The 228386-nt window shown below is 72.4% G+C and carries 211 protein-coding genes, 6 tRNA genes and 2 pseudogenes (2 of these 219 running past the window's edge); 77 read left to right on the forward strand and 142 right to left on the reverse strand.

What is annotated here, in order from left to right; all coding sequences use genetic code 11:
- Together HGK68_RS10055 and HGK68_RS10060 are read left to right on the forward strand one after the other, a co-directional pair.
- Positions 1-403, forward strand: partial view of an amino acid ABC transporter permease gene (locus tag HGK68_RS10055; protein ID WP_169165843.1) — the 3' portion only. Its footprint begins 299 nt before the window's first position; only the last 403 of its 702 coding nucleotides appear in the window; the start codon falls outside the window, past its left edge; its stop codon occupies positions 401-403.
- A complete protein-coding gene (locus HGK68_RS10060; protein ID WP_169165844.1) occupies positions 400-1263 on the forward strand; it encodes an amino acid ABC transporter permease in 864 nt (287 codons plus the stop codon). Before HGK68_RS10055 ends, HGK68_RS10060 begins: the two co-directional genes overlap by 4 nt.
- A gap of 60 nt (positions 1264-1323) precedes the next feature.
- Here HGK68_RS10060 and rny read toward each other — a convergent pair whose 3' ends face one another.
- From rny to HGK68_RS10095, 7 genes are all read right to left on the reverse strand, one after another.
- Positions 1324-2904, reverse strand: a complete 1581-nt coding sequence (rny, locus tag HGK68_RS10065; protein ID WP_169165845.1) for a ribonuclease Y — start codon at positions 2902-2904, stop codon at positions 1324-1326.
- Positions 2905-3012: 108 nt separating this feature from the next.
- Entirely contained in the window at positions 3013-3795 is a 783-nt protein-coding gene (locus HGK68_RS16335; RefSeq protein ID WP_343036866.1) for a regulatory protein RecX, read from the reverse strand.
- A gap of 521 nt (positions 3796-4316) precedes the next feature.
- On the reverse strand, positions 4317-5357 hold the full coding sequence (gene recA, locus HGK68_RS10075; protein WP_169165847.1) for a recombinase RecA: 1041 nt from the start codon (positions 5355-5357) through the stop codon (positions 4317-4319).
- A 217-nt stretch (positions 5358-5574) separates the two neighbouring features.
- A complete protein-coding gene (locus HGK68_RS10080) occupies positions 5575-6378 on the reverse strand; it encodes an MBL fold metallo-hydrolase (protein WP_169165848.1) in 804 nt (267 codons plus the stop codon).
- A 23-nt stretch (positions 6379-6401) separates the two neighbouring features.
- Positions 6402-8597 (reverse strand): alkaline phosphatase family protein, encoded by a 2196-nt coding sequence (locus tag HGK68_RS10085; RefSeq protein ID WP_169165849.1) that lies wholly within the window; start codon positions 8595-8597, stop codon positions 6402-6404.
- A 27-nt stretch (positions 8598-8624) separates the two neighbouring features.
- A complete protein-coding gene (locus HGK68_RS10090; protein ID WP_169167055.1) occupies positions 8625-8858 on the reverse strand; it encodes a DUF3046 domain-containing protein in 234 nt (77 codons plus the stop codon).
- Between the two features lie 63 nt (positions 8859-8921).
- Positions 8922-9566 carry a maleylpyruvate isomerase family mycothiol-dependent enzyme gene (locus HGK68_RS10095; protein ID WP_169165850.1) on the reverse strand — a complete coding sequence of 215 codons (645 nt, stop codon included), beginning with the start codon at positions 9564-9566 and terminating at the stop codon, positions 8922-8924.
- On the opposite strand from HGK68_RS10095, the gene HGK68_RS10100 reads away from it, so the two are divergent.
- Positions 9565-14679 carry an ATP-dependent helicase gene (locus tag HGK68_RS10100; RefSeq protein ID WP_169165851.1) on the forward strand — a complete coding sequence of 1705 codons (5115 nt, stop codon included), beginning with the start codon at positions 9565-9567 and terminating at the stop codon, positions 14677-14679. The genes HGK68_RS10095 and HGK68_RS10100 overlap by 2 nt on opposite strands.
- A gap of 96 nt (positions 14680-14775) precedes the next feature.
- Entirely contained in the window at positions 14776-15609 is an 834-nt protein-coding gene (locus HGK68_RS10105) for a DNA-formamidopyrimidine glycosylase family protein (protein ID WP_169165852.1), read from the forward strand.
- Between the two features lie 250 nt (positions 15610-15859).
- Here the strand turns inward: HGK68_RS10105 and HGK68_RS10110 are convergent, their stop codons facing one another.
- The 4 genes from HGK68_RS10110 to HGK68_RS10125 all read right to left on the reverse strand — a co-directional run bounded on the left by HGK68_RS10110 (position 15860) and on the right by HGK68_RS10125 (position 20593).
- On the reverse strand, positions 15860-16195 hold the full coding sequence (locus HGK68_RS10110) for a helix-turn-helix domain-containing protein (RefSeq protein WP_169165853.1): 336 nt from the start codon (positions 16193-16195) through the stop codon (positions 15860-15862).
- A 428-nt stretch (positions 16196-16623) separates the two neighbouring features.
- Entirely contained in the window at positions 16624-17127 is a 504-nt protein-coding gene (locus HGK68_RS10115; protein WP_169165854.1) for a CinA family protein, read from the reverse strand.
- Between the two features lie 93 nt (positions 17128-17220).
- Positions 17221-17895 (reverse strand): CDP-diacylglycerol--glycerol-3-phosphate 3-phosphatidyltransferase, encoded by a 675-nt coding sequence (pgsA, locus tag HGK68_RS10120; protein WP_246260272.1) that lies wholly within the window; start codon positions 17893-17895, stop codon positions 17221-17223.
- Positions 17896-17905: 10 nt separating this feature from the next.
- The gene (locus HGK68_RS10125) at positions 17906-20593 is read right to left on the reverse strand and encodes an FtsK/SpoIIIE family DNA translocase (protein ID WP_246260274.1); all 2688 of its coding nucleotides are present in this window, start codon (positions 20591-20593) and stop codon (positions 17906-17908) included.
- An 84-nt stretch (positions 20594-20677) separates the two neighbouring features.
- On the opposite strand from HGK68_RS10125, the gene HGK68_RS10130 reads away from it, so the two are divergent.
- A complete protein-coding gene (locus tag HGK68_RS10130; RefSeq protein ID WP_169165855.1) occupies positions 20678-21940 on the forward strand; it encodes a DNA glycosylase AlkZ-like family protein in 1263 nt (420 codons plus the stop codon).
- Positions 21941-21989: 49 nt separating this feature from the next.
- Here the strand turns inward: HGK68_RS10130 and HGK68_RS10135 are convergent, their stop codons facing one another.
- From HGK68_RS10135 to HGK68_RS10160, 6 genes are all read right to left on the reverse strand, one after another.
- Positions 21990-23675, reverse strand: coding sequence for a ribonuclease J (locus HGK68_RS10135; protein ID WP_169165856.1), 1686 nt, complete (start codon positions 23673-23675; stop codon positions 21990-21992).
- A gap of 25 nt (positions 23676-23700) precedes the next feature.
- Positions 23701-24612, reverse strand: a complete 912-nt coding sequence (dapA, locus tag HGK68_RS10140; protein WP_169165857.1) for a 4-hydroxy-tetrahydrodipicolinate synthase — start codon at positions 24610-24612, stop codon at positions 23701-23703.
- A 104-nt stretch (positions 24613-24716) separates the two neighbouring features.
- The gene (locus HGK68_RS10145; RefSeq protein WP_169165858.1) at positions 24717-25457 is read right to left on the reverse strand and encodes a glycerophosphodiester phosphodiesterase; all 741 of its coding nucleotides are present in this window, start codon (positions 25455-25457) and stop codon (positions 24717-24719) included.
- Entirely contained in the window at positions 25454-26836 is a 1383-nt protein-coding gene (locus HGK68_RS10150; RefSeq protein WP_206155733.1) for an ABC transporter substrate-binding protein, read from the reverse strand. The genes HGK68_RS10145 and HGK68_RS10150 overlap by 4 nt, the downstream gene beginning before the upstream one ends.
- Positions 26837-26961: 125 nt before the next feature.
- Positions 26962-27879, reverse strand: a complete 918-nt coding sequence (locus tag HGK68_RS10155) for a carbohydrate ABC transporter permease (protein ID WP_246260276.1) — start codon at positions 27877-27879, stop codon at positions 26962-26964.
- The gene (locus HGK68_RS10160; RefSeq protein ID WP_169165859.1) at positions 27876-28847 is read right to left on the reverse strand and encodes a carbohydrate ABC transporter permease; all 972 of its coding nucleotides are present in this window, start codon (positions 28845-28847) and stop codon (positions 27876-27878) included. Before HGK68_RS10160 ends, HGK68_RS10155 begins: the two co-directional genes overlap by 4 nt.
- 208 nt (positions 28848-29055) lie before the next feature.
- Here HGK68_RS10160 and HGK68_RS10165 point away from each other — a divergent pair, with 208 nt between their 5' ends.
- Together HGK68_RS10165 and HGK68_RS10170 are read left to right on the forward strand one after the other, a co-directional pair.
- A complete protein-coding gene (locus HGK68_RS10165; protein ID WP_169164113.1) occupies positions 29056-29817 on the forward strand; it encodes an AzlC family ABC transporter permease in 762 nt (253 codons plus the stop codon).
- Positions 29814-30146, forward strand: a complete 333-nt coding sequence (locus tag HGK68_RS10170) for an AzlD domain-containing protein (protein ID WP_169165860.1) — start codon at positions 29814-29816, stop codon at positions 30144-30146. Before HGK68_RS10165 ends, HGK68_RS10170 begins: the two co-directional genes overlap by 4 nt.
- A 12-nt stretch (positions 30147-30158) precedes the next feature.
- On the opposite strand, the gene HGK68_RS10175 is transcribed toward HGK68_RS10170, so the two are convergent.
- On the reverse strand, positions 30159-30986 hold the full coding sequence (locus tag HGK68_RS10175; protein WP_425483647.1) for a thymidylate synthase: 828 nt from the start codon (positions 30984-30986) through the stop codon (positions 30159-30161).
- 107 nt (positions 30987-31093) lie between these two features.
- Here HGK68_RS10175 and HGK68_RS10180 point away from each other — a divergent pair, with 107 nt between their 5' ends.
- The 4 genes from HGK68_RS10180 to HGK68_RS10195 all read left to right on the forward strand — a co-directional run bounded on the left by HGK68_RS10180 (position 31094) and on the right by HGK68_RS10195 (position 35779).
- Positions 31094-31558 (forward strand): hypothetical protein, encoded by a 465-nt coding sequence (locus HGK68_RS10180; protein ID WP_169165862.1) that lies wholly within the window; start codon positions 31094-31096, stop codon positions 31556-31558.
- 173 nt (positions 31559-31731) lie between these two features.
- Positions 31732-33204 (forward strand): NAD-dependent succinate-semialdehyde dehydrogenase, encoded by a 1473-nt coding sequence (locus HGK68_RS10185; protein WP_169165863.1) that lies wholly within the window; start codon positions 31732-31734, stop codon positions 33202-33204.
- Between the two features lie 4 nt (positions 33205-33208).
- Positions 33209-33778, forward strand: a complete 570-nt coding sequence (locus HGK68_RS10190; RefSeq protein WP_169165864.1) for a GNAT family N-acetyltransferase — start codon at positions 33209-33211, stop codon at positions 33776-33778.
- Positions 33779-34006: 228 nt separating this feature from the next.
- Positions 34007-35779 (forward strand): putative bifunctional diguanylate cyclase/phosphodiesterase, encoded by a 1773-nt coding sequence (locus HGK68_RS10195; RefSeq protein ID WP_169165865.1) that lies wholly within the window; start codon positions 34007-34009, stop codon positions 35777-35779.
- Positions 35780-35784: 5 nt separating this feature from the next.
- Here HGK68_RS10195 and HGK68_RS10200 read toward each other — a convergent pair whose 3' ends face one another.
- From HGK68_RS10200 to HGK68_RS10260, 13 genes are all read right to left on the reverse strand, one after another.
- Entirely contained in the window at positions 35785-36255 is a 471-nt protein-coding gene (locus HGK68_RS10200) for a tetratricopeptide repeat protein (protein ID WP_169165866.1), read from the reverse strand.
- Positions 36255-36965, reverse strand: coding sequence for a 4-hydroxy-tetrahydrodipicolinate reductase (gene dapB / locus HGK68_RS10205; protein WP_246260733.1), 711 nt, complete (start codon positions 36963-36965; stop codon positions 36255-36257). The genes HGK68_RS10200 and dapB overlap by 1 nt, the downstream gene beginning before the upstream one ends.
- A 48-nt stretch (positions 36966-37013) precedes the next feature.
- Positions 37014-37901, reverse strand: a complete 888-nt coding sequence (locus HGK68_RS10210) for a hypothetical protein (protein ID WP_169165868.1) — start codon at positions 37899-37901, stop codon at positions 37014-37016.
- A gap of 95 nt (positions 37902-37996) precedes the next feature.
- Entirely contained in the window at positions 37997-39331 is a 1335-nt protein-coding gene (locus tag HGK68_RS10215) for a M16 family metallopeptidase (RefSeq protein ID WP_169165869.1), read from the reverse strand.
- 1 nt (position 39332) lies between these two features.
- Entirely contained in the window at positions 39333-41552 is a 2220-nt protein-coding gene (locus tag HGK68_RS10220; RefSeq protein WP_169165870.1) for a polyribonucleotide nucleotidyltransferase, read from the reverse strand.
- A 204-nt stretch (positions 41553-41756) separates the two neighbouring features.
- Positions 41757-42026 (reverse strand): 30S ribosomal protein S15, encoded by a 270-nt coding sequence (rpsO, locus tag HGK68_RS10225; RefSeq protein ID WP_169165871.1) that lies wholly within the window; start codon positions 42024-42026, stop codon positions 41757-41759.
- 91 nt (positions 42027-42117) lie between these two features.
- Complete coding sequence (locus HGK68_RS10230) at positions 42118-43134, reverse strand: bifunctional riboflavin kinase/FAD synthetase (RefSeq protein ID WP_169167060.1); 1017 nt, start codon at positions 43132-43134, stop codon at positions 42118-42120.
- Positions 43135-43312: 178 nt separating this feature from the next.
- Positions 43313-44308, reverse strand: coding sequence for a tRNA pseudouridine(55) synthase TruB (gene truB / locus HGK68_RS10235; protein ID WP_169165872.1), 996 nt, complete (start codon positions 44306-44308; stop codon positions 43313-43315).
- Positions 44298-44750 (reverse strand): 30S ribosome-binding factor RbfA, encoded by a 453-nt coding sequence (gene rbfA / locus HGK68_RS10240; RefSeq protein WP_169165873.1) that lies wholly within the window; start codon positions 44748-44750, stop codon positions 44298-44300. The genes truB and rbfA overlap by 11 nt, the downstream gene beginning before the upstream one ends.
- A 110-nt stretch (positions 44751-44860) precedes the next feature.
- The gene (gene infB / locus HGK68_RS10245; RefSeq protein ID WP_169165874.1) at positions 44861-47707 is read right to left on the reverse strand and encodes a translation initiation factor IF-2; all 2847 of its coding nucleotides are present in this window, start codon (positions 47705-47707) and stop codon (positions 44861-44863) included.
- A gap of 168 nt (positions 47708-47875) precedes the next feature.
- Positions 47876-48172, reverse strand: coding sequence for a YlxR family protein (locus HGK68_RS10250; RefSeq protein ID WP_169167061.1), 297 nt, complete (start codon positions 48170-48172; stop codon positions 47876-47878).
- Positions 48173-48207: 35 nt separating this feature from the next.
- Positions 48208-49302, reverse strand: a complete 1095-nt coding sequence (gene nusA, locus HGK68_RS10255; RefSeq protein ID WP_169165875.1) for a transcription termination factor NusA — start codon at positions 49300-49302, stop codon at positions 48208-48210.
- Between the two features lies 1 nt (position 49303).
- Positions 49304-49834 (reverse strand): ribosome maturation factor RimP, encoded by a 531-nt coding sequence (locus HGK68_RS10260; RefSeq protein WP_169165876.1) that lies wholly within the window; start codon positions 49832-49834, stop codon positions 49304-49306.
- Positions 49835-50004: 170 nt separating this feature from the next.
- Between HGK68_RS10260 and HGK68_RS10265 the strand changes: the two genes are divergently transcribed.
- On the forward strand, positions 50005-51072 hold the full coding sequence (locus HGK68_RS10265) for a DUF4439 domain-containing protein (protein WP_169165877.1): 1068 nt from the start codon (positions 50005-50007) through the stop codon (positions 51070-51072).
- A 144-nt stretch (positions 51073-51216) separates the two neighbouring features.
- Here the strand turns inward: HGK68_RS10265 and HGK68_RS10270 are convergent, their stop codons facing one another.
- Positions 51217-53025 carry a proline--tRNA ligase gene (locus HGK68_RS10270; protein ID WP_169165878.1) on the reverse strand — a complete coding sequence of 603 codons (1809 nt, stop codon included), beginning with the start codon at positions 53023-53025 and terminating at the stop codon, positions 51217-51219.
- A gap of 512 nt (positions 53026-53537) precedes the next feature.
- Here HGK68_RS10270 and HGK68_RS10275 point away from each other — a divergent pair.
- Positions 53538-54416, forward strand: a complete 879-nt coding sequence (locus tag HGK68_RS10275) for an Fpg/Nei family DNA glycosylase (RefSeq protein WP_169165879.1) — start codon at positions 53538-53540, stop codon at positions 54414-54416.
- Positions 54417-54443: 27 nt separating this feature from the next.
- Here the strand turns inward: HGK68_RS10275 and HGK68_RS10280 are convergent, their stop codons facing one another.
- The 4 genes from HGK68_RS10280 to HGK68_RS10295 form a co-directional block, all read right to left on the reverse strand.
- Positions 54444-55355 carry a GNAT family N-acetyltransferase gene (locus HGK68_RS10280; RefSeq protein WP_169165880.1) on the reverse strand — a complete coding sequence of 304 codons (912 nt, stop codon included), beginning with the start codon at positions 55353-55355 and terminating at the stop codon, positions 54444-54446.
- On the reverse strand, positions 55352-56500 hold the full coding sequence (ispG, locus tag HGK68_RS10285) for a flavodoxin-dependent (E)-4-hydroxy-3-methylbut-2-enyl-diphosphate synthase (RefSeq protein WP_169167062.1): 1149 nt from the start codon (positions 56498-56500) through the stop codon (positions 55352-55354). The genes HGK68_RS10280 and ispG overlap by 4 nt, the downstream gene beginning before the upstream one ends.
- Before the next feature lie 48 nt (positions 56501-56548).
- Positions 56549-57856, reverse strand: coding sequence for a M50 family metallopeptidase (locus HGK68_RS10290; protein WP_169165881.1), 1308 nt, complete (start codon positions 57854-57856; stop codon positions 56549-56551).
- 65 nt (positions 57857-57921) lie between these two features.
- Positions 57922-59046: a GGDEF domain-containing protein gene (locus HGK68_RS10295; protein ID WP_169165882.1), complete on the reverse strand. Its 1125-nt coding sequence runs from the start codon at positions 59044-59046 to the stop codon at positions 57922-57924.
- Positions 59047-59228: 182 nt separating this feature from the next.
- Here HGK68_RS10295 and HGK68_RS10300 point away from each other — a divergent pair, with 182 nt between their 5' ends.
- Positions 59229-60479, forward strand: a complete 1251-nt coding sequence (locus HGK68_RS10300) for an NAD(P)/FAD-dependent oxidoreductase (RefSeq protein ID WP_169165883.1) — start codon at positions 59229-59231, stop codon at positions 60477-60479.
- Positions 60480-60512: 33 nt separating this feature from the next.
- Here HGK68_RS10300 and dxr read toward each other — a convergent pair whose 3' ends face one another.
- The 8 genes from dxr to rpsB all read right to left on the reverse strand — a co-directional run bounded on the left by dxr (position 60513) and on the right by rpsB (position 67557).
- Positions 60513-61700 carry a 1-deoxy-D-xylulose-5-phosphate reductoisomerase gene (dxr, locus tag HGK68_RS10305; RefSeq protein WP_169165884.1) on the reverse strand — a complete coding sequence of 396 codons (1188 nt, stop codon included), beginning with the start codon at positions 61698-61700 and terminating at the stop codon, positions 60513-60515.
- Positions 61701-61710: 10 nt separating this feature from the next.
- A complete protein-coding gene (locus HGK68_RS10310; protein ID WP_169165885.1) occupies positions 61711-62268 on the reverse strand; it encodes a DivIVA domain-containing protein in 558 nt (185 codons plus the stop codon).
- A 2-nt stretch (positions 62269-62270) separates the two neighbouring features.
- The gene (gene rlmN / locus HGK68_RS10315) at positions 62271-63395 is read right to left on the reverse strand and encodes a dual-specificity RNA methyltransferase RlmN (RefSeq protein ID WP_169165886.1); all 1125 of its coding nucleotides are present in this window, start codon (positions 63393-63395) and stop codon (positions 62271-62273) included.
- Between the two features lie 39 nt (positions 63396-63434).
- Positions 63435-64280 carry a phosphatidate cytidylyltransferase gene (locus tag HGK68_RS10320; protein ID WP_169165887.1) on the reverse strand — a complete coding sequence of 282 codons (846 nt, stop codon included), beginning with the start codon at positions 64278-64280 and terminating at the stop codon, positions 63435-63437.
- Positions 64281-64287: 7 nt separating this feature from the next.
- Positions 64288-64845 carry a ribosome recycling factor gene (gene frr / locus HGK68_RS10325; RefSeq protein WP_169165888.1) on the reverse strand — a complete coding sequence of 186 codons (558 nt, stop codon included), beginning with the start codon at positions 64843-64845 and terminating at the stop codon, positions 64288-64290.
- A 43-nt stretch (positions 64846-64888) separates the two neighbouring features.
- Positions 64889-65635, reverse strand: coding sequence for a UMP kinase (gene pyrH / locus HGK68_RS10330; protein WP_216859258.1), 747 nt, complete (start codon positions 65633-65635; stop codon positions 64889-64891).
- Positions 65636-65737: 102 nt separating this feature from the next.
- The gene (tsf, locus tag HGK68_RS10335) at positions 65738-66583 is read right to left on the reverse strand and encodes a translation elongation factor Ts (RefSeq protein ID WP_169165890.1); all 846 of its coding nucleotides are present in this window, start codon (positions 66581-66583) and stop codon (positions 65738-65740) included.
- Positions 66584-66612: 29 nt separating this feature from the next.
- The gene (rpsB, locus tag HGK68_RS10340) at positions 66613-67557 is read right to left on the reverse strand and encodes a 30S ribosomal protein S2 (protein ID WP_169165891.1); all 945 of its coding nucleotides are present in this window, start codon (positions 67555-67557) and stop codon (positions 66613-66615) included.
- Between the two features lie 382 nt (positions 67558-67939).
- Here rpsB and HGK68_RS10345 point away from each other — a divergent pair.
- Positions 67940-68431 (forward strand): annotated as a pseudogene (locus HGK68_RS10345) (M23 family metallopeptidase); the annotation flags it as partial.
- Positions 68432-68626: 195 nt separating this feature from the next.
- Here the strand turns inward: HGK68_RS10345 and whiG are convergent.
- Positions 68627-69703, reverse strand: a complete 1077-nt coding sequence (whiG, locus tag HGK68_RS10350; RefSeq protein ID WP_206155736.1) for an RNA polymerase sigma factor WhiG — start codon at positions 69701-69703, stop codon at positions 68627-68629.
- A gap of 20 nt (positions 69704-69723) precedes the next feature.
- Positions 69724-70656: a tyrosine recombinase XerC gene (locus HGK68_RS10355; RefSeq protein ID WP_246260277.1), complete on the reverse strand. Its 933-nt coding sequence runs from the start codon at positions 70654-70656 to the stop codon at positions 69724-69726.
- A gap of 307 nt (positions 70657-70963) precedes the next feature.
- Here HGK68_RS10355 and HGK68_RS10360 point away from each other — a divergent pair, with 307 nt between their 5' ends.
- Positions 70964-71470, forward strand: coding sequence for a hypothetical protein (locus tag HGK68_RS10360; RefSeq protein WP_169165893.1), 507 nt, complete (start codon positions 70964-70966; stop codon positions 71468-71470).
- Positions 71471-71479: 9 nt separating this feature from the next.
- Here HGK68_RS10360 and HGK68_RS10365 read toward each other — a convergent pair whose 3' ends face one another.
- The 19 genes from HGK68_RS10365 to smc form a co-directional block, all read right to left on the reverse strand.
- Positions 71480-73012: a DNA-processing protein DprA gene (locus tag HGK68_RS10365; protein WP_246260278.1), complete on the reverse strand. Its 1533-nt coding sequence runs from the start codon at positions 73010-73012 to the stop codon at positions 71480-71482.
- Positions 73009-74499, reverse strand: coding sequence for a YifB family Mg chelatase-like AAA ATPase (locus tag HGK68_RS10370; protein WP_169167064.1), 1491 nt, complete (start codon positions 74497-74499; stop codon positions 73009-73011). The genes HGK68_RS10365 and HGK68_RS10370 overlap by 4 nt, the downstream gene beginning before the upstream one ends.
- 38 nt (positions 74500-74537) lie before the next feature.
- The gene (locus HGK68_RS10375) at positions 74538-74888 is read right to left on the reverse strand and encodes a YraN family protein (RefSeq protein ID WP_169165894.1); all 351 of its coding nucleotides are present in this window, start codon (positions 74886-74888) and stop codon (positions 74538-74540) included.
- A 95-nt stretch (positions 74889-74983) separates the two neighbouring features.
- Positions 74984-75307: a DUF2469 domain-containing protein gene (locus HGK68_RS10380; protein WP_169165895.1), complete on the reverse strand. Its 324-nt coding sequence runs from the start codon at positions 75305-75307 to the stop codon at positions 74984-74986.
- A 38-nt stretch (positions 75308-75345) separates the two neighbouring features.
- Entirely contained in the window at positions 75346-76113 is a 768-nt protein-coding gene (locus HGK68_RS10385) for a ribonuclease HII (protein WP_169165896.1), read from the reverse strand.
- Complete coding sequence (gene lepB, locus HGK68_RS10390; RefSeq protein ID WP_246260280.1) at positions 76110-76835, reverse strand: signal peptidase I; 726 nt, start codon at positions 76833-76835, stop codon at positions 76110-76112. Before lepB ends, HGK68_RS10385 begins: the two co-directional genes overlap by 4 nt.
- Positions 76836-76979: 144 nt before the next feature.
- Positions 76980-77342 carry a 50S ribosomal protein L19 gene (gene rplS, locus HGK68_RS10395; RefSeq protein ID WP_169165897.1) on the reverse strand — a complete coding sequence of 121 codons (363 nt, stop codon included), beginning with the start codon at positions 77340-77342 and terminating at the stop codon, positions 76980-76982.
- A gap of 159 nt (positions 77343-77501) precedes the next feature.
- Entirely contained in the window at positions 77502-78299 is a 798-nt protein-coding gene (gene trmD, locus HGK68_RS10400) for a tRNA (guanosine(37)-N1)-methyltransferase TrmD (RefSeq protein WP_169165898.1), read from the reverse strand.
- Positions 78296-78838, reverse strand: a complete 543-nt coding sequence (gene rimM / locus HGK68_RS10405) for a ribosome maturation factor RimM (protein ID WP_169165899.1) — start codon at positions 78836-78838, stop codon at positions 78296-78298. The genes trmD and rimM overlap by 4 nt, the downstream gene beginning before the upstream one ends.
- A gap of 75 nt (positions 78839-78913) precedes the next feature.
- Positions 78914-79153 (reverse strand): RNA-binding protein, encoded by a 240-nt coding sequence (locus HGK68_RS10410; protein ID WP_169165900.1) that lies wholly within the window; start codon positions 79151-79153, stop codon positions 78914-78916.
- Positions 79153-79599 carry a 30S ribosomal protein S16 gene (rpsP, locus tag HGK68_RS10415; protein ID WP_169165901.1) on the reverse strand — a complete coding sequence of 149 codons (447 nt, stop codon included), beginning with the start codon at positions 79597-79599 and terminating at the stop codon, positions 79153-79155. The genes HGK68_RS10410 and rpsP overlap by 1 nt, the downstream gene beginning before the upstream one ends.
- Before the next feature lie 167 nt (positions 79600-79766).
- Positions 79767-80849, reverse strand: coding sequence for an amidohydrolase family protein (locus tag HGK68_RS10420; protein ID WP_169165902.1), 1083 nt, complete (start codon positions 80847-80849; stop codon positions 79767-79769).
- Positions 80849-82450 (reverse strand): signal recognition particle protein, encoded by a 1602-nt coding sequence (gene ffh, locus HGK68_RS10425; RefSeq protein WP_169165903.1) that lies wholly within the window; start codon positions 82448-82450, stop codon positions 80849-80851. The genes HGK68_RS10420 and ffh overlap by 1 nt, the downstream gene beginning before the upstream one ends.
- 25 nt (positions 82451-82475) lie before the next feature.
- Positions 82476-84212, reverse strand: coding sequence for a [protein-PII] uridylyltransferase (locus tag HGK68_RS10430; protein WP_246260282.1), 1737 nt, complete (start codon positions 84210-84212; stop codon positions 82476-82478).
- Between the two features lie 10 nt (positions 84213-84222).
- A complete protein-coding gene (locus HGK68_RS10435) occupies positions 84223-84564 on the reverse strand; it encodes a P-II family nitrogen regulator (protein WP_169165905.1) in 342 nt (113 codons plus the stop codon).
- The gene (locus HGK68_RS10440; protein ID WP_169165906.1) at positions 84564-85868 is read right to left on the reverse strand and encodes an ammonium transporter; all 1305 of its coding nucleotides are present in this window, start codon (positions 85866-85868) and stop codon (positions 84564-84566) included. The genes HGK68_RS10435 and HGK68_RS10440 overlap by 1 nt, the downstream gene beginning before the upstream one ends.
- A gap of 140 nt (positions 85869-86008) precedes the next feature.
- Positions 86009-87166: a signal recognition particle-docking protein FtsY gene (gene ftsY / locus HGK68_RS10445; protein WP_169165907.1), complete on the reverse strand. Its 1158-nt coding sequence runs from the start codon at positions 87164-87166 to the stop codon at positions 86009-86011.
- 26 nt (positions 87167-87192) lie between these two features.
- Positions 87193-87657 (reverse strand): hypothetical protein, encoded by a 465-nt coding sequence (locus HGK68_RS10450; RefSeq protein ID WP_169165908.1) that lies wholly within the window; start codon positions 87655-87657, stop codon positions 87193-87195.
- Positions 87658-87746: 89 nt separating this feature from the next.
- Positions 87747-91304, reverse strand: a complete 3558-nt coding sequence (gene smc, locus HGK68_RS10455) for a chromosome segregation protein SMC (protein ID WP_169165909.1) — start codon at positions 91302-91304, stop codon at positions 87747-87749.
- A 54-nt stretch (positions 91305-91358) separates the two neighbouring features.
- Here smc and HGK68_RS10460 point away from each other — a divergent pair, with 54 nt between their 5' ends.
- Positions 91359-94361, forward strand: coding sequence for a DEAD/DEAH box helicase (locus tag HGK68_RS10460; protein ID WP_169165910.1), 3003 nt, complete (start codon positions 91359-91361; stop codon positions 94359-94361).
- Between the two features lie 53 nt (positions 94362-94414).
- On the opposite strand, the gene ndk is transcribed toward HGK68_RS10460, so the two are convergent.
- The 10 genes from ndk to HGK68_RS10510 all read right to left on the reverse strand — a co-directional run bounded on the left by ndk (position 94415) and on the right by HGK68_RS10510 (position 105895).
- The gene (ndk, locus tag HGK68_RS10465; protein WP_169165911.1) at positions 94415-94840 is read right to left on the reverse strand and encodes a nucleoside-diphosphate kinase; all 426 of its coding nucleotides are present in this window, start codon (positions 94838-94840) and stop codon (positions 94415-94417) included.
- Between the two features lie 21 nt (positions 94841-94861).
- The gene (locus HGK68_RS10470) at positions 94862-95278 is read right to left on the reverse strand and encodes a DUF4233 domain-containing protein (protein ID WP_246260284.1); all 417 of its coding nucleotides are present in this window, start codon (positions 95276-95278) and stop codon (positions 94862-94864) included.
- Between the two features lie 9 nt (positions 95279-95287).
- Positions 95288-96979: an MDR family MFS transporter gene (locus HGK68_RS10475; protein WP_169165912.1), complete on the reverse strand. Its 1692-nt coding sequence runs from the start codon at positions 96977-96979 to the stop codon at positions 95288-95290.
- A 14-nt stretch (positions 96980-96993) separates the two neighbouring features.
- Entirely contained in the window at positions 96994-97620 is a 627-nt protein-coding gene (locus HGK68_RS10480; protein WP_206155737.1) for a TetR/AcrR family transcriptional regulator, read from the reverse strand.
- Between the two features lie 77 nt (positions 97621-97697).
- Positions 97698-98387, reverse strand: coding sequence for a dihydroxyacetone kinase phosphoryl donor subunit DhaM (gene dhaM / locus HGK68_RS10485; RefSeq protein ID WP_169165914.1), 690 nt, complete (start codon positions 98385-98387; stop codon positions 97698-97700).
- A complete protein-coding gene (gene dhaL / locus HGK68_RS10490; protein WP_169165915.1) occupies positions 98384-99022 on the reverse strand; it encodes a dihydroxyacetone kinase subunit DhaL in 639 nt (212 codons plus the stop codon). Before dhaL ends, dhaM begins: the two co-directional genes overlap by 4 nt.
- Before the next feature lie 53 nt (positions 99023-99075).
- Positions 99076-100071 carry a dihydroxyacetone kinase subunit DhaK gene (gene dhaK, locus HGK68_RS10495; protein ID WP_169165916.1) on the reverse strand — a complete coding sequence of 332 codons (996 nt, stop codon included), beginning with the start codon at positions 100069-100071 and terminating at the stop codon, positions 99076-99078.
- 129 nt (positions 100072-100200) lie between these two features.
- Complete coding sequence (locus tag HGK68_RS10500) at positions 100201-101571, reverse strand: bifunctional folylpolyglutamate synthase/dihydrofolate synthase (RefSeq protein WP_169165917.1); 1371 nt, start codon at positions 101569-101571, stop codon at positions 100201-100203.
- Positions 101568-104813, reverse strand: a complete 3246-nt coding sequence (ileS, locus tag HGK68_RS10505; protein ID WP_169167067.1) for an isoleucine--tRNA ligase — start codon at positions 104811-104813, stop codon at positions 101568-101570. Before ileS ends, HGK68_RS10500 begins: the two co-directional genes overlap by 4 nt.
- Before the next feature lie 575 nt (positions 104814-105388).
- Positions 105389-105895, reverse strand: coding sequence for a phosphoribosyltransferase (locus HGK68_RS10510; RefSeq protein WP_169165918.1), 507 nt, complete (start codon positions 105893-105895; stop codon positions 105389-105391).
- 174 nt (positions 105896-106069) lie between these two features.
- On the opposite strand from HGK68_RS10510, the gene HGK68_RS10515 reads away from it, so the two are divergent.
- The gene (locus HGK68_RS10515; protein ID WP_169165919.1) at positions 106070-106717 is read left to right on the forward strand and encodes an HAD hydrolase-like protein; all 648 of its coding nucleotides are present in this window, start codon (positions 106070-106072) and stop codon (positions 106715-106717) included.
- 155 nt (positions 106718-106872) lie between these two features.
- Complete coding sequence (locus HGK68_RS10520; RefSeq protein WP_169165920.1) at positions 106873-107403, forward strand: dihydrofolate reductase family protein; 531 nt, start codon at positions 106873-106875, stop codon at positions 107401-107403.
- Here HGK68_RS10520 and HGK68_RS10525 read toward each other — a convergent pair.
- The 9 genes from HGK68_RS10525 to HGK68_RS10565 all read right to left on the reverse strand — a co-directional run bounded on the left by HGK68_RS10525 (position 107400) and on the right by HGK68_RS10565 (position 116570).
- Positions 107400-108152, reverse strand: a complete 753-nt coding sequence (locus tag HGK68_RS10525) for an SDR family oxidoreductase (RefSeq protein ID WP_169165921.1) — start codon at positions 108150-108152, stop codon at positions 107400-107402. The genes HGK68_RS10520 and HGK68_RS10525 overlap by 4 nt on opposite strands.
- A 42-nt stretch (positions 108153-108194) precedes the next feature.
- On the reverse strand, positions 108195-109490 hold the full coding sequence (locus HGK68_RS10530) for an aspartate aminotransferase family protein (RefSeq protein ID WP_169165922.1): 1296 nt from the start codon (positions 109488-109490) through the stop codon (positions 108195-108197).
- Positions 109491-109558: 68 nt separating this feature from the next.
- Positions 109559-110710, reverse strand: coding sequence for an ABC transporter substrate-binding protein (locus tag HGK68_RS10535; RefSeq protein ID WP_169165923.1), 1152 nt, complete (start codon positions 110708-110710; stop codon positions 109559-109561).
- Positions 110711-110760: 50 nt separating this feature from the next.
- Entirely contained in the window at positions 110761-111576 is an 816-nt protein-coding gene (locus HGK68_RS10540) for an ABC transporter permease (protein WP_246260286.1), read from the reverse strand.
- Positions 111573-112379, reverse strand: coding sequence for an ABC transporter ATP-binding protein (locus HGK68_RS10545; protein ID WP_169165924.1), 807 nt, complete (start codon positions 112377-112379; stop codon positions 111573-111575). The genes HGK68_RS10540 and HGK68_RS10545 overlap by 4 nt, the downstream gene beginning before the upstream one ends.
- Positions 112376-113251, reverse strand: a complete 876-nt coding sequence (locus tag HGK68_RS10550) for an ABC transporter permease (protein WP_169165925.1) — start codon at positions 113249-113251, stop codon at positions 112376-112378. The genes HGK68_RS10545 and HGK68_RS10550 overlap by 4 nt, the downstream gene beginning before the upstream one ends.
- Positions 113248-114279: a TIGR03842 family LLM class F420-dependent oxidoreductase gene (locus tag HGK68_RS10555; RefSeq protein WP_169165926.1), complete on the reverse strand. Its 1032-nt coding sequence runs from the start codon at positions 114277-114279 to the stop codon at positions 113248-113250. The genes HGK68_RS10550 and HGK68_RS10555 overlap by 4 nt, the downstream gene beginning before the upstream one ends.
- 12 nt (positions 114280-114291) lie before the next feature.
- Positions 114292-115710, reverse strand: a complete 1419-nt coding sequence (gene hydA, locus HGK68_RS10560; RefSeq protein ID WP_169167069.1) for a dihydropyrimidinase — start codon at positions 115708-115710, stop codon at positions 114292-114294.
- Between the two features lie 14 nt (positions 115711-115724).
- Positions 115725-116570: a nitrilase-related carbon-nitrogen hydrolase gene (locus HGK68_RS10565; protein WP_169165927.1), complete on the reverse strand. Its 846-nt coding sequence runs from the start codon at positions 116568-116570 to the stop codon at positions 115725-115727.
- A gap of 183 nt (positions 116571-116753) precedes the next feature.
- Here HGK68_RS10565 and HGK68_RS10570 point away from each other — a divergent pair, with 183 nt between their 5' ends.
- The 5 genes from HGK68_RS10570 (at position 116754) to cofD (ending at position 122160) form a co-directional block, all read left to right on the forward strand.
- A complete protein-coding gene (locus tag HGK68_RS10570) occupies positions 116754-118130 on the forward strand; it encodes an aminotransferase class I/II-fold pyridoxal phosphate-dependent enzyme (RefSeq protein WP_169165928.1) in 1377 nt (458 codons plus the stop codon).
- A gap of 125 nt (positions 118131-118255) precedes the next feature.
- Positions 118256-119254: a putative F420-0 ABC transporter substrate-binding protein gene (locus tag HGK68_RS10575; protein WP_246260288.1), complete on the forward strand. Its 999-nt coding sequence runs from the start codon at positions 118256-118258 to the stop codon at positions 119252-119254.
- A gap of 1 nt (position 119255) precedes the next feature.
- Positions 119256-120311 carry a putative F420-0 ABC transporter permease subunit gene (locus HGK68_RS10580; protein ID WP_206155738.1) on the forward strand — a complete coding sequence of 352 codons (1056 nt, stop codon included), beginning with the start codon at positions 119256-119258 and terminating at the stop codon, positions 120309-120311.
- Positions 120302-121090, forward strand: a complete 789-nt coding sequence (locus HGK68_RS10585; protein ID WP_169165930.1) for a putative F420-0 ABC transporter ATP-binding protein — start codon at positions 120302-120304, stop codon at positions 121088-121090. Before HGK68_RS10580 ends, HGK68_RS10585 begins: the two co-directional genes overlap by 10 nt.
- A complete protein-coding gene (cofD, locus tag HGK68_RS10590; RefSeq protein WP_169165931.1) occupies positions 121087-122160 on the forward strand; it encodes a 2-phospho-L-lactate transferase in 1074 nt (357 codons plus the stop codon). Before HGK68_RS10585 ends, cofD begins: the two co-directional genes overlap by 4 nt.
- 25 nt (positions 122161-122185) lie before the next feature.
- Here cofD and HGK68_RS10595 read toward each other — a convergent pair whose 3' ends face one another.
- Complete coding sequence (locus HGK68_RS10595) at positions 122186-123178, reverse strand: serine hydrolase domain-containing protein (RefSeq protein WP_169165932.1); 993 nt, start codon at positions 123176-123178, stop codon at positions 122186-122188.
- 9 nt (positions 123179-123187) lie between these two features.
- Positions 123188-123895 (reverse strand): 2-phospho-L-lactate guanylyltransferase, encoded by a 708-nt coding sequence (cofC, locus tag HGK68_RS10600; protein WP_169165933.1) that lies wholly within the window; start codon positions 123893-123895, stop codon positions 123188-123190.
- Positions 123896-123963: 68 nt separating this feature from the next.
- On the opposite strand from cofC, the gene HGK68_RS10605 reads away from it, so the two are divergent.
- Together HGK68_RS10605 and HGK68_RS10610 are read left to right on the forward strand one after the other, a co-directional pair.
- Positions 123964-124536, forward strand: a complete 573-nt coding sequence (locus HGK68_RS10605) for an HhH-GPD-type base excision DNA repair protein (RefSeq protein ID WP_169165934.1) — start codon at positions 123964-123966, stop codon at positions 124534-124536.
- On the forward strand, positions 124533-124904 hold the full coding sequence (locus HGK68_RS10610) for a YbjQ family protein (protein WP_169165935.1): 372 nt from the start codon (positions 124533-124535) through the stop codon (positions 124902-124904). Before HGK68_RS10605 ends, HGK68_RS10610 begins: the two co-directional genes overlap by 4 nt.
- A gap of 78 nt (positions 124905-124982) precedes the next feature.
- Here HGK68_RS10610 and HGK68_RS10615 read toward each other — a convergent pair whose 3' ends face one another.
- The 4 genes from HGK68_RS10615 to HGK68_RS10630 form a co-directional block, all read right to left on the reverse strand.
- Positions 124983-125414 (reverse strand): SRPBCC family protein, encoded by a 432-nt coding sequence (locus HGK68_RS10615; protein WP_246260289.1) that lies wholly within the window; start codon positions 125412-125414, stop codon positions 124983-124985.
- A gap of 30 nt (positions 125415-125444) precedes the next feature.
- Complete coding sequence (gene cofE, locus HGK68_RS10620) at positions 125445-126224, reverse strand: coenzyme F420-0:L-glutamate ligase (RefSeq protein ID WP_246260291.1); 780 nt, start codon at positions 126222-126224, stop codon at positions 125445-125447.
- Positions 126221-127192, reverse strand: coding sequence for a TIGR03557 family F420-dependent LLM class oxidoreductase (locus HGK68_RS10625; RefSeq protein ID WP_169167073.1), 972 nt, complete (start codon positions 127190-127192; stop codon positions 126221-126223). The genes cofE and HGK68_RS10625 overlap by 4 nt, the downstream gene beginning before the upstream one ends.
- A 69-nt stretch (positions 127193-127261) precedes the next feature.
- Entirely contained in the window at positions 127262-127639 is a 378-nt protein-coding gene (locus HGK68_RS10630; protein ID WP_169165936.1) for a hypothetical protein, read from the reverse strand.
- Between the two features lie 166 nt (positions 127640-127805).
- Between HGK68_RS10630 and HGK68_RS10635 the strand changes: the two genes are divergently transcribed.
- The 10 genes from HGK68_RS10635 to efeB all read left to right on the forward strand — a co-directional run bounded on the left by HGK68_RS10635 (position 127806) and on the right by efeB (position 140983).
- Complete coding sequence (locus tag HGK68_RS10635; RefSeq protein WP_169165937.1) at positions 127806-129224, forward strand: MFS transporter; 1419 nt, start codon at positions 127806-127808, stop codon at positions 129222-129224.
- A gap of 38 nt (positions 129225-129262) precedes the next feature.
- Positions 129263-131959 (forward strand): valine--tRNA ligase, encoded by a 2697-nt coding sequence (gene valS, locus HGK68_RS10640; RefSeq protein WP_169165938.1) that lies wholly within the window; start codon positions 129263-129265, stop codon positions 131957-131959.
- Between the two features lie 148 nt (positions 131960-132107).
- Positions 132108-133022 (forward strand): DUF3800 domain-containing protein, encoded by a 915-nt coding sequence (locus tag HGK68_RS10645; RefSeq protein WP_169165939.1) that lies wholly within the window; start codon positions 132108-132110, stop codon positions 133020-133022.
- A 141-nt stretch (positions 133023-133163) separates the two neighbouring features.
- Positions 133164-133982, forward strand: a complete 819-nt coding sequence (locus HGK68_RS10650; protein ID WP_169165940.1) for a transporter substrate-binding domain-containing protein — start codon at positions 133164-133166, stop codon at positions 133980-133982.
- Between the two features lie 2 nt (positions 133983-133984).
- Complete coding sequence (locus HGK68_RS10655; protein WP_169165941.1) at positions 133985-134809, forward strand: amino acid ABC transporter permease; 825 nt, start codon at positions 133985-133987, stop codon at positions 134807-134809.
- Complete coding sequence (locus HGK68_RS10660; protein WP_169165942.1) at positions 134809-135561, forward strand: amino acid ABC transporter ATP-binding protein; 753 nt, start codon at positions 134809-134811, stop codon at positions 135559-135561. The genes HGK68_RS10655 and HGK68_RS10660 overlap by 1 nt, the downstream gene beginning before the upstream one ends.
- A 50-nt stretch (positions 135562-135611) precedes the next feature.
- Complete coding sequence (locus tag HGK68_RS10665; protein ID WP_169165943.1) at positions 135612-137450, forward strand: AMP-dependent synthetase/ligase; 1839 nt, start codon at positions 135612-135614, stop codon at positions 137448-137450.
- Positions 137451-137537: 87 nt separating this feature from the next.
- Positions 137538-138389: an iron uptake transporter permease EfeU gene (gene efeU, locus HGK68_RS10670; RefSeq protein WP_169165944.1), complete on the forward strand. Its 852-nt coding sequence runs from the start codon at positions 137538-137540 to the stop codon at positions 138387-138389.
- A 40-nt stretch (positions 138390-138429) separates the two neighbouring features.
- Entirely contained in the window at positions 138430-139626 is a 1197-nt protein-coding gene (efeO, locus tag HGK68_RS10675) for an iron uptake system protein EfeO (RefSeq protein WP_169165945.1), read from the forward strand.
- A complete protein-coding gene (efeB, locus tag HGK68_RS10680; RefSeq protein WP_169165946.1) occupies positions 139616-140983 on the forward strand; it encodes an iron uptake transporter deferrochelatase/peroxidase subunit in 1368 nt (455 codons plus the stop codon). Before efeO ends, efeB begins: the two co-directional genes overlap by 11 nt.
- Before the next feature lie 74 nt (positions 140984-141057).
- On the opposite strand, the gene HGK68_RS10685 is transcribed toward efeB, so the two are convergent.
- The 8 genes from HGK68_RS10685 to HGK68_RS10720 all read right to left on the reverse strand — a co-directional run bounded on the left by HGK68_RS10685 (position 141058) and on the right by HGK68_RS10720 (position 147945).
- Positions 141058-142257 carry a baeRF2 domain-containing protein gene (locus HGK68_RS10685; RefSeq protein ID WP_169165947.1) on the reverse strand — a complete coding sequence of 400 codons (1200 nt, stop codon included), beginning with the start codon at positions 142255-142257 and terminating at the stop codon, positions 141058-141060.
- Between the two features lie 120 nt (positions 142258-142377).
- On the reverse strand, positions 142378-142695 hold the full coding sequence (locus HGK68_RS10690) for a chorismate mutase (RefSeq protein WP_169167074.1): 318 nt from the start codon (positions 142693-142695) through the stop codon (positions 142378-142380).
- 43 nt (positions 142696-142738) lie between these two features.
- Entirely contained in the window at positions 142739-144031 is a 1293-nt protein-coding gene (gene clpX / locus HGK68_RS10695; RefSeq protein WP_169165948.1) for an ATP-dependent Clp protease ATP-binding subunit ClpX, read from the reverse strand.
- 197 nt (positions 144032-144228) lie between these two features.
- On the reverse strand, positions 144229-144930 hold the full coding sequence (locus tag HGK68_RS10700; protein ID WP_281358346.1) for an ATP-dependent Clp protease proteolytic subunit: 702 nt from the start codon (positions 144928-144930) through the stop codon (positions 144229-144231).
- 33 nt (positions 144931-144963) lie between these two features.
- The gene (locus HGK68_RS10705) at positions 144964-145584 is read right to left on the reverse strand and encodes an ATP-dependent Clp protease proteolytic subunit (RefSeq protein ID WP_169165949.1); all 621 of its coding nucleotides are present in this window, start codon (positions 145582-145584) and stop codon (positions 144964-144966) included.
- Positions 145585-145770: 186 nt separating this feature from the next.
- Positions 145771-147102 (reverse strand): trigger factor, encoded by a 1332-nt coding sequence (gene tig, locus HGK68_RS10710; protein WP_169167076.1) that lies wholly within the window; start codon positions 147100-147102, stop codon positions 145771-145773.
- A gap of 193 nt (positions 147103-147295) precedes the next feature.
- Complete coding sequence (locus HGK68_RS10715; RefSeq protein ID WP_169165950.1) at positions 147296-147844, reverse strand: hypothetical protein; 549 nt, start codon at positions 147842-147844, stop codon at positions 147296-147298.
- A gap of 27 nt (positions 147845-147871) precedes the next feature.
- Positions 147872-147945, reverse strand: a tRNA-Pro gene (locus HGK68_RS10720).
- An 83-nt stretch (positions 147946-148028) separates the two neighbouring features.
- Here HGK68_RS10720 and HGK68_RS10725 point away from each other — a divergent pair.
- Positions 148029-148099 (forward strand) — tRNA-Gly (locus tag HGK68_RS10725).
- A 47-nt stretch (positions 148100-148146) separates the two neighbouring features.
- Positions 148147-148752 (forward strand): sugar O-acetyltransferase, encoded by a 606-nt coding sequence (locus HGK68_RS10730; protein ID WP_169165951.1) that lies wholly within the window; start codon positions 148147-148149, stop codon positions 148750-148752.
- A gap of 39 nt (positions 148753-148791) precedes the next feature.
- On the opposite strand, the gene HGK68_RS10735 is transcribed toward HGK68_RS10730, so the two are convergent.
- Positions 148792-149724, reverse strand: coding sequence for an alpha/beta hydrolase (locus tag HGK68_RS10735; protein ID WP_169165952.1), 933 nt, complete (start codon positions 149722-149724; stop codon positions 148792-148794).
- Between the two features lie 327 nt (positions 149725-150051).
- On the opposite strand from HGK68_RS10735, the gene cysK reads away from it, so the two are divergent.
- Together cysK and epsC are read left to right on the forward strand one after the other, a co-directional pair.
- Complete coding sequence (gene cysK, locus HGK68_RS10740) at positions 150052-150987, forward strand: cysteine synthase A (RefSeq protein WP_169165953.1); 936 nt, start codon at positions 150052-150054, stop codon at positions 150985-150987.
- 5 nt (positions 150988-150992) lie between these two features.
- Complete coding sequence (gene epsC, locus HGK68_RS10745) at positions 150993-151595, forward strand: serine O-acetyltransferase EpsC (RefSeq protein ID WP_169165954.1); 603 nt, start codon at positions 150993-150995, stop codon at positions 151593-151595.
- Position 151596: 1 nt separating this feature from the next.
- Here epsC and HGK68_RS10750 read toward each other — a convergent pair whose 3' ends face one another.
- Positions 151597-152049 carry a methylglyoxal synthase gene (locus HGK68_RS10750; protein ID WP_169165955.1) on the reverse strand — a complete coding sequence of 151 codons (453 nt, stop codon included), beginning with the start codon at positions 152047-152049 and terminating at the stop codon, positions 151597-151599.
- 62 nt (positions 152050-152111) lie between these two features.
- On the opposite strand from HGK68_RS10750, the gene HGK68_RS10755 reads away from it, so the two are divergent.
- From HGK68_RS10755 to HGK68_RS10795, 9 genes are all read left to right on the forward strand, one after another.
- Positions 152112-152480: a GntR family transcriptional regulator gene (locus tag HGK68_RS10755; RefSeq protein ID WP_169165956.1), complete on the forward strand. Its 369-nt coding sequence runs from the start codon at positions 152112-152114 to the stop codon at positions 152478-152480.
- Positions 152477-153451, forward strand: a complete 975-nt coding sequence (locus HGK68_RS10760; RefSeq protein WP_169165957.1) for a DUF1648 domain-containing protein — start codon at positions 152477-152479, stop codon at positions 153449-153451. Before HGK68_RS10755 ends, HGK68_RS10760 begins: the two co-directional genes overlap by 4 nt.
- An 81-nt stretch (positions 153452-153532) precedes the next feature.
- Positions 153533-154576: an LLM class F420-dependent oxidoreductase gene (locus HGK68_RS10765; protein ID WP_169165958.1), complete on the forward strand. Its 1044-nt coding sequence runs from the start codon at positions 153533-153535 to the stop codon at positions 154574-154576.
- Between the two features lie 313 nt (positions 154577-154889).
- Positions 154890-155696 (forward strand): ABC transporter ATP-binding protein, encoded by an 807-nt coding sequence (locus HGK68_RS10770; protein ID WP_169165959.1) that lies wholly within the window; start codon positions 154890-154892, stop codon positions 155694-155696.
- 32 nt (positions 155697-155728) lie between these two features.
- Positions 155729-156781, forward strand: a complete 1053-nt coding sequence (locus HGK68_RS10775; protein WP_169165960.1) for an aliphatic sulfonate ABC transporter substrate-binding protein — start codon at positions 155729-155731, stop codon at positions 156779-156781.
- Between the two features lie 2 nt (positions 156782-156783).
- Positions 156784-157641, forward strand: coding sequence for an ABC transporter permease (locus tag HGK68_RS10780; RefSeq protein WP_169165961.1), 858 nt, complete (start codon positions 156784-156786; stop codon positions 157639-157641).
- Positions 157638-159668 (forward strand): acetate--CoA ligase, encoded by a 2031-nt coding sequence (gene acs / locus HGK68_RS10785; RefSeq protein WP_169165962.1) that lies wholly within the window; start codon positions 157638-157640, stop codon positions 159666-159668. Before HGK68_RS10780 ends, acs begins: the two co-directional genes overlap by 4 nt.
- Entirely contained in the window at positions 159665-160978 is a 1314-nt protein-coding gene (locus tag HGK68_RS10790; RefSeq protein WP_169165963.1) for an O-acetylhomoserine aminocarboxypropyltransferase/cysteine synthase family protein, read from the forward strand. Before acs ends, HGK68_RS10790 begins: the two co-directional genes overlap by 4 nt.
- Positions 160975-161460 carry a CoA-binding protein gene (locus HGK68_RS10795; protein ID WP_169165964.1) on the forward strand — a complete coding sequence of 162 codons (486 nt, stop codon included), beginning with the start codon at positions 160975-160977 and terminating at the stop codon, positions 161458-161460. Before HGK68_RS10790 ends, HGK68_RS10795 begins: the two co-directional genes overlap by 4 nt.
- Here HGK68_RS10795 and HGK68_RS10800 read toward each other — a convergent pair.
- The gene (locus HGK68_RS10800; RefSeq protein WP_169165965.1) at positions 161435-162079 is read right to left on the reverse strand and encodes a TetR/AcrR family transcriptional regulator; all 645 of its coding nucleotides are present in this window, start codon (positions 162077-162079) and stop codon (positions 161435-161437) included. The two genes, HGK68_RS10795 and HGK68_RS10800, sit on opposite strands and share 26 nt — an antisense overlap.
- 88 nt (positions 162080-162167) lie before the next feature.
- Here HGK68_RS10800 and HGK68_RS10805 point away from each other — a divergent pair, with 88 nt between their 5' ends.
- A complete protein-coding gene (locus tag HGK68_RS10805) occupies positions 162168-163637 on the forward strand; it encodes an MFS transporter (RefSeq protein ID WP_169165966.1) in 1470 nt (489 codons plus the stop codon).
- 81 nt (positions 163638-163718) lie between these two features.
- Here the strand turns inward: HGK68_RS10805 and HGK68_RS10810 are convergent, their stop codons facing one another.
- Positions 163719-164075: an MGMT family protein gene (locus HGK68_RS10810; RefSeq protein WP_169165967.1), complete on the reverse strand. Its 357-nt coding sequence runs from the start codon at positions 164073-164075 to the stop codon at positions 163719-163721.
- A gap of 94 nt (positions 164076-164169) precedes the next feature.
- On the reverse strand, positions 164170-165255 hold the full coding sequence (locus tag HGK68_RS10815) for a PP2C family protein-serine/threonine phosphatase (protein ID WP_169165968.1): 1086 nt from the start codon (positions 165253-165255) through the stop codon (positions 164170-164172).
- A gap of 77 nt (positions 165256-165332) precedes the next feature.
- On the opposite strand from HGK68_RS10815, the gene HGK68_RS10820 reads away from it, so the two are divergent.
- The gene (locus HGK68_RS10820) at positions 165333-166571 is read left to right on the forward strand and encodes a GNAT family N-acetyltransferase (protein ID WP_169165969.1); all 1239 of its coding nucleotides are present in this window, start codon (positions 165333-165335) and stop codon (positions 166569-166571) included.
- Between the two features lie 29 nt (positions 166572-166600).
- On the opposite strand, the gene HGK68_RS10825 is transcribed toward HGK68_RS10820, so the two are convergent.
- A complete protein-coding gene (locus HGK68_RS10825) occupies positions 166601-167050 on the reverse strand; it encodes a ribose-5-phosphate isomerase (protein ID WP_169165970.1) in 450 nt (149 codons plus the stop codon).
- Positions 167051-167108: 58 nt separating this feature from the next.
- Between HGK68_RS10825 and HGK68_RS10830 the strand changes: the two genes are divergently transcribed.
- The 5 genes from HGK68_RS10830 to HGK68_RS10850 all read left to right on the forward strand — a co-directional run bounded on the left by HGK68_RS10830 (position 167109) and on the right by HGK68_RS10850 (position 172372).
- The gene (locus HGK68_RS10830; protein ID WP_169165971.1) at positions 167109-169061 is read left to right on the forward strand and encodes a M13 family metallopeptidase; all 1953 of its coding nucleotides are present in this window, start codon (positions 167109-167111) and stop codon (positions 169059-169061) included.
- 219 nt (positions 169062-169280) lie between these two features.
- Complete coding sequence (locus HGK68_RS10835) at positions 169281-169790, forward strand: hypothetical protein (protein ID WP_169165972.1); 510 nt, start codon at positions 169281-169283, stop codon at positions 169788-169790.
- On the forward strand, positions 169783-170085 hold the full coding sequence (locus HGK68_RS10840; RefSeq protein WP_169165973.1) for a hypothetical protein: 303 nt from the start codon (positions 169783-169785) through the stop codon (positions 170083-170085). The genes HGK68_RS10835 and HGK68_RS10840 overlap by 8 nt, the downstream gene beginning before the upstream one ends.
- Complete coding sequence (locus HGK68_RS10845; protein ID WP_169165974.1) at positions 170082-171869, forward strand: alpha/beta hydrolase; 1788 nt, start codon at positions 170082-170084, stop codon at positions 171867-171869. Before HGK68_RS10840 ends, HGK68_RS10845 begins: the two co-directional genes overlap by 4 nt.
- Positions 171866-172372, forward strand: a complete 507-nt coding sequence (locus HGK68_RS10850) for an outer membrane protein assembly factor BamD (RefSeq protein WP_169165975.1) — start codon at positions 171866-171868, stop codon at positions 172370-172372. The genes HGK68_RS10845 and HGK68_RS10850 overlap by 4 nt, the downstream gene beginning before the upstream one ends.
- 175 nt (positions 172373-172547) lie before the next feature.
- Here the strand turns inward: HGK68_RS10850 and HGK68_RS10855 are convergent, their stop codons facing one another.
- Positions 172548-173096: a hypothetical protein gene (locus tag HGK68_RS10855; RefSeq protein WP_169165976.1), complete on the reverse strand. Its 549-nt coding sequence runs from the start codon at positions 173094-173096 to the stop codon at positions 172548-172550.
- An 11-nt stretch (positions 173097-173107) separates the two neighbouring features.
- The gene (locus tag HGK68_RS10860; protein WP_169165977.1) at positions 173108-173722 is read right to left on the reverse strand and encodes a mycothiol-dependent nitroreductase Rv2466c family protein; all 615 of its coding nucleotides are present in this window, start codon (positions 173720-173722) and stop codon (positions 173108-173110) included.
- A gap of 134 nt (positions 173723-173856) precedes the next feature.
- Between HGK68_RS10860 and pepN the strand changes: the two genes are divergently transcribed.
- Positions 173857-176460: an aminopeptidase N gene (gene pepN / locus HGK68_RS10865; RefSeq protein WP_169165978.1), complete on the forward strand. Its 2604-nt coding sequence runs from the start codon at positions 173857-173859 to the stop codon at positions 176458-176460.
- Between the two features lie 43 nt (positions 176461-176503).
- Here the strand turns inward: pepN and HGK68_RS10870 are convergent, their stop codons facing one another.
- Together HGK68_RS10870 and malQ are read right to left on the reverse strand one after the other, a co-directional pair.
- Complete coding sequence (locus HGK68_RS10870) at positions 176504-177058, reverse strand: P-loop NTPase family protein (protein ID WP_169165979.1); 555 nt, start codon at positions 177056-177058, stop codon at positions 176504-176506.
- The gene (gene malQ / locus HGK68_RS10875; RefSeq protein ID WP_246260293.1) at positions 177055-179187 is read right to left on the reverse strand and encodes a 4-alpha-glucanotransferase; all 2133 of its coding nucleotides are present in this window, start codon (positions 179185-179187) and stop codon (positions 177055-177057) included. Before malQ ends, HGK68_RS10870 begins: the two co-directional genes overlap by 4 nt.
- A gap of 41 nt (positions 179188-179228) precedes the next feature.
- On the opposite strand from malQ, the gene HGK68_RS10880 reads away from it, so the two are divergent.
- Together HGK68_RS10880 and HGK68_RS10885 are read left to right on the forward strand one after the other, a co-directional pair.
- Positions 179229-181334 (forward strand): prolyl oligopeptidase family serine peptidase, encoded by a 2106-nt coding sequence (locus HGK68_RS10880; protein WP_169165980.1) that lies wholly within the window; start codon positions 179229-179231, stop codon positions 181332-181334.
- Positions 181335-181343: 9 nt separating this feature from the next.
- The gene (locus HGK68_RS10885) at positions 181344-182354 is read left to right on the forward strand and encodes a mechanosensitive ion channel family protein (RefSeq protein WP_246260294.1); all 1011 of its coding nucleotides are present in this window, start codon (positions 181344-181346) and stop codon (positions 182352-182354) included.
- 61 nt (positions 182355-182415) lie between these two features.
- On the opposite strand, the gene HGK68_RS10890 is transcribed toward HGK68_RS10885, so the two are convergent.
- Entirely contained in the window at positions 182416-182646 is a 231-nt protein-coding gene (locus HGK68_RS10890; protein ID WP_169165981.1) for a PTS sugar transporter subunit IIB, read from the reverse strand.
- Between the two features lie 97 nt (positions 182647-182743).
- On the opposite strand from HGK68_RS10890, the gene HGK68_RS10895 reads away from it, so the two are divergent.
- Together HGK68_RS10895 and HGK68_RS10900 are read left to right on the forward strand one after the other, a co-directional pair.
- On the forward strand, positions 182744-183142 hold the full coding sequence (locus HGK68_RS10895; protein ID WP_169165982.1) for a globin: 399 nt from the start codon (positions 182744-182746) through the stop codon (positions 183140-183142).
- A gap of 5 nt (positions 183143-183147) precedes the next feature.
- Positions 183148-184023 carry an acyl-CoA thioesterase gene (locus HGK68_RS10900; protein ID WP_169165983.1) on the forward strand — a complete coding sequence of 292 codons (876 nt, stop codon included), beginning with the start codon at positions 183148-183150 and terminating at the stop codon, positions 184021-184023.
- Positions 184024-184117: 94 nt separating this feature from the next.
- Here HGK68_RS10900 and HGK68_RS10905 read toward each other — a convergent pair whose 3' ends face one another.
- A complete protein-coding gene (locus HGK68_RS10905) occupies positions 184118-184945 on the reverse strand; it encodes a phosphoenolpyruvate hydrolase family protein (protein WP_169165984.1) in 828 nt (275 codons plus the stop codon).
- Between the two features lie 27 nt (positions 184946-184972).
- Positions 184973-186193, reverse strand: coding sequence for a Tm-1-like ATP-binding domain-containing protein (locus tag HGK68_RS10910; protein ID WP_169165985.1), 1221 nt, complete (start codon positions 186191-186193; stop codon positions 184973-184975).
- Between the two features lie 116 nt (positions 186194-186309).
- Between HGK68_RS10910 and HGK68_RS10915 the strand changes: the two genes are divergently transcribed.
- The 3 genes from HGK68_RS10915 (at position 186310) to HGK68_RS10925 (ending at position 190556) form a co-directional block, all read left to right on the forward strand.
- On the forward strand, positions 186310-187689 hold the full coding sequence (locus HGK68_RS10915; protein ID WP_169165986.1) for an aminotransferase-like domain-containing protein: 1380 nt from the start codon (positions 186310-186312) through the stop codon (positions 187687-187689).
- Positions 187690-187738: 49 nt separating this feature from the next.
- Positions 187739-188716, forward strand: coding sequence for a DNA topoisomerase IB (locus HGK68_RS10920; RefSeq protein WP_169165987.1), 978 nt, complete (start codon positions 187739-187741; stop codon positions 188714-188716).
- Positions 188717-188948: 232 nt separating this feature from the next.
- Positions 188949-190556, forward strand: a complete 1608-nt coding sequence (locus HGK68_RS10925) for an SDR family oxidoreductase (protein ID WP_169165988.1) — start codon at positions 188949-188951, stop codon at positions 190554-190556.
- A 300-nt stretch (positions 190557-190856) separates the two neighbouring features.
- On the opposite strand, the pseudogene HGK68_RS16360 reads toward HGK68_RS10925, so the two are convergent.
- The 7 genes and pseudogenes from HGK68_RS16360 to HGK68_RS10960 form a co-directional block, all read right to left on the reverse strand.
- Positions 190857-190937: pseudogene (locus HGK68_RS16360) on the reverse strand (hypothetical protein); the annotation flags it as partial.
- Between the two features lie 13 nt (positions 190938-190950).
- Positions 190951-191430 carry an acyl-CoA thioesterase gene (locus HGK68_RS10935; RefSeq protein ID WP_169165990.1) on the reverse strand — a complete coding sequence of 160 codons (480 nt, stop codon included), beginning with the start codon at positions 191428-191430 and terminating at the stop codon, positions 190951-190953.
- 437 nt (positions 191431-191867) lie between these two features.
- Entirely contained in the window at positions 191868-193550 is a 1683-nt protein-coding gene (gene ettA / locus HGK68_RS10940; protein WP_169165991.1) for an energy-dependent translational throttle protein EttA, read from the reverse strand.
- A gap of 272 nt (positions 193551-193822) precedes the next feature.
- Complete coding sequence (locus tag HGK68_RS10945; protein WP_169165992.1) at positions 193823-194329, reverse strand: single-stranded DNA-binding protein; 507 nt, start codon at positions 194327-194329, stop codon at positions 193823-193825.
- A 143-nt stretch (positions 194330-194472) separates the two neighbouring features.
- The gene (locus HGK68_RS10950) at positions 194473-195951 is read right to left on the reverse strand and encodes a GTPase (RefSeq protein WP_169165993.1); all 1479 of its coding nucleotides are present in this window, start codon (positions 195949-195951) and stop codon (positions 194473-194475) included.
- Complete coding sequence (locus tag HGK68_RS10955; protein WP_246260296.1) at positions 195948-197624, reverse strand: dynamin family protein; 1677 nt, start codon at positions 197622-197624, stop codon at positions 195948-195950. Before HGK68_RS10955 ends, HGK68_RS10950 begins: the two co-directional genes overlap by 4 nt.
- Positions 197625-197669: 45 nt before the next feature.
- Positions 197670-197742, reverse strand: a tRNA-Arg gene (locus HGK68_RS10960).
- A gap of 192 nt (positions 197743-197934) precedes the next feature.
- Between HGK68_RS10960 and HGK68_RS10965 the strand changes: the two genes are divergently transcribed.
- A complete protein-coding gene (locus HGK68_RS10965) occupies positions 197935-199158 on the forward strand; it encodes an amidohydrolase (protein ID WP_169165994.1) in 1224 nt (407 codons plus the stop codon).
- Positions 199155-200645, forward strand: coding sequence for an MFS transporter (locus tag HGK68_RS10970; protein WP_169165995.1), 1491 nt, complete (start codon positions 199155-199157; stop codon positions 200643-200645). Before HGK68_RS10965 ends, HGK68_RS10970 begins: the two co-directional genes overlap by 4 nt.
- An 80-nt stretch (positions 200646-200725) precedes the next feature.
- On the opposite strand, the gene HGK68_RS10975 is transcribed toward HGK68_RS10970, so the two are convergent.
- Entirely contained in the window at positions 200726-201235 is a 510-nt protein-coding gene (locus tag HGK68_RS10975) for a MarR family winged helix-turn-helix transcriptional regulator (protein WP_169165996.1), read from the reverse strand.
- Positions 201236-201385: 150 nt separating this feature from the next.
- Here HGK68_RS10975 and HGK68_RS10980 point away from each other — a divergent pair, with 150 nt between their 5' ends.
- The 3 genes from HGK68_RS10980 (at position 201386) to HGK68_RS10990 (ending at position 202446) form a co-directional block, all read left to right on the forward strand.
- Complete coding sequence (locus HGK68_RS10980; RefSeq protein WP_169165997.1) at positions 201386-201565, forward strand: hypothetical protein; 180 nt, start codon at positions 201386-201388, stop codon at positions 201563-201565.
- Positions 201566-201718: 153 nt separating this feature from the next.
- The gene (orn, locus tag HGK68_RS10985) at positions 201719-202309 is read left to right on the forward strand and encodes an oligoribonuclease (RefSeq protein WP_246260737.1); all 591 of its coding nucleotides are present in this window, start codon (positions 201719-201721) and stop codon (positions 202307-202309) included.
- 61 nt (positions 202310-202370) lie between these two features.
- A tRNA-His gene (locus tag HGK68_RS10990) sits at positions 202371-202446 on the forward strand.
- 51 nt (positions 202447-202497) lie between these two features.
- Here the strand turns inward: HGK68_RS10990 and HGK68_RS10995 are convergent.
- Entirely contained in the window at positions 202498-203415 is a 918-nt protein-coding gene (locus HGK68_RS10995) for an ATP-grasp domain-containing protein (protein WP_169165999.1), read from the reverse strand.
- Positions 203416-203465: 50 nt separating this feature from the next.
- Positions 203466-204464, reverse strand: coding sequence for an ABC transporter ATP-binding protein (locus tag HGK68_RS11000; RefSeq protein WP_169166000.1), 999 nt, complete (start codon positions 204462-204464; stop codon positions 203466-203468).
- 106 nt (positions 204465-204570) lie between these two features.
- Between HGK68_RS11000 and HGK68_RS11005 the strand changes: the two genes are divergently transcribed.
- From HGK68_RS11005 to HGK68_RS11015, 3 genes are all read left to right on the forward strand, one after another.
- Positions 204571-205281 (forward strand): ABC transporter permease, encoded by a 711-nt coding sequence (locus HGK68_RS11005; protein WP_169167080.1) that lies wholly within the window; start codon positions 204571-204573, stop codon positions 205279-205281.
- A gap of 1 nt (position 205282) precedes the next feature.
- Positions 205283-205999, forward strand: a complete 717-nt coding sequence (locus HGK68_RS11010; protein WP_169166001.1) for an ABC transporter permease — start codon at positions 205283-205285, stop codon at positions 205997-205999.
- Between the two features lie 82 nt (positions 206000-206081).
- Positions 206082-207086 carry a glycine betaine ABC transporter substrate-binding protein gene (locus HGK68_RS11015; RefSeq protein WP_169166002.1) on the forward strand — a complete coding sequence of 335 codons (1005 nt, stop codon included), beginning with the start codon at positions 206082-206084 and terminating at the stop codon, positions 207084-207086.
- Between the two features lie 64 nt (positions 207087-207150).
- Here HGK68_RS11015 and HGK68_RS11020 read toward each other — a convergent pair whose 3' ends face one another.
- The 6 genes from HGK68_RS11020 to HGK68_RS11045 form a co-directional block, all read right to left on the reverse strand.
- Positions 207151-208587 (reverse strand): dihydrolipoyl dehydrogenase family protein, encoded by a 1437-nt coding sequence (locus HGK68_RS11020; RefSeq protein WP_169166003.1) that lies wholly within the window; start codon positions 208585-208587, stop codon positions 207151-207153.
- 115 nt (positions 208588-208702) lie between these two features.
- The gene (locus HGK68_RS11025) at positions 208703-210313 is read right to left on the reverse strand and encodes a methyl-accepting chemotaxis protein (RefSeq protein ID WP_169166004.1); all 1611 of its coding nucleotides are present in this window, start codon (positions 210311-210313) and stop codon (positions 208703-208705) included.
- A 219-nt stretch (positions 210314-210532) separates the two neighbouring features.
- Positions 210533-211174, reverse strand: coding sequence for a class I SAM-dependent methyltransferase (locus HGK68_RS11030; protein WP_169166005.1), 642 nt, complete (start codon positions 211172-211174; stop codon positions 210533-210535).
- 73 nt (positions 211175-211247) lie between these two features.
- Positions 211248-211320 (reverse strand) — tRNA-Lys (locus HGK68_RS11035).
- Between the two features lie 76 nt (positions 211321-211396).
- Positions 211397-211603, reverse strand: a complete 207-nt coding sequence (locus tag HGK68_RS11040; RefSeq protein WP_169166006.1) for a hypothetical protein — start codon at positions 211601-211603, stop codon at positions 211397-211399.
- Between the two features lie 55 nt (positions 211604-211658).
- Entirely contained in the window at positions 211659-211955 is a 297-nt protein-coding gene (locus tag HGK68_RS11045) for a GroES family chaperonin (RefSeq protein ID WP_169167081.1), read from the reverse strand.
- A gap of 145 nt (positions 211956-212100) precedes the next feature.
- Between HGK68_RS11045 and bcp the strand changes: the two genes are divergently transcribed.
- Positions 212101-212574: a thioredoxin-dependent thiol peroxidase gene (bcp, locus tag HGK68_RS11050; RefSeq protein ID WP_169166007.1), complete on the forward strand. Its 474-nt coding sequence runs from the start codon at positions 212101-212103 to the stop codon at positions 212572-212574.
- A gap of 29 nt (positions 212575-212603) precedes the next feature.
- Positions 212604-212685 (forward strand) — tRNA-Leu (locus HGK68_RS11055).
- Between the two features lie 48 nt (positions 212686-212733).
- Here the strand turns inward: HGK68_RS11055 and trxA are convergent.
- Positions 212734-213105: a thioredoxin gene (gene trxA / locus HGK68_RS11060; protein ID WP_169166008.1), complete on the reverse strand. Its 372-nt coding sequence runs from the start codon at positions 213103-213105 to the stop codon at positions 212734-212736.
- Positions 213106-213218: 113 nt separating this feature from the next.
- Between trxA and HGK68_RS11065 the strand changes: the two genes are divergently transcribed.
- Positions 213219-213782 (forward strand): NUDIX hydrolase family protein, encoded by a 564-nt coding sequence (locus HGK68_RS11065; protein ID WP_169166009.1) that lies wholly within the window; start codon positions 213219-213221, stop codon positions 213780-213782.
- Positions 213779-214444, forward strand: a complete 666-nt coding sequence (locus HGK68_RS11070; protein ID WP_169166010.1) for a Pr6Pr family membrane protein — start codon at positions 213779-213781, stop codon at positions 214442-214444. The genes HGK68_RS11065 and HGK68_RS11070 overlap by 4 nt, the downstream gene beginning before the upstream one ends.
- On the opposite strand, the gene HGK68_RS11075 is transcribed toward HGK68_RS11070, so the two are convergent.
- The 7 genes from HGK68_RS11075 to clpS form a co-directional block, all read right to left on the reverse strand.
- Positions 214386-216011 (reverse strand): ABC-F family ATP-binding cassette domain-containing protein, encoded by a 1626-nt coding sequence (locus tag HGK68_RS11075; RefSeq protein ID WP_169167082.1) that lies wholly within the window; start codon positions 216009-216011, stop codon positions 214386-214388. The two genes, HGK68_RS11070 and HGK68_RS11075, sit on opposite strands and share 59 nt — an antisense overlap.
- 1 nt (position 216012) lies before the next feature.
- Positions 216013-216630, reverse strand: a complete 618-nt coding sequence (gene rdgB / locus HGK68_RS11080; protein WP_169166011.1) for an RdgB/HAM1 family non-canonical purine NTP pyrophosphatase — start codon at positions 216628-216630, stop codon at positions 216013-216015.
- On the reverse strand, positions 216627-217394 hold the full coding sequence (rph, locus tag HGK68_RS11085) for a ribonuclease PH (RefSeq protein ID WP_169166012.1): 768 nt from the start codon (positions 217392-217394) through the stop codon (positions 216627-216629). The genes rdgB and rph overlap by 4 nt, the downstream gene beginning before the upstream one ends.
- Before the next feature lie 26 nt (positions 217395-217420).
- Positions 217421-218215, reverse strand: a complete 795-nt coding sequence (locus HGK68_RS11090; RefSeq protein ID WP_169166013.1) for an MBL fold metallo-hydrolase — start codon at positions 218213-218215, stop codon at positions 217421-217423.
- 144 nt (positions 218216-218359) lie between these two features.
- On the reverse strand, positions 218360-219181 hold the full coding sequence (murI, locus tag HGK68_RS11095; RefSeq protein WP_169166014.1) for a glutamate racemase: 822 nt from the start codon (positions 219179-219181) through the stop codon (positions 218360-218362).
- Between the two features lie 5 nt (positions 219182-219186).
- Positions 219187-219759 carry a DUF2017 family protein gene (locus HGK68_RS11100; RefSeq protein ID WP_169166015.1) on the reverse strand — a complete coding sequence of 191 codons (573 nt, stop codon included), beginning with the start codon at positions 219757-219759 and terminating at the stop codon, positions 219187-219189.
- Positions 219759-220064 carry an ATP-dependent Clp protease adapter ClpS gene (clpS, locus tag HGK68_RS11105; protein WP_169166016.1) on the reverse strand — a complete coding sequence of 102 codons (306 nt, stop codon included), beginning with the start codon at positions 220062-220064 and terminating at the stop codon, positions 219759-219761. Before clpS ends, HGK68_RS11100 begins: the two co-directional genes overlap by 1 nt.
- 24 nt (positions 220065-220088) lie before the next feature.
- Here clpS and HGK68_RS11110 point away from each other — a divergent pair, with 24 nt between their 5' ends.
- Positions 220089-221411, forward strand: a complete 1323-nt coding sequence (locus HGK68_RS11110) for a nicotinate phosphoribosyltransferase (RefSeq protein WP_169166017.1) — start codon at positions 220089-220091, stop codon at positions 221409-221411.
- Positions 221412-221713: 302 nt separating this feature from the next.
- On the opposite strand, the gene HGK68_RS11115 is transcribed toward HGK68_RS11110, so the two are convergent.
- The 7 genes from HGK68_RS11115 to HGK68_RS11145 all read right to left on the reverse strand — a co-directional run.
- Entirely contained in the window at positions 221714-221869 is a 156-nt protein-coding gene (locus HGK68_RS11115; protein WP_169166018.1) for a hypothetical protein, read from the reverse strand.
- A 108-nt stretch (positions 221870-221977) separates the two neighbouring features.
- Positions 221978-223777 carry a DEAD/DEAH box helicase gene (locus HGK68_RS11120; protein ID WP_169166019.1) on the reverse strand — a complete coding sequence of 600 codons (1800 nt, stop codon included), beginning with the start codon at positions 223775-223777 and terminating at the stop codon, positions 221978-221980.
- The gene (locus tag HGK68_RS11125; RefSeq protein ID WP_169166020.1) at positions 223774-224160 is read right to left on the reverse strand and encodes a DUF3039 domain-containing protein; all 387 of its coding nucleotides are present in this window, start codon (positions 224158-224160) and stop codon (positions 223774-223776) included. Before HGK68_RS11125 ends, HGK68_RS11120 begins: the two co-directional genes overlap by 4 nt.
- A gap of 131 nt (positions 224161-224291) precedes the next feature.
- Positions 224292-225224, reverse strand: coding sequence for a hypothetical protein (locus HGK68_RS11130; protein ID WP_169166021.1), 933 nt, complete (start codon positions 225222-225224; stop codon positions 224292-224294).
- Between the two features lie 499 nt (positions 225225-225723).
- Positions 225724-226503, reverse strand: coding sequence for a glucosamine-6-phosphate deaminase (gene nagB / locus HGK68_RS11135; RefSeq protein ID WP_169166022.1), 780 nt, complete (start codon positions 226501-226503; stop codon positions 225724-225726).
- A complete protein-coding gene (locus HGK68_RS11140; protein WP_343036867.1) occupies positions 226503-227468 on the reverse strand; it encodes an ROK family protein in 966 nt (321 codons plus the stop codon). The genes nagB and HGK68_RS11140 overlap by 1 nt, the downstream gene beginning before the upstream one ends.
- A gap of 2 nt (positions 227469-227470) precedes the next feature.
- Positions 227471-228386, reverse strand: partial view of a carbohydrate ABC transporter permease gene (locus HGK68_RS11145; RefSeq protein ID WP_169166023.1) — the 3' portion only. Its footprint extends 20 nt past the window's final position; only the last 916 of its 936 coding nucleotides appear in the window; its start codon lies beyond the right edge, outside the window — the gene reads right to left on this strand; it ends in the stop codon at positions 227471-227473.

Genomic DNA, 228386 nt, shown 5'->3' on the forward strand with positions numbered 1-228386 from the left:
CAACCTGCGGCTCGCGGTGCTCGGGCTGTCGGTGTACCACGCGGCCTTCGTCGCCGAGGCGCTGCGCTCCGGGGTGAACACGGTGCCCACCGGGCAGGCCGAGGCGGCACGATCGATCGGTCTCGGCTTCGGCCAGGCGATGCGGATCGTGATCCTGCCGCAGGCGTTCCGGGGGGCGATCGCCCCGCTCGGCAACGCCCTGATCGCCCTGATCAAGAACACCACCGTGGCCTCGGCGATCGGGGTGGCGGAGGCGTCCGCCCTGATGAAGACCATGATCGAGTTCCGGCCGGACGTGATCTTCGCGGTGTTCCTGCTGTTCGCGCTCGGCTTCGTGATCATCGTGCTGCCCACCGGCGTGCTGATCACCTGGGCGTCCCGACGACTGGCGGTGCAACGATGAGCGACCTGCTGTTCGACGCCCCCGGGCCGCGCGCCCGGCGGCGGATGCTGATCGCCAACATCGTCGCGGGCCTGGTCCTGCTGGTGATCGCGGGCTTCTTCGTCAAGGCGCTCGCCGACAAGGACCAGCTCACCGCCGCCAAGTGGTCGCCGTTCGCCACCGCCGACGTCTGGCAGTACTACTTGCTGCCCGGACTGCGCGGCACCCTGGTGGCGGCCGGCATCTCCATCGTCACCTCGCTGGTGTTCGGCCTCGTGTTCGGCCTGGGCCGGGTGTCCACGCTGCGTCCGGTGCGCTGGTTCTGCGGGGTGGTGGTCGAGTTCTTCCGCGCGGTCCCGGTGCTGCTGATGATGATCTTCGGCTGGCTGTTCCTGGGTCAGCTGCAGATCCTGCCGGTGCAACAGCTGCCACTGGTCGCGGTCGTGATCGGCCTGACGCTCTACAACGGGTCCGTGGTCGCCGAGCTGATCCGCTCCGGTGTCTACGGTCTGCCCCGCGGTCAGCGCGAGGCGGGGCTGGCGGTGGGGCTGACCGAGGGGTCGACCCTGTGGTCGGTGCTGCTCCCCCAGGCCCTGGTCGCGATGCTGCCCGCGCTGGTCAGCCAGCTGGTCGTCATCCTCAAGGACTCGGCGCTCGGGTACCTGATCACCTACGTCGAGCTCCTGCGCCAGGGTCGGCAGATCGGCACCACCTACCAGAATCTGATCCCGGCGCTGATCGTGGTGGCGATCATCTTCATCCTGGTGAACGTGCTGCTCGGGGCGTTGGCGAACCGGCTCGCGCGTCGCCTGCGCGGCCGCACGGCCGGGACGGTGCGGGCGGCGGCACCTGCCGTGGCGGGCGTCCGCACCACGGTGTGACGCAGGACTCCGGTCGGGTCGCGCTCTCGGAAGCGCCGCCCGGCCGGAGGCGTGCTGCGCTCAGCCCGCGGTGGCCGACGCCCGCACCTCGCGCACCACCGTCACCTTGATCTCCCCCGGGTAGGACAGGTCCTTCTCGATGTGCCGCGCGATCTCGACCGCGAGCCGGCCCATCGCCTCGTCCGGCACCTCGTTCGGCTCCACCACGACCCGCAGCTCGCGTCCGGCCGCCATCGCCAATGCCCGCCGCACGCCGTCGTGCCCGACCACCAGCTTCTCCAGCTCGTCCAGCCGCTCGATGTGCTGGTCGATGTCCTCGCGCCGGGCACCCGGTCGGGCCGCCGACACCGCGTCGGCCGCCTGCACCAGCACCGCCTCCACCGTCTCCGGCGGCACCTCCTCGTGGTGGGCGGCCACGCCGTTGACCACCACGGACGACTCCCCGTGCCGTTGCACCAGGGCCGCACCCACCTGCGCGTGCGTGCCCGGCTGCTGCCCGGTGAGCGCCTTGCCGATGTCGTGCAGGAACGCCGCTCGGCGGGTGACCTGCTCGTCCGCACCGACCTCGGTCGCCAGCTGGGCCGCCACCAGCGCGGTCTCGACCAGGTGCTCCAGCACGTTCTGGCCGTAGGAGGTCCGGGTGCGCAGCCGGCCCAGGGTGCGGATCAGCGCCGGATCCAGACCGCTGACCCCGGCGCGTTCGGCCGCGTCGTGACCGGCCTCCTCGTCCCGCTGCTCGGCACCCGCCACCGCGTCGGCGTAGGCGGCCTCGATCCGCTGCGGATTGATCCGGCCGTCGGCCATCAACGACTCCAGGGCCACCTGGGCGACCTCGCGGCGCTCGGCGTCGAAGCAGCTCAGCACCACCGAACCCGGGGTCTCGTCAACCAGCACGTTCACGCCGGTCAGCGCCTCGAAGGTGCGGATGTTGCGCCCCTCCTTGCCGATGATCCGGCCCTTCATGTCGTCCGAGGGCAGCGGCAGGACGGTCACCGTGCTCTGCGCGCTGGTCGGCGCCGCGGTCCGGAACAGCGCGGTCGCGATGATCCGCCGCGCCCGCGCCTCGGCCTGCCGCTTGGCCTGCGCCTCCACCCGGCGGACCGACGCGGCCGCCGACTGGGTCGCCTCCGCCGTCACCCGCCGGATCAACTCCGAGCGGGCCTCCGACGCGGTCAACCCGGAGGCGGCCTCCAGTCGCTCGACCGCTTCCTGCTCGGCGAGCGTCACCCGTTGCTCGGCCGCGCGCTCGGCAGCCGCCGCGCGGGACCGCGCCTCGTCCTCCACCGCTGCCTGCCGGGCGGCCAGTTCGCGCTCCACCCGTGCGGTGCGGTCCGCCAACGCCCGCTCGGTCTCCGCGGTGGCCCGCTGTGCCGCGGCCGCCTGCTCGGCCTCCATCCGGACCGCTCGCTCGCGCTCGGCGAGGGCGCGCTCGGCGGCCGTCATCGACTGTTCCCGCTCGGTCAGACGCTCCTCGCGGCGCTGGACATCGGCCAGGCTGGTGCGGGCCTCGTCCTTGATCGACTGCACGTCCTGCTGGGCCTGCTGCCGGACGGCCGTCGCCTCGCGTCGCGCGATCAGGATCAGCAGCAGGGCGACCAGACACGCCGCCAACATGCCGACGACGATGGCCATGTCACCCATTGCTGCTCCTGACGTGCGGGGGTCGGATCTGACCTCATTGTCCCCTATGGGCTGCGGCGACATCGCCCGTGGCGGACGGACGGCTCCCCACGGCGTCCAGGTGGACGGCTACTCGGCCTCGTCCTCCGCCGCCAGTTCCTCCCGCACCACCCGGGACACCAGGCTGCCGCCGTATCCCTTGCGGCCCAGGGCGCCGAACGCGCGGCGAAGCCGGACCTCCCGGTCCAGGCCGCGGGTGGCGCGGAGCTTCTTGCGCGCCAGCGCCCGGGCGGCGGCCTCCTCGTCCTCGTCGTCCACCTGGTCCAGCGCCGCCGCGGAGTCCTCCGGCGAGACACCCTTGCGACGCAGCTCCATGCTCAGTGCCCGGCGGGACAGGCCCCGCTCGGTGTGGCGCGAGCGGACCAGCATCTCGGCGTAGGCGGCGTCGTCGATCAGCCCCACCTCGGTGAACCGGTCGAGCACCCGGTCGGCCACCCGCTCCGGGATCTCCCGGCGGGCCAGCGCCTCGGCCAGCTGATGGCGGCTTCGGGGGGCGGCGGTCAGCTGGCGCAGCACGATGGCGCGGGCGGCGGACTCGTGTTCCGCGTCGGTGGTCGGCGGGCCGTCCGGCGCGTCCGGGTCGTCGGAGGTCGCGGGGCCGCGGCCGGTGCGGGCTCCCCCGCGCCGGGTCCTCCCGCTGCGTCCCGTGCTGGTACCCGGACCTCCGCCACGGGCGGGCCGTCGGGATGCGGTCGAGGGGCGGTCGTCGGCCTCCGGGTCGGGGAGGTCATCAGCGCGGCCCGCGTCCCCCGGGGCGCCGATGGTCGCGCCGGTGGTCGCGCCGGTGGTCGCGGGGTCGGTCTGCGGCGGGTCGACCGCCGCCGACGCACGGGTGGCGAGCAGCCGCGCCACGCGTTCCTGCTGTGCTGTGCGTCCCTCGGCGGCGTCGAGCGCGGATGCGGGGGTGAGCAGCGCCGCGAGTGCGGTCAGCGAGACGGGTGCGTCGGCACGCGGATCGCCCGCCGCCGTCGACCTCGTGGGCCGCCGCCGGGGGGAGGTCGAGCGCTGGCTCGGGTCCGGCCCGGCGGGTTCGGGAGCAGCTCCGGCACCAGGGTCGGCGGGTCGTCGTGACCGGCCCTGGCGCCCGGGAGTGTCCCCCGCACCCGATTCCCCGGAGTCCCGTGGGGCGCGCCGGGCCGACGTCCGTCGCGCTGGGGCCTGCGGGGACGAGGACCACGCATCACCGTCCGTCGGCTCCACGGACCAGGCGTCCGACGCGTCAGCGTCGGCGGACCATGCCGGCTCGGCGTCGTCCGATGTCCCCCACGCCTCATCCGCACCGGCCGCGGGCTGCCACGGGTCGTCGTGCACGGACACCGGCGCCCAGGGGTCGTCCCCCGAGGCGCCGGTGTCGTGTGGCCGTGCTGTCGACATCAGAAGTCGACCTTGACCTCCTCGGCGGACTCCGCGTCAGCGGAGACCCCGATGCCGAGCTTGGCCTTGATCTTGCTCTCGATCTCCGCCGCGAGCTCCGGGTTGTCCCGCAGGAAGCCGCGGGCGTTCTCCTTGCCCTGGCCCAGCTGGTCGCTCTCGTAGGTGAACCAGGAGCCGGACTTGCGCACGATGCCGTGCTCGACACCGAGGTCGATCAGGCTGCCCTCACGGGAGATGCCGACGCCGTAGAGGATGTCGAACTCGGCCTGCTTGAACGGCGGGGCCATCTTGTTCTTGACCACCTTGACCCGGGTGCGGTTACCGACGGCGTCCGAACCCTCCTTCAGGGTCTCGATGCGTCGGATGTCCATCCGGACCGAGGCGTAGAACTTCAGCGCCTTACCACCGGTGGTCGTCTCCGGGGAGCCGAAGAACACACCGATCTTCTCGCGCAGCTGGTTGATGAAGATCGCGGTGGTGCCGGAGGCGTTCAGCGCACCGGTGACCTTCCGCAGGGCCTGGGACATCAGGCGGGCCTGCAGACCCACGTGGCTGTCACCCATCTCGCCCTCGATCTCGGCCTTGGGCACCAGGGCCGCGACCGAGTCGATGACGATGATGTCGATCGCGCCGGAGCGGATCAGCATGTCCATGATCTCGAGCGCCTGCTCACCGGTGTCCGGCTGGGAGACCAGCAGCGCGTCGGTGTCGACGCCGAGCTTCTTGGCGTAGTCCGGGTCCAGAGCGTGCTCGGCGTCGATGAACGCGGCGATGCCGCCCTGGCGCTGCGCGTTGGCGACGGCGTGCAGTGCGACGGTCGTCTTACCGGAGGACTCCGGGCCGTAGACCTCGACGATCCGGCCCTTGGGCAGTCCACCGATGCCCAGCGCGACGTCCAGCGCGATGGAGCCGGTCGGGATGACCTCGACCGGGACCCGCCCCTCCTCGCCGAGGCGCATGATCGAACCCTTGCCGAACTGACGGTCGATCTGGCTGAGAGCGGCCTCGAGGGCCTTCTCGCGGTCCTGGGGAGCGGGCATGTGTCCACCTCGTCGATATCGAGCAGCGTCTCTCGCTGCGCCTACTGGGGCTGGTCTTGGATGCTGCGACGACGGTATGCCCGACCACCGACATGCCCCGCGAGACCGTCCACAGCAGGCGACACCACCCCCGGTTGGGGACGGGACGTGCCTGCGGTGATCGCACCTCGCGGTGTCATCACGGACGACTGTAGCCGAACATCTGTTCGATTGACCCTCAGCCGTCGGTCGGAGTGTCGGAGTCGTCCAGCGGCAGTCGCAGCCGCTCCCCCGGCATCAGCACGCTGCCCCGCAGCCCCTCCCGCGCGAGGGCCGCACCGAAGGCCGGGCCACCCCGGTCCATCCAGCCCGGCGGCAGCCGACGCGAGGCGGGCGCGTGCAGCGTCCCCCAGTGGATCGGCACCGCGTGCCGGGCGCCCACCAGCGCACACACCCGGGCCGCCTGCACCGGGTCGAGGTGCCCACCGGACAGCCGCGGACCCCACCCGCCCACCGGCACCAGGGCGAGGTCGATCGGCCCCTCGGCGATCTCCGGCAGCTCACGCATCTCCGGGAACGGGGCGGTGTCCCCGGCGAACCACACCCGCAGACCGGGGGTGGTGATCAGGAAGCCGTTCGCCGCGTTCGGCCGGTGCGGCATCGGACGATGACCGTGCACGGCGGTGACGGGGCGCACCCGGGCCGCCCCGTCCCCCACCGGGGACCACTCCCCGGCGGTGATGCCGCGAGCGCCGGTGATTCCGTGGCCGGTCAGCCAGTGTGCGTTGGCCGGGGCGGTGAGCACCGGGGTGCCGCCGAGCAACCGCAAGGAGCCGAGCTCGGCGTGGTCGTGGTGCAGGTGCGAGAGCAGCACCGCGTCGGTGCCCGCCCAATCGCCGGGACGGGGCGGTGCCGCACGGCGCCGGAGCAGCCCCGCGTGCGGTCGCAGCAGCGGGTCGGTGAGCAGGCGGGTGCCACCGATGTCCAGCACGACGGTGGCGTGGCCGAGCCAGCGCACCGTGATCCGGTCCGGTGCGGCCACGTGGGTCCCCTCCGGCGCCCCGGTCACGGTCGGCGCCCCGGCTGCTGGGTTCGGGCCGTCACCCCGTCGCGCAGGCCGAGCTGCCCCGCCCAGCGCACGAGCTGCCGGTGGACGGCGTCCGCGCCGACCAGGATGCCGAACTCGGGGTCCACCAGATCCGGGTCGAGGGCCAGTTCGGTCGGGTGCAGCAGCACGGCGGCGTTCTGCGCGCCGCCGATCCCGCCGTGGGATCCGACCTGCCCCTCGAAGGCGTGCACCCACCCCTCGGGGGTCAGCTCGGACACCAGCACCAGATCGCCGACGTTGCCGAGCCGACCGAGGCGGCGCAGATCGGCTGCCGCGTGCGGCCCGAACGGGGCGAGCGGGTCGATGCCCTCGACGACGGTCGCGTCGGTCTCCGTCGCCGCCTCGCCCGATGCGCGGTCCGGGTGGTCGCTCGGCACCCCACGCATGCCCCGCTCCAGCCAGGCGATCCCGGCCGGACCGACCGCCGCCAGCCCGTGCGCCACCGTGTCGACCAGCACCACCGCGATCCCCGGACTCGCGGCGAGCCCGCCGACCAGCCCCGGCCAGCGTGCGTCGATCTGCTCCAGCGTCAGACGGGACTCGGCCCGGGGGAACCACACCATGCCGAGATTGCCCGACCCGGTGACCGCCACGTCCGGCGGCGGGGAGCCGGTGCGCACCCCGGCGGGTCGGCTGCTGTCGGCGTGCAGATCGCCCGAGCGGTCCTTGCCCTGCGGCCCCAGCACCACCGAGCGGTCCTCGCCATGCGCCTGCACCGTGGCGAGGAAGGCGTTCAGCGGTCCCCACTCCTCGTCGCCCGACGCCTGGACGGCGTCCAGACCCGGCTCCGCCATCAGGCGGTGCACCACGGCGGGCAGCGTCTCCCCCGTGACCTGCTCGAAGGTGGGGCCGAGCGTCTGGCCGTGATCCGACAGCACCACCACCCGGTAGTCCCGCGGCGCCACCTCGCGCACCCGGTCCAGGGTGCCGAGCACCCGGTCCAGACCTTCCAGCGATCGCAGCGACTCCGGGCGGGTCGGTCCGGCGTGGTGCGCGATCTCGTCGTAGTCGACCAGGGAGAGATAGACCACCGGCACGCCGCGGACCAGCTGCTCGGCGGTGAGGGCGGTGGCGAGGTCGCGCAGCAGCACATTGGTGATCCCGCGCAGCAGCACGTACCAGCCGCGCCGCGGCACCCGGGGGCGCACGTCGCGCAGGCGTTGCCGGCGGCCCTGGTACAGCTCCTTGACCACCTCGCCGATGGTGAGGGTGACGGCGCGGGCCAGGACGAACGGGCTGGCGAAGAAGCGCAGGTACGGAGCACCCGGTCCGATCCCCCGTCGGGCCTGGCTCATCACCAGGAACTGGCGTTCCGCGTCCCCGGAGAACATCGTCGCGACCGCGGCACCGCCACCCGCCAGCAGCCCCGCGCCGTCGGTCAGTCGCCGTTCCACCATCGCGGCGTCGTCGGGATGGTTCGTCACCACCAGCCGCCCGGCGGCCCGGTCCCACCACCGGAAGGAACACACCTGGTCGGCCGCCCCGTGCAGGATGCCCGCCTGGCTGGCCGGGGTGGTGGCGGGGATGCGCGCCCACCAGTGGTCGGGTCGGTGGCTGCCGGCGGTGACCCAGCTCGCCATGGTGGGCACCAGCCCGGCGTCCACGGCCTGCGCCAGCACCGGGGCGGCCACCCCGTCGAGCTGCACCACCAGCAGGCCCGGGGGACGTTCCCGCCAACCCTCGACCGCCCCGCCCTCGCCGGATCGGCGCGCCCGGGAGCGTGCCCGCCGGAGCACGTCGCCGACCACGTAGTCCGAATCGCCCGCACCCCACACCCAGCGCCCGATCGCCATCGCCACCGCGGTGACCACCAGGACGCCGACCGCCGCCCACGCGTTGCGCACGTGCACCCCGGGCACCGCCCAGAGCGCGAACCACGCGACGAGCACCTGCGCGCCCAGTCCGGCCGCCAGCGCGCCCATCGCACCGCCGACCCGGGCCAGCACGCGCAGCGAGGGACGCAGCACCAGGTCGCCCAGTCCGACGAGCAGGGCGACCAGCAGCACCGAACCCGGGTTGCTGGCGCTCACCCCGTCGACCAGTGCGATGCCGACACCCAGGCCGAGCGCCGTCACCGCCAGGCCGAGCAGCACGTCGGCGAGGTCGCTCAGCGTGATGGCCCACCAGCGCCGCAACGGAAGACGACCGGTCATGTCCTCAGGGTGCCACGGGCCGACCGGTCAGCGACGGGGCGGTGCCTGACGGTGCTGATCGGTGCCCCAGCGCTGGGCGTCCGGCACGTCCAGCTCGTCGCACAGCGCGTGCCAGATGTCCCGAGGTTCGACGCCCTGCTCCATCGCGCGCTCGGCCGTGACGCCGCCGAGCGCGGGCAGCACGTACTCGCGCACCAGCGAGCGGCCGTGGGCGCTGCCGAACACCTCGTCGACCAACTGCCAGAACTCCCGATACCGCACCGACGTCTCCCGCTCCGCGTCACCCCGGGCTCGGTCCACCGCCCGCCGGGTCGACCGCCGAGGTTAGTCCGCGCTCGCGCGGGCCGCGAGCAGGGCCGCCCCGTCCCCTGTCAGCCGTGCCACCGCGGTCGGGCGACCCGCCATCGCCTGCACCAGGTCGAGGGTCGTCCCGCGGACCGTCGGCCCGTCACCGGCGGCGAAGGCGCTGTCGGTGGCGACCCATCGCAGACCCCGGGCAGCGGTGCGCGAGGGCACCGCAAAGTCCTTCCGGACATATCCCGCCGCCACCGCGGCGACCCGCTCGGGGTCCGGGCGGGTGGCGATGCCCACTGGTTCGCGGATGTCCGCCTGGTGCACGATCACCTCGCCGAGCCAGGCCCAGAGGTCCCCGGTGGGCGCGATCCGGCTCTGGGTCGCGGCCTCGAAGCGGGCCAGGGTCTCCGCCGGGCCGGCGCCACGGTGCTCGGCCAGGCGACGGTCGTTGTGCAGAGCCGGGTCGAACCGCGCCCCGACGATGCTCCGCAGCCAGGCCCAGCGTCCGGTGGTCGCCGCGGCGGTCAGGTGGGCGACCACGTCCTGCACCGACCACCGGTCGCACAGGGATGGGGCGGCCCATTGCTCGGGGGCCAGGGCGCGCAGGTCCGCGGCCAGCGACACCCGCTCGTCGACGATCATGTCCCAGGAGATGGCGGCGCCGCGTGTCGTCATGGCCACCACCCTGACGTACCGCGGTCCGCAGCACCAGACGCAGGACGGCGAGCCGCGAGCAGCGCCGCCCCCTCCCCACGGCGCGGATGTCGGACCCCCGGGCCAGAATGAGCCGGTGACCAGCAGCGAGCGCCCCGCACCCGATGACGTGCTCGGACGGTTCTCCCCGGCCACCCAGGACTGGTTCCGCGGGGCCTTCGCGGAACCGACCGCCGCACAGGCGGGGGCCTGGGACGCGGTCTCGACCGGGCGGCACGCGCTGGTGGTCGCGCCGACCGGGTCGGGCAAGACCCTGGCGGCCTTCCTGTGGGCGCTGGACGGGATCCTCAGCGGCCGGGTGGCACGGGGGGCGTCGGGGGCGTCGGAGGCCCCGCAGCAGGACGAGCCGATGCAGCGCTGCCACGTGCTCTATATCTCGCCGCTGAAGGCCCTGGCGACCGACGTCGAGCGCAACCTGCGCTCCCCGCTGGTCGGCATCCGGCAGGCCGCCACCCGCCGCGGCCTGGACCTGCCGGACGTCACGGTCGGGGTGCGGACCGGGGACACCCCACCGGCCGAGCGGCGCGCGTTCGCGACCAAGCCGCCGGACATCCTGATCACCACGCCGGAGTCGCTGTTCCTGGTGCTGACCTCCGCCGCCCGCTCGGGGCTCTCCGGCGTGCGCACGGTCATCATCGACGAGATCCACGCCGTGGCCGGGACCAAGCGCGGCGCGCACCTGGCCGCCTCGTTGGAGCGTCTGGACGCCCTGCTGGACCGCCCCGGTGGCCCCGGGCCCGCGCAGCGTGTCGGGCTCTCCGCGACCGTGACGCCGGTGGATCGGGTGGCCGGGTTCCTGTCCGGCGCGCGCCTGCCGGCGGACGGTGGCCGTGAGGTCGTGGTGGTGCAGCCGGCGTCCAGCAAGGTGATCGACGTCGACGTGGTCGTCCCGGTGCCGGACCTGTCCGACCTGGCCTCGGCGCCGGACCTCGGTGCCGGTGGGCCGTCCACCGACCGCCTCGACCCTCTGCCCGAGGGCGAACGCGACCTGACCGGGCAGGCAGCCGGGCCCGGCGGGGCGGTCAGCCGACCGTCCATCTGGCCGCACGTCGAGGAACGGGTGGTCGATCTGGTCGCCGCGCACCGTTCCACCCTGGTCTTCACCAACTCCCGGCGGGGCGCCGAACGGCTGACCGCCCGGATGAACGAGATCTGGGCCCAGCGCCAGGGCGAGGACCTGCCGGACCACGGGGAGGTGCATCCCGCGCAGGCGATCGGCCAGTCCGGCGCGGCGGTGGGCGTGGACACCCGCGAGGCCGACGGGATCATCGCCCGGGCGCACCACGGGTCGATGAGCCGCGCCGAGCGCACTCGCACCGAGTCCGAGCTCAAGGCGGGTCGGCTGCCCGCGGTGGTGGCGACCAGCTCGCTGGAGCTCGGCATCGACATGGGCGCGGTGGACCTGGTGGTGCAGGTCGGCGCTCCCCCGTCGGCGGCCAGTGGCCTGCAACGGATCGGCCGGGCCGGGCACCAGGTGGGTGCGGTCTCGCACGGGGTGGTGTTCCCGGCCTTCCGCGGCGACCTGGTCCCGGCGGCGGTGACCGCCGAACGGATGCGGGCCGGGCTGATCGAGCCGGTGTCGGTGCCGGCCAACCCGCTGGACGTGCTGGCGCAGCAGATCGTCGCGATGGTGGCGACCGAGGACTGGTCGGTGGCGGAGCTGGCGACGGTGCTGCGCCGGTCGGCCCCGTTCGCCACCCTCGGCGAGGGAACCCTGCGCGCGGTGCTGGACATGCTGGCCGGGCGCTACCCGTCGGAGGAGTTCGCCGAGCTGCGGCCCCGGATCGTCTGGGACCGGGCGGCGGACGTGCTGACCGCCCGGCCGGGGGCGTTGCGGCTCGCGGTGACCAGCGGGGGCACCATCCCCGACCGCGGGCTGTACGGCGTGTTCCTGGCCACCGGCTCCGAGACCGCCGACGTGCCGGTGGACGCCGAGCGGTCGGGCGGTCAGCTGCGCGGCGGCAAGCGGGTCGGCGAGCTGGACGAGGAGATGGTCTACGAGTCCCGGGTGGGCGACACCTTCACCCTCGGGTCGAGCACCTGGCGGATCGAGGACATCACCCCGGACCGGGTGCTGGTGACCCCCGCGCCCGGGCTGCCTGGCCGGTTGCCGTTCTGGAAGGGCGACTCCCAGGGCCGTCCGGCCACCCTCGGCCGGGCGATGGGTGCCTGGTCCCGGGAGGTCGCGGCCCTGCCGGACGACCAGGCACGGGAGCGAGTGACCGCCGCCGGGCTGGACGAGTGGGCGGGCGACAATCTGCTGGCCTACCTGCGGGAGCAGCGGGAGGCGACCGGGGCGCTGCCCAGCGACGACACGATCGTGGTGGAACGCTTCCGGGACGAGCTCGGCGACTGGCGGGTGGTGGTGCACTCCCCCTACGGGGCCCGGGTGCACGCCCCGTGGGCGCTGGTGGTCGGCGCGCGGCTCCGGGAACGCTTCGGGGTGGACGCGGCCGCGATGCACGCCGACGACGGGATCGTGCTCCGGCTGCCGGACATGATCGCCTCGGGCGACTTCCTCGCCGACCTGCTCGGCACCGGACCCGCCGAGGGCGCCGGCGACGACTCCCCGGTCAGCACCGAGGACCTGCTGATCGAACCCGAGGAAGTGCCGAACGCCGTCCGCACCGAACTGGGTGGCTCGGCGATGTTCGGCGCGCGCTTCCGCGAGGCGGCAGCACGGGCGCTGCTGCTGCCGCGCCGACGTCCCGACCGCCGACAGCCGCTGTGGCAGCAGCGGCAGCGGTCGGCCCAGCTGCTGTCGGTCGCCTCGCGCTACCCGGACTTCCCGATCCTGTTGGAGGCGGTCCGCGAGTGCCTGCAGGACGACTTCGACGTGGACGCGCTGGTCGAGATCATGCGCGACGTCCAGGCGGGTCGGATCCGGGTCGTCGAGGTGACCACCACCCGGCCCTCGCCGTTCGCCCAGTCCCTGTTGTTCGGCTACACCGCCCAGTTCCTCTACGACGGTGACGCCCCGCTGGCCGAACGCCGCGCCGCCGCCCTCACCCTGGACCCCGCCCTGCTGGAGGAACTGCTCGGTGGCGGGGGCGACGCCGCGATCGCCGACCTGCTGGACCCGGACGCCGTGGAACGGACCGAGGCCGAGGTCAGTGCGCTGCATCCCGACCGGCAGGCCCGGGACCTGGAGGGGCTCGCCGACGTGGTGCGGCGACACGGACCGCTGCCGCTGGCGGACGTCCTGGCCCGCACCCGGGAGGACGTGCGCGCGCAGGTGCCGGACTGGTTGACCGAGCTGGAGCAGCGCCGCCGGGTGATCCGGGTCCGGATGTCCGGGGTCGCCGACGCCGACCAGTGGGCCGCGATCGAGGATGCCGGACGCCTCCGGGACGCCCTCGGGGTCGCCTTGCCGGTCGGGGTGCCCGAGGCGTTCACCGAGGTGCTGCCCGATCCGCTGGGCGACCTGCTGCGTCGGCACGCCCGCACCCACGGGCCGTTCACCGCCGCGCAGGCCGGGGCGCGGTTCGGGTTGGGCACCGCGGTGGTGCAGGCGGGCCTGCGCGGACTCGAACGGGCCGGTGTGATCGTGCAGGGCCGGTTGCGGCCGGACGCGCTGGGCGGGACCGGCGACGAGTACTGCGACGCCGACGTCCTGCGCACCCTGCGTCGCCGGTCGTTGGCGGCGCTGCGCTCCGAGGTGGAACCGGTGCCGCAGCAGGCGCTCGCCCGGTTCCTGCCCGCCTGGCAGCACGCGGGCGGCCTGGCGGCCGGGCCGTCGTCCACCGGGCTGCGTGGGGTGGACGGTGTGGCACGGGCGGTCGAACAGCTCGCCGGGACCGTACTGCCCGCCTCCGCGCTGGAACAGCTGGTGCTCCCCGCCCGGGTCCGCGACTACCAGCCGGCGATGTTGGACGAGCTGACCGCCTCGGGCGAGGTGCTCTGGGCCGGGCACGGCACGCTGCCGGGCAAGGACGGTCTGGTGAGCCTGCACCTGGCCGCCACCGCGGACCTGACCCTGCCGCTGCCGCCCGACGAGCTGCCGAGCACCGTCGACACCGACCTGCATCGCGCCGTCCTCGGTGCCCTGGCCGGTGGCGGCGCGTACTTCCTCGGCGCGCTGGCCGACCGGGTGGCGGACCTGCTCGCCGACGACGCCGCCCCGCCCAGCCAGGCGGCGCTCACCGATGCGGTCTGGGACCTGGTGTGGGCGGGTCTGGCCACCAACGACGGCCTCGCGCCGTTGCGGGCACGGCTCGGCGCCGGACGGACCGCGCACCGCACACCGGCGGCCCCGCCCCGTGCCCGGTCGCTGTCCGGTGGCCGGTTCGGCGGCGCCCTGGGACTGCGCGGCGGGATGCGTCCGCCGCGCCCCGTGGTGACCGGCCCGGACGGCGGTGGCCGCTGGTCGGTGCTGCCCCGGCCCGAGCTCGACCCGACCCGGCGCGCGCACGCCCTGGCGGCGCAGCTGCTGGACCGGCACGGGGTGCTCACCCGGGCGGTGGCCCCCGCCGAGGGCGTGACCCGGCAGTTCGCCGGGGTGTACCGCGTGCTGTCGGCATGGGAGCAGTCGGGCCATGTGCGCCGCGGGTACTTCACCGAACACCTCGGCGGCTCGCAGTTCGCCCTGCCCGGCGCGGTGGACGAGCTGCGCGGCGAGGCCCGCCGGATCGAGCAGATCGCCGAGGCGAGCGAACCGGCCGACGCCGACCGGGCCGTCGTCCTGCTGGCCGCCACCGACCCGGCGAACGCCTACGGGGCGGCCCTGGCCTGGCCGCCCACCCCGGCCTGGGCACAGGACGCCACCGGTCACCGACCGGGCCGCAAGTCCGGCGCCGTGGTCGTCCTGGTCGACGGCGCCCTGGTGCTCTACCTGGAGAAGGGCGGGCGCACCGTACTGACCTTCTCCGACCGGCCGGACGAGCTGCGTCTGGCGAGTGCCCGGCTGGCGGACGCGGTGCGCGAGGACCGGCTGGGCCGGATCACGCTGGTCCGCGCGGACGGGGTGGACCTGTTGGTCGCCGGTGGCGGTGACCCGACCCGGCTGGCCCGCGCCCTGGCGGATGCGGGCTTCGTGCCGACGCCACGCGGACTGCGGCTGCGGGGGGCGCGGTGAGGCGGGTAGCCGCTGCCCCGGCGGTCACGCCGGTCGGGACGCGTGCTCGCCCATCTCGCCCGACGCATGGAGCGGAGATCGGCGGGAGGCCGCACGATGCCCGAAGGTGACATCCTGCGGCGCACCGCGACCCGGATGGACGAGGCGCTGGCCGGACGCGTCCTGGTCCGCGCCGACCTGCGGTGGCCGACCGCCGCCACCGTGGACCTGGTCGGGCGCACCGTGCTCGGCACCGTGCCGTACGGCAAACACCTGCTCACCCGCTTCGACGACGGCCGCACCCTGCACACCCACCTGCGGATGGACGGTTCCTGGCGGATCGCCCGCACCGGTTCCCCCGGCGCGGTCGCCGGGTCACCGGTGGTCCGTGCCGTGCTGGCGAACAGCACCTGGACCGCGGTCGGCGAGCTGCTCGGCATGCTCGACGTGCTGCCCACCCGGCAGGAACACACCCTGATCGGTCATCTGGGGCCGGACATCCTGGCCGACGACTTCGAGACCGACGGCATCCCCGAGGTGCTGCGCCGGTGGGCCGACCAAGGCAGCACGCCGGTGTGCGAGGTGTTGCTGGACCAGACGGTGCTCGCCGGGATCGGCACCATCTACATGGCCGAGTCCCAGTTCTTGGAGCACCTGTGGCCGTGGACACCCGCGGACCAGGTGCCCGACCCGGTGCGTCTGCTCCGGGTGGCCCGCGCCCTGATGCAGCGGTCGGTCACCACCGACCTGCCCACCTCCACCGGCGACGTCACCCGGGGTCGGGGCAGCTGGGTGCACTCCCGCCGGGGCGAACCGTGTCGCCGCTGCGGCACCCCGATCCGGCGCGGCACCGCACGTCGGCCGCCCCAGGAGCGGCCGGTGTTCTGGTGCCCGCGCTGCCAACCGGCGGCCGTCGGCGGCGGGCGGACCCCTCGCGAGCCGAGCGACTGACGCCCCCGCGGACCGCCGCCCGGGGACACGGACTACCCGCACCTCCCGGCCCGGGACGCGAAACGACTCCGATGCGGAACGGCCCGGACGCAGAATGTCCTGGACCCAGAACGCCCCGGGCGCGGATCGACCCGCACCCGATCGACCCGGACCCCGAACGGCCCGGACGCGAAACAGCCCGGACGCAGAACGACCCCGGAACGCCGTGTGACGTTCCGGGGTCGTCCCGTCTGGTCTTCCGGTGGGCCGGTCAGCCGATCGGGGCCAACTCGGGGCGTCGCCGTCCCCAGGTGCCTTCGGGGCCGTCCCAGGTGTTGAGGTCGGCCGGCACGGTGTCGGGGATCAGCAGACCCTCGGCCACGGCGATCCGGTCGCTGACCTCACGCAGGACGAGCGACATCGGGGTGTCCAGTGCGTCGCAGATGCTGGCCAGCAGCTCCGACGACGCTTCCTTCTGGCCACGCTCGACCTCGCTGAGGTAACCCAGCGACACCCGCGCGGCGGAGGACACCTCTCGCAGGGTGCGACCCTGCCGCTGGCGGGCATCCCGCAGCACGTCACCGATCTCACGGCGCAACACGATCATCTGGTGTCCCCCTCTCGTTCCTCGTTCGTCCTGCCGACCCGTGGGGACCGGTCGACCCGGCTGGGTCGGGCGGTTCCGGAGTGCGGCTCCCTGGTGGCCCCGCTGGGGCAGGCTCCCACCGTACAGGTCACCGCCGACAGCGGCAGTGTCACGACGGGTGGTGGGCCGGGTGTTCATCACGGTGGTCACAACGCGCCGGGGCCGCCCGGTGTTCCCCACCCGGTCCCGCGCCCGGTGTCGGCACGCCATGTTCACCCGGTGCGCACATCCCGCCCGGAGCCGGACCCGGTACGGCTCTGGGCCAGCCGTCGTCCCCGCTCGTGCGCCAGCCCGGTCAACCCCGCTAGCCGTACCCGTCGTGCCAGCCGTCCCGTCGTGCCAGCAGTGCCGCACGAGCCCGGCGACGGACGGCGCCGCTCGCCGCCTGCTCAGTCCGTGGCCCCCACGTCGCCGCGGGCGACCACCAGAGCCAATGCCAGCGCCGCGTCCCGACTGACGGCGCGCACCTCGGCCCGACCACCGTCCACCGCCAGCTCCCGCACCCGTTCGCCCTCGGCGGTCGAGACCGCGACGAAGACCGTCCCCGGGGCGTGGCCGTCCTGTGGGTCGGGCCCGGCGACCCCGGTGGTGGCCAGCCCGATGTCGGCCCGCAGCCGCAGCCGCACACCACGGGCCATCTGACGGGCGACCTCCGGGTGGACGGCACCGTGCTCGGCCAGCAGGTCGGCGTCCACGTCGAGCACGAGGTGCTTCACCTCGGTGGCGTAGGCGACCACGCCGCCGCGCAGCACCCGGGACGCGCCGGGCACGTCGACCAGGGTCGCGGCGACCAGTCCGCCGGTGAGCGATTCGGCCACCGCCAGTGTGCGCTGCTGGGCGGCCAACGCCTCCAGCAGCTCGGCGGCGAGCGCGCCGTCCTCCAGTTCCGTCATGCCATCCCCCTTATCCCCCTGATGTCGCGTCGGTCCGCGCCAGCCTGACCAGCGGCAGCCGGGTCGGCAACCGGTCTGGGTCCTAGCACCCGGTCAGTCGACGGCGGGGTCGGGCGGCGTGGTGCCGGTGGCGGCGGCGTGCCGGGTCAGGTCGTCGGAACCGGGGCGTCCGCGACGGTGCTCGGCGGCCACCCGCAGCGCGGTGCGCACGTAGTCGGCGCCGCTGATCACGGTGACGACCACGGCGGCGACCATCAGCACCCAGGCGATCACCGCGACGAAGCCCGGCAGATGGTCCAGCGGCAGCAGGAACAGCGTCAACGCGCCGATCTGCAGCACCGTCTTGATCTTGCCGCCGCGGGATGCGGGCAGCACCAGGTACTTCAGCAGGAAGAACCGCATCACGGTGATGCCCAGTTCGCGGACCAGGATCACCGCCGGGATCCACCAGGGCAGCTCGCCGAGCACCGCCAGCAGCACCAGCGCGGCACCGACCAGCAGCTTGTCGGCGATCGGGTCGAGCAGCTTGCCCAGATCGGTGACCAGGTTCATCCGCCGTGCCAGGTGGCCGTCCACCTGATCGGTCACCGCGGCGAGCGCGAACAGGCCGGTGGCGACCAGTCGCCAGGCGATCGACTCACCGCCGTCGACCAGCAGGGCCCACGCGAAGAACGGGACGACGACGATGCGCAACACCGTCAGGACGTTCGCGACATTGAGGACGGGGGGTCGGTGATCCACCACCGCACCAGGGTACGTGCCAGTCACGGGTCCTCGTTCAGCGCAGGTCGTCGGCGTCGTCGTAGTAGTCGACGGCCTCCGGCGGCTCGTTCGGCATCCTGCCCTCGGGTGCCGCGTAGCGGTCGTCGGCGGGCGCGTCCTCGCCGCGCAGCATCGCCAACGTGCCGGGCAGGTCGTCGGGCTGGACCAGCACGTCGCGCGCCTTCGACCCCTCGGACGGCCCGACGATCTCCCGCGACTCCAGCAGGTCCATCAGGCGACCGGCCTTGGCGAAGCCGACCCGCAGCTTGCGCTGGAGCATGGAGGTCGACCCGAACTGGCTGGTGACCACCAGCTCGGCCGCCTGCAGCAGCAGGTCGAGGTCGTCGCCGATGTCCTCGTCCACCTGCTTCTTGGCCGCGACGACCGCGACGTCCTCGCGGTAGGTGGGCTTGAGCTGCTTCTTGACGTGCTCGACCACCGCGTGGATCTCGGACTCGGCGACCCACGCGCCCTGGGTGCGCATCGGCTTGGCGGCACCCATCGGCAGGAAGAGGGCGTCGCCCTGGCCGATCAGCTTCTCGGCGCCGGGCTGGTCGAGGACCACCCGGGAGTCGGTGAGCGAGGAGGTGGCGAAGGCGAGCCGGGAGGGCACGTTCGCCTTGATCAGTCCGGTCACCACGTCGACCGAGGGGCGCTGGGTGGCGAGCACCAGGTGGATGCCGGCCGCACGCGCCAGCTGGGTGATCCGCTGGATGGACGCTTCGACGTCCCGGGGGGCGACCATCATCAGGTCGGCCAGCTCGTCGACGATCACCAGCAGGTACGGGTAGGTGGCGATCTTGCGCTCCGACCCCGGCAGTGGCTTGACCTTCCCGGCGCGGACCGCGGCGTTGAAGTCGTCGATGTGCTTGAAGCCGAACATGGCCAGGTCGTCGTAGCGCGCCTCCATCTCCCTGACCACCCATTCCAGCGCCTCGGCCGCCTTCTTGGGGTTGGTGATGATCGGCGTGATCAGGTGCGGGATGCCCTCGTAGATCGTCAGCTCGACCCGCTTCGGGTCGACCAGCACCATGCGCACCTGGTCCGGGGTGGACCGCATCAGGATCGAGACGATCATCGAGTTCACGAAGCTCGACTTACCGGCACCGGTGGCACCGGCGACCAGCATGTGCGGCATCTTGGCCAAGTTCGCCGTGACGTAGCCGCCCTCGACGTCCTTGCCGACGCCGATGATCATCGGGTGGTCGCTGCGCCGGGCCACCGAGGAGCGCAGCACGTCGCCCAGGGACACGGTCTCGCGGTCGGTGTTCGGGATCTCGATGCCGATCGCCGACTTGCCCGGGATCGGGGACAGGATGCGCACGTCGGCGCTGGCCACCGCGTAGGCGATGTTCTTGCTCAGCGCGGTGACCCGCTCGACCTTGACGCCCATGCCGAGTTCGACCTCGTAGCGGGTGACCGTCGGGCCGCGGGTGAAGCCGGTGACCTTCGCGTCGATGCCGAACTGGTCCAGCACCCCGGTCAGCGCCTCGACCACCCGGTCGTTGGCGGCGGAGCGCACCTTGTGCGGAGCGCCCTTGGCCAGCATGTCCTCGGTGGGCAGCAGGTAGACCACATCGCCCTCGAGCATCGGCTGCTCGCCCCGCGGCACCTCACTGGTCGGCGGTGCGATGAGTTCCTTGCCCGCGGACGGGGCGACGGCGGTGACCGCCTGGGTCGGCGCCGTGTGCGGGGACTCGTACTCGTCTGCGCCGTCGGCATCATGGGCGCCGTCGAGGTCGAGCGGATCCTCGTCGGCCGGGGCGACCAGGGCGGCGCGGGTGAAGGCCTCGTCCGCCTCGTACTCGTCCAGGACCCGGGTGTCGTCGTCGTCCGGATCGTGCTTGCGTCGCCGACCGAACAGCCCGCGCTTGGCCTTGACCGGCGCTTCCTCCTCGTCGAAGGCGGTGTGCCCGGCGTTGATCACCAACGGGGCGTCCTCGTCCTCGGGCTCCGGCTGCTCGCGGTGGTTGCCGGTCAGCCGGTCGTAGACGGCGTGCAGCCGCGGCACGATCTGGTTCACCGGCGTCGCGGTGACCACCAGCAGCCCGAAGAACGCCAGCAGCACCAGCACCGGCACCGCCGCCCAGGGCGTGATCAGGGCGACCAGCGGGGCACCCACCAGGTAACCGATGATGCCGCCCGCGTCCCGCAGCAGCTCGAAGCCGTCGGCGGGGGCGGGCTGCCCGGCGGAGATGTGGGTCAGCCCGCACGCGGCCAGGGTGATCGCGGTCAGGCCGATGGCGATCCGGCTGTTCGCCTGGTTCTGCTCCGGATGCCGCATCAACCGCACGGCGACCCCGACCAGCACCACCGGGACCGCGACCGCGACCCGGCCGAAGGTGCCCGCGGCGAGCACGTGCACCGCGTCGGCGGCCATCCCGTCCAGCCCCCACCACTCGCGGACCGCGACCACGACGGCCAGCGCGAGCAGGAACAGCGCCGCGCCGTCCCGGCGCAGCGCCGGGTCGAGCTCACGGGCCCCGGTGCCGACCTTGCGAGCGCCGCCGCCGACCAGGTGGGCGATCCCCATCCAGGTGCCACGGATCATCCGGATCGGCAGGGCCGGACGGTGTTCGGCGGGGGTGGCGGCGGAACGGCCACCGCCCCGGCCCCGGTTGGTGGAGTTCTTCGCCGTGCTGCTCGTGGCGCCCGCGGCACGCCCGGTCGATCGGGTGGCGGGGGTCGAGGCACGCGGGGACATGCGATCAAAGGTAACCGTCAGCCCGCTCATGGCCGGGGATCTGGTGGATCGCGGGGGCGTGTCGAGACATGCCACAGTGTGCCGATGACGACGGTGACCAGGGCACAGGCGCTCAGGTTCCGGTCGCGGGCGCAGCAGCTCGACCGACCGGTCGATCCCGAGCGTGCGCCGACCGACGCGGCGGTGCTGGACCTCGGGGTGCAGGTCACGGGGCAGGCGGCCCACACCTGGGCGCTGGCGAACCGCGGGGTCCCGGCACCCGCCGATCCCGGCGACTGGGAGTCGGCACTCGGCCTGGCCTGGACGGTGCGGGGCGCCCCGCACGCCTACCGCCGGGCCGATCTGCCGGCGGTGCAACGGGCGCTGCGGCCGTTCTCCGAGGCCGATGCCGGCAAACGGATCGCCGATGCGAACCGTCCGCTCCGAGCCGCGGGCATCTCCGCGGTGGCCGCCCTGACCCGGGTGGCGACCGTGATGCGGGAGATCGTCGACCAGCCCCTGGCCAAGGGCGAGGTCTCCGGTCGATTGGCGGCGGAGCTGCCCGCGCCGTACCTGCGACAGTGCCGACCGTGCCGGGCCGTCCATCTGTACGAGCAGCCGTTCAGGTTGGCGGCGTTGCCTGCCGGGCTGGAGCTGACCCCCGGCACCTCGCCGCCGGTGCTGCGCCGGATCGACGGCTGGCCGGACGGTGCGGTGGACCTGTCCGCCCCGGCAGTGCCGACTGTGCCGACTGTGCCGTCAGTGCCGACAGTGCCGACTGTGCCGTTAGTGCCCACAGTGCCCACAGTGCCCACAGTGCCCACAGTGCCCACAGTGACGTCGCCCGAGGAGACGGCGGCTCGGCTCGACCTGGTGCGGGCAGCACTCCACCTGCTCGGGCCGACCACCCCCGAGCACGTCGCCGGGTACCTGGACGCCCCGGTGCGCGACGTGCGGGACCGCTGGCCGGCGGATGCGGAGCAGGTGGTCGTGGTGGACGAGGACGCCGAGGCCTCCCCCGCCTGGGTGCTGGCGGGCGATCGTGGGCTGCTCGACGCCGCGGCGACGCCCGACGGCTCCCCGGTGGTGCGGCTGCTGGGGCCCTTCGACCTGCTGCTGCAGGTCCGCGACCGCGAGCTGCTGGTCCCCGACCCGGACCGGCGCGCGGAGCTGTGGCCGGTGCTGGGCAGGCCCGGCGCGGTGGTGGTCGACGGGGTGCCGGTGGGCAGCTGGCGACCACAGGCGAGCGGGCGGCGGCTGCGGGTCCTGGTCGAGCAGTGGGGACCGTGGGGCAGGTCGGTGTCGGCTCGGGTTCGGGCGGAGGCGAAGGCCCTCGCCGCGCATCGTGGGCTGACCTGGGCCCAATGACGACGACCCCCGCCGACCGGTGTGGTCGACGGGGGTCGCTACGGGTGGCTCAGGCCTCGACGACCACCGGCAGGATCATCGGGCGCCGCTTGAGCCGGTTGGACACCCACCGTCCGACCACCCGGCGCATGATCTGCTGCAGCTGGTGGGTGTCGACCGCGCCGCCGCGCAGGGCCTCCTCCAGCGCCGCCGTGACCTCGGGCAGGATCGTCTGGAACACCGCGTCGTTCTCGGCGAAGCCGCGCGCCTGGATCTGCGGCGGGGCGAGCACGCTGCCGTCGGCGGAGGACACCACGGCGAAGATCGAGATGAAGCCCTCGTCACCCAGGATCCGGCGGTCCTTGAGCTCGGCCTCGGTGATCGACCCGACGCTGGAGCCGTCGACGTAGACGTAGCCGCAGGGCACCGCCCCGACCACCGACGCCTTGCCGTCCACCAGGTCGACGACCACACCGTCCTCGGCCAGCACCACCCGATCCGCCGGGACGCCCGACTTGACCGCGAGCGCCCCGTTGGCCACCAGGTGCCGGACCTCGCCGTGCACGGGCATGACGTTCTTCGGCTGCAGGATGTTGTAGCAATAGAGCAGCTCACCGGCGGAGGCGTGCCCGGAGACGTGCACCTTCGCGTTGCCGGAGTGGACCACGCGGGCGCCGAGGCGGGTCAGGCCGTTGATCACCCGGAAGACGGCGTTCTCGTTGCCCGGGATCAGCGAGCTGGCCAGGATCACGGTGTCGCCGGGGCCGACCGAGATCTTGTGGTCGTTGTTCGCGATCCGGCTGAGGGCGGCCATCGGCTCACCCTGCGATCCGGTGCACATCAGGACCAGCTCGTCGTCGCGCACGTCGTCGATCCGCTTGGCGTCGACCAGGATCCCGGCGGGCACCTTGAGGTAGCCGAGCTCGGCCGCGATCGTCATGTTGCGCACCATCGACCGGCCGACCAGGGCGACCTTGCGGCCGTGGGCGTGCGCGGCGTCCAGGACCTGCTGCACCCGGTGCACGTGCGAGCTGAACGAGGCGACCACGATCCGGCGCGCGGACTCGGCGAACACCGCGTCCAGCACCGGGCCGATCTCCCGCTCCGGGGTGACGAAGCCGGGCACCTCGGCGTTGGTGGAGTCGACCATGAACAGGTCGACGCCCTTCTCCCCCAGCCGGGCGAAGGCCCGCAGGTCGGTGATCCGGCCGTCCAGGGGCAGCTGGTCCATCTTGAAGTCACCGGTGTGCAGCACGGTGCCCGCCCCGGTGGTCACCGCGACGGCCAGCGCGTCCGGGATCGAGTGGTTCACCGCGACGAACTCGCAGGAGAACGCGCCGATCTGCTCGGTCTGGCCCTCCTTCACCGCGAGGGTCATCGGGGTGATCCGGTGCTCCTTGAGCTTCGCCTCGACGAAGGCCAGGGTCAGCTGGGAGCCGATCAGCGGGATGTCCGAGCGCAGCCGCAGCAGGTAGGGAACGGCGCCGATGTGGTCCTCGTGACCGTGGGTGAGCACGATCCCGTCGACCAGGTGCATCCGGTCCTTGATGTACTCGAAGTCCGGCAGGATCAGGTCGACGCCGGGCTGGTGGTCCTCGGGGAACAGGACGCCGCAGTCGATGATGAGCAGGCGGCCGTCGTACTCCAGGACGGCCATGTTGCGGCCGACCTCACCGAGACCGCCGAGCGCCACGATCCGCAGCGCCCCCTTCGGCAGTGCGGGCGGGAGCGTCAGTTCGGGGTGCGGGTGGGACATGCTTCTCCTGGTCAGTGCTGCGTGCTCATGCCGCCACGTCCGCGGCGATGCCGGCGGCACGCAGTCCCCCGCGCACCTCCTCGACCTCGGCGTCGGACGCGGCGACCAACGGCAACCGCAGGTGTCGGGACGGGATCAGACCGAGCGCCTGGACGGCCGCCTTCGCGGCGACCGCCTGGAACCCCCGGCCGTTGAGCGCGTCGATCGCCGGTGCGATCGACAGGAAGATCTGCAGGGCGCGGGCGTGGTCACCCGCGTCGTGGGCCGCGATGATCGCGGCGAACTGCTGGCCGACCACGTGGCCGGCCACGCTGACGATGCCCGCCGCGCCGTGCGCGAGGAAGGGCAGCAGCAGGCTGTCGTCGCCGGAGTACCAGGCCAGGCCGGTGCGCGCGGCGGCCAGGGCGGCGGAGTAGACGTCGCCGGTGGCGTCCTTGACCGCCACCACACGGTCGTGACCGGCGAGGGCGTCCAGGGTGGACGGGGCCAGGCGGACCCCGGTGCGACCCGGCACGTCGTAGAGCATCACCGGCAGGTCGGTGGCGTCGGCGACGGCGCTGATGTGCCGGACGATGCCCTCCTGGCTGGGACGCGAGTAGTACGGCGAGACGACCAACAGGCCGTCGGCACCGGCGTCGGCTGCCTGCTCGGCCATCCGCACCGCGTGCAGGGTGTCGTTCGAACCGGCACCGGCGACGATGCTGGCCCGGTCGCCCACAGCGGCGACCACGGCGCGGATCAGGTCGGCCTTCTCCGGCGCGTGCGTGGTCGGCGACTCGCCGGTGGTGCCGTTGAGCACCAGCCCGTCGTGACCGTGGTCCACCAGGTGCGTGGCGAGGCGGGCGGCGGCGTCCAGGTCGAGCTTCCCGTCGTCGGTCATCGGGGTGACCATCGCGGTGAGCACCGCGCCGAACGGACGGGAAGGCGTGGAGGACATGGGGCTCACGCTACCGCGCCGGAGTCCGCCCCGATGCACCGAGCGCGGACACGGGCACCCCTCCCGGGCCGGGAAGAGCGCTCGCGTCCGCACTCGGCGATGGATCAGGCGGCGAGGTACCCCAGCAGCCGGTCCGGTCGGTCGGTGATGATCGCGTCGACGCCCAGGGCGATCGCCGCCGCCCAGTGCTCCGGCTCGTCCAAGGTCCACACCATCGTCCGCAGGCCCGCCGCGTGCAGGCGGGTCACCAGGTCCGGGTGCTCCACCAGCAGCGGACCGGCCGGGTTGCAGGTGACGACCCCGAGCTCGGCGCACTGGCTCAGCAGCGCGTCGACCGACTCGATGCCGAACACGAGCAGCCCACGGCGCAGCGTCGGAGCCACCTCGGCCAGCGCCGCCACCGTCTCCGGCCAGAAGCTCTGCCCGATGATCCGGTCGAACAGGCCGGCTGCCTGCAACGGGTCGGTGACCCGGCGCACCTGCTCCGCCGTCCACGAGCCCTTGATCTCCAGCAGCAGGTCGATGCCGGGGCGCCGGTTCAGGAAGTCCACCACCTCCGCCAGGGTCGGGATCCGCTGCCCGGCGTAGGCCGGGGAGAACCAGGATCCGGCGTCCAGCGTCCGCACCGTGCTCAGGTCCATCGCGCTGATCGCGCCGGTGCCGTCAGTGGTGGCGTCGGCGGTGTCGTCGTGGATGATCACGACCTCACCGTCGGCGGTCAGCTGCACGTCCAGCTCGATGCTGCCGGCCCCCGACCGCCACGCCGCCTCGAAGGCCGCGAGGGTGTTCTGGGGCGCCACGGAGGAGTTCCCGCGGTGGGCGATGACGGTCGGGGTGTGGCTCACAGGTAGGGCTCCACGTTCTCGCGGTAGGCGGTCTCGAGCTGCGGGGTGATCGACTCGAAGGCGGACGCCGGGTCCGTGCCCTCCAGGACGATCTGCTCGATCGCCGTGTTCAGCAGGGCGTCGGCACCCGGCACGAACACCCGAATGTAGTCCTGCGAGCGCGCCTTCTCACCGAGCTGGTCCACCGCGGTGCGGAACTGCGGGAACTGGTCGTACACCGCCTTCATCGTGTCCGACTCCACGGCCGAGGTGCGCACCGGCATGTAGCCGGTGGCCTGGGAGAAGGTCGCGGTGTTCTCCGTGTTGGTGAGGAAGTTCAGGAACATCGCGGCGGCGAGCTGCTTCTCCGGGGTGGAGCTGGACGAGATCGCGACGCCGGTGCCGCCGGTGGGCGAACCGCCACCGTCCGGGCCGTCCGGCAGGAACGCGGTGCCGACCTCGAAGGAAGCCGAGTCCAGCGCGCCCTTCAGCGAGCCGGTGGAACCGATGGTCGAGGCGATCAGGCCGCTGGAGAAGTCCGCCATCGAGTCGGTGGCCGAGACGGTGGCGACCGGCGCCCCGTTGTTCACGCCGTCGACGCCGTGGAACAGGTCGGAGAGGAACTGCCCACCGGCGACCGCCTCATCGGTGTCCAGGGTGACGTCGAAGCCGTCGGAGTACTCCCCGCCCTGGCCCCAGATCATGTTCTCGAACCACCAAGCACCCCAGGACGGGCCGGTGGACAGACCGAAGGGGCTGCCGCCGTCCGGCACCTGCGCGGTGAGCTGGGTGCTCCAGTCCTGCAGTTCCGCCCAGGTCTCCGGGCCACGGTCCGGCAGACCGGCGGCGGTCCACATGTCCTTGTTGTAGTAGAACAGCGGCGTCGACCGGGCGTAGGGCACCGCCCAGTGCTGGTCGTCGTACTCGTAGTCGCCGTAGAGCGCGGGCTGGAAGTCGTCCGCGTCGGCGTCCAGGTACTCCAGCACGTCGTCCAGCGGCATGATCTGGTCGTTCAGGTGGTAGCGGAACCACCACACGTCCGAGGCGATCACCGCGTCCGGCATCTCGTCGGACTGGGACGCGGCCTGGAAGCGCTGGGCGACCTCGTCGTAGTTCGCACCGGCGGTGACCAGGTTGACCGTGATGCCCGACTCGGCGGTGAAGGCGTCGATCAGCTGCTGCTCGGTGTCCTGGGACTGGCCCGGGTGGTTGGACCAGAAGGTGATCTCGTCCGCGGGCTCGACCTGCGACCAGTCGGTCGCCTCGGCCGAGGCGCTGGAGTCGGAGCTGCTGCCGCCGACCGTCGGGCCGCCACAGGCGGTCAGGGCCAGTGCGGTGGCGGCGGAGAGGGCTCCGGCGAGGACGAGGCCGCGACGGCGACGTCCGATGACGTGGGACACGGATGTGCTCCTTCGGGTCGTGCGCCCGGGAATCGAGCGCGCGGGGGTGACCCGCGCCGTGCAGGGGACGGTGCGGGAGTCTCGGGGTGACGGGGCGGACCGCTCGCTGCCCCGTGGGGTGCCGCTCAGCCGGTGACGGCGCCCGCGGTGAGGCCGTCGACCAGGCGACGTTGCAGCACCAGGAAGACGACCAGGATCGGCAGGGTGACCACGACGGTGGCCGCGAGCAGCACGCCCCAGTTGGTCATGCCGTCGATGTTCTGCAGCAGGGTCAGACCGACCGGCAGCGTCATCTTGTCCGGGCGGTCGATCACCAGGAACGGCCACAGGTAGTCGTTCCACTCGGTGACCACGGACACCAGGGTCACGGCGGCGATCGTCGGGGTGCTCATCGGGACCACGAACCGCCAGAGCTTGCGCCAGTGGCCCGCCCCGTCCAGCTCCGCCGCCTCCAGGATCGACCCGGGCAGGGTCAGGAAGTGCTGGCGGAACAGGAAGGTGCCGAAGGCCGAGGCCAGACCCGGCACCAGGATCCCCTGGTAGGTGTTCAACCAGCCCAGGCTCGCCACCAGGGTGTAGTTCGGGATGATCGTGATCTGCGCCGGGATCATCAGCGTCGCGATCACGAGGCCGAAGATCGCCTTCTTGAACGGGAAGTCCAGGAACACCAACCCGTAGGCGCAGCCCAGGCCGAGGATCACCTTCAGTCCGGCCCCGACGACGGTCAGGCCCACGCTGTTCGCGAGCAGTCGGCCCAGCGGGACGGTGTCGGCCGCCTGCTGGTAGTTCGCCGGGTCCAGCGAGCCGGGCAGCCACTGCAACGGGAGGCTGTACAGCTCCCCCGGCGTCTTGAAGGACGCCAGCGCCAGCCAGATCAACGGCGCGCCGAGCACGACGGTCGCCAGGATCATCGTCGCGTAACCGACCACCGGCGGGCGACGGCGGGCACCGGAGCGGCCAGGGGGCGTCGGACGGGTCGGGGACACGGGGCGCATGGTGTTCTCCGGCGCAGCGGTCTGGCGCCGCGGGGTCAGGACGCTCACGAGTAGTGCACCTTCCGCTGGATGAAGCGCATCTGCACCGCGGTGACGGCCAGCAGCACCAGGAAGAGGATCGTGGCGACCGCCGAGGCGTACCCGGCCCGGCCGTTCACGAAGCTCTCCTCGTAGATCGAGTACATGAGCGTCGTGGTGGAGCCGAGCGGGCCACCGCTGGTCATCGCCTTGATCAGGTCGAAGGACTGCAGCGAGGCCAGCATCATCGTCACCAGCAGGAAGAACGTGGTGGGGGTCAGCAGGGGCAGCACGATCGAGCGCAGGGTCCGGGCGGGCGAGGCCCCGTCCAGGGCCGCCGCGTCCTTGAGGTCCTGCGGCACCGACTGCAGACCGGCCAAGTAGATGAGCGCGACGTAGCCGACGTTCTTCCACAGGTAGACGACCACGATCATCACCAGCGGCCAGGGCCGCTGGGTGTACCACTGCGGCGAGTCCAGGTTCACCAGCTGCAGCAGCTCGGCCATCAGCCCGTACCGCGGGTCGAAGATGAACAGCCACAGGATGCCGACCGCGAAGCCGGACAGCACGTACGGCGCGAAGGCCACGGTGCGGGCGAAGCCGCGGCCGACCAGCTTGCGGTTGAGCAGCAGCGCGAGGCCGAGGCCGAGCAGCATCGACCCGCCGACCGTCACGAGGGTGAAGACCACGGTGGTCCCGACCACCCGGCCGGTGCTCGCGGCGGTGAACCACTCGATGTAGTTGCCGAGCCCGACCTGGCGGGCCACCGGCGACCCGAGGTTCCACTGCAAGGTCGACAGGTAGAAGCTCTGGATCAGCGGGCGGTACACGAACACCAGCAGCAGGGCGATGTTCGGACCGGCCAGCAGGAGGAACCAGCCGAAGGCGGTCCGGCGGCGGCGGGCGCTCAGGCTGCCGCGGCGGGCGGGACGCTGGTGCGTCGTCCCACCGGTCACGGCGCCGCCGACAGGGGGCGGCGCGAGGACGTCAGAGGTCACGGGGAAACTTCCGCTCGGGGCTTGCGAGGACGGCCGGATCAGCGGCCCGAGCCACTGTAGGAACGCGTTCTGCCTGATCCGGGCGGTGTCGAGAAGGCTTCCGAGCCGGTTCGCCAGGAGTTCACCGGAGCCACCCACCGGCCAACATGTGGACGGTTGCGGGTCGCGGAGTGGTCAGACGGCGGTCGCCTCGGGCTACCCTCGCCCGGTGTCCGACTCCCCCGAGCCGCGGCAGGCGCTCCCGCACGACCCGGCCGTCCGATCCGCCGTCCGCACCGCGCTGTCCGTGTCCGTCGCGACCGGGCTCTACGGCATCTCCTTCGGCGCGCTGGCCGTGGCGGCGGGTCTGGACCTGCCGCAGACGATGGTGCTCAGCCTGGTGATGTTCTCCGGTGGGTCCCAGTTCGCCGCGGTCGGGGTGCTGGGTGCCGGTGGCGCGGCCGGAGCGGTGGTCGCGACGGCTGGGCTGCTGGGTGCGCGCAACGGGCTGTACGGCGTGCAGGTCTCCGCGCTGCTCGGCGACCGGGGCTGGCGCCGGGTGCTGGCGGCGCACCTGACCATTGACGAGTCCACCGCCGTGGCCACCGCGCAACCGGGTCAGCGGGCAGCGCGGGTCGGCTTCTGGTGGACCGGAGTCGGGGTGTTCGTGCTCTGGAACGCGTTCAGCCTGGCCGGTGCGCTGCTCGGCGACGCGCTGGGCGACCCGCGCCGGTACGGGTTGGACGCCGCGGCGGCCGCGGCCTTCCTGGCGTTGCTCTGGCCGCGGGTCGGGTGGTCCCGGGGTGGGTCGCGAGACGGGGCGGGCGACGACCTGCGCACCGGACGCTGGGTGGCGCTCGCCGCGGCGGTGGTCGCGCTGGCCCTGACCCCGGTGGTGCCGGCCGGGGTGCCGGTGCTCGCCGCGGCCCTCCTGGCCGTGGTGGTGGGCGTGCTCGCACCCGGCGACGGGACCTCGGAGGCGACCCGATGAGCCCGCTCGACCGCACCACCGCGTGGATCGCCGTGCTGGCGTCCTCGGCGCTGGTCTACGCCACCAAACTCGCCGGGCACCTGATCCCGCGCCGGGCACTGGACAACCCCCGGGTCACCCGCACCGCCGGGCTGGTGACCATCGCCCTGCTGGCGGCGCTGGTCGCGGTCCAGACGGCGACCGGCGGGGGCGCGGTGCAGGTGGATGCCCGCCTGGTGGCCGTGGCGGTGGCGGCGGTGGCCCTGGTCCTGCGCGCCCCGTTCATCGTGGTGGTGGTGCTGGCCGCCGGGTCTGCCGCCCTGCTGCGGGCACTGGGCTGGATGGCCTGAACGGCCGTCCGCTCAGACCGCGATCGGTGCCTTGATCGTCGGGTGGTGCTGGTAGCCGACCACCTCGACGTCCTCCAGGATGTAGTCGAACAGCGACGCGGCCCGGCGCAGGTGCAGGGTCGGGAACGGGTACGGCTCCCGGGTGAGCTGCTCGCGCACCTGGTCCAGGTGGTTGTCGTAGATGTGGCAGTCGCCGCCGGTCCACACGAAGTCGCCGACCTCGAGCCCGACCTGCTGCGCCACCATGTGGGTCAGCAGGGCGTAGGACGCCAGGTTGAACGGCACCCCGAGGAACAGGTCCGCCGACCGCTGGTAGAGCTGGCAGGACAGCTTGCCGTCGGCCACGTAGAACTGGAACAGCGCGTGGCACGGGGCGAGCGCCATGCTCGGGATGTCCGCCACGTTCCACGCCGACACGATGTGCCGCCGCGAGTCGGGGTCCCGACGCAGGTTCGTCAGCAGCTCGCTGAGCTGGTCGATGTGACCGCCGTCCGGCATGGGCCACGACCGCCACTGCACGCCGTACACCGGCCCCAGCTCGCCGTCCTGATCGGCCCACTCGTCCCAGATGGTCACGTTCCGCTCCTGCAGCCAGCGGACGTTCGAGTCGCCGCGCAGGAACCACAGCAGCTCCTGCACGATCGACCGCAGGTGCACCCGCTTGGTGGTGACCAGTGGGAAGCCCTGCGCCAGGTCGAAGCGCATCTGGTGACCGAAGACGCTGCGGGTCCCGGTGCCGGTGCGGTCGGACTTCGCGGTGCCGGTCTCCAGCACCAGCCGGAGCAGGTCCTCGTACGGCGTGGTCTGGCTGGCGTACGGCAGGTCGGTCATGGGCCCCATGCTAGGCGTCCGACGGGGCCGGACGGGTGACACGCCCCGTCCCCGCTCGCCGGCACCCCTACAGTGCAGGTCGGCAGGTCTGTCACCAGCAGTTCAGGAGCGCGCGGATGCCCGTCGGAACCGGCGAGTTCGAACTGACGCTCGGCGACACCCTCGACCGGTCGGCGGTGTGCCGGCTGTTCGCCCCGCACGCACCGATCCTGGACGACGACCGGTTCTGGGATCTCACGGCGCTGGACCGCCTGCCGGTGATCTGCGCGGAGGTGTCCCCCGCCCCGGGTGGCACCGTGGTGTCGGGCCTGGTGCGGCCGGGGCTGGACGGAGCCGAGTTGCTGGCCCTGGCGCACGCGGTGGCAGCCGATGCCCGGCACGACGTGCTGATCGAGGACGTCACCTTCCTCGGTGACTGCCCGGGTCACGTGCTGGTGGTGCACCCGGACGGCGGGATCGGGCATGCGGTGGCGACCGAGGCCGGGCTCACGACGGTGGACCTGGACACCCGGTTGGTGCGGCTGCCCGAGGCGGACGCGATCCAGGTGCGGCTGCGTCGGGACTGCGGCTTCGCGCACTGAGCCGCTCGGCGCACCCGGTGACCGGTCGGCCGCAAGCCGGTGCGGGTGTCGGGTGGCGTGGCCGGGTGCCGTGGCCGGGCGCGGTGGTCGGGTGCGGTGGTCGGGCGCGGTGGTCGGGCGCGGTGGTCGGGTGCCGCCGCGCGCCCGCGGCCGGTGCGCGTGACACTGGCGCCATGCCCACCGCCGTGCTGCCACCCAACCTCGCCGCCCACCTGCCCACCGGGCTGCTGATCGACGGTCGCTGGCGACCCGCCACCGGCGGCGGCAGCTTCGCGGTCGAGGACCCGGGCACCGGCGAGACGCTGTTCGACGTCGCCGACGCCACCGCGGAGGACGCGCTCGCCGCCCTGGACGCCGCGGACCGCGCGTTCCCGCTCTGGCGCGAGGTCGCTCCCCGGACCCGGTCGGACCTGCTGCGCGGCGTCTTCGACGCGATGATCGCCCGGACCGACGATCTGGCGGCCCTGGTCACCGCGGAGGGCGGCAAACCACTGGCCGAGGCGCGCGCGGAGGTGCAGTACGCCGCCGAGTACGTGCGCTGGTACTCCGAGCAGGCGGTGCGCCTGGACGGGCTGGCCCGACGTGCACCGGCCGGGACCCACCACCAGCTGGTGATGCGCCGCCCGGTCGGACCGGCGCTCGCGATCACGCCGTGGAACTTCCCGATCGCGATGATCGCCCGCAAGGTCGCCCCGGCGCTGGCCGCCGGGTGCCCGATCGTGGTGAAGCCGGCCCGGCTGACCCCGCTGACCACCGCCTACTTCGCCGAGCTGATCCGCGAGGAACTGGACGCCCGTGACCTGCCGACCGGGGTGGTGAACGTCATCCCGACCGCGTCCTCCGGTGCCGTGACCGGGCCGGTGATCGCCGACCGCCGGTTGCGCAAGCTCTCGTTCACCGGCAGCACCGAGGTCGGCCGCACCCTGCTCGGCCAGGCGGCGCAGAACATCCTGCGCACGTCGATGGAGCTGGGCGGCAACGCCCCGTTCCTGGTGTTCGCCGACGCCGATCTGGACGAGGCGGTGGCGGGTGCGGTGGCGGCGAAGATGCGCAACTCGGGCCAGACCTGCGTCGCCGCGAACCGGTTCCTGGTCCAGGAGCCGGTGGCGGCCGAGTTCGCCGACCGGTTGACCGCCGCCTTCCAGGACCTGCGGGTGGGCCACGGGGCGGAGCCGGGGGTCACCGTCGGGCCGCTGATCGAGGCGTCCGCCGTCGACCACGTCGCCGAGCTGGTGGCCCGGGCCGCCGACGACGGGGCACGGGTCCGGACCGGTGGCGAGCGGATCGGGGGCCGGGGCCACTTCTACCCGCCCACCGTGCTGGACCGGGTGCCCGCGGACACCCCGGCGGTGACCGAGGAGATCTTCGGCCCGGTCGCACCGGTGACCAGCTTCGGCACCGAGGAGGAGGGGCTCGCGCTGGCGAACGGCACCGACTTCGGCCTGGTCGCCTACGCGTACACCCGCGACCTGTCCCGGGCGCTCCGGCTGACCGAGGCGGTGGAGGCCGGGATGATCGGCATCAACCGGGGCATGGTCTCCGACGCCAGCGCCCCGTTCGGTGGCGTGAAGCTGTCCGGGATCGGGCGCGAGGGTGGCGAGGCGGGGATCGAGGAGTACCTGGAGCCGGTGTACGTGGCATGGTGAGCGCATGCCCGGCCCCCTGAACCCGCTCACCCCCACCTCCGACGTGTCGGTCCGCCCCGCGGTCCCCGGCGACGAGCAGGACGTGGCCCGCGTCCAGCTCACCGCCTGGCGGGAGTCCCTGACCGAGACCCTGGGCGAGGCGGTGCTGGACGGGATCGACCCGACCCAGCTGGCGGCGCAGTGGCAGCGGGCGATCAGCGCGCCGCCCGGGCGCGGCTACCGGGTGCTGGTCGCGATGCACGGGCCGCGGCTGGTCGGCTTCGCCTCGGTGGCTCCGGTCACCGCCCCGGCCGACTCCGACGACGACACGCCCGGCGGCGAGATCCTGGCGCTGGAAGTCCTGCCCGAGGCCCGTCGGGTGGGCCACGGGTCGCGGCTGCTGGCCGCCGTGGTGGACCTGCTGCGGGACGAGGACGGGGCCGGCAGCGTGCAGACCTGGGTGCTGGTCGGGGACGTGGTCCGCGAGCAGTTCCTCGGCTCGGCCGGGCTGGACGACATGGGTGCCGAACGGCGCCTGGGCAGCGAGGGCGACCCGCGCGAGGTGACCGAGCGTCTGTGGGCGGCCGCGATCTGACTCCGGCCACCGCGGCCCAGCCGTACAGAGCCGGACGCCGGCACGGCGGCACGGCGGCACGGCGGCACGGCGGCACGGCGGCACGGCGGCACGGCGGCACGGCGGCACGGCTGCACGGTGAACGGTGGCCGAACAACCGGGCCGACCGCTTCACTCGGGCGCTGAACCGCCGATGTTCCCTCCGTGTCACCTGCATCGCGTGCGCCCTGGCGTGGGGCCGTCCACGGCGTGACCCTCGCTGACCTGGTCTCCGACCCCGTGGTGGTGGCGGCGGACGCCCCCTGCGAGGCGGTCGACCACGGCTTCCGCACCGAGTGGACGGTCAGCTCCGTGCTGGTCGAGCCACGGGAGCCGGGTGGGCGCTACGGGATGGTCGCCCGCAAGGACTTCCTGACCACCATGACCGGGCGGTTCGGCTTCGGACGCTCGCTCTGGTCACGCCGCCCGGTGTCCGAGATCGCCCGGTGGGACGCCCAGCGGGTCAGGATCACCGACTCGCTCACCGAGGCCGCCGACCGCCTGACGTCCGGTGACGGGTATGCGGACATGGTGGTGATCGGCCCGGACGACACACCGGTCGGCGTCCTCGATCCGACCAGCCTGATGGCCGCTCTGGCGACCGAGCTCGCGCACCAGGCGTCGCATGACCCGTTGACCGGGGTGCAGTCCCGGGCCGGATTCCTGGCCGACCTGGAGCAACTCTGTGCCACCGCCCGGGCCTCCGGGGGCGCCGTCGCGCTGGCCTACCTGGATCTGGACCGCCTGAAGGAGGTCAACGACAGCCTGGGGCACCCCTCCGGCGACGCCCTCATCGCCTCGGTCGCCCGTCGACTGGCCACGGCCGCTGGTCCACAGGACGCGCTGGGCCGCCTCGGTGGCGACGAGTTCGCCCTCGCCCACCTGCTCGGGCCGCAGAACCCGGACCACGACTGGCGACGACGAGCCCTCGACCTCGGTGAACGCCTGCGATCGGTGGTCGCGGACCTCGACCCGGCTCTGCCGGTGCGGGCGCACTCGCGGGCCAGTGTCGGGATCGCCGTGGGTGCCGGGGCGCTCCTGGGTCACGAGCACCTGCTGCACGAGGCGGACCTGGCGATGTACGGCGCGAAGAAGGCGGGCGGCGACCGGGTCCGGCTCGCCGACGCCGACGCACCCGTGCCGATCGCCCGGGGCACCCTGCCCGGCAGCCCGGTCGCCCGACTGCCCGAGCATCTGGCGCAGGGACTCCAGCTGTACTACCAGCCGATCGTCACCGTGGCCGACGGGCGGACCCGCGAGGTGGAGGCGCTGCTGCGGGTGCGCACCGCGGAGGGCGTTGACGGACCGGCGGGGCCGCTGGCACGCGCGCTGGCACTGGACCGGGCGCTCGACCTGGACCTGTGGGTGCTGGACCGCGCCTGCGCCGACCTGCGGGCCTGGGACGAGCGGTGGGGGCCGAGCGCACCCACCGTGATGAACGTCAACCTCTCCCCCAGCGCCCTGGACGCCGACGACCTGGCGGACCGGGTGCTCGCGGTGGTCGATGCCCATCGCCTCGATCCGGCCCGGGTGCGGCTCGAGCTGTCCGAACTGGCGTCCGACGCCCAGCTCGCGCGCGCCCTGCCGCAGCTGACCCGGATCCGCGCGGGTGGGCTGCGGATCGGGCTGGACGACCTGGGCGGCGCACTGTCCGGGCTGCGCTCGGTGACGCGGCTGCCGGTGGACGTGCTGAAGATCGACCGGTCGGTGATCGCCGGCATGCTGACCGACCCGGTGGACCGCCTGCTGGTCGCGCTGGTCGGTGCCGTCGCCCAGGAGCGCGGTCTGACGGTCGTGGCGGAGGGGGTGGAGGACGGTGCGCAGTACCGGGCGCTCCGGGAGGCCGGCGTCCCGATGGCGCAGGGATTCTGGATGGCACGGCCGATGCCCGCCGACCAGATCGGCACCCACCTCGGTGCCCGACCCGGTGCCCGACCCGCTGCTCAGTCAGCCGCGCACCGAGGCGACATGTCGCCTCGGTGACCGCGTCACCGCGCCGGTCGGCCCCGATGGATCCGGGAGGCGGTGCGCAGGGTGGCCCGGGCCCGCCGTCGGTCACCGGCCGCCTCGTAGGCGAAGGCCAACCGGTACCAGGCACCCCAGTCGTCCGGCGCCGCCTGCTCCGCGTCCGCGCGCGCTGCGTCGAAGGCGGTCACCGCCGCCGCCCGGTCGATCCGGCCGCCGGGCGACCGCGGCAGCTCGTCCACCGGTAGCTCGTCCCGGTCGGCCAGGGTGTCGGCCATCCGCTGCACGTCGATGGCCAGCATCCACTCCCGCGCGATCAGCGCCAGCACCAGCAGCGGCAGCACCCCGAAGGCGATCCCCAGGGCGATGCCGACCGGCTCACCGGTGCGGATCAGGGCCACCGCCCGCCCCGCGACCACCCACAGGTACAGACCGAGCAGTGCCGTCAGCACCACCGCCGCGATCAGCGGGACCCGGCGACGACCGCCGCCCATCAGCCCAGGTCCAACAACTGGTCGAGGCCGACGGTCAGGCCGGGCCGCGCCCCGATGGCCCGCACCGCGTGCAGCACCCCGGGCATGAAGCTCACCCGGTCGAAGGAGTCGTGTCGGATGGTCAGCTGCTCCCCCGGGTTGCCGAGCAGGATCTCCTCGTGGGCGGTCAGACCGCGCAGCCGCACCGCGTGCACCCGGACTCCGTCGACATCGGCACCGCGCGCGCCGTCGATCCCAGTGTCGGTGGCGTCGGGCATCGGACCCAGACCTGCCTCGGCCCGCGCCCGGGCGATCGCCGCCGCGGTGTGCCGGGCGGTGCCGGAGGGCGCGTCCACCTTGTCCGGATGATGCAGCTCGACCACCTCGGCCGACTCGAACCACCGGGCCGCCATCGCGGCGAAGCGCATGGCCAGCACCGCCCCGAGCGCGAAGTTCGGTGCGATCAGCACCCCGACGTCCGGCCGGGCCGCCAGCTCACCGCGCACCCGACCCAGGGACTCCTCGGTCCAGCCGGTGGTGCCGACCACCGCGTGGATGCCCTGTCGGACCAGCGCGGTGACATTCGCCTCGGTGGCGGAGGGCACGGTGAAGTCGACGGCGACCTGCGCCCCGGTGCCCGCCAGCCCCGCCACATCGCCGTCCCGGTCGAGCGCGGCCACCAGCTCCAGATCGGGCGCACCGTTCACCGCCTCGACCACGGATCGGCCCATTCGTCCCGCCGCGCCCAGCACGGCCACCCGCAGAGTCGTCACGGTCGGTCACCCTAACCCGAGCAGCCCCGCCGCCGTCCGCAGGACCACCGCCAGGGCACCCGGGTCGGTGCCGAGCCGTTCCAGCTCCGCCCGGGGCAGGTCGGCCAGGTCGCGCAGCGCCGACAGCACCCGCGCCGGGGAGGCATCGGCGGGCACCGCGTCCCGCACCGCGCACCGCCACCGCTGAGCGGCCGCGAGCTGCTCCGGTCCGGTGCCCAGCGCCGCGTCGACGATCCGGAACAGCTCGAACGGTGGGAGTTGGGCCGCCCGGGCCACCTCCACCGTCGTCACCCAGCCGCGCTCGGCGAGGATCATGCCCACCGCCGCGGCGAGTCGGCTGCGCAGCAGACGGGTGTCCGGCGTGCTGGGACCGGCGAGTCCGACCAGCGCGGCATCGATCGCGGCGCCCTGCGCGACCCAGGCGGTCCCGTCCGCGGGTATCCGGCTGCCCGCGCCGACCTCGCCACCCCGCGCGGTCCGTCCGGGGAGCTCGGCGCTCTCGGGCGCCTCGGAGACGACCACCGGCAACAGGTCGAGCAGCGAGGCCAGCCCCACCTCGTCCAGCGGCACCATGCCGTCCACGAGCGGTCGGCGGTCGGCCACGCCGAGCCGGTCCAGTGCCTCCGGCCGCAATCGCAGCACCAGGACCGGCAGACCGTCCCGCACCGCCCAGGGCCGGGTGCTCGGTCCGCACAGCACCGACGCCATCGGACGGCGGTCGCCGGACAGCAGATCGACCCGCTCCGCCGACCCGCCGCGCAGGACCAGGGTCGGCAGCGCCTGGGGCAGGACCAGGCGGAAGCCCTCGTCCGGCCCGGCGAGCAGCGTGAGGTCGTGCACGAGTTCGCCGCGCACCAGCACGCGGCGCCGGACCGGGACGGCGGTGGCGCTCATCGCCCCATTCTCGCCGATCGACACCCGCGGCGTCAGGACCTGTGGACCCCGCCCGGTACGCGCGGGACCGGACAGCAGCGGACAGGTCGGCCCGGTCAGTCGCCGAACGGCCCGACCCGGACCACCGACCGCGGGCGGGAGGCCAGCTCGGCCGCCAGCTCCCGGACCTGTTCGGCGGTGACGGCGCGCAGCCGGTCGAGCGCCTCCTCGGTGGACAGCAGCTCGCCGTGCACCAGCTCGGACTTGCCGAGCCGGCTCATCCGCGACCCGGAGTCTTCCAGGTTCAGCACCAGCCCGCCGGACAGCTGACCGATCGAGCGCCGCAGCTCGGCGTCGGTGATGCCTCCGTCGGCCAGGCGCTCCCACTCGGCGATCAGCAGCTCGGTGACCTGGTCCACCTTGGCGGGGGTGCACCCGGCGTAGAGGCCGAAGACCCCGGTGTCGGCGTGCCCGGAGGCGAAGGAGTAGGTCGAGTACGCCAGACCGCGCTTCTCCCGGATCTCCTGGAACAGCCGGGAGGACATCCCGCCGCCGAGGACCGCGTTCAGCACCGACAGCGTGAACCGGCGCGGGTCGGTGGCGGTGATCCCCACCCCGCCGACCAGGACGTTCGCCTGCTCGGTGCTGCGGGTGACGGTGACCCGGGTGCCACCGGCCGGGATCACCGCGGAGGTCGGCCCGGGGGCGGTCCGGCGACCGGCGGGGGCGAGACCGGACGGCAGCTCCCAGCCGCCGTCGGTCAGTGCCCGCACCACCTGGTCGGCCAGTGCGTCGTGATCCACCCCGCCCGCGGCGGTGACCACCAGGGTGTCGGGGCGGTAGTGCTGACGGTAGTGCTCCCACACCGCGTCGCGGGGCACCGCACGGATCGTGTCCGGCGTGCCACCGATCGGGCGACCCAGCTCGTGGTCGCCCAGGACTACCGAGGCGAAGCGCTCGTGCGCCACGTCGCTCGGGTCGTCGTCGTTCATCGCGAGCTCTTCGAGGATGACCCCGCGCTCGGTCTCCAGCTCGTCGGCGTCCAGCCGGGCGGAGGTGACCATGTCGGCGATCACGTCGGTCGCCATCGTCAGGTCCTCGTCGAGCACCCGTGCGTAGTAGCAGGTGTGCTCCTTGCCGGTGGCGGCGTTCGCCTCGCCACCGACCTCGTCGAACGCCTCGGCGATGTCCATCGCCGACCGCCGGGCGGTGCCCTTGAACAGCAGGTGCTCCAGGAAGTGCGTCGAGCCGTGGTGGCCGTCGCTCTCGTCCCGGGACCCGACACCGACCCAGGCGCCCACACTCACCGAGCGCATGCCGGGCACGCGCTCGGTGAGCAGGCGGACCCCGCCGGGCAGGACGGAACGACGGATGTCGTCACCGTCCTGCCCGGAATGGGTCAGCTCGGCCCCGGACTCACCCGGGGCGACGAGCGGAAGGTGCAGTGGCACGTCAGGCGTCGGCCTTCTCGTCCGAGGACTCGTCCGCTGCCTCTTCGACCACGGCGTGCAGCGAGAGCTTGCCGCGCGGGTCGATCTCGCCGATCTCGACCTGGACCTTCTGGCCGATCTTCAGCACGTCCTCGACGTTCTCCACCCGCTTGCCGCCGACCAGGCGACGGATCTGCGAGATGTGCAGCAGACCGTCCTTGCCCGGGGACAGGGAGACGAAGGCGCCGAAGGTCGTGGTCTTGACCACGGTGCCCACGAAGCGCTCGCCCACCTCGGGCATGTGCGGGTTGGCGATCGCGTTGATCGCCGCCCGCGCGGCCTCCGCCGACGGACCGTCGGTGGCGCCGATGTAGACCGTGCCGTCGTCCTCGATGGAGATGTCGGCGCCGGTCTCCTCCTGGATCTGGTTGATCATCTTGCCCTTCGGGCCGATGACCTCGCCGATCTTGTCGACCGGCACCTTCACCGAGATCACGCGCGGCGCGAACGGCGACATCTCGTCCGGGACGTCGATCGCCTCGTTCAGGACGTCGAGGATCGCCAGGCGAGCCTCCTTCGCCTGGGTCAGGGCGTCGGCGAGCACGGAGGCCGGGATGCCGTCCAGCTTGGTGTCGAGCTGGATCGCGGTGACGAAGTCGCGGGTACCCGCGACCTTGAAGTCCATGTCACCGAAGGCGTCCTCGGCACCGAGGATGTCGGTCAGCGCGGCGTAGCGCGTCTGGCCGTCGACGGTGTCGGACACCAGGCCCATCGCGATACCGGCGACCGGGGCGCGCAGCGGCACACCGGCGTTCAGCAGCGACAGGGTGCTGGCGCAGACCGAGCCCATCGAGGTGGACCCGTTGGAGCCGAGGGCCTCGGAGACCTGACGGATCGCGTAGGGGAACTCCTCGCGGCTGGGCAGCACGGGCATGATCGCCCGCTCGGCCAGCGCGCCGTGACCGATCTCGCGGCGCTTCGGCGAACCCACCCGACCGGTCTCACCGGTGGAGTAGGGCGGGAAGTTGTAGTTGTGCATGTACCGCTTGCGGGTCTCCGGGGACAGCGTGTCCAGCTGCTGCTCCATCCGGAGCATGTTCAGCGTGGTGACACCCATGATCTGGGTCTCGCCGCGCTCGAACAGCGCCGAGCCGTGCACGCGGGGCAGGACCTCGACCTCGGCGGACAGGGTGCGGATGTCCCGCAGGCCACGCCCGTCGATCCGGAAGCCGTCGGTCAGGATCCGCTGGCGGATGACCTTCTTGGTCACGGCGCGGACCGCGGCGGACAGCTCCTTCTCGCGACCCTCGAACTGGGCTGCCAGCTCGTCCAGGACCTCGGCCTTGACCTCGTCCTGACGGGACTCGCGGGACTGCTTGTCGGCGATGGACATCGCCTCGTGCAGCTTGGCCTCGGCGGCCTTCTCCACGGCGGCGTACGCGTCCGGCTGGTAGTCCGGGAAGGTCGGGAACTCCCGCACCTCCTTGGCGGCCTGGGCGGCCAGCTGCTGCTGCGCCTCGACCAGGGCCTTGATGAAGGGCTTGGAGGCCTCGAGGCCCTGGGCCACGATCTCCTCGGTCGGCGCGACGCCGCCCTCGTCCTTGATCAGGTTCCAGGACTTCTCCGGCGCCTCGGCCTCGATCATGGCGATCGCCACGTCGTCACCGACGACACGACCGGCCACGACGATCTCGAAGGTGGCGCGCTCCCGCTCGGTGTACCGGGGGAAGGCGACCCACTGGCCGTCGATCAGCGCGATCCGCACCGCACCGACCGGGCCGGAGAACGGCAGGCCGGAGATCTGGGTGGAGATCGACGCGGCGTTGATCGCCAGGACGTCGTAGGCGTCGTCCGGGTGGATCGCCAGCACGGTGATGACGACCTGGACCTCGTTGCGCAGGCCCTTGACGAACAGCGGGCGCAGCGGGCGGTCGATCAGGCGGCAGGCCAGGATCGCGTCGGTGGACGGGCGACCCTCGCGGCGGAAGAACGAGCCGGGGATCTTGCCGGCGGCGTACTGCCGCTCCTCGACGTCCACCGTCAGCGGGAAGAAGTCGAACTGGTCCTTGGGGTGCTTGCCCGCCGTGGTGGCCGACAGCAGGGCGGTCTCGCCGTCGAGGTAGGCCATCGCGGAACCGGCGGCCTGCTTGGCCAGCCGACCGGTCTCGAAGCGGACGGTACGGGTGCCGAACGTGCCGTTGTCAATGACGGCCTCGGCGAACTGGATCTCGGGACCCTCCACGGGTGCCCTCCTTCGGGTTCGTGAGCGCCCTGGCCACGGCGGTCTTCGATCGAGGTCCACGGAGACGTGCTCCGTGGCCCACTACCGAGGACCGGACGAGACCGAACGGGGCGCTCGGGGTGTTTCGAGTGAAGCGCCCGGGGTATCCGACCCCTGACGCAGGACCAGCCCGGACCCCGTGTGGGGTCCGGGCTGGTCAGGCGATCATCGCCGCAGGCCGAGGCGCTCGATCAGCGCGCGGTAGCGGGTGATGTCGGTCTTCTGCAGGTACGCCTGGAGCCGACGACGCTGGCCGACCAGCAGCAGCAGGCCGCGCCGGCTGTGGTGGTCGTGCTTGTGCTCCTTGAGGTGCTCGTTCAGGTCGTTGATCCGCCGGGTCAGCAGCGCGATCTGGACCTCCGGGGAGCCGGTGTCACCCTCGTGGGTGGCGTACTCGGCGATGATGGACTTCTTGGTGTCGATGTCGAGGGGCACGACTCTCCTTGAAATTCGTTGCGCGGTGCTCCGGGGCAGGTCCACCCGGGCGCTCTCGGTCCGCGGCCGTTCTGACGGCGATGCAACCTTATCAGTTGGGCGCGTCGGAGGCGCCGAGCACCTCGCGCACCCCGTCGACGTCGACGTGCATCTGCTCGATCAACGCGTCGATGTCGGTGAACCGCAGCGTCGGCCGCATCCGGGCGACGAACTCCAGCACCACCTGGGCGCCGTAGAGGTCGAGGTCGGTGCGATCGAGCACATAGGCCTCCACCCGCCGCTGCGCCCCGTCGAAGGTCGGGTTGGTGCCGACCGAGATCGCGGCCGGCAACGGCGCGCAGGCGGCGGACGGAGCCGTCGCGTCCTGCGCCGCACCGTCCGGCCGCACCACCCGCAGCCACCCGGCGTAGACGCCGTCGGCGGGGACCATGCCCTCGGCCTCCGGCTCCAGGTTCGCGGTCGGGAAGCCGAGCTCACGTCCCCGGGCGTCGCCGTGCACGATCACGCCGCGCATCCGGTGCGGATGGCCCAGCACCCTCTGCGCCGCCCGCACGTCGCCCGCGGCCAACAGTTCGCGCACCCAGGTGGAGGACCAGCGCCGGTCACCCTCCTCGGCTGCCGTGGCATCCGGGGCGCCGGTCACGTCCTCGATCACCCGGACGGTGAAGCCGAACCGCTCCCCCAGTGCCCGCATCGTGTCCAGGTCACCGGCATTGTCCCGACCGAAGCGCACGTCCCGGCCGACCACGACGGTGCGCGCCCGCAGCCCGTCGACCAGGTAGCCCCGCACGAACTCCTCCGGGGTCTGCCGGGCGAAGTCCAGGGTGTAGTCCACCAGGAGCACCGCGTCCAAGCCGGTCTCCGCCAGCAGTTCCAGCCGGTCGGCGTCGCCGGTCAGCAGCGGCGGAGCGGTCTCCGGCCGGTGCACCCGCTGCGGGTGCGGGGTGAAGGTGATCGCCACGGTGGCCAGGCCCGCGGTCCGGGCGTCGTCGATCATCCGCGCCAGCACGCTGCGGTGCCCCCGGTGCACGCCGTCGAAGTTCCCGATGGTCACCACCGACGGTCCGAAGTCCTCGGGCACCTGCCCGAGTCCGGTCCAGCACTGCACGCGCTGCTCCACTCTCTGTCCGTCTGCCTGTCCGTCTGCGGGAACGTCCACCGCCGGTCCGTCCGCCGCGACCGTCCGGGCCGCCACGCTCACGCGATCGGCCCCGGTGGACACGGCGTGGCCCGACCCGGCGACCGTTCCAGCCCGGGTAAGCCTGCCACGCCGATCCGGATGCGTGTCACGACCCGGCGAAGACCAGCACCGGCCGCGCCTGCGGACCGCGGTCCTCGATCAGCGCCACCAGCGTCCCGTCGGGTGCGATCGCCGCCACGGTGCGCTCGGCGCCGTCCACCCCGCTGGGCGCGATCCGCTGGCCGTGCCCCAGCGCGCGGGCCTCGTCCGCCGTCAGGTCACGGGTCGGGAAGGTGGCCCGCGCCGCCTCGGCCAGCGGCAGGGTGTCGACCGGAGTGTCCATCGGCCACTCCTCCAGCTCCGCCAGCGACCGGGCGGCGGTGATCGGATAGCCGCCCACCCGGGTCCGGCGCAGCATGGTCAGGTGTCCGCCGACCCCGAGCGCGGCACCGAGGTCGCGGGCCAGCGCGCGGATGTAGGTGCCGGAGGAGCAGACCACGCGCACGTCGACGTCCACCGCGTCGCCGCCGACCCGGATGTCGCCGACCTCGAACTCGTGCACCGTCACCGGCCGAGCGGCCAGCTGCACGTCCTCGCCGGCGCGCACCCGGGCGTAGGCGCGCTGACCGTCCACCTTGATCGCGCTGACCGCGCTGGGCACCTGCTGGATCGCCCCGGTCAGCTCCGCCACCGCCGCCGTCAGCCCCGCCGGGACCGCCGTGACCGGCACCCGGGACACCGATTCGCCCTCGGCGTCGTCCGTGGTGGTCGACTCGCCCAGCCGGATCGTCGCCCGGTACTCCTTGTCCGCCCCGGTCACCCAGGTGAGCAGCCGGGTGGCCCGACCGACCCCAAGCACCAGCACGCCGGTGGCCATCGGGTCCAGGGTCCCCGCGTGCCCCACCTTGCGGGTCCCCGCCAGCCACCGGGCCTTGGCGACCACGTCGTGACTGGTCCAGCCGGCCGGCTTGTCGACGATCAGCAGACCGTCGGCCGCGGTCGGGCGACGGGGCCGATCCGGCCGACGGTCGCGCTGGTCACGCTGGTCGCGCTGGTCGCGCTGGTCGCGCTGGTCGCGCTGGTCGCGCTGGTCAGCGGGCATCGTCGTCGAGGTCGTCCTCGTCGTCGGCGGGCTTCTTGTACGGGTCCGCGTCGCCGGCGTAGGTCGCCTGGGCGGCCAGCGCCTCCAGCTCCTTGTCCCGGCGCGCTGCCTCCAGGAGGGCGGCGTCCAGGTGGGCGGCGGTCTCCGGCACGGCGTCCAGGACGAACTCCAGCGTCGGGGTCAGGCGCACGCCCAGCTGCTTGCCGACCTCGGAGCGGATCAGACCGGTGGCGCTCTTGAGGGCCGCCGCGCTGCCCTGCCGTGCCTCCTCGTCGCCGAACACCGTGTAGAACACGCTGGCGTGCTGCAGGTCGCCGGTCACCCGGACGTCGGTGACGGTGACGAAGCCGAGGCGCGGGTCCTTGATCCGGGTGTCGATCATCTGCGCGACGACCTGCTGGATCCGGTCGGCGACCTTGCGTGCCCGGGGGTGGTCCACCATGACTGCTCTCTCTTTCCTACGTCAGTGCTGTTCGGAGGATCTTCCCCCGGACGACGGCGGGCCCGCACCTCACGCCGAGCGGCGCGGGTACGGGCCCACCGGTGAGCCGGTCAGACGCGCGGCTTCTCGCGCATCTCCCAGGTCTCGATGACGTCACCCTCGCGGATGTCGTTGTACGACCCGAGGCCGATACCGCACTCGTAGCCCTCGCGGACCTCGACGGCGTCGTCCTTGAAGCGCTTCAGCGAGTCGATGGTCAGGTTGTCCCCGATCACCTTGCCGTCGCGGAGCACCCGGGCCTTGCTGTTCCGGCGGATCTCCCCGGAGCGGACCAGCGAACCGGCGATGTTCCCGGCCTTGGAGGAGCGGAAGACCTCGCGCACCTCGGCGGTACCGAGCTGCACCTCCTCGTACTCCGGCTTGAGCATGCCCTTGAGGGCCGCCTCGACGTCGTCGATCGCCGCGTAGATGACCGAGTAGAACTTGACCTCGACACCCTCGCGGTCCGCCAGCTCCTCGACCCGCTCACCGAACTTGACGTTGAAGCCGATGATCACGGCGTTGTCCACCGTGGCCAGGTTCACGTCGTTCTGGGTGATCGCGCCGACGCCGCGGTGGATCACGCGCAGGTCGACCTCCTCGCCCACGTCGATCTTGAGCAGCGCATCCTCCAGGGCCTCGACGGCACCGGAGACGTCACCCTTGATGACCAGGTTGAGGGTCTCGACCTTGCCCAGCTCGAGCGCCTTGGTGAAGTCCTCGAGGCTGATCCGCTTGCGGCGCTTGGCCAGCAGGGCGGCACGCTCGGCGGCCTCACGCTTCTCGGCGATCTGACGGGCGGTGCGCTCGTCCGGAGCCACCAGGAAGGTGTCACCGGCACTCGGCACGGACGCCAGACCCAGGACCTGCACCGGACGGGCCGGGCCCGCCTCGGTCAGCGCGTTGCCGTGCTCGTCGAACATCGCACGGACACGACCGTGGGCGGTGCCGGCGACGATCGCGTCACCGACGTGCAGCGTGCCGGACTGGACCAGGACGGTGGCCACGGAACCGCGACCCTTGTCCAGGTTGGCCTCGATCGCCACACCACGCGCGTCCTTGTCGGGGTTCGCCCGCAGGTCGAGCGCCGCGTCGGCGGTCAGCAGGACGGCCTCCAGCAGCTGGTCGATGCCCATCCGCTGGCGGGCCGACACGTCGACGAACATGGTGTCGCCGCCGTACTCCTCGGCCACCAGGTTGTACTCGGTGAGCTGCTGACGGATCTTCGCCGGGTTGGCGTCCTCCTTGTCGACCTTGTTCACCGCGACCACGATCGGCACACCGGCCGCCTGGGCGTGGTTCAGAGCCTCGACGGTCTGCGGCATCACGCCGTCGTCCGCCGCGACCACCAGGATCGCGATGTCGGTCACCTGGGCACCACGGGCACGCATGGCGGTGAACGCCTCGTGACCCGGGGTGTCGATGAAGGTGATCGGACGCTCGACGCCCTCGTGCTCGGCACGCACCTGGTAGGCACCGATGTGCTGGGTGATCCCACCCGCCTCACCGGCCACCACGTCGGTGGACCGGATGGCGTCCAGCAGCTTCGTCTTACCGTGGTCGACGTGACCCATGACGGTCACGACCGGCGGACGGGCCTGCAGCTGCGAGTCGTCCTCGTCGGCCAGCTCCTGGTCCAGGTCGATGTCGAAGGAACCGAGCAGCTCCCGGTCCTCCTCCTCCGCCGAGACCATCTCGACCCGGTAGCCGAGCTCGGCCGCCAGGGTCCCGAAGGTGTCCTCGTCCAGGGACTGGGTGGCCGTGGCCATCTCGCCCAGGTGGAACAGGACGGTGACCAGCGACGCCGGGTTCGCGTCGATCTTGTCCGCGAAGTCGTTCAGCGAGGCGCCGTGACGCAGGCGGATGACCGTGGAGCCGTTGCCCCGGGGCACCTGCACGCCGCCGAGCGACGGCGCCTGCATCTGCTCGAATTCCTGACGCTTCGCGCGCTTCGACTTCCGGCCTCGGACCGGACGGCCCCCGGCGCGCCCGAAGGCACCCTGGGTGCTGCCACGACCACCGGCACCGCGGGGACCGCCGCCACCGCCACCGGGACGACCGGCGAAACCGCCACCGCCACCGGGACGACCGGCGCCACCGCCGCCGTAACCACCACCGCCACCCGGACGGCCACCGCCGCCGGGACGGGCCGGACGCTCACCCGGACGACCCACCCCACTGGTGGACCGACCCGGCATCATGCCCGGGTTCGGACGGGCGCCGCCGCCGGGGCGCGGAGCCGCCGGACGCGGGCCACCCGGACGGGGACCGCCCGGACGCGGGCCACCGGAACGCTCGCCACCACCGGCAGCGCCGGCCTGAGCCGCGGGGGCCTCGGAACGACGCTCACCCGGGCGGGGCATGCCCTGCGAGGAGGCGAACGGGTTGTTGCCCGGACGCGGTGCACGCTCGCCACCGGAGCGCGATCCGCCGGAGCGGGGCATGCCCTGGGACGGCGCGAACGGGTTGTTGCCCGGACGGGGGCCGCTGGGACGCGGCGCGCCCGGACGGGGTGCACGGCCCTCACCGGAGTCCGCGGCCGGGGCCGGGGTCTCCGCGGGGGCGGCGGGTGCCGGCTTGGGGGCCGGTGCGGGCTTGCTCGGGGCCGGGGTGGCGGCCGGTGCCGAAGCGGCAGCCGGAGCTGCCTCGGCGGCCGGTGCCTCGGCCGGGGTGGCGGGTGCCGGTGCCGCGGCAGCGGGCTTCGCAGCCGGCTTGGGCGCAGGCTTCGGCTTGGACTCCGCCTTGCTGTCGCCGCCTCCGGCGGCCGGGTAGGTGTCCCGCAGCTTGCGGACCACCGGCGGCTCGATCGTCGAGGACGCCGAGCGCACGAACTCACCGAGTTCGTTCAGCTTGGTCATGAGGGTCTTGCTATCAACGCCGAGCTCCTTGGCGAGCTCGTAGACGCGGACCTTGGCCACATCTCTCCCTGTCTCGGTCCGCCCGGACAGGGTCGGACCGTCGTTAGTGCTGGGTACTCATCGCTGGGTACTCATCGGTAGGTGCTCATCGGGCAGCCATCGGCTCTCGACCCGCTTCCCATGTCGACGGTGCTCCCGGCCACCGGAGGTCCCGGTGACCGATGCTCCTCATGCCCCGAGGTGCCGGTGCACCGCTGTGAGATCCACCGGCCCTGCGATCCGCAGGGCTCGGGGAAACGCACGACGGCGCTCGGCGAGCTCGAGGCAATGAGGTTCGGGGTGTAGCCACGCCCCCCGGCCCGGCAGCGACCGCGTCACGTCCACCACCAGCACCCGGGGCTCGGCCTCGGTGGTGGTGGGCGTGGCGACGACCCGCGTCAGGGCCGACCTCGGGCCGATCTGGCGGCATCCCACGCAGGTGCGGACAGGATTCGACCTGCCGCGCTCACGGGGAATGCCGGACATGACCTGCCCAGCCACGTCGAGTCTAGCGCGCGAGGTCAACGGTTGAGACCGTCGGACCCCGCGACCGGCTCGGCGAGGGCCCCGGTCGCCTCCGCGGCGTCGGACCGGATGTCGATCCGCCAGCCGGTCAGCTTCGCGGCCAGACGGGCGTTCTGGCCCTCCTTGCCGATCGCCAGAGACAGCTGGTAGTCCGGCACGACGACCCGCGCCGCCCGGGTGTCGGGGTCCACCACCGTGACCGAGACCACGCGCGCCGGGGACAGGGCGTGTCGCACCATCTCCGCCGGGTCGTCCGAGTGGTCGACGATGTCGATCTTCTCGCCCTGCAGCTCGGCCATCACCGCGCGCACCCGGGCGCCCATCGGGCCGATGCAGGCGCCCTTGGCACCCAGGCCCTGCACGTGCGAGCGCACCGCCATCTTGGTGCGGTGACCCGACTCGCGGGCGAGCGCGGTGATCTCCACGCTGCCCTCGGCGATCTCCGGCACCTCCAGCTCGAAGAGCTTGCGCACCAGGTTCGGGTGGGTGCGGGACAGCGTGATCTGCGGCCCCTTCGGTCCCCGGGCCACATCCAGCACGTAGGCGCGGATCCGGGCGCCGTGCGGGTACTCCTCGCCGGGCACCTGCTCGTGCTGCGGCAGCACCGCCTCGGTGCCGCCGACGTCCACCAGCACCACCCGCGGGTCGCGACCCTGCTGGATCACCCCGGACAGCACCTCGCCCTGCTTGTCGCGGAACTGGCCGAGCACCTGGTCGTCCTCGGCGTCGCGCAGCCGCTGCACGATCACCTGGCGGGCGGTGGCGGTCGCGATCCGGCCGAAGCCGGTCGGCGTGTGGTCGAACTCCGGGCCCAGCTCGGTGCGCGGCGGGGCGGCGACCATCGCCGACTCCCCTGCCTCGCCGTCGCCCTCGGCCGGCTCCGGCTCAGCGGGGGCGACGGTGATCCGCTCGCGCGCCCAGACGGTCACGTGCCCGGACCGCCGGTCGAGCTCCACCCGGGCGTCCGGGTAGGCGTCCGGGGTGCGGTGGTACGCGGAGAGCAACGCCTGCTCGATCGCGGAGACCAGCACGTCCAGGCTGATCTCACGCTCGCGCTCGATCAACCGCAGTGCCTGCATGTCGATGTCCATGTCAGTCCTCCTCGTCCTTGCCGCCGCGCAGCTCCACCTCGACCACACCCGCACGCACCGCCGACAGCGGCGTGCGCACCGGGTCACCCACCTTCGCCGGTCGGCCCTTCACCCCGGGGGTCTCCGGCGTGACGATCAGGGTCGCCTCGTCGGCGCCCTCCGGCTCGACCTCGACCAGACGGCCGCGCAGAGCGGCACCGTCCGCCAGCTCCAGCGCCACCAGGCGACCGATCGCCCGGGTGAAGTGACGGCGTGCCGTCATCGGGGCGGTCGCGCCCCGGGTGGACACCTCGAGGGTGTACCGCTCGGGCAGACGGTGGTCGATGGTCTCCAACGCGTCGGCGACCGCGCGGGTCACCGAGGCGACCGCGTCCAGGTCGACCGAGTCGTCGGCCTCCTCCGGAGCATCCACCACGACCCGCAGGACGTGGCGGCCGCTCTCGCGCACCAGCTCCACATCCTCCAACCACAGACCGGCGGTGGACACCAGGGGTTCCACGAGCTCGCGGATCTCGCTGCTCGGCGCGGACATGAGTCCTCCTGAAGTCGGCTTCCTCGGACGCCCGCCAGCGACGAGGCGAGAGAGCTGACGGTGTGTGGTTGTCATTCCTGGCGCGCTGCGTCGGTTCGGCGGACCGTCCCTTGCTGACCCCAGCCTACTGACTCCGAGGGCCGACGCGGTTCATGGCAGGATCGCGCGTGATGAGCACCACGTCCGCGCCCCGTCGCCGCAACCGTCTCGCCGCCCTGGTCACGGTCGCCGTCCTGGCCCTGTCCGGCTGCGGGCTGCGGCTGGAGACCCCGGATCCGACCGAGCCGACCCCGGATGCCGCCGAGGCGCTGCGTGCGGGTTCGGTGGATGACGCCCTCGCGCTGGCCGCCGGGTCCGAGCACCTGCTGGCGGGTGCCGACGCCGGGGTCGCCCCGGTGCTGACCCTGGTGCACGACGCGGCGTCCGCCCACGTGACGGCCCTCGGCGGCGAGTACGACTCGGGCCTGCCGGAGCCCACCCCGTCGCCGAGCACGACGACGGCGCCGGTGGCCGATGCCCCGGCGCTCCTGACCCTGCTCGGCAGCACGGCGGTCCGTGCGCGCTCCGACGCCCTGGCCGCCTCCGACTCGGGCACCGCGCGCCTGCTGGCCGCGATCGCCGCCGCCCGCGCGCAGCAGGCCACCCAGCTCGCCACCGCCCTGGGCACCGACATCCCGGCACTCACTGCGGACGCTTCAGAGACCTCAGACCCTGTGGACACTGCGGGCCCTGCGGACACTGCCACCTCGGCTGCCACCGACGGCGACGGATCCGGCTCCGGAGCCGGTGCCGCCACCACGGGGACCCCGGCGCTGGGCTCCGCCTCCGTGACCGCGCTGACCCTCGCCGAGGACCAGGCGGGCTACGGCTACGAGGTCGCGGCGGCCCGGCTGTCCGACACCGCCCGCACCGCAGCGCTGGCGCAGGCACGCAGCCACCGGGCGCGCGCCGAGGACTGGGCGCGGCTGGCCGGGATCGCGGGGACCGCGCAGGACCCGCGCCGGGTGGTCTACGACCTGGGCGCTGCCGCCGCCGACGCCGACACGGCGCGCACCTCCTGCGCGGCCCTGGAGCGCCGACTCGCCGACGTCTACGCCGACGCCCTGCTGGCCAGCGACGCGGACACCCCGGAGCGCACCGTGCTGGTCGACCGCCTGCGCGGCGCGGCCCTCGATCAGCTCCGCTGGGGCGGGACCGCCACCGCCCTGCCGGGCATGGACGGGCTGGACGGCGCCTGACCCCTCCGTGCCGAACCCGGGAGCCTCCGGCCCGGCACGGTCCCCGCGATCCGCTGAGTCCGGGATCGGGGTCCGCCGACATGCGAACGGCCCGGCCGGAGACTCCGACCGGGCCGTGAGCGCGTCCGCGCGTCGTGCTCGTGCTCAGGCGAGCAGGGCGTCCACCAGCTCGGCGATCCGGTCGGCTGCCTGCTCGACCGGCACCTGCTCGGACTGCGGACCGTCGGGGGTGACCACCCGGGGCCGCACCTCGATCACGCCGTCGGCCAGGCCGCGACCCACCACGGCCACCAACGGGACACCCAGCAGTTCGGCGTCGGCGAACTTCACGCCGGGCGAGACCTTCGGCCGGTCGTCGTAGAGCACCTCGATGCCCCGCGCGTCCAGGGTGGTCGCCAGCGCCTCGGCGGCCTCGAACACGGCGCTGTCCTTGCCGGTGGCGACCACGTGCACCTGGGCCGGCGCGACCTTGGCGGGCCAGGCGAGGCCCTTCTCGTCGTGGTTCGCCTCCGCCAGCGATGCCAGCACCCGGGTCACCCCGATGCCGTACGAACCCATGGTGACCACCTGGGACTTGCCGTTCTGGTCCAGCACGGTCAGGCCGAGGGCCTGCGCGTACTTGCGGCCGAGGGCGAAGATGTGCCCGATCTCGATGCCACGGGCCAGCTCCAGCGGTCCGGAGCCGTCCGGTGCCGGGTCGCCCGCACGCACCTCGGCGGCCTCGATGGTGCCGTCGGCGGTGAAGTCGCGTCCGGCGACCAGGTCGAAGACGTGCCGGCCGGGCTGGTTCGCACCGGTGATCCACCGGGTGCCGGTGACCACGCGCGGGTCGAGCAGGTAGCGCACGGCGGTACGACCCTCGTCGTCGATCGCCTTGCCCTCCGCGTTCGGGCCGAGCACGCCGGGGCCGATGTAGCCCTTGACCAGCTCGGGGTGCGCAGCGAAGTCCGCCTCGACCGCGGTCTCGACCTCGGCCGGGGACAGGTTCGCCTCCAGCCGCTTGAGGTCGACCTCACGGTCACCGGGCAGGCCCACCACCAGGAGCTCGCGCTCCCCGGTGGGATGCACCAGGGCGAGCACCACGTTCTTCAGGGTGTCGGCGGCGGTCCACGGCCGGTCGGCCCGCGGGTGCGCCGCGTTCGCGACCGCAACCAGCGACTCGATCGTCGGGGTGTCCGGGGTGTCCTCGACGTGCGCGGCCGGGGCGTCGGAGAAGTCGACGGCCGGGGGCACGACGGTGGTCACCGCCTCGACGTTCGCCGCGTACCCACCGGGCGAGCGGACGAAGGTGTCCTCGCCGATCGCGGTCGGGGTGAGGAACTCCTCGGACCGCGAGCCGCCCATCGCACCGGAGGTGGCGGCCACGATCACGTACTCCAGGCCCAACCGGTCGAAGATCCGCTGGTAGGCGGCGCGCTGCAGCTGGTACGACGCCTCCAGACCCTCGTCGTCCAGGTCGAAGGAGTAGGCGTCCTTCATGATGAACTCACGGCCACGGATCAGACCGGCGCGGGGGCGGGCCTCGTCGCGGTACTTGGTCTGGATCTGGAAGAGCGCCAGCGGCAGCTCCTTGTAGGACGAGTACAGGTCCTTGACCAGGAGGGTGAACATCTCCTCGTGGGTTGGGGCGAGCAGGTAGTCGACCTCGCGACGGTCCTTGAGCCGGAACAGGTTCGGGCCGTACTCGGTCCACCGCCCGGTCGCCTCGTAGGGCTCGCGGGGCAGCAGCGCCGGGAAGTGCACCTCCTGCGCGCCCGCCGCCACCATCTCCTCGCGCACGACCTGCTCGACCTTGGCCAGCACCCGGAGTCCGAGCGGCAGCCAGGTGTAGATCCCCGGGGCGGCCCGGCGGATGTATCCGGCCCGGATGAGCAGCTTGTGGCTGGCCACCTCGGCGTCGGCGGGGTCCTCCCGCAGCGTGCGGAGGAAGAGCGTGGACAGGCGTAGGAGCATGGCTGCAGCCTAGTGGCCCGCCGGGTGCGGAGGGGGTCACCCCCGCAGACCGTGCGATGTCGGCTGCGGGGGTGTGCCCGGACGGCCCCCTGTGACACGTCCGGGCATCCCCTGGCGACCACCCCGGTGCGATGACCGGGGCGGCGCACCTCCACACCGAACCCGAAGGGTCGGCCCCTGTAGTGGAGGTACGCCCCGTGTGGAGCGCTGGCACGACTCTAGGTCATATCCCCTGTGACAAGCACCAACCGTCGGCGTTTCGTCCGGTGTTTCGCACAAGGCGAGCGACATATCGCCCGGACCGCCCCGAGCCGGTCCGGCGGGTGGACTGCGCGGCGGACGGGGTGCGGCACGGACAGGGCTGCGGGGCGGACGGGGCGTGGCACGGACAGGACTGCGGGGCGGACGGGGCGCGGCACGGACAGGGCTGCGGGTCGGCGGGGCTGCGGGGTCGACGGGGCTGCGGGGTCGACGGGGCTGCGGGGTCGACGGGGCTGCGCCACGATGGTCCGATGCCGGAGTTGCCCGAAGTCGAGTCGCTCGCCCAGTTCCTGCGGGACCGCACCGTGGGCCGCACCGTGGCCGCCGTGGAGGTGGGGGCGATCAGTGCGCTGAAGACCTTCTCCCCCGCGCCGGACGCCCTGGTGGGCGGCACGGTCACCGACGCGCGACGGCACGGCAAGTGGCTGGATCTGGCGGTGGGCACCGACCTGCACCTGGTGTTCCACCTGGCCCGGGCGGGCTGGCTGCGCTGGTCCGACGCGCTGCCCGGCACCCCGGTCCGCCCCGGCCGCTCACCGCTCGCCCTGCGGGTACGGCTGGACGACGACTCCGGCTTCGACCTCACGGAGGCGGGGACCCGCAAGCGCCTCGCGGTGTACCTGGTCCACGACCCGGCCGAGGTGCCGCAGATCGCCTCCCTCGGGGTCGACCCGCTCTCCGAGGAGTTCACCGTGCAGCGACTGGCCGATCTGATGGCGGCGAGGAACCAGCAGATCAAGGGGCTGCTGCGCGATCAACACCTGATCGCGGGGATCGGCAACGCCTACTCGGACGAGATCCTGCTGGTGGCACGGACCAGTCCGTTCGCGCTCACCCGCTCCTTCGATGAGGAGCACACCGCACGGCTGCACGCCGCGGTGCACGACGTGCTGACCGAGGCGGTGGCGGCGTCGGCGGGCCGACCGGCGGCCGAGCTCAAGGACAGCAAGCGGCGCGGGATGCGGGTGCACGGCCGCACCGGTGAGCCGTGCCCCGGGTGGGACGGGGTGCCCTGCGGCGACACCGTGCACGAGGTGTCGTTCGCCGATTCGTCGCTGCAGTACTGCCCGACCTGCCAGACCGGTGGGACACCACTCGCGGATCGGCGGATGTCCCGGCTGCTGCGGTGATCGCGGGCGCGGTGGTCAGAGCGGCGGTCAGAACAGCACGGTGGCGAACGTCCCCACCTGGCGGAAGCCGACCCGGCGGTACGCGGCGAGCGCCCGGGCGTTGTACCCGTTCGCGTACAGCGACACCACCGGTGCCACCTCCGCCCGGGTCTGGGCCACCACCGCGGCCATGCCGGACTCGGACAGTCCCGCGCCGCGCCGGTCGGGACGCACCCACACCCCCTGGACCTGCGCCACTCCCCCGGCGACCGCCCCCAGTTCGGCCTTGAACTCGACCTGACCGGTCGCGTCCATCCGCACGTAGGACCGGCGGTCCCGGATCAACCCGCGCACCCGCGCCTCGTAGGCGCCACCCGAACCGGCCAGCGGCGAGTACCCGACCTCCTCGGTGAACATCTGCACGCAGGCCGGCAGCAGGGCGTCGAACTCGTCCGGTCGGCTGAGCCGCACCTCGTCGTCGGCCGGAAACGCGGGGTCGCGGTCCAGGACCATCGAGGGCTGGTCGGCCCGCACCTCACGGACCCGACCCCAGGCCGGCCGCAGCCTGTCCCACAAGCCGAGCGCCGCCGGCGCCTCGCCCACGATCGACGAGCAGCGGCGTCCCTGTGCCCGGCCGAAGGCACCGAAGGCGGTCAGGGCATGGTCGGCGATCTCGGCGCCGCGGGTCGGGTCGACGTCGGGCAGGTCGGGCACCACCGGGACCAGGTTCGCCCCGGACCAGCAGATCGCGACCAGCAGGCCGTCGACCTCGTAGCCCCACAGCTGCCCGCCGGTGCGGTGCAACCCGATCCGGGCGGCGTGCTCCAGCCGCACGGTGGCCAGCACCGACGCCACCGGGTCGAGCGCGCACACCGCGAGCGCCGCCGGCAGGTCCGCGTCGTCCAGGATCCGGCCCGTGCCGGGCCCGCTGCGCACCCCGATCCCGGCCCCGGCGCTCATGACACCTGCACCACCGGAGCGGCGCCGTCCACCTGTTCCATGCCCTCGGCCAGGCGCATGGCCTCCTCGATCAGGGTCTCGACGATCGCCGACTCGGGCACCGTCCGGACCACCTCGCCCTTGACGAAGATCTGGCCCTTGCCGTTGCCGGAGGCCACCCCCAGGTCAGCCTCGCGCGCCTCGCCGGGGCCGTTGACGACGCAGCCCATCACGGCCACCCGCAGCGGCACGCTCATGCCCTCCAGCCCGGCGGTGACCCGCTCGGCCAGGGAGTACACGTCCACCTGCGCGCGCCCGCACGACGGGCAGGACACGATCTCCAGCTTGCGCGGCCGCAGGTTCAGCGACTGCAGGATCTGGATGCCGACCTTGACCTCCTCCACCGGCGGCGCGGAGAGCGAGACCCGGATCGTGTCGCCGATCCCCTGGCTCAGCAGCGCCCCGAAGGCGGTGGCCGACTTGATGGTGCCCTGGAACGCCGGTCCGGCCTCGGTCACACCCAGGTGCAGCGGCCAGTCGCCGCGCTCGGACAGCAGCTCGTAGGCGCGCACCGTCACCACCGGGTCGTGGTGCTTCACCGAGATCTTGAAGTCGTGGAAGTCGTGCTCCTCGAAGAGCGAGGCCTCCCACACCGCGGACTCGACCAGCGCCTCCGGCGTCGCCTTGCCGTACTTCGCCAGCAGGCGGGGATCCAACGACCCGGCATTGACCCCGATCCGCAGCGACACGCCCGCCTGGTCGGCTGCCCGGGCGATCTCGCGCACCTGGTCGTCGAACTTGCGGATGTTCCCCGGGTTGACCCGCACCGCCGCACACCCGGCGTCGATGGCCGCGTAGACGTAGCGCGGCTGGAAGTGGATGTCGGCGACCACCGGGATCTGCGACTTGCGCGCGATGGCGGGCAGGGCGTCGGCGTCGTCCTGGGTGGGCACGGCGACCCGGACGATGTCGCACCCGGCGGCTGTCAGCTCGGCGATCTGCTGGAGCGTGGCGTTGATGTCGGCGGTCACCGTGGTGGTCATCGACTGCACGCTCACCGGGGCGTCACCGCCGACGTCGACCGAGCCCACCTTGATCTTCCTGGTGGGTCGCCGCGGAGCCAGGACCGGGGCCGGCGGTTCGGGCATCCCCAGGGCGATAGGCATCGTCACCGGGTCATCATCGCACCGTGCGGGTGGCCCGCACGTCGGCGGTCACCCGGTCACCGGGTTCACGATGTCGGCGAGCATCAGCACCAGGCTCATGCCGCCGAGCAGCACGAACACCCCGAGAGCGAGGGGCTGGAGCCGCGCGGCGTCCGCGGGCCGGGGCCGTGGCAGCTTGCGCAGGCGGGCGAACTGCCGCTTGACGCCCTCCCACAGCGCGGCAGCGACGTGACCACCGTCCAGCGGCACCAGCGGGATCAGGTTGAACACGAACAGCGCCAGGTTCAGCGCGGCGACCAGTTCCAGCATGCTGGCGATCCGCAGACCGGTGCCCACGCCGTCGGCGGAGCCGATCTGACCGGCGATCTGGCCCACCCCGACCAGGCTGATCACGCCGTTGGCGTCCCGCTCCCCGCCGCCGAAGGCCGACTGGACCGTGTTCGTGACGGTGACCGGGAGTTGGACCACCGCCTTCGCGGTCTGCCAGGTGCCCTGGGCGGCGAGTGACAGCGCGTCGGTCACCGGTTGCCGAACCAGCTCGTCGGCGGGGGTGATCCCGACGAAGCCGACCTCGGAGGTGACCGCGTTGCCCGCGGCGTCGGTGACCACTTGACCGGCGGCGTCGACCTGCGGACGCTCCGCCGCGACCGGGGTCAGCTGCAGGGTGAGGTCCGCACCATCGCGTCGGACCACCACGGGCACCGTCTGCCCGGCGTCCTCCCGGATCATCGCGGACACCTGGTTCCACGAGTCCACTGCCCGGCCGTCGTAGGACACGATGGTGTCGCCGGGCCGCAGACCGGCGGCGGCACCCGGCGACTCGGCGGCGTCCGCCGGGCACTCGGTGGCGGTGAACCCGGCGGGCAGGACGCATTGGCTGACCGACGCCAACGTGGTCGAGGACTGCGGGATGCCGATCCCGGTATAGGTGACACCGAGCAGCACCACGGCGATCAGCAGGTTCATCACCGGCCCACCGAGCATCACCACCAGCTTCTTCGGCGTGGAGAGCCGGTAGAACGCCCGGTGGTCCTCCCCCGGGCGGATCTCCTCGGCGCTCGCCTCCCGTGCCTCGGCGGCGATCCGGCTGAAGAAGCCGCGCACCGGCGGGTTGCCCACCGCCTCCGGGGTCGGGTACATGCCGATCAACCGGACGTAGCCGCCCAACGGGATGGCCTTGATGCCGTACTCGGTCTCGCCCCGGGTCCGCGACCACAGGGTCGGCCCGAAGCCGACGAAGTACTGACTGACCCGGACCCCGAACTTCTTCGCGGGCACCATGTGCCCCACCTCGTGCAGCGCGATGGAGACCAACACGCCCACGACCAGGACCAGCACACCGATCGCGTAAGCCATCTCACTCCATCCTCGCTCCGGAACCGGACCATGGTGCCGCAGTTGTCTGGATGTGCGCTGGACGTTCAGTGATCGTGGATACCGGTGTCGGCCACCACCCGGTTCCGTCCGGCGCGCTTCGCCTCGTACATCAGCGCATCGGCCCGGGCGATCACCCGCAGCGGTGCCTCGCCGGGGCGGAGCATCGTCACCCCGACGCTGGCGGTGACCGGGACCCCCACCTCGGCCTCGATGGCACCGGGCAGGCTGCTGCGCAGCCGTTCCGCGGTGTCCTCCGCCGCCGCCAGGTCCACCCCGGGCGTCACCGCGACGAACTCCTCGCCGCCCAGCCGTGCCACCAGGTCCCCCGACCGCAGGCCCCGTTCCAGCACCCGGGCGACGGTCACCAGCACCTGATCGCCGGCGTCGTGGCCGAGGGTGTCGTTGACCTCCTTGAACCGGTCCAGGTCCAGGTACACCAGCGCCACCGGTACACCGGCGTCCACCAGCCGTGCCTGGAAGACCAGTTCCTCCTCCAGGCGGCGCCGGTTGGCGACCCCGGTGAGTGCGTCGCGGAATGCCATCTCCCGCATGCTCGCTGCCTCCGCACTGGCGGTCCTGGCCGCCTGGAACGCGCGCGCCGCCTGTTCCTTGCTCCGGGAGAGCACGTGCAGCATCGCGGCCAGGACACCGAGGTAGATGCCGTAGCGGACCAGATCCAGGATGTGCTCGGTGTCCCGTGGCTCGCTGATCAGCCCGACCGGCCCCACGACCAGCACCGCCAGCACCACCGCGCCGGCATGCACCCCGGCGGTGCGGGTCCGGAACACGACGTACCCGATCACCACGAACAGGGCCAGCCCCATGAAGACCGTCGGGAACAACGACGCCCAGCCGCCACCCTGAGCCGGTGGGGTCGACAGTCGCGCGCCGAGCATCGCCAGCCACAGCAGGTCCAAGCCGACCAGCACCACCTGGGAGACCCGTTGCAGCACCTGCGGTCGACGCAGCAGCAGCCAGATGTAGAGGGCCAGCACCACCGCGAGCACGGGGAACGTCCACCGCACCAGCGGGTCCGACCAGCGCAGCACGGTGATCGCGAGCACCGACACCAGGCCGACCGTCAGGCACCCCACCAGCACACGCCGGGTGGTCGCGATGGGGTCGTCGGCCCGGCGCGCGATCGGCACCTCACGGTGCGGGGCGCTCATGGCGGCACGCTACCCGCGGGCCACCTGCACTCCGGCGGAATGCGGGCGACTTCACCCTGGTGATTGTCGGCCAGCGGGACGGGTCCGTCGTCCCGCCCGGTGGTCGCACGGCCGTCCGCGTGGCCGGACACCCACCCGCGCGCCCCGTTGCCCCGGCACCCGCGCCGTCCGATGCTGGGCCCATGAGCCTGCCCGCCCTGGCCTGGCGCTCCGAGACGGCCCCACAGCCCGCCGTGCTCTGGCACCACGCCACGTCCCCCCGTGGGCCGGCGCCCCCTCTGGACGGTGACACCCGGGCGGATGTGGTCGTGATCGGTGCCGGGGCGAGCGGTCTGTGGGCGGCCTGGGCGTTGTTGGACGCCGACCCGGCGCTGGACCTGGTGCTGATCGACGCGGGGACCATCGGCGACGGGGCCAGTGGACGGGGCATCGGCGGTTGCTCCGCCTGGACCGACGGCGTGCTGTCCCCGCACCGGGCCGGCCCGCACGGCTGGGACACTGCCCTGCTCCGGGACGCGGTGATCGAGGTCGGCGGAACCCTCGCGGCCGACCAGATCGACTGCGACTTCCAGTACCGGGGCGCTGTGCGGGTCGCGGGTGACCGGCGAGGACTGGACCGGCTGCGGTCGAGCGCCGACCCCGAGGACCAGGAACTGGACCCGGGGGCGGTGCGGCGACGGCTGCGGCTCGGCCCGGTCGGCCCGAGTCGGTGCCTGCCGCGCTGGTCCGCCGGGACGCCCGGCGGTCCCGGTGGCCTCGTCCCCGGCGAGTCGCGCGGGTTCACCACCCCGGACTGCGCCACGGTGCAGCCCGCGGCGCTGCTGGACGGTCTGGCGACGGCGCTGGTCTCCCGAGGCGCGCGGATCGCCGAGCGGACCCGGGCCGTGCGGATCAGCCCGGGCGCCGTGCGCACCGAGCTGGGCATCATCCGGGCCGACCGCATCGTGCAGGCCACCGGGGCCGCGTCGGTGCCCGGGGGTCGCTGGTCGCCGCGTCCGGTGGCGGAGTCGGCGGTCGCCACCGCCGTGGTCGACGCGGCCCGGTGGGAGCAGATCGGCTTGCGGCGTGGTCAGCTGCTGCACCTCGCCGGGCGCCGTGACCTCCGGGCGGTGCGCACCGCCTCGGACCGCCTGGTGCTCACGGGGCCCGACACCCGCGTCCTCCGGCCCGGTGCGCTGTCGCCGAGCCTCGCCGATACGGTCGGCGCCCTGTTCCCGGACCTGGCGGCGGTGCCGGTGACCCACACCTGGTCGTGGACCCGTGCCGCCGCCAGCGCCTATCCGGTCGGGATCACAGCGGAGGGCATCGGCTGGATCGGCGGGCACGGACCGGAGCCGATCGCCGCGGCCAATCTCTCCGGGCGGGTGCTCGCGGACCTGATCACCGGATCGGACACCGCCCTGACCCGGGCCTCGTCCTCCGGCTGGGACTGAACCGGCGCTGGGACCTCGTCCTCCGGCTGGGACTCAGCCCGCGAGCAGTTCGGCGGCCCGCGCCCGGCCCCAGTGTTCCGCCGCGAGCACCTGGTCCAGGGTGGTGTCGGCGGCCCCGTCCCGGTGCTCCTCGACCACGCGGCGCACCGTCTCGACGATCGCCGGGAAGCGACAGCGCCCGGCCAGGAAGGCGGCCACCGCCACCTCGTTCGCGGCGTTCAACACCGCCGGGTGGGTGGCCGAGGCCGCCACCGCCTGCCGCGCGAGATCGATGGCGGGAAACACCGCGGAGTCCACCGGCTCGAAGGTCCAGGTGGTCGCCCGGGTCCAGTCGCAGCCGGGCACCGCCCCGGGCACCCGGTCGGGCCAGCCCAACCCCAGGGCGATCGGCAACCGCATGTCCGGCGGCGATGCCTGCGCCAGGGTCGAACCGTCGACGAACTCGACCATCGAGTGCACGACCGACTGCGGGTGCACCACCACGTCGATCCGCTCGGCGGGCACGTCGAACAGCCAGTGCGCCTCGATCAGCTCCAGGCCCTTGTTGACCAGGGTCGCGGAGTTGATCGTGACCACCGGGCCCATCCGCCAGGTGGGGTGCGCCAATGCCTGATCCGGCGTCACGGCTGCCAGGTCCGCCACGGCGGCGCCGCGGAACGGTCCCCCGGAGGCGGTGAGCACCAGGCGGGCCACCTCGTCCCGTCGGCCGCCGCGCAGCGCCTGGGCGATCGCGGAGTGCTCGGAGTCCACCGGCACGATCTGGTCCGGGCGTCGCTGGGCCTGGCGGACCAGGGCGCCACCGACCACCAGCGACTCCTTGTTCGCCAGGGCCAGGGTGTTGCCGGCCCGCAGCGCGGCCAGGGTGGGGCCGAGCCCGATCGACCCGGTGATGCCGTTCAGCACCACGTCGACCGACCGGGCGGCGAGCTGGGCGGCGGCGGCCGGCCCGGTCAGCAGTTCGAGGTCGACCAGGGGCAGCCCGGCCTCGGTCGACTGCCGGGTGTGCGCGGCGAGCACGGCGTCGGCGACGGTGGGATCCGCGACCGCCACCGTCGTCGCACCGAGCCGTGCCGCCTGGGCACCGAGCGCCTCGGGGTCGGCACCCCCGGCGGCGACCCCGGTCACCCGGAACCGGTCCGGCGCGTCCAGCACCACCTGTTCGGCCTGACGACCGATGGACCCGGTGGAACCCAGCAGGACGACGTCCCGTCGTTCGGTCACCGGGTAGCACTCACTCCGCGGCGAGCAGGACGTCGATCGCGCGCTCCAGGAACGCGTCCACCGGCGCCTCGGCGTAGGCGCGGCCACCACGGGCACGCGCGAAGGTCGCCGCGCGCAGGTCCTGGGCGGACAGCGGCTCGTTCCGGTCGAAGTACCCCACCAGCCGGTGGCACACAGCGTCCACCTGCTCCGCGTCGTAACCGGGGCGACGGCCGCTGGGGGCCGCGAACCGCTCGCCGTCGGGCCGGGTCAGCCGTCCGTACAGGGTGCGCGCCTGGTCGGCCAGGTGCTCCAGCCACGCCTGGCGGCCGCGCTCGTTGATGAAGTCCGCCCGGGAACGCGCCACGAAGGCCGCCTCGAGCCGGTCCAGCGCGGCGTCGACCGCGGTGGTCGAGTAGCCGTGCCGCACCAGGTCGAAGGCGACGGTGCGGACGTCCTTGCCGGTCAGCGCACCGGCCGGACCCTGCTCGTACACGGTCCGAGCGTGAGCGAAGAAGTCATCGACCTCCTCCGTGTGATACCCGGTCTTCAGACCGGACACCTTGCGGAACATGACTCCGTCGCTCATTCTCAGTCCTCCTCAGCCGCCAACTGTCCGCAGGCGCCGTCGATGTCGCTCCCACGGGTGTCCCGCACCGTGGTCGGGATGCCGTGTGCCCGCAAGCGTGCCACGAACTCGGCCTCCACCGCGGGATCGCTCGCCGTCCACTTCGAACCCGGGGTCGGATTCAGCGGGATCGGGTTGCAGTGCACCCAGCCGCGACCACGTCGGTTGAGCTCGGTGCCGAGCAGGTCGGCGCGCCACGCCTGGTCGTTGATGTCGCGCATCAGCGCGTACTCGATGGAGACGCGGCGACCGGTGGCCTCGAAGTACCGCCGCGCGGAGTCCAGCACCTCCTTGACCGAGAACTTCTCGTTCATCGGCACCAGCTCGGAGCGCAGCTCGTCGTCCGGCGCGTGCAGGGACAGCGCCAGGGTGACCGGGATGCCCTCCTTCGCCAGGCGGTCCATCGCCGGGGCCAGGCCGACGGTGGACACCGTGATGTTCCGGGCGCTCATCCCGAAGCCCTCGGGGGTCGGGGCGGTCAGCGCCCGCACCGTCGCCATCACGGTCTTGTAGTTGGCCAGCGGCTCGCCCATGCCCATGAACACGACGTTCGACAGCCGGGTGTCGCCGCCGGGGACCTCACCGTTGGCGAGCGAGCGGGCGGCGGAGCGCACCTGCTCGATGATCTCGGCCGGGGACAGGTTCCGGGTCAGGCCCAGCTGACCGGTGGCGCAGAACGGGCAGGCCATCCCGCAGCCGGCCTGGGAGGACACGCAGAGGGTCGACCGGTTCGCGTACCGCATCAGCACCGACTCGACCTTGGCGCCGTCGAACAGGTGCCACAGGGTCTTGACGGTGGTGCCGCCGTCGGCCCGCAGGGTGCGCGCCGGGGTCAGCAGCTCGGGGAACATCGCCTCCACCAGCAGGTCACGGCTGGCGGCCGGCAGGTCGGTCATCGCGGCCGGGTCCGAGGTGAGGTGGCTGAAGTAGTGGGTGGCCAGCTGCTTGGCACGCAGCGGCTTCTCCCCCAGCTCGACGACCTTCGCGACGCGCTCCTCCGGCGTCAGGTCGGCGAAGTGCTTCGGCGGCTTGCCGCGAGCACCGCGGGCGGGGGTGGACAGGTTGAGGGCGACAGGGGTCGTGGTCATGCGAGGCTCCGGCAGGTGTCGGCTGAGTGTGGGGCGCGGTCAGGCCGCGACCGGCTGCAGGGCGTGCAGCAGCAGGTAGATCACGGGGGCGGCGAGCAGCAGCGAGTCGATCCGGTCCAGCACACCACCGTGGCCGGGGAGGACGCTGCCCATGTCCTTGAGTTCGAGGTCCCGCTTGAGCAGTGACTCCGCGAGGTCTCCGAGGGTGGCCACCGCCACCGCCGCGACCCCGAGCAGCGCACCGACCGCCGGGTCTCCGTCGAACATGAGGTGCACTCCGAGCACCCCGACCACACATGCCAACACCAAGGACCCCGCCAGACCTTCCCAGGTCTTCTTGGGACTCACCGCCGGTGCCAGCGGGTGACGGCCGATCAGGACGCCGACGGCATAGCCACCGGTGTCGTTCGCGACGCAGAGCAGCACGAACAGGGCGACCCGGGCCGCACCGTCCTCGGCCGCCAGCATCAGCATCACGAAGCCGCCCATCAGCGGCAGATAGGCGGCGGCGAACGTGCCCGCCGTCGCGTCGCGCAGTGCCGCGGGGCCGGATCCGTCCAGCACCCGCCAGATCACCAGCCCACCGACGGTGAGCACGAAGGCGACGAACAGCGCCTCCGGCCCCGCGACGTAGGCGGAGACCAGGATTCCGATGTCCCCGACCAGCAGCGGCAGCAGCGGGATGTGCACCCCGCGCCGGCTGAACGCCTGGGCCAGCTCCCACAGCCCGACGCCCACCGCCGCCACCGCCACCACCCCGAAGAGCTCCTTGCGGAAGATCAGCGAGGCGGCGACGACGACGAGCAGACCGAGACCCACCGCGACGGCGACCGGGAGGTTCCGGCCCGCGCGGGGAGGCGTGGTGGGGGCGACGGTGGTGGACATGACTGCCTCAGACCTCGAGGAGCTCGCTCTCCTTGGCGGACAGGACGGTGTCGATGGTGTCGACGTGCCCCTTGGTCAGGGACTCCAGCTCCTTCTCCGCCCGGGCGACCTCGTCCTCGCCGACCTCGCCGTCCTTGACCAGCTTGTCCAGCCCGTCCTTGGCACGGCGGCGCACGCTGCGGATCGAGATCTTGGCGTCCTCGGCCTTGGTCTTGGCCAGCTTCACGTAGTCCCGGCGCCGCTCCTCGGTGAGGGCGGGCAGGATGATCCGGATCGCGTTGCCGTCGTTGCTCGGGTTCACGCCGAGGTCGGAGTCGCGCAGCGCCTTCTCGATGGCGGCCATCGCGGACTTGTCGAAGGGTGAGATCAGCACGGTGCGCGCCTCGGTCACCTGGAAGGACGCGAGCTGCTGCAGCGGGGTCGGTGCGCCGTAGTAGTCGACGATGATCTTGTTGAACATCGCGGCGTTCGCCCGACCGGTGCGGATCCCGGCGAAGTCCTCCTTGGCGACCTCGACGGCCTTGTCCATCTTCTCCTCGGCCTCGAGGAGGATGTCGTCGATCACGGTGGCTCCTTTGGTTCTGTGGTACGGGAGAGTCAGGCGGGGTTCAGTCCTCGGTGACCAGGGTCCCGATCTTCTCACCCCGGAGTGCCCGGGTGACATTCCCCGGCTCCTCCAGCCCGAAGACACGCATCCGCACGCCGTTGTCGCGGCACATGCTCAGGGCGGTCGAGTCCATCACGCCGAGCTCGCCGACGATCGCCTCGGTGTAGGTCAGGTGGTCCAGGCGCTCGGCGTCCGGGTTGGTGCGCGGGTCGGCGGTGTAGACCCCGTCGACGCCGTTCTTGCCCATCAGCACCTCGTCGCAGTGCGTCTCCAGCGCGCGCTGGACCGACACGGTGTCGGTGGAGAAGTAGGGCAGACCGGCACCGGCACCGAAGATGACCACGCGGTCCTTCTCCAGGTGGCGGATCGCCCGCAGCGGGATGTACGGCTCCGCGACCTGGCCCATGGTGATCGCGGTCTGCACCCGGGTGCTCACCCCGGCCTGCTCCAGGAAGTCCTGCAGGGCCAGGCAGTTCATCACGGTGCCGAGCATGCCCATGTAGTCGGCGCGGGACCGGTCCAGGCCCATCGTGGCGAGCTGGGCGCCACGGAAGAAGTTGCCGCCCCCGACGACGATGGCGACCTGCACCCCATCGGCCACGGCGGCACCGATCTCACTGGCGATCCGCCGGACGACAGCGGCGTCAAGCCCGATCGACCCGCCGCCGAACGCCTCGCCGGACAGCTTCAGCAGCACCCGCCGTGCGGTGCGGACCTCGCCGGTCGTCTCCTCGATCATGGTGGCCATGGTGGATCCCTCCGGGGGTCGTCGACAGGCGGGTGGTACTGGTCGTGCTCGCGCCGGTGGCCCCGACCCTGTGCGGGCCGGGGCCACCGGATGCGGGGTGCGTCAGGCGCCGACGCGGTACCGGACGAAGCCGGTGACGGTGCCGCCGGCCTCGGCCAGCACCTGGCCGACCGACTTCTTCGGGTCCTTCGCGAAGGGCTGGTCCAGCAGGACGACCTCCTTGAAGAAGCCGTTCAGGCGACCCTCGACGATCTTCGGCAGCGCGGCCTCCGGCTTGCCCTCGTTACGCGAGGTCTCCTCGGCGATCCGACGCTCGTTCTCGACCGTCTCGGCCGGGACGTCGTCGCGGGTGAGGTACGCCGGGGAGTACGCCGCGATGTGCGTGGCGATGTCCCGGGCGATCTCGGCACCCTTGGCGTCGGTGGCGACCAGCACGCCGACCTGCGGCGGGAGGTCCTTGTTCACCTTGTGCAGGTAGACGGTGACCTTCTCGCCGGCGACGCGCTCCAGGCGACGCACGACCAGCTTCTCACCGAGCACCGCGGCGGTCTCGTCGACGATCTCGGACAGCGGCTTGCCGTCCACGTCGGCGGAGATCAGGGCGTCGGCGTCGCGGGCACCGGAGGCGACCGCGGTGGCGAGGACCTTCTCGGCCAGGGTGATGAAGGTGGCGTTCTTGGTGACGAAGTCCGTCTCCGAGTTCACCTCGACGATGACGCCGACCTCGTTCTCGCCGTCACCGGCGGTCACGACCTCGGCGGCCACCAGGCCGTCGGACGCCGAACGGCTCTCCCGCTTGGAGACGCCCTTCAGGCCCTTGACGCGGATGATCTCCAGCGCCTTGTCCTTGTCGCCCTCGGCCTCTTCCAGCGCCTTCTTGACGTCCATCATGCCGGCACCGGTGGCCTCACGGAGGTCCTTGATGTCAGCGAGGCTGTAGTTCGCCATCTGTGTATCCGTCCTCGTGGTGGTGGGTGTCAGTTGGCGGTGGTGTCGGACTCGGTCGCGGCGGCCTCGGCGACCTCGGTCTCGGCAGCCTCAGCGGCGGCCTCGACGGCCGGAGCGGCGTCCTGACCCGGGGTGGCGGCACCCTCGGTGGCGGCGGCCTCACCGGCGGGGGCCTCGGCGTCACCAGCGGCACCGGCGAGCAGCTCGCGCTCCCACTCGGCCAGCGGCTCGGCCTCGGTGGCGGTGCCGGCGGCAGCGCCCTCGGTCTGGCCCGAGCGGGCGGCGTGACGGGCCATGGTGCCCTCGGCCGCGGCGTCGGCGATCACGCGGGTCAGCAGCTGCACGGCGCGGATCGCGTCGTCGTTGCCCGGGATCGGGAAGTCGACCACGTCCGGGTCGCAGTTGGTGTCCAGGATCGCGACGATCGGGATGTTGAGCTTGCGCGCCTCGTCGACGGCCAGGTGCTCCTTGTTGGTGTCCACGATCCACACGGCCGAGGGGACCCGGGCCATGTCGCGGATGCCGCCGAGGGTCTTGGCGAGCTTGTCCTTCTCGCGGCGCATGATCAGCAGCTCCTTCTTGGTGAAGGCGCTCCCCGCGACGTCGTCGAAGTCGATGAGCTCGAGCTCCTTGAGGCGCTGCAGGCGCTTGTTCACCGTCTGGAAGTTGGTGAGCATGCCACCGAGCCAGCGCTGGTTCACGTAGGGCATCCCGACCCGGGCTGCCTGCTCCGCGATCGGCTCCTGCGCCTGCTTCTTGGTGCCGACGAACAGGATGCTGCCGCCGTGGGAGACGGTCTCCTTGACGAACTCGTAGGCGCGGTCGATGTACGACAGCGACTGCTGCAGGTCGACGATGTAGATGCCGTTGCGCTCGGTGAAGATGAAGCGCTTCATCTTCGGGTTCCACCGACGGGTCTGGTGTCCGAAGTGGACACCGCTCTCGAGCAGCTGGCGCATGGTCACGACGGCCATGGCACGTCCTTCCGGCGCGCCCCACGGGGGCGCGCATCATGAGGGCGGACTCCGCACGAGGCGAGGCCCGCTGGTTCGGTTGTCGATGCCGTCCAGGTGGACCGCATCCCTGGCGTCACGCCTCGGTCGACACCGTCCGGGGACCGGACGGACCGCTGCCGACGTCGGCCCGCACCACACTCCCGGCGACCAGGTCGTCGAGGATGAGGGGCGGTGATGACGCGCGATGTCGATCGGCACGCACCGATCGCATCCGGAAGTCTACCGGACCGCGCGCCGTGCGTCGGCCATCGCTGTCCACCGGTGTGATCGACCTCCGATGGTCCCCAGCCGGGGAGCCCGGACCTCGACACCCGAGCACCGCCGGCGTGACGGTGGCGCGATGCACCCGGCACTCATCCCACGCAGGACACTCGCAGCACTGAACGCACTGAAAGCACTGACAGCACTCACCAGGCCCCGGCACGCCCTGACCTCGCTGCTCGGCGCGGCCCTGCTGCTCAGCTGCGTGGCCGTGGCCGGCGCGGATCGCGGCTCCGCCACCAGGAGGACCGTGCTGCCCGGCACCGCCGCCGAATGGACCCGACCGACCCGCGACGACTCGGCGCCGCTCCGCGCCTTCGATCGCCCTGCGCAGCCCTGGCTGCCCGGTCACCGAGGGGTCGACCTGGCAGCGCTGCCCGGCGACCCGGTGCTGGCTCCCCGCGGCGGGGTCGTGACCTTCGCCGGGCCGGTGGCGGATCGGCCCGTGCTGACCCTCACCCACGACGACGGCCTGCGCAGCTCCCTGGAACCGGTGTCGGCATCCGTCGCGGTCGGTGATCGGGTGACGGCGGGGCAGGTGGTCGGCACCGTGGGCGGCGGGCCCGGGCACTGCGACCCGGAGGGCTGCCTGCACTGGGGGGTACGGGAGGGCGAGGAGTACCTCGACCCGTGGCTGCTGCTGCACGGTGGGCCGGTGGTGCTGCTGCCGGACGCGGCGGCTGCACGGGGCGCACCGATGGCCGCATGCGGTGCTGTCGACTCCGTGGGCCCCGGGTCTCCCCCGGTCAGCGCGGGCAGTGCCTGGTCAGCCCCGGTCCGCGTCGGTCAGCCGGGCGCGCAGCCGGAGCATGGCGGCGGTGTGCATCTGCGAGATCCGGGACTCGGTGACACCGAGCACCCGGCCGATCTCGGCCAGCGTCATGCCCTCGTAGTAGTAGAGGACCAGCACCAGCTTCTCCCGCTCGCCCAGCTGGTCGATCGCCCGGGCGAGCAGGAACTTGGTCTCCTGCGCCTCGAAGGAGTCGCCCGGGTCCGGGCTGCTGTCGTCACCCAGGGTGTCCAGCAGGGAGAGCCGATCCGAGTCCCCGGCCCCCAACAGCTCGTCCAGCGCCGCCACGTTGACGGTGGACAACTGGGTGAACAGCGCACGCAGCTCGCGCAGATCGATCTGCAACCGGTCCGCGACCTCGCGCTCGGTGGGCACCCGGTGCAGCTCGGCCTCCAGCTCGGCGTAGGCACGGTCCACGGCACGCGCCTTGGTGCGGACCGAGCGCGGGATCCAGTCCATCGCACGCAGCTCGTCCAGGATCGCGCCGCGGATCCGCGAGGAGGCGTAGGTCTCGAACTTCACCGACCGGCCCGGCTCGTACTTCTCGATCGCGTCGATGAGACCGAACATGCCGTAGGACACCAGGTCCGCCTGCTCGACCATCGCGGGCAGGCGCATCCCGACCCGACCGGCCACCGCGGTCACCAGCGGGGCGTAGTGCAGGATCAGGCGCTCGCGCACCAGGCGGTCGCCACCGGCCTTGAACGCGCGCCAGTCGGCGGCGACCCGGTCCAGGGCGGCGAGGCGCTCGACGTCCTGCTCGGTGAGCTCGACATCGTCGACCGCCAGCTCGGCGTCGGTCAGCTCCAGCGGCTCCACCAGGGTCAGCTGCGGCGGGTCCGGGATGAGGTCATCGACCTGCACGTCGGCGTCCGCCAGCACCGCGTCGGTGGCCTCGGCGAGCAGCACGACGGCGGCCAGCTCGACCTCCGACTCCCCGACAGTGTCGGTGTCGGTGTCGACGCCGACCTGGTGCGGGATCACGCCGCGGGGAGCACGCAGCGTGCGCGAGACAGCACCGGGGGCGGTGCGCTGCTCGACCGGAACAGTCATGGGGGTCTCCGTCTCGCGGATCATGCTCGGGGGTGGGCTTGCTCGAACGAGGCGCGGAGGCGGTCCGCGGTCACGTGGGTGTAGCGCTGGGTGGTGGCCAGACTCGAGTGGCCGAGGACCTCCTGCACACTGCGCAGGTCGGACCCTCCCTCGAGCAGATGGGTGGCGGCCGAATGCCGCAGGGCGTGCGGGGCGACGTCCTCCACCCCGGCGGCCACGGCGACCTCGTGCACCGCGGTGCGGAGCTGACGCTGATCGACCCGACCGCCGCGGCGACCCAGGAACAGCGCCGGGCCCGAACCCTCGGTGGCGAGCACCGGGCGGCCACGGCGCAACCACTGCCGGGTGGCGTCCACGGCGGGCTCCCCCACCGGGACGACGCGCTCCTTGCCGCCCTTGCCCAGCACCCGCAGCGTCCGCTCGCTCAGATCCAGGTCGTCGACGTCCACGCGGCACAGCTCACCGACCCGCACGCCGGTGGCGTACAGCAGTTCGAGGGCGGCCCAGTCGCGCAGGTGGATCGGGTCGTCGTCGTCGGACCGGGTGCGCGCCACGTCCAGCAGGTCCGCCGCCGAGTCCTGGCTCAGCACGGTGGGCAGGGTGGACGACGGACGGGCCGATGCCAGCCGCAGCGCCGGGTCGGAGGCGACTCGTCCGGTCCGGGCGGCCCAGGCGAAGAAGGTCCGGACGGCGGCACCGCGGCGGGCCAGGGTCGCGCGGCTGCGGTCGGCGGCGGACATGGAGGCGAGCCAGCCGCGCAGCATCGCCAGATCGACGTCGGCGAGGCCCTCGGCTCCGTGCCGCGTCGCATAGCCGGCCAGTGCGCGCAGGTCCCCGACATAGGCCCGGACCGTGTGCTCGGACAACCCGCGCTGGGCGGCCAGGTGGAGCACGAAGTCGTCGACGAGCGCGGTGTCCGCACCCGTCTCCTGCACCCCTGCTGCCGCCTGCACGGTCCTAGGGTGACCGTCACACCTCCGGGCGACAAGCTTCCTGTGTGTGGAATCACCCACCCTTGGGCGAATCACGGGTTTATGTCCGATTTTCCGGAGCTGTTTCCGGTCTGAACGGGTGATCATCGGGCGTCGGGGGTCAGGTACCGCACCGGAACGACCGATGATCTGGGTCCTTCGGCCTGGTTCGACCACCCCCTCTGCGTGACTACTCTCGTCCCCGGCGTGGGTGCCTCGGATCCACCCCACCCCCGGTTGGAGCCGCCCCTCCGGAACTCCCTGGTGCAGCCCGGAAGGACTCTCCCGCATGACCTACGAACTGGACGCGTTCGTCGCGCCCGACCCCACCGCACAGGAGCTGCACCACCGGGTGGCGCGGTCCACCCTGGTTCCCCTGCGTGGCGGCATCAGCCTGGTGCTGGGCCCGGAGGAGCTGGATCTGTTGGACCTGCCGACCGAAGGGCTGCTCGACGGCCTGACGGTGGCCCGGGTCGAGGCGGACTTCTTCGGCGGGACCGGGCGGCAGAGCGCCTGGTTCTACCGCGACGGCGTCCTCGCGTGGTCCGACGTCGACAACCCGACCAGCGACCCGGATGCGGCCGCCTGGCCGATCAACCGCGCGCTGGCGGACCTGGGCCACCGGCCCACCCGGCACGCGACCTGGAACCCCGCGGTGTTGCTCGACTGCTTCGGCGACGTCGGGCTGGGTCACTGCCGCAGCAATGTGGAGTGGATCCGCTTCGCGCACGCGGGCGGCGACGGGGACGCCATCACCGACTACGAGGACGAGCTGGCGCGCCGCAAGGTCGGCTGACCAGGCACATCACCGGGACGACGCCCGGATCGGCAGTGACCATCGGTCGCCGGACGAGCGACGCGCCCGGCCGCTGAGTTCCAGCAGGCCCAGCTCCGCCTCCACCTCGGGCACCGACAACCCCGCGCGGGCTGCGATCGTCCCGGCACCGGCGGGTGCCCGACCGAGCGCGTCGAGCACCCGGGCGCGACGGCTGTGCGGCCGGTCGGACGTCGGCACCCGGGGTCGGTCGGTCGTCGGCACCCGGGGCCGGTCGGACGTCGGCGACCGGGGCGGGTCGGACGTCGGCGACCGGGGCGGGTCGGACGGGGCGCCATGCGCCACGGCAGCAGGCGGTGCGGCTTCGCGCACCCTGCCACCGCTCGAAGGCGCGCCACCCGACCGGGTCGGCTCCACGGTCGCCGCCGTCTCCGCAGTCAGTACCGACTCCCCGGCGAGGGCCGGCTTCGCGGCCAGGACCGGTGCCGCGATGGACGACCCCGGCAGCAGGTCGATCACCTCGGCCGCGTCCGTCACGCAGACCGCCGCACCGTCGCGCAGCAGCCGGTGACACCCGGCCGACGCCGGAGAGGTGACCGGACCGGGCACCGCGCCGACCGGGCGCAGCAGGGCGTGCGCGTGCTGGGCGGTGTTCAGCGCACCGGACCGCCACCCGGCCTCGACGACCACCGTGACCTCGGTCAGCGCAGCGATCAGGCGGTTGCGCAGCAGGAAGCGTGACCTGCTCGGCGGCCGACCGGGTGGGCTCTCGGCGACCACCAGGCCGCCGGTGTCGAGCACGCGGCGCAGCAGGTCGGCGTTCCCGGCGGGGGTGAGCCGATCGGGGCCACCGGCGAGCAGCGCGACCGTCCGCACACCACCCTCGGCGGCGTGCGGGGCGAGTGTCCCGCGGTGCGCCGCGGCGTCGACCCCGTACGCCCCGCCGCTGACCACGGTGATACCCGCCAGGGCCAGCTCGCAGGCGAGGTCCTCGGCGACGCGCTCCCCGTACGCGCTGGCCGCCCGCGCGCCGACGACGGCGACCGAGCGGTGCACGGCGGCGGCCAGGTCAGCTCCGCCGCGCACCCACAGGCACAGCGGGGCGGACGCCCCGAGGTCATCGAGCCGGGCGGGCCACTGCGGGTCGCCGGGGACGACCGGGACCGCGTCGATCCGACCGGCGGCGAGCAGGACCATCCGCGGTTCGACATCGAGGCGCGGCAACCACCGGGTCAGGGCGCGCCCGATCACGCGCCACGTCCGGTCGGCGGCGAGCACCGGGGATGCCGATCGGCACGTGCCGTCCTCCACGATCGGGGCGACCGGCACCGCCGACCCGGTCCCGTCGGGGCACCCGGTCCCGGCATCGGTCGGCACCTCCCGAACCCGCGCCCGCAACTGCCGGATCGCCTCCGGGATCGAGACCCGGCGGGCGGCCAGCAACCACTGCCACGCGCCGACCGCCCCTACTGCCTCCACCACCACCCCGGCCGCCGGGTCACCGGGCTCGGTGACGGTGTTCCAGCCGATCCTGGCCAGCAGCTCCGGGTCGTCGCGGGTCATCGGTGTCCGCCTCGGGTGCGCAGCAGCAGGGCGCGGCCGATCTGGTCGCGGTGCGGCGCATCGGCTCCGGCGAGGTCGGCGAGGGTCCAGGCGATCCGCAGCACCCGGTCGGCGCCGCGCAGGGTCAGTCGCCCGGTGCTGACGGCGTGATCGAGATCGGCCAGGAGCCCGGGGTGCGCACCCAGCAGCTCCCGCAGCCGCCGCCCGGGCACCTCGGCATTGGTGCGCCACGGGTCACCCGACCACCGGGTGGCCTGGGCTGCGCGGGCCGCGGCGACCCGGAGCGCGACGGTGGCGGAGTCCTCGCCGGGTGTTCCGCCGCCGAGTCGGCGGACCGGGGGCACCTCGACCTGCAGGTCGATCCGGTCCAGCAGAGGACCGTCCAGCCGCGCCTGGTACCGGCGTCTGGCCTGCGGGGTGCAGGTGCAGTCCTCACCTCGGCCACCACCGCGTCCGCACGGGCAGGGGTTGGCGGCGAGCACGAGCTGGAACCTGGCTGGGAACCGCACGGCTCCGGCTGCCCGGTGGATCACCAACTCACCGTGTTCGAGCGGCTGGCGCAGGGTCTGCAACACGTGCGAGGTGAACTCGGGTGCCTCGTCCAGGAAGAGCACACCCCGGTGCGCCCGGGAGGCGGCGCCGGGACGCGGCCAGCCGGTGCCGCCACCGACGATCGCGGCGGCGCTGGCGGTGTGGTGCGGGTCCTCGTACGGCGGTCGGCGGATCAGCCCGACGGACGGGTCGAAGGTTCCGGCGATCGAGTGCACGGCGCTGACCTCGACCGCGGCAGCGTCGTCGAGGTCCGGCAGCAGACCGGGCAGGCGGGCGGCCAGCATGGTCTTCCCGGCCCCTGGTGGCCCGGTGAGCAGCAGATGGTGTCCACCGGCGGCGGCCACCTCCAGCGCACCGCGAGCGGCGGGTTGCCCGATGACGTCGGACAGGTCGCCGGGGACCGGTGCGGCGGCGGACGGCCCGCGGCTGACGGGGACCGGGTGCGACGGCGGCACCCGCACCGTCCCACCGTGCAGCCGCATCACCTCGGCCAGACTGGCGCAGCCGGACACCTGCGCCCCCGGCACCAGCGCCGCCTCCGGGACGTCGGCGGACGGCACCACCACCCGGCGATGCCCCCGGGCCACGGCCTCGGCCACGGCGGGCAGCACGCCGCGCACCGGCCTGAGCCGACCGTCCAGCCCGAGCTCGCCCAGGTGCACGGTGCCCCGGGTCCGCTCCGGGTCGAGGGTGCCGGCGGCACCGAGCACCGCCACCGCGATGGCGAGGTCGAAGCCGGGTCCGTGCTTCGGCAACGCGGCCGGGGTCAGGTTCACCGTGACCCGCCGGGCGGGCCAGCCGAGCCCAGTGCTGAGCACCGCTGCCCGTACCCGGACCTTCGCCTCGGTCAGCGAGGTGTCCGGCAGTCCGACCAGGATGAACGCGGGCAGCGCGGGCGCCAGGTGCGCCTCCACCTCGACCAGCCGCCCGGTCATGCCGAGCAGCCCGACCCCCAGTGCCCGGCCGAGGGCGCTCACCGCTCCCCCGCCAGCAACTCGATCCGCGCTCGGTGCCCCAACAGCAGCACCGCGATCACGTCGACCCGGATGCTCGCCGGGCGCAGATCGTGCGCGGCGACCCAGTGCGCTGCCAGTCGACGCAGCCGACCCAGCTTGCTCGCCGTCACCGCCTCGGCCGGATGCCCGAAGCCGGTGCCGGTCCGGGTCTTGACCTCGATCACGACCAGGTGCTCGCCGTCCAGGGCGACCAGATCGATCTCCCCCGCCGGGCAACGCCAGTTGCTGTCGATCACCCGCCAGCCGCGGGACCGCACCCACTGGGCCGCCAGCGCCTCACCGCGACGGCCGATGCTCTGTCTGTCCATGCCGAGCAGCGTCGGCGGGACAGCACCTCACGGTCGAGGGCGTCGAGTGCATCCTGGGGACGACGTCGCTCTCCCCCCGGCTGTGGACAGCGGGATCAGCGGCCGAAGCCGGTGTCACCACCCAGATCGAGGTCGGCCTTGACCAGCTCCTCGACGTTCACGTCCTTGAAGGTGACCACCCGCACCGACTTCACGAACCGGGCCGACCGGTAGACGTCCCACACCCAGGCGTCGGCCAGGGTCAGCTCGAAGTACACCTCACCCGCGGCCGATCGCACCTGCAGGTCGACGTGGTTCGCCAGGTAGAAGCGACGCTCGGTCTCCACCACGTACGAGAACAGCCCGACCGCGTCCCGGTACTCGCGATAGAGCGCGAGTTCCATCTCGGTCTCGTAGTTCTCCAGATCCTCGGCACTCACGCGGACCATCATCGCGCATCCGGCGACCGGATGAGCACTCAGAGCGCGGTCGGCTGCTCCACGCCGGGCAGTCGCCAGGACCGGCGGTGGTGCACCGTGGGCCCGAGGCGGCGCAGGGCGTCCACGTGGTCGGCGCTGGCGTAGCCCTTGTTCTCCTGCCAGCCGTACTCCGGGAACTCGGCGGCGAGGTCCAGCAGCAGCGCGTCCCGGGTGGTCTTGGCCAGGACGCTGGCGGCGGCGACCGCGGCGCACTTCATGTCGGCCTTGATCATCGTGGTGACCGGCGGCACCGGGCACACCGGGTCGGGCAGCACCGGCCCGTCGTCGAAGAGGGTGCCCTGGGCGGGTGGCGACAGGTAGTCGTGATTCCCGTCCAGCAGCGCGGCGTCCGGCGTCACGGTCAACCCGTCCAGGGCGCGCTGACCGGCCAACCGCAGGGCGGCGATGATGCCGTACTCGTCGATCTCGGCCGGGCTCGCGTGGCCGACCCCCCACGCCGCCGCCCAGCGCTGGATGCGGGGCACCAGGGCCAGCCGGGCCTTCGGGGTGAGCAGCTTGGAGTCCCGCACGCCCAGCGGCGCGGGCTTGGAGTCGGCGGTCACGACGACGACGCCGATGGTCACCGGGCCGCACAGCGCCCCGCGGCCCACCTCGTCCAGGCAGGCGAGCGCGGTCGCGCCGTCCCGCAGCAGCTGGCGCTCGACCCGCAGCGACGGGGCGGCAGTCCGGGCGGGGCGGGCGGCACGGTCGGGTCGCGCGACCCGAGAAGGCGCGACCGCACCGGCCCGCAGCAGCGTCTCGGTCATGACGGGTCGGGCACGTCCGCGAAGACGGTGCCGGGGTTGCGCAGCAGGCCGATGCGGTCCAGCGGCCACAGCTTGATGAAGGCGGTGCCGACCACGTTGTCCATCGGGATCGCGCCGCCGCCGGGGTCGCCCATGTGCCAGCGGGAGTCGGCGGAGTGCTGACGGTTGTCGCCCATCACCCACAGCGAGTTCTCCGGCACCGTGATGTCGAAGGCGATCTCGCTCGGACTGGCGCCGGGTGCCAGGTACGACGACTCGTCGATCGCGACACCGTTCACCTCCACCGGCGATCCGTCGCCCGCGGCGGTCACGTGGTCGCCGGGCAGGCCGATCACCCGCTTGATCAGGTGGTCCTCCGACTGCTGGGGCATCAGGCCGATGGTGATCAGCGCGTCCTGGAACCAGTTGGTCTCGACCTGCTCCTCCGGCTGCAACCAGCCGCCCGGATCGGCGAAGACCACGATGTCGCCCCGGTGCACGTCCAGCGGCCCGGGCACCAGCTTGCTGACCAGCACCCGGTCGCCCTCGATCAGGGTGTCGTGCATGGACGCGCTCGGGATGAAGAACGCCTGGGCCAGGAAGGTCTTGACCAGCAGGGAGAGCACGATCGCGCTGACCAGGATGATCGCGACCTCGCGCAGGAAGCCGAGGACCGGGTTGCGCGGAGGGCGGGAGGCCGGCGCGTCAGATCGGTTCTGGGCGCGAGCGTGCTGGGGTGTCACGCGGACACTCTGCCACGCCGATACCTGGCATACCCAGCCGTGCTGCCCGATTTCGGCGACTCACACAGAACTCCCCCCTCGACACGACGGAGGCGGCCACCGGGATCCGGTGACCGCCTCCGTCGACGTGCGGGAGTGAGCGTCTCAGCCCTTCTTGGGGGTGTCGCGCTTCTCCTTGATCTTCGCCTTCTTGCCGCGCAGGTTGCGCAGGTAGTACAGCTTCGCGCGACGCACGTCACCGCGGGTGGCGACCTCGATCGACTCGATCGACGGGGAGTGCACCGGGAAGGTCCGCTCCACGCCGACGCCGAAGGACACCTTGCGCACGGTGAAGGTCTCGCGCACGCCGTCACCCTGACGGGCGATGACGACACCCTGGAACAGCTGGACGCGGGAGCGGTTGCCCTCGACGACCTTCACGTTCACCTTGAGGGTGTCACCGGCGCGGAACTCCGGGATGTCGGTGCGCAGCGAGGCCGCGTCGACACTGTCGAGCAGGTGGGACATCTCGTTTCACTTTCCCGCCGTGCCACAGGTCACGTGCGTCATCGTCGGCACATGGAGCGCCGGAAGTGGGCATCGTTGCGGCGCGCGGCCCTGCCGTGAAGCAGCGCGGCCGTGCTCGTCTCCCCTGTGGCAGAGACGCGACCTACGCGCACCAGCGCACTAGTCTGCCACACCCTCGTCGGACTGCGGAAACGGCCCGTCGGCGCCGATGGTCCAGCCCAGCTCGGCCAGGGTCACCCGGTCCTTCTTGTCCAGCGCACCGGGGTCCAGGCGCCGCAGCAGGTCCGGGCGCCGCGCCGCGGTGCGGGCCAACGCCTGGTCGCGCCGCCAGCGCTCGACCTTGCCGTGATGACCGGACAGCAGCACCTCCGGCACCTCGGCGTCCTGCCACACCGGCGGCTTGGTGTAGACCGGGTACTCCAGCAGACCGGCGGCGCCGTGCGACTCCTCGACCAGCGAGTGCGGATTGCCCACCACGCCGGGCAGCAGCCGGACCACCGCCTCGACCAGCACCAGGGCGGCCACCTCGCCGCCGTTGAGCACGTAGTCGCCGAGGGAGTACTCGCTGACCCGGACCCCGCGCGCCGCGTAGTGCTCGGCCACCCGGGCGTCGATGCCCTCGTAGCGACCACAGGCGATCACCAGGTGCTCGTCCTCGCCGGCCAACGACTCGGCCTGCCGCTGGGTCAGCGGGGCACCGGAGGGGGTGGGCAGCAGCAGGTGGGCGCCCTCGTCCAGCAGTTCGTCCAGCACCGCACCCCAGATGTCCGGCCGCATCACCATGCCCGCGCCCCCACCGAAGGGGGTGTCGTCCACGGTGCGGTGCCGGTCGGTCGTCCAGTCGCGCAGGTCGTGCACCCGCAGGTCGAGGATCCCGGTGGTGCGCGCCTTGCCAACCAGCGACAGGCTCAGCGGCGCCAGGTAGTCGGGGAAGATCGTGACGACGTCGATCCTCATGCGCCCTCGGTCTCCTCGCTGACGACCAGGTTCTCCGCGTCGGAGGCGAGCAGGCCGCCGGGCGGGTCGATCAGCACGCGACCGCCCGGGACGTCCACCACCGGCACGATCGCCCGGACGAACGGCACCAGGGTGCGGCTGCCGTCGGTCTCGCGCAGCACCAGCACGTCCTGGGCCGGCAGGTGCTCCAGACCGGTGATCTCGCCCAGCACCCGCCCGTCGACGTGCTCGGCGCGCAGACCCGCCAGCTCGTGCGGGTACCAGGCGTCGTCCTCCTCGCCCTCGGCCGCCTCGACCACCAGCGACACCCCACGCAGCTCCTCGGCCGCCGTGCGGTCGGCCACTTCGGCGAACTGCACGAACCACCGGTCCTGCTGGGTGCGCACCTTCGTGATCGTCAGCGGCCCGCGGTCGGCGGGGTCGGTGGGCAGCTCGGCGCCGACGAACAGGCGGCTCTCCGGGTCGTCGGTGCGCACATCGAGGGCGACCTCGCCGCGCAGCCCGTGGGCGCGACCGATCCGGGCGACGGTCAACTGCATGGGGTGCTCCTCGTTCTCGACATGGCACAGGCCCGGCCCCCACGGGTGGGGGCCGGGCCTGTCACTGCGTTGCGCTCAGCGTCGTGCGACGTCCACCACGTCGACCCGGACCGGGCCGTCGGTGGACAGCGCGCCGACCACGGTGCGCAGGGCGCGGGCCGTGCGGCCGCCGCGTCCGATCACCCGGCCGAGGTCCTCGGGATGCACCCGGACCTCGAGCAGGTCGCCGCGGCGCAGCGCACGGGCATCCACCCGCACGTCGTCCGGGTGGTCGACGATCCCGCGGACCAGGTGCTCGAGCGCGTCGGCGAGCATCAGGCCTGCTCGTCCACGGACGACTCTGCCGGAGCCGCCTCGGTCTCGGCGGACTCCTCGGCCGGGGCGGCAGCCTTCTTCTCGGCGGCCTTGGCCTTGGCCTTCTCGGCGTCGGCGGCGACAGCGGCGATGGTCGCCTGGACGTCGGCGGCCTCGCCCTTGACCCGCAGGGTGCCCTCGGCGCCCGGGAGGCCCTTGAACTTCTGCCAGTCACCGGTGACCTTGAGCAGAGCCAGCACCTGCTCGGTCGGCTGCGCGCCGACGCCGAGCCAGTACTGCGCACGCTCGGAGCTGATCTCGATCAGCGAGGGCTCCTCGGTGGGGTGGTACTTGCCGATCTCCTCGATCGCGCGACCGTCGCGCTTGGTGCGGGAGTCCGCGACGACGATGCGGTAGTACGGCGCACGGATCTTGCCGAGGCGCTTGAGGCGAATCTTGGTGGCCACGAGGTGGTCTCTCCTGTTGATGTGGGGCGGTGCGGACCGAGCCGTACGTGGGGCATACGGTGGGAGGTCCGACCTGTGTGTCACAGCATCGAGCGGGTAGAGGGGCCGCGCGCGCCGAGTACAGCAGGCCATTGTGCCAGACGCGGGCGCCTGCTCCCAACCCCCGGTCAGCGCACCCGTCGACCGCGCAGCAGCACCGCCCGCGGCGCGGTGAGCACCCGGGCATCGCGCCGCGGATCGGTGTCGTAGACCACCAGGTCGGCGGACTCCCCCTCGGTCAGCCCGGGGACCCCCAACCAACGCCGGGTGCGCCAGCTCGCGGCGGCCACGACCTCGTGATCCGGGATGCCGGCGGTCAGCAGCTCGGCGGCCTCGTCGGCGATCCGGCCGTGGGCGATCGTGCCGCCCGCGTCCGTGCCGATCAGCAGCTGGACACCGGCGTCGGCCAGGTCCCGGACATGCTGGTACCGCCGGGCGTGCATCCGCCGCATCCGCTCGGCGTACACCGGGTAGCGGTCGGCCCGGTCGGCGATCGCCGCGAACTGCGCCACCTGCAACAGGGTCGCGGTGACCGACACCCCGGCGGCGGCGATCCGGTCGATCTGGCGCGGGTCGGCACCGCTCGCGTGTTCCAGGCAGTCGATCCCGGCGTCCAGCAGCCCGTCCAGCGCCTCGGTGGCGAAGGTGTGCGCCGTGACCCGCGCCCCGGCGTCGTGGGCGGCACCGACCGCCTCGGCCAGCACGTCGTCCGGCCACAGCGGACGCAGATCGCCGTCGGGGCCGAGGTCGCGGTCGATCCAGTCGGCGACCAGCTTCACCCAACCGTCGCCCCGGGCTGCCTCCTGCGCGACGGCCGCCGGCAGCTCGGCGACGTCGGCGAGCTCGCGGGCGTAGTGCCGCAGATACCGCTTGGGCCGGGCCAGGTGGTGGCCCGCGCGGATCAGCCGGGGCAGATCGTGCCGCCCGTCGACCCAGCGGGTGTCGGCGGGCGACCCGGCGTCGCGGATCAGCAGCACCCCGGCGTCCCGGTCGGCCACCGCCTGCGCCTGCGCGGTGGCGCGGTCGACCGCCCCGCCGGCGCCCAGGCCGATGTGGCAGTGCACGTCGACCAGTCCGGGCAGCACCCAGCCGGTCAACGACCCGGTGACCTCCGCGGGGCGCTCGAAGGTGATCCGATCACCCACCACCCACGCCTGCGGGGCCACACGATCGTCGTCGACGACCACGGGACCCCGCAGGTGCAGCGCCATCAGCGACCGCCGAAGAACCTGTCCAGACCCTCGGGGATCTCGATCGAGCTCGGGTCGGTCGGCTGCTGCTGCTGCGGGGCACCCATCCCGAAGGCGGAGCCCTGCGGTGCGGCGGGGGCGACCCCGGCGGCGCGGTCGGCAGCTGCCTTCTCCTGCTGGGCGCGCTTGGCCGGGTTGCCCGACTTGCCCTTGGCCTTGCGGGGGGCCTGAGCCTTGCCCCGCGCCTTCTTGCCCGAGCCCGGCAGCATGCCCATGCCCGGCATCGGCATCCCGCCGCCCCGGGACATCTGCTTCATCATCTTCTGCGCTGCCTCGAAGCGCTCCAGCATCCCGTTGACCTCGGAGACCTGGACCCCCGAACCCTTGGCGATCCGGGCGCGGCGCGAGCCGTTGATGATCTTGGGGTTGACCCGCTCCGCCGGGGTCATCGAGCGGATGATCGCCTCGACCCGGTCGACCTCGCGCTCGTCGAAGTTGTCGATGGCCTCGCGCATCTGCCCCATGCCGGGGAGCATGCCGAGCATCTTCTTCATCGAGCCCATGTTCTTGAGCTGCTGCATCTGCTGCAGGAAGTCCTGCAGCGTGAAGCCCTCGCCCGAGGCGAGCTTGCCGGCCATCTCCTCGGCCTGCTCGGCGTCGAAGGCCTTCTCCACCTGCTCGATCAGGGTGAGCACGTCACCCATGTCGAGGATGCGGGAGGCCATCCGGTCCGGGTGGAAGACCTCGAAGTCGGTGAGCTTCTCACCGGTGGAGGCGAACAGGATCGGGCGGCCGGTGACCGAGGCGACCGACAGCGCGGCACCACCACGGGCGTCGCCGTCCAGCTTGGACAGCACGACACCGGTGAAGCCGACCCCGTCCTGGAACGCCTGGGCGGTGGCGACCGCGTCCTGACCGATCATCGCGTCGATCACGAACAGGATCTCGTCCGGGTTCACCGCGTCGCGGATGTCGGCCGCCTGCTGCATGAGCAGCTGGTCCACACCCAGACGACCGGCGGTGTCCACGATCAGGACGTCGTGCTGCCGGGCGGTGGCGGCGGCCAGACCCTCGCGGGCGACCGCGACCGGGTCCGCACCGACCACGATGTCGTCCTCGGCGCCCTGGTTGCCCGGGTGCGGGGCGAACACCGGCACGCCGGCACGCTCGGCCACCACCTGGAGCTGGGTCACCGCGTTCGGGCGCTGCAGGTCGGCGGCGACCAGCAGCGGGGTGTGGCCCTGGCCCTTGAGGTGCAGGGCCAGCTTCCCGGCGAGCGTGGTCTTACCGGCACCCTGCAGACCGGCGAGCAGGATCACCGTCGGCGGGTTCTTGGCCAGGTGCAGCGGACGGTTGTCGCCGCCGAGGATCGCGACCAGCTCGTCGTTGACGATCTTGACGACCTGCTGGGCCGGGTTGAGCGCGCCGGAGACCTCGGCGGACAGCGCGCGCTCCCGCACGGCACCGGTGAAGGCGCGCACCACCGGGACGGCGACATCCGCGTCCAGCAGGGCACGACGGATCTCGCGCACGGTGGCGTCGATGTCCGCCTCGGACAACCGGCCCTTCGTGCGCAGGTTCTTGAAGGTCGACGTCAGACGATCGGACAGACTGGCGAACACCGCGCGGTCCTCTAGCTCTCGAGAATCAGGGACGCCCCAGCGTACCCGCAGCACGGCCCACCAGATCGTCGACCAGCCGCGCCCGCCACGCCGTCCACGCCGTGGGGCCCGCCGACCCGGCATCCGCCTCGGTCAGCGCGCGCAGCAGATGCAGCAGATCCAGCCGGTGATCGACCGCCCCGAGCAACCGGTCCACGGTGCCCGGGTCCTCCGGGTCGGCGGTGGTCGCCAGCTCGGACAGGGTCAGGTGCTCGCGGACCAGCAGCGCGATGTCGGCGGCGTCGGCGGGGCCGAAACCCATCCGGGCGGCGATCGGTCCGGCCAGCCGGGCCCCGGTCACCGAGTGGTCGCCACCACCGGCCCGCTTGCCGATGTCGTGCAGCAGCGCGGTGACCAGCAGGACATCGGCCCGCTCCACCCCCTTGCGCAGCCCGGCGGCGGTGGCGGCGCACTCCACGCAGTGCCGGTCGACGGTGTGCCGATGGATCGGCGAGCGCTGCGGACGGTTGCGGATGCCCGCCCACTCCGGGATCCAGGTGGTCACCACCCCGGCCAGGTCCAGCGCCTCCCAGACCGGCACCTGCGCCGGTCCGGTGGCGAGCAACTGCACCAGCAGGGTCCGGGCGGCCTTCGGCCACGGCTCGGGCAGCGGCGGGGTGCGGGTCAGGCTGGTCACGCTGATCGGCGACAGCGTCAGCCCGGTGCGCGCGGCGGTGGCGGCTGCCCGCAGGGCGAGCACCGGATCGTGCTCCGGCTGGGCGTCGGCCGCCAGCACCAGTTCGCCGTCGTGCTCCACCAGCCCCTCGGCCACCGTGCGCAGGCGGGGCGCACCCCGTCGACCCCGGACCAGCACCGGTGTGCGGGCGGGGCGGTGCAACGCCTGCCGGGCATTGCGGGCGGTGGAGTCCAGCGCGTAGGAGATCACCCGTCCGGCCTCGGCCAGACCGGCGAGCAGGTCGTCCCGGTCCCCCACTCCGAGCAGCTCGGCCACCTCGTCCTGGTCGGCGGACAGCAGCCGGTTGGTGTGCCGACCGGTGACGGTCTGCACCGCGTCCCGGACGTCCAGCAGGTGCGCGTGGGCGGCGTCCACCGCTCCGTGCGGCCGGTCGGTGAGCCAGGTGGCGGCGAGCGCGGACAGCACCACGGCGTCCCGGATGCCACCGCGGGCCTCCTTCAGATCGGGTTCGATCAGATAGGCCAGCTCGCCGAAGCGGTCGGCGCGCTGCCGGGTGGAGGACAGCAGCTCCGGCAGTCGGCGCCGGGCCGCCGAGCGCCAGTCGGCGAGCAGCGCGGAGCGGGCCCGGTGGATGATCCCGGGGTCACCGGCCACCGGTTGCAGGTCGAGCAGCCCGACCGCGGCGGGCAGGTCCCGGCTGGCAACCTGGCGGCACTGAGCGAGCGAGCGCACCGAGTGGTCCAGGTCCAGTCCGGCGTCCCAGATCGGGTACCAGAGCTTGTCCGCCAGGGCCGACAGCTCGGCGGCGGAGTGGCCGCGCCCGTCGTGCACCAGCAGCAGGTCCAGGTCGGAGGCGGGGCTGGCGTCGCCCCGGCCGACCGAGCCGACCACCCCGAGACCGATCCCGGGCGTCTGGTCGCCACCCGTCGCCTCCGCCCAGAGGTCGGTCAGCGCTCCGAGCACCAGATCCGACATGGCGCGGCGTCGGGCGGCCCCCTCGGTGATCCGACCGGCCAACGCGAACCGGGCAGCGGAGAGGCCCCGCACCCCCACCGTCGGGGGGTGCGGGGCCTCGCCGGTCGTCATCGGACGTCCGTCACAGGGCATCCGGTCCGTGCTCGCCGGTACGGACCCGGGCCACGTCCTCGACCGGGACCACCCACACCTTGCCGTCACCGATCTTGCCGGTCTGGGCCGCCTTGATCAGGACCTCGACCACCTCGGCCGAGTCCTCGTCCCGGACCAGGACGTCGATCTTGACCTTGGGCACCAGGTCCACGGTGTACTCGGCGCCGCGGTAGACCTCGGTGTGACCGCGCTGACGGCCGTAGCCGCTCGCCTCGCTCACGGTCAGGCCGCGCACACCGGCTGCTTCCAGGGCTGACTTCACGTCGTCCAACCGATGCGGCTGGATGACAGCCGACACGAGCTTGGTCATCACTTCACCTCCGTCACCACGCGGGCTCCACCCAGCGTCTCGTACGCGGTCTCACCGTGCACAGCCAGGTCGATCCCGCCGACCTCGGCCTCTTCGCTCACCCGCCACCCCAGGGTGACCTTCAGGATGTAGCCGATCACCAGGGTGACCAGGCCGGAGAAGATCAGGGCGACCAGCGCGATGACGAACTGGACCACCAGGAGCTTGACGCCGTCACCGAGGAACAGCCCACCGTCGGCGGCCAGGAAGCCGATGCCGATGGTGCCGACCAAACCGCCGACCAGGTGGACACCCACCACGTCGAGCGAGTCGTCGTAACCGAACTTGTACTTCAGGCCGACGGCCAGGGCGCAGAGCGCACCGGCGACCACACCGAGGATGATCGAGGTGACCGGGCGCAGTGCCCCGGCGGCCGGGGTGATGGCGACCAGACCGGCGACCACACCGGAGGCGGCACCCAGGCTGGTGGCGTGGCCGTCGCGGATCTTCTCCGTGATCAGCCAGCCGATCATCGCGGCGGCGGTGGCGGCGGTGGTGTTCACCCAGGCCAGACCGGCGTTGCCGTCGGCGGTGAACGCGGATCCGGCGTTGAAGCCGAACCAGCCGAACCACAGCAGCGCGGCGCCGAGCATCACGAACGGCAGGTTGTGCGGGCGCATCGGCTCACGGCCGAAGCCCTTGCGCTTGCCGATGATCAGGGCCAGCACCAGACCGGCGATACCGGCGTTGATGTGCACCACGGTGCCGCCGGCGAAGTCGATCGGTGCCACGGTGGCCGCGCCGTCGGTGACCCCGAAGATCTTCGCGGCGATGCCGTTCTCGGCACCGGACAGCTGACCGCCGCCCCAGACCATGTGCGCCAGCGGGAAGTAGCTGACCGTGACCCACAGGACGGCGAAGACCACCCAGGTCCCGAACTTCACGCGGTCGGCGATCGCACCGGAGATCAGCGCCACAGTGATGATCGCGAAGGTCACCTGGAAGGCCACCCCGACGATCACCGGCACGCCGAACCCGTCGATGGCGTAGCTGCCGTCGTCGTTCCAGATCGTGCCGCTCAGCCCGAACTGGTCGAACGGGTTGCCGAAGAATCCCCCCACGTCCGAGCCGTACGACATCGACCAGCCGTACAGCACGTAGACGACCACCACCGCGCCAATGGCGATGAAGGACATCATCATCATGTTGAGCACGGACTTGCCGCGCACCATGCCCCCGTAGAAGAACGCCAGTCCAGGCGTCATGAGCAGCACCAGCGATGCTGACATCAGCATCCAGGCTGTCGCTCCGGTGTCCAGGTCCATGTGGAACGCCTCTCCCCTCGCCAGCCGGTCGGCCGGTCGGGGACCAGCGTGGAGGGGGAGGATTTCCACTTCGGGCCGGTCGTGTTACACCGATGTGACGGAGCGGCTCCGGGTGTAAACGTTCGGTTGCGGCGGGCGGTTCAGCCCAGAATGCCGTCCACGAACTCCTCGGCGTCGAAGGGCGCGAGGTCGTCCGGCCCCTCGCCCAGACCCACCAGCTTCACCGGCACGCCGAGCTCGCGCTGCACCGCGACCACGATGCCGCCCTTGGCGGTGCCGTCCAGCTTGGTGAGCACGATGCCGGTGACCCCGGCCACCTCCGCGAACACCCGGGCCTGGTTCAGGCCGTTCTGACCGGTGGTCGCGTCCAGCACCAGCAGCACCTCGGACAGCGGGGCACGGCGGGTGATGACGCGGGTGATCTTGCCCAGCTCGTCCATCAGCCCGGCCTTGTTCTGCAGCCGCCCGGCGGTGTCGACCAGCACCACGTCGACCCCCTCGTCGATGCCCGCGGCCACGGCCTCGAAGGCCACCGACGCCGGGTCGGCGCCGTCCTTGTCCGAGCGCACGGTGCGGATGCCGACCCGGGAGCCCCAGGTCTCCAGCTGGTCGGCAGCCGCGGCCCGGAAGGTGTCGGCGGCGCCCAGCAGCACGGTGGACTCCTCGGCGACCAGCACCCGGGCGAGCTTGCCGACCGTGGTGGTCTTACCGGTGCCGTTGACCCCGACCACCATCACGACGGCGGGGGTGCGGCTGCCGTCCTCGGCCTGGCCGGGGGTGGTGGCCAGGGACCGGTCCAGCGACGGGTCGACCAGCGCCAGCAGCTGCTCGCGGAGCAGATCGCGGACCTGCGCCGGGTCCTTGAGGCCCTGTACCCGGGCCTGGGTGCGCAGCGCGTCGACCAGCTCGGCGGACGGACCCGCGCCGACGTCGGCGAGCAGCAGGGTCTCCTCCAGCTCGTCCCAGTCGTCCTCGGTCAGGTGGTCGCGGGAGAGCACCTGCAGCATCCGGGCACCCAGCGGCGACCCGGAGCGGGCCAGGCGGTCGCGCAGCCGGGCGAGCCGTCCGGCCGCGGGTGCCGGGGTCTCGACGGTGGGAACCGGCGGGGTCTCGACCACCACGTCGTCGGCGACCGGGGCGTCCGGCACCTCGACGTCGGCCGGCGTGGCGGGTGCCTCGCGGTCGACGGTGGTGTCGTCACCGCGGCGACGGCGGGCGATCAGCGTGCCGCCACCGGCGATCACCACCAGGGCGGGGACGGCGACGTAGAGCAGATTGAGCAGGTCGGAGTGGTCCACGGGGCCAGTCTGTCAGGCGGGGCGGATCAGTGCTGCGAGGAGATGCTGGTCCGCCGGGGAGTCGGGGCGCCGGCCGGGGCCGACGAGTGCGGCGCACCGGCGGCGTCTGGGGTCGGCGGGGTGGGGACGATGCCGCGGTGCGCGCGGGGGTGCAGGGTCCACGGGCCGCGGTCCTGGCTGGGCAGGCGACCGGTGCCGTCGCGGTGCCAGAGCTGACCGGCGCGGTCGCCGGTGCGCTCGATGATCTCGGCGAACTCGTCCAGGTGCAGGTAGTCGTCGCCGGGGCGGGACTCGGTGGCGAACAGCTCGTCGAACGGGACGTCGACCGGCTCGGACTCGGGCTCGCGGCGCTTGCGGTCACGCCAGCCCGCCTTGAAGTCGTCGACGAAGGTGCGCCAGCTGGTCCCCTCGTCACTCCCCCGGCTCGCCAGCACGATCACCGCGACAGCCGCCACCAACGCCAGACCGATCCCCGCCACCAACACGCCCATGGGCTCATTCTCCGACGCGACGTCCGGGCGACTCGGCACGATCACCGCGATCCGGGCAACTGGCACCAGATCTTCACAGTTCGGGCGATTCAGGCGGTCTCGGCGGCCAGCCGTTGGCTGATGACGGTGGTCACCCCGTCGCCGCGCATGGTGACCCCGTACAGGGCGTCGGCGATCTCCATCGTGCGCTTCTGGTGGGTGACCACGATCAGCTGCGAGTCCTCCTGCAGCTCGCGGAAGATCTCCAGCAGGCGACCCAGGTTCACGTCGTCCAGGGCCGCCTCGACCTCGTCCATCACGTAGAACGGGCTCGGCCGCGCCTTGAAGATCGACACCAGCAGCGCCACCGCGGTCAGCGAGCGCTCACCGCCGGACAGCAGGGACAGCCGCTTGACCTTCTTGCCCGCGGGCCGCGCCTCGACCTCGATGCCGGTGGTGAGCATGTCGGACGGGTCGGTGAGCACCAGTCGGCCCTCGCCGCCGGGGAACAGCCGGGGGAACACCCGGTCGAACTGGGCGGCGGTGTCCCGGTACGCCTCGGTGAACACCTGCTCCACCCGGTCGTCGATGTCCTGCACGATCTGCAACAGGTCCGCGCGGGACTTCTTCAGGTCGCCGAGCTGCTCGACCAGGAAGGTGTGCCGCTCCTCCAGCGCCGCGAACTCCTCCAGCGCGAGCGGGTTGACCTTGCCCAGCCGGGCCAGCGCACGTTCGGCGGCGGCCAGCCGCTTCTCCTGCTGCTCGCGCACGAAGGCGACCGTCTCGCCCTCGACCACGGTGCCGTCCTCGGCCAGCGCCGGCACCGGCTGGTGCGGACCGTACTCGTCCACCAGGACGGTGGGGTCGATGCCGAGCTCCTCGATGGCGCGGTTCTGCAGCGCCTCGATCCGCAGGCGTTGTTCGGCGCGGGCCATCTCGTCCCGGTGCGCGGCGTCGGTGAGCCGGGCCAGGTCGGTCTGCCGCTGGTCCAGCTCGGTGCGCACCGCCGACAGTTGGGTCTCGCGTTCGGCGCGGGCCGCCTCGGCGGCCTCCCGTGCGTCCGCCGCCTGCTGCACCGCGTGGTCGATCACCGCGAGCGCCTGCGCGGCACCGCGGGCGACGGCGGTGGCGGTGGCGGACTGCCGGGCGCGCTGCTGCTCACGGCGGGCGGCGCGATCACGGGCCTCGCGCTCGGCCCTGGCGGCTCGGTCCAGGGACTCGGCGCGGCCGGAGAGCGCCCGCGCGCGCTCCTCGCTGGTGCGCAGGGTGAGCCGGGCCTCGGTCTCGGCCGCGCGGGCGGCGGTGGCGCGGATGGCCAGGGCGTCACGGTCGGCGGTGCGCTGCTCGATCGCCGCCTCGGTGTCGGCCGGTTCCGCCTCGGCGGCTGCCAGGCGGGCGGTGAGGTCGGCGAGTTCGGCCTGGCCCTGCGCCAGGGTCTGCTCGGCGGTGGCCAGGGTGGCACGCACCCGGTCGGCCTCGGCGGCGGCGGCGCGGGCGGTGGCCCCGAGCTGGCCGAGCTGTTCGGCGACGGCGGCCAGGGCGGCGTCGGACTCGTTCAGCCGGTCCAGGGTGCCCTCGTAGACCTCGCGGGCGGCGGCCTCGGCCTCGCGGGCACCGACCAGGGCGAACCGGGCCTGTTCGGCGGTGGCGGACGCGCGCTCGGCGCCGGTGCGCGCCTCGTCCAGGGCCGCCTGCCAGTGCAGGGCGCTCGGGGCGGCCGCCGATCCACCGTGCGCCCGATGGGTCGCCAGGGCGTCGCCGGTGCGGGTGACGACCACCAGCTCGGGCCGGTCGGCGAGCACGGCATGGGCGGTCGCCAGGTCGTCGACCACCGCCACCCCGGTGAGCAGCCGGGTGACGGCCGGGCGGATCTGGGCCGGGCACTGCACCAGGTCCAGCGCCCACCGCGACCGCTGCGGCGCGGTCCCCTGGTCGACCTCGGTGGCGGTCCCGGCGTCGGCGACCACCAGCCCGGCCCGACCGGCGTCCTGCTCGCGGAGGTAGCGGATCGCGTCCACCGCGGCACCCACCGACTGCACGGCCACCGCATCCGCCGAGGCACCGAGGGCCGCGACCACCGCCTCCTCGTCCTCGGGTGCGACGGCGATCAGGGCCGCCAGCGACCCGATCACCCCGGTGAGGTCCTCGGCGGCGAGCAGCGCGCCCGCCCCGTCCTTGCGGGTCAGGCTGAGTTCCAGCGTCTCGATCCGGGACGCCAGGGCGGTGCGTTCCTGCTCGGCGGCGGCCAGCTGCTCGGTGAGCTCCCGGACCCGGGCGGTGGCGTGCTCCAGGGCGTCGGCGGCTGCCTCGTGCTCGGCGTCCAACCCCTCCTCGCCCTCCTCGACCCCGGCGACCTGGGTCTCCAGCGCGGTGAACTCCACCGTGGCGGCGTGACCGCGCTGCTCGGCCTCGGCGAGGGTCTGGTGCAGGCGTTCCAGCTCGGACTCGGTGGCCTCCAGGCGGCTGCGGCGGGCGGCGACCTGACCGGCGAGCCGGGCCAGGCCCTCCCGGCGGTCGGCGGCCCCGCGCAGCACCGTCGCCAGCGCGCGCTCGGCCTCCTGCGCCTCCTGCTCGACCTGCTGGCGGGCGGCCTGGGCCCGGTCCAGCGCCTCCTGGGCGGCCGCGACCTCCTGCGCCAGCTCGGCCTCCGCCGCCCGGGCGCGTTCGGCCTGCCGTTCCAGTTCCTCCGGATCGCGCCCGTCGGTCCGCTCCGGAGCGGCGCTGCCGAGCAACCGCGCCCGGTCGGTGGCCAGGGAGGCGGTCCCGCGCAGCCGCTCGCGCAGGGCGGACAGCCGGTACCAGAGATCCGCCGCCTCACCCAGCGCCGGTGCCGCCTCGGCCGCCTCGCGTTCCAAGGTGGTCAGCCGGTCCCGGGCGGCGTTGAGCGCCTGCTCCGCGCTCGCCTTGCGGGCCAGCAGCGCGGTCTCGTCGGCGATGTCCTGTTCCAGGGTGGCCGTCAGCTGCGCCAGGTCGTCGGCGAGCAGCCGGGCGCGGGCGTCGCGGACGTCGGCCTGGACCTGCTGTGCCTTGCGGGCCACCTCGGCCTGGCGGCCCAGCGGGCCGAGCTGACGACGCAGCTCCCCGGTCAGGTCGGTGAGCCGGGTGAGATTCGCCTGCATCGCATCGAGCTTGCGGAGCGCCTTCTCCTTGCGCTTGCGATGCTTGAGGACGCCGGCCGCCTCCTCGATGAAGCCGCGTCGTTCCTCCGGGGTGGCGCGCAGCACCGCGTCCAGCTGCCCCTGCCCGACGATGACGTGCATCTCCCGGCCCAGGCCGGAGTCGGAGAGCAGCTCCTGGATGTCCAGCAACCGCGCCGCCCGGCCGTTGATCGCGTACTCCGAGCCGCCGCTGCGGAACAGCGTCCGGGAGATCGTGACCTCGGTGTACTCGATCGGCAGCGCACCGTCGGAGTTGTCGATGGTGAGAGACACCTCGGCCCGACCCAGCGGCGGCCGCCCGGAGGTCCCGGCGAAGATGACATCCTCCATCTTGCCGCCGCGCAGCGACTTCGCGCCCTGCTCCCCCATCACCCAGGCGAGGGCGTCGACCACATTCGACTTGCCGGAGCCGTTCGGACCGACGACGCAGGTCACGCCCGGCTCCAGGTTCAGGGTCGTCGCCGAGGCGAACGACTTGAACCCGCGCAGGGTGAGCGTCTTCAGGTGCACGCCCGGCAGCCTAGTGCGCGCCCCGTGTCGGCCCGCCGTGACAGGATCGCGGCCGTGTCGCCCACCCCGTCCCCGGAGCGTTGGCAGGAGGTGCTCGCCAGCCTGGCAGCCTCGGTCGCCGCCGATCAGCCCGCCGCCGCCGGGCCGACCACCGACACCGGCCTGCAGTTCGAGCTGCGCGAGCTGACCCCCCGGACCCGGGAACGCTGGAACGGTCCGACCTCACGCACCGTCGGCGGGCGGGTGCGCCGGGACGACCCGCCGGGCAACGGCGAGTACCGCCTGGCCGTGCGGCCGGTGCTGCGGACGGCTCGCGGCTGGGCCCGGGGCAGCGTCACCTGGGCGAACATCCCGCACCAGCGCACCCGCCTCGGGCTGGACCCGGCACAGCACCGCTGGTTCTGCGAGCTGGGCGCCCTGCACCGCGCCGCCGGGCCCGCCGCGCCGGGCACCGACCCGGACTGGGTGTTCCTGGACGAGTTCGCCAACCCGGTGCTCTGGGAACTGCTGGACCAGGCCGAGCGTCTGGGCATCGCCTTCGTCGGCTCGGGCAGCGGTGCGGCGATCACGCGGGGGCGGCGCGCGGACCTGACCCTGGACGCCACCCACACCGCGGCGGGCATCCGGGTGGCCGCCCGGCTGACGGTGGACGGCGCGCCGGTCGACCCGTCGCACGCCCATCCGATCGGCGACCACGGGGTGTACGTCGTCGACCCGGCGCAGCCGCGGCAGATCGTCCTCGCCCCGGCGGACCTGGACGCGCAACGACTGGCGCTGCTGGGCGCCAACGGTCGGCGCAGCGTGGCGGAAGCGCTCGGGGACGGCGTGCTGGTGCCCCCCGACCAGCTGGACGAGCTGCTGACCGGCGACCTGGAACTCGCCTCGGCCGACGGGTCGGTGGTGATCCCGCCGCCCGCGCCGCCGACCCTGGTCCTCCAGGTGCGGTTCGCCCCGCGCCACACGGTGGAGCTGCACTGGGGCTGGCGGTCGGGACCGCGCAGCGGACCGGCACCGGACCCGCGCGCCCTGATCCCGGCCGGGACGCTGCCGGACGACTGGTGGACCGACGACCCGCTCCCGCTGCCGGTGAGCCTGCGGGACGTCGAGGCGGCGGAGTTCGTCGCGGTGACCCTGCCGCTGCTGACCGCCCTGCCCGGTGTGGCGGTGGAGACGGTGGGCACCCGGCCCGACTACCGCGAGCTGCGCGGGGACCCGGTGCTCACCGTGACCACGCTGCCGACCGAGAAGCACGACTGGTTCGACCTCGGTGTGACGGTGACGTTGGACGGCCGGGACATCCCGTTCGTGCCGCTGTTCCGCGCACTGGCCAAGGGACGCAAGAAGCTGCTGCTGGTGGACGGCAGCTACCTCCGGCTGGACCACCCGGCGCTGGCCACTCTGACCGAGCTGATCACCGAGGCCCGCGACCTGAGCGAGTGGGAGACCGGACCGCGGATCAGCCGGCACCAGACCAGCCTGTGGGCGGACTTCGTCGACCTCGCCGACCAGGCGACCCCGGCGGTGCAGTGGCGCGCGCTGGTGGACGAGGCGGCGGCCGACGCACCCCGGCCCACGCCCCCGCCGACCGGGCTGCGCGCCGAGCTGCGGCCGTATCAGCAGGAGGGCTTCGACTGGCTGGCGTTCCTGTGGCGGCACCGGCTGGGCGGGATCCTGGCCGACGACATGGGGCTGGGCAAGACGGTGCAGTGCCTGGCGCTGGTGCAGCACGCGGTGGAGCAGGACGCGGTGCAGCAGGACGAGGCGGTGCGCCGCGCGGCACCGTTCCTGGTCGTGGCCCCCACCTCGGTCACGGCGAACTGGGTGGCCGAGGCAGCGCGGTTCACGCCGGGTCTGACGGTGCGGCGGGTCACCAGCACCGGGGTGGACCTGGCCACGGTGCGGGACGGGGCGGACATCGTGGTGACCAGCTACGCCCTGCTCCGGCTCGGCGCCGCGTCCTATGCGGCGGTCGACTGGGCCGGGGTGATCCTGGACGAGGCGCAGCAGGTGAAGAACCACGCCGCGCAGGTGCACCGGGCGGCCAAGGACCTGACCACGCCGTTCACCCTGGCGGTCACCGGCACCCCGATCGAGAACTCGCTGACCGAGCTGCACGCCCTGTTCGCCCTCACCGCGCCGGGGCTGTTCCCCTCCGCCCGGGCGTTCGCCGAGCAGTACCTGCGACCGATCGAGGGCGAGCGCACCGGGGTGACCTCCGGCAAGAGCGCCGGGTCGTTGCCGGTCGACCTGGGGCGGTCCCGGGAGGAGCGCCTGGCCCGACTGCGGCGACGGATCCGCCCGTTCCTGCTGCGGCGCACCAAGGAGGTGGTGGCCGCCGAGCTGCCGGAGAAGCAGGAGCAGACGCTGACGGTGGAGCTGTCCCCCGCCCACCGCGATCTCTACGACCTCTACCTGCAACGGGAGCGCCAGAAGCTGTTCGGGCTGATCGACGACCTGGACCGGCAGCGGTTCATCGTCTACCGCTCGCTCACCCTGCTGCGGATGCTCGCCCTGGATCCGGCGCTGATCGACCCGGAGCAGACCGGCATCCCGTCCGCGAAACTCGACCTCCTGCTGGAACAGCTCGAGGACCTGCGGGCCGAGGGCCACCGGGCGCTGGTGTTCAGCCAGTTCACCTCGTACCTGAGCCGGGCGGCCGAGCGGCTCACCGCCGCCGGGATCCCGTTCGTGTCGCTGGACGGCTCGACCACGGGGCGGCAGCGGGTGATCGACGAGTTCCGCACCGGCGAGGCCCCGGTGTTCCTGATCAGCCTGAAGGCGGGCGGAGTCGGGCTGAACCTCACCGAGGCCGACTACGTCTTCCTGCTCGACCCCTGGTGGAACCCGGCCGCCGAACAGCAGGCCGTCGACCGGACGCACCGGATCGGTCAGGACAAGAACGTGATGGTCTACCGGCTGATCGCCGCCGACACCATCGAGGAGAAGGTGCTGGCGCTTCAGGCACGCAAGGCGGAGCTGGTGAGCGCGGTGATCGACGACGGCGACCTGTTCTCGGCCACGCTCACCGCGGACGACGTCCGGGAGCTGCTGGGCTGAGCGCGACGATGGCCCGGGTCGTGCGGACCCGGGCCATCGTCATCGCACGGGGTTCAGAGCGCCGGGAACCAGAGCCCGATCTCCCGCTCGGCCGACTCCGGGGAGTCCGAGCCGTGCACCAGGTTCTGCACCACCGACAGGCCCCAGTCCCGGCCGAGGTCGCCCCGGATGGTGCCGGGGGCGGCGGCGGTCGGCTCGGTGGACCCGGCCAGGGAGCGGAAACCCTCGATCACCCGGTGTCCCTCGGCCACCACCGCCAGCACCGGGCCGGACTTCATGAAGTCGACCAGGGGGCCGAAGAACGGCTTGCCCTGGTGCTCGGCGTAGTGCTGTCCGAGCAGGTCGTCGTCGGCGGTCCGCAGCTCCACGGCGGCCAGGGTGTAGCCCTTGGCCTCGATCCGGCGGAGCACCTCCCCGGCCAGACCACGGCGGACACCGTCCGGCTTGACCAGGATCAACGTGCGCTGGATGTCGCTCATGGGCGTCACCCTACGTGCTGGTCAGTGCGCGCGCCGGGCGTCCTCGGGGCCACGCTCGTCCGGGTGCTCGGCGTCATAGGCCGCCCGCTCGGCGTCGATCCGCGCGCCGAGCCGGTAGGCCGAGATCCACAGCGCGATGAACACCACCCCGAGCAGGTACATCATCGGGATCACCAGGCCGCAGGCCAGCACCAGCACCTGGGCGATCGACCCGGCGATGTACCCGCCGGGCGCTGTCACCAGCCGGGACAGCGCCACGAACACCACGAACATGATCCCCGCGACGGTCCAGATCACTCCGGCGGGCAGCACCTGCAGCCCGTACGCCGTCAGCGCCGCGAACAGCACCAGCACACCCTCGAGCAACAGGATCGTCGAGGTGAACTGGGGCTTGGCGGGCTTCTTGCGACGCACGGGCCGCGGTGCTGGCTGACTCACGCGGGCAGGCTACCTGTCGTCCCGTGCGGTGGCCGAGACGGCGCCGGTCTGCGGCTCGCCGCTCGCGGAGGTCCCGGTCCGCTCCTCGCCGGAGGCGGCGTCGGTGATCGGGGCGGAACGGGGCGCCTCGGCCACCGCCTCGCCACGGGCCACCATCCCCGCCACGTCGGAGAGCTTGACCTCCTTGAGGAACAGGGTCAGCACGAACCCGACCGCCAGCAGCGGCACCAGGTACCAGAACGCCGGGGCCAGCGCGTCGGTGTAGGCGTTGACCACGCCGTCGTGCACGGCGTCCGGCAGCTGCGCGACCACGGCCGGGGTGAGCGACTCGGCCCCGGCGGAGGCGTCCAGCTGACCCGCCGGTGCACCGGCGAACACATCGGTCAGCCGCTCGGTGAGCCGGGTGGTGAAGATGGTGGAGAACAGCGCGGTGCCGACGGCGGCGCCGATCTCCCGGAAGAAGTTGTTCGCGCTGGTCGCGGTCCCGATCTCCGTCGGGTCCACCGAGTTCTGCACCGCCAGCACGATGGTCTGCATCACCAGGCCGAGTCCGGCACCGAGGACGAAGATCATCACGCCGAACAGCACCATCGACATGTCACCGGTGATGGTGGTCAGCCACGCCAGTCCGGCGGTGGCGATGCCCATGCCGACCACCGGGAACGCCTTGTACCGGCCGGTCTTGGTGATCGCGAAGCCGGAGCCGATCGCGGTCAGCATGACGCCCACCGTCATCGGCAGCATGAGCAGACCGGATTCGGTGACCCCGGAGCCGGTGGACATCTGCAGGAAGGTCGGCAGGAAGGCCAGCGAGGCGAACATGCCCATGCCGATCACCAGGCCGACCAGGGTCGCCAGGGTGAAGGTGCGGTTCTTGAACAGGTGCAGCGGCAGGATCGGCTCGGCGGCCCGCAGCTCGACCAGCACGAAGAGCACCGCGGCGGCGATCGTGCCGAGCAGCAGACCGATCAGCCGGCCGTCGGACCAGTCGTAGCCGCCCTCACCGGTCAGCGAGGTCCAGCTGGTGACCAGCACGATGCCGGAGGTCGCCAGGGTGAGCAGCACGATCCCGGCCACGTCCAGCCTGCGACCCGAGCGGTGGCTGGGCAGCTTCAGGGTGAACCAGGCGGTGACCAGGGCGGCCAGGCCGATCGGGATGTTGATCCAGAAGCACCAGCGCCAGTCGGCGTGGTCGGTGAACAGGCCGCCGAGCAGCGGACCGGCGACCGCGGAGACGCCGAACAGCGCCCCCATCGGACCCATGTACTTGCCGCGCTCCTTGGCGGGCACGATGTCGGCGATGATCGCCTGGGACAGGATGATCAGACCGCCGCCGCCGAGGCCCTGGATGCCGCGCCAGATCACCAGCTCGTGGAAGGTCTGGGAGAAGCCGGCACCGGCCGAGGCCAGGGTGAACAGGCTGATCGCGATGAGGAACGGCCAGCGGCGGCCCCACAGGTCGCCGAACTTGCCGTAGAGCGGCATCACGATCGCGATCGCCAGGATGTAGATCGTGATGACCCAGCCCTGGTGCTCGACGCCGTTGAGCTCGCCGACGATGGTCGGCATCGCGGTGCCGACGATGGACTGGTCGAGGGAGGACAGCAGCATGCTCGCGAGCAGGCTGGCGAAGATCAGCCAGACGGTGCGCTGGTTGAGCACGACCAGCGGCTTGTCCGGCGCGGGGGCGGTGTTCGCCATCAGGACGCTTCCGTTCAGGATCGGGGGGTGAGGGGCCGCACGGGGGTGGACAGGATGCCCGCCAGGTCGCTGACGACGGAAGGCAAATACTCCTGCACCTCCCCGTGCTGACCGGAGGAGTCCCAGCGCACGAAGGTGCTGTGCGCCAGGCTCATCAGGAGGCCGCCCACCAGGTGGGTGGTGGCCTCGTCGCAGTCGGCACCGAGGCGGCGGCGGACCAGCTCGGCCGTCTCCTCGTGGTGCTGTTGGATCAGGGAGTAGGCCCGGACCAGCAGGTCGGGGTGGCCCTTGGCCAGGTCGAAGGCGCGGGCCATCCGTTCCTTGCCGAGCGGGGGGTGGTCGAGCACGACGCCGACCAGCGCCTGCATGTCGGCCAGCAGGTCGCCGGTGGGTCCGCCGGAGGCGAAGATCTCCCCTGCCTCGGAGTCGAAGCTCCACTGGGTCATGCCCAGCACCGCGTCGTCCTTCGACTCGAAGTAGTTGAAGAACGTGCGGACGCTGCATCCGGCCTCGGCGCTGATCGCCTCGACGGTGACGTGCTCTAGCCCGTGTGCGGCGGCCAGCCGGTGGGTGGCGTCGACGAGAGCTTCCAGGCGTGCGCGCTTCTTCCGGGCGCGCAGACTCTCGTCGACTTCTTGCATGGCATGCATTTTTGCACGCGCTGCAAGAAGTCGACGAGTCCGATCGGGTGTCGGCCCGATCACATCACGGGGTCAGTTCAGATCTCTCCGAAGCCTTCGTCCACCGCACCGATGAAGGCGTCCACCGCCGCCCGGGCCTGCGGTCCGGTCGCGCTGATCGTGAGCACCTGACCCTGGGTCGCACCCAGCTGCATCAGCTCCAGCACACTGGCCCCGTTCACCCCGTCGACCTGCACCTGGGCGTCGAAACCGGCCATCATCCGGGACAGCACCGCCGCCGGCCGGGCGTGCAGACCGAGCGGGTTCCTCACCGTGACCTGCCCGCTGATCGCCCCGGTGTCCGACGGCTGCTCCGGCTCGACGGCCGAGGACGCCGGGGCGGACCCGGCCCGCTCGGCGGCGGCCTGCACCGCGTCGATCCCGGCGCCACCGGCGGCCTCGACCCCGGCGACGACGGCTCCCTCGACCAGTGGTGCCTGCGCCAGGCGCACCCGGCTCGCCACCTCCTCGTCCAGCAGCTCGAGCACCATCTCCGTGGTCAGCGTGGCCGACCCGAGGTCGGTGAGCACGAGCACGTCGCGGCCGTCCTCCGCCGCCTGTTCGATCGCCGCGGTGACCAGGTCAACCGAGGTGCCCAGCCCACCGGCGGGATCGCCGCCGGCCGGAACGATCAGCACCCCCGGCGCCATCTGCCCGGCCAGGTCCCGCAGCCCCTCGGCGATCAACGCCGAGTGCGAGACCAACACCAGGGCGACGCTCGGCGTCATGCCGCCGTCTCCGCCGCCGCGGCCAGGATCAGCGCCGTCGAGGTGGCCCCCGGATCCTGGTGACCGACCGACCGCTCACCCAGGTAGGACGCCCGGCCCTTGGTCGCCAGCATGCCGGTCGTGGCCTCGGCGCCCGCCCGGGCCGCCTCGGCCGCCGCCGCCAGCACCGCCGCCGGGGACGCACCCTGGTCGGCGGCGGTGACCGCCGCCTCCACCGCCGGGGTCCAGGCGTCGACCATGGTCTTCTCCCCGGTGGTCGCCTTGCCCCGGGCCACGATGCCCTCCAGGGCCGCCTCCAGCAGGGCCACCACCCCGTGGGCGTCCAGCTCCGGCACGCCGGTCACCTTCGCCGCACGCAGATAGGCGGTGCCGTAGAGCGGACCCGCGGCGCCGCCCACCGTCGACATCAGGGTGGTGGCGACCAGCTTGAGCACCTCCCCCGGGTCCGCGGGCGGCGCCGACAACCCGTCCAGCTTGGCCACCACGGCGCTGAAGCCCCGGGTCAGGTTCTCCCCGTGATCGCCGTCGCCGATCTGCCGGTCGAGCTCGATCAGCTCACTGCGGTGATCGGCCACCACCTGTGCGGTGCGTCGCGTCCACGCCACCGCCCAGTCCACGCCCAGGCTTCCCGCCATGCTCCGTTGCCACCTCCCGGCACTTCGTCGTACCCGTGTCTACGGCTGTCGCGTCACCAGTGCAACGCGGGCGTGCTGACCGGCGCGTCCCACAGTGCCGTCAGCTCGTCGTCCAGCCGGAGCACAGTGACCGAGGCGCCCTGCATCTCCAGTGATGTCACATAGTTGCCGACCAACGACCGGGTCACGGTGACCCCGCGCTCGGTCAGCAGCTTGTGGGCCTGACGATAGACGACGAACAGCTCGCTCAGCGGCGTGCCACCCATGCCGTTGACGAACAGCAGCACGTTCTCCCCGCTGGTCAGCCCGAGGTCGTCGGCCACCGGGTCCAGCAGCATCCGGGTGATGTCGTCGGCGGGGGCCAGCGGGATCCGGTGCCGACCCGGCTCGCCGTGGATGCCGATCCCGATCTCGATCTCGTCCTCCGGCAGGTCGAAGGAGGGCTTGCCGGCGTGCGGCACGGTGCAGGCCGACAGCGCGACCCCCATCGACCGGACGTTCGCGATCACCTGCTCGGCCACCGCGGTCACCGCGTCCAGGTCGTCGCCCCGGGCCGCCGCGGCCCCGGCGATCTTCTCCACCGCCACGGTGCCCGCGACCCCGCGGCGCCCGGCGGTGTACAGCGAGTCCTCCACCGCGACGTCGTCGTTCACGATCACGGTACGCACGGTGATGTCATCGGCCTCGGCCAGCTCGGCGGCGGTCTCGAAGTTCAGCACGTCGCCGGTGTAGTTCTTCACGATCGCGAGCACCCCGGCGCCGGAGTCGGCGGCGGCGATGGCCGGGGCGATCGCGTCCGGGGTCGGGGAGGTGAACATCGCCCCCGGCACCGCCGCGTCCAGCATCCCGTCACCGACGAATCCGGCGTGCAGCGGCTCGTGCCCGCTGCCACCCCCGGAGACCAGACCGACCTTGCCCGCCACCGCGCCACCGGCCCGGCTGACGAAGAGCGGGTCGGTGTGCATCGTCACCCGGTCGGCGTGGACGAGCGCGAAGCCCTCCACCGACTCGGCGACCACGTTCTGCGGATCGTTGATGAGCTTCTTCACGGCCGGGTCCTTTCCGCGGGGGTCAGACGGCATCGTCTGCCCCGCCTACGTTGGTGCCACCCGCGCGGGGCGTCAAGGAGGAAACGTGCGCGGGGGCTGCACGTCTGTGCAGCCCCCGCGACGACCCGCTCAGACCCGGCCGTACAGCACCCGCGCCTCGGCGACCAGGAAGATCGATCCGGTCACCACCACACCGGCGCCGCGCTCCACCCCGCCCTCGGCCAGATCGCTGGCCAGGGTCACCGCGTCGTCCAGCCGCTCGCGGACATGCACCCGGTCCTCACCGAAGACGTCGACCGCGACCTCGGCCAGGTCGTCGACCTCCATCGACCGCTCGTTCGACGACGCGCGGGTGACCACGATCTCGGCCAGCGCCGGTTCCAAGGTCGCGAGGATCCCCTCCACGTCCTTGTCCGCCATCATGCCGACCACCCCGACCACCCGCTGGAAGGCGAATGCCTCGTCCAGGGCGGCAGCCAGCGACTCGGCACCGGCCGGGTTGTGCGCGCCGTCCACGATCACGGTCGGGCTGCTGCGCACGATCTCCAACCGGCCCGGCGAGTCCACCGTGGCGAAGGCCGCCTCGACCACACCGCCGTCCAGGGCACCACCACCGGCCATCAGCGCCTCGGTCGCCGCCAGGGCCGCCAGGGCGTTGTGCGCCTGGTGCGCGCCGAACAGCGGCAGGAACACCTCGGTGTAGACACCGCCGGTGCCGCGCAGCGAGAGCAGCTGACCGCCCACCGCGACCTGCCGGTCCAGCACCTCGATGTCGATGCCCTCCCGGATCACCCGAGCGCCCTTGGCCGCCGCCTCGCCGAGGATGACCGACTCGGCCTCCTCCTGCTGGGTCGCCAGCACCAGGGTGGAGCCGTCCTTGACGATCCCGGCCTTCTCCCCGGCGATCTCGACCAGGGAGTGCCCGAGCCAGCGCTCGTGGTCGTAGGCCACCGGGGTGATCACCGCGACCTCGGCGTCGACCACATTGGTGGCGTCCCAGCGGCCACCCATCCCGACCTCGATCACGGCGACGTCGACCGGGGCGTCGGCGAAGGCCGCCAACGCCATCACGGTGAACACCTCGAAGAAGCTCAGGCCGGGCCGCCCCTGCTCCTGCTCGCGCAGATCGACCATGTGCACGTACGGGGCCACGTCCTGCCAGGTCGCCACGAAGTCCTCGTCGCTGATCGGCTCGCCGTCGATCGCGATCCGCTCGGTGACCCGGTGCAGGTGTGGGCTGGTGAACCGGCCGGTGCGCAGGCCGTGCTCGCGCACCAGTCGCTCGATCATCCGGGCGGTGGAGGTCTTGCCGTTCGTCCCGGTCACGTGCACCACCCGGTAGGCGCGCTGCGGGTCACCCAGCAGCTCGCACACCTGCGCCACCCGGTCCAGGGTCGGGTCGATGTCGTGCTCCGGTCGACGGGCCAGGATCCCGGCGTAGACCTCGTCGGCCTCCCGGCGCGCCTGGGCCGCGAGCGCATCGGCATTCGGCTTGCTCATGCGTCCACCTTCGTCACGGTCACGGTCAGGTCGCCAGCGGTCGCCACGGTCACCGAGGTGGCCAGGGTCTCCCGGGCGATGAAGTCCCGGTGTGCCTCGACCGCGGCGGCGTCGGACTCCGGCACGCCCAGGGCGAGCGCGATCCGGTCCGACACGTCCAGACCGGCCGCCTTGCGGGCGTCCTGCACCGCCCGCACCACGTCCCGGGCATACCCCTCGGCGAGCAGCGCCTCGTCCAGGCGCAGGTCCAGCACCACGAACCCACCGCCGGGCAGCACCCCGGCCGCCAGGTCCTCGCCGCCCGCCACGTCGATGGTGGTGGTCAGCTCGTACTCGGCGGGCAGCAGCGGCACCGGGCCGTCGTCGGTGGCGACCACGACCGCGCCGTCGCCGTCCAGGGACCAGGCGCCGGACTTGGCCGCCTTGATCACGGTCTGCACACCGCGGCCGAGCCGGGGACCGGCGGCCCGGGCGTTCACCGCGAGGTTCTGCCGGATGTCCAGCCCGGCCTCCTCGATGGTGGTCAGCCGCACCGCCTTGACGTTCAGCTCCGCCGCGAGCAGGTCGGTGAACGGGGCCAGCGCGGCCGGGTCGGCGACCGCCACCCGCAGCTCGTGCAGCGGCTGCCGGACCCGCAGGCTGTGCGCCTTGCGCAGACCGAGCGCCGCCGACACCGCCTCGCGCACGGCGTCCACCGCCGCGACCAGGTCGTCCGCGGGGGCCAGCGCCAGGTCGTCGGCACCGCCGTCACCGAGCACCGGCCAGTCGGTCAGGTGCACCGAGCGGCCACCGGTCAGCCCGCGCCAGACTTCCTCGGACAGCAGCGGGGCCAGCGGCGCCATCACCCGGGTCAGGGTCTCCAGCGCGGTCCACAGCGTGTTGAACGCGGCGGGGTCCTCGGCCCAGAACCGGTCCCGCTGGGTGCGCACGTACCAGTTGGTCAGCAGGTCCAGGTGCTGGCGCACCGTCTCGCAGGCGCCCGGCACGTCGTAGGCGTCCAGCTGGGCGGTGACCTGCTCCACCAGGGTGCGGGTCCGGGCCAGCAGGTAGCGGTCCATGGTGGACAGCTGGTCCTCGGCGGTGACCCGACGCGCCTGCACCGGGGTCTTCGCGGCATTGGCGTAGAGCGCGAAGAAGTACCAGGTGCTCCACAGCGGGAGCAGCACCTGGCGCACCTCGGAGCGGATGCCCTCCTCGGTGACCACCAGGTTGCCGCCGCGCAGGATCGGCGAGGCCATCAGGAACCAGCGCATCGCATCCGACCCGTCCCGGTCGAAGACCTCGGAGACATCCGGGTAGTTGCGCAGGGACTTGCTCATCTTGCGGCCGTCGGAGCCGAGCACGATGCCGTGCGAGACGCTGGTGGTGAAGGCCGGCTTGTCGAACAGCGCGGTGGCGAGCACGTGCAGCAGGTAGAACCAGCCACGGGTCTGCCCGATGTACTCCACGATGAAGTCACCCGGGTAGTGGTGCTCGAACCAGTCGGTGTTCTCGAACGGGTAGTGCACCTGGGCGTAGGGCATCGACCCGGAGTCGAACCACACGTCGAAGATGTCCTCGATCCGGCGCATGGTCGACTGGCCGGTCGGGTCGTCCGGGTTCGGCCGGGTCAGCTCGTCGATGAACGGGCGGTGCAGATCCGGCTCGCCGTCGTCGTTCAGGGGCAGTCGACCGAAGTCGGCCTCCAGCTCGGCGAAGGAGCCGTAGACGTCCACCCGCGGGTAGGCGGGGTCGTCGCTCACCCAGACCGGGATCGGGGTGCCCCAGAACCGGTTGCGGGAGATCGACCAGTCACGGGCGTTGGCCAGCCAGTTGCCGAACTGACCGTCCTTGATGTGGTCCGGCACCCAGGTGATCTGCTCGTTCAGCTCCACCATCCGGTCGCGGAACTGGGTCACCCGCACGAACCAGGAGGACACCGCCTTGTAGATCAGCGGGTTCCGGCACCGCCAGCAGTGCGGGTAGGAGTGCACGTAGGACGCCTGGCGCAGCACCCGGCCGTCGGCCTTGAGGCGCTGACTGATCGGCCGGTTCGCCTCGAAGACCTGCTCCCCGGCGAAGTCGGTCACGAACGGCAGGAACCGTCCGCCGTCGTCCACGCTCAACACGGTGGGGATGTCGGCCGCGGCGCACGCCTCGGAGTCGACCTCACCGTAGGCCGGGGCCATGTGCACCACACCGGTGCCGTCCTCGGTGGTCACGAAGTCGCCGAGCAACACCTGCCAGGCGTTCCCGAGGTCGTCACGATCGGCCAGGTAGTCGAACAGCCGCTGGTAGCGCAGCCCCGCCAGCTCACGACCGGGCAGCTCGCGGGTGACCGCGGCGCGGGCGGCCTCGGCGTCGTCGTAGCCCAGGTCCTTGGCGTAGTTGCCGAGCAGGTCGGTCGCCAGCAGGAAGGAGCCGTCACCGGCGCTGGTCCCGTTCGGCCCCGCGGGCACCACCACGTAGGTCACGTCCGGCCCCACCGCGAGCGCCTGGTTGGTCGGCAGCGTCCACGGCGTGGTGGTCCAGGCCAGCGCCGCCACCCCGACCAGGCCCTTCGCCTCCGCCGCCTCGCCGACGAACGGGAAGGAGACGGTCAGCGTCTGGTCCTGGCGGTCCTGATAGACGTCGTCGTCCATCTTCAGCTCGTGGTTGGACAGCGGGGTCTGGTCGTGCCAGCAGTACGGCAGCACCCGGTAGCCCTGGTAGGCGAGGCCCTTGTCATACAGCTGCTTGAACGCCCAGATCACCGACTCCATGTAGGTCGGGTCGAGCGTCTTGTAGTCGTGGTCGAAGTCCACCCAGCGGGCCTGCCGGGTGACGTACTCCTGCCACTCCGCGGTGTACCGCAGCACGGAGGACCGGCAGGCGTCGTTGAACGCCTTGATGCCCATCTCCTCGATCTGCGACTTGTCCGTGATGCCGAGGATCCGCTCGGCCTCCAGCTCGGCGGGCAGACCGTGGGTGTCCCAGCCGAAGCGCCGCTCCACCCGGCGACCGCGCTGGGTCTGGTACCGGCCGACGATGTCCTTGGCGTACCCGGTCAGCAGGTGACCGTAGTGCGGCAGGCCGTTGGCGAACGGGGGGCCGTCGTAGAAGACGAACTCGTTCGCTCCGTTCTCCCCCGCCGGACGGTGATCGATCGACGCCTGGAAGGTGCCGTCCTGCTGCCAGTAGTCCAGGACGCGCTGCTCCAGGGCGGGCAGGTCCGGGGACGCGGGCAGCGCGCTGGAATCGTCGCGGTGCATCGGGTAGGCCATGACGGCGCTCTCCTGTGGTCGGCAGTTCGGCGGGGCCACGGGGACGACACCTCGGGCGACGTGCTGCCCTCGATACCGCGGTACCACCCCGCTTGCCGACGCGTCCGGGAACGCAACGACCACTCGGACGGCTGTGACGGGCCTACCCGTCCGGTTCTACTGAGGTGCGGACACCCGTTCTTCCGGCGGCTCCCCGGTGATGGCCGGATCGATGCCTGTGCCGCCGATACTAACCCCTCGCCGCATCCGTCCACGCGCCGGACCGACCGTCCCGAGCCGCGTCCGTGCCCGCGCCAGGCCGACCGTGCCGAGCCGCGTCCGTGCACGCGCCAGGCCGACCGTGCCGAGCCGCGTCCGTGCACGCGCCAGGCCGACCGTGCCGAGATGACAGAAACCGACGGCTAGGGGTGGGTTGCAGCGTCGGTTTCTGTCATCTCGATGCGGGCCGCGCGGGTTCGCGGGCCGCGGGGGTTCGCGGGCAGGCGCGGGTGCAGGGGCAGGCGCGGGTTCGCGGGCAGGCGCGGGTGCAGGGGCGCGGGGTGAGTGCAGCCGGGGTGTGCAGTGCGGGCGTGAGGTCAGGCGGTGACCGGGGGCAGTGCCGACCACGGGAAGGTGATCCACTTCGCGGTCCGCCGCCACACGAAGTCCGGCGACACGATCGAGTGCGGCTTGCTGTAGAGCACCACGGTGCGGGCCTCCTCGCAGTGCTTCGCGACGATCTTCTGCACCAGGGCCAGGGTCTCCCCGGTGTCAGCGACGTCGTCGACCACCAGCACCCGGCGGCCGACCAACGCGTCGGTGTCCAGGAACGGCGGCAGCACCTGCGGCTCGGTCAGTCGCGCGTCGACCCCGGTGTAGAACTCCACGTTGAGCGCGTCGCACGCCTTCAGGCCCAGCGCGTAGGACAGCGCCCCGGCCGGCAGCAGGCCGCCACGGGCCACCGCGATCACCACATCCGGCTCGAACCCGGACGCGACCACCTCACGGGCGAGCTGGCGGGCCGCCTCACCGAAGTCGTCCCAGGTCAGGATCTCGCGATCCTCGGGGAGTTCCTGTCCGGCTGCGGCCTCGGCGAACGTCATGGCGGCATGCTAGACGGCCGGGACTGTGCGCAGGGACGGGGCGGGCTGTCGGGGACCTGAAGGCGCGCGTGCGTGGTCTCGACAGGGCGGTCGGCAGGCACACCGGACGGGCGGGCGCGATGTCCCGAGGGGCTGGCTCGGCGGCCCGACCAGGCGGCCTGACAGGATGCCGCCATGCCCCTCGTCCTCCTCGACCTCGACGGCACGCTGACCGACTCCGCCTCCGGCATCCTCGGCTCGATCCGGGCCACCTACGCGGCGCTGGGCATCCCGACCCCGACCGAGGACGTGCTGCGCGGCTTCGTCGGTCCCCCGCTGACCGAGAACCTGCTCGGCCACGGCGTCCCCGCCGAGCGACTGGACGAGGCGGTCGCCGCCTACCGGGCCTCCTACGCGACCGGGATGTACGACAACGCCGTCTACCCGGGCATCCCGTCGGCGCTGGCCGCGCTGCGCGACGCCGGGGCGCGGCTGGTGGTCGCCACCTCGAAGCCGGAACCGTTCGCGGTGCGGATCTGCGCGCACCTGGACCTGACCCGCCGGGTGGACGCGATCGCCGGGGCGTCGATGGACGGGCGGCGCGGCACGAAGGCCGAGGTGGTCGCCCGGGCGCTGTCGATGGCCGGGACGGCGGCACGCGGGCCACGGATCATGGTCGGCGACCGGTCGCACGACGTGCACGGGGCGGGCGAGCACGGGATCGCGACGGTGGGCGCCGGGTGGGGGTACGGGGCACCCGGGGAGCTGCTCGCAGCCGGTGCGGTCGCCGTGGTCGAAGAGCCGGGTGGGCTGGCGCGGGCGGTGCTGGACCAGGTGGCGTGAGGGTGGCCGCCCGGTGGCACCGAGCGCGAAGGGCGCTCGGCGGGCCGGGCACGCGGCGCGCACCGGGCGCGGGTCGGGGCCGGTCGGACTAGCGTCGGCGGCATGACCGAGGTCGTGTGCGATCTGGCGGTGTCCCTGGGCGTCGGGCCCGCGTGATGGCCCGCCTCATCGCGGCCGCCTCGGCATCGGTGGACGGTTTCATCGCCGGGCCCGGCGGCGACATGTCCTGGCTCACCCCGTACCTCACCGCCGAACCGAACCCGCTGATCGACGACCTGGTGACGCGGACCGGGGCGGTGCTGTCCGGCGCCCGCAGCCACTTCGGCGACGACCCGCACCGCGGCGACCCCGAGCACGAGGGGCTGTACGCGGGCACCTGGCAGGGGCCGGAGGTCGTGCTGACCCACCGCCGTCCGTCCGGCACGGTGCGGGGCGATGTCACCTACCTGGACGATCTGGACGCGGCGGTCGATCTGGCGCGCCGGTCGGCGGGGGCCGGTGACGTGAGCGTGGTCGGCGGCCAGCTGACCGGCACCCTGCTGCGCGCCGGGCTGCTGGACGAGCTCGTCGTGCAGTGGGTGCCGGTGGTGCTGGGCGGTGGCACGCGGCTGGTGGCCGCCGGGTCGACGGTGCGACTGGAACTGCTCGCCACGCACGCGACCACCGCCCGCTACCGACCTGCCTAGCCCTTCGCGGTCTGGGTGTTCGACACCTGGGCGCGGGGCCGGACGATCAGGGTGTCGATGTTCACGTGGTGCGGGCGGGTGAGGGCGAAGGCGATCACGTCGGCGATGTCGTCGGCGACCAGCGGCTGGTACCCGGCGTAGACCTGGGCGGCACGGTCGGCGTCGCCCCCGAATCGGTTGAGCGAGAACTCCTCGGTGGCCACCGCGCCCGGGGCGATGTCGATCACCCGGACCGGCTGGCCGATCAGCTCCAGCCGCAGTGTGGTGGTGAGCATCCGCTCGGCGTGCTTCACCCCGGTGTAGCCGCCGCCGCCCTCGTAGGGTCCCTGCGCGGCGGTCGAGGTGACCACCAGCACGTCGCCGCGTCCGCTGGCGATCAGCTGCGGCAGCAGCGCCTGGGTGACCCGCAGGGTGCCGAGCACGTTGATGTCGTACATCTTCTGCCAGTCGTCGACGTTGGCCTCGGCGACCGGTTCCAGGCCGAAGGCGCCCCCGGCGTTGTTCACCAGGCTGGTCACCCCGCCGGTGGCGTCCAGGTGAGCGGCCAGCCGGTCGACGTCGGCCTGCACGGTGAGGTCGGCGGCGAATGCCTCCGCGCCGGTCTCCGCCGCCAGGTCGGCCAGGCGGTCGGCCCGGCGGGCCACGGCCACCACGTCCCAGCCCTCGGCACGCAGACGACGGACGGTGGCGGCGCCGATGCCGGAGGACGCGCCGGTGACGACGGCGCGCGGGGTGGTGCTGCTGCTCATGGTGATGCCCTTCTGGCTGGGGAGGTGAACGACCCTACGTCGCTAGAGTCCGACGGCGGTGAGTGCCTCGTCGTAGACCGCGAGCGCCGTAGCCACCTGGTCGGCGGTGACGATGCACGGCGGCACCACGTGGATCCGGTTGTCCTGGACGAAGGGCAGCAGCCCCCGGTCGAGCAGGGCCGACTTCAGCGCTGCCATCGTCGGGGCGGGCACCGGTTCCCGGGTGACCGGGTCGGTGACGAGCTCCACCGCCCAGAACACCCCGGCGCCCCGGACCTCGCCGATGCCGCGGTGGCGGTCGGCGAGCGCTGCCAGCCCGGGGCCGATCAGCTCCGCGCCGACCTGCGCCGCGTGCGCCACGATGCCCTCGGTCTCCATCGCCTGGATGGTGGCGACGACGGCCGCCATCGCGAGCGGGTGCCCGGAGTAGGTCAGCCCGCCGGGGAACACCCGGTCGTCGAAGGCGGCCGCGATCGGGGCGGAGATGATGACGCCACCGGCCGGGACGTAGCCGGAGTTGACCCCCTTGGCGAAGGTGATCAGGTCCGGCACCACGTCATGCTGGTCGAAGGCGAACCAGCTGCCGGTGCGACCGAAGCCCGCCATCACCTCGTCCAGGATCAGCAGGATGCCGTAGCGGTCGGCGATGGCACGGACCCCGGCGAGGTAGCCCGGCGGCGGGACCAGCACTCCCCCGGTGCCGACCACGGTCTCGATCAGGATCGCGGCGATCGACCCGGCGCCCTCGGCCTGCACCACCCGTTCCAGGTGATGCAGGGCGCGCTCGCACTCCTGCTCCGGGGTGGTCGCCCAGAACTCGGAGCGGTACAGGTACGGGCCGAAGCAGTGCACGTGGCCGCGCGCGAACTCGTTGGGCACCCGGCGCCAGTCGCCGGTGGCGACCACCGCCGCCCCGGTGTTGCCGTGGTACGACCGGTAGAACGAGAGCACCTTGTCCCGCCCGGTCACCTGGCGCGCCATCCGGATCGCGTTCTCGTTCGCGTCGGCCCCGCCGTTGGTGAAGAACACCTTGCTGAAGCCCGCCGGCGCGTGGCGCAGGATCGCCTCGGCGGCCCGGCCCCGGGGCAGGACGGCGTGCTGCGGGGCGATGGTGGTCAGCGTCGACGCCTGGTCCTGGATCGCGGCGACCACCGCCGGGTGCTGGTGACCGATGTTGGTGTTCACCAGCTGACTGGAGAAGTCCAGCAGCCGTCGGCCGTCCTCCAGGGTGACCTCGCAGCCGGCGGCCGAGGTGACCACCAGCGGGTCGAGCGCCGCCTGGGCCGACCAGGAGTGGAAGACGTGCGCCCGGTCCAGGTCGTGTGCAACGGATGTCATGCGGGGTCCCTCGGGTGGTGACGGACCGGGTGCGGAGCCCTGGGGCACCGCACCCGGTGGGTGGTCGGTCAGTTGCCGCCGGGCTGCAGCTCGACGTCGATCGGGGTGAAGTCCTCGCCCGTGACGTCGACTCCCTCCGCCGTCAGCTCGTCGAGCGCCTGCTGGACGTACTCGTTGCTGTACGCGGTCTCCGGCGGAGCGGAGCTGATGATCGTCGCGCCGGTCTCGTTGGAGGTCTCCTGCGCCATCGCCACCGTCGCGTCCCAGGCGTCCTGGTCGATCAGGCCGATCCCGCCGCTGGTGCTGGGCCAGATCAGCTTGTTCACCTCGTTGGCCATCCACAGCTGGTGGCTGGTGCCGAGGGTGGACCCGGCGGCGGTGACGATGTCGGCCGCCTCTTGCGGGTTGTCCCGCGCGTAGATCCAGCCCTGCAAGCTGGCCTTGATGAAGGCGACGGTCGTCTCGGCGTAGTCCGGGTCGTCGGCCAGGCGACCGGCGTCGGCCCAGATCGCGTCCTGGAGCATCGCGGTGCCCTCGTCGTTCCAGTCGATCACCGAGAAGTCGTCCGGCTGGTACAGCTCACCGGTCTCCGGGTCCTCGGTCTCCAGGAGCTGGGCGTACTCGTTGTAGGTCATCGCCTGCGCCGCGTCGATGTCGCCGGCCAGGAAGGCGTTCATGTCGAATGCCTGCTGCACGATCTGGAAGTCGGTGACGTCGGCCTTGTTCAGCCCGGCGAACAGCTCCCACTCGTTGCCGTAGCCCCAGGAGCCGATGGTCTTGCCCTCCAGGTCGGCCACCGAGTCGATGCCGGAGTCGGCGAAGGCGACCTGCAACGTCGCCGACCGCTCGAAGATCTGGGCCACATTGGTCAGCTCGGCGCCCTGCTCGATGGACCCGAGCACCTTCGGCACCCAGGCCACCGCGTAGTCGACCTCACCGTTCGCCAGGGCGTCCTGCGGCACGATGTCGCCGCCGGAGGGCAGGATCTCCACGTCCAGTCCGGCGTCGGCGTAGTAGCCCTGGTCCAGGGCGGCGTAGTACCCGGAGAACTGGGCCTGGGTCAGCCACTGCAGCTGCAGCTTCACCGGGGTGAGGTCACCCGCTGTGCTGCTGGAGCCTTCGGAGCCCGCTGAGCTGTCGGAGTCGCCTCCGGAACATCCGGCCAGGGCCAGGGCCGCGACCAGTCCCGCGGCGGTCGCCGTCACTCTCGATCTGCGCATGACCTCTCCTCGCTGTCAGGGAATTGCAGGGGGAACGGGGGGTGGTGCTGTCATCGGGTGGGCTGACGGGGCGCGCCCCACCGCTCCAGGGCGGAGGTGGCCAGGTAGAACACCAGCCCGACCAGCACGCCGCCGAGGACGTAGGCCCAGGCGCGGGCGTAGTTCGACCCGGCCGCGGCGGTGGTGATGAACGAGCCGATCCCGGTGCGTGGCCCGCCGAAGTACTCGGCGACGATCGCGCTGATCACCGCCAGCGACGACGCCAACCGCAGTCCGGTCAGCACGAAGGGCACGGCGGTGGGGATGGTCACCTGCCGGGTGATCTGCCGGGGCGTGGCCGCGAGCGCCCGCATCAGGTCGCGGTGCACCGGCCGCACCTGGCGCAGCCCACGCAGCGTGTTCACGAACACCGGCACCGCCACCGCGACGGCCACCACGATCTGCCGCCCGGTCTCGGCCGCGGCGCCGTACATCGTGTAGAGCACCGGGGCGAGCGCCACGATCGGCACCACCGCGAGCCCGGCGACCAGCGGTGCCAGCAGCGCGTCCACGATCGGGGAGGCGGCGGCCGCCACCGCCGCACCGATCCCGACGACCGCGCCGATCAGCAGCCCGATCAGCGCGTTGCCGCCGGTGACCCAGGCCGCCCCGGCGATGGTGTCGGCGAACTCGACGAACTCCGCGCCGATCGCGGCCGGGCTGGGCAGCAGGTACGCCGGGATGTCCGCGACCTCGACCGCCGCCTGCCAGGCGGCGAGCAGGAGCGCGAACAGCAGCACCGGGGCGACCAGCCGGTGCCAGGTGCGCCGTCGCCGTGGTGCCGACGGGGCGAGCGCCGTGGGCCGGGTGAGCAGTGCCGCGCTCACCGGGTCTCCACCCCGCGCGGCGTCCCGGTGACGCCACCGTGCAGTGCCTCGCGGACGGCGGTGACGGCGTCGAAGTAGGCGCGGTCCTCGCGCAGGCCGTCATCGCGGTCACCGGCACCGAGCCGCACCGGCACCACGTCGGCGATCCGGCCCGGGCGCGGGGACATCACCACCACCCGGTCGGAGAGGAACACCGCCTCCGGGATCGAGTGGGTGACGAACACCACCGCCGCCCGGGTCTCGGCACAGATCCGCACCAGCTCGGACTGCAGGCGCTCGCGGGTCATCTCGTCCAGCGCGCCGAAGGGCTCGTCCATCAGCAACAGGCTGGGCCGCTCGGCCAGTGCCCGGGCGATGGCCACCCGCTGCTGCATCCCGCCGGACAGCTGGTCCGGGAAGTGGTCGGCGAACTCGGTCAACCCCACCAGGTCGAGCATCTCGGTGGCGCGTTCTCTCCGTCCGGCCCTGCCCACGCCGTGCAAGGACAGCGGCAACTCGATGTTCGCGCGCACGGTGCGCCAGGGCAGCAGGCCCGCCTGCTGGAAGGCGATGCCGTAGTCGTGGGCCAGCCGGGCCTGTTCCGCGGAACGACCGAAGACCGACACCTGTCCGCTGGTCGGCCGGTCGAGGTCCGCGATCAGCCGCAGCAGTGTGGATTTGCCGCACCCGGACGGGCCGATCAGGGAGACGAACTCCCCCGCCGCGACGGTCAGGTCCACCCCGGACAGCGCGGTCACGGTGCCGAACTCGCGGGTGACGGCGCGGACGTCGACCGCCGCCGCCGGCAGGGACTCGGTGGTCATGCTGACACCTCCGCGCGGCGGAACCGGCCGAGGCCGACGCCGATCAGGCCGACCGCACCCGCCGCCACCAGGCCGAGCAGCACGGCGCCGAAGATCGGCGCCCACGGCTTGGCCGGGTCGGAGGAGGCGAAGTTGGCGAATTCCAGGATCATCCGGCCGATCCCGCCGGGCATACCGGTGGACACCTCGGCCACCACCACCCCGAGCACGGCGCTGGTCGCCGCGAGCCGCAGGGCGGGAAGCAGGTGCGGCACGCTGGCCGGCAGGCGCAGGCGCACCAGGGTCTGGGTCCAGCTCGCGGCGAAGCCCGCGAACAGTTCCTCGTGCAGCACGTCGGGTGAGCGCAGCCCGCGCAGCGCCCCCACCGCGACCGGGAAGAACGCGAGGTAGCTGGCGATCACCGCCACCGACATCCACGGCTGCCAGACGAAGGACCCCAGGTCGAGCTTGGCGCCCCAGCCCTTCACCAGCGGTGCGAGCGCGATCAGCGGCACGGTCTGGCTCAGGACCACCAGCGGCAGCACCGCGGAGCGGGCCAGCGCGAACCGGGTCATCAGCAGCGCCAGGGCGAAGCCGACCAGCACACCGATCAGCCAGCTCACCGCCGCGATCCGCAGGCTGGTCCCCCCGGCGCGCAGCACCGCCAGCCAGAGCGGGTCGGCCTGCGCCCCGGCCAGGGGTTCGGTCAGCCGGGCGATCATCTCGGTGACGTGCGGCATGGCCAGGTCGGTGGTCCGGGGCAGCACCCGCAGCTCCCCGATGCTCCAGCCCTCGTCCGGCACCACGGCCTTGACCAGTTCCCAGAGCAGGGCGAGCAGCAGCACGGCGGCGACCCCGATCCCGATCCGGCGCAGGGCGGCGACGGCTCTCATGCCGAGGCCACCACGGTCTCGGCCATCGCCGGGATGATCCGTTCGCCGTACATCCGCAGCGTCTCGTCCTTGTTGTCGTGCTGCAGGTACCCGGCGAACTGGGTCACCCCGAGCTCGCGCAGCGCCGTCAGCTTCGCCACGTGCTCCCGGGGCGAGCCGAGCAGGCAGAACCGCTCCACGATCTCGTCCGGGACGAACGCGGTGTGCGAGTTCCCGGCCCGACCGTGCTCGTTGTAGTCGTAGCCCTGCCGCCCGGCGATGTAGTCGGTGAGCGCCTTCGGCACGGACGACCCCTGGCCGTACTTGGCGACGATGTCGGCGACGTGGTTGCCGACCATCCCGCCGAACCACCGGCACTGCTCGCGCATGTGCGCCCGGGCCGCCGGGGAGTCGCCATCACCGACGTACATCGGGGCGGCGACGCAGAACGTGATCGCGTCCGGGTCCCGGCCCGCTGCCTCGGCGGCGGCGCGGACGGTGCCGATCATCCAGGCGGCGATGTCCGGGTCGGCGCACTGCAGGATGAACCCGTCGCCGACCTCGCCGGTCAGCTTGAGCGCCAGCGGGCCGTAGGCGGCGACCCACACCTCCAGCTCCGACCCCCGCGACCACGGGAACCGGACGGTACGGCCGTTGTGCTCGACGGCGCGGGAGTTGGCCAGCTCCCGGATGACGTGGATCGCCTCGCGCAGGGTCGCCAGGTTGGACGGTCGCCCGGCCAGGGTGCGGACCGCGGAGTCGCCGCGGCCGATCCCGCACACCGTCCGGTTGCCGAACATCTCGTTCAAGGTGGCGAAGGACGAGGCGAGCACCGTCCAGTCCCGGGTGGCCGGGTTGGTCACCATCGGGCCGACCTTCACCTTCCTGGTCGCCGCCAGGATCTGGGAGAACACCACGAACGGCTCCTGCCAGAGCAGGTGCGAGTCGAAGGTCCACACGTAGTCGAAGCCGTGGGTCTCGGCCGCGCGGGCCAGCTCCACCACCCGGGATGCGGGCGGGTCGTTCTGCATGACGACGCCGAATTCCATCGTTCGCCCCTCTCAGATCAGGTACTGCGACAGCGCCCGGGGCACGTAGCGGCCATGACCGGCCCGACCGTGGAAGGCACCGCCGTCGACGACCACCTGCCCACGGGACAGCACCGTGTCGACGTGCCCGTCGATCTCGAAGCCCTCCCAGGCCGAGTAGTCCATCGCCATGTGGTGGGTCTTCCCGAGGCCGATCGAGGTGTGCCCGTTCGGGTCGTAGATCACGACGTCGGCGTCAGCGCCGGGCGCCAGTACGCCCTTCTTGCCGTACATGCCGAACATCCGCGCCGGGGTGGTGCAGCAGATCTCCACCCAGCGCTCCAGGGTGATCTCCCCGGTCACCACGCCCTGGTACAGCAGGTCCATCCGGTGCTCGACCGAGCCGATGCCGTTCGGGATCTTCGAGAAGTCCCCGATCCCCATGTCCTTCTGGTCCTTCATGCAGAACGGGCAGTGATCGGTGGAGACCAGTTGCAGGTCGTTGGTGCGCAGGCTGTTCCACATCTGGTGCTGGTGGCCCTCGTGCTTCGAGCGCAGCGGGGTGGAACACACCCACTTCGCCCCCTCGAAGCCCGGCGCGCCCAGGTGCTCCTCCAACGACAGGTACAGGTACTGCGGGCAGGTCTCGCCGAAGACGTTCTGCCCCCGGTCCCGGGCCACCGCGATCTGCTCGGCCGCCTGCTTCGCGGAGACGTGCACGATGTACAGCGGCGCCCCGGTCAGGTCCGCGAGCATGATCGCCCGGTGGGTGGCCTCCGCCTCCGCCTGCCAGGGCCGCGACACCCCGTGGTAGTACGGCGCGGTCTCGCCCCGGGCCAGGTGCTGCTGCACCAGGGTGTCGATCACCGAGCCGTTCTCCGCGTGCATCATGATCATCGCGCCGTTGTCCGACGCCTTCTGCATCGCCCGCAGGATCTGCCCGTCGTCGGACAGGAAGACCCCCTTGTAGGCCATGAACAGCTTGAAGCTGGTGACGCCCTCGGCGATCAGCTCGTCCATCGCGTGCAGCGACGAGTCCTGCACGTCGGACAGGATCTGGTGGAAGGCGTAGTCGATCGCGCAGTTCCCGGCGGCCTTGTCCTGCCACAGCGCGAACTGGGTCAGCGGGTTCTCGTCCGGGTACTGCACCACGAAGTCGACGATGGTCGTCGTCCCGCCCCAGGCCGCCGCGGTGGTCCCGGACTCGAAGGTGTCCGAGGCGAAGGTGCCGCCGAAGGGCATCTCCATGTGGGTGTGCGCGTCGATGCCGCCCGGGATCACGTACTTGCCGGTCGCGTCGATCACCCGATCCACGCTGTGCACCAGATCCGAGCCGAGCAGCGTCGACCCCGGTGCCAGCAGCGCCACGATGGTCTCGCCGTCGATCAGCACGTCGGCAGCGCCACGGCCGGTCGCATTGACCACGGTGCCGCCGGTGATCAGCGTCGTCATCGCCCCGCCCCCGCTCACGGCGCCACGATGGGGCCGTAGGCGTCCGGGCGGCGGTCCCGGAAGAACTGCCACCGTTCGCGCACCGTGCGCATCTGCTCCAGGTCCAGATCCCGGATCAACAGCTGGTTGTCGGTGCGCGAGCCGACCTCGCCGATGTACTCCCCGTCCGGTCCCACCGCGTAGGACGAGCCGTAGAAGTCCACCGCTTGGTCGCCGTACTCGTTGTCCTCCAGCCCGACCCGGTTGTTGGCGATCACGAAGTACCCGTTGGCGACCGCCGCGGCCGGCTGCTCGACCTCCCACAACCGGTTGGAGATGCCCGGGGCGGTGGCGTTCGGGTTGAACACGATCTCCGCCCCGTTCAGCGCCAGCACCCGCCAGCCCTCCGGGAAATGCCGGTCGTAGCAGATGTTGACGCCGATCTTCCCCACCGCCGTCTCGAACACCGGGTACCCGAGATTGCCGGGACGGAAGTAGAACTTCTCCCAGAACTTGGGCAGGTGCGGGATGTGGTGCTTGCGGTAGGAGCCGAGCAGGGTGCCGTCGGCGTCGATCACCACCGCCGTGTTGTAGAGCACCCCGGGCTGGTCCTCCTCGTAGATCGGCAGCACGATCACGATGCCCAGCTCCTTGGCCAGCGCACTGAACCGGTCGGTGGTCGGGCCCGGGATCGTCTCGGCGTAGTCGTAGTAGCCGGTGTCCTGCGTGATGCCGAAGTACGGGCCGTAGAACAGTTCCTGGAAGCCGATGATCTGCGCCCCGGCGTCGGCCGCCTCACGGGTCCAGTCCTCGTGCAACCGGATCATGGACTCCTTGTCACCGGTCCAGGTGGCCTGGGTGAACGCGACCCGCACTGTCATGTCAGCACCTCTCGTCATCGTCCGCCGCCCGGGGTGGCGGTGGTGGTGAGGAATGTGACTCTGGGGCTTGGACATTTCGGCGGCGTATCGCCCCGTTTCGGCGCCGAGAACGTTCGTGACGTGCGGGTAAACCTTTCGACCGACCCGGTTCCACCGGTGTTTCGGGCCCGCACGATGTCCGGCATGGACGTCGCCCGCCACATCCAGGACCGCAGCCCCCGGGGCATCGCCGCCGCCATCTCCCGGCTGGTGCGGAGCGGCGAGCTGCGACCCGGCGACCGGCTGCCGACGGTGCGCGCGCTGGCCGCCGACCTCCAGGTCAGCCCGGCCACCGTGTCCAGTGCGTGGCAGGCGCTGGCGACGGTCGGACTGGTGGCGGCACGGGGCCGGGCCGGGACGGTGGTGCTGCCCGAACCCTCCGCGTGGCTCCCACCCCGATACCGGGAGATGGCACCCGGCACCGACACCCGGCGCACCGATGTGCTCGACCTGTCCACCGGCACCCCCGACCCCGCGTTGCTCCCGCCCCTGGGCCCCGCCCTCGCCCGGGTCGCGGCTCACTCGCCGGCAGCCGCCACCGCCAGCTATCTCGGCTCCCCGTTGATCGACCCGTTGGAACGACTGTTGCGCGCCTCCTGGCCGTTCCACGCCCCGCGGCTGACCGTGGTGGACGGCGCGGTGGACGCGATCAGCCGCACCCTGGAACAGCTCACCGGCTTCGGCGGGCGGGTGGTCGTGGAGGACCCGGGCTTCCCCCCGGTGCTGGACCTGTGCGACCACCTCGGGCTGGAACGGGTGCCGGTGCCGGTGGACCGCGCCGGGATGTCACCGACCGGGCTGGCCCGCGCACTGCGCACCGACCCCCAGGTGGTGCTGCTGCAACCCCGGGCGCACAATCCCACCGGCGCCTCGATCACCTCGACCCGCGCCCGGGAGCTCGCCGCGGTGCTGCGCGCGCACCTCGCCGCGGGAGGCGAACTCACCGTGATCGAGGACGACCACTCCGGGCAGATCGCCTCCGGGTCGGACGTGTCGATCGGGCAGCACCTGCCGGACCGGGTGGTGCACATCCGGTCGTACTCCAAGTCGCACGGGCCCGACCTGCGGATCGCCGCCGTGGGCGGACCGGCCGCGGTGCTGGATCGCCTGATCGCCCGCCGGATGCTCGGCCCGGGGTGGACCAGCCGCCTGCTGCAACGCCTGCTGGTCGACCTGCTCACCGACGGCGACGCGCTGGACGCGGTGGCTCAGGCACGGCGCACCTACTACGCCCGGCAGCGGGCGCTGGTCACCGCTCTGGGTCGGCACGGCGTGAGCCTGGAACCCGGTGACGGGATCAACCTGTGGCTGCCGGTGGCGGACGAGGCGGCGGCGCTGGTGCTGGCCGAGGCGGCGGGGGTGCGGGTGGCTCCGGGTCGGCCCTTCAGCGCGCGCGGCGACGACCACGTCCGGGTCTCGCTGGGGGCGCTGCCCGGGGACCCGGCCGTGATCGACCGGATCGCCCGGGTGCTGGCCAGTGCGGCGGACGCCCGACACACCGCTGACACACGCCCGGCGTAGGCTGGACGCCGGAACCGAGCCGGATCGTGGCTCGGATGCCGCCGCCCGGTGAGTGGGCGACGCGACCCGGTGCCGATTTGCGCCGACTCCCCCGACTTCCGCGTCCCTCCCTGGAGAACCCTTCCGTGCGCATCCGCCCGGCCCTCGTCGTCGTGCCCGTCGTCCTCGCGCTCAGCGCCTGTGCCGGCGGCGACTCGACCGACTCCGCCGCCCCGTCCGCCACCAGCACCACCGGCACAGCTGCCGCCTTCACCCCGGTCACCGTCGACAACTGCGGCACCGAGGTCACCGTCGACGCTCCCCCGCAGCGGATCGTGACCATCAAGTCCACCGCCACCGAGCTGCTGCTCAGCCTCGGGCTGGCCGACCGGATGGTGGGCACCGCCTTCGCCGACGGCCCGCTGCCGGACGACCTGGCCGCCGACGCCGCCGACATCCCGGTGCTCTCCGACAAGGTGCCCGGCCAGGAGGCGCTGCTCGCCGCACAGCCGGACTTCGTCTACGCCGGGTGGGAGTCCAACTTCAGCGCCGACGGGGCGGGCGACCGCAGCACCCTGCAGCAGCTCGGGATCGGCACCTTCGTGTCCCCGGCCGCCTGCAAGGAGGCCGACTACATGCCGGACCCGCTGACCTTCGACGGACTCTTCGACGAGATCCGCGAGACCGGGTCGCTGTTCGGCGTCGATGACCGGGCCGACGAACTGGTCACCGAGCAGCAGGCGACCCTGGACGCCGTCACCCCCGCCGAGGAGGGCACCACCGCGCTCTGGTACTCCTCCGGCACGGACACCCCGTACGTCGGGGCCGGGATCGGTGCGCCGCAGATGATCCTGGACGCCGCCGGACTGACCAACATCTTCGCCGACGTGCACGACACCTGGACCTCGGCCGGGTGGGAGCAGATCGTCGCGGCCGACCCGGACGTGATCGTGCTGGTCGACGCCGACTGGAACACCGCCCAGTCCAAGATCGACCTGCTGGAGTCCAACCCGGCCACCTCGCAGCTGTCCGCCGTGCAGCAGCACCGGTATCTGACCCTGCCCTTCCCGGCCACCGAGGCCGGGGTGCGCAATGTGGATGCCGTGGTCTCGCTCACCGACCAGCTCGCGGAGCTGAACGGCTGAGATGACCGCCCTCGCCACCCCCACCTCGACACCGGTGCGTCGCCGCGCACCGTTGTCCGTCGTGCTGCCGGTCGGGGTGGTGTTGCTGGTCGCGACCGTGCTGGTCTGCGTCACCATCGGCCCGGCCGACCTGGGTGTGGCGGATGTGGCCCGGTCGATCGCCGGGCACCTGGGGCTGGGGTCGCGGGATGCCCTGCCGGTGCTGTCCGACGCGATCGTCTGGGAGCTGCGACTGCCCCGGGTCCTCACCGCCGCGGCGGTCGGCGCCGGGCTCGCCCTGGCCGGTGCCGTCATGCAGTCCCTGACCCGCAACCCGCTGGCCGACCCGTACCTGCTGGGCCTGTCCTCCGGTGCGTCGCTCGGTGCGGTGGCCGTGCTGATCCTCGGCATCTCGCTGCTGCTGCCGGTGGCCGCGTTCGCCGGGGCACTGGCGGCGCTGATCGCCACCCTGTCCCTGGCCCGGGTGGGCGGCACCCTCACGCCGGGCCGCGCCGTCCTGGCCGGACTGGCGGTGTCGCAGCTGGCGGCGGCGGGCACCTCCTTCGTCATCTTCTGGTCCGCCACCGGCGACTCCTACCGCGAGATCCTGAACTGGCTGCTCGGGTCGCTCGCCGGGGCCAGCTGGCGGTCGGTCGCCATCGCCGGGGTGGCGGTGGTGCTGGTCGGGCTGGTGCTGATCGGGTCGGCGACCCGGCTGGACGCCTTCGCCTTCGGCGACACCGCCGCGGCGGCGCTGGGCATCGACGTCGACCGCACCCGATGGACGCTGATGACCCTGGTGGCGTTGCTGACCGGCGCGATGGTCGCGGTCTCCGGCTCGATCGGCTTCGTCGGTCTGGTGCTGCCGCACGCGGTGTCGGCGCTGACCGGCCCGGCGCACCGGCGCCTGCTGCCGGTGGTCGCCGTCACCGGAGCGATCTTCCTGGTCTGGGCCGACACGCTCGCCCGGACCCTGTTCGACCCACGGGAGCTCCCGGTGGGCATCGTCACCGCACTGATCGGGGTGCCGGTGTTCGCCGTGCTGCTGCGCCGACGGAGGGGGAACGCATGGACCTGACCATCGACGGCGCCGGGGTCTGGCTGGGCGGCCGCTGGGTGGTGGACGGCGTGCACGCCACTCCCCCGTCCGGCGCCCTGACCGGGCTGCTGGGGCCCAACGGCGCGGGCAAGTCCACCCTGCTGCGGATGATCGCCGGGCTGCTCGACCCCGAGGCCGGTGCGGTGCTGGTCGACCACGGCGCGGTGCACGACCTGCCCCGTCGGGAACGTGCGCGCCGGATCGCGCTGCTGGAACAGGAGTCGAGTTCCACCGTGCCGCTCACCGTGCGCGAGGTGGTCGCCCTCGGCCGGATCCCCTACCGCACCCTGTGGGGCACCGACGCCGCGGACGATGCCGTCGACCGTGCGCTGGTCGCGGCCGGTGCCGACCACCTGGCCGACCGCTCCTGGGACGCGCTGTCCGGCGGCGAGCGGCAGCGGGTGCACATCGCCCGTGCTCTGGCCCAGGAACCCGAGCTGCTCCTGCTGGACGAACCGACCAACCACCTGGACGTGGCGGCCCAGCTGTCCCTGCTGCGGTTCGTGCGCGACCTCGGCCGCACCACCGTCGCGGCGCTGCACGACCTCAATCTGGCCGCCGCCTACTGCGATCACGTCCTGGTGCTGTCCCAGGGCGTCCTGGTCGCCGCCGGGGACCCGCGCGACGTGCTCACCCCCGACCTGGTCGCCCGGGTCTACGGGGTGGACTGCGAGGTCCTGGTGCACCCGCGCACCGGCCGCCCCGTGATCGCCTTCGGCGACGCCCCCACCCTCGCCGTCCCCGAAGGAGTCCGATGAAGCTCACCGTGCTGTCCGGCGGCGTCGGCGGCGCCCGGTTCACCCGCGGCCTGCTCGCCCACCTGGCCGACACCCACCCCGGTTCCGAGGTCACCGTGATCGCCAACACCGGCGACGACATGTGGCTGCACGGCGTGCGGGTCTGCCCCGACCTGGACACCCTGATGTACACCCTCGGCGACGCCGTGCACGAGGACCAGGGCTGGGGCCGGCGGGACGAGACCTCCCGGGTGTCCGCCGACCTCGCCGCCTACGACGTGGGCTGGGACTGGTTCACCCTCGGCGACCTCGACCTCGCGACTCACCTCGCCCGGACCCAGTGGCTGCACGAGGGTCACACGCTCTCCCAGGCCACCGAGCGCCTGACGGCCCGCTGGCGGCTCGCCGACCAGGGCGTGCGCCTGCTGCCGATGTCCGACCAGCCGGTGGAGACCCATGTCGAGGTCGACGGCGGGCTGATCCACTTCGAGGAGTGGTGGGTCCGGCACCGTGCCGCACTGCCCGCCCGCCGATTCGTCCAGGTCGGGCTGGAGTCGGCGGAACCGGCACCCGGCGTCCTGGCGGCGATCGCCACCGCCGACGCCGTGCTGCTGCCGCCGTCCAACCCGGTGGTGTCGGTCGGCACGATCCTCGCGGTGCCCGGCATCCGCGACGCGCTCGCCCGGACCGATGCGCCGGTGGTGGGCATCTCCCCGATCATCGGCGGCGCACCGGTCCGCGGCATGGCGGCCGAGTGCCTGGCGACCATCGGGGTGGCGGCGACGGCCGAGGCGGTGGCCCGGCACTACGGACTCCGGTCCGACGTGGCAGCGACCAGCGGCGTCCCCACCAACGGGACCACGACCGGCGGCGCCCATACCGACGGGACGGCGACCACCGATGTCCGGACCGACGGGGCGAGGTCGGCGGCCGGGATCCTGGACGGCTGGCTGGTGGACACCGCGGACAAGGACGCCGCCGAAGCGCTGGCGTTCGACGGCTGGCGCACCGCGGCGACCGACACGCTGATGGTGGACGTCCCGGCCGCGGCCCGGATCGCGGCGGAGCTGCTGGCGCTGGCGGGGCGCTGAGCACCTGCGTCTGACCGCCCGGCGCTCACTCCCAGTCGATCGCCTGCAACACCGGCCACGCCCCGTCCGACCAGTTCGCGATCACCGTGCCGGTGACCCCGGTGCTCGGCCGGTGCCAGGTCCGCGCCGACACCCCCGCGTCATAGCCCTCCAGCAGCACCGTGTCGGACTGCTCGCCCAGCCAGAACCCGCGCCCGTACCGCAGCCCCTCGTCCGGCACCTCGCTCACCGGCGTCGTCAACGCCGCCAGGGTCTGCGCCGACACGATCCGGCCGCCGACCACCGCCGACCAGAACGCCGCCAGATCCGCCGCCGTGGACACCGCCCCGCCGTCCCCGCTGCCCCGCACCGGCAGGTGCAGCACGTTGGTGCGCGACCCGTCCTGGTCCAGGTAGCCCGGCGCCACGTCGCCCGTCGGCTCGTCCGTGCGCGGGTACCCGGTCGCGGTCATGCCCGCCGGCCGGAACACCCGCTCCGCCACCCAGTCCTGGAACGGCATCCCGGTCACCCGCTCGACCACCAGCGCCAGCAGCACGAAGCCCGCGTTGTTGTACCGGAACACCTCCCCCGGCGACTCCTGCTGCGGCCGGCCGTCCAACACCGGGAGGAATGCCTCCGTGCAGTCCAGCCGGTGCACCGGCAGGTCCAGCACGTAGTCGGTGATCTCCCCCTCCGACTCGTCCAGGTAGTCACCGATCCCCGACCGGTGCGCGAGCAGCTGCCCCACCGTCACCCGGTCGTCCACCAGCGGCAGGTCGGTGCCGAGCACCGGCCGCACCGGGTCGTCGAGCCCGATCCGCCCGTCGTCGACCAGCGCCCCGACCGCGAGCGCCGTGAAGCCCTTCGCGATGCTGGCGACCCCGAACCGGTGCTCGGCGGTGGCCTCGATCCGGTGCGCCCGATCCGCCAGTCCGTACCCGCGGGCGAAGGTCTCCCCGTCGTGGTCGACCCGGATCACCCCGCTGAAACCGGAGTCGAGGGCGGCGGCGTCCAGGGCGGCGGCGATGGCGGAGGTCATGCCCCGACGCTAGGACACACCCCCGGTCCCGGACCACGGAATTGGCAGCGGGGCGAGCCGGTCCAGCAGCGCCTGGGTCCGGCCGCCGACGCGTCGCTCGATCACCCGGGCCAGGTCGGCGGGCACATCCACGTCCTGCCGCAGGGTGGGCAGGTCGAGGTCGAGCGGCCGGTAGCCGAGCTCTTGGTGCGCCGCTGCGGACCCGACGCCGAACCGGGAATCGAAGGCGACCCCGGAGCCGACCGCCAGCAGCGTCGTCCCGCTGCCCTCCGCGTCCGCGAGCATCGCCCGGCCCGACCCGTCGCCCGCCGTCGCCGCGGCAGCCAGCGCCACCGCCAGCTCCTCGGGGTCCAGCCCGGGCAGATCACCCAGCAGCACGGCGCACGGGGCACCCGGTGCCTCGGCCCGCGCCCGCCGCACCCCGGCCGCCGCCGCCCGGTCCAGCGCCGCCCACCCGGTGTCGCCCACCTGCCCCGGTGGCTCGGCCAGCACCCCGACCCGGGGCAGCCGCCCAGCCGACGCGGCGACCACCGGATCACCGGTCACCACCAGCACCCGCGCCACCGCCGCGCACCCGGTGACCGCCTCCACGGTGTCCAGCGCCATCGCCCGGACCAGCGCGGCACGGGCACTCGGTTCCAGCACATCCGCCAACCGGGTCTTGCCCCGGGTGGCCTCCTTCACGGGGACCACGACCACCCAGCGACGACTCGACACGGGGCGAGCTTAGGCCGCCCCGTCCCCTGCACCCACCGGTCGGACAGCGGCGGTGCGAGGATGAGCCCATGCCCCTGTGGATGACCGGCGATCCCGCCGCCGACACCCTGCTGGACACCGACCCGTTCGCCCTGCTGCTCGGCATGCTCCTGGACCAGCAGGTCGCAATGGAGACCGCCTTCGCCGGACCGGCCAAGATCGCCGACCGGATGCACGGCCTGGACGTGCGCCGGGTCGCCGACGCCGATCCCGACGCGTTCGCCGCGCTGTGCGCCACACCCCCGGCGGTGCACCGCTACCCGGGGTCGATGGCCGGTCGGATCCAGGCGGTGGCCCGGGCCGTGGTCGAGGACTACGACGGCGACGTCACCCGGCTGTGGACCGAGGGCGACCCGGATGCGCGCACCGTGCTGAAGCGGCTGAAGGCGCTGCCGGGGTTCGGCGACCAGAAGGCGCGGATCTTCCTGGCCGTGCTCGGCAAGCAGCGTGGCGTGCAGCCGACCGGGTGGCGCGAGGCGGCAGGCGACTACGGTGACGATCAGTTCCGCTCCATCGCGGATGTCACCGACCAGGAGTCGCTCGGTCGGGTCCGGGCCACCAAGCAGGCGGCGAAGGCCGCCACGAAGAAGGCGTCAGCATGATCATCGTGACCAGCAACGAGGTTCCGGGCTACCGCATCCAGGCGGTGCTCGGTGAGGTGATGGGCCTGACCGTGCGGTCGACCAACTTCGGCCAGAGCTTCACCGCGGGCTTCCGCGCGATCGGCGGCGGTGAGATCCCGGAGTACACCCAGATCATGTACGAGTCCCGGCACGAGGTGATGCGCCGGATGACCGATGAGGCGACCCAGCGCGGCGCGAACGCCATCGTGGCGATGCGCTTCGACACCGATTCGATCGGGCAGTTCTCCGAGGTGTGCGCCTACGGCACCGCCGTGATCGTCGAGCCGATCCCCGGCGGGCAGCCAGGTGCCACCGGCCAGTCGGCGCAGATCGCGGGCCAGGGCTGAACGACCTCCGGCGCTAGGGCTGGCGCCGCACCCGTTCGGGAGCTGCGCAGGCTCGCGACGCGCTCGGCCAGGCGGCGCTCACTGAGCGTCGACCCCGGCTGCTCCGCCTTCGCTCACCCGCTGCCATCGCGTGAGGTGATATCGCCACCCCTCCTCGTGTTCGGCAGGCAACGCGGAGGGAACGTGAGCCCGGGAGAACCCTGTCTCGGTGAGCGTCACCGTGGTCGACCGCCCGTTCGCGACGAGCTCGATCACGACGTCGAGGGGGCGCTCCCACCCCCGCTCGGTCCAGCTGAATCCGAGCACCCGAGGCTCATCGCATCGCGTGACGCGTCCGGTCGCAGTGATCTGGCGGCCTTCCTCGACCCAGATCTCGACCAGCGGCGAGCCGACCACAGCCTCGAAGCGCATCTCGGGCCACCACGCGTCCCGCCCCGTCGTCAGGAACAGCCAGACGACCTCGACGGGCGCGGCGACATCCGTCGTCACCGTCACCATGTCACGAGGCACAGGAGACACCCTAGCCACTGGCGACCCGTCCTAGGGCCGCGCCTCGACCCCCGCCGCTCCGTCCGCGTAGCCCCGGGTGTAGGCCTCGACGGTCCCCTCGCGGAACATGTCCTCCGGCCCGACCCGCACCAGCACCCGTGCGCCCGGACCGTCGTCGTCGGTGACCGCGTGCCCCATGCCGCGCACCACCGCCACCGGCCGCCCGGTCGCCTTGCCCTTGACCAGTTCGGCGGCGGCGGCGATCTCGTCCGCGAGCGCCGCCATCGACACCTCGAGTCGGCGGCCGTGGGTGTCGGTGCTGCCGCGCAGGTCGTCCAGCACCCGGACCCCGGCGGCGCCGATCGCGATGTCGGTCTGCCCCTGGCGCCAGGTGCGACCGGCGGTGTCGGTGATGAGGACGCCCAGCCGGACGCCGAAGCGCTCGGCGAGGGCCGCACGCAGGGCGCGAGCGGTGGCGTCCGGGTCGACCGGCAGCAGCAGGACGGTGCCCTCGGCGGTGTTGGAGGCATCCACCCCGGCGGCCGCCATCACCAGCCCGAGCCGGTTCTCCACGATCCGGGTGATCCCGCCGGGATGCGCCCGGCTGGCGACCACCCGCACCGTCTCGGCGGTGATCGCGTCCTCCCGGTCGGTGGCGGCGACGATCCGCCCTTCGGCCTTGGACACGATCTTGCTGGTCACCACGACGATGTCGCCGTCGGCCAGCGGGGTGCGACCGGTCAGAAGGTCACCGAGCAGTGCGCCGAGGTCGTCACCGGGTGCGACCTCGCCCAGACCGTCCGGCGCCCAGGCCGACAGGACCGCGGTCACCGGGTGAGCTTCGGCAGCACCTCGCGGCCGAAGACCTCGATCCACTCCCGCTGGTTGCGCCCGACGTTGTGCAGGTAGATCCGGTCGAAGCCCAGGTCGACGTACTTCTGGATCTCGGCGCGGTGCACGTCGGGGTCGGCCGAGATGATCATCCGGCCCTCGAAGTCCTCGGGGCGGACCAGCTTGGCCATCTGCGCGAAGTCGAAGGGCGAGCGGATGTCGCCCTTGGGGAACTTCATCCCGCCGTTGGGCCATTCGGTCATCGCGTTCGTCATGGCCTGCTCGTCGGTGTCCGCCCAGGACAGGTGCAGCTGCAGCACCTTGGGCAGCTCCTGCGGGTCACGGCCGGACTCGCGGACTCCCTCGTCGAACTTCCCGAACAGTCCGCTGATCTTCTCCAACGGAGCACCCACCGTGATCAGGCCGTCGGCGTGCTTGCCGGCCCGCTTGGCGGTGACCGGACCGGCGGTGGCGACCAGGATCTCCGGTGCGACCTCCGGCATGGTCCACAGCCGGGTGGACTCCAGCTTGTAGAACTGGCCGGAGTGCTTGACGTCCTTGCCGGCGAGCGAGGCGGCGAACAGCTTCTTGATGATGTCGATCGCCTCGAACATCCGGTTGATCCGCTCCGGAGCCTCCGGCCAGTACCCGGCCACGATGTGCTCGTTCAGCGCCTCGCCGGAACCCAGTCCGAGCCAGTGCCGACCGGGGTACATCGCCGCCAGGGTCGCGGATGCCTGCGCGACCATCGCCGGGTGCCAGCGGAAGGTCGGCGCCGTCACCCCGGGGCCGAGGTCGCCCGTCGTGCGCTCGCCCAGGGCGGTCAGCACGTTCCAGACGAACGCCGACTGCCCCTGCTGCGGCACCCAGGGCTGGAAGTGGTCGGCCGCCATCGTGCCGAGGAAGCCGTGCTGTTCGGCATAGGCCGACAGCTCCACCGCCTCGGTCGGGTGGAACTGCTCCAGCATTGCCGCATACCCGACCTGCAAGCCCTCAGCCACGAACGTCCTCCTCGCGATCCAACCGTTCCTGCGAGCCTACGCGCGGGTGCTCCCGGCCAGCACGCCCGCGGTGTGCAGGTCGTGACCGACAGCGCCCACCGTGGTCTCGAAGATCTCGTTCGACCGGGCAACACCGACGGCGCCGGCCATCATCCCGTTGCCGCTCTCCCGCTCCAGCCGGGCGACCAGGTTGCCCTGGTGCTCGAAGAAGCCGACCGTGAACGTGAGGCGCTGGGACGCCTTCCCGGCGAAGGCGCCGAGCCAGAACGTCTTCGCCTTGCTGCCCCGGCCCACCGTCCAGCCACCGTTCGGCAGCTCCGCCTCGACGGCGAAGCCCTGGCGAGCGAGCGCGTCGCGCAGCAGGGCCTTGCCCGCGTCGTGCGGTCCGGTGATGAAGTAGTCGACGACGGCCATGGGTGCTCCTCGAGGCAGAATTCGGACAATCGGCCAGAGAGTAGTCACACCGGTGGTGATCTTGCTCGCAACCAGGCGAAACATCCCTCGATCCGGCGTACGGTGGCAGGACTCCCACCCGATGTCTTTCTGAGGAAGTTCTGTGCCCTCGGCCAGCCGCCGTCCCGTGTCCCCGACCAAGACCCGACCGACCTCGACCCGCGGCTCGCAGACGCAGCGCACCGCCGCGCGCATCCGGTACACCGTGCCCCGGTTCCTGCCGCACCGCCGCACCCCGGCCCCCGCCCTCCCCGGCGCCCAGCAGAGTTCGTTGCGGGCGGCGCTGCGGGTGCGCAACTTCCGGCTGTACGTCATCTCCCAGGTGCTGACCAACACCTTCGGCTGGGCGGCCCGGGTGGCGCAGGACTGGCTGGTGCTGACCCTGACCGGGTCCGCGGCGATGGTCGGCCTCACCGTCTCCCTCCAGCTGCTCCCGGTGCTGGCGCTCGGGCTGGTCGGCGGCGTGCTGGCGGACCGCTTCCCGCGTCGACGACTGCTGATGGTCACCCAGACCGTGTTCGGCCTGTCGGCGCTCGCCATCGGTGTGCTGGTGCTGACCGGCCACGTCCAGGCCTGGCACGTGCTGCTCGGCGCGTTCGTCGGTGGGCTCGCGACCGCCTTCGACAACCCGGCCCGGCAGGCGTTCGTGCACGAGGTCGCCGGTCCCGCCCACCTGCGGCAGGCGATCAGCATCAACTCCGCGGTGTTCCAGCTCGGCGCCCTGCTCGGCCCGGCGGTCGCCGGTGTGCTGATCAAGCTGGTCGGCCAGGGCTGGACCTTCGAGCTGAACGCCGTGGCCTGTCTGATCGCGGTCGGCCTGCTGATCGCGATGCGGCCGGCCGAGCTGACCGCCACCCCCGCCGTGCCGCGCGCCAAGGGTCAGCTGCGCGAGGGCCTGGCCTACGCCCGCACCAGTCCCCGGATCATGTGGGCCACCGTCCTGCTCGGCTTCGTGTCCGTCACCGGGGTGAACATGGCCACCGTGCTCGCCGCCTGGGCGGACGGGGTCTTCGACTCGGATGCCGGTGGCTACGCGCTGCTGAACTCGATGCTCGCGGTCGGCGCACTGACCGGTGCGCTGCTGGCGGGTCGCCGCAAGGGTGGTCGGCTGCTGAACCTGGTGCTGCTGGCCGGCGCGATCGGCACCATCCAGCTGATCGCCGCCGCCGCGCCGTCCCGCCCGGTGTTCGTCGTCGCCCTGATCGGGATGGGCCTGTGCACCATCCTCTACCTGACCAGCTCGAACACCCTGGTGCAGACCACGGTGGCCCCACACCTGCGCGGCCGGGTGATGGCGCTGTACATCCTGACCGGCCTGGGCGCGCAGGGGATCTCCGGCACCCTGATCGGCTGGGTGTGCGAGCACCTGGGTCCGCGGGTCGGCATGATCGCAGCCGGGACCGGACCGCTGCTCGGCGCCGTCGTGGTCGGCCTGGTGCTGGCCCGTCGCTCGGACTGGGACATCCGCACCCTGCGCCCGGCCGCGGTGACCACCGGACCGGTGAACACCGCCCCCGAGTCCCAGGACGCCCGCCTGCCGGAGTGAGGACGAACCGCCCCGGCCCGTCTGGAAAGATGAGCACCATGACCGACCAGAAGATCCCCGAGTCCCGTCCCCTCACCGGTGTGCGAGCCAGCCGCGAGGTACCGGACCGGGTATCGCTGGACGGTGTCGAGGAGCGCTGGAACGGCGCCTGGACCGAGCAGGGCACCTACGCCTTCGACCGGACCGCGACCCGCGAGCAGGTCTACTCGATCGACACCCCGCCGCCGACCGTCTCCGGTTCGCTGCACGTCGGTCACGTCTTCAGCTACACCCACACCGACGTCGTGGCCCGCTACCGCCGGATGCGCGGCGCCGAGGTGTTCTACCCGATGGGCTGGGACGACAACGGCCTGCCGACCGAGCGCCGGGTGCAGAACTACTTCGGCGTGCGCTGCGACCCGTCGCTGCCCTACGACCCGGACTTCACTCCCCCGCACGTGGGTGGTGAGGGCAAGAGCGTCAAGGCCGCCGACCAGGTGCCGATCAGCCGGAAGAACTTCGTCGAGCTGTGCGAGCGGCTGACCGTCGAGGACGAGCAGCAGTTCGAGGCGCTGTGGCGCCGGCTGGGCCTGTCGGTGGACTGGACCCGCACGTACCAGACCATCTCCGGTGAGGCCCGCGCCGTCGCCCAGCAGGCGTTCCTGCGCAACCTCGCCCGCGGTGAGGCGTACCAGGCCGAGGCCCCCGGACTCTGGGACGTCACGTTCCAGACCGCCGTCGCCCAGGCCGAGCTGGAGGCCCGCGACTACCCGGGTGCGTTCCACAAGGTGAACTTCCATCGTGCCGACGGTGCCGAGGGAATCGTGCAGATCGAGACCACCCGTCCCGAGCTGCTGCCCGCCTGCGTCGCCCTGATCGCCCACCCGGACGACGAGCGCTACCAGCACCTGTTCGGGACCACCGTCGCCTCCCCGCTGTTCGGCGTCGAGGTGCCGGTGCTGGCCCACCGGGCCGCCGAGCCGGACAAGGGCGCGGGCATCGCGATGTGCTGCACCTTCGGCGATCTGACCGATGTGCAGTGGTGGCGCGAGCTGAACCTGCCCACCCGCTCGGTGATCGGCCGCGACGGCCGCCTGCTGCGCGAGGTGCCGGAGTGGATCACCGACGAGGCGGGCCGTGCGCTGTACGCCGAGCTGGCCGGGAAGACCACCTTCTCCGCCCGCGAGCTGGTCGTGACTGGGCTGCGCGAGTCCGGCGACCTGGACGGCGAGCCGCAGACCACCCAGCGCAAGGCGAACTTCTTCGAGAAGGGCGACAAGCCGCTGGAGATCGTCACCAGCCGGCAGTGGTACATCCGCAACGGTGGCCGCGACGCCGATCTGCGCGAGGAGCTCCTCGCCCGGGGCGGCGAGCTGGGCTTCCACCCGGACTTCATGCGGGTGCGCTACCAGAACTGGGTCGGCGGCCTGAACGGTGACTGGCTGATCTCCCGCCAGCGGTTCTTCGGCGTGCCGTTCCCGGTCTGGTACCCGGTGACCGCCGAGGGCGAGACCGATCACACCCGCCCGATCCTGCCGTCCGAGGACCAGCTGCCGATCGACCCGTCCTCCGACGTGCCGGACGGCTACACGGCCGACCAGCGCGGCGTGCCGGGTGGCTTCGTCGCCGACCCCGACATCATGGACACCTGGGCCACCAGCTCGCTCACCCCGCAGATCGCCGGTGGCTGGCGTTCCGACCCCGACCTGTTCTCCCGGGTGTTCCCGATGGACCTGCGTCCCCAGGGCCAGGACATCATCCGCACCTGGCTGTTCAGCACGGTGGTCCGCTCGCACCTGGAGTTCGGCACCCTGCCGTGGAAGGACGCCGCGATCAGCGGCTGGATCCTGGACCCGGACCGCAAGAAGATGTCCAAGTCCAAGGGCAATGTCGTCACCCCGATGGGCCTGCTCGAGGAGCACGGCTCGGACGCGGTCCGTTACTGGGCCGCCTCGGCCCGACTGGGCACCGACGCCGCCTTCGAGGTCGGCCAGATGAAGATCGGCCGCCGCCTGGCGATCAAGGTGCTCAACGCGTCGAAGTTCGCGCTGTCCTTCGGCGGCGCCGAGCAGGGGGCGGACGCCCTCGACCCGGCCCTGGTCACCGAGACCCTGGACCGGGCGATGCTCGCCGGGCTCGCCGACGTGGTCGACAAGGCCACCGCGGCACTGGAGTCCTACGACCACACCCGGGCGCTGGAGCTCACCGAGACGTTCTTCTGGACGTTCTGCGACGACTACCTGGAGCTGGTCAAGGACCGTGCCTACGGCGCCGGTGCCGAGTCGTCCGAGGTGACCGCCGAGACCGCCTCCGCGCGGGCGGCCCTGGGCCTGGCGCTGGACGTGCTGCTGCGGCTGTTCGCCCCGGTGCTGCCGTTCGCCACCGAGGAGGTCTGGTCCTGGTGGCGCGAGGGCACGGTGCACCGCGCACCCTGGCCGACCTCCGAGGGCCTGCGCACCGCCGCCGGTGACGCCGACCCGGCCGTGGTCGCCGCCGCCGGTGCCGGACTGGCGGCCCTGCGCAAGGTGAAGTCCGAGGCCAAGCTGTCCATGCGCGCCGAGATCACCTCCGCCACCCTGGAGGTGCCGACCGCCCTGCTCCCCGGCGTCACCGTCGCCCTCGGCGACATCCGCGCCGCCGGCCGCGCCACCGGCACCCTGGACCTGGTGGAGGTCGCCGACACGGCGGATGCCACCGTGGTCGCGAAGGACGCCGAGCTGCTGCCGCCGGAGCCGAAGCAGAAGCCGACCGCCTGACCGCTGGTTCACAGATGCACCCACCTAGGCCTATGTGGGTATGCTGACCTCGGTTGCACGAGCTGAAACAGGCTCGAGAGCGCCGACTCGAGAAGCCCACACTTCGGTGTGGGCTTCTGCGTTGCCGCGACGCTTCATACTGAGGTGCATGCAACTCGCGTACATCGACGAGGTCGGAGAGACCGGCGCGTTCGTCGGCCACGATGATCGTCGGTACAACACGAGTGCCGCTTTCGGATACGCAGGCTTCGTCATCCCGGCAGAATCCGCGCGCAGGTTCGGCGCGATCTTCCAACGGGAGAAGCGCACGCTCTTCCGGCGCGAGATCGAGGCCGCCGAGCATCCGGGTCGGTGGGAGCGCAAGGGGGCTGAGGTGTTCCGACCCCAGACCTGGGAGCGCTACCCGGAGCAGATTCGGGTGTTCAACGGACTGGCCCGGCGCCTGCGCGACCTGGATGGCCGCCTGTTCTACTACGCCGACGAGAAGCCGCTCGGCACCCCACGTCAGACCGCCCTCGATCCCCCGGCTCGCGAGACGGCGGCGATGCGCGAGACGCTGAACCGGTTGGCCCGCAACGCCGATGGACAACACAAGAACCTGATGGTCCTGATCGATCAGATCAACGAGCGCACCCGCTCGGAACGGCTGCCGGTGATGTACAGCCACATCCTCGGCCGGGCCGAGGACCACCCTGAGATGCGCCGGATCATCGAGCCACCGATGCACGTCGACAGCGTGCTCAGCGCGAACATCCAGTTCGCCGACTGGGTAGCAGCCTGCGTGTCCCGCGCCATCGACTACCAGCTGGTCGTCGACTCACGCCAGCGCTGGGTCGTCGACCCGCGGGCGTTCCCGACGATGCACTCCGCCTTCACGCATGAGTCGAAGCTGCACCTGTGGCAGCGCGCCGTGGCCGACCTCAACAACAGCGACATCTTCGACCGCGCCCGTCGCGTGCACCCGTCGGCCCGCGGGCATCTGGTCGGCGCGGGCATCGACCCCGCGGTGGCTCGGCGGATCAAGGCAGCAGCCGAGCGGGCCAGGCAGAAGCCGACCGCCTGAGTCGCAGCACTGGCCGGACGGGCCCGTCACCCTCATCGTGGGGTGGCGGGCCCGTCGTCGTTCGGCAGCTCATCCCGGTTTATGCATATCTATCGTCACACCTGTATGGTTTTCCAGTTCCTGACGCTCTGAGGAGATCCCATGCGCACCCGCACCGCCCTGCTGCCCCTCGCCGCCAGCGCGGCCCTGCTGCTCGCCGCCTGTTCCAGCGGTGACGACACCGCCGCCGGTGACGCCACCGGTGGGGTCGAGCTGGTGAACTCCGGGCAGCTGACCATGTGCACCAACCCGCCGTTCGAGCCGTTCGAGTACGAGGACGGTGGCGAGATCACCGGCCTCGATCCGGCCATCGTGGGCGAGGTCGCCAAGGACCTCGGCGTCGAGCTGAACGTGAAGTCGACCCCGTTCGAGGGCCTGCAGTCCGGCGCGGACCTGGAGACCGGCAACTGCGACATCGTGGCCTCGGGCATCTCGATCACGCCGGAGCGCCAGGAGAAGTTCGACTTCTCCGACCCGTACTTCGACGCCGACCTGGGCCTGCTGGTCGCCGAGGGCTCGGACATCGACTCCGAGGAGGCGCTGGAGGGCAAGAAGATCGCCGTGCAGCAGGCCACCACCGGTGACGACTGGGTGCAGGAGAAGGGCCTGAACGCGGTCCAGTTCGAGGACCTCGGCCTGCAGATCCAGGCGCTGAAGACCGGCCAGGTCGACGCGGTGGTGAACGACATCGCGGTGCTGGGCCCGTACATCGCGGACGGCTTCGAGGTGACGGCGACCTTCACCACCGGCGACCAGTACGGCTTCGGCGTGAAGAAGGGCAACACCGCCCTGCTGGACCAGGTGAACGCGACCCTGGAGCGCATCCACTCCGACGGCACCTACGACGAGCTGTACACCGAGTTCATCGGCACCGCCCCGGCCGACGCGTCGACCGCCGAGCCGAGCCCCTCGGACAGCTGAGCATGACCACCACCGACTCCCTGCCCGACCTCGGCGCCCGCGGCACCAGTCCGCGGCGTCGGGCCCGGCGCGCACGGATCGCGCAGTACGCGGTGCTGGCGGTGGCCGTCGTCGCCCTGGCACTGGTGATCGACTGGTCGCGGGTCGGGCAGAACTTCTTCAACCGGGACGCGGTCGAGCAGATCGCCCCGCTCATCCCGCGCGCGTTCCTGAACACGGTGATCTACACCCTGTGCGGCTTCGCGGTCGGGCTCACCCTGGGCACGTTGCTGGCGTTGATGAAGCTGTCGTCGGTGCGGCTGTACCGCTGGATTGCCACGGTCTACATCGAGTTCTTCCGCGGCATCCCGGCGCTGCTGGTGGTGATCTCCTTCGGGTACGCGGTGCCGATCGCCTTCGGTGTGTCCATCGGCTCGGTGACCACCAAGGCGGCGCTGGCCCTCGGCATGGTGTCGGCCGCGTACATCGCGGAGACCCTGCGGGCCGGGTTGCAGGCGGTGCCGAAGGGGCAGGTCGAGGCGGCGCGGTCGCTCGGCATGTCGCACGGACGCACCCTGGTCCAGGTGGTCATCCCGCAGGCGTTCAAGATCGTGCTGCCCCCGATGACCAACGAGTTCATCCTGCTGACCAAGGACACCTCACTCGTGTTCCTGCTCGGTCTGACGGCCAGCCAGTACGACCTGACCAAGATCGGCCGCGACGCGCTGAACAACGCCACCGGTGGCCTGACGCCGCTGTTCCTGATCGGCGCCTGCTACCTGCTGATCACCCTGCCGCTGGGCCAGCTCGCCCGGTACCTGGAGCGTCGAGGCGTGAGGAGCCGCTGATGTCCGTCGTCCGGATCAAGGATCTGCACAAGTCGTTCGGCGACCGCGAGGTGCTCACCGGCATCGACCTGGAGGTGGCCCAGGGCGAGGTGGTCTGCGTGGTCGGGCCCTCCGGCTCCGGCAAGTCGACCCTGCTGCGCTGCGTGAACCTGCTGGAACAGCCCACCGCCGGCCGGATCGACGTCCTGGGCGTGGACGTCACCGACCCGGACGTGGACATCGACCGGGTGCGCACCCACGTCGGCATGGTCTTCCAGCAGTTCAACCTGTTCGCGCACCGCACCGTGCTGGACAACTGCACGATGGCCCAGCGCCAGGTGCTCAAGCGGTCGAAGGACGAGGCGGAGCGGATCGCCCGGGAGAACCTGGCCCGGGTGGGTCTGGCCGACCGGGCCGAGGCGATGCCCGCCCAGCTGTCGGGCGGCCAGCAGCAGCGGGTGGCCATCGCCCGGGCGCTGTCGATGGACCCGCAGCTGATGCTCTTCGACGAGCCGACCTCCGCGCTGGACCCGGAGCTGGTCGGCGACGTGCTGGCGGTGATGCGCGATCTGGCCGACGCCGGGATGACCATGATCGTGGTCACCCACGAGATGGCCTTCGCCCGCGACGTCGGCGACCGGGTGGTGTTCATGGACGGTGGCGTCGTGGTCGAGGAGGGTCCGGCGGACCAGGTGATCGGTGCGCCGCGCGAGGCCCGCACCCAGGCCTTCCTGCAGCGGGTCCTGGACCCGACCCACGCCGCGGGTCGGTGACGGCCGATAGCATCGGTGGCCGACCTTTCGACCTGCGATCTGGAGCACCGATGCGCGAGTTCAGCGCCGAGACCCCCGTCCCGCACGACCCGCGCCTGAATGTGCCCGGCCTGCTGCTCGGCCGCCTGGCCCGTGACCCGCACGGGGTGCTGATCGAGCGCAACACCGGCCTGGGCGGCTCCTGGCAGCCGGTCACCGTGCGCGGCTTCGTGCACGAGGTCACCGCACTGGCCAAGGGCCTGGTCGCGCAGGGGCTCCAGCCGGGCGAGCGGGTCGCGATCATGTCCCGCACCCGCTACGAGTGGACGCTGACCGACTTCGCCGTCTGGTTCGCCGGGGGTGTCGGGGTCCCGGTCTACGAGACCTCCTCCGCGCAGCAGGTGCAGTGGATCCTGGCGAACTCCGGGGCGAAGCTCGCGGTGGTCGAGTCCGCGGCGCACGCCGCGCTGGTCGAGCAGGTCCGGGCCGAGGTGCCCGAGCTGGGCGAGGTCTTCGTGATCGACGACGACGCCATCGGGCGGCTGATCCACCAGGGCACCGGGGTGGCCGACGCGGAGATCGAGCGCCGTCGGGCGCTGGCGTCCGCCGACGACGTGGCCACGATCATCTACACCTCCGGCACCACCGGGCGGCCGAAGGGCGTGGAGCTGTCCCACGGCAACTTCGTCGACAACATCCGCAACGGGGTGGCCCGCCTGGGCGAGGTGGTCGCCAAGCCCGGTGACCGCACCCTGCTGTTCCTGCCGCTGGCGCACGTCTTCGCCCGGTTCATCCAGATGATCGGCATCGAGTCCGGTGCCGTGCTGGGCCATGCGCCGAGCACCCGGACCCTGCTCGCCGACTTCGCCTCGTTCCGGCCGACCTTCATCCTCGGCGTGCCGCGGGTGTTCGAGAAGGTCTACAACTCGGCCGAACAGAAGGCGGGCTCCGGCTTCACGCTGAAGATGTTCCGGTGGGCCGCGAAGGTGTCGATCACCTACTCCCGGGCGCTGGACACCGCTGCCGGTCCGTCGGCGCAGCTCAAGGCCGCCTATGCCGTGGCCAGCGCGCTGGTGCTGCGCAAGCTGCGCGCGGCGATGGGCGGCTCGCTGAAGTACGCGATCTCCGGTGGCGCGCCGCTGGGCGAGCGGCTGGGTCACTACTACCGGGGCATGGGTGTGGTGATCCTGGAGGGTTACGGCCTGACCGAGACCACCGCCCCGAGCGCGGTGAACACCCCCGAGCTGATCAAGATCGGCACCGTCGGCCCGGCCTACCCCGGCACGACGCTGCGGGTGGACGACCAGGGCCTGATCTGGGCGAAGGGTCCGCACGTCTTCCGCGGCTACCACGACAACCCGGAGGCCACCGCCGAGGCGCTGCAGGACGGCTGGTTCGCGACCGGCGACCTCGGGTCACTCGACGACGACGGTTACCTGCGGATCACCGGCCGCGCCAAGGAGATCATCGTCACCGCCGGCGGCAAGAACGTCGCCCCCGCGGTGCTGGAGGACCGGTTCCGCGGCCACCCGCTGGTGTCCCAGGTCGTGGTGGTCGGCGACGGCAAGCCGTTCATCGGTGCGCTGGTCACCCTCGACCAGGAGATGCTGCCCGGGTGGTTGTCCATGCACGGACTGCCGCCGATGGACGTGCGGACCGCCGCCCGGCATCCGGAGGTGCTCGCGGCGCTGGATCGGGCGGCCGAGCGGGCCAACGAGGCGGTCTCCCGTGCGGAGGCGATCAAGAAGATCCGCGTGCTGACCTCGGACTTCACCGAGGAGAACGGCTACCTCACCCCCTCGTTGAAGGTGAAGCGCGCCCTGGTGCTGCAGGACTTCGCCGCCGAGGTCGAGGCGCTCTACACCGACACCCGCACCGCCGAGGAGAAGGCGGCCGGCGGCTCGCACTGACGCTCATCTGACGGCCGGTGGTTCCTCAACGGGTCGAGCAGCGCTACAGTTCCCGCGGTTAGGTAAGGCATACCTTGGGAGCAACGCGTGATCGCGAACGTCTTGATCGGCCTGCGCGAGGGCCTGGAAGCATCACTGGTGGTCGGCATCCTGCTGGCCTACCTGGTGCGCACCGGTCGACGTGACCTGGTGCCGATGCTCTGGGCCGGGGTCGGCACCGCCGTCGTCGTCTCGCTCGGCTTCGGCGCCGTACTCACCTTCGGACCCAAGGGCCTGACCTTCGAGGCGCAGGAGGCGATCGGCGGCTCACTGTCGCTGGTCGCCGCCGGGCTGCTCACCTGGATGATCCTCTGGATGTCTCGCACCGCCCGGCACCTCAAGGCCGACCTGGAGGGCAAGCTCGACCAGGCGCTGATCGCCGGACGCCGTGCCGTCTTCGTGGTCGCGCTGCTCGCCGTCGGCCGTGAGGGCCTGGAGACGGCGCTGTTTCTGTGGGCCGGGGCGCAGGCGTCCGCCACCGTTGCCGGGCCGCTGATCGGCGCCCTGATCGGCATCGCGATCGCCGTGGTCCTCGGCTGGGCGGTGTACCGCGGGGCGGTGCGGCTCAACCTCGGGGTGTTCTTCTCCTGGACCGGCGCCCTGCTGGTCGTGGTCGCCGCCGGGGTCGTCGCCTACGGCGTGCACGACCTGCAGGAGGCCGGGATCCTGCCCGGCCTCGGCGCGATCGCCTACGACATCTCCGCGATCGTCCCGCCGTCCAGCTGGTACGGCACCCTGCTCGCCGGCCTGTTCACCTTCTCCCCCGCGCCCACCTGGCTGGAGGTCGGCGCCTGGTGCGCCTACCTGGTGCCGGTCGGCGTGCTGTACGTCCGTCAGGTCTGGGGCCCGGGCACCCGTCGCCCGGCCCCGACGCCGCGGGTCACCGCCCCCGCCGCCTGACACCCCCACCCACACCCGACTCCCGACCTCCGGAGCACCGATGACCCGTTCCACCCGCGCCGTCCTGCCCACCCTCGCCCTGGGCGCCCTCGTGCTGCCGCTGGCCGCCTGCGTGGACAACAACGCACCGGCGGATGCCACCGACGCGATCACCGTCGACTCCGCCGCCGACGCCTGCACCGTCTCCGCCACCGAGGCACCCTCGGGCAAGCTCACCTTCACCATCACCAACAGCGGTGACGACGTGACCGAGTTCTACCTGCTCGCCGACGACAAGCTGCGGGTGGTCTCCGAGCTGGAGAACATCGGCCCGGGCCTGACCCGCGACCTGGTGGTCCAGGTGCCCGCCGGCGACTACTACACCGCCTGCAAGCCCGGCATGATCGGCGACGGCATCACCGCCGCCTTCACCGTCACCGACTCCGGCGCCGACGTCGGCCCCACCGGTGCGGTCGCCGATCAGCTCGCGAAGGCCGAGACCGACTACGTGGCCTACGTCAAGGATCAGGTCGGCTCCCTGGTCACCGGCACCCAGCAGTTCGCCGACGCCTACACCGCCGGTGACGACGACACCGCACGGTCGCTGTACGCCAGCGTGCGCGCGCACTGGGAGCGGGTGGAGCCGGTGGCCGAGTCCTTCGGCGACCTGGACCCGCTGCTGGACGCCCGGGAGGCCGACCTGGCCGAGGGCGACGAGTGGAGCGGCTGGCACTTCATCGAGAAGGACCTCTGGCAGCCCGATGCCGCGGCCAACGGCGGTCAGGCGTACACCCCGCTGACCGCCGAGCAGCGCCAGGCGGCCGCCGCGCAGCTGGTCGAGCTCACCGCTGAGCTGGAGAGCCGGGTCACCGCCGACGACTTCAGCTTCCAGGCGTTCCAGATCTCCAACGGCGCCAAGGAGCTGCTGGACGAGGTCGCCACCGGCAAGGTCACCGGCGAGGAGGAGATCTGGTCGCACACCGACCTGTGGGACTTCCGCGCCAACCTGGACGGCGCCGAGGTCGGGCTGGGTGTGCTGCGCCCCGTCGCCGAGCAGGAGGACCCGGAGCTGGTGCAGCAGCTGGACGACCGGTTCGCCGCGCTGGACGAGCTGCTGGCCCAGTACGGGTCGATCGACGCCGGCTTCGTGTCCTACGACCAGCTGACCACCGACCAGGTGGCCGAGCTCGCGGCGGCGGTGGATGCCGTGAGCGAGCCGCTGTCCCACCTCACCGCGGTGATCACCGATGCCTCCTGAACAGCCCCCGCAGCGACCGACGCCTGACAGCCCCGAGCGACCGGAGCGCAGCGGACCCAGTCGCCGCGCCCTGCTGCTCGGCGGTGGGGCGGCCGGGCTGGTCGCGGCCGCCGCCGGTGGCGGGTTCTTCGCCGGGCGGGCCACCGCCCCGGACACCGCGACCGCCGCCGAGGCGCGCACCTACCCCTTCGCCGGGGCGCACCAGGCGGGCATCGTCACCCCGGCCCAGGACCGGATGTACCTGGCGGCCTTCGACCTGACCACGGACAGCGTCGAGGACCTGACGGCGCTGCTGCGCGCCTGGACCACGATGGCCGCCCGGTTGACCCAGGGCCTGTCCGCCGGGCCGCTCGGCTTCGCGCAGGGCAGCTACGACGCACCGCCGGACGACACCGGCGAGGCGGCCGATCTCCCCGCCGCCGGGCTGACCCTGACCATCGGCTTCGGCCGGTCGCTGTTCGTCGGGGCGGACGGGGCGACGGACCGCTTCGGCATCGCCGATCGCCTGCCCGGTGCCCTGGCGCCGTTGCCGCACTTCCCGGGTGACGACCTCGACCCGGCCCGATGCGACGGCGACCTGATCGTGCAGGCCTGCGCCGACGACCCACAGGTGGCGGTGCACGCGGTGCGCAACCTGTCCCGGGCCGCCTTCGGCACCGCGCGGCTGCGCTGGGCACAGCTCGGCTACGGCCGCACCTCCTCCACCTCCACCGCGCAGCAGACCCCGCGCAATCTGTTCGGTTTCAAGGACGGCACCGCCAACATCATGGCCGAGGACGCCGACGCGGTGGCCGAGCATGTCTGGGTCCAGGCCGCGGACGCCGAGGCCGACAGCACCGACTCCGCCTGGATGACCGGCGGCAGCTACCTGACCGGCCGCCGGATCCGGATGACCATCGAGACCTGGGACCGCTCGACCCTGCGGGAACAGGAACGGGTGGTCGGCCGCACCAAGGGCACTGGCGCCCCCCTCTCCGGCGGCGAGGAGTTCACCGAGCCGGACTTCAGCCGAGCCGGACGGGACGGCGCGAGCCTGATCGACCCGGACTCCCATGTGAAGCTCGCCCACCCGACCAGCAACGGCGGGATCCGGATGCTCCGCCGGGGCTACAACTTCACCGACGGGAACGACGCCCTGGGCCGACTGGACGCCGGGTTGTACTTCATCGCCTTCACCCGCGACCCGCGCACCCACTACGTGCCGATGCAGCAGGCCCTCGCCCAGCACGACCTGATGGCCGAGTACCTGGTGCACACCTCCTCGGCGCTGTTCGCGGTGCCGCCGGGCGTGTCCGCGATCGGCACCGACGGGTCACTGGTGGACGACGAGTACCTCGGGGCCGGACTCTTCGGCTGAACCCGGTCCGGAGGCCACCGCTGCGACCCGGCCACCCCGCACGGGACGCGCGAGATGGCCGGGTCTGGCCGTGGTCAGACCACGTCGCGCAGTCGCGCCTGGTCGGCGGACTGGCTGGGCACCGACTCGTTCGGCGTCGACTCGTCCACCCAGCGCAGGATCGCGCCGACCCCGTCGACCAGATCGGCGGCACCGTCTGGCACCAGGGTGAGCCCGGCGTCCTGGCCCAGGGCTGCCCGCAGGATGGCGGCGTCGGCGGGCATCGGACGCGCCGACCCCTCCGGTGCACCGAGCGCCGTGAGATCGTCGGCCCGCACCGCCAGCTGCAACGGCTCCGGGCCGACGTAGAGCGTCCGCTCGGCCAGTGCGGAGCCGGGCAGGGTGAGGTCGTCCAGGATCAGCAGCTCGGAGACCTGGCCGCGCTGGAGCACGGTCACCAGGTCCTCCACCGAGGTGACGGCCGCTTCGCCCCGACCCTGCGCGGTGCGGAACCGGTCGACCACGCCCTCGCGCCGACGAGCCCGGTGCGCGAACAGCGCCTCCGACACCCGCTGCTCGAACGCCGCCCGGTTCACCCCGTCCGCGCGCGAACCGCCCTGCACCTCGAACAGCAGCTCACGGACCTGCTGACCGACCGCCTCGCGCAGCAGCGACACCGCCCGGACATCGCCGGTGACCAGCACGATCTCCGGGTGCCGCTCGGCCACCTGCCGGTCCAGGTCGGCGGCCACCGTCTCGGCGTTGCGCTCCCAGGAATCCTCGGCGCGGGTCTGCATCCGCCGGTGCGACCAGCCACCACCCTCCCGGATCTTGTGCAGCACGTCGTGGTCACCCTCGACCACCTCGTGCTCCGGCCGGGCGGAGGTGCCGTCTGACCAGGTGAGGTCCGCACCCTGGCGGTCGATCTCGACCAGCACGAACGTGGTGGCCTGATCCGCCGCCCGCACCGCGGGGGCGAGGGCGGGCACCGCGTCGTAGACGGCACTGGACTGGGCCGGCGGTTCCTTCACGGTGCGGTCGACCACGATCTCCTCGGCATCGGCCACCACCACCCGACCGTGCGGACCTGCCACGCCGTCGGGCCGGGTGACCCGCTCCTCGATCAGGTCGAGCACCGGGTCCGATGCGCCGGCGGATGCCAGCTCACGGCGCAGGGACTTCCAGCGACCGGCCACCTCCGCGTCGCCGGTCGCGTCGGAGCGGGTGGCGTCGAGCAGGACGGTGATGAACGGGCCGGGACGTCCGAGCAGCGGCTTCAGCCAGTGCAGATCCAAGGCAACCTCCAGGTGCGAGCCGTGGGGTCGGCGCACCGAGGCGTCGCCTGCGCTGGCCGACCGTGAAGACCCTCACCACCCTCTGACACCCCGGCGTCACCCGCCACTGGGATCAGGGGGTCAGCGTCCCGCGATCTCCTCGTGGTGCCGGATCACCTCGTCCACGATGAACGCGAGGAACTTCTCCGCGAACACCGGGTCGAGGTCGGACTCGCGGGCCAGGTCGCGCAGCCGCGCCACCTGCCGGGCCTCCCGGCCGGGGTCGGAGGCGGGCAGGCCCAGCTCGGCCTTCAGCGCACCCACCTGCCGGGTCGCCTTGAAGCGCTCGGCCAGGATGTGGATCAGGGCGGCGTCGAAGTTGTCGATGCTGCCGCGCAGCCGCGCCAGCTCGGGCGGCAGCGCCTCGGGAGTGGATCCCACGGGGGCGGCATCGGTCACGGTCGATGCTTCCGGCGCGGGCTCGGTGGCGGGGCTGGACACCTCAGGCACTCTTCTCCCGCGGGGTGCGCTTGGGCGCCTGGCGGGGCACCAGCGTCGGGTTCACGTTCTCCAGCACGACCTCGCGGGTGACGACCACGCGCTCGACGTCGTCGCGGCTCGGCACCTCGAACATCACCTGCTGGAGGACCTCCTCCATGATCGCGCGCAGGCCACGGGCACCGGTGCCGCGCAGCAGCGCCTGGTCGGCGATCGCGGCGACGGCGTCCTCGGTGAACTCCAGCTCCACGCCGTCGATCTCGAACATCCGCTGGTACTGCTTGACCAGGGCGTTGCGCGGCTCGGTGAGGATCTTCACCAGCGCCTCCTGGTCCAGCGGCGACACGGTGGTGATGACCGGGACACGGCCGATGAACTCCGGGATCAGACCGAACTTCAGCAGGTCCTCCGGCATGACCTCGCCGAAGACGTCCTTGTCCTCCGTCGAGTGCAGCGGGGCACCGAAGCCGATCCCCTTGCGCCCGGAGCGGCTGGTGATGATCTCGTCCAGCCCGGCGAAGGCGCCGGCGACGATGAACAGCACGTTGGTGGTGTCGATCTGGATGAACTCCTGGTGCGGGTGCTTGCGACCGCCCTGCGGCGGCACCGACGCCTGGGTGCCCTCGATGATCTTCAGCAGCGCCTGCTGCACGCCCTCACCGGACACGTCACGGGTGATCGACGGGTTCTCGGCCTTGCGGGCGATCTTGTCGATCTCGTCGATGTAGATGATCCCGGTCTCGGCCTTCTTCACGTCGAAGTCGGCGGCCTGGATCAGCTTGAGCAGGATGTTCTCGACGTCCTCACCGACGTACCCGGCCTCGGTCAGCGCCGTGGCGTCGGCGAGCGCGAACGGCACGTTCAGCATCTTCGCCAGGGTCTGCGCCAGGTAGGTCTTGCCACAGCCGGTGGGGCCGATCAGCAGGATGTTGGACTTGGCGATCTCGACGGCGTCGTCGCCGGAGCCGACGCTCAGCGCACCGGAGGCGGCGTTCACGTTGCCGGCCTGGATCCGCTTGTAGTGGTTGTACACCGCGACGGCGAGCGATCGCTTGGCCGGCTCCTGCCCGACGATGTACTGCTCGAGGAAGTCGAAGATCTCCTTCGGCTTGGGCAGCTCGGTCATGCCCAGCTCGGAGGCCTCGGCGCGCTCCTCCTCCATGATCTCGTTGCACAGCTCGATGCACTCGTCGCAGATGTACACGCCCGGGCCGGCGATGAGCTTCTTCACCTGCTTCTGCGACTTGCCGCAGAACGAACACTTGAGCAGGTCGGCGCCGTCTCCGATGCGAGCCATTGTCGTCCTCCCGTGCGCTCTGCCGCGCCGTTGTCAGTCTCGATCGAGCCGTTCCGCCACACCGCGGGCCACCAGCCCGCGAACACCCGATGAACCATTGCACACCACGGCCCGGGTCGGTGTCAGCCGGACACCCCCGGACCTGGCGTGTCGTGCACCGTGCCCCGGATGCCGGAGCACCCGGGGCACGGTGGCGATCACTTCGGCTCGACCGTGGTGGCCTGGACGCCCTTCCGGCTCTCCAGCACCTGGTCCACGATGCCGTACTCCAGCGCCTGCGCGGCGGTCAGGATCTTGTCGCGCTCGATGTCCTGCTTCACCTGCTCCAGCTCACGGCCGGTGTGGTGCGCCAGGGTCGCCTCCAGCCACTCCCGCATCCGGATCAGCTCGTTGGCGTGGATCTCGATATCGGACGCCTGGGCGTAGCCGCCGCCCTCCATCGCGGGCTGGTGGATCAGCACGCGGGCGTTCGGCAGCGCCAGTCGGCGGCCGGGCGAACCGGCGGCCAGCAGCACGGCGGCCGCGGAGGCGGCCTGGCCGAGGCAGACGGTGGCGATCTGCGGCTTGATGTACTGCATCGTGTCGTAGATCGCGGTCAGCGCGGTGAACGAGCCACCGGGCGAGTTGATGTACAGCGTGATCGGCCCGTCCGGGTCGGTGCTCTCCAGCACCAGGAGCTGGGCCATGATGTCGTCCGCGGAGGCGTCGTCCACCTGCACGCCGAGGAAGATGATCCGGTCCTCGAACAGCTTGGTGTACGGGTCCTGGCGCTTGAAGCCGTACGCGGTGCGCTCCTCGAACTGGGGCAGCACGTAACGGGACGACGGCGACTGGGAAGCGGCGCCCCAGCCCCCGGCGAGGCGCCCGGCGCGGGCGATGAACTGCGACTCGGTGCTCACGGGTTCTCCTTCGAAGAAGTCAGGTCTGGGGGTTCAGGCGTTGGTGCCGCCGCCGCCGGCGACCGAGCCGGCGTGGGTGACGACCTTGTCGATGAACCCGTACTCCAGCGCCTCGGGGGCGGTGAACCAGCGGTCACGGTCCGAGTCGGCGGTGATCTGCTCGACGGACTTGCCGGTCTGCTCGGCGATCAGCTCGGCCAGCACGGTCTTCATGTGCAGGATCAGCTGGGCGTTGATCCGGACGTCGGTGGCGGTGCCGCCGATCCCGCCGGAGGGCTGGTGCATCATCACCCGGGCGTGCGGGGTCGCGTAGCGCTTGCCCTTGGCACCCGAGGAGAGCAGGAACTGGCCCATCGAGGCCGCCATGCCCATCGCCACGGTGGCGACGTCCGGCTTGATGAACTGCATGGTGTCGTAGATCGCCATGCCCGCGGTGATCGAGCCACCGGGCGAGTTGATGTACAGGAAGATGTCCTTGTCCGGGTCCTCGGCGGCCAGCAGCATCATCTGCGCGCAGATGGCGTTGGCGTTCTCGTCCCGGACCTCCGACCCCAGCCAGATGATCCGCTCACGCAGGAGCCGGTTGTAGATGGAGTCGTTGAGGCCGAGGCCCCCGGACTCTGCCCGGGCGATGGCCGGCGTCTGGTCGTTCACGAAGGCTCCCTCATGACGTGCGATTGGTGTCGTGCGTTGCAGCGACCCTAACGCCCGGGTCACCTGCGAATCCTCCCGCCGGTGCCCCGTTTCGCTGTTGGCGCACGTGCGCTGCCGTCGGCGGAGACCCGGAATGACACAAGCCCCGCCGCACGAACGTGTGCGACGGGGCTTGGGTACGAGGTGTCAGGCCTCCTGCGTGGCCTCGTCCTCGGCCTGCTCCAGCGCCGCGTCATCCTCGTCCGAACCGATGTACTCGGACAGGTCGACAGCCGCACCCTTGTCGTCGGTGACGGCGATCCGGCGCAGCGCGACCGCGAGGGCCTTGGACCGGGCGACCTCGGCGACCATCGCGGGGATCTGGCCCTGCTGGTCGATGGTCTGGATGAAGGTGTTCGGGTCCATGCCGTACTGGCGGGAGGCCGACACCAGGTAGTCGATCAGCTCGCCCTGGGCGACCTTGACCTCGAGCTTCTCGGCCAGGGTGTCCAGCAGGATCTGGTTGCGCAGGGCGGTCTCGGCCTGCTCCTTCACCTCGGCGCGGTGGGTGTCGTCGTCCAGACGGCCCTCCTGCTCCAGGTGACGGTGGACCTCGGCCTCGACGGCACCGGACGGCACCGGGATCTCGACCTTCGCCACCAGCTGCTCCAGCAGCAGGTCACGGGCCTGCACGGCCTGGTTCTGGCCCTTGATCCGGCCGGCCTGCTCGCGCAGGTCGTCGGTCAGCTCGGCGATGGTGTCGAACTCGGACGCCATCTGGGCGAAGTCGTCGTCGGCCTCGGGCAGGTCGCGCTGCTTGACCTGGGACGCGGTGACGGTGACCTGAGCCTTCTCGCCGGCGTGCTCGCCGCCGACCAGCTCGGTCTCGAAGGTGGTGGTCTCACCGGCGGACAGACCGGTCAGCGCCTCGTCCAGACCCTCCAGCATGTTGCCGGAACCGATCTGGTAGGAGATGCCGGAGACGGTGTCGACCTCCTCGTCGCCGATCTTGGCGACCAGGTCGATCACGACGAAGTCCTTGTCGGCGGCCGGGCGGTCGACGCCGACCAGGGTGCCGAAGCGCTCGCGCAGCTGGTCCAGCCGACCCTGCACGTCCTCCTCGGAGACCTCCAGGCCGTCGACCGAGATGCTCAGGCCGTCCAGCTCAGGGATCTCGATCTCCGGGCGAACCTCGACCTCGGCGGTGAAGACCAGGTCGCCCTCGTCACCGGCGGTCAGGCCGGGAACCTTGGTGACGTCGATCTCCGGCTGGCCCAGCGGCCGCAGGCTGTTGTCGCGGACGGCCGAGGCGTAGAACTCGGACAGACCGTCGTTGACGGCGTGCTCCATCACGGCCGGACGACCCACGCGCTGGTCGATGATGCGCGGCGGCACCTTGCCCTTGCGGAAGCCGGGGATGTTCACCTGCTCCGCGATGTGCGAGTAGGCGTGGTCGATGCTCGGCTTGAGCTCGTCGTACGACACCTCGATGGTCAGCTTGACCTTGGTGGGCTCCAGGGTCTCGACGGCGCTCTTCACTTCGATGATCTCCAACTGATCGGACGGTCGATGGCCGGGCCGACCCGATCATGGGCCAGCACCCTGCGCGCGGGCATGACTGATCGCGCGCGACGGCTGACCGAGCCTACGCCACGGGGCGGCGGCGGGGCCAAACAGTGTGGGCCGCCGATCACGGGCCGGGCGCTCGGCCGTCCTCGGGGCGGGGGTCGGCTCAGCGCCGGAACGGCCACCACCGGTGGGGCCGCGCGGCCGGGCCTTCCTGCGCGTCCGCGGCGGGCCAGGATCGGGGCGCGGCGGCAGCACGCACCTGGTCGAAGGTGGTGACGAACCGGCGGAGCTCGGCCTCGTACTCCCGACGGTCGAAGGTCATCGCCGGGACGGCCAGGCGCACGGGGTCGTCGTCGGCTCCACCGAGGTCGTCCCAGCCGAAGTCCCGCCAGATCACGGTGTCGCGGGCCCGGTACACCGCCACGGTGATCGCACCGCAGCCGAGGTCGCCGCAGTCCGGGCACACGTACAGCGGCACGCGACCGGCAACCTGGGGTGCTCGCTCCCCCAGCAGCACCAGCACGTCATCGGGCAGCCCGCCGGGCCAGTCGTGCACCAACACCGGGACGTACGCACCGACCTCACCGGCGGCGGGATCCTCGCCGGCCGCGTCGAGCACCTCACGCAGGGGGCGCCCGTTGATCACCGGTTCCCAGAAGCGCAATGCGTGGGTGGGCGACTCCCCGGCGACGAACCGCAGATGGTCGAGCACACCGGTACCCCTGTCCGATCAGACGAGTCGGGATGGCGGGATTCGAACCCACGACCTTCCGCTCCCAAAGCGGACGCGCTACCAACCTGCGCCACATCCCGTGCGGGGGCGAGTCTACTGGTGCACGGACCAGCGGCGGGACCCGGTATGGTGGTCAGGCGATCCGGGAGCGACCCGGATCCGCGCGGATGTAGCTCAATGGTAGAGCCTCAGTCTTCCAAACTGATTACGCGGGTTCGATTCCCGTCATCCGCTCCCTGGTCCCGGGTCCCGGCCCGTGCGGACGTCCTAGGCTTCCTGCCATGACAGTCACCCGCGACGCCGCAGTCGCCCAGCCCGACCCCACCGACCCGCGTTCGGAGTACGAGCGGCTGTTGGCCGGTGACTGGTACCGCTACCGCCTCTCCCCCGAGCTGGGCGAGATCACGGCCGCCGGGCACGAGGCGTCGCGCCGGATCGCGGAGCTGTACCGCGAGGACCCGACGGCCGGGCTGGCGTTGCTGCGTGAGACGGTCGGGTCGTTCGGCGAGGGGGCCGACTTCCGGCCGCCGTTCTACGTCGAGTACGGCCCGCACCTGAGCATCGGCGACCGCAGCTTCATCAACACCGGGTTCCTGGTGATCGGCGGCGGGCGGGTGACCATCGGCGCGGATGTGCTGGTCGGGCCGGACGCCCGGTTCTACACCTCGAACCACCCGACGGATCCGGCGCTGCGGCGCGAGGGCTGGGAGCGGGCGCTGCCGATCACCGTGGGCGACAACGTGTGGTTCGGCGGCAGCGTCGTGGTCTGCCCGGGCGTGACCATCGGCGCCGACAGCGTGATCGCGGCCGGGGCGGTGGTGACCAAGGACGTCCCGGCGGGCGTGGTCGTGGGCGGCAACCCGGCCCGGGTGATCCGGGAGGTCTGAGCCAGCGGCGGTTGCACGGCGTCGACCGTGCCTGCTGCGTCAGCTGCGTTCGACCCAGTCGGCGACGGCCTCCAGGTACGCACGCCGGGCGGGTTCCGCCGACAGGGCGAGGTCGTGGGCACCGCCGTCGATCACCTCGACCGTCACGTCCTCGCCCAGGTTCGGCGCGAGCCGCCACATGTCGGCGACGTCGAGCACCGAGTCCGTGCTGAGCAGGTGCTCGTGCCACCGGTCGTCCGGACCGGTGCTGTCCGAGGTGAGCAGCAGGATCGGCACGTCGACCGCGAGACCACGACGGACGGCCGCCTGACCACGGCGCACCGCCCGCACGAAGGACGCCCGGGCCGGGAACGCGGTGTGCGGCTTCCAGGCCAGGTCGTAGCCCCACTGCGCGTGCAGTGCCTCGCCGTAGTGCGGGGCGAGGCGGCGCAGCGGCAGATCCGGGGCGAGCAGACCGAGCACGTCGATCACCCCGGTCAGGACGGTGCGTTCGACGGCGGTGCCGCGTAGGTCGAGCCACGGGCTGTTCAGCACCAGGGCGTCGATCAGCCCGGTGCCCCGGCGCGCGTCGGCCCACAGCGCGGCGATCAGGCCGCCGGTGGAGTGGCCGAGCAGCACGACCCGGCGGTGCCGACGGCGCAGCAGGTGGACGGCGGTGTCGATCTCCTCGGCGTACACCCCCAGCGACCGGGTGGTGTTCGGCCGACGTCCGGGCCGGATGGAGCGGCCGTAGTCGCGCAGGTCGAGCGCATAGAGGTCGATCCCCCGTGCGGCCAGCGCCTCGGCCACGTGGGTGTGGAAGAAGTAGTCGACGAAGCCGTGCAGGTAGAGCACCGCCGGACGATCGGGGTCCTGCCCCGCGTCGCGGTGGTGCACCAGGGTGGCGACCGGATCCGGGCGGCCGGGCAGGTCGGGGCGCAGCGGCAGGGTGCGCCGCCGCCAGTCGGGTCCCAGGACGTCGATGTCGGTCACCGGGGCATCGTGGCACGTCCGGGTGCCGGGGACAGCAGCGGAACAGCGGCGCGATCAGGACCGGGCGCCCCACGGTGGACGGGTGCGGCGGGTTCGGGCATGTTTGTCGGGGTCAGGCTGTTACGGCTACCGTCAGCTCGGCCGATCCGGTCGAGATCGCCGCGGAACCCGAGGGGAGCACACGATGTCGTCGTCGCCCCTGCTCGCCGTTCCCGCCGTCGCCTGTCGCTGTCGCTAGAGCGCTGGCCGCCGCCCGCGGTGGGGTCGTCGTGACCCCGGGCCAGCGCTCGCCCCGTCCCCGCACCTTCTCCCAGACAGGACGATGACATGGCACGCATCTACGACGACGCGACCCAGCTGATCGGCAACACCCCGCTGGTCCGGATCAACAAGCTGACCGAGGGCCTGGGCGCCACGGTGGTCGGCAAGTTGGAGTTCTACAACCCGGCGAACTCGGTGAAGGACCGGATCGGCGTCGCGATCGTCGATGCCGCCGAGGCCTCGGGTCAGCTGCAGCCCGGCGGGACCATCGTCGAGGCGACCAGCGGCAACACCGGCATCGCCCTGGCCTTCGTCGGTGCCGCGCGCGGGTACGACGTCGTGCTGACCATGCCCGAGTCGATGTCCAAGGAGCGGCGCGCGCTGCTGCGGGCCTTCGGCGCCGAGCTGATCCTGACCCCGGCGGCCGAGGGGATGAAGGGGGCGGTGAACCGGGCGAACGAGGTCGTCGAGGAGCGCCCCGGCGCCATCCTGGCCCGCCAGTTCGCCAACGAGGCCAACCCGGCGATCCACCGCAAGACCACCGCCGAGGAGATCTGGAACGACACCGACGGCGCCGTCGACATCCTGGCCGCCGGGATCGGCACCGGCGGCACCATCACCGGTGTCGGCCAGGTGCTCAAGGAGCGCAAGCCGTCGGTGCAGATCGTCGGGGTGGAGCCCGCCGAGTCGCCGATCCTGAACGGCGGGCAGCCCGGGCCGCACAAGATCCAGGGCATCGGGGCGAACTTCGTGCCGGAGATCCTGGACACCTCGATCTACGACGAGATCATCGACGTCGACGCGGACACCGCGGTGAAGGTCGCCCGGCAGGCGGCCACCGACGAGGGCCTGCTGGTCGGCATCTCCTCCGGGGCCGCCCTGCACGCGGCGATCGAGCTGGCGAAGCGACCGGAGAACGCCGGGAAGCTGATCGTCACGATCATCCCGTCCTTCGGTGAGCGCTACCTGTCCACCATCCTCTACGCCGACCTGCTGGACTGACCCGGATGACCTCGACCCGTTCGCACGCCCCGTTGCGTCGATTCCTGCGCACGTTGCGTGAGGACCTGGAGACCGCCCGCCGACGTGACCCGGCGGCGCGGTCCCTGGTCGAGGTCGCCCTGGTGTACCCGGGCCTGCACGCGGTGTGGGCGCACCGGGTGGCGCACCGGATGTGGCTGGTGCCGGGCCTGCGACTGCCGGCCCGGCTCCTGGCCCATGTCTCCCGCGCCGTCACCGGGGTGGAGATCCACCCCGGGGCGACCATCGGGCGGCGCCTGTTCATCGATCACGGCATGGGCGTGGTGATCGGGGAGACGGCGGTGGTCGGCGACGACGTGCTGCTGTTCCACGGGGCGACCCTGGGCGGCAAGTCGATGCGCCAGGGCAAGCGGCATCCGACTGTCGGCGACCGCGTGGTGGTGGGTGCCGGGGCGAAGGTGCTGGGTGCGGTCTGGATCGGTGACGGGGCGCAGATCGGTGCGAATGCTGTCGTGCTCAAGGATGTGCCGCCGGGCGAGGTCGCGGTCGGCGTGCCGGCGACGGTGCGTCGCAAGCCTGCCGCCGCGCCCCCGGAACCGGAGATCGACGACCCGGCGATCTACATCTGACTCACTCGGCTGCCCCGGCCGTCCCCTCGCTCCAGGTGCGGGCACCGATCTCCGGACGATTGGTCCAGGGCTCGGCGAGCAGCGGCGAGGAGATCAGCATGTCGGCGGTGGCCCGGTTGCTGGCCATCGGGACGTTCCAGACCGCGCCGATCCGCAGCAGCGCCTTGACGTCGGGGTCGTGCGGCTGCGGCTCCAGCGGGTCCCAGAAGAACACCAGCATGTCGATCAGACCCTCGGCGATCTTCGCCCCGATCTGCTGGTCGCCACCCACCGGGCCGGACAGCAGCCGGGTCACGGGCAGGCCGAGCTCGTACTCCAGCATGGTGCCGGTGGTGCCGGTGGCGTACAGGTGGTGGCGGGACAGGGTCCCGCGGTTGAACTCGGCCCAGCGCAGCAGCTCGACCTTCTTGTTGTCGTGGGCCACCAGGGCGATGTGATGCACGGCTGAGGACATGGGCTCAGCGTAGATCGCCCCGCCAATTGTTCTAGTTCTCATGGAACAACTAGAGTGCTGCCATGTTGTTCAGGATCGACCCCACCGCCGACGAGCCGCTGTTCGCCCAGCTGGCCGGGCAGGTGCGTGCCGCGGTGATCGGCGGCGACCTCTCCCCCGGCACCCGACTGCCCTCCGCCCGGGAGCTCGCCGGGTCCCTGGACGTGAACCTGCACACCGTGCTGCACGCCTACCAGGAGCTGCGGGACGAAGGGCTGATCGAGCTGCGGCGCGGCCGGGGCGCGGTGGTCGCCGAGCGGGGCGACCAGGACTTCGGTGCGCTCCGGGAGGCCCTGGACGCCCTGGCGACGGCCGCCGACGACCTCGGACTCGCCACCGCCACCACACTGGGTCTGGTGCGTGCGCGCCTGGCCAGGACGGAGACCCGATGAACCACCGGCTGTCGACCACGCTGCTCGCCCTGCTGCCCTCCGCAGCCCTGCTCACCGCCGCTGGGCTGGTGTCCTGGTCGTGGCGGGACGATCTGCCCGACCCGGTGGCGACCCACTTCGGCGCGGACGGGGCCGACGGCTTCGGCTCGTTCGGCGGCTTTGTCGGCGTGCTGCTCGCGGTGTTCGGCGCGGTGGCGGTGATCGGCTGGCTGATCGCCCTGCTGCGCGGCCAGTCGTCGATCACCCGGCGGATCGGGGTCGGGGTCGCCGTCGGGGCCAGTGCCTTCGGCGCGTCGAACCTGCTCGGCACCCTGAACGCCAGTCGCGGACTCTCCGACGCCACGCAGGTCGGCGCCGTCGACGGGGTGATCGCGGTGAGCACCCTGGCCGGGCTGGCACTCGGCGCACTGGCGGCGTGGGCGGTGCCGGGCGACCGACCCGTCCCTGCCCGCGGCTCGATCTCCGGCCCCCGCCTCCCGCTGTCCAGCCACGAACGCGCCGTCTGGAGCCAGCAGGTGAGCAGCCCAGTAGGGCTGGGGGTCGGCGGCGTGACCACCGTGGGCATGCTGGTGCTGGCGGTCGTGCTGCGGATGCCCGCGCTGATCCTGATCGGCGCGCTCCTGGCGGCCCTGCTCGCCACGATGCTGGTGTTCCGGGTGACGGTCGACGCGACCGGGCTGCGCCTGCGTTCGGCACTGGGCTGGCCGCGGACCCACGTCCCGGCCACCGAGATCGTCGGGGTCGAGGTGGCGCAGGTCAGCCCGTTCCGGGAGTTCGGCGGCTGGGGCGTCCGGGTGGGACGCGGCGGCGAGGTCGGGTGGGTGCTGCGCGCCGGGGAGGCCATCCGGGTGCTGCGCACCGGCGGGCGCGACCTGGTGGTGACCGTGCCGGATGCCGCGACCGGGGCGGCGCTGCTGACCACACTGGCGGAGCGGGCCCAGGACACCGACGGGCCCACACCGCGCACCTGAGCCGTGCTGCCTGCCGCCCGGGTCGACGTGGCGCGGCCCACCGGGCAGCATGGCGCCGTCGACGATGACGGGAGCAGGGGCATGCGCATCGGATTCCACACCGGCTACTGGTCGGCGGGTCCACCGCCCGGCGTCGCGGAGGCGGTCCAGCAGTGCGACCGGCTCGGCATCGACTCGGTGTGGACCGCCGAGGCCTACGGCTCCGACGCCTTCACCCCGCTCGCCTGGTGGGGCGCGACCACCAGCACGGTCCGCCTCGGCACCGCCGTGGCCCAGATCGCCGCCCGTACCCCCACCGCCACCGCGATGGCGGCGCTCACGCTGGACCACCTCTCCGGCGGGCGCTTCACCCTGGGCCTCGGGGTCTCCGGCCCGCAGGTGGTCGAGGGCTGGTACGGCGCCCCGTACCCCCGACCGCTGGCCCGGACCCGGGAGTTCGTGGCGATCGTGCGGGACGTGCTGCGCCGGGAGGCACCGGTGCGCGCGGACGGGGCGTTCTACCGGCTCCCACTGCCGGAGGGCGAGGGGATGGGGCTGGGCAAGGCACTGCGGTCGACGGTGCATCCGCTGCGGGCGGACCTGCCGATCCACCTCGCGGCCGAGGGCCCGAAGAACATCGCGCTGACCGCGGAGATCGCCGACGGCTGGCTGCCGCTGTTCTACACCCCGCGACTGGACGAGGAGTTCCGCGAGCTGCTCGCGGAGGGATTCACCCGGCGGGCGGCCGGGGCCTGCGACCCGGCGCGGTTCGAGGTGTCCGCGACGGTGCCGGTGTCCGTCGGCACGGACGTGGAGTCGGCCGCCGACCGGATCCGCCCGTTCGTGGCGCTCTATGCCGGGGGCATGGGGGCGAAGGGGGCGAACTACCACGCGAACGCGCTCGCCCGGCTGGGCTACGCGGATGCCTGCGCCGAGATCCAGGCGCACTGGGCGGCCGGGGACCGCTCACGCGCGGCCGCGGCGGTGCCGACCGAGCTGGTGCTGGACGTGGCGCTGGTCGGCACGGCGACCGACATCGCCCGGCTAGCGGCAGCGTGGCAGCGCACCGCCGTCACCACGATGGTGTTGCAGTGCGCGCCGGCTGACCTTCCCGCGGTGGCGGAGGCGCTGGGCGCCCACGGCTGAACTCGTGGGCCGCTGACCGCTGACCGGCACCCGGCAGGCGATCGTCCCAGCCAGTAAGACGACCCGTCTCAAGCCTTGCCCACCCCTTCCGCGCGCCGCTAGGTTTCCCACATCCCGAGGCGTGAGCGTCACGTCTCAGTGGTCAAGACGCGAAGGAGGCAGCCGTGCGAATGTGCGCCGTGCTCCCCTGTCGCTGTCCGCGCTGTCACGCCTGAGGTAGTTCCTCCGCGGCCCCGCGCCGCCCGCGTCGACCCGCCCACCACCGCCTCGCCGACGGTCCTCCGCCGTCGTCCCAGCCCCGGGATGCCCCCTGATGAGCCACACCCCCTCTGCCCTGCCGGTCGGTCTGCGCGACGTGCGCCGCAGCTTCCCCGGGCCGGACGGCGCGCGCACCGTCCTGGACCGGGTCGACCTGGACATCGCGGCCGGTGAGATCGTCGCGGTGATCGGCGCCTCCGGCTGCGGCAAGTCCACCCTGCTGCGTCAGGTCGCCGGGCTGGACACCCCGGACGGCGGCACGATCACCCTGGCCGACACCCCGGTCGGGGGCCTGGACCCGCGCACGGCCGTCGCCTTCCAGGAGCCACGCCTACTGCCGTGGCGCACCATCGCGCGCAATGTCGCCCTGGGGCTGCCCCGCGGCACCGGCCGCTCGGCGGGCGCGGAGCAGGTGGCCCGGCTGCTGGAGCTGGTCGGGCTGGAGTCCTCGGCGCGGCTGCGCCCCCGGCAGGTGTCCGGCGGCATGGCGCAGCGGGCGTCCCTGGCGCGGGCGCTCGCCCGCCGTCCGGGTGTCCTGCTGCTGGACGAGCCGTTCGGCGCACTGGACGCGCTGACCCGACTGCGGATGCAGGACCTGCTGCTGGCGGTGCACGCGGCGAACCCGGTGACCGTCCTGCTGGTCACCCACGACGTGGACGAGGCGCTCTACCTGGCCGACCGGGTGGTGCTGCTCGGCGCCCCCACCGATGAGACCGGGTCGGTGCGCCGGGTGCTGACGGTGCCGGGTGACCGGCCACGGGACCGCGCCGACCGACACCTGGCCGAACTGCGCGCCGAGCTGCTGGACGGCCTCGGCGTGCCCACCCACCACCACGATCCCGACCTGCACCACTCGATCTGACCCTCCCCCTCCCCCCGATCCGGAGACCGACGATGACCGCACGCACCTTCCGACTGGCCCTGGCCGCCACCTCCCTCGCCGCCACCCTGGCCGTCGCCGGCTGCGTTTCCGGTGAGGGCAGCGCCGCCGAACCCGCCGCCGACCCCGCGGCCTCCGGCTCCGGCTCCGACTGGAGCGCCGACACGCTGACGCTCGATTTCGCCACGTACAACCCGCTCAGCCTGGTGATCAAGGACCAGGGCTGGATCGAGGACACCCTGGGCGACGACGTGGACGTGGAGTGGGTGCAGTCCGCCGGGTCCAACAAGGCCAACGAGGCGCTGCGGGGCGGGGCGATCGACGTCGGCTCCACCGCCGGGTCGGCGGCACTGCTGGCCCGCGCCAACGGATCGCCCATCCGCACCATCGACATCTACTCCCAGCCGGAGTGGTCGGCCCTGGTGGTCCCGGCCGGGTCGGACATCACCAGCGTGCAGGACCTGGCGGGCAAGTCCGTCGCCGCGACCAAGGGCACCGACCCGTACTTCTTCCTGCTGCAGGCCCTGGACGAGGCCGGGGTGGACCCCGCCGACGTCGAGGTGCAGAACCTCCAGCACGCGGACGGCAAGGCGGCGCTGGAGAACGGGTCGGTGGACGCCTGGTCCGGCCTCGACCCGCTGATGGCCGCCTCCCAGGCGCAGGCCGGGTCGACGCTGCTGTACCGGAACGTGGACTTCAACACCTACGGCTTCCTGAACGCGACCCAGGACTTCCTGGACACCAGCCCGGACCTGGCGCAGGTCGTGGTGGACGCCTACGAGAAGGCGCGTGCCTGGGCGCAGGAGAACCCGGAGCAGGTGGTGTCGATCCTGGCCGAGGTCGCGGGCATCGACCCCGCGGTGGCCGAGACCGTGATCACCGAGCGCACCGGGCTGGACATCGACCCGGTCCCGGGTGCGGCGCAGCGCGAAGTGCTCTCCGTGGTCGGACCGATCCTGGTCGAGTCCGGTGACGTCGCCAGCCAGGGGGATGTCGACGCCGCGCTGGACGAGCTGTTCGAGCCGACCTACGCCGAGGCCGCCGACCCGAGCACCATCGCGGGCTGACCATGAGCACCGTCACGCAGGCAGCCGACCGGCCCCACTCGATCACGGCCACGGTGCGCAACCCGTTCCGCGCCGCGGTGCCCGGGCGCTGGCGACGCGGACCGCTGGAACGACGCGGTGTGCGGATCGCCCTGGGTGCCGTCGTCCCGCTGCTGCTGCTCCTGGTGTGGCAGCTGGTCACCAGCGCCGGGTGGGTCCGGTCGTACCAGCTGCCCGCGCCCGCCTCGGTCTGGACGGCCGCCGTCGACCTGGCGCAACGTGGGCTGCTGGGCCAGTACGTGGCGATCTCCACCCAGCGGGTGCTGATCGGCTTCGCGATCGGCGCGGCGCTCGGTCTCGTGATCGGCTCGGTGGTCGGCCTGTCCCGGGTGGCGGCGGCACTGCTGGAACCGGTCCTCGGGGCGATCAGGGCGGTGCCGTCACTCGCCTGGGTGCCGCTGCTGCTGCTCTGGATGGGGATCGGCGAGGAGCCGAAGATCGTGCTGATCGCCATCGGCGCGTTCTTCCCGGTGTACACCACCGTGGTCGCCGGGCTCCGGCACGTGGACCCGCTGCTGGTCGAGGCCGGTCGGGCCTACGGGCTGCGCGGCGCTCGCCTGCTGGCCGGGGTGCAGTTGCCCGCGACGGTGCCCGGCGTGGTGGCCGGACTGCGGCTGGCACTGGCCCAGTCCTGGCTGTTCCTGGTGGCGGCCGAGTTGCTCGCGTCGTCGATGGGGCTGGGCTTCCTGCTGATGGACTCCGGCAACAACGGCCGGGTGGACCGGATCCTGCTGGCGATCGTGCTGCTGGCGGGGCTCGGCAAGGTGACCGACGGGCTGATCGGCCTCGGCGAACGACTGCTGGGGAGGCGCTGGGCATGACCACCTTCGACACCCTGAACGACGAACGGCGACGCTTCCCCGCCCCGGCCGGTGACTGGCAGATCGGTCCGGCCGAGCACGCGGCACTGCTCGCGGCGGGCGAGGCCGACCCGGTGGCGTTCTGGGAGGAGGCGGCGCGACGCCTGACCTGGGACAGCCCCTGGCACACCGCCCACACCTGGCAACCGCCGGTGTGGCAGGACGGGGAACTGACAGTGCCCCGGGCCGAGTGGTTCGTCGGCGGGCGGCTGAACGCGGCGGTGAACTGCGTGGACCGGCACGTCGACGCCGGTCGCGGGGACAAGATCGCGATCCACGCCGAGGGCGAGAACGGCGACCGCCGCTCGTACACCTACCGCGAGCTGCGGGACGAGGTCTGCCGAGCGGCGAACGCGCTCACCGCGCTGGGCATCGGCCCGGGCGACCGGGTGGTGGTCTACCTGCCGGTGATCGCCGAGACGATCATCGTCACGCTGGCCATCGCCCGGATCGGCGCCGTGCACTCCCTGGTCTTCGGTGGCTTCAGCGCCGACGCGGTGCGGTTCCGGGTGCAGGACACCGGGGCGAAGCTGCTGGTCACCAGCGACGGCCAGTTCCGTCGCGGGACGGCGGTGGAGGTGAAGTCGGCGGCCGACGCGGCGGTGGACGGACTCGACCACGTCGAGCACGTGCTCGTGGTGCGCCGGACCGGGCAGGACGTCACCTGGACCCCGGGCCGCGACGTGTGGTGGCACGAACTCGTCGACACCGCCGACCCCGTGCACCACGCCGACTCCTTCGACGCCGAGCACCCGCTGTTCGTCATCTACACCTCCGGCACCACCGGGAAGCCGAAGGGGCTGGTGCACACCACCGGCGGGTACCTGACCCAGGCGTCCTGGACGCACTGGGCGGTGTTCGACGCCCGGGAAGACGACGTGCACTGGTGCACCGCCGACCTGGCCTGGGTCACCGCCCACACCTACGAGATCTACGGACCGCTCAGCAACGGCCTGACCCAGGTGATCTACGAGGGCACCCCGGACACCCCGCACCGCGAGCGCCACCTGGAGGTGATCGAGCGCTACGGCGTCACCACCTACTACACGGCGCCGACCTTGATCCGCACCTTCATGACCTGGTTCCCCGAGGGCCTGCCCGCCGGCCACGACCTGTCGTCGATCCGGTTGCTCGGCACCGTCGGCGAGGCGATCAACCCCGAGGCGTGGATGTGGTTCCGCGACCAGTTCGGCGCCGGATCGGCCCCGGTGGTGGACACCTGGTGGCAGTCCGAGACCGGGGCGGCCGTGATCGCCCCGCTGCCCGGCTCCTCCACCCTGAAACCCGGTTCCGCCACCCGCCCGTTGCCCGGCCTCTCGGCGAAGGTCGTCGACGCCGAAGGCCGGGAGGTGCCGCGCGGCGCCGGTGGCTATCTGGTGATCGACCGCCCGTTCCCCGGCATGGCCCGCACCGTGTGGGGCGATCCGGAGCGCTACCGGGACGCCTACTGGCGCACCTTCGCGGCGCAGGGCTACTTCCTGGCCGGGGACGGTGCCTCCTGGGACGCCGACGGCGACATCTGGCTACTGGGCCGGGTGGACGACGTGGTGAACGTCTCCGGGCACCGGCTGTCCACCATCGAGATCGAGTCCGCGCTGGTCGCCCACCCGGCGGTCGGCGAGGCCGGGGTCGCGGGGGTGGACGACCCGGTGACGGGTCAGTCGGTGGCCGCCTTCGTGGTGCCCGCCGTGGCCCCCGCCGACCCCGGCGACCTGGCCGCGTGGCAGCGGGCGACCGCCGAGCTGCGGGACGGCCTGCGCCAGCACGTCGCCGCGCAGATCGGGCCGGTCGCCAAGCCCCGGCACCTGTTCCTGGTGCCCGAGGTGCCCAAAACCCGTTCCGGCAAGATCCTGCGCCGCCTGCTCGCCGACCTGCACGACGGTCGGGCGCTCGGTGACAGCACCTCCTTGCAGAACCCCTGGGCGGTGCGGCAGGTCGCCGACCTGCTCGCCGTCCACCGCACCACCGTGGGAGAGACCACCGCATGAGCGACCACCAGTTCGGTTTCCGCACCCGCGCCTTGCACGCCGGCGGGGTGCCCGACGCCGCCACCGGGGCGCGCGCGGTGCCGATCTACCAGACCACGTCCTTCGTCTTCCAGGACACCACCGATGCGGCGAACCTGTTCGCGCTGCAGAAGTACGGGAACATCTACTCCCGGCTGGGCAACCCCACGGTGGCCGCGCTGGAGGAACGGATCGCCTCCCTGGAGGGCGGGATCGGTGCGGTGGCGACCGCCTCCGGGATGGCCGCCGAGTTCATCACCTTCGCCGCGCTGGTCGGCGCCGGCGACCATGTGGTGGCCAGCTCCCAGCTGTACGGCGGCACCGTCACCCAACTGGACGTGACCCTGCGCCGATTCGGGGTCGATACCACCTTCGTGCCCGGAACCGACCCGGCGGACTACGCCGCGGCGATCCGTCCGGACACCAAGGTGCTCTACACCGAGGTGGTCGCCAACCCCTCCGGGGAGATCGCCGACCTGGCCGGTCTGGCCGAGGTGGCGCACGCGGCGGGCATCCCGCTGGTGGTCGACTCGACCCTGACCACCCCGTACCTGATCCGGCCGATCGAGCACGGCGCGGACATCGTGATCCACTCGGCGACCAAGTTCCTCGGCGGGCACGGCACCACGCTCGGCGGCGTGGTCGTCGAGTCCGGCCGCTTCGACTGGGGCAACGGCAACTTCCCGCAGATGACCGAGCCGGTGCCCAGCTACAACGGCGTGAAGTGGTGGGAGAACTTCGGCGAGTACGGCTTCCTGACCAAGCTGCGCTCCGAGCAGTTGCGGGACATCGGACCGTCGTTGTCGGCGCAGTCGGCCTTCCAGCTGTTGCAGGGGGTGGAGACCCTGCCGCAACGGCTGGACGCGCACCTGGCGAACGCCCGGACCGTCGCCGAGTGGCTGGCCGCCGATCCTCGGGTGTCGGCGGTGCACTGGGCGGGCCTTCCCACCCACCAGCACTTCAACCGCGCTCAGCGGTACCTGCCGCAGGGGCCCGGGTCGGTGTTCGCCTTCCGCCTGGCACCCGGCGGCGGACGGGACGGTCGGGAGGTCGGTCGCCGGTTCATCGAGCACCTGCAGCTGGCCAGCCACCTGGCGAACGTCGGCGACTCGCGCACTCTGGTGATCCACCCCGCGTCCACCACCCACCAGCAGCTCTCGGCGGAGCAGCTCGCCGCCGCCGGGGTGCCCGACGACCTGGTGCGGATCAGCGTCGGACTGGAGGATCCCGAGGACATCCTGTGGGATCTGGATCAGGCACTCACCGCGGCGACCACGGAGGTTCGGCGATGACCACCCGCACCTGGCAGGGCCCCTCGGCGCAGGAGCGGCTCGCCCTGCTGCGCCGCACCCGGTCGATCGCCATCGTCGGCGCGTCGAACAACCCGGCGCGGGCCAGCTACTTCGTCACCACCTACCTGCTGTCCAGCTCGCCGTACCGGCTGTTCCTGGTCAACCCGCGCGAGACCGAGATCCTCGGCCAGCCGGTGTATCCCTCGCTGGCGGACCTGCCGGAGACTCCGGACCTGGTGGACGTGTTCCAGCGGCACGACGACCTGCCCGGGGTGCTGGACGAGACCCTGGCGGTGGGTGCGCCCGCCCTGTGGTTGCAGCTCGGGTCCTGGCACGAGGAGGTCGCCCGGCGCGGCCAGGCGGCGGGGCTGACCGTCGTGATGGACCGGTGCGTGAAGATCGAGCACGCCAGGTTCCACGGCGGGCTGCATCTGGCGGGCTTCGACACCGGGGTGATCAGCGCGCGGCGAGCGCTGAGCTGACCTCCGCGGGGGGCGCACTGGCCGGGCTGAGCGTCAGCGGGAGGACCACCGAGTCGATCATCCGCTCCAGGAACTCGGTGTTCATCGGCAGGTGCGCCACCAGCTTGCGGTAGTGGATCATCGCCGGGCCGACCGCCGCGATCATGTCCAGGTCGGCCTCCGGATGCACCTCACCGCGCTCCCGGGCGCGTTCGAGCAGGGTGCGCATCAGCCGCACCCGCCCGGCGACGAACTGCTCGTGGAACACCCCGGCCACCTCGGGCTCGGCCTTGACCGCGACGATCAGGCCGGACATCAGCTCGTCGTTCTTCATCCGGGTGGCGAGGGTGGCGACCGCCAACAGGTCCTCGCGCAGCGACCCGGTGTCCGGCACCTCGTCGGCGTTCAGCTGCTTGGCGCACAGCAGGCTGTCCACGGTCAGCCGAGGCTTGGAGGACCAGCGGCGGTACACGGTGGCCTTGCCGACCCCGGCGCGCTCGGCCACGGCGTCCATGGTCATCGCCTCGTAGCCGCGCTCGGTGAGCAGCTCGCGGGTGGCCTGCAGGATCGCCTCGTCCTTGCCCGGATCACGGCGGCGCCCCGGACGGCAGGTGGCGTCGGGGATCGCAGCGTCGGTCACGCCCGTCATGCTGCCACCGGATGAACATCCTGCCAAATCGAGACTGTGGAGTTTCGGAACTGACGGGTTTCGGTTTATCGTCTCCGCCATGTCCTCCCCCACCTCTCGCACGCGCTGGCTCGTCCTGGCCACCGTGGCGCTCGCTCAGCTGATGGTCGTGCTGGACGCGACCATCGTGAACATCGCGATGCCCTCGGCCCAGGCCGAGCTCGGCTTCAGCGACAACGACCGGCAGTGGATCGTCACCGCCTACGCCCTGGCCTTCGGCAGCCTGCTGCTGCTCGGCGGACGACTGGCCGACATGTTCGGCCGACGCCGGATGTTCCTGATCGGCCTGATCGGCTTCGCGGTGTCCTCCGCCCTCGGCGGTGCGGCGGGGACCTTCGAGCTGCTGGTCGCCGCCCGCGCCCTCCAGGGGGTGTTCGCCGCCGCCCTCGCCCCGGCAGCCCTCTCCGTGCTCACCACCACCTTCACCGTCCCCGCCGAACGCGGCCGGGCCTTCGGCATCTTCGGGGCGATCGCCGGGATGGGCGGCGCCATCGGCCTGCTGCTCGGCGGCTACCTGACCGAGAACTTCGACTGGCGCTGGAACCTCTACGTCAACGTGCCGATCGCGGTCGTCGCGCTGGTCGGCGGCATCGTCCTGCTGTCCCGCACCGGCGGGGCCGCCGACCACCGACTGGACGTCCCCGGTGTCCTGCTCGGTTCGGTCGGTCTGTTCGCCCTCGTCCTCGGCTTCTCCCAGGCCGAGCCGCAGGGCTGGGACGCGGTGGCGACCTGGGGTCCGCTGGCGGCCAGCGTCCTGTTGCTGATCGGCTTCGTGATCCGGCAGCGCACCGCCAGCCACGCGGTGCTGCCGCTCGGCGTGGTGCTCGACCGCGACCGAGGCGCGTCCTTCCTGGCCATCCTGGTCGCCGGATCCGGGATGTTCGGCGTCTTCCTGTTCCTGACCTACTACCTGCAGGGCACCCTCGGCTTCACCCCGATGCGCACCGGTGTGGCCTTCCTGCCGATGGTTGCCTCGATCATCGTCACCGCCCAGGTGCAGTCCAACCTGCTGATCCCCCGGTTCGGTCCCAAGGTCCTGGTGCCGATCGGGATGAGCCTGGCGGCGCTCGCCATGCTCTCCTTCACCCGGCTGGAGTCGGACAGCAGCTACCTGCACGTGCTGCCCGGTCTCATCCTGATGGGCGTCGGGATGGCGTCGATCATGCCCGCGTCCTTCCAGTTGGCGACCCTCGGCGTCGACCAACGACTGGCCGGAGCCGCCTCCGCGCTGGTGTCCACCAGCCAGCAGGTCGGCGGCGCGATCGGCACCGCCCTGCTCAACACCCTGGCCACCACGGCCGCGGCCGCCTACATCGCCGATCACGCACCGGCGACGCCCGAGGTGATCGCCGAGGCGTCCCTGCACTCCTTCGACACGGCCTACGGCTGGTCGGCCGGGATCTTCCTCGGCGGAGCGGTGCTGGCGGCGGTGCTGTTCCGGCGACGGGGCGACCGGGTCGCCCGGCAGGCGGCGGTTCCGGCCGGGCTGGAGCCGGTGGTCGCGCACTGAGGCCACGGCGTCGGGGGCCGGGTCGGGCACTGTCCGCCCCCGACGCTGCCCCCGGGGGCTCTGGGCCGTCGCCTCCCCGGGTCACCGACCCCGGCCGGTGCCCGGCTCGTCCTGTTCCGGGAACCACACGGCGCGACGCAGAGCGACCCGGGTGCCGTCGGCGGTGAGCGGCGTCCCCTCGGCCCGCCAGTGCCCGGCGGCCCGTTCGGCATACGGGGCAGGCGGCGACCCGGCGGCGTTGACCACCCGCCACCACGGCCAGTCGCCGTCACCGGCCGCCATGATCCGACCGACCTGACGCGGCCCGCCACGAGCAGTCCCCCCGGCGGCGACCAGCTCGTCGGCGACCACCTCGGCGATCAGCCCGTAGGTCATCGCCCGCCCGGGCGGGATCCGCCGGACCAGGGCGCGCACGGCGGCGATGTACTCGGGATCCACGCCGCCACCTCACCGGACCCGACACCGCCCGGTCAACCGTGCCTGGTCGCCCTGGAGCCGCGTGTGGGCGGCGTGCGGCGCGGGAAGATCGCGCTCAGCGCGACCGGCGGACCAGCACCAGCGCCCGGTCGTCCCCCTCCGGTGCCCGCACCGCGCGCAGCAGTTCCTCGGCTCCGCCGCGCCCCGTGGCCAGCACCTCCTCGGCCGCCCCCATCAGGCGGTCGATGCCGAGGTCGAGGTCGCGTCCCGGTGTCTCCACCAAACCGTCGGTGTAGAGGATCAGGCTGTCCCCTGGCCCCAGTCGGCCGGTGCCGGTCACGAACTCCGGGTCGGCGATCACCCCGAGCGCCGGACCGCGCAGCTGGGGCAGCAGATCGACCCGACCGGACCCGGCCTTGAGATGGATCGGCGGCAGGTGCCCGGCCAAGGCCACCGTGTACAGGCCGGTCTCCAGGTGCACGGTCAGGTGGACGGCGGTGGCGAAGCCCTCCTCCCAGCGCCGCCCCAGCAGATAGGCATTGGCGGCGGGCAGGAAGTCGCGGGCCGGCAGCGAGCCGATCATGCCCGCGAGCGCCCCGGAGAGTTGCAGGCTGCGCACCCCGGCCGCCTGCCCCTTCCCGGAGACGTCCACCAGCGCCAGCTCCACCAACCCGGGACGGTCGGCGGTGACCACGAAGTCGCCGGAGAACGCCTCGGCGTGCGCGGGTCGCAGCGCGGTCTCCACCGACCACCCGGTCGGCAGTGTCGGCACCTGCCCGTGCGCGGCGATCCGGTCCCGCAGGTCGACCAGCATCAGCTCTCCCGGAGCACCTTGCAGCCCCAACCGTTCACGATGGGCGGCGAAGCCGAGCACCGCCACGATCGTGACCGCCTGCAAGACCACCACGCCCGGGGTGAACGTCCCGACCCCGAGCGCCAGGACCACCGCCACCTGCACCACGATCGCGCCGCACAGCAGGATCATCGGCCGCAGCCGCAGCAGGAAGGCGCCCAGCAGCTCGATCAGCACGAAGGTCGCCGGTGGCACCCAGCTCGGTGCGGTGGTCATCCCGAACGTCGCCAGCACCGTCAACCCGACCAGCAGCAGCGTCAGCGCACGCTGTGAGCCGAGGCCCCAGCGGAGCAACCGTCCGCGGACCTGATCCAGAACGCTCGGCGAGCGAGCGGGGCCGTGCTGCATGGTGCGCCGACAGTACCGGGCCGACCAGGCGATAAATCGTCTATGTCGTCGGCGCGTTCTGTGGTGATGATGTCCGCATGCTTCCCGACGAGTACCGACTGATCAGCGTCCCGGAGTCCCGGCTGCCCGAATTCCGGGAGGTGGACGAGTTCGGCTTCGCCGAGCACCTGGACGAGGACATCCTCCAGCACCTCACCTTCGGCATCCCGTTCGACCGCACCCGCGCGGTGGAGCGGGACGGCCAGCTGGTGGCGGTGCACGGCTCCTACCCGTTCCAGCTCAGCGTCCCGGGCGGGACGCAGCCCTGCGCCGGGCTCAGCTGGGTCGCGGTGCGACCGGACCACCGGCGCCGCGGCCTGCTGCGCGCGATGATCCAGGACCACCTGACCCGCTCGATCGCGCGGGGCGAGTCGGTGTCGGCACTGTTCGCCGCCGAGCCGGCGATCTACGGTCGCTTCGGCTACGGCTCGGCCTCCGACGTGCTGCGCCTGACCCTGCCGCGCGGCGCGAAGCTGCGCGACATCCCCGGCTCGGACGAGCTGACCGTGCGATTCGAGACCGCCGACCGCGACCGGCATCTGACCGATCTGCTGGCGCTGCAGGAGACGATCCAGCGGGATCGCCCGGGGTGGGTGAACCGCTCCACCGAGGGCCTGCGCCGCAATCTGCTCACCGATCCCCCCGGCTGGCGCGAGGGCGCCGAGCCGCTGCGGGTGGTCACCGTGCGCCGCGGGGAGGAGCTGGTCGGCTACGCCCTGGTCGCCCGCAAGGAGAAGTGGGACGAGGCCGACAACCCGGCGCACACCGCGAACGTCCGCTCGCACGGTGCGCTCGACCCGGCGGCCACCCACCGGCTGTGGAGCTTCCTGCTGGACCTGGATCTGGTCGCCACCGTCACCACCGCGGTCGCCGTCGACGATGTGCTGACCCAGCTGCTGGTCGACCAGCGCCGGGCCAAGCCGCTGCTGATCGACAACCTCTGGGTGCGGGTGCTCGACCTGCCGGCCGCGTTGCAGGGTCGGCGGTACGCCACCGACCTGGACCTGGTGCTCGGCGTCCGGGACTCGCTGCTGTCGGCGAACCAGGGCAGCTGGCGGCTCACCGTGACCGACGGGACCGCCACCGTGACCCGCACCGAGGACGCCCCGCAGCTCTCGCTCGACATCCGGGAACTGGGTGCGCTGCTGCTCGGCGGCCGGTCGGTCGCCGCGATGGCCCGTGCCGGTCTGGTCGAGGCAGCGGACCCTGCGGTGCTGCCGGTGGCGGACACCGCCTTCGGCTGGCACGCAGCCCCGCACACCCCCTGGGGGTTCTGACCCGGGTCAGCGCGCGACGAGGCCGGGCGTCAGTGCCCGGCCTCGTACGCGGTCAGCATGTCGATCCGGCGCTGGTGGCGCGGGTCCTCGCTGAACGGCTCGTTCACGAAGGCGTCCACCAGCTCGATCGCCTGGTCCACCGAGTGCTGCCGGGCACCGATCGCCACCACGTTCGCGTTGTTGTGCTGCCGGGCGAGCTGCGCGGTGTCGGTGTTCCAGGCCAGGGCCGCCCGCACGCCGGGGACCTTGTTCGCGGCGATCTGCTCGCCGTTGCCGGAGCCCCCGATCACCACACCCAGGCTGCCCGGATCGGCGACCACTGCCTCACCGGCGGCGAAGCACACCGGCGGATAGTCGTCCTGCGCGTCGTACTCGGTCGACCCGTGGTCGGTCACCTCGTGCCCGGCGGCACGCAGATGCTCCAGGAGCGCGGCCTTGAGCTCGAATCCAGCATGGTCAGCGGCGACGTGGATGCGCATGGTGAACATCCTGCACCACCAGCGGCGTCGTCGCGACGGTCGACCGTAGTCTGAGCCCATGACGCATTCCGGCATCGAGCTGACAGCACTGGATCCCGACTCCCGCCCGCAGGACGACCTGTACCGCCACGTCAACGGGCGGTGGGCCGACGCGCACGAGATCCCGGCCGACCGGGCGATGGACGGGTCGTTCCGGAAGCTCTACGACCAGGCCGAGGAGCAGGTCCGGGACATCATCACCGAGTCCCAGACCGGCAAGATCGCCGACCTGTACGCCTCGTTCATGGACACCGACACCATCGAGGCGGCCGGCGTCGCCCCGCTGGCCGGTGAGCTGGACCTGATCCGCTCGGCCACCGACCACGACGACCTGGTCGACGTGCTCGGGACGTTGCAGCGCGCCGGTGCCGTCGCCGCCACCGGGTTCTGGGTGGACACCGACGCCGACGACCCCACCCGCTACGTGGTGCACCTGACCCAGTCCGGTCTGGGCCTGCCCGACGAGTCGTACTACCGCGAGGAGCAGCACGCCGCGGTGCTGGCCGCCTACCGCCCGCACATCGCCCGGATGCTGCTGCTCGGCGGCTGGGCCACCGACCAGGACGACGCCGACGCGCAGGCGGGTGCTGTGCTCGCCCTGGAGACCGGCCTCGCCGCCGGGCACTGGGACGTGGTCAAGGACCGCGACGCCGACCTGACCCACAACCCGACCACGCTGGCCGAGCTCTCCGACGCCGCGGCGGGCTTCGACTGGCCGCGCTGGATCCGGGCGCTGCACGCCCCCGAGGGCTCCTTCGACCAGCTGATCGTCCGCCAGCCGTCCTACCTGGCCGAGCTCGCGGCCCGGTGGACCGTCGAGCCGGTCGCGGCCTGGCAGTCCTGGCTGGCGTACCACACGATCAGCGACCGGGCGCCGTACCTGTCGTCGGAGCTGGTCGAGGCCAACTTCGACTTCTACGGCCGCACCCTGACCGGCGCCCAGCAGCTGCGGGACCGGTGGAAGCGCGGCGTGTCCCTGGTGCAGGGCGTACTCGGCGAGGAGATCGGCAAGGTCTACGTCGACCGGCATTTCCCGCCGACCCACAAGCAGCGGATGGAGCAGCTGGTCGCGAACCTGGTCGAGGCCTACCGCGAGTCGATCTCCGGCCTGGAGTGGATGAGCGAGGAGACCCGGACCCGCGCGCTGGCCAAGCTGGACGCCTTCACCCCGAAGATCGGCTACCCGGCGACGTGGCGCGACTACTCCGGGCTGACCATCGACCGCGGTGACCTGCTCGGCAACGTGCGCCGGGCCGCCGCCTTCGAGCAGGACCACGAGCTGGGCAAGATCGGCAAGCCGATCGACCGCGACGAGTGGTTCATGACGCCGCAGACCGTGAACGCCTACTACAACCCCGGGATGAACGAGATCGTCTTCCCGGCCGCGATCCTGCAGCCGCCGTTCTTCGACGCCGACGCGGACGACGCCGTCAACTACGGCGGGATCGGCGCGGTCATCGGCCACGAGATCGGCCACGGCTTCGACGACCAGGGCTCCAAGTACGACGGCGAGGGCCGGCTGCACGACTGGTGGACCGACTCCGACCGCGCCGAGTTCTCCCGCCGGACCACCGCCCTGATCGAGCAGTACGACCAGTTCTCCCCCCGGCAGCTCGACGGCTCCCACCACGTGAACGGCGCGCTGACCATCGGGGAGAACATCGGCGACCTGGGCGGGCTGTCGATCGCGCTCAAGGCCTACCGGATCGCACTGGGTGGATCGCTGGACGACGCCCCCGAGCTGGACGGCCTGACCGGTGTGCAGCGGGTGTTCCTCGGCTGGGCGCAGGTCTGGCGGGCCAAGGGCCGGGACGAGGAGGTCATCCGCCGCCTGTCCACCGACCCGCACTCCCCGGACGAGATCCGCTGCAACGCGGTGGTGCGGAACATCGACGAGTTCTACACCGCCTTCGACGTCCAGCCGGGTGACGGGCTGTACCTGGCGCCGGAGGAGCGCGTGACCATCTGGTGAGGACGACGGCGTGGGCCGTCCCACTGCGGACGGCCCACGTCGTGTTTCATCCGGGTACTCAGCGACCACCACCGCCCTCGTCGTCACGACCGGTCTGCACTCTGCGGCCGCTGGGTCACCACTCACGCGGTGCCTGAGACCACCTAACCTGCCCGTCCGACTACTCAAACCGTCCCTGACCAGCACCATTGCCGCGCCCATACGCCTAGCGTCCTGAGGGTGAGTCCGAGACCGCCCGACCCCCTGGCTGATGCCCCGGTGCTGCGCGCCGTGCATGAGGCGCATCCGGATGTGGACATCGTTGTCCTGCCCGATCCCGGTCCGGTGGCGTTGGACCCGGATGCGGGTCTGCGCACCGTGGCTCGTGAGCTGGCCGAGGTCGAGGCGATCGCCGATTGGTTGTCCGGCGCGAGTCCGGAGGAACGACGCCGGACCTGGAACACCGGTGGCGCTGCCGACCTGGTGCTGCCGGTCGTCACCGACCGGGTACCCATGCCCGCCCGCCTGACCGCGAACCGGGCATCTGAGCTGCTCAACGGCTCGGAGTGGTCGGGCCGACAGACGCGCAACGACTCCGTCCACCAGCTGCACGCCGAGCGGGACGGTCGCGCTGTGCGGGTGGTGTGGCTGGACGGTTCCGTCACGGTCACCGTGTGGGGCCTTGCGGTCGAGGTCGATGAGGACACCGCGCGGGGGTTGCTGACCGGGGCGGTGGACGCCCGTGGCTGACACCTTCCAGATCGATACCACCGTCGTCGAAGCGAGCGCTGCCCAGTGGGCGGACCAGCAAGCTCAGCTGGAGACCTGCGCCTCACGTCTGGGACAGCTGGCCACCACCGGCCTGGACCCGAGCGTGCGCGCCCAAGTCGAGAGCTGGGTCGCTGACTGGCGCAACAACGTCCTGGTCGTGGCCACCGGGGTCGGGTCGATGCGTGACCACCTCGACGCAGGGATGACCGCCTACCGAGCCTGGGACGACAACGCCCTGCGATCGTTCCAGGGTTGGTTGGGCGGCGAGGCATGAGCAGCCTGCGCACTCTGGTCCCCGACCAATACCCGCCGATCCCGCCGATCGAGGCCGACCCGATCCTGATCGACACCATGGTCGAGGACCTGATGGCCTGTGCCCTCAACCTCGACCAGCTCGAATCGTTCATCACCGGCGACACCATCACCGAGTCCTGGAAAGGCGAGGCCGCCGACGCCTACCTCACCCGCGCCACATCGACCGGGGTCAACGCCCGTGAGTACGCGGACGGCTTGCGCGCTGGAGCCCAGGCCCTGGCCTGGCATGCCGACGACATCGCTCGGCTGCGCACCCGGCGCACCAACGCGACCAGCGACCGCGACTTCTTCAACGGTGCCCGCACCGAACTCCTGGCCGACATCGACGCTGCCGGTCAGCACGCCACCGACGACGACCTGGACGAGCTGCGTCGACGGGCGAGGTACCTGGCCACCCAATGCGAGAACCTCGACGACGACGTGCGCGCCCTGACCACCTCTCTGGCCGACGCCGACTCCGCACTCGTGACCGCCCTGGGTTCGATCACCCCCGCCATCGCCGCCGCACACCGCGCACCGGGGCGCACCAGCACCGACATCGCCCTCGACGCCCTGAACCAGACCGGTTCACCCACCCGCGGCGGGACCATCGCCGATATCACCGCGTGGTGGAACGCGCTGACCCCCGCGCAGCAGGACGCCCTCACCGCCACTCACCCCGCCCTGATCGGGAACGCCGACGGCATCCCGATCGCCGCCCGCGACCGCGCCAACCGCCTCCACCTCGCGGCCAACCTCGCCGCACTTGAATGGCAGGAACAGGACGGTGACCTCGACGGCATCGAGACCCAGGCGCTGGCCAACGCCCGGGCAGTCCGCGACGCCCTCGCCTGGGGCGCGACCCAGACCGACCCCGGTTCCGGGTCCACGATGGAACCCCTGCTGTACGTGTACGACGCCACCGCCTTCGACGGAGACGGCACCGCAGGTATCGCCTTCGGCAACCCGGATGTCGCAGACAACGTCTCGGTGTTGGTCCCTGGCCTGCACTCACGGGCCGACTCGGCACTGCGCTACACCGACAACGCCTACAGCGTGTATGCCTCCGCCCGGCTCTCCGACCCCGGTGCCACCGTGTCCTCGATGATGTGGATCGGCTACGACGCACCCTCCGACTCCGACATGAACACCGTCGTCGCCGAGAGCCGTGCCGCGGCAGGTGGTGCGGCCCTATCCCGATTCATCGACGCGTTGCGCTCCACCGACCAAGGCACCCCGGCCCACATCACCGTGATCGGACACTCCTACGGGTCCACCACCGTCGCACACGGCGCAGCCGACGCCGGACTCGACATCGACGACCTCGTCCTAGTCGGCAGCCCCGGCGCAGGCGGCGGCACCACCCACGCCACCCAACTCGGACTACCCAGCTCCCACGTCTGGGTCGGACGCAACAGCCGCGACCCCGTCACCCACCTCGGCACCGAGGGAGCCATCGGCATGAGCACCCTCGCCGGACTCGGCCTCGGCCACAACCCCGCCGACGAGGACTTCGGCGCCAACCGATTCCAAGCTGAAGCGATCGACCGCGGGGCCACACCCAGCTTCGACGACCACGTCAAGTACTTCGAAACGGACAGCGAATCACTCCACAACATCGGCGCGATCATCGCCGCCACCTACTCCGACGTCGAGTCGGCACAACCCAGCTTCGACCGGTGGTACGCATTCCCGGTCGACCCCGAAGCAGTCCGCGAACCGGGAGACTACTCCGACACTCGCGAGTCAGGGGATCACCAATGAGGAAAACCCCGGCGGCAGCCATCCTCATCGCACTCACCCTTGCTCTCGCATCATGCTCTGGAACCACAACATACGCCAAAATAGCCTCCGAACGCGATCAGGCGCGAGCCGAGGCGCAAGAGATCTTCCCGCCCATCGTCTCCCAGCTAGGAGGCGAGATGGTCGATAGCTGGGGGGAATGGTCATACGGCGGTACGAAAAATATCGACCGCCGCCAATACGCCGTCAAAGCCCAGTTCGACGTAGCATCGCCGCCGGACTCGCAAACACTCATCAACCTGTTCGAAGACCTTGGATACCCCATCGTGCAATACCCGAAGGACGGCAACCCCGCACTGATCGGCGAAAAGGACGGCTTTCGCCTCTCCATTTCGGTGACGGACGCTTCCACCAACACCGTCATGCTCCGATCACCTTGGCGGAAGATGCGCCCCCACACCCCGCAACCCCTAGTCGGCCGCGAACCCCTCGACCTCAACATGCCCAGTCCGACGTCGACGTGAACACCGTCGACGCCTGAGACCGCGCCGCCGCCGGGGGTACCGCCCTCTCTGACTCCGGCCGCCGCCTTCGATGCCGACGCTTGGAACAAGGTCCGTCGACGCTGGTCGATGCCTCTGCCGACACCGAGCTGCCCGACTACCCACCGCTCCCCGCGGTGGACTGACACCCGCAGGCTCAGGGCAGCACCACCCGCTCCGCCGTCGCGATCCGGAACCCCACCCCGCCGCCGTCCACACAGGTCATCCCGTTCGACCCGGAGGTGCAGGTGTAGTCCCCCACCGTCTCGCTGGACCCGTACTGCAGCACGTCCACGTCCGCCCCGGCGGCGCCGGGCACCTGGTCGGTGCAGGGCGTGTCCACCCCGTCGGCGTTCAGGGTGATGACGTGGCCGGTGCCCGCGCCGGTGCAGCCGTCGATGGCGGGTGCCTCGACCGAGGTGTTGGCGATGGTGCAGGTCACCCCCTCGCCGGTCAGGTCGCAGGCGATGTTCCCGGTCGGTGAGGCGAACCGGCGCTCACCTTCCGACGTGGCCGCCGTGGTGGCGGTGTCGGCAGGCGCGCTGCTGCTGGTCGTGGGGGTCTGCGGTGTGTCGGCCTGGTCGTCGGTGGAGGAGTTCCCGCCGAGCACCAGGATCGCGGTCACCCCGAGCACCACGACGAGCACCAGGTCGACCACCAGGAAGATCTTGAGTCCGCGGGACAGCCCCGCCAGCGCACCGGCCATCGTTCCGCCCCTCAGTCGAAGACGGGACCCTGGGTGCGGGTCCGCTTCAGCTCGTAGAAGCCGGGCACCTGGGTGACCAGCGCGAGGCCGTCGAACAGCGCCAGTGCCTGCTCGCCCTTCGGTGCGGGGGTGATGACCGGGCCGAAGAAGCCGACCCCGTTGATCGCGACCACCGGGGTGCCGACCTCGTCGCCGACCAGCGCGAGCGCCTCGGCGGTGGAGGCACGCAGCTGGGGGTCGTACTCCTCGGAATTGGTGTAGGCCAGCAGCGAGTCGGGCAGACCCGCCTCGGCCAGCGACTCGGCGATGATCGCGAGGGTGTCGTCGCGGCCACCCGGGTGCCGCCGGGTGCCCAGGGCGTCGTAGAGCGGCTTGGGGTCGGCGCCGTACAGCTCCTGCGCGGCGACGATCACCCGGACCGCCGCCCAGGAGTCGTCCATCAGCGCGCGGTACTGCTCGGGCAGGTCGCGGCTCTCGTTGAGCACGGACAGCGACATGACGTGCCAACGGACCTCGAAGCCGCGGACGGCCTGCACCTCGTCGATCCAGCGCGATGTCATCCACGCCCACGGGCAGGCGGGATCGAACCAGAAGTCGACGACGGGTGCGGTCGGGGTCGAGGTCACGTGGCGCCTCCGGGAGCGTGCGGACGAGACCCATTCGGCTGAGTGGGCCGCGGACCATCATGCACTCCGAGCCCCGGGCGCTGTCACGTCGTGGGAGGATGCCCGCTGCATCGCATCACCGACAGGAGGACAGCGTGCCCGCTGAGAACCTGACCCGCGACGAGGCCCGCGCCCGCGCCGCCGTGGTCGACGTCGAGTCCTATGACGTCACGCTCGACCTGACCACCGGCCCGGAGACCTTCGCGTCGACCACCGTGGTCCGTTTCACCAGCCCGGAGCCGGGTGCGTCGACGTTCCTGGACCTGATCGCCCCCGTGGTGCGCCGCGTGGTGCTGAACGGCGTGGAGCTGGACGTCGCGGACGTGGTCGCCGATTCCCGGATCCGCCTGGACGGCCTGGCCGCGTCGAACGAGGTCGTGGTCGAGGCCGAGTGCGCCTACATGAACACCGGCGAGGGCCTGCACCGGTTCGTCGACCCGGTGGACGACGAGGTGTACCTCTACAGCCAGTTCGAGGTGGCCGACTCGCGCCGGGTGTTCGCGGTCTTCGAGCAGCCCGACCTCAAGGCGGTGTTCACCTTCACCGTGACCGCGCCCGCGCACTGGGTGGTGGTGTCGAACTCCCCGGAGACCGGTGACCCGGTGACCGTCGAGGGCGGCGTGAACCGCAACGGCGGTGCCGACGAGGGCACCGCGACCTGGCACTTCGAGCCGACGCCGCGGATCTCCTCCTACATCACCGCGATCGTGGCCGGGCCGTACCACCACGAGCACGGCGAGCTGATCTCGGCCGACGGCCGGGAGATCCCGCTGGGGGTGTTCTGCCGCGGGTCGCTGGCCGCGCACCTGGACACCGAGAACATCCTGGACATCACCCGCGCCGGGTTCGCGTTCTACGAGGAGCTGTTCGGCTTCCCGTACCCGTTCGCGAAGTACGACCAGCTGTTCGTCCCGGAGTTCAACGCCGGGGCGATGGAGAACGCCGGGGCCGTCACCTTCCTGGAGAACTACGTCTTCCGGTCCAAGGTGCCCGAGGCGACCGTCGAGCGCCGCGCGGTGACGATCCTGCACGAGCTGGCGCACATGTGGTTCGGCGACCTGGTCACCATGCGCTGGTGGGACGACCTGTGGCTGAACGAGTCCTTCGCCGAGTATGCCTCGCACCTGGCGACCGCCGAGGCGACCGAGTGGACCAGCGCCTGGACCACGTTCTCCTCGCTGGAGAAGTCCTGGGCGTACAAGCAGGACCAACTGCCCAGCACGCACCCGATCGCCGCGGACATCCGCGACCTGGAGGACGTCGAGGTCAACTTCGACGGCATCACCTACGCCAAGGGCGCCAGCGTGCTCAAGCAGCTGGTCGCCTGGGTGGGCCAGGAGCAGTTCTTCGCCGGGGTGCGGACCTACTTCGCCAAGCACCAGTTCGCCAACACCGAGCTGCGTGACCTGCTGACCGAGCTGGAGGCCACCAGCGGCCGCGACCTGTCGGCCTGGTCGGGCCTGTGGCTGGAGAAGTCCGGCGTCACGCTGCTCCGCCCGCAGATCGAGTCGGGCGCGGATGGCACCATCACCGCCCTGGCGATCACCCAGGAGGTCCCGGCCGCGCACCCGGTGCAGCGGCCGCACCGGATCGTGATCGGCGGCTACGACCTGGTCGACGGCAAGCTGGTCCGCACCAGCCGCACCGAGCTGGACGTGGACGGCGCACGCACCGAGGTCCCGGCCCTGGTGGGTCAGCGCCGCCCGGACCTGCTGCTGCTGAACGACGACGACCTGGCCTACGCCAAGATCCGGCTGGACGAGCGGTCGCTCGCCACCGCCCTGGCCCACCTGGACTCGTTCACCGAGTCGCTGCCCCGCACGCTGGTGTGGGCGGCGGTCTGGGACGCCACCCGCGACGCCGAGACCCCGGCCCGCGACTACGTGGACCTGGTGCTCGGCAACATCGCTCACGAGACCGACTCCACCGTCGTCCTGGTGCTGCTGCGTCAGCTCGCCACCGCGCTGGACCTGTACGTGGCCGCGGACCACCGCCCCGCCACCGAGAAGGCGGCGGCGGACGCGCTCTGGGCGCTGGCGGCCGACGCACCCGCCGGGTCGGACAGCCAGCTACAGCTGGTCAAGGCCTTCGCGGGCCGGGCCGGCACGCCGGAGCAGCTGGACACCGTGGCGGCGCTGCTGGCCGGTGACACCAAGCTGGACGGGCTGAGCATCGACACCGACCTGCGCTGGGAGCTGCTGGTCAGCCTGGTCGCCGGTGGCCGGGCCGGTGCGGCGGAGATCGACGCCCAGGTGGCGGCCGACCCCACCGCCACCGGTCAGCGCGCGGCGGCGAACGCCCGAGCGGCGATCCCGACCTCCGAGGCCAAGGCAGCCGCCTGGGCCGCTGTGGTCGAGGCCGACACCCTGCCGAACGCTCTGCAGGCCGCCACCATCGCCGGCTTCGGCCGGGTGCACGACCGGGCGCTGCTCACGCCCTACGTCACCCCCTACTTCGAGGCGCTGGAGTCGGTGTGGGCCGACCGCACCAACGAGATGGCCCAGAACATCGTGGTCGGTCTGTTCCCGACCGAGCTGGCCGACGACCCGTCCGTGGATGTGCTCGGTGCGGCGGACGCCTGGCTCGACGGTCACCCGGAGGCGGCGCCCGCGCTGCGCCGTCTGGTGGCGGAGAGCCGGGACGGGGTGGCCCGCGCCCTGGCCGCGCAGCAGGCGGACGCGCAGTACCACCACGCCTGATCGGTCGATCTGAACGACGCCACGGGCCGGTGATCCAGCGGGGTCACCGGCCCGTGGTCCGTTCCAGCCGGGCCAGCCACCGTCGGGCGGCCCGGGGACTGCGCAGCCGCACCACCGGCACCGAGCCGCGAGCCGCACGCTCCTGATAGTGCTCGCGGTTGTCGGCATGGGAGTGCCAGGCCCACAGGATGATGTTCTGCTCCGGGTCGGTGCGCAGCAGGAACCCGGGTCGCTCCCGGTTACCGTGCCACAGCTCCTCCCGGGTGAGCACGCGGCGCAGGGTCCGCCGCACCACCCGGGACATCACCAGCGCGCGGGGGTAGTCCAGCCACACCAGCAGGTCGGCGTTCTCCAGCAGCTCGCCCCGGGCGCTCTGCCAGTTCCCATCCACCACCCACCCGGGGCCGGCGTCCAGTTCCTGCAGCTCGGCGCGCGTGGTCTCCGGGTCGCGCCTGGTCCACCCCGGCCCCCAGAACACCTCGTCCAGCTCCCGGTGCGGTAGCCCCAGGGCATCGGCGAGCGCACGGGCGTAGATGGTCTTGCCGGAACCGGAGGTGCCCACCACCCGGATCCGGCGGGGTGGCCACTGCGTGCTCATCGGGTGCGCAATGCCGCCAGCAGCGAGCGGAACCGCGGGTGCCCGACGATCTCCTCCAACGGCACCAGCCGCCCGGCCCCGTCGGCCAGCGGCACCTTCCAGTTCGGGTACTCGGTGTCCGTGCCCGGCTGGTTCTGCGCGCGGCGCTCCCCCACGGCGTCGGCCAGCGACACCCCGACCAGCACCGAGGGGGTGCGGCGCACGTAGCGGTGCAGCGCCTCCACCACCTCACGCTCGGAGGGATCCGCGCCGATCAGCCCCTGCTCCCGCAGGGCGGCGAGCACCGCCTCGCGTTCGGCCCGGGCCTGGGCGCGCACCACCGGCACCGGCTCGGCGAGCAGACCCAGTCGCTCGCGCAGCGCGACGTGTTCCTCGGCGAGATACCCGGCGGTCGGCGGCAGGTCGTGGGTGGTGACGGTGCTCAGCGCCAGCCGACGGTACGTGTCGGGACGCAGCGGGCGTCCCTCGGCGTCCTTCTCGAACCAGAGCACGGACGTGCCCAGCACCCCGCGGTCGGCCAGCAGCTCCCGCACCCCGGGTTCGACCACCCCGAGGTCCTCACCGATCACCACCGCCCCGGCGCGGTGCGCCTCCAACAGCAGGATGCCGACCATCGCCTCGACGTCGTAGCGCACGTAGGTGCCGGTGCCCGGCGCCTGACCACGCGGGATCCACCACAGCCGGAACAGCCCCATGATGTGGTCGATCCTGACCGCACCCGCGTGCCGGAACACGGTGCGCAGCAGCTCGCGGTACGGCCGGTAGCCGACCCGGGCGAGTTCGGCGGGATGCCACGGCGGCTGCGACCAGTCCTGGCCCTGCTGGTTGTACATGTCCGGCGGCGCACCCACCGATGCCGCCCCGGCCAGCACGCCCCCGAGCGCCCAGGCGTCGGCACCGCCGGGGTGCACGCCCACCGCCAGGTCGTGCATGACGCCGATCGCCATCCCGGCCTCGGTGGCGGCCCGCTGGGCCGTGTCGAGCTGCTGGTCGGCCAGCCATTGCAACCAGCAGTAGAACGCGATCCGCTCGGCCAGCTCGGTGCGGGCACGACGGGCACCCGGCGCCTGGGGTCCGCGCAGGTCCTCGGACCACGGGCCCGGCCCGTCCCGCTCCACCAGGGCGCACCAGAGCGCGAAGTCCTCCAGCCCCTGCCCCTCGCGCCGCCGGAACTCCGCGAAGGCGGTCTCCCGGGCCGGGGTACGCGGCACCGCGAACAGCACCTCCAGTGCCTGCCGCTTGGCCGCCCACACGGTGTCCCGGTCGATCGGCCCGTCGTCGCCGTTCAGCGCGAGCGCCGGCTCCGCCGCCCACTCCACCAGCGCCCGGTCGGCGGCCGACAGATACCCGACCTCGTGCACGTCCTCCACCCGCAGGAACAACGGGTTGACGAACCGGCGGCTGGTCGGCAGGTACGGCGAGGGGGTGAGGGGCGGCACCGGCTCGGCGGCGTGCAGCGGGTTGATCAGCAGGAAGTCGGCGCCCTCGGTCCCGGTCAGCCAGGCCAGGTCGGCCAGGTCGCGCAGATCGCCCAGCCCCCAGGACTCCCGGGAACGCACCGAGTACAGCTGCACCATCAGACCCCAGCGCGGGTGTGCCGCCACCTGCTCGGGCAGTTCGAGTCGGTCCGGCACCACCGCGAGCGGGGTGGCGGCGTCGGCGCTCGGCCCGGTGCTGCGCAGGGTGTGCCAGCCCAACGGCAGGTCGTCGGGCAGCAGGAAGGTGGCGCGACCGACCCGACGTCCGTCGACGGTGCGCGGCTCGACCCAGTGGTCGGACTGGGCCAGATCGATCGTCCCGCCGGTCTCCAGCTCGACCCGCACCGTCACCGGGTCACCGTCGTCGACGTGCACGGGCAGATCGCCGGCCGATCCCCCGCGGTGCACCACCACCGGGGGCAGCACCCGGCGCCACGGCTCGTCCTCGACCTCCTGCAGCGCGGTCGCGATCCGCTCCGGGGTGCGCGCATCCACCCCGAGGGCCGCCAGCACGGCGACCAGGGTGTCCGGCGATGCCTCCGCCCGCCCCCCGCCGAAGGTGTCGAAGGCGGTGTCGACGCCGTGTGCACGCGCCAGTGCGTGCAGAGGGGTCAGGTCGGACGGGTCAGCCAGGTCAGCCGGGTGCTCCACATCACAATCCTTGCACGGCGAGGGTTGCCTAGGCTGGTCGAATGGACTACCCCCCGGCGCGCCGCCTCGATCTGGTCGACGATCTGCACGGACGGCAGGTGGCCGACCCCTACCGCTGGCTGGAGGACGCGGCCGCGGCGGAGACCGAGCAGTGGTCGTCGGCCCAGGACGCGCTGTACGCCGAGCACCGCGCTCAGCTCGCCGCGACCCTGGCGGACGGCCAGCTCGCCACCGACCGACTGACGGCCCGACTGAGCGGGCTGATGGGTGCCGGATTCGTCGGCACCCCGGCCTGGCGTGGTGAGCGCCGGTTCTTCGGTCGGCGGACCGGCGACCAGGAGCACGCGGTGATCGTGGTCGCCGACGCACCCGAGGACACCGAGGGTCGGGTGCTGGTGGACCCGATCGCCCTGGACCCCGCCGGGACGACCACGCTGGACGCCTGGCAGCCGAGCAAGGAGGGCGACCTGCTCGCCTACCAGGTCTCGCACGGCGGCACCGAGGAGAGCGTGCTGCACGTGCTCGACGTGGCGACCGGCGAGCCGGTGGACGGGCCGATCGATCGCGCGCGGTACTCCCCGGTGGCCTGGGAGCCCGGCGGCCGGGCGTTCTTCTACGTCCGTCGCCTGGCACCCGAGCTGCTGCCGGAGGGCGAGAAGCAGTACCACCGCCGAGTGTGGCGCCACGTGGTCGGCACCGACCCGGCCACCGACCTGGAGGTCTTCGGCGACGGCCTGGACCTGACCAACTACTACGGCGTCTCGGTGTCGCTGGACGGTCGCTGGCTGATCGTCTCCGCCTCCCCCGGCACCGCGCCGCGGGTGGACGTCTGGATCGCCGACCTGCACGCCACCGCCCCGGGGGACGCACCCCGGTTCCGGGAGGTCGCGGTGGGCTACGACGCGGAGATCGCCGCCTGGGTCGCCCGCGACGGGCGGATGTACGTGCACACCACGCTGGACGCCGACCGGGGCCGTCTGATGGTCGCCGACCCGGAGCACCCCGAGGTGGCGCACTGGACCACCCTGGTGGCCGAGGACCCGGAGGCGGTGCTGGAGGACGTGGCGCTGACCGACGACGCGCTGCTGGTCTCCCGGCGGCGGCACGCGGTGAGCGAACTGTCCGTGCACGACCTGGCGGGTCGGCGCACCGGGGAGATCGACCTGCCCGGCCTGGGGTCGATCGGTGGCCTGGTCACCCGGCCGGAGGGTGGGCACGAGGTCTGGTTCAGCTACACCGACCACACCACCGTCAGCACCGTCCAGCGCTACGACACCCGCACCGGCGAGCTGTCGGTCTGGGCCACGCCGCCCGGCCGGGTCGCCGACCTGCCGGACGTGCGGGTGCAGCGGGTGATCGCGACCAGCGCCGACGGCACGCCGGTGCGCGCCTTCGTGGTGGCCCGGGCCGATGCCCTGGACGCCGACGGTCGGCCGCTCGCCCCGGCCCCGACGATCCTCTACGGCTACGGCGGCTTCCAGATCAGTCTGGACCCTGCGTACTCGGCGACCACCCTGACCTGGGTGGAGGCCGGTGGCGTCTACGTGGTCGCGAACCTGCGCGGCGGCGGCGAGGAGGGCGAGGCGTGGCACCGGGCGGGCCGCCGGGAGCAGAAGCAGCACGTCTTCGAGGACCACCAGGCGGTGGCCGAGCTGCTGATCGCCGACGGCTGGACCAGCACGCGGCAGCTCGCCTGCTGGGGCGGATCGAACGGCGGCCTGCTGGTCGGCGCCGCGCTGACCCGGCATCCGGAGACCTTCGCCGCGGTGATCTGCTCCGCCCCGCTGCTGGACATGGTCCGCTACCAGAAGTTCGGCCTCGGGGTGACCTGGACCGACGAGTACGGCGACGCCGACGACCCGGAGCAGCTGGACTGGCTGCTCGGCTACTCCCCCTACCACCGGGTCACCCAGGGCACCGCCTACCCGGCCACCCTGTTCACGATCTTCGACGGCGACACCCGGGTCGACCCGTTGCACGCCCGGAAGCTGGCCGCCGAACTGCAGGCGAAGACCGCTGGTGACGCGCCGATCCTGGTGCGCCGCGAGCGGGGGGTGGGGCACGGCGGCCGGGCACTGTCGCGCACCGTGGCGCTGACCGTCGAGCAGCTCCAGTTCGTCGCGGCGCACACAGGTCTGGCTGGTTAACCTGGGCCGGTGCTGCCGTTCTCGACCGAATCCCCCGCGCCGACCCCCAGCCAGTCCCCGACCCCGATGGACGCCGGTGAGGCGGTGGGGCACACCTGGGACTGGCTGACCGGCCCCGGCCTGAAGATCGCCATCATCGTGGTGGTCGGCATGCTGGTGCTGCTGGTGGTGCAGCGGCTGATCAAGTCGGTCACCGAGCACATCGCCAGCGGGGACTCCTTCCTGCAGCGCGGCATCGTGCGGCCGCTCGGCACCGAGGTCGCCGGTGCCCTACGCAAGGCGAATCCGGTCGCCGCCGCCCGGCGCACCCAGCGGGCGCGCACCATCGGCTCGGTGCTGCGGTCCACCGCGGCGATCGTGATCGGCACCATCGTGGTGTTCCTCGCCCTGGACCAGATCGGGGTCAACCTGGCCCCGTTCATCGCCTCGGCCGGAATCGTCGGTGTGGCCCTCGGCTTCGGCGCGCAGAGCCTGGTCAAGGACTTCCTCACCGGCCTGTTCATGTTGCTGGAGGACCAGTACGGGGTCGGCGATGTGGTCGACGTCGGCCCGGCCAGCGGGACCGTGGAGTCGGTCGGCCTGCGGGTCACCAAGATCCGGGACGCCGACGGGGTGCTCTGGTACGTGCCGAACGGCTCGGTGCTCCGAGTGGGCAACAAGACCCAGGGCTGGGCCAACGCCGTGGTCGAGGTGAAGGTGGACTACTTCGTCGACCTGGACCAGGTGCAGGACTTGCTCGGCAGGGCGGCGGCCGAGGTCGCCACGAACGACGAGCTCAAGGCCGTGATGGAGGGCAACGCCACCGTCAACGCCGCCGAGGACCTGGCGGCGGACGCGGTCACCATGCGCCTGGTGCAGCGCACGGTCCCCGCCCAGCAGTGGAAGGTGTCGCGGGCGCTGCGCGAGGCGGTGCGCCGGCAGCTGGCCGACGCCGGCATCCCGCTGGCCGGTCAGCGGGATGCCCTCACCGCCTACCAGGAGACCCTGAAGGCGCGTGAGGACGACGCCGATCAGTCCTGAGCGGCGAGCCCTCGAGCCGCGGGGCCAGCCGCCCTCGAGCCGGGGTGCCGTCAGCTCGGGGTCAGCGCAGTCCGTCGAGCTCGGCGGCCAGGTTGTCGGCCTCCGGGCCGACGATGACCTGCACGATCCGGCCCGAGCGCACGACGCCGAAGGCGCCGGTCTGCTTCAGGGCCGCCTCGTCCACCTGCTGCGGGTCAGTGACCTCCACCCGCAGGCGGGTGATGCACGGCTCCAGGTCGACCACGTTGCCGTTGCCACCCAGCGCCGCCAGGATCTGCTCTGCCTTGCTCAACTCGGAACCTCCGGAACGTGTCGTTGCTCTCGTCTGTGCTCAGCCTAAGCCCGGGGTGGGACGTTCGACCCCTCCCACGGGTGCGACACTCGACACCATGACCCCCGAGGACCCCACCTCGTTCTACGCGGCCGTCGGCGGCCACGACACCTTCGTCCGCCTGGTCGACGTCTTCTACCAGGGCGTCGCCGAGGACCCGGTGCTGGCACCGATGTACCCGGAGCAGGACCTGGGACCGGCCAAGGTGCGGCTGACCATGTTCCTGGAGCAGTACTGGGGCGGCCCCACCACGTACTCCGAGCAGCGTGGCCACCCCCGGCTCCGGATGCGCCACGCGCCCTTCCCGGTCGACACCGACGCCCGGGACCGTTGGCTGCGCCACATGCGCACCGCGGTCGACGCGCTGGAGCTCGCGCCGCTGCACGAGGCGATGCTCTGGGACTACCTGGAACGCGCCGCGCATTCGCTGGTCAACACCGCGACCATGCCATCCTGAGACGCGTGACCGACGCGACGACCTCCCCCGACCCGATCCAGAACCTGCTCGCCGTGCTCGACCTGAGCGCCACCGGCGACGACAGCTTCACCGCGACCAGCCTGCCTCAGCCCTCCGGCCGGGTGTTCGGCGGTCAGGTGATCTCCCAGGCGCTGATCGCGGCCGGCCGCACGGTGCCGGAGGGCCGTCTGCCGCACTCGCTGCACGGCTACTTCCTGCGGCCCGGCGACGTGCGCACCCCGATCGACCTGTCGGTGGAGCGGCTGCGGGACGGCCGGTCGTTCTCCGCCCGCCGGACCCATGCCGCGCAGGACGGCGCGGCCATCCTGTCGATGATCGCTTCCTTCCAGGAACGGCAGGACGGGGTGGAGCTGACCGAGCCGATGCCGGAGGTCCCCGCACCGGAGGAGGTGCCCTCGGCGATGGACGTGATGGGCGACATGGATCACCCGGTCGCCCGGTTCTGGACGCATGAGAGCGCCTTCGACGTCCGGCACGTCGGCGGGGCGATCTACCTCGGTGCCGACCCGACGCACGCCGAGGGCCAGCAGGTGTGGATGCGCACCCGGGCGGCGCTCCCCGACGACCAACTGCTGCACCGGGCACTGCTGGCCCATGCTTGCGACCAGATCATGCTGGAGCCGATCCTGCGCCGCGCCGGGCTGTCCTGGCTGACCCCCGGCCTGTCGGTGTCCAGCCTGGACCACGCGATGTGGTGGCACCGGGACGTGCGGGTGGACGACTGGTTGCTCTTCGACCAGCGCAGCCCGAGCGCGCAGGGCGGCCGTGGCCTCGGCGCGACCCGGGTGTTCGACCGGTCCGGCACCCTGGTCGCCTCGATCGCCCAGGAGGGCATGGTCCGGGTCCCCGCCGGGAACTGAACGGAGCCGGACACGACGACGGGCCGGCCGCCACGAGGGGGGCCGGCCCGCGCCGTCCCGGCGCACAGGGGTCGCCAGGAGCTCGGGGGCGGGATCAGTCGCCGAAACCGACCGCCTTGAACGCCTCGGTCTGCTGGCGGATCGCCACCTCGGTGGGCAGCCGCTCGATCGACGAGGCGCCGAAGAAGCCCACCACGCCGGTGGTGCGGCTGAGCACGTACTGGGCGTCGGCGGGCTCGGCGATCGGCCCCCCGTGGCAGAGCACCAGGATGTCCGGGTTGACCCGCACCGCGGCGTCCCGCATCTGCTGAATCCGCTCCACGCAGGCGTCCAGGGTCAGCGCGGTGCCGGCACCGATCGAACCCTTGGTGGTCAGGCCCATGTGCGGCACCAGGATGTCCGCACCGGCTTCGGCCATCGCGACCGCCTGCTCCACGTCGAAGACGTAGGGGCTGGTCAGCAGGTCGCGCTCGTGGGCAGCGGCGATCATCTCGACCTCCAGGTCGAAGCCCATCCCGGTCTCCTCCAGGTTCTGCCGGAAGGTGCCGTCGATCAGACCGACGGTCGGGAAGTTCTGCACCCCGGTGAACCCGGCCCGCTGCAGGTCGTCCAGGAACCTGCCCATCACCCGGAACGGGTCGGTGCCGTTGACCCCGGCGAGTACCGGGGTGTCCTTGACCACCGGCAGCACCTCGTCGGCCATCTCCATCACGATGGCGTTCGCGTCACCGTAGGCGAGCAGTCCCGCGAGCGAGCCGCGACCGGCCATCCGGTACCGCCCGGAGTTGTAGATGATCAGCAGGTCGATGCCGCCGGCCTCCGCCGACTTGGCCGAGATGCCGGTGCCCGCTCCGCCGCCGATGATCGGTCGGCCGGCGGCCACGGTCGAGCGCAGACGTTCCAGTGCGCGGGTGCGGTCCATGGTCGGGTCCTCCTCAGGTGGTGCGGATCAGTGCGTGGCGATCAGGTCGTGCAGCAGCCGGGCCGCCGCGCGGCCGAAGCCGGGGTCGTTGATGTGCTGGTCGGCCTCGATCAGCGGGAGCTCGGAGTCGGCCATGCCGTGCCGGATCGCGTCGAACAGGGCGGCGTCGGCCTCGGCGTCCTCGAAGGGGCCGCCCGCGGTGTCGATGCCGCTCACCCCGCGCAGCGGCAGCACCAGGGCGCGCGGACCGTGTCCGGCACGCAGCTTCGTGGTGAGTCGCCGCCCGAGCTCAGCCATCTCCTCGGCGGTGGTGCGCATCAGCGTGACGGTGGCGTTGTGCACCAGGAACCGGCGACCGTCGAACCGCTCCGGCACGCTGGCCTCGGGGCCGAAGTTCACCATGTCCAGCGCACCGACGCTGACCACCTGCGGCACCCCGGCGGCCCCGGCGGCGGTCAGCCGATCCGGTCCGGCGCTGAGCACCCCGCCCACCAGGTCGTCGGCCAGCTCGGTGGTGGTCAGGTCCAGCACCCCGGCCAGGAAGCCGTCGGCGGCCAGTCGCTCCATCGCCCGGCCACCGCTGCCGGTGGCGTGGAAGACCACCGGCTCGTACCCCAACGCGGTCAGTTCCTCCCGGGCCTCGTCGCAGGCGGGCGTGGTCAGCCCGAACATGGTCAACGCAACCATCGGGCGGTGCCGGCCCTCGGGTGCCGAGCGGCGGGCCTGCGCCGCCCGGGCCATCCCGGCGACTGCTGCCACCGCATTGCCGAGCACCTGCTCGGACAGCGAGTTGATCCCGGCGATGTCCACCACCGAGTACATCAGCGTGACGTCGGACTCGCCGACGTAGGGCGCCACATCGCCCGATGCCATCGTCGACACCAGCAGCTTGGGCGCCCCCACCGGCAGCGCCTGCATCGCACGGGCCGCCACGGAGGATCCGCCGGAACCGCCCACGGCCAGGACCGCGTCCACCGCGCCGCGACGGTAGAGGTCGGCCAGCACGGTCGCCGCCCCCTCGCCCATCGTGATCAGCGCCGCGCCCCGGTCGCCGGACGCCCGCAGGCTCGCCACCGAGCTGCCGGCCGCCTCGGCCACCTGCGCCGCTGTCACGTCGGCCGCCGCGTCGGACAGCGGTCCGACATCGATGGTCACCGCCCGCACGTCCAGCTCGGCCAGGCGCTCGGCCAGCCAGCGGTACTCCGCACCCTTGGTGTCCAACGTCCCGATCAGGGCCACCGTCGTCATCTCTGGGACCTCCTCGTCCGCTCGTCTGCGCCCAGTCTCGACCGGAAGCTGGGGTCCGGAGTGGACCATTGGCCGGACATTGGCCCAACCGCGCAGGTCGGCGCTACCGTCGCCGCATGACGGAGCTGATCGATCCGGCCGAGCTGGCCCGTCTGCTCGGCCACTGGCAGGGCCCCGGCGCCGCGCAGGCGGCCCCGCTGCGCGCTGGCCTGGCCGACCTGGTCCAGGACGGTGCCCTGCCGGCCGGAGCCCGCCTGCCCGCCCAACGCGCCCTCGCCGCGGCCCTCGGCATCGCCCGGGGCACCGTGGACCGGGTGTACCGGGAGCTGGCGGCCGAGGGCCTGGTCACCGCCCAGCAGGGCTCCGGCACCTACGTGCAACGACCGGCACTGCGGCGACGGACCCGCGACACCGGCCGCCTGAGCTCCTTCACCGCTTCCCCCGAGCCGATCGACCTGTCCAGTGGCGCCCTGCCCGCCGCCCCCGGGGTCGCCGAGGTCTTCGCCCGGGTCGCCGAGCTGCTCGCCGACGGCCACGCGCACCGGGACGGCTACTTCCCGGCCGGACTGCCCGAACTGCGCGCGGCGCTGGCCCGTCGTCTCACCGCCGACGGCGTGCCCACCGCCCCGGACCAGCTGATGGTCACCGCCGGATCGCAGCAGGCCGTCTGGCTGGTGGGCCAGACCCTGATCGGTGCCGGGGACACCGTCGTCACCGAGGACCCGACCTATCGCGGCGCGCTCGGGGTGTTCGGCGCGGCCGGTGCCCGGATCCGGGCGGTGCCCACCGGTGCGCACGGCATCGACACCGACCTGCTCGGCCGCGCCCTGGCCCAGCGGCCCCGGCTGCTCTACGTGCAGACCTCGCTGCACAATCCCACCGGCGTGCACACCGGCCGGGCCCGTCGCAGCGAGATCGGCCGACTGGTCGACCGGGGCGACACCCTGGTGCTCGACGACCAGTCCTGCGCCGACCTGCCCCGCACCCGCTCCGGCCGGCTCGGCGGTCTGGACGGCCGGGTGCACCCCGAGCGGCTGATCACGGTCGGCACCACCTCCAAGCTGTTCTGGGGCGGACTGCGGATCGGCTGGATCCGGGCCGACCCGGCGATGATCCGACGCCTGACCGCCACCCGCAGCGCGGTGGACCTCGGCTCGGCCGTGGCCGACCAGCTCGCCGTGTCCCTGCTGCTGCCCCGCACGGCGGAGCTGCGAGCCGAGCGCCGGGACCTGCTGGACACCCAGTACCGGCAGACCGTCGAGGTGCTGGCCGCCGAGGCCCCGGACTGGAGCTGGTCGGCTCCGGACGGCGGCAGCGGACTGTGGGTAGAGACCGGACAGGACACCGTGCGCCTGGCCAGCCGGGCCCAGGCAGCCGGTGTCCGGCTGGCCCCGGGACCGGGGTTCTCCGCCTACGAGGGGCACCGCAGTCGGCTGCGGCTGCCGCTGTGGCACGAGCCCGGGATGCTGGCGGAGGCGCTGCGCCGGGTGCGGTGAGACCCGGCTCCGGTGGCGACGGCGGCGACCGCGATGCAGGGTGTCGCCCGTGGTCAGACTGCGACGCGTACGGATCGACTCCCCCGGCTGGACCCGCAAGCGCGCCGGGAAGTCGTTCCACTATCTCGACCTGGACCGCGTGCGGATCACGGACATCGAGCACCTGGACCGGATCACCGCGCTGGCCATCCCGCCCGCGTGGCAGGACGTGTGGATCAGCCCGTGGCCGAACGGCCACATCCAGGCCGCCGGACTCGACGACGCCCGGCGCCGGCAGTACCTCTACCACCAGCAGTGGCGCGCCCGCCGCGACCGGCTCAAGCACGATCACGTGCTCGACGTCGGCCGCCGCCTGCCCGCCGCCCGGCGTTCGGTCCGCCGCGACCTGGCGTTGCCCGGTTTCCCCCGGGCGAAGGCGCTGGCTCTGGCCTTCCGGCTGCTCGACCTCGCCTACTTCCGCGCCGGGGGCGAGGGCTACGCGCAGCGCAACGGCTCCTACGGCCTGGCCACCCTGCGCCGCGAGCACGTCGAGGTGCTGGACGAGCAGCGGGTGCACTTCTGCTACCCGGCCAAATCCGGTCAGGTCCGGGACGTCGTGGTCGAGGACGCCCAGGTCGCCGAGCTGATCGGCACCCTGCTGCGGCGGCGCGGCGGCGGTCCGGAGCTGCTGGCCTGGTCCGACGACGACGGCTGGCACGACATCGTCTCCGCCGAGGTCGGGGCGGATGTGAAGCACCGGCTGGGCGACGACGCCTCGCCGAAGGACTTCCGCACCTGGCATGCCACGGTGCTCGCCGCCCGGGCGCTGGCAGCCGCCGGACCCGCACCGTCGTCGGAACGGGCACGCCGCACGGTGGTCGCGCAGATGGTCAAGGACGTGTCCACCGAACTCGGCAACACCCCGGCCGTGTGCCGCGCCTCCTACATCGACCCGCGGGTGATCGACCTGTGGGCGCACGGCACCGCCATCGCCCCCACCCGCTCCCAGGCGGTGGCCGAGAAGCGGACCCTGGAGCTGCTGGGCTGAAGCCCCCGCCAACTGGCCGCCTGGCCGCCTGGCCGCCTGGCCTGAGGCTCGCGGCCACCTGCCCGCCCCGCCGGCCGGTTGCCTGTTCGCCTGGTGGTCTGTCCGCCTGCCTGGCTGGCTGATGGTTGCCTGGCTGGCGCCCCTCCGCCCGGTGGCCCGGCCCCTGTCCGCCTGCGCCGGGCCGCGTGACGCCCCGGGTGCGGGTCGTCCGATCCGACCGCAGACTGCGGGAATGGCGAAGCCCGCACCCGATGACCTGCTCCCCCACCCGATCGCCGACACGCTGCCGGGGCTGGTTCCCGGCCTCGGACCCGACGGGCACCCGCGCCCGGACGCGCCGCTGGTCGCCGTCACCGGGGTGACCGGCTACGTCGGTGGTCGGCTGGTCCCCGAGCTGCTGGCAGCGGGTTACCGGGTGCGCGCCCTGGCCCGGCACCCGGAACGGCTGCGCGGACGGCCCTGGTTCCACGACGTCGAAGCGGTGAAGGCCGACGCCAGTGACGCCGACCAGATCCGCGCCGCCCTGGACGGCGCCGACGTCGCCTACTACCTGATCCACTCGATGGGCTCGGGCAGCGAGTTCGAGGAGCGCGACCGCGGCACCGCCCGCACCTTCGGCAAGGCGGCGCGTGAGGCGGGGGTCGGTCGGCTGATCTACCTGGGCGGCCTCGCACCCGAGGGCGAGAAGCTGTCACCGCACCTGGCGTCCCGCACCGAGGTCGGCGAGATCCTGCTGGACAGCGGAGTGCCGACCGCCGTGCTGCGTGCGGCGGTGATCCTCGGCTCCGGGTCGGCCTCCTTCGAGATGATGCGGTACCTCACCGAACGACTGCCCGCGATGACGGTGCCGAAGTGGGTGGAGAACCGGATCCAGCCCATCGCGGTCCGGGACGTGCTGCGCTACCTGGTCGGAGCCGCCTCCCTGCCGCCAGAGGTCAGCCGGGCCTTCGACATCGGTGGCCCCGAGGTGCTCACCTACCGCGACATGATGCAGCACTACGCGGCGGTGGCCGGGCTGGGTCGCCGGATCATCGTCCCCGTACCGGTACTGACCCCGGGGCTGTCCAGCCTCTGGGTCGGCCTCGTCACCCCGGTACCCTCCGGCATCGCCCGCCCCCTGGTCGAGTCCCTGGTGCACGAGGTCGTCTGCGACGAGCACGACATCGCGGAGTACATCCCCGACCCGCCGCAGGGACTGATCGGCTTCGACCGCGCCGTGAAGCTCGCGCTGACCCGGATCCACGAGGCGGCGGTCACCACCCGGTGGTCGTCCGCCGGCGTGCCCGGCGCGCCGAGCGAACCGCTGCCCACCGACCCGGACTGGGCCGGTGGCTCGCTCTACGTCGACGAGCGCAGCGTCCGGGTGGACGCCTCCCCCGCCGCGCTGTGGCGGGTACTGGAGGCGGTCGGCGGCGAGCGCGGCTGGTACTCCTGGTCGCTCGCCTGGCGGGTGCGCGGCCTGCTGGACCGCCTGGTCGGCGGCCCCGGCCTGCGCCGTGGTCGCCGCGACCCGAGCCGCCTGCTGGTGGACGACGCCGTCGACTTCTGGCGGGTCGAGGAGGTCGTGCCCGGGGAACTGATCCGGCTGCGCGCGGAGATGCGTCTGCCCGGCCTGGCGTGGCTGGAGCTGCGAGTACAGCCCACCGAAGAGGGTGGGTCGAGCGACTGGACCACCCCGCCGACCGTCTACGCGCAGCGGGCGATCTTCCACCCGCGGGGACTGGCCGGCCAGCTCTACTGGTGGTCGGTGTACCCGTTCCACGGTGTGGTCTTCGGTGGCATGCAGCGGAACATCGCGCACGCCGCCGAGGTCGCCGAGCGCTCCCGCAGCGACCGCTGACCCGCCGGGGACCCCGACTGCCCCAGCGCCGCACCTGCCCGCAGTGGTCGCGAGCCGCCCGAGTTCGAGAGGTCGCGCCCGGGTTCGCCCGACGGGTCCAGGTCGTCACGTCGCGCCCGCGAAGTCGTCCGTTGGCGCCCGAGTTCGTCGCGTCGCGCCCCGCCCGCACCCCAGGTCGTCACGTCACGCCCGAAGTCGTCACTTTGCGCCTCAGGTAGCCACGTCGCGCCCGAATTCGTGAGATCGCGCCCGAGGTCGTCACTTCGCCACGGTCGACGTGGCGCGTGCTGCCGACCTCGGGACCCGCACGGTCTCGGACAGGCCGGGTGCTCCGGGTCGCATCGCGCAGATCCCACGGACCACCAGGTCCACCGGTACCCCGTGGCGCCGTGGGTCAGCGACCGCGGTGCCGGAACCGCACCGGCTCCTCGACGTACGGCGTCCACGCGGCCCGCTCGGTGTCGCCGAGCCGGCGGGGCCGCCCGGTCGCCGCGTCCACCAGCACCACGGTGGTCTCGGCCCGTGCGTACACCGTGCCGTCCTCGTCCTTGACCTCGTAGCAGACGTCCATGCTCGCGCCGCCGAGGTGGCCCAGCCACATCTCGACCAGCACCGGCGAACGCCGGTACGCCAGCGGCACCAGGTACTCGATCTGCTGGCGGGCGACCAGGGTCGACGTCTCGGCACCCGGCCCGGCGTCCAGCACGGCGGTCGGCCAGGGTCGGCGCTCGGTGTCGTCCACCGAGGGCGGGCTGGCCCAGAACGCCTCGATCCGGGACTCCTCCAGGATGGTCAGCATCGCCACGTTGTTCACATGCGCGTAGGCGTCCACATCCGACCAGCGCAGCTGCACCGGCACCCGCAGTCGGGCCATCGTCTCCCTCTTCCTCTCGCCACCGGCAGGGCGCCGCCGACGCTCCTGGGTCGCCATGCTCGACGACCCCTGCCCGGTCCCATCATCGCCCCCCGCGCGACCGCGCCCGTCCCGCGCAGGCAGGACGGGCGCCCGCAGGACCAGCGCGCCCAGCCCGCGCACACGACGGAGGCGTCCCAGTCACTTGCACGACGGAGGCGCTCGGCCCGCACGCAGGTCCGGCGCGCCCCGACCGCAGGACTGCGCGCCCCGCCCGCACAGCGAAGGCCTCCCGCCCACACGCACGACCAACGCATCCAGCCCGCATGCAGGACGGGCGCGTCCCGCTCGCTGCGGAACGCGCCCGTCCTGGTCGCCCACGGCTGAGCTCACCCGTGGCCAGCCCAGCCGCCGATCGACTGCCGGTCGGCTGAGCGCCGGCTCAGCCGTCGGTCAGCTCAGTCGCGGGTCAGCTTGCGGTAGGTGACCCGGTGCGGACGCGCGGCGTCGGCACCCAAGCGGGAGACCTTGTTCTCCTCGTAGGAGGCGAAGTTGCCCTCGAACCAGTACCAGGCGGAGGGGTTCTCCTCAGTGCCCTCGTAGGCCAGGATGTGCGTCGCCACCCGGTCGAGGAACCACCGGTCGTGGGAGACCACGACCGCACAGCCGGGGAACTCCAGCAGCGCGTTCTCCAGCGAGCCGAGCGTCTCGACGTCCAGGTCGTTGGTGGGCTCGTCGAGCAGCAGCAGGTTGCCGCCCTGCTTGAGGGTCAGCGCCAGGTTCAGCCGGTTGCGCTCACCACCGGAGAGCACCCCCGCGGGCTTCTGCTGGTCCGGGCCCTTGAACCCGAACGACGCCACGTAGGCGCGGGACGGCATCTCCACGTTGCCGACCTTGATGAAGTCGAGCCCGTCGGAGACCACCTCCCACAGGGTCTTCTTCGGGTCGATGCCGCCACGCGACTGGTCGACGTAGGAGATCTGCACGGTCTCGCCGACCTTGAGGTTGCCGCCGTCCAGCGGCTCCAGCCCCACGATGGTCTTGAACAGGGTGGTCTTACCCACACCGTTCGGGCCGATCACGCCGACGATGCCGTTACGCGGCAGCGTGAAGCTCAGACCGTCGATCAGCACCCGGCCGTCGAAGCCCTTCTGCAGGTCCGAGGCCTCCAGCACCACCGAGCCCAGACGCGGGCCCGGCGGGATCTGGATCTCCTCGAAGTCCAACTTCCGGGTCCGGTCGGCCTCGGCCGCCATCTCCTCGTAGCGCTCCAGGCGGGCCTTCGACTTGGTCTGGCGACCCTTGGCGCTGGACCGCACCCACTCCAGCTCGTCCTTCAGGCGCTTGGCGAGCTTGGCGTCCTTCTTGCCCTGCACCTCCAGGCGGGCCTGCTTCTTCTCCAGGTAGGTGGAGTAGTTGCCCTCGTAGGGGTACAGCCGACCGCGGTCGACCTCACAGATCCACTCGGCGACGTGGTCCAGGAAGTACCGGTCGTGGGTGACGGCGAGCACGGCGCCGGGGTACGAGGCGAGGTGCTGCTCCAGCCACAGCACGCTCTCCGCGTCCAGGTGGTTGGTCGGCTCGTCGAGCAGCAGCAGGTCGGGCTGCTCCAGCAGCAGCTTGCACAGCGCGACCCGGCGACGCTCACCACCGGAGAGCACCTTGACGTCGGCGTCCGGCGGCGGGCAGCGCAGCGCGTCCATCGCCTGCTCGAGCTGGGCGTCCAGGTCCCAAGCGTCGGCGGCGTCGATCGCCTCCTGCAGCTCACCCATCTCGGCCATCAGCGCGTCGAAGTCGGCATCCGGCTCGGCCATCAGGGCGGAGATCTCGTTGAAGCGGTCGATCTTGCCCTTGATCTCGGCGACACCCTCCTGGACGTTGCCCAGGACGGTCTTCTCCTCGTTCAGCGGCGGCTCCTGCTGCAGGATGCCGACCGTGTACCCCGGACTCAGCCGCGCCTCGCCGTTGGAGGGCTGGTCGAGCCCGGCCATGATCTTCAGGATGGTCGACTTTCCGGCACCGTTCGGGCCGACGACGCCGATCTTCGCGCCGGGCAGGAAGTTCAGCGACACGTCGTCGAGGATGACCTTGTCGCCGTGCGCCTTCCGCGCCTTGTACATGGAGTAGATGAACTCAGCCAACGCTCTTCGTCCGCCTCGGTGTGGTGGGGATCAGGATCGGCGACCGGTCAGGCGACCGTCGGTGCGGACAGCACGGACGACGCCCCGGTTCGGGCCGCGGTGACCCAGCCTAGGCGATCACCGCGGCCGCGTCCCGGTCCCGGTCGCGATCCGACCGCTAGCGCACCCCCGCCCTGGTCTCGATCCGACCGCGAGCGCACCCCGACCCTGGTCGCGATCCGGTGGTGAGCCCGCCGCTGCACCGTCCGGACGCACCCGCCCGGCGGTCCGGATCAGCTGCCGGTCGCGAGGGGCACGGTGGGCAGCTCGTCGACGTCGGTCGCCTCCAGGTCCGCGGGCGGGTGCTCGGCCAGGACAGCCTCCACCTCCGCGTCCTCCGCCTCCGGGGAACGCGGAGCCGTCGGGCGCGCCACCCGGCTGAACTTCGTGGTGCCCCACCGCAGGTCCGGTCCGATCGAGTCCGCCAGGACCACCGCCGACCTGCTGATCCTGCCCTCGGCATCCGCCCACTCCTCGACCCGGAGCCGGCCGTGCACCACCACCGGGTCGCCCGTGCGCAGGCAGTCGGCCACGTTCACCGCCAGGTCGCGGAACGACTTCACCGTGAACCAGCTGGTCGCGCCGTCGGAGAGCTCGCCGGTGTGTCGATCCAGCTCCCGCACGGTGTGGCCCACCCGCAGCTGCGTGAACGGCACCGGGTGCTCGCCCTGACCCGGATACAGCTTGGGCGGGGCGCCGACCCAGCCGGTGACGGTGACGGTCAGTTCTCTGATGGCCATGATCGGACCTCTCGCTGCGCCGCTCCTGGTCGGGTCGGCTCGGAGGTCCAGTGCACCGGGACCGCCCCGTCCGTGTCGCCACCCGCTCCCCCGCCCTGGGGACGGCCCCGCACCCCGCTGCCCTGTGGACAGCCGGAGCCGGCTCAGTCCTGGGCCGCCGCCGCCACCAGTTCCCGCACCCGGCGGTGTTCGGCCAGCACCGCCGCCGTCGGCTCGGCCAACCAGGTCCGCGCCACCGTGCCCAGCGCCGCCCGCCCGGTCTGCCGCACCTGCTCGGCTCGGCGCACAGCGGCGCGGCGTCGTGCCCGCACCCCCGTGACCAGCAGCACCACGGCGATGACCGCGAGCGCCAGCGCCACCGCGCCCTCCGGCAGCAGCACGTCGGTCCAACGACCGCGGCCCAGTACCTGTCCAGCACCGATGGACGCCATCATCACCGCGATCACGCCACACACCGCCGCCAGCACCACGCAGACCGCGGCGGCCACCGATCGGCGCACCACCACCGCCACCTGGGCGAGCGCGTCGTCGGCCGCCTGCCGCATGGTCGCCACGGAACCGACCCGGTCCCGCACGGCGGCTGACCACCGGGTCGGCATCGTGCCCACCGCATGATCCACCCAGTCGGCCCGGGCGGCTTCGACCGTTCCCGACTGCACCCGCACGAAGCTCGGCACCGGTTCGGCGCCACCACGCACCGCCGCCGCCACCGCATCGGCGATGGCGGGCAGTCCGGCCGCCTCGGCCAACCGGTCGGCGACCGGCGACACCTCCAGTGCTGTGTCCCCCGGCTCGGACTCGGCCAGCTGCGCGGCGATCAGTCGGGCGGCGTCACCGACCTCGGCGGCACCGCGGCGGGCGGCCAGCGATCGACCACCGACCACCTCGGCCAGCAGGTCACGCAGCTCGGCGATCCCGTCGCCGGTCCGGGCCGAGACCGCGCGCACCGGCACTCCGGTCAGTCCGTCCGCCTCGATCAGCCGGGCCACATCGGCGATCAGGGCCTCCTGCTGCTCGGCGGGCACCAGGTCGATCTGGTTCAACAGGACGAGCATCGCGCCCTCGTGTCCCACCAGACGCCGCAGGTATCCGGAGTGCAGGGCGTCGTCGGCGTACTTCTGCGGATCAACCACCCAGACCAGCAGGTCGGCCATCGGCAGCAGCCGGTCCACCGTCTCGCGGTGTCGGTCGTCCACCGAATCGTGGTCGGGAAGGTCGAGCAGCACCAGGCCGCGCAACGGCGCCTCGGTGTCACCGTCCAGGGCGCTCTCCCGCTCGATGCGCAGATCCGGGTCGACGGCCAGCCAGTCCAGCAGCGCGTCGCCCCGGGTGCCCCACACGCAGGCGGTCGCCTGGGACGTGGTCGGGCGCCGCACCCCGACCTGCGCGAAGTCGAACCCGGCGACGGCATTGAACAGGCTCGACTTGCCGGACCCGGTGCCGCCGAGCAGCGCCACCACGGTGTGGTCGACACCGAGGGCCAACCGGTCGCGCACCTGGTCGTCGATCTGCCGGACCTGGCTCACCACCGCGGGGTCGATCCGGTCACCGGCGACCGCCAGCGCCTCCTCCAGTCGGGTCAGCCGCGCGGTGAGGCGGGCGCTGTCGTCCTGCTCGCTCATGTCAGTCCCTTGATCACTGCCAGCCGCAGCCGGAGGGTGGAGGCGGCGTCCTCGGCCAGATCCGGCACGTCCAGCGCCGCCAGTGCGGCCGCTGACTCGGCGGTCACCGCACCTGCGGCCGCCTGCGCCAGCCGATCACGCAGTTCGTCCACCCGTGCCCGGCCGGGCGCTCCGAACAGCGTGTCGGCCATCTCCCCGGCGCCCTCGACGCCGGCGGCGGCGGCGAGCAGCACGGCCGCCGCGCCCTCGGTGCCCAGCGCCCGATAGGCGGCGGCGATCCGGCGGGACTCGCGCGTGACGGCACGGCGGGCGGAACGGTCGGCGCCGGAGTCGGCCGGAGCCGGGGCCACGATCGCCACCGTCGTCACCCACTGCTGCGCCGCCGCCTGGGCCTCGTTCTCGCGCTCGGTCGCCCGGGCGGTGGTGTCCCAGGTATCGGCGAGCCAGCGCCCACCCGCCGGGCCGTCCCACAACCAGTCGCGCAGCTCACGCTCGGCACCCTGGCCGAGGGCCACGAGCACCCCGCGCGCCGACCGGGACAGTTCCTCGATCAGGGGCGCGAGCGCCGTCGACCGCTCCCGGCCGCGCGCCTTCGACCGGTCGGGCTTGCCACCGCCGCGCAGCAGGTCGCGCAACGGCGCACCCGGGCTGGTCAGTTCGGCCCAGCGCGCCTGCGGCCCACCGTGACCCACCGCGCCACCGTCCGTGGTCTCCCGTGCCGCGAGCACGGTGGTGTCCAGCGCGGTCCCCAGTCCAGCGCGCAGCTCCTCGGCGGCCTCGACCTGCTCCTGGACCGCCTCCGCCAGCTCGTCCACCCAGGGCCGCAGCGCCGCCAGCGACCCGCGCAGCGTGCGGGCGATCACGCTGCGCGCCCGGTCGGGTCCGGCCAGCATCGCCAGCCACCGGTGGACCGGCGCGACGGCGGCGGGGTCCAACGGCCCGTCCAACGGTCCGGCGTCGGCGACCACGAACAACGGCGATCCCTGCATCCCGTGCTCGCGCAGCCGGTGCATCAGGTCGGCCCGCACGGTGGGCAGCGAGTCGGCGGCGACCCGGTTGAGCACCATCGCGACCGAGGCGCCCCGCGCGACAGCACCGTCCAGCACCCGCCAGGGCAGCGCGTCGCCGTACCGGGCCGCCGTGGTGACGAACAGCCACAGGTCGGCGGCCTCCAGCAGACGGCCAGCGGCGCGTCGGTTGGCCTCCTCCACGGAGTCCAGATCCGGCGCGTCCAGCAGCGCGATGCCGCGTGGCACCTGCTCGCTGACCTGCACCTGGACCGCGTCGATCACCGGGTGATCCGCCAGCAGCTCGGCGTCCAGCGGGTGGTGGACGAGCACCGGTCGCCGCGTGGTCGGGCGCAGCACCCCGGCGGGGCTGACCTCCTCGCCGACCAGGGCGTTCACGATCGTCGACTTCCCGGCCCCGGTCGACCCGGCGACCACCACCACCGCCGGTGCGCTCAACGTGCGCAGCCGCGGCACCAGGTGGTCGGCGAGCTGATCGATCAGCCGGGTGCGCGAGTCCCGGGCCGCCTGGACCCCGGGGATCTCCAACGGCAAGACGGTGCCGCGGACGTCACGCAGCAGATCGGCCATCGCATCCGCGAGCGAGGCAGCGGCGCGCGGACGGTCGAGAACATCACCGCCTCGACCATCAGCCTGCGTGTTCACAGGTGCATCCTCACGTGTCCCGGGCGGCTGGGCCAAACATCGACGCGCCCCCGGCAGGACTCGAACCTGCAACCTACGGATTAGAAGGCCGGTGCTCTATCCATTGAGCTACGGAGGCAATGACCTCAGCCTACGCGGCACGACGTCGGCTCCCGGTACCGGGTGCACTGAGTGACCACTACTCAGCTGTCGCGCCGTTACCCCTCAACTTCGGTCGAAGCACCACTCAGCGTCTGGCGCCGTCGCCGGTGGATTCGCCATCGTGAACCGACCGGCTGCGAGGCACACGACCAGGAAAGCGGAGACGACCATGACAGCGGTCACCGAAGTTCTCGCCCCTCTCGCCACCACCCGGCGGTGGCAGGAGGACCTCTACGTCCAGCTCCACCAGCATCCCGAGCTCAGCCTGCACGAGACCCGCACCGCGGCGGAGATCCAGCGCCGACTGACCGACTTCGGCTACGACGTCACCCCGGTCGGCGGTGGCATCGTCGGCGTGCTGCGCAACGGGGACGGTCCCACCGTGCTGATGCGCGCGGACATCGACGCGCTCCCGGTCACCGAGCGGACCGGGCTGCCCTACGCCTCGACCGACACCACCGTCGACGACGACGGCAACACGGTCGGTCTGATGCACGCCTGCGGCCACGACGTGCACATCACCACGCTGTTGGGTGCCGCCCAGTTGCTGGCCACCACCCGGGACCCGTGGCGCGGCACGTTCATCGCGCTGTTCCAGCCCGCCGAGGAGACGGCCGCCGGTGCGGCGGCGATGGTCGACGCTGGGCTGACCGACACGATCCCGCGCCCCGACGTCGCGTTCGCCCAGCATGTCCTCGGGTACCGGGCGGGACACCTGGGGCTGATCGCGGGGCCGATGTTGTCCTGCGCCGACTCGATCCGGATCACGCTGTTCGGCTCCGGCACCCACGGTTCGATGCCCCAGCTCGGGGTCGACCCGATCGTGCTGGCAGCCGCCGTAGTTCAGCGGTTGCAGGGCATCGTCGCCCGGGAACTGCCCCCCGGTGAGCGGGCGGTTATCACCGTCGGCGCCCTGAACGCCGGGACCAAGAGCAACGTCATCCCGGACCGGGCCACCCTCCTGGTCAACACCCGGGTGTACTCCGAGCAGACCCGGACCACCGTGCTGCGGGCGATCGAGCGGATCGTCCGGGCCGAGTGTGAGGCCTCCGGCTCGCCCGAGCCGCCGACGTTCGAGTATTACGACCAGTTCCCGTTGACGAGCAACGATCCCGCCACCACGGCCCGGGTCCGCGCCGCCTTCGAACAGCACTTCGGCACCGACCGGGTGTTCACGATGGACCCGCAGTCGGCCAGCGAGGACTTCAGCCGGATCCCGGACGCGTTCGGGACTCCGTACACGTACTGGGGCCTGGGCGGCTTCCCGCCGGGAGCACAGGCGGCCCCCAACCACTCACCGTTCTTCGCCCCGGTGCAGCAGCCCACGCTGACCGCCGGGACCGAGGCTGCCGTGGTGGCCGCCCTCGCCTACCTCGCCACTGACGTGCGATGAGCACCGTTACCACCCCCGCCCCGACCGTCCCCGGATACCGGGGCACCCCCACGCTGCTGACCGGCATCGTCCTGGGTGTCCTGACCTTCTGGCTGTTCGCCGGGTCGATGGGCACCGTGGCACCCAAGGTCCTCGCCGACATCAATGCCGATTCCGCGCACGTCTCGGCCGCGGCGATGAACATGGCCGTGTCGATCACTGCCCTGTTCTCCGGGCTGTTCGTCGTCCTGATGGGCGGGGTGGCCGACCGCGTGGGTCGGCTGCGGATCGCGATCGTCGGCAATGCGCTCGGCGTGATCGGATCCGCGCTGCTCCTGTTCGCCGGTGGTGGTGCCGCGCTGCCGCTCCTGCTGATCGGCCGCGCGGTCCAGGGACTCTCCGCCGCCTGTGTGATGCCCTCCACGATGGCGCTGCTGCGCGCCTACTGGGACGGGGCCGACCGGCAGCGCGCCGTGTCCATGTGGTCGATCGGGTCCTGGGGCGGTTCGGGGCTGTCGGCGCTGTGCGGTGGCTTCATCGCGACCACCTGGAACTGGCGCGCCATCTTCGTGGTGTCGATCGTGGTGTCGCTGCTCGCCATCGTCCCGATGGTGGGCGCACCGGAGAGCAAGGTCGAGGGCACTGTGCGGCGGCGGTTCGACGTACCGGGGCTGGTGACCTTCATGGCGACGGCCCTGGCCCTGATGGTGGTGCTGATCTTCGGTCGGCAGATCGGGTGGGGTTCCCCGGTGGTGTGGATCCTGGCAGCGACCGCCGTGGTCGCGGCAGTGGTCTTCGTGCGGCTGGAGCGGCGGAACACCGACCATCCATTCATCGACTTCGCACTGTTCGCGAACCCCACCTTCGCCGGCGCCACGCTGTCGAACTTCCTGCTCAACTGCACCATCGGCCTGCTGCTGGTCTCCCAACAGCTGTTCCAGATGTCCGGCCAGGGCTACACCCCGCTCACCGCGTCGGTGCTGACCATCGGCTACGGAGTCTGCGTCATCGGCCTGATCCGGGTCGGCGAGACGCTGCTGCGCCGGTTCGGTCCACGCAAGCCGATGATCTGGGGCACGCTGATCGTCGCCGGTGCCGCGATCCTGCTGATCCCCACCCACCTGTTGGTGGGCCAGTACCAGGTGCTCGCGATCATCGCCTACTGCCTGTTCGGCATCGGGTTGGCCTGCTACGCCACCCCGTCCACCGATGCTGCCCTGTCCAACCTCCCGGCGGATCAGACCGGTGCCGGGTCGGGCATCTACAAGATGGCGTCATCGCTGGGTTCGGCGGTGGGGGCCGCCGTCTCGCTGACCGTCTTCTCCACCTTCGCCGGATCCGGCGTCGGCTGGCTGGGCCACATCCTGACCACGCAGGGCACCCTGGACAACGAGGGCCTGCGCCAGGCGGCGCAGCTCGCGATGATCGTCAACCTGGTGCTGGTGCTGATCGCCCTGGTGTCGATCATCCTCACGGTGCCCAAGGGCCGCAGGTACAACGACGACTGACGCCGTCACCGCGTGTGCGGACGTGGAGCAAGCGGCTCTTCCCGGCGGCGCGGCAGGGTTCGCGCACGTGGTGCCCGGGTTCACCGTCGACCGGGTGCCGCCGCCTCCTGCGTCGCGGTGCAACGTGCCTCCAACCGGCCGTCGGGGTCGAGTGCCGTGAGCACCGCCAGCGCGATCGCGTCCAACTGGCGCACCTGCTCGTCGGTCAGGCGGTCGATCACCAGGCGGCGCACCTCGGCGACGTGGCCCGGCGCGGTGGCGCGCACGGTGTCCCACCCCACCGCGGTCAGCGTGGCCAGCGTGGTGCGCCGGTCCTCCGCGCTGCGTCGACGGCACAGCAGCCCCCGGGCCTCCAGCCGCGCGGCGACGTGGGAGAGCCGGGGCAGCGAGGCATTGGTCTGCGCGGCCAACTGGGTCATCGCCAGGGTGCGCTCCGGCGCCTCGGAGAGCTTGGCGAGCACCAGGTAGTCGTAGTGCGACAGGGCGGCGTCCCGTTGCAGCTGCTGGTCCAGGGCACCGGGCAGCAGCTCCGCCACCGCCTCCAACCGGGTCCAGGCGCGGAGCTGATCCGAGGTCAGCCACTCCGTCATCCCGTGATCATAGTTGATTGTTCAACGATTTGTCAGGGCCGAAAATCGCGTGCTTCCCGGCCAGGTCGGATGGTCTCCTGGTGGAACACCGCGGTGAGTCCCCGGGTCCGGCCAGACCCAGCGAAGTCAGCACACAGGAGACCCACCACCATGCACCCCACCAGCACCTTCGACGTCATCCTGCTCGACCACGCCGAGCGGATCGCCGCCGCCGACTGCACCCGGTCCCGGCGGGCACCCGAGCCCGAACGACCACCGGAACATCCGCCGCACTGGGCATGGTCACTCGACCTGCTGCCCGTCCCCCTGGTGGGTGCGGTGGCGCGGTGAGAGCGGACCTGGCCGGGGTCGTCGCCCCATGTTCCACGCGACGACCCCGGCCACTTCCATGTCCGGCGCCGGGCCGGTCGTAGGCTGGCCCCCGTGAGCACCGTCAACAATCAGCAGGGCAGCGCCGACCGCATCGTCTGGATCGACTGCGAGATGACCGGCCTGGACAACGTCAAGGACGCACTGGTCGAGGTCGCCGCCGTCGTCACCGACTCCGAGCTGAACGTGCTCGGCGAGGGCGTGGACGTGGTGATCACCCCGCCCGCCGAGGCCCTGGAGCAGATGGGCGACTTCGTGCGCACCATGCACACCACCTCCGGTCTGATCGAGGAGTTCGCCGACGGCACCACGCTGGCCGACGCGCAGGCCCAGGTCCTCGACTACATCCGCACCTGGGTGCCCGACCCCGGCAAGGCGCCGCTGGCCGGCAACTCGGTCGGCACCGACAAGGTGTTCCTCGACCGGGACATGCCCGAGCTCGTCGAGCACCTGCACTACCGGATCATCGACGTCTCCTCGATCAAGGAGCTCGCTCGGCGCTGGTACCCCCGGGTCTACTTCGCCTCGCCGAAGAAGAACGGTGGCCACCGTGCGCTGGCCGACATCCTGGAGAGCATCGACGAGCTGCGCTACTACCGCGCGGCCCTGCTGGTCCCGCAGCCGGGACCCGACTCCAAGACGGCCAAGGCCATCGCCGCCGAGGTCTCGAAGTCGTCGGTGGCAGCCGCGCACCAGGCCCGCTGAGCACCGATTCCTCAGTACGGCCCGACACCCGCTACACTCATCCAGGCCCGCAAGGGTCATGGTGGCTATAGCTCAGTAGGTAGAGCACCTGGTTGTGGTCCAGGGGGTCGCGGGTTCAAGTCCCGTTAGCCACCCCAGCACCACGAAGGCCCCGCACGGATCCGTGCGGGGCCTTCGTCATGGTCGGGTCAGAGCCGCGACTCGATCACATCGGCGAATCGGGACACCGCCTCGGGAGCCTGCGCGAAGAACAGCGACGGCTCGATCAGCTCGAGCTCCAGCACCACGGGGTTGCCCTCGTCGTCCGGCACCAGATCCACCCGGGTGTAGGCCAGCGGCCCGCTCACCCCGTTCAGCAGACCCGGCAGCGCGTCGATCACCCGCTGACCGACCTCCAGCTCGGCGGCGGAGGCGTCGCGCGGGGTCATCACCTCTTCCTTGTAGAGCACCCCGGACATCGAGTCCTGCTCGTACGGGCCGGTGAGCAGCGGCTCCTTGCGGACAGCGTGCGACAGCTTGCCGTCCAGGTAGACCAGCGCCGTCTCCCCGACCTCGTCGACCTGCTTGAGATAGCGCTGCACCATGACGTGCCGCCCGGCGTCCAGCAGCCGCTTGGCGTGCATGATGCCCTGGGCGCGGGAGTTGGTGACGCCCGCCTCGTAGCGGCCGGTGTCGCGGGAGCCGGCGCTCACGGTCGGCTTGATCACGAAGTCACCGAAGGCCGGGAACCGGGTGTGGATCGCGCGGGCGTTGAAGTTCCGCTCCGGGTCGAGCCAGATCGTCGGGATGATCGGCAGCCCAGCCCGGTCGAGCGCACGCTGGTACTGCTTGTCGATGTTCCAGGTGATCGCCGGGATCGGGTTGAGCAGGGTCGCACCGCCGGACGACACCCGCTCGGCCCACCAGCGGAAGTCACGCGGATGGTCGGTGTAGTCCCAGGTGGAGCGGACCACGACCAGATCGAACTTCGGCCAGACGACCGTCGGGTCGTTCCAGACCACCGGGCGCACGTCGTGGCCGCGGCGGGTGAGCTCCTCCAGCAGGGGACGGTCGTCCGGGTCGAGGTCCGGCAGGGCGGCGCAGGTGGCAAGGCCAATGGTGGTCACGCGGTCAGGCTACCCACGCGCACCGGAAACCGGCAGGTGGGTCGTCCGGCTCAGACCGCCGCCGACTCCTCCGATGCGCGCTCGTCGACGATCCGCCGCAGAGCCCGCAGCACCCCGTCGGCGTCCAGGACACCCACGGTGCGATCGCCGTCCAGCACCGGCACCGCGGCGGCACGCGCGTCGGCCAGCGCGCTGAACGCCTCGGACAGCGGGGCACCGACCCGCACGGTGGCCTCGGCGGTCGGCAGGTCCTCCCCCAGCGATCCCTGTCGCAGGTCCGACGACTGCAGCGTGCCCAGTCCGAGCAGCTTGGACGCCGCGTCCCGCCCGACCAGATCCGCCACCGCCGCGCTGGCCGGCGCGGTCAGCACCCGCACCGGGTCGTCCAGTTGCTCCAGATGGCCGCCCCGGCTGAACACCGCGATCCGGTCGGCGAGCTGGACCGCCTCGTCGACGTCGTGCGTGACCAGCATGACCGTGGTGCCGATCTCCGCGTGGATCCGCCGGAACTCGGCCTGCAACCGGCGTCGACCGACCGGGTCCACCGCGCCGAAGGGCTCGTCCATCAGCAGCACCGGCGGGTCGGTGGCCAGACCGCGGGCCACCCCGACCCGCTGCCGCTCGCCGCCGGAGAGCTCGTGCGGGTAGCGCTTGGCGTAGCGACCCGGCTCCAGGCCCATCAGCTCCAACAGCTCACCCACCCGGGTGCGGGTGCGCGTCCGGTCCCAGCCCAGCAGCCGGGGGACGGTCGCCACGTTCTGCTCCACCGTGCGGTGCGGGAACAGGCCGACGTTCTGGATCACGTAGCCGATCCGGCGCCGCAGCTCGACCGGATCGGCGTCGGTCACGTCCTCGCCGCCGAGCAGGATCCGGCCCGAGGTCGGCTCGACCAGCCGGTTCGCCATCCGCAGGGTGGTCGACTTCCCGCAGCCCGAGGGACCCACCAGGGCCAGCAGCTCGTGCTCGCGGACCTCCAGCGACAGGTCGGCGACTGCCACCGTCCCGTCCGGGTACTCCTTGCGGACGTGCTCGAATGCGATCGCCGTCATGGCCCGGGACGCTACCTGCCAGCACGGACATCCGCTCACGGTTCGGTCACGATCACCCGCATTCGACCGGCGCATGTCGGAGGCGGCAGGTAGCGTCCCTGCGGTGATGGTCCAGACCAGCGCACTCTCGGTGCAGACAGCCGCCGACGGTGCGGCAGCCGCGAACCCGTGGCTGTCCTGGGAGTACGTGCAGCGCAACTGGGGCGACATCAGCCACGCGTTGCAGCAGCACACCAGCCTGACGTTGCAGGCGGTGCTGATCGCGGTGGTGATCGCGGTGCCGCTCGGCATGCTGGCGCACCTGCAACCCCGGCTCGCGACCCCGATCGTCGGCACCTCCTCGGTGCTCTACACGATCCCGTCCCTGGCGCTGTTCACCGTGCTGGTGCCCTTCACCGGCATCGGGCGCACGCCGGTGCTGATCGGCCTGGTGGTCTACGCGATGCTGGTGCTGGTCCGGAACATCATCGTCGGGCTGGCCGGGGTGGACGACAGCGTCCGGGACGCGGCGCGCGGGCTCGGCTACGGCCGACTGCGCCTGCTGCTCACCGTCGAGCTGCCGAACGCGCTGCCCGCGGTGATCGCCGGGATCCGGCTGGCCACCGTCACCACGGTCGCCCTGGTCACCGTCGGGGTGGCCGTCGGATACGGCGGGCTCGGCGAGCTGATCTTCCGCGGTTTCCGGAACAACAAGTACCACGCGGAGATCCTCACGGCGACGCTGCTCTGCCTGGCGCTGGCTTTGTTCCTGGACCTGCTCTGGTGGCTGATCGGCCGTGCCGTCACCCCGTGGGCACGCCGTGGGCGGGAGGCCTGACATGGACGTGCTGACCGATGCCTTCACCTGGCTGAACGACCCGCTGAACTGGTCCGGCCGCAATGGCGTGCTGGCCCTGGGTGCCGAGCACCTGCGGCTGAGCGTGATCGCGGTGCTGCTCGCCGCGGTCGTCGCGCTCCCGCTGGGTGTCTGGCTGGGTCACCGCCGTGCGGGCGGGATGCTCACCGTGGTGCTGGCCAACACCTCCCGCGCGCTGCCGACCTTCGCGCTGCTGACGATCTTCGCCTCGACCGGTCTGTTCGGTTCCCGGGCGACGATCATCGCGGTGGCGATCTTCGCGGTGCCGCCGATCCTGGCGAATGCCTTCACCGGGATGATGGAGGTCGACCCGGATGTGCGCGACGCCGCCCGGGGCATGGGGATGAGCGGCTCCCGCGCGCTGTTCCAGGCCGAACTGCCGCTCGCCCTGCCGCTGATCGGGGCCGGGCTGCGCACCGCGACCACCCAGGTGCTGGCCACGGTGCCGCTGGCCGCGCTGGTCGGCGGCAAGAGCCTCGGCTCGATCATCGTCAGCGGGATGGCCCTGCAGAAGTACGGCCAGGTGGTCGCCGGTGCGCTGCTGGTCGCGGCCCTCTGCCTGGTGATCGAAGGCGTGCTGGCCGCCGTGCAGCGCGCCGCCACCCCCGCCCCGATGCGCACCCCTCGTCGCCGGCTCCGCGCCAACCGTGACCGGACTGTGACCCCGGCTGCCGCCTGAGCGGTTGCCGACCCCGAACGGCGCCGGTCGAATGATCGTCGCCGCCCCCTGATCCGAACTGCCACTCGATGGAAGAGGACCTATGAAGGCACGTCGCACCACTCTCGCCGCCACCGCCGCGGGGGTGCTCCTGCTCGTCGCCGCCTGTGGCGACCCCGGGTCGGGCGGCGGGTCCGCTGACCCCACCTCCGACGCCAACGCCTCCGGCGCGGTCTGCGAGCCGGTCGCCGGTGACAAGCTGGTCGTCCTGGAGGACGACAAGGGTCTGCAGAACGCCGACAACGTGATCCCCGCGGTCAACGCCGCGGCCGCCTCCGCCGACCCGAACCTCATCCCGCTGCTGGACGAGGTGTCGAACGCGCTGGACACCGACAAGCTGATCCAGCTGAACAAGGCCGTCGACATCGACCGCCAGACCTCCTCCGAGGCGGCCGCGACTTTCGTCGAGGACGAGGGCCTGGCCTCCGACGACAGCAGCCTCGGTGCCGGCAAGTCCGTGGTGATCGGCGCCGCGAACTTCTCCGAGAGCGCCACCCTGTCCGAGATCTACTCCGCGGTGCTGAAGTCCGCCGGGTACTCGACCGAGGTGCAGACGATCGGCAACCGGGAGACCTACCTGCCCGCCCTGGAGAGCGGTCAGATCACCGTCACCCCGGAGTACGCGGCGACGCTGACCGAGTTCCTGAATACCGCCGCCAACGGCGCTGACGCCGAGCCGCAGGCCAGCGGCGACGTGGACGCCACCGTCGAGGCGCTGACCACCCTCGGTGGCGACGTCGGCCTCGCCTTCGGCGCCGTGTCCCAGGCCCAGGACCAGAACGCCTTCGCCGTGACCCAGGCGTTCGCGGACGAGCACGAGGTGACCACGCTGTCCGACCTGGCGACCGCCTGCGCCGGTGGCGTCACCCTGGCCGGTCCGGCCGAGTGCCCGGAGCGCCCGTTCTGCCAGCCCGGCCTGGAGGACACCTACAGCATCAAGATCTCCGACTTCACCAGCTACGACTTCGGTCTGATCGGTGACGCCGTGCGCAACGGCGAGTCGGTGCTCGGCCTGGTGCTGTCCTCGGACGGCTCGCTGGCCAGCTGATCCCGCACAGCACGAAGGGCCGGAGGATCTGATCCTCCGGCCCTTCGTCACGTCCGGGCCTTCTCTACAGCCCCGCGGTCTCCAGCAACCGCAGCCACACCTCGCTCACGGTGGGGTAGGCGGGCACCGCGTGCCACAGCCGGTCCAGCGGCGTCTCGGCGACCACCGCCACCGTCGCCGTCTGCAACAGCTCCGCGGCGTCCGGTCCGGTGAAGGTCGCCCCCAGGATCACCCCGCGGTCGGTGTCGATCACCAGCTGCGCGGTGCCCTGATAGCCGTCGGCGCTCACCGAGGCACCGGCCACCGAGCCGATCGCGTAGCTCACCGTCCGCACCGCGTGTCCGGCATCGGTGGCCTGCTGCTCGGTCAGCCCGACCCACGACACCTCCGGGCGGCTGAACACCACCTGCGGCACGGCCGCGTGGTCGGCGCTGGCCCGGAACCGGCTCCAGTCGGCGGCCTCGGCCTCGGCGGCCCGCAGCTCCTCGTCCGACCCGAACCGGGCCGCCACCACGTCACCGACCACCCGGGCGTCGTACTTGCCCTGGTGGGTGGTGGCGGTGCGCCCGGTCACGTCGCCGACCGCGAACAACCAGTCATGGCCCGGCACCTGCAACGCGTCGTCGACCGCCAACCGGTCCAGCCCCAGCACGTCCAGTCCGACATCCAGTCGCGGGCGACGGCCGGTGGCGACCACCAGCTCGTCCGCGTGCACGGTGTCCTCGCCCTGCGGCCCGCTCAGGTGCAGGTGCACCCCGTCGGCGTCCCGGCTGACAGCGGTGGTCTCGGTGTCGAAGCGCAGGTCCACGCCGAGATCGCGCAGCGCGGTGCCGACCTCCTCCGCCGCGAACGGCTCCGCCCCGTTCAGCAGCCGACCGCCCCGGACGATCAGCGTCACCTGGGCACCCAGGTCGCGGTAGGCGGTCGCCATCTCGACCCCGACCACGCCACCGCCGAGGATCGCGATCGAACCCGGCACCTCCTCGACGGCGGTCGCCTCCCGGGAGGTCCACGGCTTCGACTCCGGCAGCCCCGGGATGTCCGGGATGACCGGCTCGCTGCCGGTGGCGACGATCACCGCGTGCCGGGCGATCACCCGGGTGCTGGTGCCGTCCTCCTCGTTCTCCACCAGGAGTTCCTTCTCCCCGGTGAACCGCGCCGATCCGCGGAGCAGGCCGAGCCCGGCCGAGTCCAGCCACTCCACCTGCCCGTGGTCGTCCCAGTGCGAGGTGAACACGTCCCGCCGGGCCAGCACCTGTGCCGGGTCCAGGGTGCCGGTCAGCAGCTCGGCGGCCCCGGGCACCGCCCGCGCCTGGGCCAGCACGGCACCGGGGCGCAGCAGCGCCTTGGACGGCATGCACGCCCAGTAGGAGCACTCACCGCCGACCAGCTCGCGTTCGACCACCAGCACCGACAGCCCGGTGCGGGACGCGCGGTCGGCCGCGTTCTCCCCCACCGCCCCGCCGCCGATCACGACCACGTCGTAGCTGACCGTCTCCATCACCTGCTCCATTCGTTCGGGTGTGCCCATCGTGGTCCCCGGGGAGCTGAACGGCAGGTCGAACGCACGGAGCCGATGCCCCCGGGCGGGGACACCGGCTCCGGTGCGGGGATGTTCAGTAGGTGAAGCGGGACACCTGGCCGCGCAGGTCCTCACTCATCCGGGCCAGCTCACTGATCGCGGAGCCCATCTGCCCCAGCGTCTGACTGGAGGTCGACGCGGCGGAGGCCACCCCGGTGATGTTGTTCGCGATCTCCCCCGACCCGGTCGCGGCCTCGGCCACCGACCGGGACATCTCCGTGGTCGTCGCGGTCTGCTCCTCCACCGCACTGGCGATCGTCAACTGGTAGTCGTTGATGCTCGCGATGATCGTCGAGATCTCCCCGATCGCGGTCACCGCACCCGAGGTATCGGCCTGAATGGTCTCCACCCGGCGCGCGATGTCCTCGGTCGCCTTCGCCGTCTCCTGCGCCAACTCCTTGACCTCACCGGCCACCACCGCGAAGCCCTTACCGGCCTCACCGGCACGCGCGGCCTCGATGGTCGCGTTCAACGCCAACAGATTCGTCTGCTCCGCGATGCTGGTGATGACCTTGACCACGTTGCCGATCTCCACCGAGGACTCCCCCAGCTTCGCGACCTGATCATTGGTCACCGCAGCAGCATCCGTGGCCTGACCAGCGACCTTCGCCGCCTGCGACGCGTTCTGCGCGATCTCCCGAATGCTGGCACCCATCTCCTCGGCACCAGCCGCCACCGTCTGCACATTCCGCGACACCTGCTCAGCAGCAGCAGCCACCACACCCGCCTGCGCCGACGTCTGATCCGATCCCGCGACCACCTGGTGCGATGCGGCCGACAGCTCCTCGGCGGCGGCCGCCACCGTGTGCGAGGTCTCCACCACACCGGCCATCAGCGACCGCAGCGATCCCTGCGCCTCGTTCAGCGCCCCGGCCATCCGGCCCAGCTCATCCCGCGAATCCAGCTGCACCGACACCGTCAGGTCGCCGTCACCGATCGCCTCCACCGTCTGCTGCACCCTGCGCAGGTCACCGATCAGGCGGCGCACCAGCACCACACCCAGACCCGCCGCCAGCAGCGCACCGATCAGGCCGGTCACGATCATCACCATCGTGGCGCTGTTCGCCTGCCGGTCGGCCGCCGCGATGTCGGCGTTCGCCTTGGCATTCACCGAGTCGGTCAGCGCCTGCAACGCGTCACCGATCTCGGTGGTCACCGGCCGCACCTGGTCCGCGTAGGCATCGTGATACGCCACCGCGCCCCGGTCGGCCTCCGGCTGGATCTCCTCCGCCAGATCCTGGTAGCGGGCGTAGGCATCGGTCAGGCTCGCGTACGCGTCCTCGTCCAACACGAAGGGCGCATACCCCTCGATGTTGGTCAGCGCGTCCGCGTCGAAGCCCTCCCGGTCGCTGATGATCCCCGCCCGGTCCGCGGCCGGGACCATGCCGTACTCCAACACCCGGGCCCGGCTCGCCTGGAACCAACGCTGGGTGTTCACCAGGTACGTCTGCGGCTCGACAGCGGTCTTCCCCAGCTCCGTCACCGCGCTGTCCAACGCGTGCAGCCGACTGATCCCGACCACGGTCACCGTGATCACCACGGCGATCAGGATGCCGAGCACCCCGCCGATCCGTGCGCCCACCGGCAGGTCGTGCACCCGCACGCGGCGTCGGGTGGAGGTGGTCTGAGGTGCCGTGGCGGCCATGCGGGATGCCCTTTCGATCGGAAGGTCGTCCCTTTCCCGATCGACGGGGCCGTGAGCTCGCTGAGGACTCGACCGGGTGAGGTGGCTCCCACCCGGAGGGGTGACGACGCGCGCGGCCGACGACGGAAGCGAGCAGACCACGGCTTTCCCGATCCGCTTCGACTCGAGCGCCCAACAGATGGCGACGGCGTCGGGGCATGGCGCACACGTCCCGTGGGTTCAGGTAGCCGCCGCGCCCACCGCTCGGCGTCGGGCGGCGATCACCACCTGCGACCCCCATGGCTCCGTGAACCGCTGCTCCACCTCCACCGTCAGACCGGCGGCCGTCAGCAGCTCCGCCAACCGCTCTGGCTGCCACCGGTAGGTCGTCCAGCTCACCGGCACCCCGCCGTATGCCTCGGTGCGTTGCTGCTCGCCGTCACCGACGTGGAAGCCCATCAGCGCCAGCCCACCGGGCCGCATCGCCCGCGCCCAGCCCTCGAACACCCCCGGCAACAGTGGGCGGGGCAGGTGGAACAACGACCACCATCCCAGCACCCCGGCCAACGACCCGTCCGGCACGTCCACCGCGGTGGCCGATCCCACGTCGAAGCGCAACGCGGGGAACCGCCGCCGAGCCTGCTCGACCATCCGGGGAGACAGGTCGATCCCCCGCACGTCCACCCCGAGGTCGGCCAGAAAAGCACTGACCTGTCCCGGCCCACACCCGACATCGAGCACTTCCCCACCGTCACGCACCTGCTCGGCGAAGGCGGTCAGCGCCGACCGCAACCAGGGCTTCCCGTCCAGTTCGGCCACCCCGAGGGCGACGTAGGTGTCGGCCACTCGGTCGTAGTCGTCACGCAACGTGTCCAGGTCCATGCGCGGGCACGCTACCGACGACCACCGACACGACGAAGGCCCCGCATCCATCGATGCGGGGCCTTCGTGTCGGTGCGCCATCAGGGACTCGAACCCCGAACCCGCTGATTAAGAGTCAGCTGCTCTGCCAATTGAGCTAATGGCGCGCAAGAGAGAAGTTAGCACCCCCGCGGCGTCGAACGCGAATCGGTTCCCGCCCGCCGGGGCCGGTCGTGATGCAGGTCACGCGGTGTGCGGCTCCTGCGCCTCTCCCGACTCCGATGCGTCCGGGTCCTGCCACCACTCGTCCTCCGGCAGCCCCTCGGCGTGCAGGATCTCGGTGGAGCGGGGCTCGGCGGCCGCGAGGTCGGCGAGCAGGGTCAACGGCACGTGCTCAGCGAGCAGGTCCATCACCGATTGCGCCTCTTCCGGCGCGTGATCGTCGCCCACGACCACTCCTTCCGTCGGCGACCATCGGAACACCCGCTGATCGGCTGTGCAACAGCTAGAGATAGAGGCCGGTGCCCTCGCCGCCGTCGCGGGGTTCGGCGACGGCGTGCACATCCTTCTCCCGGAGCAGCAGGTAGGTGGTGCCGGCCAATTCGACCTCGCCGCGCTCGTCCGGGTCGAAGAGCACCCGGTCGCCGACCGACACCTGGCGCACGTGCTGTCCGGCGGCGACCACCGCGCCCCAGGCGAGGCGCTTGCCGACCACCGCGGTCGCCGGGATCACGATGCCCGCGCTGGACCGTCGTTCGGCGGCGTCGGCGTCCAGTTCGACCAGCAGCCGGTCGTTCAGCATCCGGATGGGCAGCTCGGGGCGGGGAGTCGCGGTCACGGGACCAGACGCTACCTGTCAGCACTGCGGCACTGCGGCACGGCAACACTGACGCACTGATTACCCTGTCCCGGGGCGCGCTCGGCGCCCTCCGACGTGAGGAGACGCCATGCCGCGCCTGACCGTAGGCGACGCCGCCCCCGACTTCACCCTGCCGACCGCCGACGGTGGCACGTTCAGCCTGTCCGAGCTGCGCGGTGAGCATGTCGTCGTCTACTTCTACCCGGCCGCCGGGACACCGGGCTGCACCAAGCAGGCCTGCGACTTCCGGGACTCGCTCGCTTCCTTGCAAGCGCAGGGCTACCGGGTGGTGGGGGTCTCGCCGGACTCCCCCGCCAAGCTGGCCCGCTTCGCCGAGCAGGAGGCGCTGACCTTCCCGCTGGTGTCCGACGCCGACCACGCGGTGATGGAGCAGTGGGGCGCCTGGGGTGAGAAGAAGCTCTACGGCAAGGTCGTCACCGGGGTGATCCGGTCCACGGTGGTCGTCGACCCGGCGGGTGTGGTCCAGCTGGCCCAGTACAACGTGAAGGCGACCGGGCACGTCGCCAAGTTGCGCCGCGACCTCGGGATCGACGCGGCGTGACGTCCGTGCCTGGCATCATCGCCGGGTACGCGGGAGTGGTGTAACGGTAGCCACGCCAGGTTTAGGTCCTGGTGCTCGATGAGCGTGCGGGTTCGAATCCCGTCTCCCGCACACGGAACGACCCCCGCACCGGATGGTGCGGGGGTCGTTCGTTCGTGCTCAGTTCTGTGCTGCCTCGGCGGCGGCGATCTGCGCCCGGACGTCGTCCATGTCCAGGCTCTTGACCGCGTCCACCACCTGCTGCAGGGCCGGGGCCGGCAGGGCACCCGCCTGGTTGAACACCAGGACGCCCTCACGGAAGGCCATCAGCGTGGGGATCGAGGTGATCTGGAGCTGAGCTGCCAGCTCCTGCTCCGCCTCGGTGTCCACCTTCGCGTGGACGATGTCGGGGTGCGACTCCGAGGACTGCTCGAAGATCGGTCCGAACCGCTTGCACGGGCCGCACCAGTCCGCCCAGAAGTCCACCAGGACGATGTCGTTCTCGTCGATCGTCTTCTGGATGGACTGAGCGGTCAGCTCGGTCGTTGCCATCAGTCGCCTCCTGTTGCTTCGTTGAACGCCGGTAGAGCGTTCGCGCCGGGTCCAGTATTCCCGTCAGCGCGTCGGGGATGCCTGTCGGGAGCGACTCGGGGTAGAACATCCAGATGACCGACACCGCTGACCTGCCCCCGGAGCCGACCGAGCCCGACCGCCCCGCCGGGTGGTTGAGCCCCGAGGGGATCGCCCAGGTCCGTCGGCAGATCCCGCTGCTCTACGTGGACGCCGTCCCGGTCCGGGTGGACGACTCCGGCGACGTGGTGGCCGTCGGTCTGCTGCTCCGGGTCACCCCGGAGGGGGTGATGTCCCGTGCCCTGGTGTCCGGCCGGGTGATGTACCACGAGCGGGTGCGCGACGCCCTGCTGCGGCACATCGAGAAGGACCTCGGTCCGATGGCACTGCCCCAGGTGCCCCCGTCGCCGCAGCCGTTCACCGTCGCCGAGTACTTCCCCACCCCCGGCGTCACGCCGTACCACGACCCCCGCCAGCACGCGGTGTCGCTGGCCTACGTTGTGCCGGTCACCGGCGACTGCCGCCCGCAGCAGGACGCCCTCGACCTGGCGTGGCTGACCCCGGAGCAGGTGTGCAGCGAGCAGGTGCAGGTGGAGATGAACGGCGGCCAGGGGCTGCTGCTGCGCCAGGCCATGGCGCACGTCGGCCGGATGCCGTGATCGGGCGGCGGCTGCTCACCGGGCTGCTGGCCCTGGTCGCGGCCACCGGTGTCGCGGTCGAGGTGGGCAACGCCCTGGCGGAGGGTGGAGACGGCGAGCGGCTGATCCGGCTGTTCAGCTACTTCACCATCCAGTCGAACCTGCTGGTCCTGCTCGCCGCCGTCCTGCTCACCCTGCGCCCGACCGGTGGCGGCCGACTCGCGGCGGTCATCCGGTTGGACGCACTGCTGTGCATCATCGTGACCGGCGTCGTCTACCACGCGGTGCTCGCGGGTGAGGCGGCGACCCTGACCCCGAGCGGTGCGTTCGCGAACCTGTTCCTGCACACGATCACACCGGTCGGTGCCGTGCTGGTCTGGCTGCTGATCGGTCCGCGCCCGCGCTGGTCCTGGGCCACCATCGCCTGGTCGCTGGTCTACCCGTTGGCGTGGGTGGGGTACACCTTCGTGCGCGGGGCGTTGGTCGACTGGTACCCGTACCCGTTCCTGGACGTGACGCAGATCGGTCTGGGGGCGGCGCTGCTGAACACCGGGGTGATCGCGGTGGCGTTCCTGGTGCTGGCGACGGCGGCGCGGTGGGTGGAGCGGGCGCTGCCGGCGACGCCTACAGCCGCACCGACTCCCACCCCGCCAGATCCGCCCGCATCGCCCGGTCGTGGGTAGCGACCACCACGGCGGCTGAGGTCACCTGCAACGCGGCGGTCAGCTCGTCCACCAGCCCGATCGACAGGTGGTTGGTGGGTTCGTCCAGGATCAGCACCTGCGGCGCGGGCACCAGGGCCATCCCGAGTGCGAAGCGGCGGCGCTGCCCGACGGAGAGTTCGGCGAGCGGGCGGTCGAGGTCCTCCTCGTCCAGGAGGCCGAGCGACGCGATCGGGACGATGTGCTCGGGGTCGAGGGCCCCGGTGCGCAGCAGGTCCAGGGCGCGGGCGGCGGCGGCCTCGAAGCCGGTCATCCGGAGCTGTTCCGGGGTCCCCTCGTCCTGCGCGAGCACGCCGAGCCGGAGCGCGCGGGCGGCACTGCGGTGGCCCCGGTCGAGGGGGAGCCGACCGGCGAGGGCGGCGAGCAGGGTGGATTTGCCGGCGCCGTTCGGGCCGGTGACCAGGAGCCGTCCCGCGGGCGGCAGTTCGATCCGGACGCCGGGCAGGTCGAGTCGACCGTCGACCCGGGGTGCGCGCAGTTCGAGGAGTGGGCCACCGCGGTAGGTGTCCTCGACCCGGCCGGAGGTGGGCAGGGACGGCAGGTCGGGGAAGGCCAGCGGCAACGGCGGCACGGGGACGTCGACCGCCTCGGCCTCCAGCTTCTGCACCAGACGGTCGGCGGCCTTGACGTGGATCCTGGCCCGGGTGCCGCGGCGGTGCTTCTGCGAGCCCTTGGGCGGGCGCCACTCGTCGGAGAGCCCCTCGTAGGAACGGTCGAGGCGCTGGGCGAGCTGGATCGCCCGCTTGCGCTCCTGGGTGTAGCGCACCCGCCAGCGGCGCAGTGCCTGGTCCTTGGCGAACCGGTAGTCGGCGTAGCGGGTGGCGCCGTAGAGCACCGGGCGGCCGTCCATCGACGGGTCGAGGTCGAGGATCGCGGTCATCACGTCGTCGAGCAGCTTGCGGTCGTGGGTGACGATCAGGACCACGCCGGGCCACTGCTGGAGCTGCGCCGTCAGGTAGTCGATGCCGCCGACGTCCAGGTGGTTGGTCGGTTCGTCCAGCAGCAGGATGTCGGCGCGTTCGGCGATGTGGCAGGCGAGCCGTGCCCGGTAGGCCTCACCGACGCTGAGCGACCCGAGGGCGCGCGCCGGGTCGCGGGGCGCGCCGAACCGGGTCAACGCCTCGTCCACCCGACGGTCGATGTCCCAGGCCGCCAGGCGCTCGGCGGCGGCGATGGCCTCGCTGAGTGCGCTCAGGTCGCCGCCGTCGTGGTCGAAGTCGGCGACCACCCGGTCGAGACGTTCGGCGGCGGCCCGGACCTGCCCGGCGGTGCGGGCGATCAGGTCGCCGACGGTGGCCTCCGGCGGTAAGTCGAGCTCCTGGTGCACCACCGACACCGAGCCGACGGTCCGGACCTCGCCCGCCGTGGGCACCAGGTCACCGGCCAGCAGGCGCAGCAGGGTGGTCTTGCCCGCCCCGTTCTCCCCCACCACACCGATGCGTTCCCCGGCGGAGGCGGTGAGGGCGACGGCGTCCAGCACCGGCCGACCCGGGTAGCCGAAGCTGACCCGGTCGGCGACCAGGTGCACCTCAGGCACGCAGGACCTGGACCACCGACGGCACCAGCGCACGGAATGCCTGGCCGCGGTGCGAGATGGCGTTCTTGCGCTCCGGGGTCAGTTCGGCCGCCGTCAGGTCACCGCCGTCGACGATCAGGATCGGGTCGTAGCCGAAGCCGTGTTCCCCGCGGGGGGCGTGCGCCAGCCGACCCGCCAGGTACCCCAGCTCTACGTGCTCGGCACCGTCCGGGGTGACCAGGGCCGCCGCGCAGGTGAACCTGGCCGCCCGGTGCTGGTCCGCGATGTCGCCGAGCTGAGCGAGCAGCAGGTCCAGATTGGCCCGGTCGTCACCGTGCCGGCCCGCCCAGCGGGCGGAGAAGATGCCGGGGGCGCCGCCGAGCACGTCCACCGACAGCCCGGAGTCGTCGGCCACCGCGGGCAGACCGGTGAAGGCGGCGAGCGCCCGGGCCTTGATCAGGGCGTTCTCGGCGAAGGTGACCCCGTCCTCGACCGGCTCCGGTGCGCCGACGTCCCGGGCGCTGACGATGCTCGCCGGGTCCAGGTCGGGCAGCGCGGGGACCAGGATGGCGCGCAGTTCGTCCAGCTTGTGCGCGTTGTGGGTGGCGAGCACCAGACGCGGTTCGGTCATGCCGCGCCGCCGTGCACGGTGACCCGGCCCTGGGTGGCGAGCGCCTCGGCCTGGACCCGGGCCAGCTCGCGGGTACCGCCGACCGCGAGGTCGAGCAGCTGGTCCAGCTCGGCGCGCTGGAACGGGGCGGCCTCGGCGGTGCCCTGCACCTCGACGAAGTCGCCGGAGCCGGTGACCACGACGTTCATGTCGGTCTCGGCGCGCACGTCCTCGACGTAGGGCAGGTCCAGGACCGGACGACCGTCGACGATGCCGACGCTGACCGCCGCCACCGAGTCGGTGAGCACGGTCTTCGTCGCGTCGATCGCGCCGCGCTCGATCCCCCAGGCCACGGCGTCCGCCAGGGCCACGTAGGCGCCGGTGACGGAGGCGGTGCGGGTGCCTCCGTCGGCCTGCAGCACGTCGCAGTCGAGCACGATGGTGTTCTCGCCCAGCGCGGACACGTCGATGATCGCGCGCAGCGAGCGGCCGATCAGCCGGGAGATCTCGTGGGTGCGACCGCCGACCTTGCCGCGCACCGACTCCCGGTCGGAGCGGGTGGTGGTGGCGCGGGGCAGCATCGCGTACTCGGCGGTGACCCAGCCCTGACCGGAGCCCTTGCGCCAGCGCGGCACGCCCTCGGTGAAGGAGGCGACGCACAGCACCTTGGTGCCGCCGAACTCGACCAGCACGCTGCCCTCACCGGCGTCCAGGTAGTGCCGGGTGATGCTGATCGGACGCAACTGGTCGAGGGCGCGCCCGTCCGGGCGAGGGGTGTCGGTCATACCGGCCACCCTAACCGCGGGGGGTGTCAGAGCTCGATCCGCAGACCGGGTCGCGCCAGCTGGGTGGGGCCGTCGTACTCCCCCACCGCCTCGGCCAGGGTGGCGGCCGGGTCGTTCCACGCGACCAGGTGGGTCAGCACCAGGGACCGGCTGCGACCACGGGCGGCGGCGCGGCCGGCCCGCGCACCGGTCAGGTGGATGCCGCGCGGCGTGTGCGGGGTGCCCTCCAGGTACGCGGCCTCGGCGAGCAGCAGGTCGACGTCGGCCGCCAGCCGGTCGAGCCCGGGGCACTCGTCGGTGTCGCCGGTGTAGGACAGCGTGGCGGTCTCGCCCGGTCGCACCGAGGACGGCCCGGTGATCCGCAGGCCGAAGGCGGGCACCGGGTGCTCCACCGCCACCGGCTCGATGGTGAACGGTCCGACGGTGACCGGGACGCCGTCCTGCCAGTGGCCGATGGTCAGGTGGCCGCCGGTGTCGGTGGCCGGGTCGTGGCCGGAGAGCTGGGACAACCGCTCGGCGAGTCCCGCCGGGCCGAACATCGGCATCGGTTCGGTGCGCGGGCAGCCGGTCGGCGCGTAGCGCAGCATCACGCCCAGCACCGGGATGTCGGCGACGTGGTCGGCGTGGGTGTGGCTGATCGCGATCGCGTCCAGGCAGCTCGGGTCGAGGTGGGTCTGCAATGGACCTAGCGCACCGTTGCCCAGGTCGAGCAGCAGGTTCCAGGTTCGACCGTCCGCGTCGTCGGCCTGCACCAGGTAACTGGACGCAGCCGACTCCGGGCTGGGGAACGACCCCGCACACCCCACGACGACGAGCCTCATCCGAGCGCCTCCTACCGGCCGCTCCCCCATCGGGCGACCCTTGTTACCGCGCCATGATGCCGTGCTGAGGGCGTTCGTGGTCGGCCGATGGGCCCAGATCACGGGTGGCGCTGGTCACGCCGGACCCGACCGGCCCGGGCGGGCTCACGCCAGGCGCAAGGCGTCCCGGGGCTCGACGGCACTGACCTCGGGTCCGAGGAACCGGCGGGCCAGCCGCTGGAAGGGTTCCGGGTCGCCGGTGGCCAGGAAGCGGTGCTGCGGCGGGCCGGCGGCCGGATCACGCTCGAGGTCGTGGGCGACCAGGGTGCGGTAGACGTCCTTGGCGGTCTCCTCCGCCGAGGACACCAGCGTGACGCCCTCGCCCATGACGTAGGAGATCACGCCGGTGAGCAGCGGGTAGTGCGTGCAGCCGAGCACCAGGGTGTCCACCCCGGCCTCCTTGACCGGCCGCAGGTAGTCGTCGGCGACGGTGAGCAGCTCCGGCCCGGAGGTGATCCCGGCCTCGACGAACTCCACGAACCGGGGGCAGGCCTGCGTGGTCAGCTCGATCCCGGGGGCGACGGCGAAGGCGTCGTCGTAGGAGCGCGACTCCACGGTGGTCTTGGTGGCGATGACGCCGATCCTGCCGTTCCTGGTCGCGGCGACGGCACGCCGGGCGGCGGGCAGGATCACCTCGACCACCGGCAGGCCACGGCGCAGGGTGTACCGCTCGCGGGCGTCGCGCAGCACCGCCGAGGAGGCCGAGTTGCAGGCGATCACCAGCATCTTCACCCCGGCGTCCACCAGGTCGTCCATCACCTCGAGGGCGTGCGCCCGGACGGCCGCCAACGGCTTGGGACCGTAGGGCGAGTTCAGGGTGTCACCGATGTAGAGCACCGACTCCTGGGGCATCTGGTCGAGGATGGCTCGGGCGTTGGTCAGACCACCGACCCCGGAGTCGAAGATGCCGATCGGAGCGTTGTTCACGACGTTCAGGGTAGTCCCGCCAGCAGGCAGGCCATCAGCGTCTCCTGCCACCAGCCGAGCGCGAGGTAGATCGACCCGAGGTACTGGCGGGCGGGTTCGCCGTCCCCGGCGACCAGCTCGTCCTCCAGCTCCTCGCCGGACTCGTCGTCGACGATCCCCAGCCGTTCGCCCAGCACCAGGCGCACGTCGGTCAGGGTCGCCGCCAGCCGGTGGGCATCGCTGCGCGGCACCCGGATCGGGCCGTCGGCGGTGAACAGCCGGTACAGCGCGGCGAGTCGCTCGATCTTCTCCTGGCGCAGGTCGTCCTCGGTCAATCGCCGGAACTCGGCGGTCAGCTCGGCGTCCTCGCGGGAGGCGTCCGGCAACAGGCGATGCACCGCCGGGTCGTCCGGCGCCGGGATCGGGTCCAGTCGCAGCCGGAAGCCGACCGGTTCGGTGTCCGGGTCCTCGGTGCGGTCCTCCAGACGTCCGGCGCCGAGCAGTTCGGCGACATCGGCCACCACGGAGGCGAAGACCTCCCGCTCGTCGGCGTCGGCGTCCGCGACCAGGTCCTCGCCGTCGATCCGGAATCCGCGCATCAGGCAGTCCCCTGGTCGCTCTTCTGCAGGGTCGCCCACAGGCCGAAGGAGTGCATGGCCTGCACGTCGATCTCCATCTTCTCCCGGTTGCCGGACGACACCGCCGACCAGCCCTCCTCGTGCACCTGGAGCATCAGCGTGGTGGCCTTCTCCTCCGAGTACCCGAAGTAGCTGCGGAAGACGTAGGTCACGTAGGACATCAGGTTGACCGGGTCGTTCCAGACGATGGTGACCCAGACGTCGTCCAGTGCGGACGCCTCCTGGGTCAGCTCCTCCGGGGCCAGCTCGACAGACACGCCGTCCATGCTAGGTGCGCATACGGTGTCCGCATGACGTCGACTGCCCTGCTCACCGACCGGTACGAGCTGACCATGCTGCAGGCCGCCCTGGCCGACGGCACCGCCGACCGGCGCTGCGTCTTCGAGGTGTTCACCCGCCGCCTGCCCGCCGGTCGCCGCTACGCGGTGCTGGCCGGGACCGGCCGGGTGTTGGAGTCCCTGGCGGACTTCCGGTTCGGCCCGGAGGAACTGGACTGGCTGGCCGAGAACCGGGTGGTGGACGACCGGACGGTGGAGTGGCTGGCCGACTACCGGTTCACCGGCTCGATCCGGGGCTACGCGGAGGGTGAGATGTTCTTCCCGTCCTCCCCCGTGCTCACCGTCGAGGGCAGCTTCGCCGAGGCGGTGCTGCTGGAGACCCTGATCCTGTCCATCCTGAACTACGACTCCGCGATCGCCTCGGCCGCCTCCCGGATGACCAGTGCGGCGATCGGTCGTCCGGTGCTGGAGATGGGCGCACGGCGCGCGCACGAGGACGCCGCGGTCGCCGCTGCCCGGGCCGCCGTGGTCGCCGGATTCGCCGGGACGTCCAACCTGGAGGCGGGCCGCCGGTACGGGTTGCCCACCATCGGCACCGCCGCCCACGCCTTCACCCTGCTGCACGACGACGAGGAGCAGGCGTTCGCCGCCCAGGTCGCCGCGTCCGGCCCGGGGACCACCCTGCTGGTGGACACCTACGACGTGCGCCGTGGGGTCGAGCGGGCGGTGGCGGCCGCCGGGCCCGAGCTGGGCGCCGTACGGCTGGACTCCGGCGACCTCGGGGTGCTGGCACAAGAGGTGCGGGCGCAGCTCGACGCGCTGGGCAACCCGGACACCCGGATCACCGTGACCTCGGATCTGGACGAGTACGCGATCGCCGCCCTGGCCGTCGCCCCGGTCGACTCCTACGGGGTGGGCACCTCCCTGGTGACCGGCTCCGGCGCACCGACCTGCGGGATGGTCTACAAACTGGTCGCCCGGGAGGGTCGCTCCGGCGCCCTGGAACCGGTGGCGAAGGCATCGACTTCGAAGACCTCGGTCGGTGGGCGCAAGACGGCTGCCCGGCGGCTCGACGACGACGGGCGTGCGGTGGCCGAGGTCGTGGTCAGCGGGGACGACGACGCGGTGCGCTCCTGGAGCCCGGACAGCGACGACCTGCGCGGCCTGGTCGAACCGCTGGTGCTGGAGGGCGTGGTGCAGGACGGCTGGACCGGCGCCGAGGGCGTCCGGCGCGCCGCCGCCCGGCATGCCGCCTCGCGGGACGAGCTGCCCCGGGGTGCCCGCCGACTGTCGGCGGACGAGGCGGCGCTGCCCACGGTGACCCTGACCGTCTGACCCGTCCGGCGCCTCGCCCGCCCGGTGCCCGGTGCCCGGTGCCCAGCGTCGCGCGTCCGGCTCGTCGCGTCCCTGCGCCCCTGCGCCCGGCGCCCCGCGCCTGGTACCGCGCCCCGCGCACCCCGCGTGTCCCGCGTGTCCCGCCCGAGGTCGGCACTTTCGGCCCGAGTTCGCGAACTCAGCTGCCGAGATCGAGGCGGAAGTGCCGAAGTCGACGCACCCGCCCGGCCTCGACCGTGGGGGGTGCGGACATGACGAAGGGCGGCACCCCGTGAGGGATGCCGCCCTTCGACTCGGACGGGTCAGACCCGGTTCTTGCCCCGGCGCAGCAGCCCCAGAATCGCGCTGATGACGACGATGGCAATGCCGACGTACAGCAGGAACTTCGCGGCCTCGACCGCGACGCCGAGCACGAGCAGCACAACACCGATGATGATGAGGATCAGCCAAGCGGGCATGGTGGTCCCTTCGTCCGTAATCGCTGCCCCGACCGCTGTTCGGTCAGGGCCTCTCCACGTCGAAGACTGTGACACGACTGAGCGAGGTCGGCATGTCGAGCAGCGGTTTCACTTCTTCCCGACGAACCAGCCGCGCAGCATCCCGATCCGTTTGGTCAGCTGATCCGGGTCGGCCAGCGGCACCTCCGGACCACCGCAGCGGCGGCGCAGCTCCGCGTGCACCTGGGCGTGCGGCTGTCCGCTCTTGCGCGACCAGGCGCCGACCAGCTGGGCCAGTTCCTTGCGCAGCTCGGCCTGCTTGCGGTGATCCATCTCCGCTCGCTCGGCGGCGACATCCGCGGTGCGCTTCTTGCCCTTCTGCTGATCGGCCTGGCGCTGCCGGAGCAGGGTCGTCACCTGGTCGGCGTCCAGCAGGCCGGGCAGCCCGAGGAAGTCGAGCTCCTCCTCCGATCCGACGTCCGCGCCGGTGCCGAACTCGCCGCCGTCGAACAGCACCCGGTCGAAGGACGCCTGGGCCTCCAGCATCTCGAAGGACCCCTGCAGGGCGTCCGACCCCTTCTCCTCTCGATTCGCCGCGACGATCAGGGAGTCCTCGGGGTTGTAGCCCTCGCCCTGCTCCTCGGCGGTTTTCGGTCGGTCCAGGGCGTGGTCGCGCTCGACCTCCATCGCGTTGGCCAGGGTCAGCAGCGGGGTGACCGACGGCAGGAACACCGACGCCGTCTCCCCGCGCTTACGCGCCCGCACGAACCGGCCGATCGCCTGCGCGAAGAACAGCGGCGTCGAGGCACTGGTGGCGTAGACGCCCACCGCGAGCCGGGGCACGTCCACCCCCTCGGAGACCATCCGGACGGCGACCAACCAGCGCGAGTCGGAGTCGGAGAACTCGTCGATCCGGGCACTGGCACCCTCGTCGTCGGAGAGCACCACGGTCGGTGACTGGCCGGTGATCCGGGCCAGGTGACCGGCGTAGGCGCGCGCGTCGGTCTGATCGGTCGCGATCACCATCGCCCCGGCGTCCGGCACGCTGCGGCGCACCTCGGTCAGGCGACGGTCGGCGGCGGCGAGCACCGACGGGATCCACTCGCCGTTCGGGTCCAGCGCCGTCCGCCACGCCTGCGCGGTCAGGTCCTTGGTCAGCGGCTCACCGAGCCGGGCCGAGACCTCGTCGCCGGCCTTGGTGCGCCACCGCATCGAGCCGGAGTAGGTGAGGAACAGCACCGGGCGCACCACGTGATCGCGCAGCGCCTCGGCATAGCCGTAGGTGTAGTCGGCCTTGGAGCGCCGGATGCCGTCGGCGTCCCGCTCGTACTGCACGAACGGGATCGCGGCGGTGTCGCTGCGGAAGGGCGTGCCGGTCAGCGCGAGCCGCCGCGCTGCCCCGTCAAATGCCTCGTAGACGGCGTCGCCCCAGGACAGCGCGTCGCCGCCGTGGTGCACCTCGTCCAGGATCACCAGCGTCGGCGCCGCGGTGGTCCGTGCCGCGTGCAGCGCGGGTTTGCTGGCCACCTGAGCGTAGGTCAGCGCCACGCCGTCGAAGCCGTGGCCGTGCCGACCCTGGGCGTTCTTGAAGTTCGGGTCCAGGGTGATGCCGACCCGGGCCGCCGCATCCGCCCACTGGTGCTTGAGGTGCTCGGTCGGTGCGACCACCGTCACCCGTCGCACCACCCGGGCCTGCAACAGCTCGGTGGCGATCCGCAGCGCGAAGGTCGTCTTGCCGGCACCCGGGGTCGCCACCGCGAGGAAGTCCCGCGGTGAGGTCGCCAGGTACTGGTCCAGGGCCTCCGCCTGCCAGGCACGCAGCTTGCCCGCCGTCCCCCACGGCGCACGGCCGGGGAACGCCGGCGGCAGATTCGATGCCGCGGACGTCGAGGCGTGGGTGGTGGGGACGGAGGCGCGGTCCTGGGTCACTTGCCGCCGGAGCCGTCGCCGGAGCCCTTGCCGCGGCCGAAGCCCCAGCGTCGCCCGCCACCGCCCTTGCTGGAGTCGTCACCGTCCTGCGGCTCGCGCAGCCCGTCGTAGATCTCCTGGCAGACCGGGCAGACCGGGAACTTCTTCGGGTCGCGGCCCGGCACCCACACCTTGCCGCAGAGCGCGATCACCGGATTGCCGGAGATCGCGGACTCCATGATCTTCTCCTTGCGCACGTAGTGCGCGAAACGCTCGTGGTCGCCCGGCTCGACCTGCTCGTTCAGCTCGGTGCGTTCCAGCAGGCCGGTGGAGGTGCCCCCATCGGGGTCGGAGGCCCGATCCGGGCCGGTGCTGGGGTCGCTCGGCGGCAGGGGCTCACTCATGGCGACGATTCTACGTCGGGGGGTCGGACAGTCGCCTCGCCCCGCCCCACCGAAGGCGGCAGTCCGCGCCCGACATCGGCACTTCGCCGCCGAGTTCGGCAGTCCGCGCCCGAGTTCGGCAGTTCGCCGGGTCAACTGTGGCGCCAACTGCCGACGTCGCGGTTGCGCAGCTGTCGGCGGATCAGCGCTCGGGCGCGCCGACAGAGGTCGCCGGGGTCGCCGAGGTCGTCCCAGGTGACGCGGAGCAACAGCCATCCCAGCTCCACGATGGCGTCATGCCGCTCCTTCTCCCGGAAGATGATCTGCGCCGGAGACCGGCCGTCGTCGCCCTCGTACTTGAGGCGACCGTCGAACTCCACCCCGACCTTCACCGCTGGCCATCCGAGATCGATTCTGAACCGGCCACGACGGGTGTCCACGGCGATCTGAGTGCTGATCGGCGTCAGCCTGTCCTCGATCAGATGATGTCGGGTCAGACTCTCCGCGAGAGACTCCGCGCCGGGATCAGCTCGACGTACGGTCGTCCGTGCACGCACGATGCCGCGACGGCCCGCGTTCGCCGCCACCATGCTGGTGAGCAATGCCCGGTCAGCACCCGCCCGCAAGGCCGCGTCGACGACCACCAGTGCCTCGGCGTCCGAGCACGCACACGCGCAATCCAGCGCCGTCCGCTCCAGCGTCGTCACCCGGACTCCGCGGACCGTCACGATCTCGTCGCCACGCAGGGCCAGGACGTGGCGTTTCACCCTGGGGTCGTGGCGTGCACTCCGTCGCGTCCGCTGCACGATGTGGGTCACGAGGGGGTCGCCGACCAGCGGTAGTCCCCACCAGAGGGCGGCCGACGTGTGGCTGAGCACGAACGGCGACGACAGTTGCCGTCGCAGGGCGACGATCATGGCGAGAGCGTCGTCGCAGCGCCCGTGCCAGTCGGTGGGAGCGGGTCCTTGCACGTAGGCACCGCGTCGGATGCGGTGGAGTTCGCCTCTCCGTGCGCGACGCTCCAGATGATGGCTGCGGTTCTCGCGCGCCACGAGGACCCGGCGCGCGGACGGTTCGATCGTCATGACCTGAGGGTCCGCCCCCACCTCGTTCGCCCGAGCGCCGTGATCTGCCGTCTGGGGACCACCGCCACAGCGATGACCTGTGGACAGCCGAGGACCCGACCGGCACCGCGACCGTTCGGGACCGACCCCCGCGCCGAGTTCGACAGTTCGCGCCAGCGACACCCCGGCGAAGTGCCGACTTCGGGCGCGAGGAGCCGACTTCGGGCGCGGCGGGCGCACCTCGGGCGCGAAGTGCCGACTTCGGGCGCGGCGGGCGCACCTCGGGCGCGAAGTGCCGACTTCGGGCGCGGCGGGCGCACCTCGGGCGCGAAGTGCCGACTTCGGGCGCGGCGGGCGCACTTCGGGCGCGGCGTGCCGACTTCGGGCGCGGGTTGCCGACTTCGGGCCGGGCTGGGGCGTTGCGTGGGCGGCGCGGGCCGCGGCGCGGCGGGCCGGGGCCGGGGGCGGGGACACGCCGACGCCCCGCCACCCGGGGTGGGTGACGGGGCGTCGTCGCAGGTCAGTGCTGCCAGGCGGGCTTGCCGGAGAACGCCTCGCGGTAGTAGCTGGCCAGTTGCAGGCGACCGGCCGCCGCGTCGTCGACCAGGACGGTGACGTGCGGGTGGTGCTGCAGGATGGTCGCCGGCCACATCGCGCTGACCGGCCCCTCGGCGAGGTGGTGCACCGCCTCGGCCTTGCCCTTGCCGGTGGCCAGCAGCACCAGGTGCCGCGCCGACATGATGGTCGCCAGGCCCTGGGTCAGGCAGTGCTCGGGCACCTGGTCGATGTCGCCGTCGAAGAACCGGGCGTTGTCCTCCCGGGTCTGCCGGGTCAGGGTCTTGATCCGGGTGCGGGAGGCCAGTGACGACCCCGGCTCGTTGAAGGCGATGTGCCCGTCGGTGCCGATGCCGAGGATCTGCACGTCGACTCCGCCCGCGTCCACGATCGCTCGCTCATAGGCGGCGCAGGCGGCGGGGATGTCCTCGGCCAGACCGTCCGGGCCGTGCACGTCCGCCGGGTCGATGTCGATCCGGGAGGCGATCTCCTTCTCGATCACGTTCCGGTAGCGCTCCGGGTGATCGGCGGGCAGCCCGACGTACTCGTCCAGCATGAACGCCTTCACCCCGGCGAACGACAGGCCCTCCTCCGTGTGCCGCCGCACCAGCTCGTCGTAGACCGCCAGCGGGCTGGACCCGGTCGCCAGCCCGATCACCGGGTGCTGGGCGGTGCGGACCACCCGCTCCACGGCATCCGCCGCGAGCCGCGCCAGCTCGGGTGCCGGGGCGATGATGACCTCCATCAGGACTCCTTCCGTCCGACCAGTGCGGCGCCGACCGCTCCCACCGGTACTCCACGCGGCGCGAGGTCGACCCGCTCCGCCATGCGCATCGATGCCAGGAAGCGTGACTCCCGGGCAGCGTGATCCAGCCTGGCACGAACCAGGTCCACCAGCGGGGACCCGAGCTCGCTGACACCGCCGCCGATCACGACCTGGGCGACATCGGTGGTCAGCAGCAGTACCCGCACCGCGGTGGCCACCGCCTCGGCGAACTCGGTGCGGATCGTGACCGCCGCCGGGTCGCCCGCGTCGGCCGACTCGAACAGCGCCACCGGTGCCGGCCGGTCGCCCGGTCCGGGCCAGGCGGCGAGCAGCGCCGACCCGGAGGCGTACTGCTCCAGGCAGCCGCGCTGCCCGCAGGGGCAGGGCCGTCCGCCGGGCTGGTAGACCAGGTGACCGATCTCCCCCGCCGCACCGCCGGCGCCGCGCCGCAGTCGACCGTCCAGCACCAGCCCCGCCGCCAGCCCGGTGCCGAGGGCGAGGAATGCGAGGTCGCCGCTGCCCGGACCGCGCAGGTGGGCGGCACCGAGGGCGGCCGCGTTCAGGTCGTTCTCGACCCGGACCGGCACCGGCGCCGCACCGCCGCGACCGTTCAGCCGCCGGTGCACCGCCTCGGCGACCCGCTCGGCGAGCGGGATGCCGGTCGCGATGCCCAGGTTCACCGCGTGCTCGACCCGCCCGGTGGTCGGGTCCACGATGCCGGGCAGGCCGATGCCGATGCCGGTCAGCTGGTCGGCGTGCAGGTCGGCACGGGCGAGCAGATCGGCGGCGGCGGTCGCGGCGGTGTCGACGACGGCCTCGGCCCCCCGCTCGGTGGGCAGGCGGAGCTGGTCGCCGGGGGCGCCGGTGGGGTCCAGCAGCACCGCGAGGGTCTTGGTCCCCCCGATGTCCAGCCCCACCGACCAGCCGGTGTTCTGAGGTCGCACGTTCAGCCCTTCACCGCTCCGGACACCATGCCCGAGGTCATCCGTCCCTGGACGAACAGGAAGAAGATCACCACCGGGATCGAGATCAACGTGGAACCTGCCATCACGGTGCCCCAGTCGGTGCCCTTGGTCGCTTCCTGGAGCGCGCGCAGCCAGATCGGCAGCGTCTTGTTGCCCTCCATCACGACCAGGGCGAGCACGAACTCGTTCCAGGCCTGGATGAAGGCGAACACCCCGGTGGAGATCAGTCCGGGGGCGACCAGCGGGAAGGTGACCCGGGCGAAGGCGCCGATCTTGGAGCAGCCGTCGATCTGTGCCGCCTCCTCCAGTTCCGCGGGCACCCCGGCGACGAAGCCACGCAGCGTCCAGATGGTGAAGGGCAGCACGGAGGCGGTGTAGACCAGCGCCAGCCCGGCGATCTGGTCCAGCAGGTTCCAGTCCCGCAGCATCGAGTACAGCGAGATGATCATCGCCTCGCCCGGGATCATCTGGATCGCCAGGATCACCACGATGAACCATTTGCGGCCCCGCCACCGGAACCGGGTCGCCGCGAGCGCCGCCAGGAAGCCGAACAGCAGCGCGGCGACCAGCACGATCAGGGTGACGATCAGGCTGACCCGCAGCGCCGGCAGGAAGTCGTAGTTGGTCTGGCCGGTGAAGATCTTCCGGTAGTTGTCGAAGGTCCCGCCGATCGGCGCGAAGGTCGGCGTCGTGCTGCGGATCTTGTTGGTCGGCAGGAAGGAGCTGTTGACCATCCAGTAGACCGGGAAGATCGAGAACAGGAAGACCACGACAGCGGCGACCGACAGGAACCAGCCCGGACGGTCGCGGCGGGCGCGGGCGTTGCGGTTGCTGCGGCCCGCCTTGCGCGCGGCGGTGGCGTCCGTGGCGGTCGACTGCCGGGTCGGCAGCGGGGCG

The sequence above is a fragment of the Cellulomonas taurus genome, assembly GCF_012931845.1.
Taxonomy (GTDB): Bacteria; Actinomycetota; Actinomycetes; order Actinomycetales; family Cellulomonadaceae; genus Cellulomonas; species Cellulomonas taurus.

Excerpts from the sequence above, each read along its gene's own strand:
- truB (WP_169165872.1), bottom strand. The coding sequence starts at position 44,308 with ATGCCCGCTGACCAGCGCGACCAGCGCGACCAGCGCGACCAGCGCGAC.
- HGK68_RS10980 (WP_169165997.1), top strand. The coding sequence starts at position 201,386 with ATGCACCCCACCAGCACCTTCGACGTCATCCTGCTCGACCACGCCGAG.
- HGK68_RS10730 (WP_169165951.1), top strand. The coding sequence starts at position 148,147 with ATGACAGTCACCCGCGACGCCGCAGTCGCCCAGCCCGACCCCACCGAC.
- HGK68_RS10945 (WP_169165992.1), bottom strand. The coding sequence starts at position 194,329 with ATGGCCATCAGAGAACTGACCGTCACCGTCACCGGCTGGGTCGGCGCC.
- HGK68_RS10515 (WP_169165919.1), top strand. The coding sequence starts at position 106,070 with ATGCCCCTCGTCCTCCTCGACCTCGACGGCACGCTGACCGACTCCGCC.
- bcp (WP_169166007.1), top strand. The coding sequence starts at position 212,101 with ATGCCGCGCCTGACCGTAGGCGACGCCGCCCCCGACTTCACCCTGCCG.
- HGK68_RS10905 (WP_169165984.1), bottom strand. The coding sequence starts at position 184,945 with ATGGACCGCACCCGCGCACTGGAACGTCTGCGCTCGACCGTGGCCGCC.
- HGK68_RS10795 (WP_169165964.1), top strand. The coding sequence starts at position 160,975 with ATGACCACCCGCACCTGGCAGGGCCCCTCGGCGCAGGAGCGGCTCGCC.
- whiG (WP_206155736.1), bottom strand. The coding sequence starts at position 69,703 with ATGACTGTTCCGGTCGAGCAGCGCACCGCCCCCGGTGCTGTCTCGCGC.
- HGK68_RS10570 (WP_169165928.1), top strand. The coding sequence starts at position 116,754 with ATGGACGTCGCCCGCCACATCCAGGACCGCAGCCCCCGGGGCATCGCC.
- dhaL (WP_169165915.1), bottom strand. The coding sequence starts at position 99,022 with ATGGCGGGAAGCCTGGGCGTGGACTGGGCGGTGGCGTGGACGCGACGC.
- HGK68_RS10180 (WP_169165862.1), top strand. The coding sequence starts at position 31,094 with ATGCCCGTCGGAACCGGCGAGTTCGAACTGACGCTCGGCGACACCCTC.
- rimM (WP_169165899.1), bottom strand. The coding sequence starts at position 78,838 with ATGCAGTTGACCGTCGCCCGGATCGGTCGCGCCCACGGGCTGCGCGGC.
- HGK68_RS10975 (WP_169165996.1), bottom strand. The coding sequence starts at position 201,235 with ATGACGGAGTGGCTGACCTCGGATCAGCTCCGCGCCTGGACCCGGTTG.
- HGK68_RS10775 (WP_169165960.1), top strand. The coding sequence starts at position 155,729 with ATGACCGCACGCACCTTCCGACTGGCCCTGGCCGCCACCTCCCTCGCC.
- HGK68_RS11020 (WP_169166003.1), bottom strand. The coding sequence starts at position 208,587 with ATGGAGACGGTCAGCTACGACGTGGTCGTGATCGGCGGCGGGGCGGTG.
- HGK68_RS11025 (WP_169166004.1), bottom strand. The coding sequence starts at position 210,313 with ATGGCCGCCACGGCACCTCAGACCACCTCCACCCGACGCCGCGTGCGG.
- HGK68_RS10625 (WP_169167073.1), bottom strand. The coding sequence starts at position 127,192 with ATGCTGGAGCAGTTCCACCCGACCGAGGCGGTGGAGCTGTCGGCCTAT.
- HGK68_RS11005 (WP_169167080.1), top strand. The coding sequence starts at position 204,571 with ATGGTCCAGACCAGCGCACTCTCGGTGCAGACAGCCGCCGACGGTGCG.
- HGK68_RS10880 (WP_169165980.1), top strand. The coding sequence starts at position 179,229 with ATGGACTACCCCCCGGCGCGCCGCCTCGATCTGGTCGACGATCTGCAC.
- HGK68_RS10190 (WP_169165864.1), top strand. The coding sequence starts at position 33,209 with ATGCCCGGCCCCCTGAACCCGCTCACCCCCACCTCCGACGTGTCGGTC.
- nusA (WP_169165875.1), bottom strand. The coding sequence starts at position 49,302 with ATGGACATCGACATGCAGGCACTGCGGTTGATCGAGCGCGAGCGTGAG.
- HGK68_RS10385 (WP_169165896.1), bottom strand. The coding sequence starts at position 76,113 with ATGACCGAGACGCTGCTGCGGGCCGGTGCGGTCGCGCCTTCTCGGGTC.
- HGK68_RS10250 (WP_169167061.1), bottom strand. The coding sequence starts at position 48,172 with ATGTCCGGCATTCCCCGTGAGCGCGGCAGGTCGAATCCTGTCCGCACC.
- HGK68_RS10265 (WP_169165877.1), top strand. The coding sequence starts at position 50,005 with ATGAGCACCACGTCCGCGCCCCGTCGCCGCAACCGTCTCGCCGCCCTG.
- rlmN (WP_169165886.1), bottom strand. The coding sequence starts at position 63,395 with ATGACCACGACCCCTGTCGCCCTCAACCTGTCCACCCCCGCCCGCGGT.
- rplS (WP_169165897.1), bottom strand. The coding sequence starts at position 77,342 with ATGTCCCACCTGCTCGACAGTGTCGACGCGGCCTCGCTGCGCACCGAC.
- HGK68_RS10585 (WP_169165930.1), top strand. The coding sequence starts at position 120,302 with ATGGACCTGACCATCGACGGCGCCGGGGTCTGGCTGGGCGGCCGCTGG.
- rdgB (WP_169166011.1), bottom strand. The coding sequence starts at position 216,630 with ATGACCGAACCGCGTCTGGTGCTCGCCACCCACAACGCGCACAAGCTG.
- HGK68_RS10815 (WP_169165968.1), bottom strand. The coding sequence starts at position 165,255 with ATGCAGCACGGCCCCGCTCGCTCGCCGAGCGTTCTGGATCAGGTCCGC.
- HGK68_RS10320 (WP_169165887.1), bottom strand. The coding sequence starts at position 64,280 with ATGTCCACCACCGTCGCCCCCACCACGCCTCCCCGCGCGGGCCGGAAC.
- HGK68_RS10645 (WP_169165939.1), top strand. The coding sequence starts at position 132,108 with ATGCAACTCGCGTACATCGACGAGGTCGGAGAGACCGGCGCGTTCGTC.
- HGK68_RS10450 (WP_169165908.1), bottom strand. The coding sequence starts at position 87,657 with ATGGGCGTGTTGGTGGCGGGGATCGGTCTGGCGTTGGTGGCGGCTGTC.
- HGK68_RS10915 (WP_169165986.1), top strand. The coding sequence starts at position 186,310 with ATGACGGAGCTGATCGATCCGGCCGAGCTGGCCCGTCTGCTCGGCCAC.
- HGK68_RS11010 (WP_169166001.1), top strand. The coding sequence starts at position 205,283 with ATGGACGTGCTGACCGATGCCTTCACCTGGCTGAACGACCCGCTGAAC.
- HGK68_RS11115 (WP_169166018.1), bottom strand. The coding sequence starts at position 221,869 with ATGCCCGCTTGGCTGATCCTCATCATCATCGGTGTTGTGCTGCTCGTG.
- HGK68_RS10970 (WP_169165995.1), top strand. The coding sequence starts at position 199,155 with ATGAGCACCGTTACCACCCCCGCCCCGACCGTCCCCGGATACCGGGGC.
- HGK68_RS10420 (WP_169165902.1), bottom strand. The coding sequence starts at position 80,849 with ATGGCGCTGCACCTGCGGGGTCCCGTGGTCGTCGACGACGATCGTGTG.
- HGK68_RS10525 (WP_169165921.1), bottom strand. The coding sequence starts at position 108,152 with ATGAGCAGCAGCACCACCCCGCGCGCCGTCGTCACCGGCGCGTCCTCC.
- HGK68_RS10805 (WP_169165966.1), top strand. The coding sequence starts at position 162,168 with ATGTCCTCCCCCACCTCTCGCACGCGCTGGCTCGTCCTGGCCACCGTG.
- cysK (WP_169165953.1), top strand. The coding sequence starts at position 150,052 with ATGGCACGCATCTACGACGACGCGACCCAGCTGATCGGCAACACCCCG.
- HGK68_RS10480 (WP_206155737.1), bottom strand. The coding sequence starts at position 97,620 with ATGCAAGAAGTCGACGAGAGTCTGCGCGCCCGGAAGAAGCGCGCACGC.
- HGK68_RS10665 (WP_169165943.1), top strand. The coding sequence starts at position 135,612 with ATGCGCGAGTTCAGCGCCGAGACCCCCGTCCCGCACGACCCGCGCCTG.
- HGK68_RS10610 (WP_169165935.1), top strand. The coding sequence starts at position 124,533 with ATGATCATCGTGACCAGCAACGAGGTTCCGGGCTACCGCATCCAGGCG.
- dapA (WP_169165857.1), bottom strand. The coding sequence starts at position 24,612 with ATGTCCTCCACGCCTTCCCGTCCGTTCGGCGCGGTGCTCACCGCGATG.
- HGK68_RS10210 (WP_169165868.1), bottom strand. The coding sequence starts at position 37,901 with ATGAGCGCCACCGCCGTCCCGGTCCGGCGCCGCGTGCTGGTGCGCGGC.
- rbfA (WP_169165873.1), bottom strand. The coding sequence starts at position 44,750 with ATGGTGGACCACCCCCGGGCACGCAAGGTCGCCGACCGGATCCAGCAG.
- HGK68_RS10105 (WP_169165852.1), top strand. The coding sequence starts at position 14,776 with ATGCCCGAAGGTGACATCCTGCGGCGCACCGCGACCCGGATGGACGAG.
- HGK68_RS10910 (WP_169165985.1), bottom strand. The coding sequence starts at position 186,193 with ATGACGACGGTGGCCCTGATCGGGACGTTGGACACCAAGGGTGCGGAG.
- clpS (WP_169166016.1), bottom strand. The coding sequence starts at position 220,064 with ATGGACGGCGTGTCTGTCGAGCTGGCCCCGGAGGAGCTGACCCAGGAG.
- HGK68_RS10060 (WP_169165844.1), top strand. The coding sequence starts at position 400 with ATGAGCGACCTGCTGTTCGACGCCCCCGGGCCGCGCGCCCGGCGGCGG.
- rph (WP_169166012.1), bottom strand. The coding sequence starts at position 217,394 with ATGACCGACACCCCTCGCCCGGACGGGCGCGCCCTCGACCAGTTGCGT.
- rpsB (WP_169165891.1), bottom strand. The coding sequence starts at position 67,557 with ATGGCCGTCGTGACCATGCGCCAGCTGCTCGAGAGCGGTGTCCACTTC.
- HGK68_RS10435 (WP_169165905.1), bottom strand. The coding sequence starts at position 84,564 with ATGACCAAGCTCGTGTCGGCTGTCATCCAGCCGCATCGGTTGGACGAC.
- trxA (WP_169166008.1), bottom strand. The coding sequence starts at position 213,105 with ATGGCAACGACCGAGCTGACCGCTCAGTCCATCCAGAAGACGATCGAC.
- HGK68_RS10760 (WP_169165957.1), top strand. The coding sequence starts at position 152,477 with ATGAACCACCGGCTGTCGACCACGCTGCTCGCCCTGCTGCCCTCCGCA.
- HGK68_RS10830 (WP_169165971.1), top strand. The coding sequence starts at position 167,109 with ATGACGCATTCCGGCATCGAGCTGACAGCACTGGATCCCGACTCCCGC.
- HGK68_RS11090 (WP_169166013.1), bottom strand. The coding sequence starts at position 218,215 with ATGAGGCTCGTCGTCGTGGGGTGTGCGGGGTCGTTCCCCAGCCCGGAG.
- HGK68_RS10275 (WP_169165879.1), top strand. The coding sequence starts at position 53,538 with ATGCCGGAGTTGCCCGAAGTCGAGTCGCTCGCCCAGTTCCTGCGGGAC.
- HGK68_RS10185 (WP_169165863.1), top strand. The coding sequence starts at position 31,732 with ATGCCCACCGCCGTGCTGCCACCCAACCTCGCCGCCCACCTGCCCACC.
- HGK68_RS11125 (WP_169166020.1), bottom strand. The coding sequence starts at position 224,160 with ATGAGTGAGCCCCTGCCGCCGAGCGACCCCAGCACCGGCCCGGATCGG.
- clpX (WP_169165948.1), bottom strand. The coding sequence starts at position 144,031 with ATGGCTCGCATCGGAGACGGCGCCGACCTGCTCAAGTGTTCGTTCTGC.
- HGK68_RS10440 (WP_169165906.1), bottom strand. The coding sequence starts at position 85,868 with ATGGACCTGGACACCGGAGCGACAGCCTGGATGCTGATGTCAGCATCG.
- HGK68_RS10630 (WP_169165936.1), bottom strand. The coding sequence starts at position 127,639 with ATGGCCGTCGTCGACTACTTCATCACCGGACCGCACGACGCGGGCAAG.
- HGK68_RS10370 (WP_169167064.1), bottom strand. The coding sequence starts at position 74,499 with ATGACCGGGCGGCTGGTCGAGGTGGAGGCGCACCTGGCGCCCGCGCTG.
- HGK68_RS10110 (WP_169165853.1), bottom strand. The coding sequence starts at position 16,195 with ATGATCGTGTTGCGCCGTGAGATCGGTGACGTGCTGCGGGATGCCCGC.
- HGK68_RS10935 (WP_169165990.1), bottom strand. The coding sequence starts at position 191,430 with ATGGCCCGACTGCGGGTGCCGGTGCAGCTGCGCTGGTCGGATGTGGAC.
- ndk (WP_169165911.1), bottom strand. The coding sequence starts at position 94,840 with ATGAGCGACATCCAGCGCACGTTGATCCTGGTCAAGCCGGACGGTGTC.
- HGK68_RS10750 (WP_169165955.1), bottom strand. The coding sequence starts at position 152,049 with ATGTCCTCAGCCGTGCATCACATCGCCCTGGTGGCCCACGACAACAAG.
- HGK68_RS10085 (WP_169165849.1), bottom strand. The coding sequence starts at position 8,597 with ATGACCGGTCGTCTTCCGTTGCGGCGCTGGTGGGCCATCACGCTGAGC.
- HGK68_RS10870 (WP_169165979.1), bottom strand. The coding sequence starts at position 177,058 with ATGAGCACGCAGTGGCCACCCCGCCGGATCCGGGTGGTGGGCACCTCC.
- HGK68_RS10475 (WP_169165912.1), bottom strand. The coding sequence starts at position 96,979 with ATGGCGAACACCGCCCCCGCGCCGGACAAGCCGCTGGTCGTGCTCAAC.
- HGK68_RS10595 (WP_169165932.1), bottom strand. The coding sequence starts at position 123,178 with ATGACCTCCGCCATCGCCGCCGCCCTGGACGCCGCCGCCCTCGACTCC.
- HGK68_RS10135 (WP_169165856.1), bottom strand. The coding sequence starts at position 23,675 with ATGTCCCACCCGCACCCCGAACTGACGCTCCCGCCCGCACTGCCGAAG.
- HGK68_RS10310 (WP_169165885.1), bottom strand. The coding sequence starts at position 62,268 with ATGAGCGACGGAGTCATGTTCCGCAAGGTGTCCGGTCTGAAGACCGGG.
- HGK68_RS10200 (WP_169165866.1), bottom strand. The coding sequence starts at position 36,255 with ATGGGCGGCGGTCGTCGCCGGGTCCCGCTGATCGCGGCGGTGGTGCTG.
- HGK68_RS10170 (WP_169165860.1), top strand. The coding sequence starts at position 29,814 with ATGAGCCCGCTCGACCGCACCACCGCGTGGATCGCCGTGCTGGCGTCC.
- HGK68_RS11015 (WP_169166002.1), top strand. The coding sequence starts at position 206,082 with ATGAAGGCACGTCGCACCACTCTCGCCGCCACCGCCGCGGGGGTGCTC.
- HGK68_RS11110 (WP_169166017.1), top strand. The coding sequence starts at position 220,089 with ATGACGTCGACTGCCCTGCTCACCGACCGGTACGAGCTGACCATGCTG.
- HGK68_RS10605 (WP_169165934.1), top strand. The coding sequence starts at position 123,964 with ATGCCCCTGTGGATGACCGGCGATCCCGCCGCCGACACCCTGCTGGAC.
- HGK68_RS10270 (WP_169165878.1), bottom strand. The coding sequence starts at position 53,025 with ATGCTCCTACGCCTGTCCACGCTCTTCCTCCGCACGCTGCGGGAGGAC.
- hydA (WP_169167069.1), bottom strand. The coding sequence starts at position 115,710 with ATGACGACGCTGATCACCGGCGGCACCGTGGTCAATGCGACCGGCCGT.
- HGK68_RS10410 (WP_169165900.1), bottom strand. The coding sequence starts at position 79,153 with ATGCTCGCCGACGCGCTCGAGCACCTGGTCCGCGGGATCGTCGACCAC.
- HGK68_RS10125 (WP_246260274.1), bottom strand. The coding sequence starts at position 20,593 with ATGTCCCCGCGTGCCTCGACCCCCGCCACCCGATCGACCGGGCGTGCC.
- HGK68_RS10755 (WP_169165956.1), top strand. The coding sequence starts at position 152,112 with ATGTTGTTCAGGATCGACCCCACCGCCGACGAGCCGCTGTTCGCCCAG.
- nagB (WP_169166022.1), bottom strand. The coding sequence starts at position 226,503 with ATGGAGGTCATCATCGCCCCGGCACCCGAGCTGGCGCGGCTCGCGGCG.
- HGK68_RS10650 (WP_169165940.1), top strand. The coding sequence starts at position 133,164 with ATGCGCACCCGCACCGCCCTGCTGCCCCTCGCCGCCAGCGCGGCCCTG.
- HGK68_RS11065 (WP_169166009.1), top strand. The coding sequence starts at position 213,219 with ATGACCGACACCGCTGACCTGCCCCCGGAGCCGACCGAGCCCGACCGC.
- HGK68_RS10820 (WP_169165969.1), top strand. The coding sequence starts at position 165,333 with ATGCTTCCCGACGAGTACCGACTGATCAGCGTCCCGGAGTCCCGGCTG.
- HGK68_RS10500 (WP_169165917.1), bottom strand. The coding sequence starts at position 101,571 with ATGAGCAAGCCGAATGCCGATGCGCTCGCGGCCCAGGCGCGCCGGGAG.
- cofD (WP_169165931.1), top strand. The coding sequence starts at position 121,087 with ATGAAGCTCACCGTGCTGTCCGGCGGCGTCGGCGGCGCCCGGTTCACC.
- HGK68_RS10260 (WP_169165876.1), bottom strand. The coding sequence starts at position 49,834 with ATGTCCGCGCCGAGCAGCGAGATCCGCGAGCTCGTGGAACCCCTGGTG.
- HGK68_RS10430 (WP_246260282.1), bottom strand. The coding sequence starts at position 84,212 with ATGACGACCGGCGAGGCCCCGCACCCCCCGACGGTGGGGGTGCGGGGC.
- dhaM (WP_169165914.1), bottom strand. The coding sequence starts at position 98,387 with ATGACGCCGAGCGTCGCCCTGGTGTTGGTCTCGCACTCGGCGTTGATC.
- HGK68_RS11045 (WP_169167081.1), bottom strand. The coding sequence starts at position 211,955 with ATGCTGAACGACCGGCTGCTGGTCGAACTGGACGCCGACGCCGCCGAA.
- ispG (WP_169167062.1), bottom strand. The coding sequence starts at position 56,500 with ATGCCTATCGCCCTGGGGATGCCCGAACCGCCGGCCCCGGTCCTGGCT.
- HGK68_RS10825 (WP_169165970.1), bottom strand. The coding sequence starts at position 167,050 with ATGCGCATCCACGTCGCCGCTGACCATGCTGGATTCGAGCTCAAGGCC.
- HGK68_RS10845 (WP_169165974.1), top strand. The coding sequence starts at position 170,082 with ATGAGCAGCCTGCGCACTCTGGTCCCCGACCAATACCCGCCGATCCCG.
- HGK68_RS11030 (WP_169166005.1), bottom strand. The coding sequence starts at position 211,174 with ATGGACCTGGACACGTTGCGTGACGACTACGACCGAGTGGCCGACACC.
- efeO (WP_169165945.1), top strand. The coding sequence starts at position 138,430 with ATGACCCGTTCCACCCGCGCCGTCCTGCCCACCCTCGCCCTGGGCGCC.
- HGK68_RS11100 (WP_169166015.1), bottom strand. The coding sequence starts at position 219,759 with ATGCGCGGATTCCGGATCGACGGCGAGGACCTGGTCGCGGACGCCGAC.
- HGK68_RS10965 (WP_169165994.1), top strand. The coding sequence starts at position 197,935 with ATGACAGCGGTCACCGAAGTTCTCGCCCCTCTCGCCACCACCCGGCGG.
- HGK68_RS10100 (WP_169165851.1), top strand. The coding sequence starts at position 9,565 with ATGGCCACCACCCTGACGTACCGCGGTCCGCAGCACCAGACGCAGGAC.
- orn (WP_246260737.1), top strand. The coding sequence starts at position 201,719 with ATGACCGGCCTGGACAACGTCAAGGACGCACTGGTCGAGGTCGCCGCC.
- ileS (WP_169167067.1), bottom strand. The coding sequence starts at position 104,813 with ATGGCCTACCCGATGCACCGCGACGATTCCAGCGCGCTGCCCGCGTCC.
- HGK68_RS10660 (WP_169165942.1), top strand. The coding sequence starts at position 134,809 with ATGTCCGTCGTCCGGATCAAGGATCTGCACAAGTCGTTCGGCGACCGC.
- valS (WP_169165938.1), top strand. The coding sequence starts at position 129,263 with ATGACCGACCAGAAGATCCCCGAGTCCCGTCCCCTCACCGGTGTGCGA.
- HGK68_RS10115 (WP_169165854.1), bottom strand. The coding sequence starts at position 17,127 with ATGACGGAACTGGAGGACGGCGCGCTCGCCGCCGAGCTGCTGGAGGCG.
- HGK68_RS10300 (WP_169165883.1), top strand. The coding sequence starts at position 59,229 with ATGAGCCTGCCCGCCCTGGCCTGGCGCTCCGAGACGGCCCCACAGCCC.
- recA (WP_169165847.1), bottom strand. The coding sequence starts at position 5,357 with ATGCCCGCTCCCCAGGACCGCGAGAAGGCCCTCGAGGCCGCTCTCAGC.
- HGK68_RS10565 (WP_169165927.1), bottom strand. The coding sequence starts at position 116,570 with ATGACAGTGCGGGTCGCGTTCACCCAGGCCACCTGGACCGGTGACAAG.
- HGK68_RS10780 (WP_169165961.1), top strand. The coding sequence starts at position 156,784 with ATGAGCACCGTCACGCAGGCAGCCGACCGGCCCCACTCGATCACGGCC.
- HGK68_RS10770 (WP_169165959.1), top strand. The coding sequence starts at position 154,890 with ATGAGCCACACCCCCTCTGCCCTGCCGGTCGGTCTGCGCGACGTGCGC.
- HGK68_RS10790 (WP_169165963.1), top strand. The coding sequence starts at position 159,665 with ATGAGCGACCACCAGTTCGGTTTCCGCACCCGCGCCTTGCACGCCGGC.
- dapB (WP_246260733.1), bottom strand. The coding sequence starts at position 36,965 with ATGGGCCGATCCGTGGTCGAGGCGGTGAACGGTGCGCCCGATCTGGAG.
- HGK68_RS10365 (WP_246260278.1), bottom strand. The coding sequence starts at position 73,012 with ATGACCCGCGACGACCCGGAGCTGCTGGCCAGGATCGGCTGGAACACC.
- HGK68_RS10545 (WP_169165924.1), bottom strand. The coding sequence starts at position 112,379 with ATGACCACCGAGTCCCTGCCGGCGGCGGCGGTCGACGTCCGCGCCGTC.
- HGK68_RS10295 (WP_169165882.1), bottom strand. The coding sequence starts at position 59,046 with ATGAGCGCCCCGCACCGTGAGGTGCCGATCGCGCGCCGGGCCGACGAC.
- HGK68_RS10765 (WP_169165958.1), top strand. The coding sequence starts at position 153,533 with ATGCGCATCGGATTCCACACCGGCTACTGGTCGGCGGGTCCACCGCCC.
- HGK68_RS10950 (WP_169165993.1), bottom strand. The coding sequence starts at position 195,951 with ATGAGCGAGCAGGACGACAGCGCCCGCCTCACCGCGCGGCTGACCCGA.
- trmD (WP_169165898.1), bottom strand. The coding sequence starts at position 78,299 with ATGAGGATCGACGTCGTCACGATCTTCCCCGACTACCTGGCGCCGCTG.
- HGK68_RS10360 (WP_169165893.1), top strand. The coding sequence starts at position 70,964 with ATGACCTACGAACTGGACGCGTTCGTCGCGCCCGACCCCACCGCACAG.
- HGK68_RS10520 (WP_169165920.1), top strand. The coding sequence starts at position 106,873 with ATGGCCCGCCTCATCGCGGCCGCCTCGGCATCGGTGGACGGTTTCATC.
- pyrH (WP_216859258.1), bottom strand. The coding sequence starts at position 65,635 with ATGGCCACCATGATCGAGGAGACGACCGGCGAGGTCCGCACCGCACGG.
- HGK68_RS10375 (WP_169165894.1), bottom strand. The coding sequence starts at position 74,888 with ATGGACAGACAGAGCATCGGCCGTCGCGGTGAGGCGCTGGCGGCCCAG.
- HGK68_RS10535 (WP_169165923.1), bottom strand. The coding sequence starts at position 110,710 with ATGCGCAGATCGAGAGTGACGGCGACCGCCGCGGGACTGGTCGCGGCC.
- HGK68_RS10095 (WP_169165850.1), bottom strand. The coding sequence starts at position 9,566 with ATGACGACACGCGGCGCCGCCATCTCCTGGGACATGATCGTCGACGAG.
- HGK68_RS10850 (WP_169165975.1), top strand. The coding sequence starts at position 171,866 with ATGAGGAAAACCCCGGCGGCAGCCATCCTCATCGCACTCACCCTTGCT.
- HGK68_RS11000 (WP_169166000.1), bottom strand. The coding sequence starts at position 204,464 with ATGACGGCGATCGCATTCGAGCACGTCCGCAAGGAGTACCCGGACGGG.
- HGK68_RS10555 (WP_169165926.1), bottom strand. The coding sequence starts at position 114,279 with ATGGAATTCGGCGTCGTCATGCAGAACGACCCGCCCGCATCCCGGGTG.
- HGK68_RS11130 (WP_169166021.1), bottom strand. The coding sequence starts at position 225,224 with ATGACGATCGAACCGTCCGCGCGCCGGGTCCTCGTGGCGCGCGAGAAC.
- rny (WP_169165845.1), bottom strand. The coding sequence starts at position 2,904 with ATGGGTGACATGGCCATCGTCGTCGGCATGTTGGCGGCGTGTCTGGTC.
- HGK68_RS10290 (WP_169165881.1), bottom strand. The coding sequence starts at position 57,856 with ATGGCTTACGCGATCGGTGTGCTGGTCCTGGTCGTGGGCGTGTTGGTC.
- HGK68_RS10175 (WP_425483647.1), bottom strand. The coding sequence starts at position 30,986 with ATGGGGCCCATGACCGACCTGCCGTACGCCAGCCAGACCACGCCGTAC.
- HGK68_RS10530 (WP_169165922.1), bottom strand. The coding sequence starts at position 109,490 with ATGACATCCGTTGCACACGACCTGGACCGGGCGCACGTCTTCCACTCC.
- HGK68_RS10550 (WP_169165925.1), bottom strand. The coding sequence starts at position 113,251 with ATGAGAGCCGTCGCCGCCCTGCGCCGGATCGGGATCGGGGTCGCCGCC.
- HGK68_RS10855 (WP_169165976.1), bottom strand. The coding sequence starts at position 173,096 with ATGGCCGGTGCGCTGGCGGGGCTGTCCCGCGGACTCAAGATCTTCCTG.
- tsf (WP_169165890.1), bottom strand. The coding sequence starts at position 66,583 with ATGGCGAACTACAGCCTCGCTGACATCAAGGACCTCCGTGAGGCCACC.
- HGK68_RS10280 (WP_169165880.1), bottom strand. The coding sequence starts at position 55,355 with ATGAGCGCCGGGGCCGGGATCGGGGTGCGCAGCGGGCCCGGCACGGGC.
- acs (WP_169165962.1), top strand. The coding sequence starts at position 157,638 with ATGACCACCTTCGACACCCTGAACGACGAACGGCGACGCTTCCCCGCC.
- HGK68_RS10510 (WP_169165918.1), bottom strand. The coding sequence starts at position 105,895 with ATGACGTTCGCCGAGGCCGCAGCCGGACAGGAACTCCCCGAGGATCGC.
- efeB (WP_169165946.1), top strand. The coding sequence starts at position 139,616 with ATGCCTCCTGAACAGCCCCCGCAGCGACCGACGCCTGACAGCCCCGAG.
- HGK68_RS10655 (WP_169165941.1), top strand. The coding sequence starts at position 133,985 with ATGACCACCACCGACTCCCTGCCCGACCTCGGCGCCCGCGGCACCAGT.
- HGK68_RS10925 (WP_169165988.1), top strand. The coding sequence starts at position 188,949 with ATGGCGAAGCCCGCACCCGATGACCTGCTCCCCCACCCGATCGCCGAC.
- HGK68_RS10580 (WP_206155738.1), top strand. The coding sequence starts at position 119,256 with ATGACCGCCCTCGCCACCCCCACCTCGACACCGGTGCGTCGCCGCGCA.
- epsC (WP_169165954.1), top strand. The coding sequence starts at position 150,993 with ATGACCTCGACCCGTTCGCACGCCCCGTTGCGTCGATTCCTGCGCACG.
- HGK68_RS10130 (WP_169165855.1), top strand. The coding sequence starts at position 20,678 with ATGACGACGGTGACCAGGGCACAGGCGCTCAGGTTCCGGTCGCGGGCG.
- HGK68_RS10895 (WP_169165982.1), top strand. The coding sequence starts at position 182,744 with ATGACCCCCGAGGACCCCACCTCGTTCTACGCGGCCGTCGGCGGCCAC.